General features: G+C 72.2%; 219 protein-coding genes, 2 tRNA genes, 3 rRNA genes, 1 pseudogene and 1 riboswitch (1 of these 226 running past the window's edge). Of the genes and pseudogenes, 83 read left to right on the plus strand and 142 right to left on the minus strand.

The annotated features are described in order from the left end of the window. A pseudogene (locus tag MOJ79_RS01390) lies at positions 1–899 on the plus strand (Rne/Rng family ribonuclease); the annotation flags it as partial. A 42-nt stretch (positions 900–941) separates the two neighbouring features. On the opposite strand, the gene MOJ79_RS01395 reads toward MOJ79_RS01390, so the two are convergent. The 23 genes from MOJ79_RS01395 to MOJ79_RS01505 all read right to left on the minus strand — a co-directional run bounded on the left by MOJ79_RS01395 (position 942) and on the right by MOJ79_RS01505 (position 22,480). After that, the gene (locus MOJ79_RS01395) at positions 942–3,116 is read right to left on the minus strand and encodes a D-(-)-3-hydroxybutyrate oligomer hydrolase (RefSeq protein ID WP_241922544.1); all 2,175 of its coding nucleotides are present in this window, start codon (positions 3,114–3,116) and stop codon (positions 942–944) included. Positions 3,117–3,240: 124 nt separating this feature from the next. Then, a complete protein-coding gene (gene nagZ, locus MOJ79_RS01400) occupies positions 3,241–4,299 on the minus strand; it encodes a beta-N-acetylhexosaminidase (protein WP_241922545.1) in 1,059 nt (352 codons plus the stop codon). Then, complete coding sequence (gene acpS, locus MOJ79_RS01405; protein WP_241922546.1) at positions 4,296–4,703, minus strand: holo-ACP synthase; 408 nt, start codon at positions 4,701–4,703, stop codon at positions 4,296–4,298. Before acpS ends, nagZ begins: the two co-directional genes overlap by 4 nt. Further along, positions 4,700–5,491: a pyridoxine 5'-phosphate synthase gene (locus MOJ79_RS01410; protein ID WP_241922547.1), complete on the minus strand. Its 792-nt coding sequence runs from the start codon at positions 5,489–5,491 to the stop codon at positions 4,700–4,702. The genes acpS and MOJ79_RS01410 overlap by 4 nt, the downstream gene beginning before the upstream one ends. Then, the gene (recO, locus tag MOJ79_RS01415) at positions 5,488–6,273 is read right to left on the minus strand and encodes a DNA repair protein RecO (RefSeq protein WP_241922548.1); all 786 of its coding nucleotides are present in this window, start codon (positions 6,271–6,273) and stop codon (positions 5,488–5,490) included. The genes MOJ79_RS01410 and recO overlap by 4 nt, the downstream gene beginning before the upstream one ends. A gap of 7 nt (positions 6,274–6,280) precedes the next feature. Beyond that, positions 6,281–7,198, minus strand: a complete 918-nt coding sequence (era, locus tag MOJ79_RS01420) for a GTPase Era (protein WP_241922549.1) — start codon at positions 7,196–7,198, stop codon at positions 6,281–6,283. Between the two features lie 73 nt (positions 7,199–7,271). Continuing rightward, positions 7,272–7,985 (minus strand): ribonuclease III, encoded by a 714-nt coding sequence (gene rnc / locus MOJ79_RS01425; RefSeq protein WP_119288639.1) that lies wholly within the window; start codon positions 7,983–7,985, stop codon positions 7,272–7,274. Positions 7,986–7,994: 9 nt separating this feature from the next. Continuing rightward, positions 7,995–8,369 (minus strand): DUF4845 domain-containing protein, encoded by a 375-nt coding sequence (locus MOJ79_RS01430; RefSeq protein WP_241922550.1) that lies wholly within the window; start codon positions 8,367–8,369, stop codon positions 7,995–7,997. Between the two features lie 20 nt (positions 8,370–8,389). After that, positions 8,390–9,355, minus strand: coding sequence for a signal peptidase I (gene lepB / locus MOJ79_RS01435; protein ID WP_241922551.1), 966 nt, complete (start codon positions 9,353–9,355; stop codon positions 8,390–8,392). Next, positions 9,352–11,163: a translation elongation factor 4 gene (lepA, locus tag MOJ79_RS01440; protein WP_241922552.1), complete on the minus strand. Its 1,812-nt coding sequence runs from the start codon at positions 11,161–11,163 to the stop codon at positions 9,352–9,354. Before lepA ends, lepB begins: the two co-directional genes overlap by 4 nt. A 531-nt stretch (positions 11,164–11,694) precedes the next feature. Further along, the gene (locus MOJ79_RS01445; protein WP_442863086.1) at positions 11,695–13,140 is read right to left on the minus strand and encodes a DegQ family serine endoprotease; all 1,446 of its coding nucleotides are present in this window, start codon (positions 13,138–13,140) and stop codon (positions 11,695–11,697) included. A gap of 82 nt (positions 13,141–13,222) precedes the next feature. After that, positions 13,223–14,221: a MucB/RseB C-terminal domain-containing protein gene (locus tag MOJ79_RS01450; protein ID WP_241922554.1), complete on the minus strand. Its 999-nt coding sequence runs from the start codon at positions 14,219–14,221 to the stop codon at positions 13,223–13,225. 17 nt (positions 14,222–14,238) lie between these two features. After that, the gene (locus MOJ79_RS01455; protein WP_241922555.1) at positions 14,239–14,862 is read right to left on the minus strand and encodes a sigma-E factor negative regulatory protein; all 624 of its coding nucleotides are present in this window, start codon (positions 14,860–14,862) and stop codon (positions 14,239–14,241) included. Positions 14,863–14,894: 32 nt separating this feature from the next. Next, positions 14,895–15,500, minus strand: coding sequence for an RNA polymerase sigma factor RpoE (gene rpoE / locus MOJ79_RS01460; protein ID WP_119288653.1), 606 nt, complete (start codon positions 15,498–15,500; stop codon positions 14,895–14,897). A gap of 3 nt (positions 15,501–15,503) precedes the next feature. Continuing rightward, positions 15,504–15,917, minus strand: coding sequence for a hypothetical protein (locus MOJ79_RS01465; RefSeq protein ID WP_241922556.1), 414 nt, complete (start codon positions 15,915–15,917; stop codon positions 15,504–15,506). A 90-nt stretch (positions 15,918–16,007) separates the two neighbouring features. Continuing rightward, positions 16,008–17,252 (minus strand): beta-ketoacyl-ACP synthase II, encoded by a 1,245-nt coding sequence (gene fabF, locus MOJ79_RS01470; RefSeq protein WP_241922557.1) that lies wholly within the window; start codon positions 17,250–17,252, stop codon positions 16,008–16,010. An 8-nt stretch (positions 17,253–17,260) separates the two neighbouring features. After that, positions 17,261–17,500, minus strand: coding sequence for an acyl carrier protein (gene acpP / locus MOJ79_RS01475; protein WP_119288659.1), 240 nt, complete (start codon positions 17,498–17,500; stop codon positions 17,261–17,263). A gap of 69 nt (positions 17,501–17,569) precedes the next feature. Further along, the gene (gene fabG, locus MOJ79_RS01480; RefSeq protein WP_241922558.1) at positions 17,570–18,325 is read right to left on the minus strand and encodes a 3-oxoacyl-ACP reductase FabG; all 756 of its coding nucleotides are present in this window, start codon (positions 18,323–18,325) and stop codon (positions 17,570–17,572) included. After that, positions 18,322–19,260: an ACP S-malonyltransferase gene (gene fabD / locus MOJ79_RS01485; protein ID WP_241922559.1), complete on the minus strand. Its 939-nt coding sequence runs from the start codon at positions 19,258–19,260 to the stop codon at positions 18,322–18,324. Before fabD ends, fabG begins: the two co-directional genes overlap by 4 nt. A gap of 20 nt (positions 19,261–19,280) precedes the next feature. Then, the gene (locus tag MOJ79_RS01490; RefSeq protein ID WP_119352902.1) at positions 19,281–20,267 is read right to left on the minus strand and encodes a beta-ketoacyl-ACP synthase III; all 987 of its coding nucleotides are present in this window, start codon (positions 20,265–20,267) and stop codon (positions 19,281–19,283) included. Then, on the minus strand, positions 20,264–21,346 hold the full coding sequence (plsX, locus tag MOJ79_RS01495; RefSeq protein ID WP_241922560.1) for a phosphate acyltransferase PlsX: 1,083 nt from the start codon (positions 21,344–21,346) through the stop codon (positions 20,264–20,266). The genes MOJ79_RS01490 and plsX overlap by 4 nt, the downstream gene beginning before the upstream one ends. Positions 21,347–21,458: 112 nt before the next feature. Beyond that, positions 21,459–21,641: a 50S ribosomal protein L32 gene (rpmF, locus tag MOJ79_RS01500; protein ID WP_119288668.1), complete on the minus strand. Its 183-nt coding sequence runs from the start codon at positions 21,639–21,641 to the stop codon at positions 21,459–21,461. A 278-nt stretch (positions 21,642–21,919) separates the two neighbouring features. Continuing rightward, positions 21,920–22,480: a YceD family protein gene (locus tag MOJ79_RS01505; protein ID WP_241922561.1), complete on the minus strand. Its 561-nt coding sequence runs from the start codon at positions 22,478–22,480 to the stop codon at positions 21,920–21,922. A 56-nt stretch (positions 22,481–22,536) separates the two neighbouring features. Between MOJ79_RS01505 and MOJ79_RS01510 the strand changes: the two genes are divergently transcribed. Together MOJ79_RS01510 and MOJ79_RS01515 are read left to right on the plus strand one after the other, a co-directional pair. After that, positions 22,537–23,136 carry a Maf family nucleotide pyrophosphatase gene (locus MOJ79_RS01510; RefSeq protein WP_241922562.1) on the plus strand — a complete coding sequence of 200 codons (600 nt, stop codon included), beginning with the start codon at positions 22,537–22,539 and terminating at the stop codon, positions 23,134–23,136. Beyond that, positions 23,133–23,888, plus strand: a complete 756-nt coding sequence (locus MOJ79_RS01515; RefSeq protein ID WP_241922563.1) for an SAM-dependent methyltransferase — start codon at positions 23,133–23,135, stop codon at positions 23,886–23,888. The genes MOJ79_RS01510 and MOJ79_RS01515 overlap by 4 nt, the downstream gene beginning before the upstream one ends. Here the strand turns inward: MOJ79_RS01515 and MOJ79_RS01520 are convergent. Both MOJ79_RS01520 and MOJ79_RS01525 read right to left on the minus strand, forming a co-directional pair. Next, entirely contained in the window at positions 23,885–24,238 is a 354-nt protein-coding gene (locus tag MOJ79_RS01520) for a VanZ family protein (protein WP_241922564.1), read from the minus strand. The two genes, MOJ79_RS01515 and MOJ79_RS01520, sit on opposite strands and share 4 nt — an antisense overlap. 6 nt (positions 24,239–24,244) lie before the next feature. Further along, positions 24,245–25,720, minus strand: coding sequence for a DEAD/DEAH box helicase (locus MOJ79_RS01525; RefSeq protein WP_442863087.1), 1,476 nt, complete (start codon positions 25,718–25,720; stop codon positions 24,245–24,247). Positions 25,721–25,828: 108 nt separating this feature from the next. On the opposite strand from MOJ79_RS01525, the gene MOJ79_RS01530 reads away from it, so the two are divergent. From MOJ79_RS01530 to MOJ79_RS01550, 5 genes are all read left to right on the plus strand, one after another. Beyond that, complete coding sequence (locus MOJ79_RS01530; protein ID WP_241922565.1) at positions 25,829–26,680, plus strand: MOSC domain-containing protein; 852 nt, start codon at positions 25,829–25,831, stop codon at positions 26,678–26,680. 28 nt (positions 26,681–26,708) lie between these two features. Further along, on the plus strand, positions 26,709–27,596 hold the full coding sequence (locus MOJ79_RS01535) for a DMT family transporter (RefSeq protein WP_241922566.1): 888 nt from the start codon (positions 26,709–26,711) through the stop codon (positions 27,594–27,596). Between the two features lie 190 nt (positions 27,597–27,786). Beyond that, complete coding sequence (gene ychF, locus MOJ79_RS01540) at positions 27,787–28,881, plus strand: redox-regulated ATPase YchF (protein ID WP_241922567.1); 1,095 nt, start codon at positions 27,787–27,789, stop codon at positions 28,879–28,881. Positions 28,882–28,969: 88 nt separating this feature from the next. Beyond that, positions 28,970–30,727, plus strand: coding sequence for a PHA/PHB synthase family protein (locus MOJ79_RS01545; RefSeq protein ID WP_241922568.1), 1,758 nt, complete (start codon positions 28,970–28,972; stop codon positions 30,725–30,727). A gap of 67 nt (positions 30,728–30,794) precedes the next feature. Continuing rightward, positions 30,795–33,983, plus strand: a complete 3,189-nt coding sequence (locus MOJ79_RS01550; RefSeq protein ID WP_241922569.1) for a CHASE domain-containing protein — start codon at positions 30,795–30,797, stop codon at positions 33,981–33,983. A gap of 45 nt (positions 33,984–34,028) precedes the next feature. Here the strand turns inward: MOJ79_RS01550 and MOJ79_RS01555 are convergent, their stop codons facing one another. The 14 genes from MOJ79_RS01555 to MOJ79_RS01620 form a co-directional block, all read right to left on the minus strand. Beyond that, a complete protein-coding gene (locus MOJ79_RS01555; RefSeq protein ID WP_241922570.1) occupies positions 34,029–35,741 on the minus strand; it encodes a cation acetate symporter in 1,713 nt (570 codons plus the stop codon). Then, the gene (locus tag MOJ79_RS01560) at positions 35,738–36,046 is read right to left on the minus strand and encodes a DUF485 domain-containing protein (RefSeq protein WP_241922571.1); all 309 of its coding nucleotides are present in this window, start codon (positions 36,044–36,046) and stop codon (positions 35,738–35,740) included. Before MOJ79_RS01560 ends, MOJ79_RS01555 begins: the two co-directional genes overlap by 4 nt. Before the next feature lie 178 nt (positions 36,047–36,224). Next, on the minus strand, positions 36,225–36,869 hold the full coding sequence (locus MOJ79_RS01565) for a 2-hydroxychromene-2-carboxylate isomerase (protein WP_241922572.1): 645 nt from the start codon (positions 36,867–36,869) through the stop codon (positions 36,225–36,227). Then, positions 36,866–37,099: a DUF1289 domain-containing protein gene (locus tag MOJ79_RS01570; RefSeq protein WP_241922573.1), complete on the minus strand. Its 234-nt coding sequence runs from the start codon at positions 37,097–37,099 to the stop codon at positions 36,866–36,868. Before MOJ79_RS01570 ends, MOJ79_RS01565 begins: the two co-directional genes overlap by 4 nt. Then, entirely contained in the window at positions 37,096–37,605 is a 510-nt protein-coding gene (locus MOJ79_RS01575) for a YbaK/EbsC family protein (RefSeq protein WP_241922574.1), read from the minus strand. Before MOJ79_RS01575 ends, MOJ79_RS01570 begins: the two co-directional genes overlap by 4 nt. After that, positions 37,602–38,522, minus strand: coding sequence for a hydroxymethylglutaryl-CoA lyase (locus MOJ79_RS01580; RefSeq protein WP_241922575.1), 921 nt, complete (start codon positions 38,520–38,522; stop codon positions 37,602–37,604). Before MOJ79_RS01580 ends, MOJ79_RS01575 begins: the two co-directional genes overlap by 4 nt. A gap of 43 nt (positions 38,523–38,565) precedes the next feature. Continuing rightward, on the minus strand, positions 38,566–40,605 hold the full coding sequence (locus MOJ79_RS01585) for an acetyl/propionyl/methylcrotonyl-CoA carboxylase subunit alpha (RefSeq protein WP_241922576.1): 2,040 nt from the start codon (positions 40,603–40,605) through the stop codon (positions 38,566–38,568). A gap of 1 nt (position 40,606) precedes the next feature. Further along, positions 40,607–41,227, minus strand: a complete 621-nt coding sequence (locus MOJ79_RS01590; protein WP_241922577.1) for a DUF4126 domain-containing protein — start codon at positions 41,225–41,227, stop codon at positions 40,607–40,609. Positions 41,228–41,246: 19 nt separating this feature from the next. After that, on the minus strand, positions 41,247–42,032 hold the full coding sequence (locus MOJ79_RS01595; RefSeq protein WP_241922578.1) for an enoyl-CoA hydratase/isomerase family protein: 786 nt from the start codon (positions 42,030–42,032) through the stop codon (positions 41,247–41,249). Continuing rightward, on the minus strand, positions 42,029–42,544 hold the full coding sequence (locus MOJ79_RS01600) for a DinB family protein (protein ID WP_241922579.1): 516 nt from the start codon (positions 42,542–42,544) through the stop codon (positions 42,029–42,031). Before MOJ79_RS01600 ends, MOJ79_RS01595 begins: the two co-directional genes overlap by 4 nt. Positions 42,545–42,551: 7 nt before the next feature. Beyond that, on the minus strand, positions 42,552–44,159 hold the full coding sequence (locus MOJ79_RS01605; protein WP_241922580.1) for a carboxyl transferase domain-containing protein: 1,608 nt from the start codon (positions 44,157–44,159) through the stop codon (positions 42,552–42,554). A gap of 69 nt (positions 44,160–44,228) precedes the next feature. Then, positions 44,229–45,086, minus strand: coding sequence for a Rossmann-like domain-containing protein (locus tag MOJ79_RS01610; RefSeq protein WP_241922581.1), 858 nt, complete (start codon positions 45,084–45,086; stop codon positions 44,229–44,231). Between the two features lie 31 nt (positions 45,087–45,117). Continuing rightward, entirely contained in the window at positions 45,118–45,531 is a 414-nt protein-coding gene (locus MOJ79_RS01615) for a rhodanese-like domain-containing protein (RefSeq protein WP_119353699.1), read from the minus strand. Positions 45,532–45,560: 29 nt separating this feature from the next. After that, complete coding sequence (locus MOJ79_RS01620) at positions 45,561–46,181, minus strand: 2-hydroxychromene-2-carboxylate isomerase (RefSeq protein WP_241922582.1); 621 nt, start codon at positions 46,179–46,181, stop codon at positions 45,561–45,563. 62 nt (positions 46,182–46,243) lie between these two features. Here MOJ79_RS01620 and MOJ79_RS01625 point away from each other — a divergent pair, with 62 nt between their 5' ends. Then, on the plus strand, positions 46,244–46,951 hold the full coding sequence (locus tag MOJ79_RS01625) for an energy-coupling factor ABC transporter permease (protein WP_336606307.1): 708 nt from the start codon (positions 46,244–46,246) through the stop codon (positions 46,949–46,951). A 24-nt stretch (positions 46,952–46,975) separates the two neighbouring features. Here the strand turns inward: MOJ79_RS01625 and MOJ79_RS01630 are convergent, their stop codons facing one another. Continuing rightward, on the minus strand, positions 46,976–47,854 hold the full coding sequence (locus MOJ79_RS01630; protein WP_241922583.1) for a PEP-CTERM sorting domain-containing protein: 879 nt from the start codon (positions 47,852–47,854) through the stop codon (positions 46,976–46,978). A gap of 271 nt (positions 47,855–48,125) precedes the next feature. Beyond that, positions 48,126–49,088 (minus strand): Bug family tripartite tricarboxylate transporter substrate binding protein, encoded by a 963-nt coding sequence (locus MOJ79_RS01635; RefSeq protein ID WP_241922584.1) that lies wholly within the window; start codon positions 49,086–49,088, stop codon positions 48,126–48,128. A gap of 62 nt (positions 49,089–49,150) precedes the next feature. Between MOJ79_RS01635 and MOJ79_RS01640 the strand changes: the two genes are divergently transcribed. Further along, a complete protein-coding gene (locus MOJ79_RS01640) occupies positions 49,151–50,767 on the plus strand; it encodes an FAD-dependent oxidoreductase (protein WP_241922585.1) in 1,617 nt (538 codons plus the stop codon). A 21-nt stretch (positions 50,768–50,788) separates the two neighbouring features. Here MOJ79_RS01640 and MOJ79_RS01645 read toward each other — a convergent pair whose 3' ends face one another. Together MOJ79_RS01645 and MOJ79_RS01650 are read right to left on the minus strand one after the other, a co-directional pair. Further along, on the minus strand, positions 50,789–51,595 hold the full coding sequence (locus MOJ79_RS01645; RefSeq protein ID WP_241922586.1) for a hypothetical protein: 807 nt from the start codon (positions 51,593–51,595) through the stop codon (positions 50,789–50,791). A 77-nt stretch (positions 51,596–51,672) separates the two neighbouring features. After that, complete coding sequence (locus MOJ79_RS01650) at positions 51,673–52,176, minus strand: hypothetical protein (protein ID WP_241922587.1); 504 nt, start codon at positions 52,174–52,176, stop codon at positions 51,673–51,675. A gap of 119 nt (positions 52,177–52,295) precedes the next feature. On the opposite strand from MOJ79_RS01650, the gene MOJ79_RS01655 reads away from it, so the two are divergent. Both MOJ79_RS01655 and MOJ79_RS01660 read left to right on the plus strand, forming a co-directional pair. After that, positions 52,296–53,441: a helix-turn-helix transcriptional regulator gene (locus MOJ79_RS01655; RefSeq protein WP_241922588.1), complete on the plus strand. Its 1,146-nt coding sequence runs from the start codon at positions 52,296–52,298 to the stop codon at positions 53,439–53,441. Positions 53,442–53,480: 39 nt separating this feature from the next. Then, a complete protein-coding gene (locus MOJ79_RS01660) occupies positions 53,481–54,242 on the plus strand; it encodes a class II aldolase/adducin family protein (RefSeq protein WP_241922589.1) in 762 nt (253 codons plus the stop codon). Between the two features lie 12 nt (positions 54,243–54,254). On the opposite strand, the gene MOJ79_RS01665 is transcribed toward MOJ79_RS01660, so the two are convergent. From MOJ79_RS01665 to MOJ79_RS01700, 8 genes are all read right to left on the minus strand, one after another. Beyond that, positions 54,255–55,532, minus strand: coding sequence for a cation:proton antiporter domain-containing protein (locus MOJ79_RS01665; RefSeq protein ID WP_241922590.1), 1,278 nt, complete (start codon positions 55,530–55,532; stop codon positions 54,255–54,257). A 62-nt stretch (positions 55,533–55,594) separates the two neighbouring features. Beyond that, positions 55,595–56,359: a fumarylacetoacetate hydrolase family protein gene (locus MOJ79_RS01670; protein ID WP_241922591.1), complete on the minus strand. Its 765-nt coding sequence runs from the start codon at positions 56,357–56,359 to the stop codon at positions 55,595–55,597. A gap of 22 nt (positions 56,360–56,381) precedes the next feature. Next, positions 56,382–57,851, minus strand: coding sequence for a TrkH family potassium uptake protein (locus MOJ79_RS01675; protein WP_241922756.1), 1,470 nt, complete (start codon positions 57,849–57,851; stop codon positions 56,382–56,384). Further along, positions 57,851–59,251, minus strand: coding sequence for a Trk system potassium transporter TrkA (gene trkA, locus MOJ79_RS01680; protein WP_241922592.1), 1,401 nt, complete (start codon positions 59,249–59,251; stop codon positions 57,851–57,853). Before trkA ends, MOJ79_RS01675 begins: the two co-directional genes overlap by 1 nt. Beyond that, on the minus strand, positions 59,248–60,750 hold the full coding sequence (locus MOJ79_RS01685; RefSeq protein WP_241922593.1) for a GTPase domain-containing protein: 1,503 nt from the start codon (positions 60,748–60,750) through the stop codon (positions 59,248–59,250). Before MOJ79_RS01685 ends, trkA begins: the two co-directional genes overlap by 4 nt. Continuing rightward, on the minus strand, positions 60,747–62,246 hold the full coding sequence (locus tag MOJ79_RS01690; RefSeq protein ID WP_241922594.1) for a DUF2868 domain-containing protein: 1,500 nt from the start codon (positions 62,244–62,246) through the stop codon (positions 60,747–60,749). Before MOJ79_RS01690 ends, MOJ79_RS01685 begins: the two co-directional genes overlap by 4 nt. A 30-nt stretch (positions 62,247–62,276) precedes the next feature. Then, complete coding sequence (locus MOJ79_RS01695; RefSeq protein WP_241922595.1) at positions 62,277–62,699, minus strand: DUF1810 domain-containing protein; 423 nt, start codon at positions 62,697–62,699, stop codon at positions 62,277–62,279. Beyond that, positions 62,692–63,180 carry a tellurite resistance TerB family protein gene (locus MOJ79_RS01700; RefSeq protein WP_241922596.1) on the minus strand — a complete coding sequence of 163 codons (489 nt, stop codon included), beginning with the start codon at positions 63,178–63,180 and terminating at the stop codon, positions 62,692–62,694. The genes MOJ79_RS01695 and MOJ79_RS01700 overlap by 8 nt, the downstream gene beginning before the upstream one ends. Before the next feature lie 119 nt (positions 63,181–63,299). On the opposite strand from MOJ79_RS01700, the gene MOJ79_RS01705 reads away from it, so the two are divergent. The 5 genes from MOJ79_RS01705 to MOJ79_RS01725 all read left to right on the plus strand — a co-directional run bounded on the left by MOJ79_RS01705 (position 63,300) and on the right by MOJ79_RS01725 (position 68,594). After that, entirely contained in the window at positions 63,300–64,418 is a 1,119-nt protein-coding gene (locus MOJ79_RS01705) for an FAD-dependent monooxygenase (RefSeq protein WP_241922597.1), read from the plus strand. An 11-nt stretch (positions 64,419–64,429) separates the two neighbouring features. Next, complete coding sequence (locus MOJ79_RS01710; RefSeq protein ID WP_241922598.1) at positions 64,430–65,155, plus strand: DsbC family protein; 726 nt, start codon at positions 64,430–64,432, stop codon at positions 65,153–65,155. Between the two features lie 66 nt (positions 65,156–65,221). After that, positions 65,222–65,680 (plus strand): DUF3429 domain-containing protein, encoded by a 459-nt coding sequence (locus MOJ79_RS01715; protein WP_241922599.1) that lies wholly within the window; start codon positions 65,222–65,224, stop codon positions 65,678–65,680. Then, positions 65,677–67,428, plus strand: a complete 1,752-nt coding sequence (locus MOJ79_RS01720; protein WP_241922600.1) for a M61 family metallopeptidase — start codon at positions 65,677–65,679, stop codon at positions 67,426–67,428. Before MOJ79_RS01715 ends, MOJ79_RS01720 begins: the two co-directional genes overlap by 4 nt. After that, complete coding sequence (locus MOJ79_RS01725; RefSeq protein ID WP_241922601.1) at positions 67,413–68,594, plus strand: DUF3108 domain-containing protein; 1,182 nt, start codon at positions 67,413–67,415, stop codon at positions 68,592–68,594. The genes MOJ79_RS01720 and MOJ79_RS01725 overlap by 16 nt, the downstream gene beginning before the upstream one ends. A 21-nt stretch (positions 68,595–68,615) precedes the next feature. On the opposite strand, the gene MOJ79_RS01730 is transcribed toward MOJ79_RS01725, so the two are convergent. Further along, the gene (locus MOJ79_RS01730) at positions 68,616–69,113 is read right to left on the minus strand and encodes a hypothetical protein (RefSeq protein ID WP_241922602.1); all 498 of its coding nucleotides are present in this window, start codon (positions 69,111–69,113) and stop codon (positions 68,616–68,618) included. Positions 69,114–69,224: 111 nt separating this feature from the next. Here MOJ79_RS01730 and MOJ79_RS01735 point away from each other — a divergent pair, with 111 nt between their 5' ends. After that, a complete protein-coding gene (locus tag MOJ79_RS01735; protein WP_241922603.1) occupies positions 69,225–70,013 on the plus strand; it encodes an enoyl-CoA hydratase in 789 nt (262 codons plus the stop codon). Here MOJ79_RS01735 and MOJ79_RS01740 read toward each other — a convergent pair. The 3 genes from MOJ79_RS01740 to lysS all read right to left on the minus strand — a co-directional run bounded on the left by MOJ79_RS01740 (position 70,004) and on the right by lysS (position 72,587). Further along, a complete protein-coding gene (locus MOJ79_RS01740; RefSeq protein WP_241922604.1) occupies positions 70,004–70,276 on the minus strand; it encodes a hypothetical protein in 273 nt (90 codons plus the stop codon). The genes MOJ79_RS01735 and MOJ79_RS01740 overlap by 10 nt on opposite strands. 196 nt (positions 70,277–70,472) lie before the next feature. Then, a complete protein-coding gene (locus MOJ79_RS01745) occupies positions 70,473–71,021 on the minus strand; it encodes a pyridoxamine 5'-phosphate oxidase family protein (RefSeq protein ID WP_241922605.1) in 549 nt (182 codons plus the stop codon). A 27-nt stretch (positions 71,022–71,048) separates the two neighbouring features. Next, positions 71,049–72,587 (minus strand): lysine--tRNA ligase, encoded by a 1,539-nt coding sequence (gene lysS / locus MOJ79_RS01750; RefSeq protein ID WP_241922606.1) that lies wholly within the window; start codon positions 72,585–72,587, stop codon positions 71,049–71,051. Between the two features lie 103 nt (positions 72,588–72,690). On the opposite strand from lysS, the gene MOJ79_RS01755 reads away from it, so the two are divergent. From MOJ79_RS01755 to MOJ79_RS01795, 9 genes are read left to right on the plus strand one after another with little or no spacing between them, the layout of a single operon-like run. After that, on the plus strand, positions 72,691–73,977 hold the full coding sequence (locus MOJ79_RS01755; RefSeq protein ID WP_241922607.1) for a polysaccharide biosynthesis C-terminal domain-containing protein: 1,287 nt from the start codon (positions 72,691–72,693) through the stop codon (positions 73,975–73,977). After that, positions 73,974–74,555, plus strand: a complete 582-nt coding sequence (locus MOJ79_RS01760; RefSeq protein WP_241922608.1) for an acyltransferase — start codon at positions 73,974–73,976, stop codon at positions 74,553–74,555. Before MOJ79_RS01755 ends, MOJ79_RS01760 begins: the two co-directional genes overlap by 4 nt. Further along, positions 74,552–75,634, plus strand: coding sequence for a glycosyltransferase (locus tag MOJ79_RS19075; RefSeq protein ID WP_241922609.1), 1,083 nt, complete (start codon positions 74,552–74,554; stop codon positions 75,632–75,634). Before MOJ79_RS01760 ends, MOJ79_RS19075 begins: the two co-directional genes overlap by 4 nt. Beyond that, a complete protein-coding gene (locus tag MOJ79_RS01770; protein WP_241922610.1) occupies positions 75,631–76,653 on the plus strand; it encodes a glycosyltransferase family 2 protein in 1,023 nt (340 codons plus the stop codon). Before MOJ79_RS19075 ends, MOJ79_RS01770 begins: the two co-directional genes overlap by 4 nt. Continuing rightward, the gene (locus MOJ79_RS01775) at positions 76,650–77,357 is read left to right on the plus strand and encodes a class I SAM-dependent methyltransferase (protein ID WP_241922611.1); all 708 of its coding nucleotides are present in this window, start codon (positions 76,650–76,652) and stop codon (positions 77,355–77,357) included. Before MOJ79_RS01770 ends, MOJ79_RS01775 begins: the two co-directional genes overlap by 4 nt. A 54-nt stretch (positions 77,358–77,411) precedes the next feature. Further along, positions 77,412–78,761, plus strand: coding sequence for a UDP-glucose dehydrogenase family protein (locus tag MOJ79_RS01780; protein ID WP_241922612.1), 1,350 nt, complete (start codon positions 77,412–77,414; stop codon positions 78,759–78,761). 13 nt (positions 78,762–78,774) lie between these two features. Continuing rightward, complete coding sequence (locus MOJ79_RS01785; RefSeq protein ID WP_241922613.1) at positions 78,775–79,941, plus strand: DegT/DnrJ/EryC1/StrS family aminotransferase; 1,167 nt, start codon at positions 78,775–78,777, stop codon at positions 79,939–79,941. Positions 79,942–79,962: 21 nt separating this feature from the next. Then, on the plus strand, positions 79,963–80,562 hold the full coding sequence (locus MOJ79_RS01790; RefSeq protein WP_241922614.1) for a sugar transferase: 600 nt from the start codon (positions 79,963–79,965) through the stop codon (positions 80,560–80,562). 10 nt (positions 80,563–80,572) lie between these two features. Next, the gene (locus MOJ79_RS01795) at positions 80,573–82,462 is read left to right on the plus strand and encodes a polysaccharide biosynthesis protein (protein ID WP_241922615.1); all 1,890 of its coding nucleotides are present in this window, start codon (positions 80,573–80,575) and stop codon (positions 82,460–82,462) included. 19 nt (positions 82,463–82,481) lie between these two features. On the opposite strand, the gene MOJ79_RS01800 is transcribed toward MOJ79_RS01795, so the two are convergent. The 10 genes from MOJ79_RS01800 to MOJ79_RS01845 all read right to left on the minus strand — a co-directional run bounded on the left by MOJ79_RS01800 (position 82,482) and on the right by MOJ79_RS01845 (position 90,978). Continuing rightward, entirely contained in the window at positions 82,482–82,691 is a 210-nt protein-coding gene (locus MOJ79_RS01800) for a hypothetical protein (protein WP_241922616.1), read from the minus strand. Then, positions 82,688–83,830 carry an acyl-CoA dehydrogenase family protein gene (locus MOJ79_RS01805; protein ID WP_241922617.1) on the minus strand — a complete coding sequence of 381 codons (1,143 nt, stop codon included), beginning with the start codon at positions 83,828–83,830 and terminating at the stop codon, positions 82,688–82,690. The genes MOJ79_RS01800 and MOJ79_RS01805 overlap by 4 nt, the downstream gene beginning before the upstream one ends. A gap of 16 nt (positions 83,831–83,846) precedes the next feature. After that, entirely contained in the window at positions 83,847–84,512 is a 666-nt protein-coding gene (locus MOJ79_RS01810; protein ID WP_241922618.1) for an SDR family oxidoreductase, read from the minus strand. A 19-nt stretch (positions 84,513–84,531) separates the two neighbouring features. Next, a complete protein-coding gene (locus MOJ79_RS01815) occupies positions 84,532–84,993 on the minus strand; it encodes a MaoC family dehydratase (protein ID WP_119354612.1) in 462 nt (153 codons plus the stop codon). Between the two features lie 17 nt (positions 84,994–85,010). After that, positions 85,011–86,189 (minus strand): acetyl-CoA C-acyltransferase, encoded by a 1,179-nt coding sequence (locus MOJ79_RS01820; RefSeq protein ID WP_119289577.1) that lies wholly within the window; start codon positions 86,187–86,189, stop codon positions 85,011–85,013. 48 nt (positions 86,190–86,237) lie between these two features. Beyond that, positions 86,238–88,016: a bifunctional isocitrate dehydrogenase kinase/phosphatase gene (aceK, locus tag MOJ79_RS01825; protein ID WP_119354610.1), complete on the minus strand. Its 1,779-nt coding sequence runs from the start codon at positions 88,014–88,016 to the stop codon at positions 86,238–86,240. Beyond that, on the minus strand, positions 88,016–88,732 hold the full coding sequence (gene can / locus MOJ79_RS01830; RefSeq protein WP_241922619.1) for a carbonate dehydratase: 717 nt from the start codon (positions 88,730–88,732) through the stop codon (positions 88,016–88,018). The genes aceK and can overlap by 1 nt, the downstream gene beginning before the upstream one ends. 51 nt (positions 88,733–88,783) lie before the next feature. Beyond that, positions 88,784–89,962: an isovaleryl-CoA dehydrogenase gene (locus MOJ79_RS01835; RefSeq protein WP_241922620.1), complete on the minus strand. Its 1,179-nt coding sequence runs from the start codon at positions 89,960–89,962 to the stop codon at positions 88,784–88,786. 34 nt (positions 89,963–89,996) lie between these two features. Continuing rightward, positions 89,997–90,455 (minus strand): PaaI family thioesterase, encoded by a 459-nt coding sequence (locus tag MOJ79_RS01840; RefSeq protein WP_241922621.1) that lies wholly within the window; start codon positions 90,453–90,455, stop codon positions 89,997–89,999. A gap of 85 nt (positions 90,456–90,540) precedes the next feature. Next, positions 90,541–90,978 carry a MerR family transcriptional regulator gene (locus MOJ79_RS01845; RefSeq protein WP_119289603.1) on the minus strand — a complete coding sequence of 146 codons (438 nt, stop codon included), beginning with the start codon at positions 90,976–90,978 and terminating at the stop codon, positions 90,541–90,543. Between the two features lie 69 nt (positions 90,979–91,047). On the opposite strand from MOJ79_RS01845, the gene MOJ79_RS01850 reads away from it, so the two are divergent. Continuing rightward, on the plus strand, positions 91,048–92,112 hold the full coding sequence (locus MOJ79_RS01850; RefSeq protein WP_241922622.1) for an MBL fold metallo-hydrolase: 1,065 nt from the start codon (positions 91,048–91,050) through the stop codon (positions 92,110–92,112). A gap of 55 nt (positions 92,113–92,167) precedes the next feature. Here the strand turns inward: MOJ79_RS01850 and MOJ79_RS01855 are convergent, their stop codons facing one another. The 7 genes from MOJ79_RS01855 to MOJ79_RS01885 are packed head-to-tail and all read right to left on the minus strand — an operon-like array spanning position 92,168 to position 99,980. After that, positions 92,168–93,058: a M48 family metallopeptidase gene (locus tag MOJ79_RS01855; RefSeq protein WP_241922623.1), complete on the minus strand. Its 891-nt coding sequence runs from the start codon at positions 93,056–93,058 to the stop codon at positions 92,168–92,170. Positions 93,059–93,071: 13 nt separating this feature from the next. Beyond that, on the minus strand, positions 93,072–93,851 hold the full coding sequence (locus tag MOJ79_RS01860; RefSeq protein ID WP_241922624.1) for a lysophospholipid acyltransferase family protein: 780 nt from the start codon (positions 93,849–93,851) through the stop codon (positions 93,072–93,074). Continuing rightward, on the minus strand, positions 93,851–94,456 hold the full coding sequence (gene gmhB / locus MOJ79_RS01865; protein ID WP_241922625.1) for a D-glycero-beta-D-manno-heptose 1,7-bisphosphate 7-phosphatase: 606 nt from the start codon (positions 94,454–94,456) through the stop codon (positions 93,851–93,853). The genes MOJ79_RS01860 and gmhB overlap by 1 nt, the downstream gene beginning before the upstream one ends. 13 nt (positions 94,457–94,469) lie before the next feature. Beyond that, entirely contained in the window at positions 94,470–96,596 is a 2,127-nt protein-coding gene (gene glyS / locus MOJ79_RS01870; protein WP_241922626.1) for a glycine--tRNA ligase subunit beta, read from the minus strand. Beyond that, entirely contained in the window at positions 96,593–97,519 is a 927-nt protein-coding gene (gene glyQ, locus MOJ79_RS01875; protein ID WP_241922627.1) for a glycine--tRNA ligase subunit alpha, read from the minus strand. Before glyQ ends, glyS begins: the two co-directional genes overlap by 4 nt. Positions 97,520–97,557: 38 nt before the next feature. Continuing rightward, on the minus strand, positions 97,558–99,075 hold the full coding sequence (lnt, locus tag MOJ79_RS01880; RefSeq protein ID WP_241922628.1) for an apolipoprotein N-acyltransferase: 1,518 nt from the start codon (positions 99,073–99,075) through the stop codon (positions 97,558–97,560). 14 nt (positions 99,076–99,089) lie between these two features. Then, positions 99,090–99,980 carry an HlyC/CorC family transporter gene (locus MOJ79_RS01885; protein ID WP_241922629.1) on the minus strand — a complete coding sequence of 297 codons (891 nt, stop codon included), beginning with the start codon at positions 99,978–99,980 and terminating at the stop codon, positions 99,090–99,092. A gap of 118 nt (positions 99,981–100,098) precedes the next feature. Between MOJ79_RS01885 and MOJ79_RS01890 the strand changes: the two genes are divergently transcribed. From MOJ79_RS01890 to hslU, 5 genes are all read left to right on the plus strand, one after another. Further along, a complete protein-coding gene (locus MOJ79_RS01890; protein ID WP_241922630.1) occupies positions 100,099–101,130 on the plus strand; it encodes a CobW family GTP-binding protein in 1,032 nt (343 codons plus the stop codon). Positions 101,131–101,241: 111 nt separating this feature from the next. Then, the gene (gene dksA, locus MOJ79_RS01895) at positions 101,242–101,889 is read left to right on the plus strand and encodes an RNA polymerase-binding protein DksA (protein WP_241922631.1); all 648 of its coding nucleotides are present in this window, start codon (positions 101,242–101,244) and stop codon (positions 101,887–101,889) included. A 21-nt stretch (positions 101,890–101,910) separates the two neighbouring features. Continuing rightward, positions 101,911–103,665, plus strand: coding sequence for an STAS domain-containing protein (locus MOJ79_RS01900; protein ID WP_241922632.1), 1,755 nt, complete (start codon positions 101,911–101,913; stop codon positions 103,663–103,665). A 62-nt stretch (positions 103,666–103,727) separates the two neighbouring features. Continuing rightward, positions 103,728–104,264: an ATP-dependent protease subunit HslV gene (gene hslV / locus MOJ79_RS01905; protein WP_119289685.1), complete on the plus strand. Its 537-nt coding sequence runs from the start codon at positions 103,728–103,730 to the stop codon at positions 104,262–104,264. A 4-nt stretch (positions 104,265–104,268) separates the two neighbouring features. Beyond that, positions 104,269–105,600, plus strand: coding sequence for an ATP-dependent protease ATPase subunit HslU (hslU, locus tag MOJ79_RS01910; protein WP_241922633.1), 1,332 nt, complete (start codon positions 104,269–104,271; stop codon positions 105,598–105,600). 15 nt (positions 105,601–105,615) lie between these two features. Here the strand turns inward: hslU and MOJ79_RS01915 are convergent, their stop codons facing one another. Continuing rightward, positions 105,616–106,392 (minus strand): type III pantothenate kinase, encoded by a 777-nt coding sequence (locus MOJ79_RS01915; RefSeq protein WP_241922634.1) that lies wholly within the window; start codon positions 106,390–106,392, stop codon positions 105,616–105,618. Between the two features lie 182 nt (positions 106,393–106,574). Here MOJ79_RS01915 and icmF point away from each other — a divergent pair, with 182 nt between their 5' ends. Then, the gene (gene icmF, locus MOJ79_RS01920) at positions 106,575–109,871 is read left to right on the plus strand and encodes a fused isobutyryl-CoA mutase/GTPase IcmF (protein ID WP_241922635.1); all 3,297 of its coding nucleotides are present in this window, start codon (positions 106,575–106,577) and stop codon (positions 109,869–109,871) included. Positions 109,872–110,004: 133 nt separating this feature from the next. On the opposite strand, the gene rrf is transcribed toward icmF, so the two are convergent. The 6 genes from rrf to ptsP form a co-directional block, all read right to left on the minus strand. After that, positions 110,005–110,117 (minus strand): 5S ribosomal RNA (gene rrf, locus MOJ79_RS01925). Positions 110,118–110,228: 111 nt separating this feature from the next. Further along, a 23S ribosomal RNA gene (locus MOJ79_RS01930) occupies positions 110,229–113,104 on the minus strand. Positions 113,105–113,334: 230 nt separating this feature from the next. Then, a tRNA-Ala gene (locus MOJ79_RS01935) sits at positions 113,335–113,410 on the minus strand. A 10-nt stretch (positions 113,411–113,420) separates the two neighbouring features. Then, a tRNA-Ile gene (locus MOJ79_RS01940) sits at positions 113,421–113,497 on the minus strand. Between the two features lie 142 nt (positions 113,498–113,639). Further along, positions 113,640–115,168 (minus strand): 16S ribosomal RNA (locus tag MOJ79_RS01945). Together the 16S, 23S and 5S rRNA genes with 2 tRNA genes alongside form the textbook arrangement of a ribosomal RNA operon. A 335-nt stretch (positions 115,169–115,503) precedes the next feature. Continuing rightward, positions 115,504–117,267 carry a phosphoenolpyruvate--protein phosphotransferase gene (ptsP, locus tag MOJ79_RS01950; protein WP_241922636.1) on the minus strand — a complete coding sequence of 588 codons (1,764 nt, stop codon included), beginning with the start codon at positions 117,265–117,267 and terminating at the stop codon, positions 115,504–115,506. Positions 117,268–117,434: 167 nt separating this feature from the next. Here ptsP and MOJ79_RS01955 point away from each other — a divergent pair, with 167 nt between their 5' ends. Then, entirely contained in the window at positions 117,435–118,271 is an 837-nt protein-coding gene (locus MOJ79_RS01955; RefSeq protein WP_241922637.1) for a GNAT family N-acetyltransferase, read from the plus strand. A 22-nt stretch (positions 118,272–118,293) separates the two neighbouring features. Here the strand turns inward: MOJ79_RS01955 and MOJ79_RS01960 are convergent, their stop codons facing one another. From MOJ79_RS01960 to MOJ79_RS01975, 4 genes are read right to left on the minus strand one after another with little or no spacing between them, the layout of a single operon-like run. After that, positions 118,294–118,563 carry an HPr family phosphocarrier protein gene (locus MOJ79_RS01960; RefSeq protein ID WP_119289633.1) on the minus strand — a complete coding sequence of 90 codons (270 nt, stop codon included), beginning with the start codon at positions 118,561–118,563 and terminating at the stop codon, positions 118,294–118,296. After that, positions 118,532–118,984 carry a PTS sugar transporter subunit IIA gene (locus MOJ79_RS01965; RefSeq protein WP_241922638.1) on the minus strand — a complete coding sequence of 151 codons (453 nt, stop codon included), beginning with the start codon at positions 118,982–118,984 and terminating at the stop codon, positions 118,532–118,534. Before MOJ79_RS01965 ends, MOJ79_RS01960 begins: the two co-directional genes overlap by 32 nt. Positions 118,985–119,006: 22 nt before the next feature. Then, on the minus strand, positions 119,007–120,272 hold the full coding sequence (locus MOJ79_RS01970) for an MFS transporter (RefSeq protein WP_241922639.1): 1,266 nt from the start codon (positions 120,270–120,272) through the stop codon (positions 119,007–119,009). Then, entirely contained in the window at positions 120,269–120,787 is a 519-nt protein-coding gene (locus MOJ79_RS01975; RefSeq protein ID WP_241922640.1) for a hypothetical protein, read from the minus strand. Before MOJ79_RS01975 ends, MOJ79_RS01970 begins: the two co-directional genes overlap by 4 nt. A gap of 206 nt (positions 120,788–120,993) precedes the next feature. On the opposite strand from MOJ79_RS01975, the gene MOJ79_RS01980 reads away from it, so the two are divergent. After that, complete coding sequence (locus tag MOJ79_RS01980) at positions 120,994–122,178, plus strand: hypothetical protein (RefSeq protein WP_241922641.1); 1,185 nt, start codon at positions 120,994–120,996, stop codon at positions 122,176–122,178. Here MOJ79_RS01980 and MOJ79_RS01985 read toward each other — a convergent pair. Next, positions 122,156–122,845 (minus strand): DUF4197 domain-containing protein, encoded by a 690-nt coding sequence (locus tag MOJ79_RS01985; protein WP_241922642.1) that lies wholly within the window; start codon positions 122,843–122,845, stop codon positions 122,156–122,158. The two genes, MOJ79_RS01980 and MOJ79_RS01985, sit on opposite strands and share 23 nt — an antisense overlap. On the opposite strand from MOJ79_RS01985, the gene MOJ79_RS01990 reads away from it, so the two are divergent. Together MOJ79_RS01990 and MOJ79_RS01995 are read left to right on the plus strand one after the other, a co-directional pair. Next, positions 122,844–123,353 (plus strand): peroxiredoxin family protein, encoded by a 510-nt coding sequence (locus tag MOJ79_RS01990; protein WP_241922643.1) that lies wholly within the window; start codon positions 122,844–122,846, stop codon positions 123,351–123,353. The genes MOJ79_RS01985 and MOJ79_RS01990 overlap by 2 nt on opposite strands. Before the next feature lie 96 nt (positions 123,354–123,449). Continuing rightward, positions 123,450–123,797: a carboxymuconolactone decarboxylase family protein gene (locus MOJ79_RS01995; RefSeq protein WP_241922644.1), complete on the plus strand. Its 348-nt coding sequence runs from the start codon at positions 123,450–123,452 to the stop codon at positions 123,795–123,797. 9 nt (positions 123,798–123,806) lie between these two features. Here the strand turns inward: MOJ79_RS01995 and lipA are convergent, their stop codons facing one another. Both lipA and lipB read right to left on the minus strand, forming a co-directional pair. After that, positions 123,807–124,775: a lipoyl synthase gene (gene lipA, locus MOJ79_RS02000; RefSeq protein WP_241922645.1), complete on the minus strand. Its 969-nt coding sequence runs from the start codon at positions 124,773–124,775 to the stop codon at positions 123,807–123,809. A gap of 26 nt (positions 124,776–124,801) precedes the next feature. Then, positions 124,802–125,503 carry a lipoyl(octanoyl) transferase LipB gene (gene lipB / locus MOJ79_RS02005; protein ID WP_241922646.1) on the minus strand — a complete coding sequence of 234 codons (702 nt, stop codon included), beginning with the start codon at positions 125,501–125,503 and terminating at the stop codon, positions 124,802–124,804. Positions 125,504–125,667: 164 nt separating this feature from the next. Here lipB and MOJ79_RS02010 point away from each other — a divergent pair, with 164 nt between their 5' ends. The 4 genes from MOJ79_RS02010 (at position 125,668) to MOJ79_RS02025 (ending at position 129,691) form a co-directional block, all read left to right on the plus strand. Further along, positions 125,668–126,303 carry a tetratricopeptide repeat protein gene (locus MOJ79_RS02010; RefSeq protein WP_241922647.1) on the plus strand — a complete coding sequence of 212 codons (636 nt, stop codon included), beginning with the start codon at positions 125,668–125,670 and terminating at the stop codon, positions 126,301–126,303. 534 nt (positions 126,304–126,837) lie between these two features. Next, positions 126,838–127,440, plus strand: a complete 603-nt coding sequence (petA, locus tag MOJ79_RS02015) for a ubiquinol-cytochrome c reductase iron-sulfur subunit (RefSeq protein WP_241922648.1) — start codon at positions 126,838–126,840, stop codon at positions 127,438–127,440. Between the two features lie 68 nt (positions 127,441–127,508). Further along, the gene (locus tag MOJ79_RS02020) at positions 127,509–128,864 is read left to right on the plus strand and encodes a DUF3422 family protein (RefSeq protein WP_241922649.1); all 1,356 of its coding nucleotides are present in this window, start codon (positions 127,509–127,511) and stop codon (positions 128,862–128,864) included. Next, positions 128,861–129,691, plus strand: coding sequence for a TlpA disulfide reductase family protein (locus tag MOJ79_RS02025; protein ID WP_241922650.1), 831 nt, complete (start codon positions 128,861–128,863; stop codon positions 129,689–129,691). The genes MOJ79_RS02020 and MOJ79_RS02025 overlap by 4 nt, the downstream gene beginning before the upstream one ends. 73 nt (positions 129,692–129,764) lie before the next feature. Here the strand turns inward: MOJ79_RS02025 and MOJ79_RS02030 are convergent, their stop codons facing one another. Next, positions 129,765–130,670 carry an EamA family transporter gene (locus MOJ79_RS02030; protein WP_119289660.1) on the minus strand — a complete coding sequence of 302 codons (906 nt, stop codon included), beginning with the start codon at positions 130,668–130,670 and terminating at the stop codon, positions 129,765–129,767. A 62-nt stretch (positions 130,671–130,732) separates the two neighbouring features. Here MOJ79_RS02030 and MOJ79_RS02035 point away from each other — a divergent pair, with 62 nt between their 5' ends. From MOJ79_RS02035 to MOJ79_RS02050, 4 genes are all read left to right on the plus strand, one after another. Further along, on the plus strand, positions 130,733–131,320 hold the full coding sequence (locus MOJ79_RS02035; RefSeq protein WP_241922651.1) for a flavin reductase family protein: 588 nt from the start codon (positions 130,733–130,735) through the stop codon (positions 131,318–131,320). Positions 131,321–131,402: 82 nt separating this feature from the next. Continuing rightward, positions 131,403–132,074 (plus strand): Crp/Fnr family transcriptional regulator, encoded by a 672-nt coding sequence (locus tag MOJ79_RS02040; RefSeq protein ID WP_241922652.1) that lies wholly within the window; start codon positions 131,403–131,405, stop codon positions 132,072–132,074. An 86-nt stretch (positions 132,075–132,160) separates the two neighbouring features. Next, positions 132,161–132,355 carry a YgaP family membrane protein gene (locus MOJ79_RS02045; protein WP_119289666.1) on the plus strand — a complete coding sequence of 65 codons (195 nt, stop codon included), beginning with the start codon at positions 132,161–132,163 and terminating at the stop codon, positions 132,353–132,355. A gap of 195 nt (positions 132,356–132,550) precedes the next feature. Beyond that, the gene (locus MOJ79_RS02050) at positions 132,551–133,345 is read left to right on the plus strand and encodes a CHAP domain-containing protein (RefSeq protein WP_241922653.1); all 795 of its coding nucleotides are present in this window, start codon (positions 132,551–132,553) and stop codon (positions 133,343–133,345) included. Here the strand turns inward: MOJ79_RS02050 and MOJ79_RS02055 are convergent. The 3 genes from MOJ79_RS02055 to MOJ79_RS02065 all read right to left on the minus strand — a co-directional run bounded on the left by MOJ79_RS02055 (position 133,330) and on the right by MOJ79_RS02065 (position 136,670). After that, positions 133,330–134,220: an alpha/beta fold hydrolase gene (locus MOJ79_RS02055; RefSeq protein ID WP_241922654.1), complete on the minus strand. Its 891-nt coding sequence runs from the start codon at positions 134,218–134,220 to the stop codon at positions 133,330–133,332. The genes MOJ79_RS02050 and MOJ79_RS02055 overlap by 16 nt on opposite strands. Positions 134,221–134,301: 81 nt before the next feature. Next, positions 134,302–136,053: a lipid A export permease/ATP-binding protein MsbA gene (msbA, locus tag MOJ79_RS02060; protein WP_241922655.1), complete on the minus strand. Its 1,752-nt coding sequence runs from the start codon at positions 136,051–136,053 to the stop codon at positions 134,302–134,304. Beyond that, a complete protein-coding gene (locus MOJ79_RS02065; RefSeq protein WP_241922656.1) occupies positions 136,050–136,670 on the minus strand; it encodes a fused DSP-PTPase phosphatase/NAD kinase-like protein in 621 nt (206 codons plus the stop codon). The genes msbA and MOJ79_RS02065 overlap by 4 nt, the downstream gene beginning before the upstream one ends. Before the next feature lie 386 nt (positions 136,671–137,056). On the opposite strand from MOJ79_RS02065, the gene MOJ79_RS02070 reads away from it, so the two are divergent. Continuing rightward, positions 137,057–137,989 (plus strand): sulfotransferase domain-containing protein, encoded by a 933-nt coding sequence (locus tag MOJ79_RS02070; RefSeq protein ID WP_241922657.1) that lies wholly within the window; start codon positions 137,057–137,059, stop codon positions 137,987–137,989. Positions 137,990–138,011: 22 nt separating this feature from the next. On the opposite strand, the gene glmS is transcribed toward MOJ79_RS02070, so the two are convergent. Then, entirely contained in the window at positions 138,012–139,844 is a 1,833-nt protein-coding gene (glmS, locus tag MOJ79_RS02075; protein ID WP_241922658.1) for a glutamine--fructose-6-phosphate transaminase (isomerizing), read from the minus strand. A gap of 136 nt (positions 139,845–139,980) precedes the next feature. Between glmS and MOJ79_RS02080 the strand changes: the two genes are divergently transcribed. Further along, positions 139,981–140,463, plus strand: a complete 483-nt coding sequence (locus tag MOJ79_RS02080; RefSeq protein WP_241922659.1) for an Lrp/AsnC family transcriptional regulator — start codon at positions 139,981–139,983, stop codon at positions 140,461–140,463. 9 nt (positions 140,464–140,472) lie between these two features. On the opposite strand, the gene MOJ79_RS02085 is transcribed toward MOJ79_RS02080, so the two are convergent. The 6 genes from MOJ79_RS02085 to MOJ79_RS02110 form a co-directional block, all read right to left on the minus strand. Then, a complete protein-coding gene (locus MOJ79_RS02085; RefSeq protein ID WP_241922660.1) occupies positions 140,473–141,657 on the minus strand; it encodes a class I SAM-dependent rRNA methyltransferase in 1,185 nt (394 codons plus the stop codon). Between the two features lie 67 nt (positions 141,658–141,724). Next, a complete protein-coding gene (locus MOJ79_RS02090; RefSeq protein WP_241922661.1) occupies positions 141,725–142,663 on the minus strand; it encodes a tyrosine recombinase XerC in 939 nt (312 codons plus the stop codon). Further along, on the minus strand, positions 142,663–143,352 hold the full coding sequence (locus MOJ79_RS02095; RefSeq protein ID WP_119290778.1) for a DUF484 family protein: 690 nt from the start codon (positions 143,350–143,352) through the stop codon (positions 142,663–142,665). Before MOJ79_RS02095 ends, MOJ79_RS02090 begins: the two co-directional genes overlap by 1 nt. A gap of 13 nt (positions 143,353–143,365) precedes the next feature. Beyond that, positions 143,366–144,220, minus strand: a complete 855-nt coding sequence (gene dapF, locus MOJ79_RS02100) for a diaminopimelate epimerase (RefSeq protein WP_241922662.1) — start codon at positions 144,218–144,220, stop codon at positions 143,366–143,368. Positions 144,221–144,283: 63 nt separating this feature from the next. Then, positions 144,284–145,192 (minus strand): LpxL/LpxP family acyltransferase, encoded by a 909-nt coding sequence (locus MOJ79_RS02105; RefSeq protein WP_442863088.1) that lies wholly within the window; start codon positions 145,190–145,192, stop codon positions 144,284–144,286. After that, a complete protein-coding gene (locus MOJ79_RS02110) occupies positions 145,189–146,067 on the minus strand; it encodes a lysophospholipid acyltransferase family protein (protein ID WP_241922663.1) in 879 nt (292 codons plus the stop codon). The genes MOJ79_RS02105 and MOJ79_RS02110 overlap by 4 nt, the downstream gene beginning before the upstream one ends. A gap of 165 nt (positions 146,068–146,232) precedes the next feature. Between MOJ79_RS02110 and metK the strand changes: the two genes are divergently transcribed. The 8 genes from metK (at position 146,233) to MOJ79_RS02150 (ending at position 155,338) form a co-directional block, all read left to right on the plus strand. Next, positions 146,233–147,411, plus strand: a complete 1,179-nt coding sequence (metK, locus tag MOJ79_RS02115) for a methionine adenosyltransferase (RefSeq protein WP_241922664.1) — start codon at positions 146,233–146,235, stop codon at positions 147,409–147,411. A gap of 2 nt (positions 147,412–147,413) precedes the next feature. Next, complete coding sequence (locus MOJ79_RS02120) at positions 147,414–148,055, plus strand: acyloxyacyl hydrolase (protein ID WP_241922758.1); 642 nt, start codon at positions 147,414–147,416, stop codon at positions 148,053–148,055. 101 nt (positions 148,056–148,156) lie between these two features. After that, the gene (locus MOJ79_RS02125) at positions 148,157–150,409 is read left to right on the plus strand and encodes a hybrid sensor histidine kinase/response regulator (RefSeq protein ID WP_241922665.1); all 2,253 of its coding nucleotides are present in this window, start codon (positions 148,157–148,159) and stop codon (positions 150,407–150,409) included. Continuing rightward, positions 150,406–151,254 carry a phosphate/phosphite/phosphonate ABC transporter substrate-binding protein gene (locus tag MOJ79_RS02130; protein ID WP_241922666.1) on the plus strand — a complete coding sequence of 283 codons (849 nt, stop codon included), beginning with the start codon at positions 150,406–150,408 and terminating at the stop codon, positions 151,252–151,254. Before MOJ79_RS02125 ends, MOJ79_RS02130 begins: the two co-directional genes overlap by 4 nt. Before the next feature lie 92 nt (positions 151,255–151,346). Further along, positions 151,347–151,435: riboswitch (S-adenosyl-L-homocysteine riboswitch) on the plus strand. Between the two features lie 74 nt (positions 151,436–151,509). Further along, positions 151,510–152,946, plus strand: a complete 1,437-nt coding sequence (ahcY, locus tag MOJ79_RS02135; RefSeq protein WP_241922667.1) for an adenosylhomocysteinase — start codon at positions 151,510–151,512, stop codon at positions 152,944–152,946. A 14-nt stretch (positions 152,947–152,960) separates the two neighbouring features. After that, positions 152,961–153,737 carry a TlyA family RNA methyltransferase gene (locus tag MOJ79_RS02140; RefSeq protein WP_241922668.1) on the plus strand — a complete coding sequence of 259 codons (777 nt, stop codon included), beginning with the start codon at positions 152,961–152,963 and terminating at the stop codon, positions 153,735–153,737. Between the two features lie 3 nt (positions 153,738–153,740). Continuing rightward, positions 153,741–154,589: a methylenetetrahydrofolate reductase [NAD(P)H] gene (gene metF / locus MOJ79_RS02145; protein ID WP_241922669.1), complete on the plus strand. Its 849-nt coding sequence runs from the start codon at positions 153,741–153,743 to the stop codon at positions 154,587–154,589. A gap of 125 nt (positions 154,590–154,714) precedes the next feature. Next, entirely contained in the window at positions 154,715–155,338 is a 624-nt protein-coding gene (locus tag MOJ79_RS02150; RefSeq protein ID WP_241922670.1) for an OmpW/AlkL family protein, read from the plus strand. Positions 155,339–155,359: 21 nt separating this feature from the next. Here MOJ79_RS02150 and MOJ79_RS02155 read toward each other — a convergent pair whose 3' ends face one another. Then, on the minus strand, positions 155,360–155,965 hold the full coding sequence (locus tag MOJ79_RS02155; RefSeq protein WP_241922671.1) for a 5-formyltetrahydrofolate cyclo-ligase: 606 nt from the start codon (positions 155,963–155,965) through the stop codon (positions 155,360–155,362). A gap of 259 nt (positions 155,966–156,224) precedes the next feature. Here MOJ79_RS02155 and MOJ79_RS02160 point away from each other — a divergent pair, with 259 nt between their 5' ends. From MOJ79_RS02160 to MOJ79_RS02175, 4 genes are all read left to right on the plus strand, one after another. Next, positions 156,225–158,240: a lytic transglycosylase domain-containing protein gene (locus MOJ79_RS02160; protein ID WP_259374276.1), complete on the plus strand. Its 2,016-nt coding sequence runs from the start codon at positions 156,225–156,227 to the stop codon at positions 158,238–158,240. A 38-nt stretch (positions 158,241–158,278) separates the two neighbouring features. Then, positions 158,279–159,238 carry a complex I NDUFA9 subunit family protein gene (locus MOJ79_RS02165; protein WP_241922673.1) on the plus strand — a complete coding sequence of 320 codons (960 nt, stop codon included), beginning with the start codon at positions 158,279–158,281 and terminating at the stop codon, positions 159,236–159,238. 34 nt (positions 159,239–159,272) lie between these two features. Then, entirely contained in the window at positions 159,273–160,505 is a 1,233-nt protein-coding gene (locus tag MOJ79_RS02170) for a multifunctional CCA addition/repair protein (protein WP_241922674.1), read from the plus strand. A 78-nt stretch (positions 160,506–160,583) separates the two neighbouring features. After that, positions 160,584–160,961, plus strand: coding sequence for a hypothetical protein (locus MOJ79_RS02175; protein WP_241922675.1), 378 nt, complete (start codon positions 160,584–160,586; stop codon positions 160,959–160,961). Between the two features lie 17 nt (positions 160,962–160,978). On the opposite strand, the gene MOJ79_RS02180 is transcribed toward MOJ79_RS02175, so the two are convergent. Together MOJ79_RS02180 and MOJ79_RS02185 are read right to left on the minus strand one after the other, a co-directional pair. Then, entirely contained in the window at positions 160,979–161,170 is a 192-nt protein-coding gene (locus MOJ79_RS02180; RefSeq protein ID WP_241922676.1) for a DUF2905 domain-containing protein, read from the minus strand. A 7-nt stretch (positions 161,171–161,177) separates the two neighbouring features. Then, positions 161,178–162,317: a class I SAM-dependent methyltransferase gene (locus MOJ79_RS02185; RefSeq protein ID WP_241922677.1), complete on the minus strand. Its 1,140-nt coding sequence runs from the start codon at positions 162,315–162,317 to the stop codon at positions 161,178–161,180. Positions 162,318–162,337: 20 nt separating this feature from the next. Between MOJ79_RS02185 and MOJ79_RS02190 the strand changes: the two genes are divergently transcribed. The 10 genes from MOJ79_RS02190 to MOJ79_RS02235 all read left to right on the plus strand — a co-directional run bounded on the left by MOJ79_RS02190 (position 162,338) and on the right by MOJ79_RS02235 (position 171,873). Then, entirely contained in the window at positions 162,338–163,105 is a 768-nt protein-coding gene (locus MOJ79_RS02190) for an SDR family oxidoreductase (RefSeq protein WP_241922678.1), read from the plus strand. Beyond that, on the plus strand, positions 163,102–163,266 hold the full coding sequence (locus MOJ79_RS02195; protein ID WP_241922679.1) for a hypothetical protein: 165 nt from the start codon (positions 163,102–163,104) through the stop codon (positions 163,264–163,266). Before MOJ79_RS02190 ends, MOJ79_RS02195 begins: the two co-directional genes overlap by 4 nt. Then, the gene (gene ttcA / locus MOJ79_RS02200; RefSeq protein ID WP_241922680.1) at positions 163,247–164,179 is read left to right on the plus strand and encodes a tRNA 2-thiocytidine(32) synthetase TtcA; all 933 of its coding nucleotides are present in this window, start codon (positions 163,247–163,249) and stop codon (positions 164,177–164,179) included. The genes MOJ79_RS02195 and ttcA overlap by 20 nt, the downstream gene beginning before the upstream one ends. 361 nt (positions 164,180–164,540) lie before the next feature. Continuing rightward, entirely contained in the window at positions 164,541–165,620 is a 1,080-nt protein-coding gene (locus MOJ79_RS02205; RefSeq protein ID WP_241922681.1) for an NAD(+)/NADH kinase, read from the plus strand. An 18-nt stretch (positions 165,621–165,638) separates the two neighbouring features. Beyond that, the gene (locus MOJ79_RS02210; RefSeq protein ID WP_241922682.1) at positions 165,639–166,637 is read left to right on the plus strand and encodes a thiamine pyrophosphate-dependent dehydrogenase E1 component subunit alpha; all 999 of its coding nucleotides are present in this window, start codon (positions 165,639–165,641) and stop codon (positions 166,635–166,637) included. A 20-nt stretch (positions 166,638–166,657) separates the two neighbouring features. Next, complete coding sequence (locus tag MOJ79_RS02215) at positions 166,658–167,674, plus strand: alpha-ketoacid dehydrogenase subunit beta (RefSeq protein ID WP_241922683.1); 1,017 nt, start codon at positions 166,658–166,660, stop codon at positions 167,672–167,674. After that, positions 167,674–168,792, plus strand: a complete 1,119-nt coding sequence (locus tag MOJ79_RS02220; RefSeq protein ID WP_241922684.1) for an acetoin dehydrogenase dihydrolipoyllysine-residue acetyltransferase subunit — start codon at positions 167,674–167,676, stop codon at positions 168,790–168,792. Before MOJ79_RS02215 ends, MOJ79_RS02220 begins: the two co-directional genes overlap by 1 nt. Positions 168,793–168,799: 7 nt before the next feature. Next, positions 168,800–169,537: a lipoyl protein ligase domain-containing protein gene (locus MOJ79_RS02225; RefSeq protein ID WP_241922685.1), complete on the plus strand. Its 738-nt coding sequence runs from the start codon at positions 168,800–168,802 to the stop codon at positions 169,535–169,537. Next, entirely contained in the window at positions 169,524–169,832 is a 309-nt protein-coding gene (locus tag MOJ79_RS02230; protein WP_241922686.1) for an MTH1187 family thiamine-binding protein, read from the plus strand. The genes MOJ79_RS02225 and MOJ79_RS02230 overlap by 14 nt, the downstream gene beginning before the upstream one ends. A gap of 94 nt (positions 169,833–169,926) precedes the next feature. Beyond that, positions 169,927–171,873 (plus strand): sigma-54-dependent Fis family transcriptional regulator, encoded by a 1,947-nt coding sequence (locus MOJ79_RS02235; RefSeq protein WP_241922687.1) that lies wholly within the window; start codon positions 169,927–169,929, stop codon positions 171,871–171,873. 390 nt (positions 171,874–172,263) lie between these two features. Here MOJ79_RS02235 and MOJ79_RS02240 read toward each other — a convergent pair whose 3' ends face one another. Continuing rightward, positions 172,264–173,148, minus strand: a complete 885-nt coding sequence (locus MOJ79_RS02240; protein ID WP_241922688.1) for a DUF6279 family lipoprotein — start codon at positions 173,146–173,148, stop codon at positions 172,264–172,266. A 10-nt stretch (positions 173,149–173,158) separates the two neighbouring features. Between MOJ79_RS02240 and glmU the strand changes: the two genes are divergently transcribed. Next, on the plus strand, positions 173,159–174,550 hold the full coding sequence (gene glmU, locus MOJ79_RS02245) for a bifunctional UDP-N-acetylglucosamine diphosphorylase/glucosamine-1-phosphate N-acetyltransferase GlmU (RefSeq protein WP_241922689.1): 1,392 nt from the start codon (positions 173,159–173,161) through the stop codon (positions 174,548–174,550). Positions 174,551–174,569: 19 nt separating this feature from the next. Here glmU and MOJ79_RS02250 read toward each other — a convergent pair whose 3' ends face one another. The 6 genes from MOJ79_RS02250 to MOJ79_RS02275 all read right to left on the minus strand — a co-directional run bounded on the left by MOJ79_RS02250 (position 174,570) and on the right by MOJ79_RS02275 (position 178,426). Next, complete coding sequence (locus MOJ79_RS02250; protein ID WP_241922690.1) at positions 174,570–175,340, minus strand: uracil-DNA glycosylase; 771 nt, start codon at positions 175,338–175,340, stop codon at positions 174,570–174,572. Further along, the gene (gene rimI / locus MOJ79_RS02255) at positions 175,327–175,845 is read right to left on the minus strand and encodes a ribosomal protein S18-alanine N-acetyltransferase (protein ID WP_241922691.1); all 519 of its coding nucleotides are present in this window, start codon (positions 175,843–175,845) and stop codon (positions 175,327–175,329) included. The genes MOJ79_RS02250 and rimI overlap by 14 nt, the downstream gene beginning before the upstream one ends. Beyond that, positions 175,845–176,231: a hypothetical protein gene (locus MOJ79_RS02260; protein WP_241922692.1), complete on the minus strand. Its 387-nt coding sequence runs from the start codon at positions 176,229–176,231 to the stop codon at positions 175,845–175,847. The genes rimI and MOJ79_RS02260 overlap by 1 nt, the downstream gene beginning before the upstream one ends. A gap of 80 nt (positions 176,232–176,311) precedes the next feature. Continuing rightward, positions 176,312–176,689, minus strand: coding sequence for a hypothetical protein (locus MOJ79_RS02265; RefSeq protein WP_241922693.1), 378 nt, complete (start codon positions 176,687–176,689; stop codon positions 176,312–176,314). A 56-nt stretch (positions 176,690–176,745) separates the two neighbouring features. Beyond that, positions 176,746–177,450 (minus strand): tRNA (adenosine(37)-N6)-threonylcarbamoyltransferase complex dimerization subunit type 1 TsaB, encoded by a 705-nt coding sequence (gene tsaB, locus MOJ79_RS02270; RefSeq protein WP_241922694.1) that lies wholly within the window; start codon positions 177,448–177,450, stop codon positions 176,746–176,748. Positions 177,451–177,466: 16 nt separating this feature from the next. Next, complete coding sequence (locus MOJ79_RS02275) at positions 177,467–178,426, minus strand: DMT family transporter (RefSeq protein WP_241922695.1); 960 nt, start codon at positions 178,424–178,426, stop codon at positions 177,467–177,469. Between the two features lie 32 nt (positions 178,427–178,458). Here MOJ79_RS02275 and dacB point away from each other — a divergent pair, with 32 nt between their 5' ends. The 4 genes from dacB to MOJ79_RS02295 all read left to right on the plus strand — a co-directional run bounded on the left by dacB (position 178,459) and on the right by MOJ79_RS02295 (position 183,323). Further along, the gene (gene dacB, locus MOJ79_RS02280) at positions 178,459–179,883 is read left to right on the plus strand and encodes a D-alanyl-D-alanine carboxypeptidase/D-alanyl-D-alanine endopeptidase (protein ID WP_241922696.1); all 1,425 of its coding nucleotides are present in this window, start codon (positions 178,459–178,461) and stop codon (positions 179,881–179,883) included. Between the two features lie 22 nt (positions 179,884–179,905). Then, a complete protein-coding gene (locus tag MOJ79_RS02285; RefSeq protein WP_241922697.1) occupies positions 179,906–180,202 on the plus strand; it encodes a SemiSWEET transporter in 297 nt (98 codons plus the stop codon). A 339-nt stretch (positions 180,203–180,541) separates the two neighbouring features. Next, on the plus strand, positions 180,542–182,368 hold the full coding sequence (locus tag MOJ79_RS02290) for a hypothetical protein (RefSeq protein WP_241922698.1): 1,827 nt from the start codon (positions 180,542–180,544) through the stop codon (positions 182,366–182,368). After that, positions 182,361–183,323: a PASTA domain-containing protein gene (locus MOJ79_RS02295; RefSeq protein ID WP_241922699.1), complete on the plus strand. Its 963-nt coding sequence runs from the start codon at positions 182,361–182,363 to the stop codon at positions 183,321–183,323. Before MOJ79_RS02290 ends, MOJ79_RS02295 begins: the two co-directional genes overlap by 8 nt. A gap of 15 nt (positions 183,324–183,338) precedes the next feature. Here MOJ79_RS02295 and MOJ79_RS02300 read toward each other — a convergent pair whose 3' ends face one another. Genes MOJ79_RS02300 through purE form a run of 4 tightly spaced genes read right to left on the minus strand, consistent with a single transcriptional unit; the run spans position 183,339 to position 187,015 of the window. Beyond that, positions 183,339–184,319, minus strand: coding sequence for an SGNH/GDSL hydrolase family protein (locus MOJ79_RS02300; RefSeq protein ID WP_241922700.1), 981 nt, complete (start codon positions 184,317–184,319; stop codon positions 183,339–183,341). Positions 184,320–184,361: 42 nt separating this feature from the next. Beyond that, entirely contained in the window at positions 184,362–185,336 is a 975-nt protein-coding gene (locus MOJ79_RS02305) for an L-threonylcarbamoyladenylate synthase (protein ID WP_241922701.1), read from the minus strand. Positions 185,337–185,354: 18 nt separating this feature from the next. After that, a complete protein-coding gene (locus MOJ79_RS02310; RefSeq protein ID WP_241922702.1) occupies positions 185,355–186,548 on the minus strand; it encodes a 5-(carboxyamino)imidazole ribonucleotide synthase in 1,194 nt (397 codons plus the stop codon). Then, positions 186,545–187,015 (minus strand): 5-(carboxyamino)imidazole ribonucleotide mutase, encoded by a 471-nt coding sequence (gene purE, locus MOJ79_RS02315; RefSeq protein ID WP_241922759.1) that lies wholly within the window; start codon positions 187,013–187,015, stop codon positions 186,545–186,547. The genes MOJ79_RS02310 and purE overlap by 4 nt, the downstream gene beginning before the upstream one ends. A gap of 132 nt (positions 187,016–187,147) precedes the next feature. Here purE and MOJ79_RS02320 point away from each other — a divergent pair, with 132 nt between their 5' ends. Continuing rightward, positions 187,148–188,086, plus strand: a complete 939-nt coding sequence (locus MOJ79_RS02320) for a tetratricopeptide repeat protein (RefSeq protein ID WP_241922703.1) — start codon at positions 187,148–187,150, stop codon at positions 188,084–188,086. Between the two features lie 35 nt (positions 188,087–188,121). Here MOJ79_RS02320 and MOJ79_RS02325 read toward each other — a convergent pair whose 3' ends face one another. From MOJ79_RS02325 to fba, 4 genes are all read right to left on the minus strand, one after another. Further along, positions 188,122–189,228: a hypothetical protein gene (locus MOJ79_RS02325; protein WP_241922704.1), complete on the minus strand. Its 1,107-nt coding sequence runs from the start codon at positions 189,226–189,228 to the stop codon at positions 188,122–188,124. Positions 189,229–189,232: 4 nt separating this feature from the next. Continuing rightward, positions 189,233–190,150, minus strand: a complete 918-nt coding sequence (locus MOJ79_RS02330; protein ID WP_241922705.1) for a phosphoribosylaminoimidazolesuccinocarboxamide synthase — start codon at positions 190,148–190,150, stop codon at positions 189,233–189,235. A 10-nt stretch (positions 190,151–190,160) separates the two neighbouring features. After that, entirely contained in the window at positions 190,161–192,032 is a 1,872-nt protein-coding gene (locus tag MOJ79_RS02335; RefSeq protein WP_241922706.1) for an SEC-C metal-binding domain-containing protein, read from the minus strand. A gap of 67 nt (positions 192,033–192,099) precedes the next feature. Beyond that, positions 192,100–193,164 carry a class II fructose-bisphosphate aldolase gene (gene fba / locus MOJ79_RS02340; protein WP_241922707.1) on the minus strand — a complete coding sequence of 355 codons (1,065 nt, stop codon included), beginning with the start codon at positions 193,162–193,164 and terminating at the stop codon, positions 192,100–192,102. A 253-nt stretch (positions 193,165–193,417) separates the two neighbouring features. On the opposite strand from fba, the gene MOJ79_RS02345 reads away from it, so the two are divergent. Beyond that, the gene (locus MOJ79_RS02345; protein WP_241922708.1) at positions 193,418–194,425 is read left to right on the plus strand and encodes an ATP-binding protein; all 1,008 of its coding nucleotides are present in this window, start codon (positions 193,418–193,420) and stop codon (positions 194,423–194,425) included. Positions 194,426–194,470: 45 nt separating this feature from the next. Here the strand turns inward: MOJ79_RS02345 and MOJ79_RS02350 are convergent, their stop codons facing one another. Both MOJ79_RS02350 and ppsA read right to left on the minus strand, forming a co-directional pair. Then, positions 194,471–195,031, minus strand: coding sequence for a chalcone isomerase family protein (locus tag MOJ79_RS02350; RefSeq protein ID WP_241922709.1), 561 nt, complete (start codon positions 195,029–195,031; stop codon positions 194,471–194,473). A gap of 53 nt (positions 195,032–195,084) precedes the next feature. Then, on the minus strand, positions 195,085–197,502 hold the full coding sequence (gene ppsA / locus MOJ79_RS02355) for a phosphoenolpyruvate synthase (RefSeq protein ID WP_241922710.1): 2,418 nt from the start codon (positions 197,500–197,502) through the stop codon (positions 195,085–195,087). A gap of 311 nt (positions 197,503–197,813) precedes the next feature. On the opposite strand from ppsA, the gene rpoH reads away from it, so the two are divergent. After that, positions 197,814–198,737: an RNA polymerase sigma factor RpoH gene (gene rpoH / locus MOJ79_RS02360; protein ID WP_119290700.1), complete on the plus strand. Its 924-nt coding sequence runs from the start codon at positions 197,814–197,816 to the stop codon at positions 198,735–198,737. Positions 198,738–198,791: 54 nt separating this feature from the next. Here rpoH and MOJ79_RS02365 read toward each other — a convergent pair whose 3' ends face one another. From MOJ79_RS02365 to MOJ79_RS02385, 5 genes are all read right to left on the minus strand, one after another. After that, positions 198,792–199,436, minus strand: coding sequence for an SCO family protein (locus tag MOJ79_RS02365; protein WP_241922711.1), 645 nt, complete (start codon positions 199,434–199,436; stop codon positions 198,792–198,794). Continuing rightward, positions 199,424–200,362 (minus strand): heme o synthase, encoded by a 939-nt coding sequence (gene cyoE / locus MOJ79_RS02370; RefSeq protein WP_241922712.1) that lies wholly within the window; start codon positions 200,360–200,362, stop codon positions 199,424–199,426. The genes MOJ79_RS02365 and cyoE overlap by 13 nt, the downstream gene beginning before the upstream one ends. A gap of 24 nt (positions 200,363–200,386) precedes the next feature. Next, a complete protein-coding gene (locus MOJ79_RS02375; RefSeq protein ID WP_241922713.1) occupies positions 200,387–201,538 on the minus strand; it encodes a COX15/CtaA family protein in 1,152 nt (383 codons plus the stop codon). Positions 201,539–201,694: 156 nt separating this feature from the next. Beyond that, positions 201,695–202,390 carry a hypothetical protein gene (locus MOJ79_RS02380; protein WP_241922714.1) on the minus strand — a complete coding sequence of 232 codons (696 nt, stop codon included), beginning with the start codon at positions 202,388–202,390 and terminating at the stop codon, positions 201,695–201,697. Beyond that, on the minus strand, positions 202,350–203,075 hold the full coding sequence (locus tag MOJ79_RS02385; RefSeq protein ID WP_241922715.1) for an SURF1 family protein: 726 nt from the start codon (positions 203,073–203,075) through the stop codon (positions 202,350–202,352). The genes MOJ79_RS02380 and MOJ79_RS02385 overlap by 41 nt, the downstream gene beginning before the upstream one ends. Positions 203,076–203,093: 18 nt before the next feature. Here MOJ79_RS02385 and MOJ79_RS02390 point away from each other — a divergent pair, with 18 nt between their 5' ends. Further along, positions 203,094–203,315: a twin transmembrane helix small protein gene (locus MOJ79_RS02390; RefSeq protein ID WP_119290686.1), complete on the plus strand. Its 222-nt coding sequence runs from the start codon at positions 203,094–203,096 to the stop codon at positions 203,313–203,315. A gap of 69 nt (positions 203,316–203,384) precedes the next feature. Here the strand turns inward: MOJ79_RS02390 and MOJ79_RS02395 are convergent, their stop codons facing one another. The 8 genes from MOJ79_RS02395 to MOJ79_RS02430 form a co-directional block, all read right to left on the minus strand. Beyond that, on the minus strand, positions 203,385–204,269 hold the full coding sequence (locus tag MOJ79_RS02395) for a cytochrome c oxidase subunit 3 (protein ID WP_119290684.1): 885 nt from the start codon (positions 204,267–204,269) through the stop codon (positions 203,385–203,387). A 41-nt stretch (positions 204,270–204,310) separates the two neighbouring features. Further along, a complete protein-coding gene (locus MOJ79_RS02400) occupies positions 204,311–204,553 on the minus strand; it encodes a DUF2970 domain-containing protein (RefSeq protein WP_241922716.1) in 243 nt (80 codons plus the stop codon). Then, complete coding sequence (locus tag MOJ79_RS02405) at positions 204,550–205,155, minus strand: cytochrome c oxidase assembly protein (protein ID WP_119290679.1); 606 nt, start codon at positions 205,153–205,155, stop codon at positions 204,550–204,552. Before MOJ79_RS02405 ends, MOJ79_RS02400 begins: the two co-directional genes overlap by 4 nt. 19 nt (positions 205,156–205,174) lie before the next feature. Beyond that, the gene (locus tag MOJ79_RS02410) at positions 205,175–205,291 is read right to left on the minus strand and encodes a cytochrome oxidase small assembly protein (protein WP_241922717.1); all 117 of its coding nucleotides are present in this window, start codon (positions 205,289–205,291) and stop codon (positions 205,175–205,177) included. Positions 205,292–205,316: 25 nt separating this feature from the next. Continuing rightward, positions 205,317–206,936, minus strand: coding sequence for a cytochrome c oxidase subunit I (gene ctaD, locus MOJ79_RS02415; protein ID WP_119352768.1), 1,620 nt, complete (start codon positions 206,934–206,936; stop codon positions 205,317–205,319). A gap of 25 nt (positions 206,937–206,961) precedes the next feature. Next, positions 206,962–208,134 (minus strand): cytochrome c oxidase subunit II, encoded by a 1,173-nt coding sequence (coxB, locus tag MOJ79_RS02420; protein ID WP_119290674.1) that lies wholly within the window; start codon positions 208,132–208,134, stop codon positions 206,962–206,964. A gap of 2 nt (positions 208,135–208,136) precedes the next feature. Continuing rightward, entirely contained in the window at positions 208,137–208,706 is a 570-nt protein-coding gene (locus MOJ79_RS02425) for a DUF2244 domain-containing protein (protein WP_241922718.1), read from the minus strand. Positions 208,707–208,823: 117 nt separating this feature from the next. Next, positions 208,824–209,732: a methyltransferase domain-containing protein gene (locus tag MOJ79_RS02430; RefSeq protein WP_241922719.1), complete on the minus strand. Its 909-nt coding sequence runs from the start codon at positions 209,730–209,732 to the stop codon at positions 208,824–208,826. A 56-nt stretch (positions 209,733–209,788) separates the two neighbouring features. On the opposite strand from MOJ79_RS02430, the gene MOJ79_RS02435 reads away from it, so the two are divergent. Next, a complete protein-coding gene (locus tag MOJ79_RS02435; protein WP_241922720.1) occupies positions 209,789–210,502 on the plus strand; it encodes a ComF family protein in 714 nt (237 codons plus the stop codon). A gap of 15 nt (positions 210,503–210,517) precedes the next feature. Then, positions 210,518–210,988 (plus strand): tRNA (cytidine(34)-2'-O)-methyltransferase, encoded by a 471-nt coding sequence (locus MOJ79_RS02440; RefSeq protein ID WP_241922721.1) that lies wholly within the window; start codon positions 210,518–210,520, stop codon positions 210,986–210,988. 5 nt (positions 210,989–210,993) lie between these two features. On the opposite strand, the gene MOJ79_RS02445 is transcribed toward MOJ79_RS02440, so the two are convergent. The 4 genes from MOJ79_RS02445 to MOJ79_RS02460 all read right to left on the minus strand — a co-directional run bounded on the left by MOJ79_RS02445 (position 210,994) and on the right by MOJ79_RS02460 (position 213,376). After that, positions 210,994–212,004 carry an NAD(P)H-dependent glycerol-3-phosphate dehydrogenase gene (locus MOJ79_RS02445; protein ID WP_241922722.1) on the minus strand — a complete coding sequence of 337 codons (1,011 nt, stop codon included), beginning with the start codon at positions 212,002–212,004 and terminating at the stop codon, positions 210,994–210,996. A gap of 53 nt (positions 212,005–212,057) precedes the next feature. Next, positions 212,058–212,525 (minus strand): protein-export chaperone SecB, encoded by a 468-nt coding sequence (secB, locus tag MOJ79_RS02450; RefSeq protein ID WP_241922723.1) that lies wholly within the window; start codon positions 212,523–212,525, stop codon positions 212,058–212,060. 84 nt (positions 212,526–212,609) lie between these two features. After that, on the minus strand, positions 212,610–212,870 hold the full coding sequence (gene grxC, locus MOJ79_RS02455; RefSeq protein WP_119290660.1) for a glutaredoxin 3: 261 nt from the start codon (positions 212,868–212,870) through the stop codon (positions 212,610–212,612). Between the two features lie 98 nt (positions 212,871–212,968). Beyond that, positions 212,969–213,376 (minus strand): rhodanese-like domain-containing protein, encoded by a 408-nt coding sequence (locus tag MOJ79_RS02460; protein WP_119352809.1) that lies wholly within the window; start codon positions 213,374–213,376, stop codon positions 212,969–212,971. 74 nt (positions 213,377–213,450) lie between these two features. On the opposite strand from MOJ79_RS02460, the gene gpmA reads away from it, so the two are divergent. Beyond that, positions 213,451–214,194 carry a 2,3-diphosphoglycerate-dependent phosphoglycerate mutase gene (gpmA, locus tag MOJ79_RS02465; RefSeq protein ID WP_241922724.1) on the plus strand — a complete coding sequence of 248 codons (744 nt, stop codon included), beginning with the start codon at positions 213,451–213,453 and terminating at the stop codon, positions 214,192–214,194. 20 nt (positions 214,195–214,214) lie between these two features. Here gpmA and MOJ79_RS02470 read toward each other — a convergent pair whose 3' ends face one another. The 8 genes from MOJ79_RS02470 to MOJ79_RS02505 all read right to left on the minus strand — a co-directional run bounded on the left by MOJ79_RS02470 (position 214,215) and on the right by MOJ79_RS02505 (position 221,413). Next, the gene (locus MOJ79_RS02470) at positions 214,215–215,102 is read right to left on the minus strand and encodes a ribose-phosphate diphosphokinase (protein WP_241922725.1); all 888 of its coding nucleotides are present in this window, start codon (positions 215,100–215,102) and stop codon (positions 214,215–214,217) included. After that, complete coding sequence (locus MOJ79_RS02475) at positions 215,099–216,667, minus strand: thymidine phosphorylase family protein (RefSeq protein ID WP_119290529.1); 1,569 nt, start codon at positions 216,665–216,667, stop codon at positions 215,099–215,101. The genes MOJ79_RS02470 and MOJ79_RS02475 overlap by 4 nt, the downstream gene beginning before the upstream one ends. Then, complete coding sequence (locus tag MOJ79_RS02480) at positions 216,664–217,455, minus strand: lysophospholipid acyltransferase family protein (protein WP_442863089.1); 792 nt, start codon at positions 217,453–217,455, stop codon at positions 216,664–216,666. Before MOJ79_RS02480 ends, MOJ79_RS02475 begins: the two co-directional genes overlap by 4 nt. A gap of 34 nt (positions 217,456–217,489) precedes the next feature. Then, positions 217,490–218,818: a dihydroorotase gene (locus MOJ79_RS02485; protein WP_241922726.1), complete on the minus strand. Its 1,329-nt coding sequence runs from the start codon at positions 218,816–218,818 to the stop codon at positions 217,490–217,492. Next, positions 218,815–219,777 carry an aspartate carbamoyltransferase catalytic subunit gene (locus MOJ79_RS02490; protein WP_241922727.1) on the minus strand — a complete coding sequence of 321 codons (963 nt, stop codon included), beginning with the start codon at positions 219,775–219,777 and terminating at the stop codon, positions 218,815–218,817. Before MOJ79_RS02490 ends, MOJ79_RS02485 begins: the two co-directional genes overlap by 4 nt. Positions 219,778–219,788: 11 nt before the next feature. After that, positions 219,789–220,292, minus strand: coding sequence for a bifunctional pyr operon transcriptional regulator/uracil phosphoribosyltransferase PyrR (pyrR, locus tag MOJ79_RS02495; RefSeq protein ID WP_119290538.1), 504 nt, complete (start codon positions 220,290–220,292; stop codon positions 219,789–219,791). Then, positions 220,289–220,702: a Holliday junction resolvase RuvX gene (gene ruvX, locus MOJ79_RS02500; RefSeq protein ID WP_241922728.1), complete on the minus strand. Its 414-nt coding sequence runs from the start codon at positions 220,700–220,702 to the stop codon at positions 220,289–220,291. Before ruvX ends, pyrR begins: the two co-directional genes overlap by 4 nt. Before the next feature lie 132 nt (positions 220,703–220,834). Further along, on the minus strand, positions 220,835–221,413 hold the full coding sequence (locus tag MOJ79_RS02505) for a YqgE/AlgH family protein (RefSeq protein WP_119290542.1): 579 nt from the start codon (positions 221,411–221,413) through the stop codon (positions 220,835–220,837). 34 nt (positions 221,414–221,447) lie between these two features. On the opposite strand from MOJ79_RS02505, the gene MOJ79_RS02510 reads away from it, so the two are divergent. Next, positions 221,448–221,531: the start of a cryptochrome/photolyase family protein gene (locus tag MOJ79_RS02510; protein WP_241922729.1), read on the plus strand. Its footprint extends 1,431 nt past the window's final position; only the first 84 of its 1,515 coding nucleotides appear in the window; the start codon lies at positions 221,448–221,450; the stop codon falls past the right edge of the window.

Genomic DNA, 221,531 nt, shown 5'->3' on the forward strand with positions numbered 1-221,531 from the left:
CCCGCGCCGCCGAGGCCGCGAAACCGGCGGCGGCCGACACCGACCGCGCCGCGCGCCCCGACCGCGCCGCGCGCCCCGAGCGCAGCGCCGCCGAGGTCTCGCTGACCGAGGCCGAGCTGGCCACCGCCTTCGCCGACACGCAGCCCGGCGGCGACGCCGGCAACGGTGAAGCGCGTGAAGGTCGCCGCCGCCGCGGACGCCGCGGCGGGCGCGGCCGCGACACCGCGCGCAACGGCGGCGCCGGCGAACGCGTGGCCGAGGGCGGCGCCGAGTTCGACGCAGCCGAACCGGCCGAGACGCTGCCGCCGGCCGCCGTCGCCGAGGCGGCCCCGACGGCCGACATGCCCGCCGAGGTCAGTGCCGCCGGCCTGACCGAAGAAGTCGTGGCCGACGCCGCTGCCGGCGAGGCCGAGCGGCGCGGCCGCCGCCGCCGTCGCCGCCCGCGCCGCGAGCGTGCCGAAGGCGAGACCGCGCTGGCCGAAAGCGACGTGATCGACAGCGACGCCGTCGAAGGCGAGGCCGCCGAACCGCAGGCACTGGCCGCCGCGCTCGACGAGGTCGCCGAAGGCCCAGCCGCAGAGGCGCCGGTGCCGGCGCCCGCGGTGGCGGCGCCGGCACCCATCGTGACGCCGGCGCCCGTCGCGCGCGTCGAGCCCTACGTGCTGCCGGCGGCCGAACTGGTCGCCGTGGCGCAAGCCGCCGGGCTCGAGTGGGTCCACACCGACGCCGACAAGGCGCGCGCGGCCCAGGAAGCGATCGCCAACGAGCCGCAGCCGATCCGCGTGCCGCGCGAGCGCAAGCCGATCGTCGTCGCCGACGAGGGCCCGCTGGTGCTGGTCGAGACGCGGCGCGACCTGTCGCAGATGAAGCTGCCGTTCGAGATCGGCACGCGGCACTGAGGCGCGCGGCGGCCCGCCGCGCTGCGGCGGCGGGCGCCCCGTTCAGTCGGGGATGCGCATCGTGCGCCCGTCGAACGTGATGCGGTCGCCGGCAGCGGGTGCTGCCGACCACGGTGGCACGTTCGCCGCGGTGATCGGCACTGCCGCGTCGCCGCGCGGCGTCGTGCGCACGACCTGCGACGGCGGCAGCGGCGCGCCTTCGGCGAGGTGCGCCCACATCGCGTCGAGCGCGCGGTTGAAGTAGACGTGCAGCGGCACGTAGCGCGCCGCGTAGTCGGGGAACGGCAGGAACGCGTCGAAGTGCTGCGCGTTCGTGACCTCGATGTAGCTCAGCCGACTCGCCGCGCCGTCGGCGAGCCAGCTCTGCGCCGCGTACGGCCGCGAGCTGAAATTCACCGGCACCAGCGTGTCGGCGCGGCCGTGCACGATGATCGTCGGCTTGCCGTTCAGGCGGCCGCGCTGCTGCACCTGCGCGATGCCCTTGCGCACGCGCTCGGCGGCCGGGCCGCTGCCGACGACGAGCTCGCGCTGGCAGCGCGCGCCGTCGACGTTGAGGTCGAAGCGCCCGGTCGAGGTCGAGTACGACAGCGTCTCGAGCACCGGCCCGCCGAGGCTGTCCGGGTTGAGGTCGTTGATGATGCCGATCCCCGCGCCCGGCGGCACGCCGTTGCCGGTGCCGAAGATGCCCTGCAGCGCCGCCGGCGGCGCGATCGGCAGCCCGGTGGCGGGGTCGAAGTACGCGAAGCTCAGCCCGCACAGCCGATCGGCGACCGAGAAGCGGCCGTAGGTGTTGGCGTAGGTGTTGGCGATCGCCGGCGTCGCGAAGCGCCAGTGCGACACGTGCAGCGGAATCGTCTCGGCCTCCCAGCCGTACGCGAGCAGCCGGTCGAGCGCCTCGTCGGCCTGCGCGGCGAGCGTGTCGGCGGCGAGCAACCCCAGGTCGCGCAGCGACGCGCAGCGGTTCTGCGCCAGCGGCAAGAACGCGGCCGGGAACGGCTGCAGCGAAGCCGCCGCGCGCGCCGACAGCGCCGCACACGGCTGGTACAGGTTCGCGTACGTGAAGTAGTCCAGCAGCGGCCGGCTGCCCGCCGTGTACGGCGCGCCGCTGCCGCGCTGGATCACGATCGCGCGCTCGGCGCGCGAGCGCGCCGCCGTCTGCACCTGCGGCTCGCTGACCGCGACGCCGTCGATCAGGCCGTGGCGGTCGAGCTCGGCGGCGGCGAGCGCCGCGCCGGCGCCGTTGGACACGCTCGACGCGATGACGATCGTGTTTTCGGGCCGCAGCAGCCGCGCCTTCTTGCCGCTCGGCAGCGCGGGCGCGAACTGCTCGTTGAGCACGTAGAACGCGAACTCGATCGCGCGCAGCGTGTCGGCACCCCACTCGGCCTCGGGGTTGAGCTGCGAGTGCGCGTGCTTGACGGCGAGCCGGTTCGGCGTGCGCGCGTTGTACGCGGCGCGTTCGGCGTCGGTCAGCGCGGCGGTGAAGTTCGACGCGCTGCCCGCGGCCGCCGCGTCGGCGCGCACGCCGTCGATCAGGTTGACGGTGTGCCCCTGCAGGTCGTGCACGCCGTTGCCGGTGCCCTTGTCGGTGTAGGCGACGGCGCAGCCGCGCTTGAGGCCCCACTCGCCCGACGACCCGATCGCGCCGTAGACGCCGCGCGAGCCGCTCGACGTGCCGGTGACGATGCACGGGCGCCGCACGTCGAAACCCGCCGGCACCTGCACCATCATCGTGACGTTGCGACGGCCGCCGCCGGCGTTCGCGTAGGCGAGGTACTCGGTGCCGGCGATCTTGCCGTCGCCGGCGGTCGGCACGCCGTCGACGCCGACGTTCGGGCCGTACAGCGACAGGTAGCCGCCGGCCGGCGCGATGTCGAGGATCGCGCGGTAGTTGTTGTAGATCGCGAGCCGGCGCAGCTCCGCCGCCGACAGCGACGGCGCGGTGGCCGGGTTCGGCACGCCGGCACCGGTGAGCAGGCCGAGGGCACCGAGCCCGGCGGTCAGCAGGTCGTCGCTGTCGCCGTCGTAGTGCTTCACGCTGACTGGGCCGAGCCACGGTGGCGCGATGTTCGGCGCGCGGTCGAGGCCCTTGGCCTTGGCGCCTGGCGGCGTCGCGACCGCGCCGGTGCTCGACAGTGCGGTGATCGCGGCCACGAGCAGCGACGCGACGGGCGTGACGGTGGCGCGACGCGCGCGCAGGCTGACGGACGGTGACATGGCGGCGGGGCTCCTGCGCCTCGGCGGGCGCTGCGGTTGCGGGTGTGCGCTGCAGTGTCGCAACCCCGTGCCGGCCGGCAACCGGGGATTCCCGGTGCGCGGCGCAGGCCCGCGAATGTGCCGGTCAGGGCAGACGGTCGAGCGCGCGCAGGTACGCCGGGGCGTGCATCAGCTCGTCCCACGGCAGCGGCACCGTCTGCGGCAGCAGCGCCAGACGGCGCGATTCGCTCGCCGCGCTCGGCTGCCAGGTGCCGCGCGCCGCGGCGCGCTCGAGGCCGTCGAGCAGCGCATCGACCGCGCGGCCGCCATCGACGCTCTGGTTGCACAGCAGCACGAGGTCGCAGCCGGCCGCCAGTGCAGCGGCCGCCGCCTCGGTGTGGTCGACCTCGCGGCCGTCGATGACACGCGCGCCGGCCATGCTGAGGTCGTCGCTGAAGACGGCGCCGGTGAAACCCAGCCGCCCGCGCAGGATCTCGCGCAGCCAGCGCGCCGAGAAGCCGGCCGGCCGCGTGTCGACCTTCGGGTAGACGACGTGCGCCGGCATCACGCTGGCCAGGCTCGTCGACAGCCATTCGTACGGCTTGGCGTCGTCGGCGAGGATCACCTTCAGCGCGCGGCGGTCGACCGGGATCTCGGTGTGGCTGTCGGCGGCGACGAAGCCGTGGCCGGGAAAGTGCTTGCCGCAGTTCGCCATGCCGGCCAGCAGCAGCCCGTGCATCAGGCTCTTGGCGAGCAGCGTGACCACGCGCGCGTCGCGGTGGAACGCGCGATCGCCGATCACACCGCTCGGGCCGTGGTCGAGGTCGAGCACCGGCGTGAAGCTCAGGTCCACACCACAGGCGCGCAGCTCGCTGGCCAGCACGAAGCCGCACGCGGTCGCGGCGTCGGTGGCGGCCATCGCGTCGCACATCCACAGTTCGCCGAGGCGGCGCATCGGCGGCAGCGGCGTGAAGCCGTCGCTGCGGAATCGCTGCACGCGCCCGCCCTCGTGGTCGACGCAGATCAGCAGGTCGGGGCGGATCGCCTTGCACTCGGCGGTCAGCGCGACGATCTGGCGACGGTCGACCCAGTTGCGCGCGAACAGGATCAGCCCGCCGACGAGCGGGTGCGCGAGGCGGCGGCGGTCGTCGGCGTTCAGCGTGGTGCCGGCGACGTCGAGCACGACGGGGGCGTGGGCGGTCAAGGCGTATCCTCGGGCAGGGTTTCGACGACGACGAAGCTCACGGCGTAGTCGCTTTCGTCGCTCAGACTGACGTGCGCACGCAGGCGCCGCTCGGCGAACCACGCCGCCAGCGCGCCGTGCAGGCGGATGTACGGCTGGCCGCTCGCGTGGTTCAGGATCTCGCAGGCGCGCCACGTCATCGGCATGTGCATGCCCAGGCCGATCGCCTTCGAGAACGACTCCTTGGCCGAGAAGCGCGTGGCCAGGTACGCGAGCCCGCGCGCGGCCGAGCGCGCACGACGCGCGCGGAACACCGGCAGCTCGCCGGGGCCGAGCACGCGCTCGGCGAAGCGCTCGCCGCGCCGCTCGTAGGTGGCGGCGATGCGGCGGATGTCGCACACGTCGGTACCGACGGCGAAGATCATGCGCGCGGGTCGAACGCGCGCTGGATGCAGCGCTGATAGTCGCGCACCGTCTCGGCGTAGCCGAGCTCGAGGGCGTCGGCGATCAGCGCGTGGCCGATCGACACCTCGAGCACGCCGGGTACCGCGCGCAGGAGCGTCGTCAGGTTGTCGCGGTTGAGGTCGTGGCCGGCGTTCAGGCCCAGGCCGGCGGCCAGCGCGGCTTGCCCGGCGGCGACGTAGCGCGCGAGGACGGCATCCTGATCGGGCGTGCCGTACGCGCGCGCGTAGGCCTCGGTGTAGAGCTCGACGCGGTCGGCACCGGCCTCGCGCGCGAAGCGCATCGCCTCGGGCAGCGGGTCCATGAACAGGCTCACGCGCACGCCGAGCGCGTGGCACTCGTCGATCAGCGGGCGCAGCGTGACCACGTCGGCCGGCAGGTTCCAGCCGTGGTCCGACGTGAACTGGCCCTCGGCATCGGGCACGAAGGTGGCCTGGTGCGGCCGCACCTCGCGCACGAGGTCCATCAGGTTGTGCAGCGGGTTGCCCTCGATGTTGTACTCGGCCTGCGGCCAGTCCTTCAGCAGCGCGGCGAGCTCGTGGACGTCGTGCGCGCGGATGTGACGCCCGTCGGGTCGCGGGTGCACCGTGATGCCCTGCGCACCGGCCTCGAGCACGAGGCGCGCGGCGCGCGTGACGCTCGGAATGCCGAGGTGGCGCGTGTTGCGCAGCAGCGCGACCTTGTTGAGGTTGACCGACAGCGCGGTGCGCGCGCCGTGGCTGCGGGCGTCGGGGGCGATCAGCGGGTTCATCGGGATTGGCCGGCCAGGCGCTGCAGGTCGCGCACGAGGTCGCGCGTGCGCAGCACCGGCGAGCCCAGATGATAGTGAAGCAGCGCGCGCAGCACGCTGCGCAGCGCCGCGGCCGGCGCGCGGCAGGCGTGCTGCAGCGCCGGCAGGTCGGTCGCGGCCAGCGCCGCGTCGAGCGCGAGCAGCGTGCGGCCGTCGAGCACGGCGTCGCGGCCGTCGGCACTGGCGACGACGCCGGCCTCGGGGTGCAGTGCATACGCCCCGCCGGCAGCCACCGGCTGCTGCGTCGCCGTCACGGTGCCGAGCTCGGGCAGCACGCCGAGTTCGCGCAGCAGCACGAGCTCGAATGCGCGCAGCGCAGCCTGTGCGATGCCCTCGGGGTCCGCCAGTGCCGGCAGCGTGGCAGCGTAGGCGTCGAACAGGGCCGCGTGCGCGTCGTGACGCGCGAGCAGGCGCAGCAGCAGCTCGTTGAGATAAAAGCCGGCGAGCAGCGCCGCGCCGCCGACCAGCGGTGTGCCACCGGCCCACTCGGCGCTGCGCAGCGGCTGGATCTCGGCCGACGCGTCGTCGCCGGCGCCGCGCCCGAGCGTGACCTGCAGGCGCTGGAACGGCAGCAGCACCGGGCGCAGCTGCGAGGTCGGCCGCTTCGCACCCTTGGCCACCACGACGACGCGGCCGAGCTCGCGCGTGAACAGGTCGACGATCAGGCTCGACTCGCTCCAGTCCCAGCGGTGCAGCACGTAGGCCGCCAGCGGCGCCGGCGCGGCGCGGCGTGCTCGCGTCATGCGCCGCTCACTCGTAGCCGTAGCTGCGCAGGTGGTCCTCGCGGTCGGCCCAGCCCGAGCGCACCTTGACCCACAGCTCGAGGAACACCTTGGCGTCGAGCAGGCGCTCGAGATCCTGCCGCGCCTCGGTGCCGATGCGCTTGAGACGCTCGCCGCCCTCGCCGATGACGATCGCCTTGTGCGCGTCGCGGTCGACGACGATCGTCGCGGCGATGCGGCGCAGCTGGCCCTCCTCCTCCCACTTCTCGATCACGACGGTCGACGTGTAGGGCAGCTCGTCGCCGGTCAGGCGGAACAGCTTCTCGCGCACGATCTCGCTGGCGAGGAAGCGCTCGCTGCGGTCGGTCAGCGCGTCGGCGTCGTAGAACCACGGCTGCTCGGGCAGGTAAGGCCGCACGATCCCCAGCAGCCGCTCGACGTCGGCCGGCTTGCGCGCCGACAGCGGCACGTACTCGGCGAACGCGTGGCGCTCGGCCATGCCCTTGAGCCACGGCAGCAGGTCGGCCTTGCGCTGCACCGCATCGACCTTGTTGGCCACGAGCAGCACCGGCTTGCCCTTCATCGCATCGCCCTGCAGCAGCGCGAGCACCTTCGCGTCGTCGAGGCCGAACTTGCCCGCCTCGACGACGAACAGCACGACGTCGACGTCGGCCAGCGACGCGACGACGGTGCGGTTGAGGGTGCGGTTCAGCGCCGAGCTGTGCCGCGTCTGGAACCCCGGGGTGTCGACGAACACGAACTGCGTGTCGTCCACCGTGCGCACGCCGACGATGCGGTGGCGCGTGGTCTGCGCCTTGCGCGACGTGATGCTGATCTTCTGTCCGACCAGCGCGTTGAGCAGTGTCGACTTGCCGACGTTGGGGCGCCCGACGATGGCGATCAGGCCGCAGCGGGTCCGCGCGGCGGGTTCACCGTCCGGGTTCATGCGCGGATCCGGCTGGACCGGTTGGCAGCACGCGCCCCATCGGGGGCTGAGCGGCCGCAGGAGGCGTCGGGGCTCACGATCGCAACGGGCCGCCGGGGCGGTCGCTGGCCTTGAGCGTGTCGAGCATGCGCCGCGCGGCCTCCTGCTCGGCAGCGCGGCGCGAACGCCCTTCGCCCTGCTCGCGCAGCCCGAGCGCGGCGACGACACATTCGACCTGGAAGGTCTGCGCGTGCGCCTGGCCACGCGTGGCCACGATGCTGTACGCGGGCACCGGCAGCTTGCGCGCCTGCAGCCACTCCTGCAGTTCGGTCTTCGCGTCCTTGCTCCAGCTGTCGGCGTCGGTGCCGGCGATGACGTCGCCGAACAGACGCCGCACCAGCGCCTGCGCTGGCTCGAAGCCGCCATCGAGAAACACGCCGCCGATCACGGCCTCGAGCGCGTCGGCGAGGATCGACGGGCGCTGCGCACCACCGCCGCGCGCCTCGCCCTCCGACAGGCGCAGCACGTCGGGCAGCCCGAGCGCGAGTGCGACGCGGTGCAGGCTGTCCTCGCGCACGAGGTGCGCGCGCACGCGCGTCAGGTCGCCCTCGTCGGAGCCGGCGAAGCGCTCGTACAGCAGCGCCGAGATCGCGGCGCTGAGCACCGCGTCGCCGAGGAACTCGAGGCGTTCGTTGTGGTCGGCACCGAAGCTGCGATGGGTCAGCGCGCGCTGCAGCAGCCGCGGCTGGCCGAAGCGGTACCCCAGCCGCTGCTGGAGGGCGTCGAGCCTGGGATCGCGCCCGTCCATCGCCGCCCGCTAGCGCGCCCGGCCCTCGCCCTGGTACTTGATCAGCAAGTACACCGGGGAGAAGAGTTCGATCTCCTTGTCGTACGCGAAGCGCACGACAACGCGGTCGTTCTCTTTCGTGATCTCGAGATCGCGGCCGCTGATCGACGAGATCGAGTACTCGATGTCCTTCTGCCGGTCGAACGCGGCGCGGATCTCGGCGACGGTCGACCCGCCCTCGCTGGCGACCTTGTTGACCGCACGCAGGATCGTGAAGTACTCGTTGACCGACGGGAACACGCGCAGGCCGATCAGCGCGACGAAGCCGATCACGATGGCCCACGCGAGCAGCCCCAGCAGCGTGAAGCCCCGCTGCACCGCCCCTGCGCGACGCCGCAATTGCATGCCCGATCTCCCGCTGTGCGTCAATGGAAACGCCCGATGCGCCCGAGGTTACCGAAATTCATCCACACGAAGAAGGCCTTGCCGACGATGTTCTCGTCGGGCACGAAGCCCCAGAAACGCGAATCCTGCGAATTGTCACGGTTGTCGCCGAGCACGAAGTAGTGCCCCGGCGGCACCTTGCAGACGACGCCCTCGGCGCTGTAACGGCACGCGTCGCGGTGCGGGAACGACGCCACCGCGGGGATGAAGCCGGGGCGGTCACGGTCGATGAGGATGCGGTGCTCGACCTCGCCGAGCTTCTCCGAGAACTGCAGCGCGTAGCGCAGGCTGTCCTCGTCGTAGTAGTCGGGCAGCGGCGTGAGCGGCACCGGCTCGCCGTTGATGATCAGGCGCTTGTTCAGGTAGCCGACCTCGTCGCCGGGCAGGCCGGCGATGCGCTTGATGTAGTCGACGCGCGGGTCGACCGGGTAGCGGAAGACGATCACGTCGCCGCGCTGCGGCGCGTGGTTGTCGACGATCTTGGTGTTGATGACCGGCAGACGGAGGCCGTAGTGGTACTTGTTGACCAGGATCAGGTCGCCGACGAGCAGCGTCGGGATCATCGAACCCGACGGGATCTTGAACGGCTCGAACAGGAACGAGCGCAGCAGGAACACGGCGACGATGACCGGGAACAGCCCGGCCGTCCAGTCCAGCCACCACGGCTGCGCGAGGACCTGCTGCTTGGCCTGCGCGAGGTCGCCGTCGATGCGGTCGATGCCCGCCTTCTTCAACTGCTCGCGGCGCTCGCGATCCTGCTGCTCGAGGCGCGCCGCGGCGGCGACGCGCTGGGGCTTGAAGTACAGCTTCTCGGCCAGCCAGTAGGCGAACGTGACGACCGACAGCACGAGCAACAGCAGCGCGAAGTTGCCCATCCAGTAGCCCATGAACCACCCGCCGAGGTAGAGGGCGAGCGCACCGTACAGCACCGCGGTGAGGGAACTCATCGATCGTCGACCTGGAGAATGGCGAGGAAGGCTTCCTGCGGCACCTCGACGGTGCCGATCTGCTTCATGCGCTTCTTGCCGGCCTTCTGCTTCTCCAGCAGCTTGCGCTTGCGGGTGATGTCACCCCCATAGCATTTTGCCAGCACGTTCTTGCGCAGCGCCTTGATGTTCTCGCGCGCGATGATGTGGGCACCGATCGCGGCCTGGATCGCCACGTCGTACATCTGCCGCGGGATGATCTCGCGCATCTTGGCGGCCACCTCGCGTCCGCGGTGCTGCGCCTGCGTGCGGTGCACGATGATCGACAGCGCGTCGATGCGCTCGCCGTTGATCAGCATGTCGACCTTGACGACGTCGGCGGCGCGGTACTCCTTGAACTCGTAGTCCATGCTCGCGTAGCCGCGGCTGACGGACTTCAGCTTGTCGAAGAAGTCGAGCACGATCTCCGCGAGCGGCAGTTCGTACGTCAGGTGCACCTGGCGGCCGTGGTAGGCCATGTTCATCTGCACGCCGCGCTTCTGGTTGGCCAGCGTCATCACCGGGCCGACGTACTCCTGCGGCATGTACAGCTGCACGGTCACGATCGGCTCGCGGATCTCGCGGATGCGCCCCGGGTCGGGCATCTTGCTCGGGTTCTCGACCGCGAGCACGGTGCCGTCGTTGAGCTCGACCTCGTAGACGACGCTGGGCGCGGTCGTGATCAGGTCCTGGTCGAACTCGCGCTCGAGGCGCTCCTGCACGATCTCCATGTGCAGCAGGCCGAGGAAACCGCAGCGGAAGCCGAAGCCCAGCGCCTGGCTGACCTCGGGCTCGAAGCGCAGCGAGCTGTCGTTGAGCTTGAGCTTCTCGAGCGCGTCGCGCAGCGAGTCGTACTCGCTGGCCTCGGTCGGGTACAGGCCGGCGAAGACCTGCGGCTGGATCTCCTTGAAGCCGGGCAGCGGCTCGGTGGCCGGGCCGGCGTTGTTGGGCAGCTTCTTCTCGAGCGTGACGGTGTCGCCGACCTTGGCCGCGGCCAGTTCCTTGATGCCGGCGATCAGAAAGCCGACCTCGCCGGCGCGCAGCTCGTCGCGCGGCTGCGACTTGGGCGTGAAGACGCCGAGCTGCTCGAGCGGGTAGACGGCGTTCGTCGCCATCAGCCGGATGCGGTCGCCCTTCTTCAGCACGCCATCGACGACGCGCACCAGCATCACGACGCCGACGTAGTTGTCGAACCAGGCGTCGATGATCATCGCGCGCGGCGGACCGTCGGGGTTGCCGCGCGGCGGCGGCATGCGCGCCACGACGGCCTCGAGGATGTCGTCGATGCCCTCGCCCGTCTTGGCCGAGCACGGGATCGCGTCGCTGGCGTCGATGCCGATGACGTCTTCGATCTCCTGCTTCGCGCGCGTCGGGTCGGCCTGCGGCAGGTCCATCTTGTTGAGCACCGGCACGACCTCGACGCCGAGGTCGAGCGCGGTGTAGCAGTTGGCGACCGTCTGCGCCTCGACGCCTTGGCTGGCGTCGACGACGAGCAGCGCGCCCTCGCACGCCGACAGCGACCGGCTGACCTCGTACGAGAAGTCGACGTGGCCGGGCGTGTCGATCAGGTTGAGCTGATAGGTGCGACCGTCGCGCGCGGTGTAGCTCAGCGCGGCCGTCTGCGCCTTGATCGTGATGCCGCGCTCGCGCTCGATGTCCATCGAGTCGAGTACCTGCGCTTCCATCTCGCGCTCCGACAGGCCCCCGCAGCGCTGGATGATGCGGTCGGCCAGCGTGCTCTTGCCGTGGTCGATGTGGGCAATGATCGAGAAGTTGCGGATGTGGTCCATCGAACGATGCGGGGCGTCACGAGGCCGCGCACCGGCAGCCATCGCGGGGACTCATGAAGGGCGTCGGCGACGCGGCGAGCGGCCCGACCGGGGCAAAAAAATAAGGCGCGCCGAAGAGGTGACGCGCCTTCCAACAAAACGTATGGCAACTGCTTGTTGGGCCTTCATTGTAGCCAAAAGCCCCCGGCTGGAACCCGCGCCAATGCTTGATTTCCGGCCGTTGCAGCATGCCAACAGGCGAATTTCCTCCACAGCTTATACACAGCCCCGCGAGCACTCGTCATGTGAGCACTCGCCCCGCCTGGACCCGCGTCGTGCAGGTCCAAATGGACGCCCTGTGCCGCCGATTGTAGTTGTCCGGGCGCTCAATCTGCGACGTAGCCGAGCAATGTGAGCGAGCGTTCACCTTACTGAGGTTGGGTTGGCCGGACTCCCCCGGCTCCGAGCCCCCGGTGGCACTCCCACGAAGCGGAAAGACCCGACACGCCGGTCGGGTCTGGCGCCGTCGGTGCGGCGGGCCGCCCCGCCGAATCAACCCGCCGGACGCACGACGAGGTAGTTGACCCAGTCGCCGCGGCGCACCATCAGGCTGATGGGCCGGTTCTTGTCGGCCTTGGCCACCAGCGCGTTGAACTGCTTCGCGTCACTGACTTCGTGGTTGTTGACCGACAGGATCACGTCGCCCTCGCGCAGCCCGGCGCGCGCCGCCGGGCCGTCGACGGCATCGACGACGACACCGCCGCGCACCCTGAGCTCGCGCTTCTGCGCGTCGCTGAGGTCCGACACCGACGCGCCGATCGCGCTCGTCGTGCTCGGTGCCGGCGTCGGCGCCTGCGACACGCGCGTCGGGCGCTCGGGCTCGAACTCGGCCACCGCTACCGTCACGTCGCGGTAGCTGCCACGACGGAAGACTTGGATCTTCGACTGCGTGCCTGGTGCGGTGCCGCCGACGATGCGCGGCAGGTCGACCGACTTCTCGACCGGCTTGCCGTCGACGCGCGTGATGATGTCGCCGGCCTCGATGCCCGCCTTGTCGGCCGGCCCACCGGCCTCGACGCTTTGCACCAGCGCGCCGCGTGCTTCGCCGAGGCCGATCGCCTCGGCGACCTCCTTCGTCACCGGAGCAATCTGCACGCCGATGCGCCCGCGGATCACGCGCCCGTGCTGGCGCAGCTGTTCCGACACGCGCACCGCCTCGTCGATCGGGATCGCGAACGAGATGCCCATGAAACCGCCCGAGCGGCTGTAGATCTGCGAGTTGATGCCCACGACTTCGCCGCGCAGGTTCAGCAGCGGCCCGCCCGAGTTGCCCGGGTTGATCGCGACGTCGGTCTGGATGAAGGGCAGGTAGTCGCCGGTGTCGCGCTGCTTCGCACTGACGATGCCCGCGGTGACCGTGTTCTCGAGCCCGAACGGCGAGCCGATGGCCACCACCCATTCGCCGACCCTGAGCTTGTTGACGTCGCCGATCTTGACCGTCGGCAAGCCGGTGGCTTCGATCTTCACGATCGCGACGTCGGTGCGGCGGTCGGCACCCACGATGCGCGCCTTGAACTCGCGCCGGTCGGGCAGCGTGACGATGACCTCGTCGGCCCCCTCGACCACGTGCGCGTTGGTCATCACGAAACCGTCGGGGCTGACGATGAACCCCGAACCGACGCCGCGCTGCCTGGGCTCGTCGTTGCCGGGCGGCGCGCGCCGCGGATCGGGACGCCCCGGCAGCGGGATGCCGAAGCGGCGCAGGAACTCCTCCATGTTCGGATCGAGCTCCGGCGTCGCGCGCGAAACCTGGCGGCCGCGCTCGAGGGTGCGGATGTTGACGACCGCCGGTCCGACGCGCTCGACCAGTTCGGTGAAGTCCGGCAGCGCCACCGTCTGCGCGGCCGCGTCGGCCACCGGCCACACCGCCAGCAGTGCCGCCGCCAGCGTCACGCCGGCGGCCAGTTGCCTCGATGGCTGCAACCAAGACATCGTCATCACTCCTCGTCGGCGGTCGATCCTCGCCGTTCTGTGCTCAGATTGTTTTCCCGGACCGCGGCACGCGGCGTCGCTGGCGGCCTCAGCGCCGACGCTGCACGGCGTCGGCGAAGCGCGCGACGGTCGTCATTGGGACGTCGCCCATCACCGTGACCCACCATTGATCGTGGCGCTTCATCAACGTGTGCGTCGCGCCGATCGCCGTCTGTCCCGCGCGGTGACGTCCCTCGCGGTACGGCTCGATGAACACGGACACATGCGTCAGGCCGTCGGAGAACACCGCCTGCAGCACGGTGTCGTCGTGCTCCGATTCGCCCGCCGCCACGCTGCGGCGCACGCCGCGCACCTGGACGAAGCCCGGCACCGGCGCGATCTGCCAGCCCTCGGCGGCCAGTTCGGTCGGCGCCAGGGTCGGCCGCAGCACGCGGTAGCCATCGAGCCTCTTCATCGAGCGCAACACCACGTCGGGCTGCGGCTTGACGCCGATCGTCACGTCGCTGAACGCGGCGCTCTCGAGCACGCGACCATCGGACGACAGCACGTCGGTGCGCAGCAGCAAGCCGCTGCGACGCTCGACCCACAGGCGCTGCGCAAAGCGCGCATCGTCGCGCGGCTGCAGCAGGTACACCGTCGCATCGTGACCCGCGACGCGGTCGTCGCCTTCGGCGCGCAGTTCGTAGCGCTCGAACACGCGCGCATCCGGCTGCACGCGCAGCAGCGCCGGCCCGGCGTCGACCTCGTCGCGACGCTCGACGACCGCCACGCGCTGCGTCGGCCACAGCGTGTGCACGACGTCGTTGTGGCGGTAGACGACACGGTTCTGCCCGTCGAGCATCTCGACGCGCTCGAACTGCTGCCGCCCGTCGCAGTAGTGAGCGATGCGCGAGCTGCTGACGACGCCCCCCACGCTCGACACCAGCGTGCCCTGGTAGTTGCCGTACGCCACGGCCTCGTGGATGCGACGGATCCACGCCGACGGATCCGCTGCACTGGAACCCGCTGCGGCCGCATCCGCGGCCCACGACGCCGACACGAAGCCGGCCGAGACGGCCAGCACGAGGCAGCGGATCAGCGAACGCATTCGCATCGTCGAGCGCGTCAGCGTTGCGGTTGCGGCACGGCGCTGGCGGTGCTGCGCACGACGCCGCCGGGCACGAGCACGGCGCTGGGGCCGTACTGCTTGTGCGCCTGCAGGTAGCGGTCGAGCTGCGCGTCGCGGATCAGCACGCCGTCGACGCCGGCCGCCGGCGCCACCGCCGCGCCCGACGCCACGTTCGACACACGCATCGCCACACCGGCTGGAGCCGGCTGGCTCGCGATCACGGCGGTCGGCGCTTCGCCACCCGGCGCAGCCAGCCGTGTGACGACCATCACACCAGCGACCGCGACGAAGCCGGCCGCCACCGCGGCCGGCGCCAGCCAGCGCCGGCGGCGCGCGGGCGCGCTGGCTGCGATCGTGGCCGCCGGCGCCATCACGACCGGCTCGTCGGCCAGCCGCCGCCGCAGCGCCTGCAGGAAGGCCTCGTCGTGGCGGGCGTCGTACGCGAGGTCTTCGGAGCGCATCACGTCGCCGATCAGGTGGTAGGCGTGCCAGGTCACACGCAACTCGCCGTCGTCACGCCAGTCGCGGCACAGGCGCGCCACGTCGGCGCTGCCCAGCTCACCATCCATCATCGCCGACAGGCGTTGCCGCTGCTGCTCACGATCCACTGCGTCCGACATCTTGCACTCCACCAGTTCGACCGACCCCGCACTCACCAGCGCTCGCCTTCGCGCGTGCCCAGCAAGGGCCGCAGCCGCTCGGCGATGGCCTCGCGGGCACGAAAGATCCGCGAACGCACGGTGCCGATCGGGCAATTCATCACTTCGGCGATCTCCTCGTAGCTCAAGCCTTCGATCTCCCGCAGGGTGATCGCCTGGCGCAAATCCTCGGAAAGAGCCTCGATGGCCGCGTTCACCGTCGCCGCGACCTGCTTGCTCGCGAGCATCGCGTCCGGCGTTTCGGCGTCGGTTAGTTCGTTCTCCACGCGGGAAGTTTCGTCGCCGTCGTCGCCAGCGCTGCGCGCCGCCTCCGACACCAGCGGATCGCGTTTGAGCTCGACGAGGGCCTTCTTGGCGGTGTTGACCGCGATCCGGTACAGCCACGTGTAGAAGGCGCTGTCGCCGCGGAACTGCGGCAGCGCCCGGTACGCGCGGATGAAGGTCTCCTGCGCGATGTCGGGCACCAGGTCGACGTCGCGCACCATGCGCGCGATCAGCCGCTCGACGCGGCGCTGGTACTTGACGACCAGCAGCTCGAAGGCGCGCGCGTCACCGCGCTTGACGCGTTCGACGAGTTGGGCGTCGGCTTCGGCGCTCATCGATCACACCGGCAGGCGCGCGACCACGCCCGCGTCGGCGCCGCGCGCGTGGACGGCGCAGCGAAGCGCGTGCCAGCGCGCAGCGTGTCGCGCACGCGACACTGCGATCCATCGCCGCCGCCCGTCGACGGCGTCGAAGCGCAGCAGCAGCCAGATGTCCAGATCGACGGCCACGGTCAGCGCACCCTCGACGGCCGGCGCATCGCGGCCGGGCACCCAATGCCAGCGGCGACCTTCCCAGCGCAGCAGCCCCATCCCGGCGTGGCAGTGACGCCAGGCCACCGCACCTGCCCACAGGCCGACCACGGACGCGGCCGCCTGCACACCGGTCGATGCACCGGCCAGCGCGAACACCCATCCCACGAAGAGGGCGACTGCGGCGGCCACCAGGACGGCGACGACCGCGCGCGACGCCACATCGGCGCCAGCACGGACCTCGACGACGGGAGCCGAGCTCATGCCGTCATCCCCAGCCGCCCACGCCGCCGCATCGCACTGCGGCGCGGCTCATGCGCGCCGGAACACCAGCGTGCCGTTGGTGCCGCCGAAACCGAAATTGTTCTTCACCGCGACTTCGATCCTCATTTCGCGCGCGACGTTCGCGCAGTAATCGAGGTCGCACTCCGGGTCCTGCGAAAAGATGTTGATCGTCGGCGGCGACACCTGATGGTGCACCGCGAGCACCGTGAACACCGACTCGATGCCGCCGGCGCCGCCGAGCAGGTGGCCCGTCATCGACTTCGTCGAGTTGACGACCATCTTCTTCGCGTGGTCGCCGAACGCGAGCTTGATCGCGTTGGTCTCGTTGACGTCGCCCAGCGGCGTCGAGGTGCCGTGCGCGTTGAGGTACTGCACCTCGTCGGGGTTGACGCCGGCGTTGCGCAGCGCCGCCTTCATCGCGCGCTTCGGGCCGTCGACGTTGGGCGCCGTCATGTGGTACGCGTCGGCCCCCATGCCGAAGCCGGCGAGCTCGGCGTAGATCTTCGCGCCGCGCTTTTTCGCGTGCTCGTACTCCTCGAGCACGAGCACACCCGCGCCCTCGCCGAGCACGAACCCGTCGCGGTCCTTGTCCCACGGCCGCGACGCGGTCGCCGGGTCGTCGTTGCGCGTGGACAGCGCGCGCGCCGCGGCGAAGCCGCCGATGCCCAGCGGCGAGACCGTGCTCTCGGCGCCGCCGGCGATCATCACGTCGGCGTCGCCGTACTCGATCAGCCGGGCGGCCTCGCCGATGCAGTGCAGGCCGGTGGTGCACGCCGTCACGATCGCCAGGTTCGGCCCGGTGTAGCCGTAGCGGATCGACACGTGACCGGAGATCATGTTGATGATCGACGCCGGCACGAAGAACGGCGAGATGCGGCGCGCGCCGCGCTCGATGTAGTCCTTGTGCGTCTGCTCGATCATCGGCAGGCCGCCGATGCCCGAGCCGACCATCACGCCGATGCGCTCGGCCGCGTCTTCCGACAGCTCGCTGCCCGTGGGCAGCCCGGCGTCCTGGATCGCCTGCACCGACGCCGCCATCCCGTAGTGGATGAACGTGTCCATGTGCCGGGCTTCCTTGCCCGGGATGTAGGCCTCGACATCGAACCCCTTGACCTCGCCGGCGAAGCGCACGGCCAGCGACGAAGCATCGAAGCGCGTGATGGGGGCGATGCCCGAACGGCCGGCGACCAGGTTGGCCCAGCCCTCGGCGACAGTGTTGCCGACCGGGCTGACGAGCCCGAGGCCGGTGACGACGACGCGGCGACGCGACATGCGCTCGATCAGGCCTTCTGGTGCTTCATGGCGTAGTCGATCGCCAGCTGCACGGTGGTGATCTTCTCGGCCTCCTCGTCCGGAATCTCGATGCCGAACTCGTCCTCGAGCGCCATCACCAGTTCCACCGTGTCGAGCGAGTCGGCGCCCAGGTCGGCGACGAAGGCCTTCTCGTTCGTCACCTCGGCTTCCGACACGCCGAGCTGTTCGGCGATGATCTTCTTGACGCGCGCTTCGATATCGCTCATGACTCCTCCGGGAGTGAAAGGAAAAAACGGCCCGGATTCTACCGGGCGACGCTGCGGCGGCCGCCCGCCTCAGGCCATGTACATGCCGCCATTGACGTGCAGCTCGGTGCCGGTGACGTAGCCGGCCTGCGGCGAGGCCAGGAACACCACCGCGGCGGCCACCTCGGCCGGCGTGCCCAGCCGCGCGAGCGGAATCTGCTGCAGCAGCGCGTCCTTGTGCGCCTGCGGCAGCGCGTCGGTCATGTCGGTGGCGATGAAGCCGGGCGCGACGCAGTTGACGGTGATGCCGCGGCTGCCGAGTTCGCGCGCGAGCGAGCGCGTCATGCCGGCCACGCCCGCCTTGGCCGCGGCGTAGTTGGCCTGCCCCGCGTTGCCGCTGGCGCCGACGACCGACGTGATGTTGACGATGCGCCCGTAGCGCTGCTTCATCATCGGCCGCATCACCGCGCGGCTCGCGCGGAACACCGCCTTCAGGTTGGTGTCGAGGACGGCGTCCCAGTCCTCGTCCTTCATGCGCATCGCCAGCGTGTCGCGCGTGATGCCGGCGTTGTTGACGAGGATGTGGATCGCGCCGTGCTGCCTGACGACGGCATCGACGGCGGCCTCGACGCCGGCGGCGTCGTTGACGTCGAGCACGATGCCCGCACAGCCCTCGTACGCCGCCAGCGTCTGCGCGATGGCCTGTGCGCCCGCCGGTGTCGTCGCCGTGCCGGTCACGCGCACGCCCTGCTGCGCGAGCGCCAGCGCAATCGCGCGCCCGATGCCGCGCGAGGCACCCGTCACCAGTGCCGCCTGCCCGGCCAGCGCGGCCGTCGTCTCGCTCATTGCAGCAGCCCCTTCACCTCGGTGAGCGTCGCCGGGTCGTAGACGGCGGCGCTGACCAGCTCGGCGTCGATGCGCTTGGTCAGGCCGGCGAGCACCTTGCCCGGCCCGCACTCGACGACGTGCGTGACGCCGCGCGCGCGCAGCGCGCGCACGACCTCGACCCAGCGCACCGGCTGGTAAGCCTGGCGGTACAGCGCGTCGGCGATCGCCGCCGGGTCGGTGGGCGACGCGACGTCGACGTTGTTGACCACCGCGATGCGCGGGGCGGCCAGCGCCACCGTCGCCAGCCGTTCCTTCAGCCGGTCGGCCGCGGGCTTCATCAGCGGGCAATGGAATGGCGCCGACACCGCCAGCGGCAGCGCGCGCTTGGCGCCGGCAGCCTTCAGGATGTCGCAAGCCTTGTCGACCGCCGCCTTGGTGCCGGCGATCACGGTCTGCTTCGGGTCGTTGAAATTGGCCGCGGTGACGACCTGGCCGGTGGCGGCAGCCGCCTGCGCGCAGCCATCGACCACTGCGTCGGCGTCGAGCCCGAGGATCGCCGCCATCGCGCCCTCGCCGGGCGGCACCGCTTCCTGCATCGCCTGCGCGCGAAAGCGCACCAGCGGCAGCGCGTCGGCCAGACTCAGCACGCCGGCGGCGACCAGCGCCGCGTACTCGCCCAGCGAGTGCCCGGCCACGGCGACCGGCTCGAGGCCGGTTTCGGCGTGCAGCGCGCGCCAGCACGCGACGCCGGCGGTCAGCATCACCGGCTGCGTGTTCGTCGTCAGGTCGAGCCGCTCCTTCGGGCCCGCGTGGATCAGCGCGGCGATGTCCTCGCCGAGCGCGTCCGACGCCTCGGCGAGCGTGCGACGCACTTCGGGGTGGTCGCCGAACGCGTCGAGCATGCCGACCGACTGCGAGCCCTGGCCGGGGAAGACGACGGCGAAGGTGGTCATCGAAACGGGTCTCCGGGAGTTCAGAAATCGAGCAGCACGGCGCCCCACGTGAAGCCGCCGCCGACGCCTTCGAGCAGCACCGTGTCGCCGCGGCGGATGCGCCCGTCGCGCACGCCGACGTCGAGCGCCAGCGGGATCGACGCCGCCGACGTGTTGCCGTGCTGGTCGACGGTGACGATGACGCGCTCGGGGCCGAGCTTCAGGCGCTTGGCCGTGCTGTGCATGATGCGGATGTTGGCCTGGTGCGGGATCAGCCAGTCGATGTCGGCCTCGGTGCGCCCGGCCTTGGCCAGCACCGAGCGCGCGACTTCGTCGAGCACGTGCACCGCGAGCTTGAACACGGCCTGACCGTCCATCTTCAGCAGCGGGTCGCCGAGCGCCTTGCCGCCGGACACCGTGCCCGGCACGCACAGGATGCCGGCGTGGCGCCCGTCGGCGTGCAGCTCGCTGGCCAGCAGGCCGGGTTCGTCGCTGGCTTCGAGCACGACGGCGCCGGCGCCGTCGCCGAACAGCACGCAGGTCGTGCGGTCGTCGAAGTCGAGGATGCGCGAGAACACCTCGGCGCCGACGACGAGCGCCTTGCTCGCGCCGCCGGTGCGGATCATCGCGTCGGCCACCGTCAGCGCGTAGACGAAGCCCGAGCACACGGCCTGCACGTCGAACGCCGGGCAGCCGGCCGCGCCGAGCTTGGCCTGCAGGATCGCCGCCGTCGACGGGAACACCATGTCCGGCGTCGAGGTAGCGACGACGATCAGGTCGATCTCGTCGGCGCGACGGCCGGCGGCCTCGAGTGCACGCTGGCACGCCGGCAGCGCGAGGTCGCTCGCGTTGACGCCTGCGTCGGCGAAATGGCGCGCGCGGATGCCGGTGCGCTCGACGATCCAGGCGTCCGAGGTCTCGATGCCGCGCGCGGCGAGGTCGCGCGCGAGGTCGTCGTTGGTCAGGCGCCGCGGCGGCAGGTGGCTGCCGGTGCCGGTGATGCGGGTCGTGCGGGGCGCTGCGTTCATGCGGTGCGAAGCGCGGGCGCGGCCGGCTCGGGCAGCGCCTGCAGGGTGTCGAGGATGCGGTCGTGCACGCGGTCGAGCAGCCGGTTGCGCGCCGCGTCGTACGCGCGCGACAGCGCATGCTCGAACGCGAAGGCGTCGGCCGAGCCATGGCTCTTGAAGACGAGACCGCGCAGCCCGAGCAGCGCGGCACCGTTGTAGCGCCGGTGGTCGACGCGCGACTTGAAGTGCTTGAGCACCGGCAGCGCGACGAGCGCGGCGAACTTGGCGTACGCGGTGCGCGTGAACTCCTGGCGGATGAAGTCCGACAGCATCGCCGCCAGCCCTTCGGCCGTCTTCAGCGCGACGTTGCCGACGAAGCCGTCGCACACGACGATGTCGGTCGTGCCCCTGAAGATGTCGTTGCCCTCGACGTTGCCGTGGAAGTTCAGGTGCCCGCCGTCGGCGGCGGCGCGCAGCAGCTCGCCGGCGCGCTTGATCGTGTCGCTGCCCTTGATCGCTTCCTCGCCGATGTTGAGCAGGCCCACGCTCGGCTCTTCCTTGCCGTCGATGGCGGCCACCAGCGCACTGCCGAGCACGGCGAACTGCAGCAGGTGCTCGGCGGTGCAGTCGACGTTGGCACCGAGGTCGAGCACCGTCGTGTAGCCGTCGTTGCGGTTGGGCATCACGGTGGCGATCGCCGGGCGGTCGATGCCGTCGACGGTCTTCAGCAGGTAGCGCGCCACCGCCATCAGCGCGCCGGTGTTGCCGGCCGACACGCATACGTCGGCGGCGGGCGGCGCGCCGTCGCCGCTCTTGAGCTGCGCGATGGCCACGCGCATCGACGAGTCGCGCTTTTTGCGCAGCGCGACCTCGACGGGGTCGTCCATCGTGACGACCTCGCTGGCGACGACGACGCGCGTGCGCGGCCAGCCGCGCGCGTCGCGCAACGCGGCCTCGGTGCCGACGAGCAGCAGTTCGGCGTCGGGGTGGCGGTCGAGGAAGCCGCGGCAGGCCGGCAGCGTGACCGCCGGGCCGTGGTCGCCGCCCATGCAGTCGACGGCCATGCGCACGCGCGCCAGGGCCGGCAGCGGTGCCGTCATGGCCGTCGGACGGGACGCAGGCCCTGCCCCGAGGCGCGGGGCACGGTCACGGGAGCGGAAGCGGGCACGGTGCAGTGCAGCCGCGCGGGCGGCGTGCGCCGGACGGCGTCGCTCAGGCGTCGGCCTTGGTCTTGAGCACCTTGCGGCCGCGGTAGAAGCCGCTCGGGCTGATGTGGTGGCGCAGATGCGTCTCGCCGGTGGTCGGCTCGATCGCCAAGCCCGGCGCGGCGAGCGCGTTGTGCGAGCGGTGCATGCCGCGCTTGGACGGCGACTTCTTGTTCTGCTGGACGGCCATGACGTTCTCCTGAAGCAAGCCCGAGCGGGCCGACGGCCGCGCAGGCGGCCGGCCCGCGCCAACGGTCGGGCGCGTGTCGCGAGGCGGGCTCGGCGCTCCCGACCGTCACGACGGCTGCGTGTGCCTCCTCGCCACGTCGCGGGCAGACCGCATCGCGGATCCCGCCCGCGCGCGCCGCCAGGGTGCGCGACGCACCGCGCAAGCGGCACGCCACGGCGAAGGCGCCGAATCGCAAAGCCCGGCAGTATAGCATTCCACCCCGCTGCGGCCGATGTCGCTCAGTGCCGGCGACCCTTGCCGCGCCAGTCGGCCAGCGCAGCGAACGGGTGCGGCTGGTCGGCGGCTGCCTCGTCGCCGGGCGGCGACGGCTGCGCGCCCGGCGGGCGGCAGGCGTCGTGACGCGGCACCATCGGCAGCGCGAGCAGCAGTTCGTCCTCGATCAGTTCGTGCAGGTCGAGCGCGCGCTCGAGCGCGAGCACGTCGTCGTCGCTGTCGAGGTCGAGTTGCGCCGCCTGCGCCTCGTCGTCGACGAAGCGCAGCCGACGGCCGACGTGCAGCGGCAACGACACCGGATGCAGGCAGCGCTGGCAGCGCCGCACGACGGTCACCCGTGCGTCGATCTCGAGCCACCGGCGCAGCGCGCCGCCCGGCTGCGGCTGCTGCACGCCGCGCACGTGCCACATCACGTCGCCGTGGACCGGCGGCGCCTCGGGCGGGTGATCGTCCGCCAGGCGGGCGAACCCGGCCAGCGGCCAGTGCCCCTGCAGCTCGCCGCCGTCGGCGGCGAACGCCGCCACGTCGAGGCGCCGGGGGTCGTGCACGCGCGGCTTCGGCTTCATGCCGGCGAGTGTAGGCCGGCGCACGCCCTGCCGGCGGCAGCGACAATCGGGCCCCGATGGACACGCCGCCCGCCCTGATCCTCGCGTCGACGTCGCGCTACCGCCGCGAGCTGCTCGCGCGGCTGCGCATCGCGTTCGACGTCGTCGCGCCGGCGGTCGACGAGACACCACTGCCCGGCGAGGCGCCGGCAGCGCTCGCGCAGCGCCTGGCGCTCGCAAAGGCGCACGCCGTTGCGGCGCAGCACCCGCAGGCGGTCGTGATCGGCTCGGACCAGGTCGCCGAGCTCGACGGCCAGGCGATCGGCAAGCCCGGCAGCCACGCACGCGCCGTCGAGCAATTGCGCGCGATGAGCGGGCGGCGCGTCGTGTTCCACACCGCGGTGGCCGTCGTGTGCGCCGCACACGGCTTCGCCGACGTGAAGCTGGCACCGGTCACGGTGCACTTCCGCACGCTCGACGACGCGCAGATCGAGCGCTACCTGCGTCTCGAGCAGCCGTACGACTGCGCGGGCAGCGCCAAGAGCGAGTCGCTGGGCATCGCGCTGCTCGAGGCGATCGACAGCGACGACCCGACCGCTCTCGTCGGCCTGCCGCTGATGCGCACCTGCGCGCTGCTGCGCGCGGCCGGGCTCGACCCGATCGCCGCGGCGTCATGACGCCGCCGGGCCGCCTGCTGCTGGTGCCCAACACGCTGGACCTCGCCAGCGAGCCGGTCGACCTCGCCGACGTGCTGCCGCACGGCGTGCTGCGCGAGGCGGCGCGGCTGCGCTGCTGGGTGGCCGAGAACGCGAAGACGACGCGCGCGTTCCTCAAGCGCGTCGACGCCGTCGTGCCGCTGGCGCATCCGCTGCAGCAGGTGCTCATCCGCGAGCTGCCGCGGCCGGCCAAGGGCGGCGCGGCGCCGGCGCCGGCCGCCGCGTGGCACGAGCTGCTCGCGCCGGCGCTGGCCGGCGAGGACCTGGGCCTGATCAGTGAGGCCGGGCTGCCCGCCGTCGCCGACCCCGGTGCGGCGCTGGTGGCCGCGGCGCACGCCGCCGGCGTGCCGGTGCAGTCGCTGCCGGGGCCGAGTTCGCTGCTGCTCGCGCTGGCCGCCAGCGGCCTGAACGGCCAGAGCTTCGCCTTCGTCGGCTACCTGCCGCAGGACGCGGCCGCGCTCGCGGCGCGGCTGCGCGAGCTCGAGGCGCGCTCGCGGCGCGAGCAGCAAACGCAGATCGCGATCGAGACGCCGTACCGCAACGCCGCGCTGCTGCAGGCGCTGCTGGCGCACCTGGCGCCGACGACGCGGCTCGCGGTGGCCAGCGCGCTGACGCTGCCCGGCGGCTGGTGCCGCAGCCGCACCGTGCACGAGTGGCGGCGCGAGCCGCCGGTGTTCGACCGCCGGCCCGCCGTCTTCCTGTTCCTCGGCTAGAGCCGCCGCGGCGCCCCGCGCGCGAGCAGCGCGTGGCCGAGCAGGAGCCCGGCGCCGTCGGCCAGCCAGTCGGCCCACGACGCCTCGCGCGTCGGCGTCAGCGCCTGCAGGCCCTCGATCGCCGCGCCGTAGGCGAGCAGGCCCAGCGCGAGCGGCAGCGGCCGCACGCCCGCCGCACGGCCCAGCGCCCACAGCACGGCAAAGCCCAGCGCGTGGGCGAGCTTGTCGACGTGGGGAAACGGCGGTGGCGCCCCGTCGGCCGGCCACAGCGCGACGACGGCGCCACCGGTGAGGGCCAGCACGAACGCGACCCCCGCCAGCCGCCGCCAGGACGGCGGCGGCGCGGGCACCGCCACTCAGCTGCCGCGGCGCCCGCCGAGCAGCGCCGCGACCGGCCTCTTCGCCTTGATACCCGGCGCGCGCGGCTTCTCCGGCGCGGCGCCGGCCGCGGTGTCCGGCGCGGCCGGTGCCGGCGGGGCGTCCGACGGTTCGTAGGGCCGGTCGAACAGCGGATCGGACGGCGGCGGCGCCCGGCGCGGCTCGGGCGCACGCGCGGGACGCTGCGCGCGGGGCTCGACCCGGCGCTCGCCGGCGGCGTCGTCGCCGCGGCGCGGGCGCCGGGCGCGCGCGTCGTCGAGTTCGAGCGGCTCGAGCTCGATCTTCTTCTTGATCAGCTTCTCGATCTCGGCCACCAGCCGCGCGTCGTCGCGCGTGACCAGCGTCACCGCGAGCCCCGAGGCCCCGGCGCGCCCGGTGCGGCCGATGCGGTGGACGTAGTCCTCGGCGTTGAACGGCACGTCGTAGTTGAAGACCGCCGGCAGGTCGGCGATGTCCAGCCCGCGCGCGGCGACGTCGGTGGCCACGAGCACGTCGACCTCGCCCTTCTTGAACGCGTCGAGCGCCTTGAGCCGCTCGTCCTGGCTCTTGTCGCCGTGCAGCGCGTTGGTGCGCAGGCCGTCGCGCTCGAACGCGCGCGCGAGCCGCGCGCAGCCGAGCTTGGAGTTGACGAACACGATGGCCTGCGCGAGGTTGCGCTCGCGCAGGATCTGGCGCACCGCGGCGCGCTTGTCGTCGGCGTCGACGCTGTAGAAGTGCTGCTCGACGGTCGAGGCGGTGGCGTTCGGCCGCGCGACCTCGACCGTCACCGGGTCGTGCAGGTAGCTCTGCGCGAGCCGCTTGATCTCGGGCGAGAACGTGGCCGAGAACAGCAGCGTCTGGCGCTGCTTCGGCAGGAAGCTGAGGATGCGCTGCAGGTCGGGCAGGAAGCCGATGTCGAGCATGCGGTCGGCCTCGTCGAGCACGACGTACTCGACCTGGTTGAGCACGCAGTTCTTGGCCTCGATGTGGTCGAGCAGCCGCCCGGGCGTGGCGATCAGCACCTCGACGCCACGCTTCAGTTCGGCCGTCTGCGGCTTCATGTCGACGCCGCCGAACACCACGGTGCTGCGCAGCTGCGTGTACTTCGCGTAGGTCTTGACGTTGGCCGCGACCTGGTCGGCGAGTTCGCGCGTCGGCGCGAGCACGAGCGCGCGCACGGGGTGCCGCGCCGGCGACGCCGACGCGTTCTCGTGGCGCAGCATCTTCTGCAGCAGCGGCAGCGTGAACGCCGCCGTCTTGCCGGTGCCGGTCTGCGCGGCGCCCATCACGTCGCGGCCGGCGAGCACGATCGGGATCGCCTTGGCCTGGATCGGCGTCATCGCCGTGTAGCCGGCGTCGGCGACGGCGCGCAGCAGCTTGGGGTCGAGCGCGACGCTCGAGAACAGCGGGGCCGCGGGCGGCGCGTCACCGGCGATCCCGGGCGCGTCCGCGAGGGCAGGGGTATCGGTCATCATGGGTGATTATCCCCCCGGGGCGGCGCCGACGCCCGGCGCGCGGGCGCGGTGGAACAATGCGGCCCCGCGCCGCACCGGCGCACCCTGCCGTCGCCCCGCGCCCCCGCCATGTCCGACCTCGACGTCACGCTGCAATCGCTGCACCTGTATCCCGTCAAATCCTGCGGCGGCATCGGCGTGCACGAGGCGCTGCTGATCGAGACCGGCCTCGAGTTCGACCGCGCGTGGATGGTCGTCGACGAGCACGGCGAGTTCCTGACGCAGCGCGAGCTGCCGCGGCTCGCGCTCGTCGCGCCGACGCTGCGCGTCGACGACCTGGTGCTGCGCGCGCCGGGCATGCTCGCGCTGCACCTGTCGCTCGACGCCGTCGAGGCGCCGTGCCGCGTGCGCGTGTGGGACGACGAGGTGCGCGCCTACGACATGGGCGAACTCGCCGCGCAGTGGTTCAGCGACTACCTCGGCCGCCGTGCGCGGCTGGTGCGCTTCGACCCCGAGCAGCGGCGCGCGTCGGACCCGCGCTACAGCGGCGGCGTCGACGCGCAGACCGCATTCGCCGACGGCTTCGCGCTGCTCGTCGTCTCGACGGCGTCGCTGGCCGAGCTCAACCGGCGCCTGGCCGCGCGCGGCCAGCCACCGGTGGCGATGGAGCGCTTCCGCCCCAACCTCGTGCTCGACGGGCTCGACGCCCACGGCGAGGACTTCGTCGACACGCTGACGCTCGATTCGCCCGACGGGCCCGTCGTGCTGAAGCTGACCAAGCCCTGCACGCGCTGCACGACCCCCAACGTCGACCCGGCCACCGCCGCGGTCGGCACCGAGCCCGGCGACACGCTCGCGCTGTACCGCGCCGATGCGCGGCTGGGCGGCGCCGTCACGTTCGGGATGAACGCCGTCGTCGTCGGCGGCGTCGAGCACCGGCTGCGCGCCGGCGCGCGCGGGCGCGCGACGGTCGCGTTCTGACGCGCGGGCGCTCCCCCGCGCACCTTCGATGCAGGCCCTGCCGAGCTGGCAGCTGTTCGCGCTGTGCGTGCTCACGTGGGGCACGACGTGGTACGCGATCACGTGGCAGATCGACGCGACGTCGCCCGAGGTCGGCGTCGCGTGGCGTTTCTCGCTCGCTGCGCTCGTCGTGCTCGCGGCGTGGGCGTGGCGTGGCGGGCGGCTGCGCTTCGGCGCTGCGCAGCACCTGCGGCTGGCACTGCAGGGCGCGTTCATGTTCTCGCTGTCGTACGTCGCGATCTACCACGCCGAGCGCCACGTGCCGTCGGGGCTGGTCGCGGTCGGCTATGCGGCGTCGCCGCTGGTCAACGGGCTGGGCGCGCGCTGGCTGTTCGGCGCGCCGCTGACGGCGCGCTTCGTCGCCGGCGGCATCGCGGGCGTGACCGGCGTCGCGCTCGTGTTCGCACCGCAGTGGCGCGCGGCCGACGCGGGCAGCGCTGTCGCACTCGGCGCCGCGCTGACGGTGCTGGCGGTGGCGCTGTCGTCGGCCGGCAGCCTGATCGCGAGCCGCAACCGCGCGCACGAGATCCCGTTCTGGCCTGCGCTCGGCTACGGCATGGCATGGAGCGCGCTGCTGACCTGGGCGCTCGTGTTCGCCGGCGCTCACGAGCCGCTGCCGCCGGCCACCGTGCGCTGGTGGGCGGCGCTGGCGTACCTGACACTGGCCGGCACGGTACTGACCTTCGCCGCCTACCTCAGCCTGCTCGACCGCCTGGGCCCCGGGCGCAGCGCCGCCGTCGGCGTGATGACGCCGCTGCTCGCGCTGGCGGTGTCGGTCGCGTTCGAGGGCTACCGTCCCGACGCGCTGACCTTCATCGGCGCGGCGCTCGCCGTGGCCGGCAACGTGCTGATGCTGCGCGGCAGGACCGGCGGCTGACCTGGCTGCTCGGGCACCGGCGTCAGGCCGCGGGCCGCCGCGCGCGGGGCAGCAGGCGGCGCACGACGACACCGCCGCCGAGGCCCTTCGTCAGCGTCGCGCGCTCGCTCATCGGCATCTCGCGTCGGCGCAGTGTGGGCCGCCACCTACAATTCCGGCCCCTGCGAACGTCCGCGAAAGCCCCCGTCCCATGAGCCTCAAATGCGGCATCGTCGGCCTGCCCAACGTCGGCAAGTCGACCCTGTTCAACGCGCTGACGAAAGCCGGCATCGCGGCCGAGAACTACCCGTTCTGCACGATCGAGCCCAACGTCGGCGTCGTCGAGGTGCCCGACCCGCGCCTCGCGCAGCTGGCCGCGATCGTCAAGCCCGAGCGCGTCGTGCCGGCGATCGTCGAGTTCGTCGACATCGCGGGGCTCGTGGCCGGTGCGAGCAAGGGCGAGGGCCTGGGCAACCAGTTCCTCAGCCACATCCGCGAGACCGACGCGATCGTCAACGTCGTGCGCTGCTTCGACGACCCGAACGTGGTCCACGTCGCCGGCCGCGTCGACCCGATCGCCGACATCGAGGTCATCCAGACCGAGCTGTGCCTGGCCGACCTGGCCACCGTCGAGAAGGCGCTGGCGCGCTACACCAAGGTCGCGAAGGCCGGCGGCGACAAGGAGGCGCAGCGCCTCGTCGACGTGCTGAAGAAGTGCGAGGCGGCGCTCAACGAGGCCAGGCCGGTGCGCTCGATCGACTTCAGCAAGGAAGAGCTCGCGGTGCTCAAGCCGCTGTGCCTGATCACCGCGAAGCCGGCGATGTTCGTCGGCAACGTCGCCGAGGACGGCTTCGAGCACAACCCGTTCCTCGACCGCCTGCGCGAATTCGCCGCCAAGCAGAACGCGCCGGTGGTCGCGATCTGCGCGAAGACCGAGGCCGAGCTCGCCGAGATGAGCGACGAGGACCGCGCGATGTTCCTCGCCGAGATGGGGCAGGACGAGCCGGGGCTGAACCGGCTGATCCGCGCCGCGTACAGGCTGCTCGGTCTGCAGACCTACTTCACCGCCGGCGTCAAGGAAGTGCGCGCGTGGACGATTCCCGTCGGCGCGACCGCGCCGCAGGCCGCCGGTGTGATCCACAGCGACTTCGAGCGCGGCTTCATCCGCGCACAGACGATCGCCTTCGACGACTTCATCGCCTACGGCGGCGAGCAAGGCGCCAAGGACGCCGGCAAGATGCGCTCGGAGGGCAAGGACTACGTCGTCAAGGACGGCGACGTGATGAACTTCCTGTTCAACGTCTGACGTGGCGCAACGCGAGGTGGCACCGCGCCGCGCCGCGGTGCCTCAACGGGGCGAGAATGCAAGGACCCCGGCCACCGGGACGCCGCCGATGACCGAGTCCGCCCCGTCCACCGCACAGGGCGGCGAGCCGCCCACCGAGCGCCTCGACCGCCTGCTGCACGCCGCCGCCGCGCCCTGGCTCGGCAACCTGTCGCCGATCTCGCTGTCGCTCGCGTGGGCCGACTGGGCGTGGCACCTCGGCGTGTCGCCCGGCCGGCAGATGGAGCTCGCCGCGCGCGCGGCGCAGCTGGGCATCGACACGTGGCGCGTCGCGGCCGGCCTCGACGGCGAGCGCCCGGTGGGCGCGGCCGACGACGACCCGCGCTTTCGCGACCCGGCCTGGACGCAGTGGCCGTTCTCGGTGTGGCGCGAGGGCTTCCGCAACGCCGAGACGTTCTGGCGCGAGGCCTCGCGCCTGCCCGGCATGACGGCGCACCACGCCGACCTGACGGCCTTCTTCGCGCGCCAGTGGCTCGGCATGCTGACGCCGGCCAACTTCCTGCCGACGAATCCCGTCGTGCTGCGCGACGCGATCGCCTCCGGCGGCGCGCACCTCGCCAAGGGGGCGCGCCACTGGCTCGAGGACGTCACCGGCGTGCGCTGGCCGGGCACCGACGAGCCGGCGCACTTCGAGGTCGGCCGCGACGTCGCCGTCACGCCCGGCCAGGTCGTCTGGCGCAACCGGCTGATCGAGCTGATCCGCTACGACGCCGCGACGCCGCGCGTGCACCCCGAGCCGCTGCTCGTGATCCCGTCGTGGATCATGAAGTACTACATCCTCGACCTGTCGCCGCACAACTCGATGGTGCGCTGGCTGGTCGGCCAGGGCCACACGGTGTACATGCTGTCGTGGCGCAACCCCGAGGCGGCCGACCGCGACCTGTCGATGGACGACTACCTGCGCCTGGGCGTGTTCGACGCGCTGCGCGCCGTCGGCCGCATCGAGGGCGCCGCGACGCCGGTGCACGCGATGGGCTACTGCCTCGGCGGCACGCTGCTCGCGATCGCGGTGGCCGCGCTCGCGCGGCGCGAGCGCCCGGCGGGCACCGACGACCTGCCGCCGCTGGCGACGATGACGCTGCTGGCCGCGCAGACCGACTTCGCCGAGCCCGGCGAACTCGGCCTGTTCATCGACGAGAGCCAGATCCGCCTGCTCGACGACATCATGAAAGAGCAGGGCTACCTCAGCGGCGAGCAGATGGCCGGCTCGTTCCAGTTCCTGCACTCGCGCGAGCTGGTGTGGACGCGGCGCATGCGCGAGTACCTGATGGGCGAGCGCGAGCAGCCCAGCGACCTGATGGCGTGGAACGCCGACCACACGCGCATGCCGGCGCGCATGCACCACGAATACCTCGTCTCGCTGTACCTGCGCAACGAGCTGGCGACCAACCGCTACCGCGTCGACGGCCGCCCGGTGTCGCTCAACGACGTGACGCTGCCGGTCTTCGCCGTCGGCACGCAGCGCGACCACGTCTCGCCGTGGCGCTCGGTGTACCAGCTGCACCGCCTGACCGACGCCGAGGTCACGTTCGTGCTGACCACCGGCGGCCACAACGCCGGCATCGTCAGCGAGCCCGGCCATCCGGGACGTCGGTACCAGATCGCCACGCGCCCGGCACACGGCGCATGGACCGACCCTCAGGCGTGGGAGGCCGAGGCCCCGGCCGTCGACGGCTCGTGGTGGCCGGCATGGCAGCGCTGGCTCGCGGCGCACTCGTCGCCGCCGCGCCGGCCGCGGCCGGTGCCGGCGGCGATGGTGCTCGGCCCGGCGCCAGGCACCTACGTCTTCGTGCGGCACCGCCACTGACGGCGTTCGGTCTGCCCCTGGCGACGCGTTCGGTGCTAGCCTCGTGACCGACGTGAGCGCGACGCCGATGTCCTCCGCCGCCGAGCCCGCGAGCCCCGCGCCGGCCGTCGCCGTCGTGCTGCTCACCGCGCTGGCCTATGCCGCCGTCGGGCTGGTCGCGCTGCAGCTCGCGATCCCGCCGACCTACGCGGCACCGCTGTACCCGCCGGCCGGCATCGCACTGGCCGCCGCACTGACCTTCGGCCGCACCGCGGTGCCCGGCGTGTGGCTCAGTTCGTTCACCGTCAACGTCTACGCCGCGTCGCTGCGCGGCGCGCTGACACCCGAGGCGCTCGTGCTGCCGGCGCTGCTGGGCGTCGGTGCCGCGCTGCAGGCCGAGGTCGGCCGTGCGCTCGTCGCGCGCTGGTGCGGCCAGCCGGCGACGCTGTCGGAGCCGCGCGACGTCGCGCGCTTCTACATCCTCGCGGTGCCGCTATCGTGCCTGACGAGCGCGACGCTGGCCACGGCGTCGTTCGTCGCGCTCGGCGTCGTGCCGCAGGCCGGCGCGCCGTTCCTGTGGTGGACCTGGTGGGCCGGCGACACGCTCGGCGTGCTGATCGGCGCGCCGATCGCGCTGACCCTCGTCGGCCGGCCGCGCGACGACTGGTCCGCCCGCCGGCTGACGCTCGGTGTGCCGCTGCTGGCGATCACGGCGCTGCTGGCCGCAGCGATCCTGCAAGTCGCGCGCTGGGACGAACAGCGCGTGGCCGGGCGCTTCGACCGCGACGCCCGCGCCGCGGCAGCAGCGCTCGCCGAGCGGCTGCAGCAGCCGCTGTACGCGCTCGAGGCGATGCGCAGCCTGTACGTCGGCAGCGAGAAGGTCGACGACGCGGAATTGCGCGCCGCGATCGGGCGCTGGATCGCGCTCGAGCCGGCGCTGCGGGCCGCCGGCCACAGCGAGTGGGTCGCCCGCGACGCGGTGCCCGCGCTCGAAGCGCGGCGGCGCGCCGATGGCGTGGCCGACTTCCGCGTCTTCGACCGCGCCGACGGGATCGCGACCGACGGCGACGAGCGGCTGATGGTCATCACGCAGATCGAGCCCGCCGACACCAACCGCGGCGCACTGGGCCTGAACCAGATGTCGATCCCCGCGGTGCGCACGGCCATCGAACAGGCACGGCGCAGCGGCGCGCCGGTGGCCAGCGCGGGCTTTCGCCTGACGCAGGAGACGAGCGAACGCACCGGTGTCGTCGTCTACCAGGTGCTGTACGACGGCGAGCCGGCCACCGTCGACGAGCGCCTGCCGCGCACACGCGGGCTGGTGTTCGTCACCGTCGAACCCGACCGGCTGGTGGCCACCGTGCGCGACGCACAGCCGGCCTACCTGCGGCTGTGCCTCGTCGACAGCGACCCGCTCGCGTCGCGCGCACTGCTGGCCGGCCCGTCCGAGTGTCGGCAGCCGCCTGGCGACGACGCTCGCGCGCTCGTCGTGCCGCTGGCCTTCACCGGGCGGCAGTGGGACATCCGCGTCAGCGCCGCGGCCGGCGCGGTGCCCGACGAACAGCGCGGCAGCGCGTTCCTGTTCTCGCTCGCGGCGCTGGCCTCGGCGGCGCTGCTGGGTGCGCTGCTGCTGGCCGTCACCGGCCGCACGCGGCGCATCGAGGTCGCGGTCGCGCAGCGCACGGCCGACCTGCAGCACGAGATCGCCGAGCGCCGGCACGCCGAGGCGGCGCTGCGCGACCGCGAGCAGCGCCTGCGCGCGATCTTCGAAACGGCACCGGTGGGCATCGTCTACACCGAGCTGGACGGCCGCATCGTCGTGCCGAACCCGGCGTTCTGCGCCTTCGTCGGCCGCGCGGCCGAGGCGCTCGTCGGCCACGCGCTGGCCGAGTTCACGCACCCCGACGAGGTCGCCGAGGCGCGCGCGCACCTCGACGCGCTGCGCCGCGGCGAGGTCGAGCGCTACCGCCTCGCCCGGCGCTACCTGCGCCCCGACGGCAGCGTCGCGCACGCGCAGATCACCGTCGCACTGCTGCGCGACGAGGCGGGGCGCCCGCACCGCACGGTGGGAATCATCGAGGACGTCGGCGAACAGCTCAAGCGCGCGCAGGCCGAACGCGAGCGCGACGCGGCCGCCGCGTCGAGCCACGCGAAGAGCGAGTTCGTCTCGCGCATGAGCCACGAGCTGCGCACGCCGCTCAACGCGATGCTCGGCTTCGCGCAGCTGCTCGACCTCGACCGCCAGCCGCCGCTGGCGCCGCACCAGGCCGCGTGGACGGCGCAGATCCAGCGCGCCGGCTGGCACCTGCTGCACATGATCAACGACACGCTGGACCTGTCGCGCATCGAGTCGGGCACGCTGCGGCTGCAGCCCGAGACGCTCGACCTGCGCGAACTGCTGCCGGCGTGCACCGCACTCGTCGAGCAGGCCGCGCGCGAGCGCGGCGTGCGTGTCGCCGCCGACATCGACCCGGCCGCCGCCAGCGTGCGCGGCGACCTCACGCGCGTCAAGCAGGTGCTGACCAACCTGCTGAGCAACGCCGTCAAGTACAACGTCGACGGCGGCACGGTGCTGGTGCGCACGCGCGCCGCCGATGGTGGATGCGTCGAGATCGACGTCGTCGACACCGGCCTCGGGATGACCCCCGAGCAGCTCGCGCACCTGTTCGAGCCGTTCAACCGCCTCGGGCGCGAGGCCTCGGGCGCCGAAGGCACCGGCATCGGGCTGGTGATCAGCCTGCGCCTGGCCGAACTGATGGGCGGCAGCCTGCGCGCGACGAGCACGCCCGGCGCCGGCTCGTGCTTCACGCTCGCGCTGCCGCGCGGCGAGGCCGCGGGCGCTGCCGTCGCGGCGCCCGAAGCCGACGAGCCGGCGGCCGTGCGCTACCGCCGGCGGCACGTGCTCTACGTCGAGGACAACGCGACCAACGCCGAGGTGATGCGCGGCGTGCTCGCCAAGCGCCCGCAGGTGCGGTTCGACGTGAGCCCCTGCGGTCTCGACGCGCTGGACGCAATCCGCGCGCGCCGCCCCGACCTCGTGCTGCTCGACATGCACCTGCCCGACATCGACGGCCTCGAGCTGCTGCGTCGCCTGAAGGGCGACCCCGACACCGAGGACATCCCCGTCGTCGCCGTCTCGGCCGACGCGACGCGCGAGCGCGTCGCGCAGGCGCTGCACGAGGGCGCCGCGCAGTACCTGACCAAGCCGCTGAACGTCGCCGAGCTGCTCGCCGTCGTCGACGACCTGCTCGAGCGCCAGGACACGCGGTTCGGCTGAGCGCCGCGCGCCCGTGAGCGGCCGCGGCGCCCGCCGTGCGCGGGCTCAGTGCCCGCTCGCGATCGCGGCGCCGATGCCCGTCTCGGAACGCACCTGCTGCGCGAGGAAACCGGCCTTGTCCTGCCGGCCGCGCGCGCTGCCGTCGAGCAGCGAGAAGATCCAGATGCCGACGAAGCCGATCGTCATCGAGAACAGCGCCGGCGACGCGTACGGGAACAGCGCCGAGCCCTTCGGGTTGCCGAGCGTGGCTTCCCACACCGCGGGCGAGACCACCGTCAGCGCGACCGACGAGATCAGGCCGAGGAAGCCACCGATCACCGCGCCGCGCGTCGTGCAGCCCTTCCACAGCACGCTCATCAGCAGCACCGGGAAGTTGGCCGACGCCGCGATCGCGAACGCCAGGCTGACCATGAACGCGATGTTCTGCTTCTCGAACGCGATGCCGAGCACGACGGCGACGAGGCCGAGCGCGACGGTGGTGATCTTCGAGACGCGCAGCTCGTCGCTGCTGCGCGCCTGGCCCTTCTTGATCACGGTGCCGTAGAGGTCGTGCGAGACGGCCGAGGCGCCCGACAGCGTCAGCCCGGCGACGACGGCGAGGATCGTCGCGAACGCCACCGCCGAGATGAAGCCGAGGAACACGTTGCCGCCCACCGCGTTGGCCAGGTGCACCGCGGCCATGTTGTTGCCGCCGAGCAGCGCGCCCTTGGCGTCGAGGAAGCCCGGGTTGGTCAGCACGAACACGATCGCGCCGAAGCCGATGATGAAGGTCAGGATGTAGAAGTAGCCGATCCACGTCGTCGCCCACGCGACCGACTTGCGCGCCTCCTTCGCGTTGGGCACGGTGAAGAAGCGCATCAGGATGTGCGGCAGCCCGGCGGTGCCGAACATCAGCGCCATGCCGAAGCTGATCGCGCTGATCGGGTCCTTGACGAAGCCGCCCGGCCCCATGATCGAGAAGCCCTGCCGCGCCGCCTCGTCGGGCGTCTTGCCGGCGTCGACGGCCAGCTGCGTCTTGATCTCGACCGCCTTCGCGAACATCGCCTCGGGGCTGAAGCCGAAGCTCAGCAGCACCATGAACGCCATGAAGGTGGCGCCGGCCAGCAGCAGGCAGGCCTTGATGATCTGCACCCAGGTCGTGGCCGTCATGCCGCCGAACAGCACGTAGACCATCATCAGCGCCCCGACGATGACGACGGCGATCCAGTACTCGAGCCCGAACAGCAGCTTGATCAGCTGCCCGGCGCCGACCATCTGCGCGATCAGGTAGAACGCGACGACGACCAGCGTGCCCGATGCCGCGAACAGCCGCACCGGCGTCTGCGCGAAGCGGAACGCCGCGACGTCGGCGAACGTGAACCGCCCCAGGTTGCGCAGCCGCTCGGCGAGCAGGAACGTCACGACCGGCCAGCCGACGAGGAAGCCGATCGAGAAGATCAGACCGTCGAAGCCCGAGGCCATCACCGCCGCCGAGATGCCGAGGAACGACGCCGCGCTCATGTAGTCGCCGGCGATCGCCAGGCCGTTCTGGAAGCCGGTGATGCCGCCGCCGGCGGTGTAGAAGTCGGCCGCGCTGCGCGTCTTCGCCGCGGCCCACTTCGTGATCCACAGCGTGCCGAGCACGAACAGCCCGAACATCGAGATCGCGGTCCAGTTCGTCGCCTGCTTCTGCGCCTGACCGAGGTCGGCGCCGGCCGCGCAGGCGGCGACCGACAGGCCGCCGAGCGCGGCGGCCAACAGCAGATGGCGGGCCCTCATCGCAGCGCCGCCTTGCCGACTTCGTCGGCCAGCGCGTCGAACTCGCGGTTCGCGCGCTTGACGTACACCACCGTGAGCACGACGGTGAACACGATGACGCCCACGCCGAGCGGCATGCCGACCGTCATCACGCTGCTGCCGATGCGCTGCGCGAGCAGCTCTTTGTCGAACGCGACGAGCAGGATGAAGCCGTAGTAGACGACCAGCATCGCGATCGTCAGCGTCCAGCCGAAGCGCGAGCGCGCCGCCTTGAGTTCGAGGTAGCGCGGGTGTGCCGCGATCTTCTTTACGAGTGCATCGTCCATGCGGTCTCCTCCCTGCGGACGTCGGCGGCGCCACGTGCGCCGTCACTCGCATCATTCGCCTGCGCTCTGACCCACCCCTGACGCGAGTCCAACGGGAGCTGACGCCGAAGGCGGCTGCGCCTTGTGCAGGATCAAGACGCGCGTCGCGGCGGCGGCCTGCCGCCGCCGGCCGCGCAGGTCAGTCGCGCCGCACGACGCCGGGACGCGCTGCCGCGTCCTGCACCCAGCCGGGGCCGTCGAACCACGGGTCGCCGCGCATCGCAGCGGCGACCATCGGCAGCGCGTCGAAGCCCCAGAACAGGCGGGCGCCGACGACGATCGTCGGCACGCCGAACACGCCGGCGGCGATCGCCGCATCGGTGCTGGCGCGCAGCTCGGCCTTGACGTCGTCGCCCTGCGCATCGCGCACCGGTGCGAGTTCGGCGGCGAGCGCGTGCAGCCGCTGGGCATCGTCGGCCGCGGCGCCGCCGCGCCAGACGTGGCGCATCACGGCCTCGACGACGCGGCGGTTCGGCGTGCCGCCGCTCGCGCAGCACGCGAGCGACAGGCGCAGCAGCGGCAGCGGGTTGAACGGGTGCGCCGCCGGCAGCTGCAGCTCGATGCCGTGCGTGTGCGCGAGCCACGCGACGTGGCGGTAGGTCCACGCGCGCTTGGGCTCGATCTCGGCCGGTCCCTTGTGGCGGTGGTGCTTGAGCAGCGCAGCGAACAGCACCGGGCGGTACGTCACGTGGTAGCTCAGGCCTTCGAGCGCCTGCGGCAGCTGCTCGAACGCGAGGTACGCGAACGGCGAGACGGGGTCGAACCAGAACTCGACGTGCGTCATGCGCTGCCCTCGCCGCGCGGCGGCAGCGCGCGGCGCTTCAGCTCTTCGTGGCGCCGCGGCAGCCGCGCCCACACCGCACGCTTGGCGTCGTCGTCGAGCGTGCCCCAGGCCGCGATCTCGTCGATCGTGCGCGCGCAGCCGCGGCACCAGCCGGTGGCCTCGTCCATCTGGCACACCGAGACGCAGGGGCTCGGCACCGCCGGCGCCGCGGTGTGCGATGCGCGCGTCACGGTGCCACCCCCACCGGCGCCTGCACGACGTCGGCGACAGGCGCGCCGGTCAGCGCCTCGAGCTGCGCCGGCGTCAGCGCGAACACGCCGTTCGGGTGGCCGGCGGCGGCCCACACGACGTCGAAGCGGAACAGGTCGCGGTCGATCAGCGTGACCGGCGGCGTCGCGTGCGCCAGCGGCGCGACGCCGCCGATCGAAAAACCGGTGGCCGCCTTGACGAAGTCGGCGTCGGCCCGGCCGATGGCACCGACGAGCGCGGCGACCTTCTTCTCGTCGACGCGGCGGTCGCCCGACGCGACGACGAGCACCGCGGCACCGTCGGCCTGGCGCCGGAAGATCACGCTCTTGGCGATCTGGCCGACCTGCACGCCGAGCGCGTCGGCCGCCTCCTGCGACGTGCGCGCGCTCGCGTCGAGCCAGCGCGGCGCGTGCGGGTGGCCGCGCTCGGCCAGCACCTGCGCGACGCGGCGAAAGCCCTCGGGGCGCGACGCGAGCGTGTCCGTCATGCGGCCGCCTTCTCGCGCTTGGCGAGCACGGCACGCGCGACGCGCGAGACCGGCGCACGGCCGAGCACGCTGCTGATGAACGCGCCGGCGTCGACGAGCGCGTCGAGGTCAATGCCGGTGGCGATGCCCAGCCCGTGCAGCATGAAGACGACGTCCTCGGTCGCGACGTTGCCGGTGGCGCCCTTCGCGTACGGGCAGCCGCCCAGACCGGCGACGCTCGCGTCGAAGGTGTGCACGCCCATCTCGAGGCACGCGTAGACGTTGGCCAGCGCCTGCCCGTAGGTGTCGTGGAAGTGGCCGCTGACCTCGACGAGCGGGTAGTGCTTCAGCGCGCGCTCCATCGCGGCCTGCACCTTGCCCGGCGTGCCCACGCCGATCGTGTCGGCGACGCCGACGTGGTCGACGCCGATCGCCTTCATGCGCACGACGACGTCCTCGACGGCGTCGGCGCTCACGTCGCCCTGGTACGGGCAGCCGAGCGCGCACGAGATCGCGCCGCGCACCTTCAGCCCCGCGTCGTGCGCGGCAGCGACCACCGGCGCGAAGCGCTCGATGCTCTCGGCGATCGAGCAGTTGATGTTCCTCTGGCTGAACGCCTCGCTCGCGGCGCCGAACACGACGACCTCGTCGGGACGCTGCGGGGCGGCCAGCGCCGCCTCGAGCCCCTTCAGGTTGGGCACCAGCACGCTCAGGCGCACGCCGGGCGCACGGCGGATGGCCGCCATCACCTGCGCGTTGTCGGCCATCTGCGGCACCCACTTCGGGCTGACGTAGCTGGTGACCTCGATTTCGCGCAGGCCCGCGGCCTGCAGCCGGTGCACGAGCTCGACCTTGTGCGCGGTGGCCACCGGCTGCTTCTCGTTTTGCAGGCCGTCGCGCGGGCCGACCTCGACCAGGGTCACGTGGCTGGGCATCATCGCTGGGGCTCCTCGAACGCGGCCGCCGATGGTAGCGGCGCGCTCAGCTCTCCTTCAGGCGCAGCAGCTCGCCCCCTTCGGCGACCTGGTCGCCGACGGCGTACAGCAGCTCGGTGACGGTGCCGTCGTGCGGCGCGGCGATCGTGTGCTCCATCTTCATCGCCTCGATCACGGCCAGCGGCTGCCCGGCCTTGACGGCGTCGCCCGGCGCGGCGAGGAACGCGACGACCTTGCCCGGCATCGGCGCCGTCAGCCGCCCGCCCTCGAACGCGGCATCGCCGGCGTGCGCGAGCGGGTCGATCTCGCGCAGCAGCGCGCTGCCGGCGTCGGCGAACACCGCCACCGTCTCGCCGACCGCATAGACCGCCAGCCGCATCCGGTGGCTCCCGAGCGTGACGTCGTGCTGCGCGCCGCCGAGCGCCGCGCACGCGAACGGCCACGCGCGCTCGCCCAGGTGCAGCGCGAGCGCCCCGTCGTGCGCGCGCGCGAGCACGGACGTGTGGCGGCGGCCGTCGACGTCGAGCTCGAAGCGCCGCTGCGCACCGCCGTGCAGCCGCCAGCCGTCGCGCTGCGCCCACGGGTCGGGCCACGGGCCGGCCGTGGCGAGCGCCGCCTCGGCGGCCAGCGCGTGCGCCGCGACGCCGGCGGCGGCGACCTCCAGCGGCAGCGGCGGCTGATCGAACAGCGCGGCGCGCTCGCGCTCGATCAGCGCGGTGTCGAGGTCGGCAGTCGCGAACGCCGTGCTCGCGACGACGCGGCGCAGGAACGCGACGTTGGTCGCCGGGCCGACGACGTGCGTCGCCGCCAGCGCCGCGTCGAGGCGCGCGAGCGCCTGCGCGCGGTTCTCGCCCCAGACGATGAGCTTGGCGATCATCGAGTCGTAGTGCGGCGTGATCGCGTCGCCCTCGCGCACGCCGCTGTCGACGCGCACCGGCGCCGGCGCGTGCGGCGACGCGGCGGGGTCGTCGCGGCGGAACGCGACGTGCGCGGGCCAGCGCAGCACGTGCAGCGTGCCGGTGGCGGGCATGAAGCCGGCGTCGGGGTTCTCGGCACAGATGCGCGCCTCGATCGCGTGGCCACGGATGCGCAGCTGCTCCTGCGTGACGGGCAACGGCTCGCCGGCCGCGACGCGCAGCTGCCACTCGACGAGGTCGTGCCCGGTGATCGCCTCGGTCACCGGGTGTTCGACCTGCAGCCGCGTGTTCATCTCCATGAAGTAGAAGCGGATGTCGCCGTCGTCGACTTCCTCGGCGATGAACTCGACGGTGCCGGCACCGACGTAGCCCACCGCCTTCGCCGCCGCGACCGCCGCGGCACCCATCTCGGCGCGTCGCGCCTCGCTCATGCCGGGCGCCGGGGCCTCCTCGAGCACCTTCTGGTGGCGCCGCTGCACCGAGCAGTCGCGCTCGAACAGGTGCACGCAGTGGCCGTGCGTGTCGGCGAAGACCTGGATCTCGATGTGCCGCGGGCGGGTGACGTAGCGCTCGACGAGCACGTGGTCGTCACCGAAGCTGGCCTTGGCCTCACGCTGGCACGACGCGAGCGCGGCAGCGAAGTCCGCCGGCGCATCGACGCGGCGCATGCCCTTGCCGCCGCCGCCGGCGCTGGCCTTGATCAGCACCGGGTAGCCGATGCGCTGCGCCTCGGCGGCGAGCCGCGCGGGGTCGTTGTCGCGTCCGTGGTAGCCGGGCACGAGCGGCACGCCGGCGCGCTCCATCAGCGCCTTGGCCGCGGCCTTGCTGCCCATCGCGGCGATCGCCGCCGGCGGCGGGCCGATGAACACGACACCGGCGTCGGCGCAGGCCTGCGCGAAACCCTCGTTCTCGCTGAGGAACCCGTAGCCGGGGTGGATCGCCTGTGCGCCGGTCGCGCGCGCGGCGTCGAGGATGCGCTGCCACTGCAGGTAGCTGTCGCGCGCGGCCGCGCCACCGATGTGCACCGCCTCGTCGCAGGCGTGGACGTGCTTCGCGTTCGCGTCGGCGTCGGAGTAGACGGCGACGGTGCGCACGCCCAGGCGCCGCGCAGTGGCGGCGACGCGGCAGGCGATCTCGCCGCGGTTGGCGATCAGGATCTTCTTGAACATCTCAGGCTCCGACGGGCGACAGCCGCCCGCGCAGGCGCCGCCACAGCGCGCCGACGAACTTGAACGTGACCGCGATCAGCCCCGCGGCGACGACCACCGCCAGCGCCAGCGCGACGAAGAACGCCACCGGGTGCTCCCACGCGAGCCACAGCAGCAGCGGCACGAAGGCGTCGCCGGCCAGCGACAGCGCGAGGTTCGAGAACGGCTCCAGCGACGTGTTGACCGCCGCGCGGGTGCCGGCCTTGGCGGCGTGCGCGGTGGCCGCCAGCGTGCCGCCGACGAGCGCAGCCACCAGCGTCCACGTCGCGCCGTCGATGCCCTGCCCGGCGAACACCGCGCCGGCGAGCGCGGCCCCGGCCGGGATGCGCACCACCGTCTGCACCGCGTCCCACGCCGAATCGACGAGCGGGATCTTGTCGGCGAGGAACTCGACGGCGACGAGCCCGCCGCTGACCCACAGCAGCAGCGGCTGCTGCAGCAGCTGCAGACCGCCCGGCAACTCGACCCAGCCGAGGTGCCCGGCGAGCCCGGTCAGGAACACGACGAGGTACAGCCGCAGCCCGCTCGCCCAGCCGAGCGCAGCGGCGAGTGCGACGAGCTGCGTGACGTCGACGTCGTTCACGGCGTGCCCGGGGGTCGTCTCACACGCGCCACGACGGCTCGCGCTTGTGCAGGAAGGCCTGCACGCCTTCGCGCCCCTCGGCGCTGGCGCGGATGTCGGCGATGCGCCGCGCGGTGTCGGCGCGCAGCGCGTCGTCGATCGGCCGGCCGGCGAGGTCGTGCACGAGCCGCTTGCACGCGCGCACCGCGGCCGGCCCGTTGGCGACGAGCGCGGCGACGACCTCGCCGACCTTCGCGTCGAGCGCGTCGGCGGCGACGACCTCGTGCACGAAGCCCAGTGCCTTCGCGGTCGCGGCGTCGAAGCGCTCGGCCGTCGTGACATAGCGCTGCGACGCGCGCTCGCCGAGCGCACGGATCACGTAAGGGCCGATCGTCGCCGGCAGCAGCCCCAGCCGCGCCTCGCTGAGGCAGAAGTGCACGCCGTCGGCGGCCACGAGCACGTCGCACACCGCGGCCAGCCCGACACCGCCGGCGTAGCAGTCGCCGTGGATGCGGCCGACCACCGGCACCGGGCAGGTGTAGACGGTCCACAGCATGTCGGCGAGCGCCTGCGCGTCGGCGCGGTTGCGCTCCCAGTCGTAGTCGGCCATCGCGCGCATCCACGCGAGGTCGGCGCCGGCGCAGAACGCCTTGCCGTGGCCGCCGAGCACGACGGCGCGCAGCCCGGCGTCGTGCGCGAACGCGGCGAACGCAGCCGTCAGCTCGGCGATCACGCCGTCGTTGAACGCGTTGCGCACCTCGGGGCGGTTCAGGTACACCTCGGCGACGTGCGGCGAGGGGCGGCGGATGTCGAGCGTCGTCGTCATGCGGGGCGCGCCTCCTCGCGTAGCATCAGGATCAGGTCGAGCTCGGGCGCCGGGTGGCCGAGCGCCGTGATCGCCGCCGTGACCTGCCCGCGGTGGTGCGTGCCGTGGTTGAACACGTGCGCCAGCGTCGGCGCGAACGGCGTCGACTGCACAACGCCCTGCGTCGTCGTGTAGTCCAGCGTGCCGTGCAGCCGCTCGTCGGGCACGCCCGCGAGCCACGGCGCCCATGCTGCGGCGCTTTCGGCGAGGCGCGTGCGCAGCCGCGCGCGGTCGGTTTCGAACTCGGCGTTCAGCGCGACGCGCACTGAGCGGCCGTGCGCGAAGCGCCCGAACCAGACCTTGCACTGCGCGACGAGCAGGTGGTTCAGCGTGCCGTGCACGCTGCGGAAGAACAGGCCGACGTCGCGCCGGTACGCGTCGTCGCTCAGGCGCTCGACGTGGTCGAGCAGCCGGCGCGTCGCCCAGGCCTCGTAGCGCGCCATCGTCAGCAGCTGATCGCGCAGCGCGTCCATCGCGGCCTCACATGCGGAACACACCGAACTTCGTCTCGGGGATCGGCGCGTTCAGGCTCGCCGACAGGCCCAGCGCCAGCACGCGGCGCGTGTCGGCCGGGTCGATCACGCCGTCGTCCCACAGCCGCGCGCTCGCGTAGTACGGGTGGCCCTGGCGCTCGTACTGCGCGCGGATCGGCGCCTTGAACGCCTCCTCCTCGTCGGCGCTCCAGGTGCCGCCCTTGGCCTCGATGCCGTCGCGCCGCACGGTGGCCAGCACGCTGGCGGCCTGCTCGCCGCCCATCACGCTGATGCGCGCGTTCGGCCACATCCACAGGAACCGCGGCGAGTACGCGCGCCCGCACATGCCGTAGTTGCCGGCGCCGAAGCTGCCGCCGATGATCACGGTGAACTTCGGCACCTGCGCGCACGCCACCGCGGTCACCATCTTCGCACCGGCGCGCGCGATGCCCTCGTTCTCGTACTTCTGCCCGACCATGAAGCCGGTGATGTTCTGCAGGAACACGAGCGGCACCTTGCGCTGGCAGCACAGCTCGACGAAGTGCGCGCCCTTGTTCGCGCTCTCCGAGAACAGGATGCCGTTGTTGGCGACGATGCCCACCGGCATGCCCTCGATGTGCGCGAAGCCGGTGACGAGCGTCGAGCCGTAGCGCGCCTTGAACTCGTCGAACTCGCTGCCGTCGACGATGCGCGCGATGACTTCGCGCACGTCGAACGGCTTGCGCGCATCGGTCGGGATCACGCCGTGCAGCTCTTCGGGCGCGTACTTCGGCGGGCGCGGCGGCTGGCAGGCCAGCGGGTTCGCCTTGCGCCAGTTCAGGTTCGCGACCGCTGCGCGCGCGAGCGCGAGCGCGTGCGTGTCGTTCTCGGCGAGGTGGTCGGCCACGCCCGACAGCCGCGTGTGCACGTCGCCGCCGCCGAGGTCCTCGGCGCTGACCACCTCGCCGGTCGCGGCCTTCACGAGCGGCGGGCCGCCGAGGAAGATCGTGCCCTGGTTGCGCACGATGATCGTCTCGTCGCTCATCGCCGGCACGTAGGCGCCGCCGGCGGTGCACGAACCCATCACGACCGCGATCTGCGGGATGCCCGCCGCGCTCAGGTTTGCCTGGTTGTAGAAGATGCGGCCGAAGTGGTCGCGGTCGGGGAACACCTCGTCCTGGTTCGGCAGGTTGGCGCCGCCCGAGTCGACGAGGTAGACGCAGGGCAGCCGGTTCTGCTGCGCGATCTCCTGCGCGCGCAGGTGTTTCTTGACCGTCATCGGGTAGTAGGTGCCGCCCTTGACGGTGGCGTCGTTGCAGACGATCACGCACTCGACGCCGGCGACGCGGCCGATGCCGGCGATCAGCCCGGCGCCCGGCGCCTCGTTGCCGTACATGTCGAGCGCGGCCAGCGGCGCGATCTCGAGGAACGGCGTGTCGGGGTCGAGCAGCCGCTCGACGCGCTCGCGCGGCAGCAGCTTGCCGCGCGCGACGTGCTTGGCGCGCGCAGCCTCGCCACCGCCCTGCGCGATCTGCGCCAGCTTCGCGTTGAGGTCGTCGACCAGCGCGCGCATCGCCGCGGCGCTGGCCTTGAACTCGTCGGAGCGCGGCGCCAGCCGCGACGTCAGCGTGGGCATGCCCCTCTCCTGTCCGGGACCGCGCGGCCGCCCGCGCCGGCCGCCGGTCGATTGACGTTTACGTCAACGTCAATTGTACGGACCCGCGGCCGCCGCCCCGGCGGCACGCGCGCGCAGCGCATCGAACCCCGGATAGGCGCCGCGCGCAAGCGCGAACTTGCGCGCGTGCCGACCCCACGGCTGGCCCGCCGCGAGCGCGCGCTCGAACCCCGCGGCGTCGACGATCCACGCGCCGCCCATCAGCGTGACGCCGCGCGCGAACAGCGCGTCGGGCAGCACGCCGGCACCGGGGCCGATCATCGCCACCGCGCGTGCGCTGGCGCAGTGCGCGAGCACCGCGTCGAGCGTGTCGTTGAGCAGCACCGTGCTCGTCATCAGCACCTTGTCGCAGGTGCGCAGCGCGGCCGGGTCGAGCGTGACGCGAAAGCCCGCGTGCTCGCCGGCCAGCGCGGCCTTCAGCTCGACCACCGTCAGCCGCGCGCCGCGCGCCGTGACCTGTTTGACCAGCGGCGGGAACAGCCCGACCATGCCGACGTGCTCGCCGGGCTGCGGGTCGAGCCCGCCGATCGAGTCGGTCGCATCGGGCGGCGCATAGCCGGCGCGGTCGAAGAACGCCCGCGTCAGCGCGTGCGCCGCCGCGAAGCCGAGCGTGCGGCGCGCGCCACGCGCATCGGCCCAGTCGCGCGCCAGCGCGAGCGCATCGGCGCCGACGAGGCCGCCGCCGTCGGCGCGCAGCGCGGCGAGCGTGTCGTCGAGCAGCACGTACGTCAGCCCGAGCGCGCCGCCGTCGAGTTCGAGCGCAGCGAACTCGCCGTCCTTGCTGCCGTTCCACGGCGACGGCGGCAGGTGCAGCGCGCGCACGCGCGGCGGCGGCGCACCGGCGAACGCCTGCTCGAGCGCGGCGACGATCTCGCGGGCAACGGTCATGGCCGCGTCGGCTCGCTGCGCGCCGTGGCGCTCAGGAGGCCTTCTTCGCCGCGTCGCGCGGCGGCTTGGCCGCCACCGGCGCGCCGGCCTTCTTCCAGGCGTCGAAGCCGCCCTCGATGTGGCCGACGTTGTCGAAGCCCATGTCCTGCAGCGTCTTCGTCGCCAGCGCCGAGCGCCAGCCGGCGGCGCAGAACAGCACCAGCTTCTTGCCCGACGAGAACACCGGCTTGTGGTACGGGCTGTCGGGGCAGGCCCAGAACTCGAGCATGCCGCGCGGCGCGTGGAACGCGCCGGGGATGACGCCGTCGCGCTCGAGCTCGCGCACGTCGCGCAGGTCGACGAACTGCACGTCGTCCATGCCGTGCATCGCCTGCGCCTCTTCGATGCTGTAGGTGGTGATGGCGTCCATCGCCTCCTGCACCATCGACTTGACGGTCTTCTTCATCGCTGCGATCTTGCCACGCCTGCGCGCCGTCAGAACGGACCGCTCGCCAGCCAGCGCTCGATCTGCGGCTTGCGGTCGTTGCCCCAGAACGGCTCGCCGTCGACGACGAACCACGGCGCGCCGAAGATGCCCGCGGCGATGGCCTCGTCGTTGACCTGCTTCAGGCGCGCCTTCCAGTGCGCGTCGCCCCACGCCGCCTCGGCGGCCTGCGCGTCGAGGCCGCTGTCGGCGGCCAGCCGCTTGAGCGCCGCGGTGTCGTTGAGCGCGACGCCGCGCGCGAAATACGCGCGCAGCCCGGCGTGCGCCCACGCCACCGCGGCGTCGTGGCCCTGCGTGTCGTGCAGCCACCAGAACACCCGTGCGGCGTTCTGCGTGGGGATCGGGAACGGCTCGGGCATCGTGTAGGGCACGCCCTCGAAGCGCGCCGAGCGCGCGAAGTCGCGCATCGAGTACTCGCGCTTGAGCGGGTACGACACCGGGCTCTTCAGCTCGGCGGCCTGGAACGTGGCCCCCAGCAGCATCGCGTGCCAGCGCACGGTGCGCCCGTGGCGCGCGGCCAGCGCGTCGACCCACTCCGACGCGATGTACGAGTAAGGCGACGAAAAGTCGAACCAGAAGTCGATCGGCGCACGGCCATTGGCAGTGTTCATGCGTGCAAGGTAGCGCAGCCGCGCGCGGCGCACGCTGCGGGCATTCCCGCAGCGTGGCCGCGTTGACACAAGTCAAGCGCGCCGGCGCCGGCCGCGGCAGCATCGGCGCACGACGGGGCGGTACGGTGATGGCGTGGGAAACGGCGGTGGTGGTGGCGGCGCTCGCGCTCGCGCTGGCGCTGCGCCCCTGGCAGATGCTGCGCCACGCCCCGCTGCGCCACCCGTGGCTGGCCGCGCTCGTGCTGCTGCCGTGGCTGTGGAGCACCGACGCGCGTCTGCCCGGCGGCTTGCCGCTGCAGCTGTCGCTGGCCGCGCTGATGGTGCTGATGTTCGGCTGGCCGCTGGCGGTCGTGACCGCCGTCGCCGTCGCGGCGATCGCCGCGTGGCTCGTCGACCCGGCGCTGGCCGGTGGCGCGGACGGGTGGTGGCGGCTCACCGCGCACGTGGCCGCCTGGAGCGGCGTGCTGCCGGCGAGCTTCGGGCTTGTGTTCGGACTGGCGACGCGGCGCTGGCTGCCGCGGCACCTGATGGTCTACATCCTCGCGCGCGGCTTCCTCGCGACGCTGCTGGCGATGACCGCCACCGGCGCGCTGTGGGTGGCCACGCAGCCGGCGCCGCCAGGCAGCGACCCGCAGCTGCTGCTGGTCGGCCGCTGGCTGATCGCCTGGGGCGATGCCGTGACCACCGGCATGCTGACGTCGATCTTCGTCGCGTTCCGGCCCGAGTGGCTGGCTACCTACTCGGACCGGCGCTATCTGCCCGGCCGGTGATGACTTGCCGGAGCCCGCGGTCCGTCAAACCGCCGGACGACGGCGGCGTGCACCGATCCAGCCCAGCATGGCGGCAGCAAGCAAGGCCAGCGAGCCCGGCTGCGGCACTGCGGCGGCAGCGACCTCGAAGTTGTAGGTGACGCCCTGTCCAGCGATGTTCCACGCGATGTTGTCGACGGCACCGGTGAATGTGTCGTTCCAGCCCGATCCAACCCCCGACGAAAATCCGATGATCACGGCGTTGGGCAGGTACGCCTTCCACTGCGCCAGCGTCGCATCGTAGGCGTAATCGGTGGAATTGATGTTGGCGGCGAAACCCAGACCGAGCCCGAAGTTCCAGAGGTAGGTGGAATCGGTGATGGTTTCGCTGACCCAGGTGTTGGTCGACGCCGTCCAGCCGGACGCTTCGATGTAGACACGCTCGAAGACCAGGCCACCGCGGTCGCCCGTCGTGGTCAGGTCACCGTCGGCGTCGAGCAGCACGCGCAGCACGGGGTGCAAGTGGGCATCGGTGGTGCTCGAGTCGGACCGGTACCACTCATACGACATCGAGCCGAGCTGGGAGAACGAGCCGAGCACCCCCGCCGAGACGAAGTTTCCGCCGAGATTCAACCCGTTCGGCAGAAACTCGATGTCTGCTTTGTCGGCCCCGTCAAGGCTGGCGAAACGTGCCGAGCCGTTGCCGCTGCGCGGCAGGGCCGTGTTGATACCGACCGTGCCGCCGTTGCGCACGTTGTTGTAATACCAGCCCGAAGTGCCGATGGCCTGACCCTGATTGACCGGCCCCGCGTTCGTGAAAGCGTCGCCCGGCGCCGGCGCATTGGCATTGACGACCATCGCCCCCGCACTCACCGACCACAGCACCCCAGCCACGGCCAGCCCGATCCCACTGCGCACTTTCATGCTGCTCACTCCTCGAAAAGTCATGGATCTCGATGGGCTGCCAGGCGTCGCACGGCAACGACCGCACGCGTCCGCGAACCCGAATCGGCCAAACAGCAAAGGAAGTGCCACGTCCCGCAACCGGCTGTTCGATCAATGACTTACGGCACCCGGCTCTATCGGGCAGCCTGCGGATGTCAAGCGCTCCGACACCTGGTATTGCTCGCCACGGACCACTGCAACGGCGCCCCGATCCACCAGCCCGAGCGCGGGCGTTCACGCCAATGGCCCATCAGTCGACCTTCGCCCCGCTGGTCTTCACGACACGTTCGTACTTCTCGCGCTCGCGCGCCATGAAGGCGGCGAACTGCTCGGGCGTGCTCGGCGCCGGCTCGGCCATCAGCGCGGCGAAGCGGGCCTTGACCTCGGCGCTGTTCAGCGCGGCGACGAAGGCGGTGTTAAGCTGATGCACCTTCTCGCGCGGCGTGCCGGCCGGCGCCACCAGCCCCCACCAGGTGTCGACCTCGAAGCCCGGCAGCGTCTCGGCCACCGTCGGCACCTCGGGCATCACGGCGGCGCGCTGCGCGGTGGTCACCGCCAGCGCCTTGAGCTTGCCGGCGCGGATGTTCGCCGCGGCGGTCGCGAGGTTGTCGACGTTGAAGTCGACCTGCCCTGACAGCAGCGCCAGCTGCGCCGGCGCGCCACCGCTGTACGGGATGTGCACGACAAAGATGCCGGCGCGCTGCTTGAGCATCTCGCCGGCCAGGTGCCCGGCGCTGCCGTTGCCGCCCGAGCCGTAGTTGAGCCTGCCCGGGTGGGCTTTCGCGTAGGCGATCAGGTCGGCCAGCGTCGCGATCTTCAGCCGCTGCGCGGTCTCGGCGTTCATCACGACGACATTGGGCACGCGCAGCATCTGCGTGATCGGCGCGAATTCGCGGGCCGGGTCGTACGGCAGCTTCGCGAACAGCCACGGGTTGATCGCGTGCGACGCGGTGGTCGCCACGCCCAGCGTCAGGCCGTCGGGCGCGGCACGCGCGACCGCTTCCATGCCGATGTTGCCGCCGCCACCGGGGCGGTTGTCGACGACCACCGGACCGAGGCTGGCACGCACCTGCTCGGCGAGCACACGCACCGTCACGTCGATCGGTCCGCCGGCGGCGAACGGCACGACGATGCGCGTGGCGGCGGTCTGTGCGAGGGCGGCGGTCTGCGCCAGGGCGGCGACTGCGGCAAGGAGCAGGTTTCGACGTTGCATGGCGGTGGGCGATGGATGATGACGCGGCCCATTGTGGCGCGCCGCCGGCTACGATCGCCGGCGTGACACCGCTGCCCCAGCCCTCGCCCACCGGCTACGCGCTGCCCGAGTACGCGTACGTGCCCCCGCCCGAGCTCGTGCACGGGCCGCAGCCGCGCTACCGGCTCGTCATCGTCGGCGGCGGGCTCGCCGGGCTGACGCTGGCGGCGGACCTCGCGGTGCGCGGCGTGCGCTGCACGCTGCTCGACGAGGACCACACGGTGGGCGTGCGCGGCGCGTCGAGCCGCGGCATCGTCTACGTGCAGCGCACGCTCGAGGTGATGGCGCGGCTGGGCGTCTACGAGCGCATCGCGGCCAAGGGCGTCACGTGGTCGCGCGGCGAGGTGCTGGCCGGCGACGAGGTGCTCTATGCGTTCGACTACCAGCCGCAAAGCGTCAGCGCGCAGCCGCCCTTCGTGAACCTGCAGCAGTTCTACCTCGAGGCCTTCCTCGTCGAGCGCATCGGCGAGCTCGGCCTGACCGACCTGCGCTGGGACAACCAGGTCACCGGCATCGAGGCCCACGCCGACCACGTGAGGCTGCACGTGAACACGCCCGACGGGCCGTACGCGCTCGAGGCCGACTGGGTCGTCGACGCCGAGGGCGTGCACAGCCTGATCCGCCGGCAGCTCGGCCTGAAGGAGCACACCGAGCGCGGCGACGACCGCTGGTGCATCACCGACGTGCGCTTCGGCCACGGCACGACCAACGTGCGCCGCACCTGGGTCGAGGCACCGTTCAACGAGCAGCGCGCCGTGTGGCAGCACCTGATGGCCGACGACGTCTGGCGGCTGGACTTCCAGATGGCGCCCGACAGCGACCCCGAGGTCGTCAGCCGCCCCGACGTCGCGCGCGAGCGCGTGCAGCGCATGCTCGGCCCCGACGTGCCGTTCGAGCTGGTGTGGGTCGGGCCCTACTCGTACCGCACGATGCTGATGGAGCGCTTCCGCCACGGCCGGCTGCTGTTCATTGGCGACGCCGCGCACGCGAAGAGCCCGTTCGGTGCGCGCGGCGGCAACTCGGGCATCCACGACGCCGACAACCTCGGCTGGAAGCTCGCGCTGCTGCTCGCCGGCCGTGCCGACGAACGCATTCTCGACACCTACGACGTCGAGCGCCACCGTGCCGCCGAGGAGAACATCCGCATCACGAGCCGCTCGGGGCGCTTCCTGCGCCCGAGGAGCGAGATGGAGCACCTGCTGCGCCGCTGCGTGCTCGACCTCGCGCACGAGCACCGCTTCGCGCGGCCGATGCTCAACACCGGACGGCTGTGCGCACCGCACCACTACGGTGGGCTGCCGACGGTGGGCACCGGCCCGCACGACGGCCAGAGCGTGCCCAACGTGCGGCTCGCGCGCGACGGCCAGCCGACGACGCTCATCGACCTGCTGCGCGAGGCCAACGCGCACTGCGTGGCCTTCGTGTTCGGCGACACGGTGCCCGACACCAGCGGCCTGCCGGTCGTCGTGCAGCGCGTCGGGCGCGACGTCGTCGACGTGCACGGCCACCTCGCGGCGCAGACCGGCGCGCGGCCGGGCGACGTCGCGCTGATCCGCCCCGATGGCCACCTCGCCGCGACGCTGCCCGGCGGCGACGCCGCGGCGCTGCACACCGCCGTGCGCCGCACGCTGGGTCAGTGACGCCGCGAGGCGCGACAGCCCCTACAGCTTCGGCACGGTGCCCGCGTTCTGGCGGGACTTGCGCGCCTGCGCCTGCAGGTCGGCGATCTGCTGGGCGGTGGCGCGCATCGCGGGAACCGCGTAGCCGGGGTCGGTCATCACGAACGTCATCTCCCGCACGAGCGGGTCCTGGGCGTTGCGGGTGACGAGATTCACCACCAGCGCCGCAGCGCAGTTCGCCGCATCGGCCGGGGCCAGCTTGCGGCGGTGCCAGGCGTCGTAGTGGCCGAGCCCGCCCGGCGCGTGGTCCACGGGCGGGGCCTGGCGGGCATCGTGCGAGGTCGGCGCCGTGTCGCCGCACACCGGCTTGCCGGCCTCGACCCAGCGCGAGATGCGGCCGTTGTTCAGGTGCGGTGCCAGCACCGCGGCGGGCCGGCCGTACTTCTGCGTCACCGACGCCGTGGCACGCTCCAGCGCCACGGGATCGTCGTGCAGGGCCAGCGTGCGGATCACGCGGATGACGCGCTGCTCCATCGGCGGCGCCGAGAACATCACTTCCACCGTTTCCGCCTGGCCGGGGGCCGACCCCTGACGGGCCGTGATCGATGCGACGAAGCCCGGAAGCTGCTGGTCCCTCACACCATCGTGATAGGAGAACTGCCGCGAGTACTCCGTGACCTCGGCCTTCGGCGCATGGGCCTGCAGCGCGGTGCGCGCCTGCGCCGGCGTCATGCCGAGGCGGATGCCGACGATGTCCCAGTCCGGCGCCGCGCGCGATGGCGCGGCGCCGAGCAGCAGCGCCGATGCGGCGACCAGCACCGCGCAGCGACGAGCGAAACCTTTGTGCATGGAAGGACCTCCCGGGGGATGAACGATCTGAACGCGAGCGAAGCCCCGATGCATCGCATCGCGCGGCGGCGGCCGCTTCAGCCCGGGGGCTCTTCGCGGATGTCGTTGTCGCGCCATGCGGGCGGCATGGCCGACGGGGCGCAGCGGCGGGCGCTGTGCACCCAGCCGTGCGCGTGCCTCGCCGTGAAGCGCTCGGTGCCCGACAGGGTGTAGGTGACGACGCTGGACTGCGCCGGGCCGCTGTCCTGCAAGTCCTTGCAGGCCTGCGTGACGCGGTACGTGTCCGGCGCGGTCTGCTCGACCTTCTGGAACTCGCAGAAGTCGCGCGCGCCGCCGATGCCGCCGCGCCGCAGCAGCGACACCGTGGCGTTGGAGGCCCGGCGGCACGGCGTGTCGCTGGCCACGTAGTAGCCGGGCCGCAGCGGCAACGTCGCGACGCGACGCGGGGACGCGGGCGCCTGCGCCACCGCCGCCGGGGCCGCGGTGACGAGAGCACGGGCGGGTTCGATGCCCACGGCGTCGCTGGCGGCCAGCGCCACCATCGGCAGCAGCACGGCCACGCGTGCGCTCGCGACCGTCACCGCAGCCTCGCGATGCACGGACGTGGGTGAGGGCGAGGCGAACCAGAACACGCGGCCCATGGTAGGGTCGCGCGGTCGGGCCATCGTCCCCCAAACAGGGCAGAAGCAGGAGCGGAAGCGTGTCGTCCCACGAAAGCCAGCAGCGCCGCATCGACACGCTGATCGCGCGGCTGTACGACGCGGCGGTCGACGACACGCTGTGGCGCGGCACGGCCGCGCACATCGCCGACGTGCTGGACTCGACGAGCGCCGTGCTGAAGCTGCACGGCGGCGACGGCTCGGTGCGCCTGCTCGAGTGCACCGACAACCTGATCGTGTCCGACCGCGACCGGGCCTGGGCGGACGACTGGCACCGGCGCGACCTGTGGGTGCAGCGCTCGGTCGCCTTCGGCCTGTCGCGCATCGTCACCAGCGACGACCTGGTGACGCGCGACGAACAGACGCGCAGCGGCTTCTACCGGGAGTGGCTGCACCACCTCGGTATCCATCACATGCTGGGCGCCGTGTTCCCGGCCGCCGACGGGGCCATCGGCGTGCTCGGCATCCACCGTCCGCGCGACGCCGGCGCCTACACGCCGGCGCAGCGCCGGCAGGCGGCGCTGGTGCTGCCGCACCTGCAGCGCGCGCTGCGGCTCGGCCAGCGCCTGGCGGCACGCGCCCGGCTCGACGCGGCGGCGCTGGAAGCCCTCGACCGGCTCGACACCGGCGTGCTCGTCGTCGATGCCTCGTGCCGCATCGTGCACGCCAGCGCGACGGCGCAGTCGCTGCTGCGCGAGAACGCGCCGCTGGGCGTCGTGGCGGGCCGCTTCGTGCTGCGTCCGCCCGCGCTGCACGAGCGGCTGCGGTCGATGGTCGGCCGCGTGATCGAGGTGGCCGGCGGCAGGGCGGCGCGGCCGGCCACGGCGCTGTCGGTGCCGCGCGTGCGCCAGATGCCGCTCGCGCTCGAGGTGGCGCCGCTGCGCCCGTCGGCGTCTGCCTTGGGCGAGTCGCAGCCGTGGTGCCTGGTCTTCATCCGCGACCCGCAGGCGCCGATCGCGGTGTCGCGCCTGTGCGACCTGTTCGGCCTGACGCGCACCGAAGGCCTCGTCGCCGCTGCGCTCGCGCAGGGGCACGCGCTCGACGACATCGCCGCCGGCATGGACATCGGCGTGGCCACGGTGCGCTCGCACCTCAAGCGCATCCTCGCCAAGACCGGCACGCACCGGCAGGCGGAGGCCGTGGCGCTGATGGCGCGCAGCGTCGCAACGCGCCTCGCCGGCGCCTGAGCGCGGGTCGGCGGCGCGCGGACCGGCGAGAATCGAGCGATGACGACGATCCCGATCCCCGGCTGCAGCGACGCCGAGTGGAAGGCGCGCCAGCAGCTCGCCGCCTGCTACCGCGTGTTCGACCTGCTCGGCTGGACCGAGCTGATCTTCAACCACATCTCGCTGCGCGTGCCCGGCGAGCCGCGGCACTTCCTGATCAACCCGTTCGGGCTGCACTACCGCGAGGTGCGCGCGTCGAACCTGATCAAGGTCGACGTCGACGGCACCGTGCTGTCGAAGACCGAGTGGCCGGTGAACCCGGCCGGCGTGATGCCGCACGCGACGATCCACCGCGCGATCGACGCCGCGCACTGCGTGATGCACACGCACACGACCGCCGGCATGGCAGTGGCCTCGTCACAGACGGGCCTGCAGATCACGAACTTCTACGCCGCGCAGCTCGGCGGGCGCATCGCGTACCACGACTTCGAGGGCATCACGGTGCACGCCGACGAGGGCCCGCGCCTGCTCGCGAGCCTGGGCGACCCGCCGAAGCCGGCGCTGATCCTGCGCAACCACGGCCTGCTCGCGTGGGGCGAGACGCTGCCGAAGGCGTTCTACACGCTGTGGCTGATGCAGCGCGCGTGCGAGGTGCAGATCGCCGGCGCGGCACTCGGCCCCGCGATCGCGATCCCCGACGACGTGCAGCGCCGCTGCGCGATCGACGCGCACGCGCACTACGGCCGCGAGGCGATGGGGCAGGACGTGTTCGACGCGCTCGTGCGGCTCGTCGACCGCCACGACCGGCTGTGGCGGCTGTGACGGCGGCCGCGCTCAGCGTGCGCCGTCGTCGCCCTGGGCGGGCCCGGCGCCCGGCGCCGGCCCGGACGGCACCGGTTTGCCGAGCACGGCACCGTACAGCCGCGTGACCGGCGACCACGGCAGCACGACGACGAGCAGCGCCGTCAGCGCGATGCTGATCAGCACCGCGAGGTAGGCCACGTCGCGGATCGTCTCGCCGCCGGGCACGCCCTGCTCGAGCGGCAGCGTCGCGAGCACCGCGGCGGCCAGGCCCTTGGGCGCCATCATCGACGCCACCGCGGCGTCGCGCAGGCCGAACTCGGGCGCGCGGAACACGACGCGCACGAGCAGCGTGCGCAGCACGAACACCACGACGATCATCGCCACGACGACGAGTGCGACGTCGGCGTCGGCGAAGCGGATCGAGATGCCGAGGTAGACGAAGAAGTAGGTCTTCAGCAGGAACACGGCCTCGCGGAAGAAGTTCAGGTCCTCGGCGCTCAGCGCCTCGATGCGCGTGCCGCGCCCGGCGATGCGCTCGAGGCCGAAGCGGTGCACGTTGCCGAGCGTGACGCCCAGGCTCAGCGCGGCGATCGCGCCCGAGAAGCCGACGTACTCCGTGAGGCCGTAGACGATGAACACGTAGGCCAGCGTCGACGAGATCGTGTTCGGGAAGCCGCGCACGCGGCCGAGCACGAACAGCCAGCCGATGCCGCCGGCGATGCCGATCACGACGGCGAACACGAGCGCGGCGAGCACGGCGCCGGCGACCCGCCCGGCGTCGAGCTGGCCCTCGGCGGCCCACTGCAGCAGCGCGAACACGCCGACGATGCACAGCACGTCGGTCAGCGCCGACTCGAGCACGAGCACGGTGGCCGGCTTGACCGCCAGCCGCAACGTCGCGACCATCGGGATCACGACCGCCGACGCGGTGCCACCCAGGGTGACGCCGAGCATCAGCGCCGGCAGCGGCTCGAGCCCGAAGGCCGCGATGCCGGTGGCCGTGACGACGGCCGCCGTCAGCACGAACGAGCCGATCGTCAGCGCGCCGGTCGTGCCCAGCGAGCGCTGCAGCGTGTCGACGTCGAGCGCGGTGCCGCTCTCGAACAGGATCACGACGAGCGCGATCGTCGCGATGATCGGACCGACCTTGCCGAAGTCGGCCGGCGTGACGAGCCCCGTCACCGGTCCGAGCACGATGCCGGCCAGCACGAGCACGAGGACGTCGGGCACCTGCGTGCGCCGGAACACCAGCGCGAGGAAGTGGGCGACGAAGACCGTCAGCCCGATGAACATCACGGTGGTCGACATCGTCGGCTCGCGGGGGCGTCGAGGGGGTGCCCGGACGCGGCAAGGCGCCGGCCGGCGGCACCTCAGCCGTACACGTTGGCCAGCGTGCCGATGCCGTCGACGACGACCTCGACCTGCGTGCCCGGCCGCATCGGCAGCACACCGAGCGACGTGCCGCACAGGATCACGTCGCCCGGCTCGAGCGTCATGTCGTGCGAGATGCGCGACACCAGCTCGAGCGGCGCGAAGAACATGTCGGCCAGCGGGTAGTGCTGCCGCTCGCGGCCGCCGACCAGCGTGCGCAGCACGGCGCCGGCGGGGTCGAAGTCGGTGGCGATCACGGGCCCGAGCGGGCAGAAGCCGTCGAAGCTCTTCGCGCGCGTCCACTGCGCGAACGACGCGTCGCGGTGCAGCAGCTCGAGCGCGGTGACGTCGTTGGCGCAGGTGTAGCCGAACACGTGCGCGGCGGCGTCGGCCGGCGCGACGGCGCGCGCGCTGCGGCCGATCACGACGGCGAGCTCGCCCTCGTAGGCCACGCGGCCGTCGTACGACGCCGGCACCGGGATCGGTCGCCCGTGCGCCGTGACGCTGCCGGGCGACTTGAGGAAGTACAGCGGCTCGGCGGGCGCGGCCCAGCCGTTCTTCTCGGCCGCGGCGCGGAAGTTGTTCCACAGCCCGACGACCTTGCCCGGGCGCACCGGCGGCAGCCACTCGACGTCGGCCAGCGGCACGCGCTCGCCGGTCGGGCGCGGCGCGTCGAACATCGAGCCTTCGTGCACGTGCACGGCGTCGGCTTCGAGCGTCCCGAAGCCGGCGCGGCCGGCGTGCACGAAACGCATCCACTTCATCGCTCTTCTCCCCGCCGTGGCGCTACTTGCGCCAGAACTGGCGCGTGAACAGGACCATGAACGACAGCAGCTCGACGCGGCCGACCAGCATCGCCAGCGTCAGCACCCACTTCTGGAAATCGGTCAGATGGCCGTAGTTGCCCGCCGGACCGGTCGAGCCCAGCCCCGGGCCCATGCAGTGCACCGAGGCCACCGCGGCGCCGACCGCCTCGTCGAACGACATCTCGCTGAGCAGCAGCAGCATGATGAAGCCGATCAGCGTAACGCCGTAGACGAGCATGTAGCCGAGCACCGCGAAGATCACGTCGTTGCCCACCGGCGCGCCGCCGATCGTCACCGGGCGCACCGCGCGCGGGTGGATCAGCCGCGTGAGCTCGCGCCGCGTCTGCTTGACGAGCAGCAGCACGCGGATCATCTTGATGCCGCAGCCGGTCGAGCCGGCGCTGGTGGCCATGCCCGACAGCAGCAGCATCAGGATCGGCGGGAACACCGGCCACTGCAGGTAGTCGGTCGTCGCGTAACCGGTCGTCGAGGCCACGGAGACGACGTTGAACGCGGCGTGGCGCAGCGCGGTGAGCGCGTCGTCGTAGGTGTGGCGCCACACCAGCACCGCGGTGACGAGCAGCACGCTGCCGATCATCACCGCCAGCGTGGCCTGCGTCTCGGGGTCGCGCAGCGGGACCCACACCGAGCGCTTGCGCACCGCGAGGAAGTACACCGCGAAGTTGCAGCTGCACACGAGCATGAACACGACCGCGATCGCCTCGAGCAGCGGCGAGTCGAAGTAGGCGAAGCTCGCGTCGTGCGACGACAGGCCGCCGAGACTGACGGTGGAGAACATGTGCTGCCACGCGTCCAGCGGCTCCATGCCGCCGGCCCAGTACGCCGTCACGCACGCCAGCGACAGCACCGCGTAGACGGTCCACAGGCCCTTGGCGGTCTCGGTGATGCGCGGGGTGAGCTTGGTGTCCTTCAGCGGGCCGGCGGCCTCGGCGCGGAACAGCTGGCTGCCGCCGACGCCGAGCATCGGCAGGATCGCCACCGCGAGGATCAGGATGCCGAGGCCGCCCAGCCACTGCAGGAACGTGCGCCAGACGTTGATCGACGCGGGCAGGTCGTCGAGCCCGGAGAACACCGTCGCGCCGGTGGTCGTCAGCCCCGACACCGCCTCGAAGTAGGCGTCGGTCCAGCTGATCGGCCGCCCGACACTGTCGAAGTAGGCCTGCAGCGGGATCGCGGCGAACACCGGCAGCAGGCTCCACGCGAGCACGACGAGCAGCACGCCGTCGCGCGCCTGCAGCTCGCGGCGGAAGCGCCGCGCGAGCGCCCACAGCGTGGCGCCGACGGCGATCGTCAGCACCATCTCGGCGCCGAACGCCCGGTGCGCGCCGTCGCCGACGGCCAGCGACACGCCCAGCGGCACGGCGAAGCTCAGCCCGAACACCGCCAGGATGATCCCGAGCAGCCCCAGGACCGGCAGCAACGTCTCGATCAGAAGAATGTCGCCCCCACCTGGAACAGCTTCTCGACCTCGCGCACCATGCGCTTGCGCGGCATGAACACGATGACGTGGTCGTTGGCCTGGATCACCGTGTCGTGGTGCGGCATGATGACCTCGGGCTCGGTGCCCTCCTCCTCACCGCCGCGCACGATCGCGCCGATCTCGGCGCCGCGCGGCAGCGCGAGTTCCTCGATGCGCCGGCCGACGACGCGCGAGGTGCGGCGGTCGCCGCGCGCGATCGCCTCGAGCGCCTCGCTCGCGCCGCGGCGCAGGCTGTGCACCGCCTCGACGTCGCCACGGCGCACGAACGCGAGCAGCTCGCCGATGACCGTCTGTGCCGGCGAGATCGCGATGTCGATCGCGGTGCCCTGCACGAGGTCGGCGTAGGCGCGCCGGTTGATCAGCGCGAGCACGCGCCGCGCGCCCAGGCGCTTGGCGAGCAGGCACGACATGATGTTGTCCTCGTCGTCGCTCGTGATCGCGATGAACAGGTCCATCTCGCGCACGTTCTCGCTCTCCATCACGTCCTCGTCGGTCGAGTCGGCGTTGAGCACGAGCACGCCCGGGGGCAGCTGGGTCGCGAGGTAGTCGCAGCGGCGGCGGTCGGTCTCGATGATCTTGACCTCGTGCTTGGCGTGAATCTCGCGCGCCAGGCGCAGCCCCACCTTGCCGCCGCCGGCGATCATCACGCGGCGCACCGGGCGGTCCATCTGGCGCAGCGCGCCGAGCACGCGGCGGATGTGCTTCGTCGCGGCGAGCACGAACACCTCGTCGTCGGGCTCGATGCGCGCGCTGCCCACCGCCGGCACGCGCTCGTTGCCGCGGTAGATCGCGACGATGCGCATCGGCGTGTCGGGCACGAGCTGCGGAATCTCGGCCAGCGCGTGGCGCACCAGCGGCCCGCCGGCCACCGCGCGCACCGCGATCAGGCTGACGACGCCGTGCGCGAACTCGAGCACCTGCAGCGCCTCGGGGTACTCGATGAGCTTGCGGATGTAGGCCGTGACCGACTGCTCGGGGCAGATCACCTGGTCGACGGCGAAGCCCGACTCCTTGCTCAGCAGCGGCATGTCGCCGACGAACTCGGGCGAGCGCAGCCGCGCGATCGTCGTCGGCACGTTGAACAGGTCGTGCGCGACCTTGCAGACGACGAGGTTGGTCTCGTCCATCGGCGCGCACGCGATCAGCATGTCGCAGTCCTCGATGCCCGCCTCGCGCAGCACCGACGGCTGGATGCCGTTGCCGGGCACGCCGCGCAGGTCCAGCCGGTCCTGCAGCGCGTGCAGCCGCTGCGGATCGGTGTCGACGACGGTGATGTCGTTGTTCTCCGACACCAGGCTCTCGGCCACGCTCTCGCCGACGCGGCCGGCGCCGATGATGATGATGTTCACGCCGAGGTCTCTTGCTGCAGTGCGACAGGATACAGCCGCCGCAAGACATCGCGGGCCGCGGCGGCCAGCAGTGGCTGCAGCGCCGCAGCCAGCGCCTCGACCTGCGACGGCTCGATGCGCTCACCCTCGGGGCGCTGCGCCCACAGGGCCGCCAGCGCCTCGCGCTGCGGCGCCAGCGCCTCGCGCACCGCGGCGGGCCAGTGCGGCGGCGTCTCGCCTTCGCGCCACTGGCCCCGCCCGCGGCCGAAGTGTGCGACCGCGAGGTAGCGCAGCAGCGACGCGTCGACCAGGCCGTCGAGCACCTCGGCACGCCAGCCGAGCCACGAGCGTTCGGTGCCGCGCACGAGGTTGGCCAGCCGCGCGGCGCCGGCGGCGCCCAGCGCGCCGAGCAGCGAGCCGGCCAGCAGCCCGCCACCCAGCGTCAGCCCGCCGGTCGCGAGGTCGGCCTTCAGGCCCGCGAGCGCGCCGGTGACGACGCCGCCGAGCACCGCGGCCTGGGCCTCGTCGACGCGCAGCCGCACGTCGTAGTGCGTGGCCAGGCGCTGCAGGATCTCGCCTTCGGCGTCGCCCTCGAGGCCATGCAGCGCGATCAGGCGCGCGGTGCCGTCGCGCACCTCGCGGTCCAGCGCCTCGGCGAGCTGCTGCTGCGCCACGGCGAGCGGGCCGGCCTCGCCGCCGGCGCGCAGCCGGCTGCCGAGCTCGCGCACCTGCGTGCGCAGCTGCGCGACCAGCCCCGTGCCTTCGCCGACCGCCACGCGCGCCAGCGCGATGCGCGCCAGCCCCGCGGCCAGCACCTGCATGCTGGCGTCGAACGTGGCCTCGCGACGCGCCTGCCACGCCGCGCGCAGCCGCGCCATCGCCGGGCGCTGCGGCGGTGGCAGCGCTGCCTCGACGGCAGCCAGCAGCACGCCTTCCTGCACCCAGCAGCGCGCGAACGCGTCGAGCGGCAGCACGCGCGTGACGAGCGGCTGCGCGGCGAGGTGCCGCCGCCAGCGCTCGACCTCGGCCGCCTCGTGTGCGGCATCGCGCGGCGCGCCGAGCTGGTTGAGCAGCACGACCACCGGCTTGCCGATCCAGCCGAGCAGTTCCATCTCGGCGTCGACGTAGCCGGCCGCCTCGGGCGACTCGGCCGCATTGACGAGGTACAGCACGACGTCGGTCGTGTCGCGCACGTGCCGCAGCGCCTGCTGGCTGGCCCAGAACGCGCGGTCGGTGAAGCGGTCCCACACCTCGGCGAGGAACCAGCCGAGCGGGCTGTCGGCCTGGCGCAGCCGGCGCGCCAGGCGCACGCTGTCGCCGAAGCCCGGCGTGTCGGCGAGTTGCAGGACGTCGCCGGCGTCGGTGGTCAGCAGCGGGTGCACCTCGGCGAACTCGGTCACGTGCGGCGCGTCGCGCACTTCGCCGATGTCGCGGCCGAGCAGCGTGCGCGCCAGCGTCGTCTTGCCGACGTTGGTGTGCGCGATCAGGCTCAGCGTGATCGTGCCGGCAGCGTCGCTCATGGCAGGGCGGCGAGCGCAGCGTCGCGCTGCACCGGACGCTCGAGCGCGGCCTGCAGCAGCTGCTCGGCCGTGGCCACGTCGGGCTGCTCGAGGTCGACGAACACGGCCGCGGTGCCGAACGCGCGCGCGAGCGCGGCCCACGCCGCGCGCCGCTGCGCGAGGCGCTCGTCGAGCCCGGCGAAGCGCGCGCGAAACGGCCCTTCGTCGACGACGAGCACCAGCGGCACGCCGGCCGGCAGCGCGGCGGCCAGCGCGCGCAGCAGGCGGCCGTGCTGCTCGGCCTCGGGGGTGGCGCCCATCTCGCACAGCACGATCGCGGCGTCGGCGGCGGGCGGCGCGGCGACGTGGTCCTCGTCGCCGTGCGCCACCGGCGCGCGCAGGTCGAGCTGCACCGCGTCGCCCCACAGCCGCGCGCAGGTCTCGCGCAGCGCCAGCGTCGCCGCCGCCGACGGCGCACGCGCGTGCGGCCACACGACGACGCGCGCCGGGCCGTCGCGCCGCGGGCGCAGCATTCGCTGGAAGTACGGCTCGCCGAGCGGCAGCGGGAAGCGGCGCGACCCCCGCGCCGCACGCGCGAGCGCGACGGCAGCCAGCAGCGCGCGCGGCACGACGACGGCCAGCGCGAGCGTCCATGCGTAGAGGTGGATCCACGGCGCGGCCGGGCCGCCGCCGGCGCCGTCGGGGCCGACACGCAGCGCGGCGATGCCGGCGACATCGGGCAGCGCGATGCCCGACAGCGCCGACGCCGGCGCGAGCAGCGTCGCCAGCACTGCGTGCACCGCGGCCGGCTCGAGGAAGGTGCTCTGCCAGCCGGCGCGGTAGTCGAGCACCAGCCCGCGCAGGTACAGCCCGGCGATCAGGCCGACGGCCAGCGCCGCGGCGCCGGCGTGCAGCAGCGCGGCGGCGCGCGCGGCCGCCAGCGGCGCGCTGGCCTGCACCCAGTCGGCGGCATAGGCCGGCCACAGCCGCGCGAGTCCGAGCTCGGCCAGCCCGCGCGGTGCCGTGGCGTCGGCGCTGCGCTGCACCGCGCGGCGCACGAGCGCGGCGATCGGCCCCGGCGCCGGCGCACGCCGGCGCACGAGGCCCACAAGCGCGCGCCACGCGAGCGCGACGAACACCGCGAGGTTCCACGCCAGCAGCCCCCACACCGGCGGCGCGAGCAGGTTGACGTGCTGGCTGCCGCCGACGCGGTCGACGACGACGCCAGCCAGCAGCCCCACCGCGACGGCCGCGGCCACCGCCGCAGGGCGCCACAGTGGGCGCTGCAGCCAGCGCCACACCGCCGCGCTCGCGGGCCGGTCGCGCGGCAGCAGCCGCTGCAGCGCCGCGTGCGCGCGCGCGGCGACGAAGGCCGCGTCGCTGGCCTGCGCACCGACCGTCTCGGCGGCCACGCGCGTGGCCCACGCGCGGTCGGCGGCGGTCCAGCCGTCGAGTTCGGGCTCGGCGCGCTCGATCGCGCGCACGAGCACCACTTCGCGAGCAGCGACCTCGTCCATGGGCGGCGATGGTAGGGCCTGGTGCGGACGCTACAGCCGCTGCAGCGTGCGCTCGTCCTCGACGCCGTCGAAGAAGCGCTCGAGCGCGGCGCGGAATAGCGGCTCGTCGGGCACGGCGTGCGCGAACAGCGTCATCGACGAGCAGAACTTGACGTCGTCGGGTGCCCCTAGGATTTCGTGCACCGTCTTGCCCGGCACGGCGAGCATCAGCGCCGTGGCGCGACGCAGCCGCGCGCCGAGCAGCGGGTGCGCCGCGTAGGCGCGCGCCTCGGCCAGCGAGCCGATGCCGTAGCGCTGCGCCATCGCGCTCGTGCCGAGCCCGCGCAGCTGCGGGAACACGAACCACATCCAGTGGCTCGCCTTGCGGCCGGCGGCGAGCTCGGCCTCGACACGCTGCCACAGCGGCGCCTGCGCGTCGACGAAGCGCTGCAGATCGAACGGGTCGTCAACCATCGACCGGGGCGGCGCCGCCGGCGACCATCGCGTCGCGCGCGCGCATCTTGGCGTGGACGTAGGCGCCGTGCGGCACGTGCAGCAGGTCGGCGATGCGCCACATCACGTGCTGCTCGTGCGCGCTCAGGCACCCGTCGGCGTAGGCCACGCGCCACATCAGCTCGATGATGCGCACCTTGCGCGCCATGTCGAAGCCCTCGTTGATGCGCGACGTGAAGCGGAAGTAGTCGCTCGCATCGCGCACCGCCTGCTCGGCCAGCTCGAACAGGCGCTCGACCTCGTCGTCGGCGAGCGCGAACTTCTCCTTCAGCGCGTCGACGACGGCACGCCGCTCGGCGGCGCCGAACCGCGCGTCGGCGCGCAGCACCTCGACGAGCAGCACCGCGGTGGCCAGCTGCAGCGGGTGCTCGTCGTCGGCCGGCGCGGCGCCGCCCTGCGGCGGCAGCAGCGCGTCGAACAAGTCCTTCAGGGTGCGCAGCATCGGCGGACTCCGCAGGCGATCCAGGTCGCGTCATTGTCCCCTTCCCCGGCAACTGCCCCCGGCGGCCGGAAGGCGCGCCGGGCGCCGCCGGGGGCAAAGCCGCTGCCTACAATGCCGCGATGCTCCGTTGCGACGTCGCGATCCACGGCGCCGGCATCGTCGGGCGCTCGCTGGCGCTCGAGCTGGCGTCGCGCGGCTTCGACGTCGCACTGCTGACGGCGGCACCGGCCGCCAGCGGTCCCGACTTGCGCACCTACGCGCTCAACGCCGCGTCGGTCGCGCTGCTGCAGCGCGTGCGCGTGTGGGCCCAGCTGCCGCCCGACGCCGCCACCCCCGTGCTCGAGATGCGCATCCACGGTGACGCGGCCGGTGGTGCGCTCGAGTTCTCGGCGTGGCAGCAGCACGTCGAGCAGCTCGCGCACATCGTCGACGCGGCGGCGCTCGAAGCCACGCTGGCCGACGCGGTGCGCTTCGCACCGCGCGTGCACGTGCTCGACGCCGACGTCACGGTCGACGCGCCGCTGCACGCCTGGTGCGACGGCAGGCACTCGCGCGCACGCGAGCGGCTCGGCGCCGACTTCGTCGCGCACCGCTACGGGCAGACCGCGGTCGCGGCACGGCTGGTGGCCTCGCAGCCGCACGGCGGCGTCGCGCGGCAATGGTTCCGCGCGCCCGACGTGCTCGCGCTGCTGCCGTTCGACGGCGTCGCGCGCGGATACGGCTACGGCCTCGTGTGGTCGCTGCCCGACGAGCGCGCGCGCGAGCTGCTCGCCGCCGACGCGGCCACCTTCGAGGACGCGCTGGCCAACGCCACCAGCGGCGCCGCCGGCGAACTGACGCTGGCCGCCGGCGGCGCGCGCGCCGGCTGGCCGCTGATGCTCGGGCGCGCGCAGCGCGTGGCCGGCCCCGGCTGGGTGCTGGTCGGCGACGCGGCGCACGTCGTGCACCCGCTGGCCGGCCAGGGGCTGAACCTCGGGCTGGGCGACGTCGCGTGCCTGGCGCGCGTGCTCGCGCAGCGCGAGCCGTGGCGCCCGCCCGGCGACGAGCGCGTGCTGGCGCGCTACGCGCGCGAGCGCGCCGCGCCGACCGCCGAGATGGCGCTCGTGACCGACGGTTTGCTGCACTTGTTCGCATCCGACCTGCCCGGCGCGAGGGAACTGCGCAACCGCGGGCTGGGTCTGGTGGATCATCTGACCCCGCTCAAGCGCTGGCTCGCCGCCCGCGCGCTGGCCACCTGAAGGAAGTCCCGATGAAGCCGTCCCTGCCGCGCCTCGGCGCCGTGCTGCTGCTCGCCGCGATCGCGGCCACTGCCTCGGCGCAGGAGGCGGTGATCCGCAAGAACCTCGCCGAGCGGCTGCCGCAGCTGCCCAAGATCGACGAGGTCACGAAGACGCCGGTGCCCGGGCTGTGGGAGGTGCGCATCGGCAACGACGTGCTGTACACCGACGAGCGCGGCGACTTCGTCGTGCAGGGCGCGATCTTCGACACGCGCACGCGCACCAACCTGACCGAGGAGCGCATCAACAAGCTCACCGCGATCGACTTCGCGACGCTGCCGCTGAAGGATGCGATGGTCGTCAAGCAGGGCAGCGGCGCGCGCAAGCTCGTCGTGTTCGCCGACCCGAACTGCGGCTTCTGCAAGCGCTTCGAGCGTGACCTGCTCAACGTCAAGGACGTCACGATCTACACCTTCCTGTACCCGATCCTCGGCGCCGACTCGACCGAGAAGTCGCGCGCGATCTGGTGCGCGAAGGACCCGATGAAGGCCTGGCGCGACTGGATGATCGACGGCGTCGCGCCGCCGAAGGTCAGCGGCAAGTGCGACGACGCGGTGCTGCAGCGCAACCTCGCGCTCGGCCAGAAGCACCGCATCCAGGGCACGCCGGCCATCGTCTACGAGGACGGCACGCGCTCGCCCGGCGCGCTGCCCGCCGCCGAGGTCGAAAAGCAGCTCGCCGCGCGCAGCAAGTCCTGACGCCGCTGCAGCGGCTCCGCGCGCCGCGCCGGCACGCCGCCGCCGCTGCGGCCACAATGCGCCGCCATGGCGGCCACCCCTTCGTGCTCCCCGACCGTGACGCCCGCGGCGTCGCGCTGGCTCGGCTATGCCGGGCTGCTGCCCTTCGTCGCCGGCGCCGCGGCGGCATGGGCCGGCGGCGAGATCGGCGCGGCCGGCGCCGCGTCGCTGGCGGCGTACGCGGCCGTGATCGTCTCGTTCCTCGGTGGCATCCACTGGGGCCTGGGCTTCGTGCGCGACGAGCCGGCGCGCTTCGCCTGGGGCATCGTGCCATCGCTGGTCGCATGGCCGGCGCTGCTGCTGCCGAGCACGGCGGCGCTGGCGCTGCTGGCGGCGATGCTCGTCGTCTGCTACGCCGTCGACCGCCGCGTCTACCCGCGGCTGGGACTGCAGCGCTGGCTGCCGCTGCGCCTGCACCTGAGCGCGGTGGCCGCGGCGTGCTGCGCCGCCGCGGCGGCAGCCGCCGGTGGCTGGGGGGGCGCGTGACGATCGCCTACCACGTCGAGATCGCCGACGCCCACGCGCACCTGTGGCGCGTGACGCTGACGGTGCCGCGCCCGGCGCCGCTGCAGCGGCTGAGCCTGCCGGTGTGGATCCCGGGCAGCTACCTCGTGCGCGAGTTCGCGCGCCACCTGTCGGCCCTCGAGGCCCGCCAGGGCACGCGCGCAGTGGCGCTGACGCAGCTCGACAAGGCGACTTGGCAGGCCGCCTGCGACGGGCGCGGCGCGCTCGTCGTGACCTACCTCGTCTACGCGTTCGACACGTCGGTGCGCGCGGCCTTTCTCGATGCCGAGCGCGGCTTCTTCAACGGCACCAGCGTGTGCCTGCGCGTCGAGGGGCGCGAGGACGAGCCGCACACGCTGACGCTGGGCGCGCTGCCGCGCGGCTGGCAGGTGGCCACCGCGATGCCGGCGCAGCCGGGCAAGGCCCGCGCCTGGACCGCCGTGGACTACCACGAGTTCGTCGACCACCCGTTCACGCTCGGGCGCTTCTGGCACGGGCGCTTCGACGCTGCGGGCGTGCCGCACGAGTTCGTCGTCACCGGCGCGTGGCCCGGGTTCGACGGCGAGCGGCTGCTCGCCGACGTGAAGAAGATCTGCGAGGCCCAGATCGCGCTGTGGCACGGCCGGCGCCGGCGCGACGTGCCGTTCACGCGCTACGTCTTCATGCTGCACGCGACCGAGGACGGCTACGGCGGGCTCGAGCACCGCGCGAGCACGGCGCTGATCGCGTCGCGGCGCGACCTGCCGCGCAAGGACGCCCCGTCCGGCAACGGCCCCGCCGACGGCTACGTCAACCTGCTCGGGCTGATCAGTCACGAGTACTTCCACACCTGGAACGTCAAGCGGCTGCGCCCGGCCGAGTTCGCGCGCCTGGACTACGCGCGCGAGAACTACACGTCACTGCTGTGGTTCTTCGAGGGCTTCACGTCGTACTACGACGACCTCGTGCTGGTGCGCGCCGGGCTGATCGACGAGGCGCGCTACCTGAAGCTGCTCGCCAAGACGGTCAACGGCGTGCTCGGCACGCCGGGGCGCACGGTGCAAAGCGTCGCGCAGGCCAGCTTCGACGCCTGGGTCAAGTACTACCGCTGCGACGAGAACACGCCCAACGCGACGGTGAGCTACTACACGAAAGGCGCGCTCGTCGCGCTCGCGCTCGACCTGGCGCTGCGCGCCGGCGGCCACGGCAGCCTCGACGACCTGATGCGCCGGCTGTGGCAGCGCAGCGGCGGCGGCGCGATCGGCGAAGCCGACATCATCGACGCCGTGCGCGCGCAGGCCGGCGAAGCGATCGCCGACGACCTGCACCACTGGGTGCACGGCACCGACGACCTGCCGCTCGCGCCGCTGCTCGCGCGCTTCGGCGTCACGCTGGCGCCCGAGGCGTCGGCGCCCGGGCTGGCCGCCGCGCTGGGGCTGCGCGTCAGCGAAGGGCCGGTCAGCGGCGTGCAGGTCAAGACGGTGCTGCGCGGCAGCGCCGCCGAGCGCGCCGGCGTGGCCGCCGGCGACGAACTGATCGCCGTCGACGGCTGGCGCGTGCGCCGCCTCGACGACGCGCAGGCGTGGGTCGCGCCGGGGGCGCGCTTCGAGCTGCTGCTGGTGCGCGACCAGCGGGTGCGCCGCGTCGACGTGCAGTGGCCGGCGCAGCCGCCGCGCCCGGTGCAGATCACGCTCGACGCGCAGGCGCCGGCCGCCGCGGCGGCGCTGCGCCGCGCATGGCTGCGCCCCTGACCGCCACCGCGCCCCGGCGCTCGCGTTGGCGCCGCGCCGCCGCGGCACTGCTGCTGGCCGCCGTCGCGGCGGTGCACCTGGGGGTGTCGCAGCGGCTGGCGGCCGGCCTCGACGCCGCCCGCAGCGCCGGCGCGCTGCCGCCACCGATCGAAGTCAGCTTCGTGCGCGAACTGCAGCCGGCCGCCCCGCCGTCCCCGCCCGCCGCATCGCGCCCGCGGCGCCAGCCCCGCGCAGCCGCCGCGCCGCCGCCGGCTGTGGCCGCCTCGGCGGTGGCCGACGCGGTGGCGCAAGCCGCCTCCGACGCGGCCGGGGCCGCGGCGCCAGACACGGACGCGCAGCGCGAGCCCGACCTGCAGCAGGCGGTCACGGAGGCGGCACCGGCCGGGGAGGCGCGGGCCGACCCCGTGCAGACGGACATGGCGCACGCCGCGCAACCCGACGTGCCGCCCGCCGCCGAAGCCGCCGCGAGCGACGCCGCGGCGAGCGCGTTCGAGTGGCCGCCGTCGACGCGCCTGCAATACACGCTCAGCGGCTGGTACCGCGGCGAGGTCTACGGCCAGGCCGAGGTGCAGTGGCGGCGCGACGGCGAGCGCTACCAGGTCCTGCTCGAGGTCTCGGTCGGGCCGTCGTTCGCGCCACTGCTGTCGCGGCGCATGGTCAGCGACGGCGAGCTGACCGCCGACGGCCTGCGCCCGCGCCGCTACGACGAGGTCACGCAAGTCGGCCTCGGCCCGCCGCGCCAGCGAACGCTGCGGCTCGACACCGACCCGGTGCAGCTGGCCGACGGGCGCACGGCGCCGGCGATGGCCGGCATGCAGGACACCGCGAGCCAGTTCGTGCAGCTGACGTGGCTGTTCACGCTGCAGCCCGAGCGGCTGCGCGCGGGGCAGGTCGTCGAGTTCCCTCTGGCGCTGCCACGCCGGCTCGAGCGCTGGCGCTACGAGGTGGTCGGCGACGACCGCGTCGACACGCCGGTGGGCGGCGTCGCCGCGGTGCACGTGCGGCCGTCGCGCGAGACGCCGTCGCGCTCGGGGCGCGACCTGCACGCCGAGGTCTGGATCGCGCCGACGCTGCAGTACCTGCCGGTGCGCATCCACATCCGCCAGGACGCCGAGACCTACGTCGACCTGCTGCTGTCGGGGCTGCCGCAGCAGGCGGCGCGCTGACCGCCGCGCCGACCGGCGGCGTCAGGTCGTCTCGCTGCTGAGGAAGCGGTCGGCGAACGCGGTGGCCTGGAAGGCACCGCGCATGTCGCGGATCACGCGGTGCGCCTGCTCGACGATCGCGCGCAGCTCGTCGGGGTTGCGCGCGCGCTCGACCTTGAGCGCCAGGCCCTCGGCCAGCGGGCCGAGCAGGTCGTTGAGGCTGCGCACGATCTCGCGCTTGAGCTGGTCACCGAACGCGGGCAGCGGCGCCTGGGGCTTCGGCGCCGGCGCGCTGGCCGCGGCCGGCACGGCGGCCGCTGCGGCCACCGGCACCGCGGTGACGCCGACCGGCTCGACGAAGCCGTCGTCGATCAGCGCGCGCAGCGCCTCGTCGCCCTGCGGCAGCATGCGCTTGAGCTCGTCGTCGCTGCGCTTGCCGTCGACGAGGATCAGCGCCTGCCGCAGGCGCGGCGGCAGGTGGTGCGTGCGCGTGGCGATCTCGGCCTGGCCTTTGGCGGTCTTGCGGTAGACGGTGGGCATCGAGCGGTACCTCGGTCAGTGACGATGGCCGCGGCGCGCGCGGCGGCGGGCGGCGGCGCGGGGCACGTATAGTGGATGCGTGCAGCCGGGCACGAACCCCTGGAAATCCCGATGAGCTACGAACACATTCTGACCACCCTGCACGGCGACGGTGCGCTGAAAACGGCGGTCATCACCCTGCATCGTCCGAAACAGCTCAATGCGCTGAACGACGCGCTGATGGACGAACTCGGCGCCGCGCTGCTCGCGTTCGACGCCGACGACGGCGTCGGCTGCATCGTGCTGACCGGCAGCGAGAAGGCCTTCGCCGCCGGCGCCGACATCTCGGCGTGGGCCAAGCTCGACTTCATCGACATGTACCGCGGCAACGTGATCACCCGCAACTGGGAGACGATCACACGCGTGCGCAAGCCGGTCATCGCCGCGGTGGCCGGTTACGCGCTCGGCGGCGGCTGCGAGCTGGCGATGATGTGCGACTTCATCATCGCTGCCGACAGCGCCAAGTTCGGCCAGCCCGAGATCAAGCTCGGCATCATCCCCGGCGCGGGCGGCACGCAGCGCCTGCCGCGCGCGATCGGCAAGGCCAAGACGATGGACATGGTGCTCACCGGCCGCTTCATGGACGCGGTCGAGGCCGAGCGCAGCGGGCTCGTCGCGCGCGTCGTGCCCGCCGACAAGCTGATGGACGAGGCACTGGCCGCCGCCGCGACGATCTGCGGCTTCGGCATGCCGGCGGTGATGATGGCCAAGGAGTGCGTCAACCGCGCCTTCGAGGCGCCGCTGGCCGAGGGCCTGGCCTTCGAGCGACGTGCCTTCCACGCGCTGTTCGCGACGCAGGACCAGAAGGAAGGCATGGACGCCTTCCTCGCCAAGCGCGCACCGCAGTTCCGTCACGGCTGAGCGGCCCGCGGCGGGGTCCGGTCGTCGACCGCGGCCCACAGCTCGGCGACGTGCGCCGCCCAGTGGCGGTAGTGCGCGTCGCCGGGCGCGAAGTACGGCACGCCGCGCTCGACGCAGGCGCGCACGCGCCGCACGAGCGGGTCGGCGCCTGGCACGTCGTGCACGCGCTGCTCGAGTTCGTGCAGCACGGCGTGGCGCGCGAAGGCCTGCGCCGGCGACGTCAGTCGCTCGAAGACGGGGTGCTGCATCGGATCGACGGCCATCGCGCGATTCCTGTCGCTGTCGTCACGCCCGCCGGGCGGCGGGAACGAACCGGCTCCGTCCCCCCGGCGGCAGCCGCGGGGACCCGGTGCTTGGCCGCCATCTTCGTCACGCCGTCAGCGGGCTGTAGGGTTCGCCAGGGAAAGGCACGGGCCGCAGCGCCAAGAAGTCACGCCCGGCGGGCGTGCGGCGGCGCACTCAGGGCTGCACCCAGCGCGCGCCACGGTCGTCGAAGACGGCGCGGCGGTGACCTTCGGCGTGCAGTTCGAGCCAGTCGATCGCCTGCACCTGCGCTTCGACGAGCGCGAAGGCCTCGCGCGCGACGCCGGGACCGTTGCGGGCGCCGAGTGCGGTGCCCGGCGGCAGCGGCGACAGGTAGTCCTGCGCCGCCGGCGTGAGCTTCAGCCGCGCCCAGCGCGACGACGCGGCCAGCCCGCCGTGGTCGACGCTGAAGCGGCAGCGCAGCCGCACCTGCCAGCCGAGCTCGGCCGACCACGCCATCAGCGTGCCCAGCGGGTACGCCGTGAGCTGGGCCACCTTCGGCGAACGCACGTCGGTGTAGAAGACCAGGCAGCGCGCGGCGGCGTCGACCTCGCGCAGGATCACGCTGCGCACGTGGCCGGCCTCGCCGTCGGTGGTGGCCAGCGCCATCGTGCGCCACGGGTGGCCGCGCTGCGCCGCGGCGCGCTCGAGCTGCTGCCAGCAGCTGCGCTCGATCGCGGCCAGGTCCTCGAGGCGCTCGCCCATCGCGTCCTCGCGCCGGTGGTCGCCGCGCTACGCGGCGTCGGGCGCCTCGCGCCGCAGCGCCGGAAAGAGGATCACGTCGCGGATGCTCGGGCTGTCGGTCAGCAGCATCACGAGGCGGTCGATGCCGATGCCGCAGCCGCCGGCCGGCGGCATGCCGTACTCGAGCGCGCGGATGAAGTCGGCGTCGTAGTACATCGCTTCCTCGTCGCCGGCGGCCTTCGCCGCGGCCTGCGCGGCGAAGCGTGCCGCCTGGTCCTCGGCGTCGTTGAGCTCCGAGAAGCCGTTGGCCATCTCGCGGCCGGTGATGAACAGCTCGAAGCGCTCGGTGATCGTCGGGTCGTGATCGGCCGCGCGCGCCAGCGGCGAGACCTCGACCGGGTAGTCGACGATGAAGGTCGGCTGCCACAGCTGGTGCTCGACCGCGGCCTCGAACAGGCCGAACTGCAGCTCGGCGAGCGACCAGTGCGCCGGCGGCTCCTCGCCGAGCGCCTTCAGCTTCGCATGCAGCACGCCGGCGTCGGCCGCCTCGGCCGCCGTCAGCCCCGCGTACTCGACGAGCGCGTCGCGCACCGTCAGGCGGCGAAACGGTGCATCGAGGTCGACCGGCTTGCCGCCGTAGTCGACGACGGCGCTGCCGGTGGCCTGGCGCGCGGCGTGGCGCAGCAGCTGCTCGGTGAAGTCCATCAGGTCGCGGTGGTTCCAGTACGCCGCGTAGAACTCCATCATCGTGAACTCGGGGTTGTGGCGAATGCTGATCCCCTCGTTGCGGAAGTTGCGGTTGATCTCGAACACGCGCTCAAAGCCGCCCACGAGCAGGCGCTTCAGGTACAGCTCCGGCGCGATGCGCAGGTACATCGGCTGGTCGAGCGCATTGTGGTGGGTGACGAACGGCCGCGCGTTGGCGCCACCCGGGATCGGGTGCAGCATCGGCGTCTCGACCTCGAGGAAGCCGTGCTCGAGCATGAAGTTGCGGATCGACGCGATCGCCTTGCTGCGCGCGATGAAGCGCGCGCGCGCGTGCTCGTCGGTGATCAGGTCGACGTAGCGCTGGCGGTACTTCTGCTCCTGGTCGGTCATGCCGTGGAACTTGTCCGGCAGCGGCCGCAGGCTCTTGACGAGCAGGCGCAGCCGCTCGACCTTCACGCTGAGTTCGCCGGTGCGCGTGCGAAACAGCACTCCCTCGGCGCCGACGATGTCGCCGAGGTCCCAGTGCTTGAAGTCCTCGTAGGCGAGCTCGCCGATGCCGTCGCGGCTGACGAACAGCTGCAGCCGCCCGCCGGTCGGGCCCATCGAGCCGTCCTGCAGCGTCGCGAAGCTGGCCTTGCCCATCACGCGCTTGAGCATCATGCGGCCGGCCACGCGCACGCGCACGCCCTGCGGCTCGAGCTCGTCGTTGGGCACCTGCGCGTAGCGGCGCTGCAGGTCCGCGGCGTCGTGGCTGGGTTTGAAGTCGTTCGGGAACGCAGGCCCGTGGCGGCGCAGCGCGGCCAGTTTCTCGCGCCGCTGTTCGATGAGCTTGTTCTCGTCGGGCGTCAGCTCGGGCAGCGCGGGGCGGTCGTCGTTCATGGCAGGTCCGGGGTGGGCCGCGAATTCTAGGCGTCCGCCCCGGCACGGTCGTGGACAATCGCGCCCCGTCGCCACCCCTGCCGCCCGCAACGCCCGCCGCCCGATGTCGCTTGCCGGTCTCGTCCCGGGCGCCGCCGTGCACCTGGCGTCGCGCATCGCGACGGTGGCGCTCGGGCTGGCCGTCGTCGTCGCCGTCGCGCGGCAGGGCCCCGAGGTGCAGGGCGCATTCACGCTGTTCGTCGCCGTCGAATCGGCGCTGCTGGCGCTTTGCTCGGGCTTCGGTCTCGCGCTGGCGCGTGGCGTCTCGCACCGCGGTGACGACCCGGCGCCGCTGCTGCGCGCGTGGCTGCGCGTCGCGCTGGCCATCGGCGTGGTCACCGCGGTGGCGCTGTTCGCGGCATCGCGCATCGCGACGCAGCCGCCTTACGGGCAGCTCGGCTGGCTCGCGCTGGCCGCCCCCGTGCTGCTCGTCGTGCCAACGGCCAGCGGCCTGTGGCTCGGCCGCGGCCAGATGGTGCGGCTCAGCACCCCGCAGGTCGCGCTGCCGCTGGCCGTGCTCGCTGCGCTCGGGCTGGCCGCCGCGAGTCGGGGGGACGGGCACGGTGCGCTCACGCTGGTCGAGGTGCTCGCGGCGTGGGTCGCGTCGCGCGTGCTCGTCGGCCTGGGCAGCCTCGCGGCGTCGCTGCGCGAGGCCCCGCCGTCGCCCGGGATGGCCCCGCGGCCGGCGCTGGCGCTGCTGCGCGACGAGTGGCGCTTCGTCGCGGCGGTGGGTGCCGCCAACGTCGTCGCGGTGCTGAACTACCGCGTGCCGCTGTTCGTCGTCGAGCACGTGCGCGGGCTCGACGCGACCGGGGTCTACGCCGTCGCGGTGCAGCTCGCCGAGCTGCTGTGGCTGCTGTCGGCGGCGCTGAGCACCGCGGCGTACCGGCGCATCGGTGCGCCGGACCGCGACCAGGCCGCGCGCGTCGCGCTGCAGGCCACCGGCTGGGGCGTGGCTGCCACGCTGGTGGCCGCGCCGCTGCTGTGGGTCGCGGCGTGGGCATGGCTGCCACTGCTCGTCGGCGCCGCCTACGCCGACGCGTTGCGCCCGCTGGCGCTGCTGCTGCCCGGTGTCGTGCTGTACGCGACGGCGTCGGCGATGTCGGCGTTCTTCACGAACCACCTCGGCCAGCCGCAGTGGGCCGCACGCATCGCGGCGCTGTCGCTCGCGCTCAACACGCTGGGCTGCCTGTGGGCCGTGCCACGCTGGGGCCTCGAAGGCGCCGCGGCGAGCACGAGCCTGAGCTACGCGCTCGCGATCGCGGTGGCGTGGGTGCAGTTTGCACGCGCGGCCGGCGTGGCGTGGCACGCGCCGTGGGCAATGCGCGCGGACCGACAATCGCCGCCGTGAGCCTCAAGCACACCCTCGCCGCCGCGTGGCGCCGCCTCGTCGCGCCGCGCATGGTCTACGGCTGGCGCGGCGCCGATGGCCGCTGGCGCGCGCACACGCGCGTGAGCACGCACAGCGACATCGGCTGCCGCGAGCGGCTCGCGATCGGCGACCACGTCTACATCGGCCACTTCAACGTGATCGACGCCTCCGGCGGCCTCGAGATCGGCGAGGGCTGCCAGGTCACGAACCACGTGTCGATCCTGACGCACTCGACGCACCACGCGCTGCGCATCGGCGGGCGCACGTTCTACGGCCACCCGCAGCCGCCGGGTTACCGGCAGGCGGCCACGGTGCTCGGGCCGTACTGCTTCATCGGCCCGCACAGCGTGATCGGCCCCGGCGCGCGGCTCGGCAAGGGCGTGCTCGTCAAGGCCTACAGCCACGTCACAGGCGAGGTGCCCGACTTCGCGATCGTCGAGGGCCAGCCGGCGCGCGTCGTCGGCGACACGCGCACCGTCGACCGCGCGCTGCTCGACGCGCACCCGCAGATGCGCGCGCACTACGAAGCGTGGGCCGGCCCGCTGGCGGCACCGTGAGCGCGCCGCGGCTTCTCTTCGTCGGCGACGCCGACAGCGTGCACCTGCAGCGCTGGGTGCGCGAGATGCACGCGCGCGGCGCCGAGTGCCACGTGATCACGCGCCGCCCGGCGCCGCTGGCCGGCGCGACGCTGCACGCGGTGCGTCCGGGCGACGACGCGGCCGGCTGGTTCGCCGCGCTGCCCGAGGTGCGCCGCGTCGCGCGCGCGATCGCGCCCGACCTCGTCCACGGCCACTACGTGACGTCCAACGGCCTGTGGGCCGCCGCCTGCGGCGTGCGCCCGTGCGTGATCACCGCCTGGGGCAGCGACCTGCTGGTCACGCCGCGCGAGAGCCGTGCCAAGCGCTGGCTGACCGGCTGGATCCTGCGGCGCGCCGACCTGCTGACCGGCGACAGTGCCGACCTGCTCGACGCGATGCGCGCCTTCGACGTCACGGCGCCGTGCCACGAGATCCTGTGGGGCGCCGACACCGAGCGCTTCGTGCCGCCGGCGCGGCCACGCGATCCCGACGTGTTCACGATCGTCAGTCTGCGCCAGTGGCTGCCGAACTACCACATCGACGTGATCCTGCAGGCCGTCGCGCGGCTGCGCGCGCGTGCGCCCGGCGCGGCGCTGCGCCTGCTGCTGCTCGGCGGCGGTGCGCTCGAGCCGCTGCTGCGCGACCAGGCCGCCGCGCTCGGGTTGCTCGAGCCCGGCGCCGAGGTGGCACGCTTCGTCGGCCGCGTCGACGACGCCGGGCTCGTCGCGGCGCTGCAGGCGGCCGACGTGTCGGTCAGCGTGCCGGCCAGCGACGCGACGTCGGTCGCGCTGCTCGAGTCGCTGGCCTGCGGCTGCGCCGTCGTCGTCTCGGACCTGCCGGCCAACCGCGCATGGGTCGACGACGCCGGCGGGCTGCGCGTGCCGGCGGGCGATGCGGTGGCGCTGGCCGACGCATTGCACGCGCTGCTCGCCGACCGCGCGCGCTGCGCCGCGATGGGCGTGCACAACCGCGCCGTCGCGCTGGCGCGCGCGTCGCGCCGTGCGCAGATGGACCGCATGTGGGCGCTGTACCTGCAACTGCTGGGGCGCGCGGCATGAGCACGGCGCGCCTGGTCAGCGTCGTCGTGCCGTGCCGCAACGAGGCAGCGCACGTCGACGCCTTCGTCGCGTCGGTGCTCGCGCAGCGGCTGCCCGACGGCGTCGCGCTCGAGCTGATCGTCGCCGACGGCGCGAGCGACGACGGCACGCGCGAGCGGCTCGCCGCGCTCGCGGCGCGCGAGCCACGCCTCACGGTGATCGACAACCCGCAGCGCATCGTCGCCACCGGGCTGAACCGCGCGCTGGCTGCCGCGCGCGGCGACGTCGTCGTGCGCATGGACGTGCACACCACCTACACCGACGACTACGTCGCGCAGTGCCTCGTGACGCTGGCGCGCACCGGCGCCGACAACGTCGGCGGTCCGTGGCGCGCCGAGGGCACGGGGCCGTGGGGGCGCGCGATCGCCGCGGCGTTCCAGTCGCGCTGGGCCGCCGGCGGCGCGCGCTCGCGCTCGCTGAGCCACGACGGTCCCGTCGACACCGTCTACCTCGGCTGCTGGCCGCGCGCGACGTTCGAGCGCTTCGGCGGCTTCGACGAGACGCTGGTGCGCAACCAGGACGACGAGCACAACCTGCGCATCGTGCGCGGCGGCGGGCGCGTGTGGCAGAGCCCGGCGATCCGCAGCACCTACCACCCGCGCGAGTCGCTGGCCGCGTTCGCGCGCCAGTGGCTGCAGTACGGCTACTGGAAGCCGTTCGTGATGCGCAAGCACGGGCAGCCGGCGTCGGCGCGGCACCTGCTGCCCGGCGCGTTCGTCGCGGCGCTGGCGCTCTCGGCGGCGGCCGCGCTGCTCGGCCTCGGCGCGCTGCCGCTCGCCGCACTCGTGGCGGTCTACACGCTGGCGGTGTTCGCGCTGGCCGTCGACGCGGCCGCGCGCTCGTCGTGGACGCTGCTGCCGCGGCTGCCGGTCGTGATCGCGACGCAGCAGCTGGCCTACGGCGCCGGGACGCTGCTCGGCGCCTGGGACGCCTGGCGCCACGGGCGCGGTCGCGAGCGCTTCGCCCGCCTGACACGATGACCGACCCCGCCCCGCCCGACGAGACCGGCGCCGTGCGCGAACGCTACGCGCGCCGCGCCGCCGACGACCCGCGCTACCACCCGCTGCAGCCCGACGTGTGGCAGTCGCGGCTCGAGCGCGAGCGTGTGTTCCTGCGCTGGCTGGCCGCGCTGGGCTGGCGCGACCTCGACACCCGGCGCGCGACCGACGTCGGCTGCGGCAGCGGCGGCCAGCTGCTCGACCTGCTGCGGCTGGGCTTCGCACCGCAGCACCTGACGGGCCTCGAACTGCTGCCCGAGCGCCACGCCGCCGCGCGCGAACGGCTGCCCGCCGCCGTCACGCTGTGGCTCGGCGACGCGTGCGAGGCGCCGGTCGCGCCGGCCAGCCAGGACCTGGTGCTGCAGTCGACCGTGTTCTCGTCGCTGCTCGACGACGCGTTCCAGCAGCGCCTGGCCGACGCGATGTGGCGCTGGGTCAGGCCCGGTGGCGGCGTCTGGTGGTACGACTTCACGCGCGACAACCCGCGCAACCCCGACGTGCGCGGCGTGCCGGTGGCGCGCATCCGCGCGCTCTTTCCGCAAGGCACAATCCGCACCTGGCGCGTGACGCTGGCCCCCCCGCTGGCGCGTGCCGTCTGCCGCGGTCACCCCGCGCTGTACCCCGCGTTCAATGCCTTGCCCTGGTTGCGCACCCACGTCCTGGCGTGGATCGGCAAGCCGTGCTGACCCCGCATCGGGGCCGCACGCCGCGCGTTCTCGCTCACTGAAGGGATCCGAGAGATGAAGGTCACGATCGTCGGCACGGGTTACGTCGGGCTGGTCACCGGCGCCTGCCTGGCCGAGATGGGCAACCACGTGCTGTGCGTCGACGTCGACGAGCGCAAGATCCGCATCCTCAACGAGGGCGGCCTGCCGATCCACGAGCCCGGCCTGCTCGAGGTCGTGCAGCGCAACGTGCAGGCCCGGCGCCTCGAGTTCACGACCGACGTCGACCGCGGCGTGCAGCACGGCACGCTGCAGTTCATCGCCGTGGGCACGCCGCCCGACGAGGACGGCTCGGCCGACCTGCGCTACGTCGTCGAGGCGGCGCGCCAGATCGGCCGGCGCATGACCGACTACAAGGTCGTCGTCGACAAGAGCACGGTGCCGGTGGGCACCGCCGACAAGGTGCGCGCCGCGATCGCCGAGGAGCTCGCGCTGCGCGACGTGCAGGTCGAGTTCGCCGTCGTCAGCAACCCCGAGTTCCTGAAGGAAGGCGCGGCGGTCGAGGACTTCATGCGTCCCGACCGCGTCGTCGTCGGCGCCGACGACGAGCGCGCCGTGCTGCTGATGCGCTCGCTGTACGCGCCGTTCGTGCGCAGCCGCGACCGCCTGCTCGTGATGGACGTGCGCAGCGCCGAGTTCACGAAGTACGCCGCCAACGCGATGCTCGCCACGCGCATCAGCTTCATGAACGAGCTCGCGCTGCTCGCCGAGAAGCTCGGCGCCGACATCGAGCGCGTGCGCCAGGGCATCGGCAGCGACCCGCGCATCGGCCACCAGTTCCTCTACGCCGGCGCCGGCTACGGCGGCTCGTGCTTCCCGAAGGACGTCAAGGCGCTGCTGAAGACCGCCGCCGACCACGGCCAGGCGCTGTGGGTGCTCGAGGCCGTCGAGCGCGCCAACGAGCGGCAGAAGCACGTGCTGGTCGACAAGATCGTCGGCCGCTTCGGCGCGAAGCTCGACGGGCGCACGTTCGCGCTGTGGGGGCTGGCGTTCAAGCCCGGCACCGACGACATGCGCGAGGCGCCGAGCCGCGTGCTGGTGGCCGCGCTGCTCGAGCGCGGCGCGCGCGTCGTCGCCTACGACCCGGTCGCGATCGGCGAGGCCAAGCGCGTGTTCGGCGACATCGCCGGCCTGGGCTACGCCGACAGCGCCGCGGCGGCGCTCGAGGGGGCCGACGCGCTCGTCATCATCACCGAGTGGAAAGAGTTCCGCAGCCCCGACTTCGACGCGATGCGTGCGGCGCTGAAGCAGCCGGTCGTGTTCGACGGGCGCAACCTGTTCGAGCCCGAGCTGATGGCCGGCTTCGGCATCGAGTACCACGCGATCGGCCGCGCGGCGCACACCAAGGGTGTCGGCGAGCCGTGACCGTGGCACGAACGTGACGGCGTCCGGCCTGCCTTTCCTGCCGTTCGCGCGGCCCGAGATCGGCGACGAGGAGATCGCCGCCGTCGTCGAGACGCTGCGCTCGGGCTGGCTGACGACCGGGCCGCAGGCGCAGCGCTTCGAGGCCGAGTTCGCCGCCTGGCTCGGTGATGCGAGCCTGCACTGCGTCGCCGTCAACTCGGCCACCGCCGGGCTGCACCTGGCGCTCGAAGCCGCCGGCGTCGGCCCCGGCGACGAAGTCATCACGACGACGCACACGTTCACCGCGACCGCCGAGGTCGCACGCTACCTCGGTGCCGACGTGAAGCTCGTCGACATCGACGCGACGACCCTGAACATCGCCCCCGCCGCGGTCGAGGCCGCCATCGGTCCGCGCACGAAGGCCATCGTGCCGGTGCACTTCGGCGGGCTCGCGGCCGAGATGCCGGCGCTGCTGGCGATCGCGCGCCGTCACGGGCTGAAGGTGATCGAAGACGCCGCGCACGCGCTGCCCACGACCTGCGGCGGCGCGCTCGTGGGCACGCTGGCCAGCGACGCCACCGTGTTCAGCTTCTATGCGAACAAGACGATCACGACCGGCGAGGGCGGCATGCTCGTCACGCGCGACGACGCGCTCGCGAAGCGCGCCAGGGTGATGCGCCTGCACGGCATCAGCCGCGACGCGTTCGACCGCTTCACCGCGAAGACGCCGGGCTGGTACTACGAGATCGTCGCGCCGGGCTTCAAGTACAACCTGACCGACCTCGCCGCCGCGATCGGCCGCGTGCAGCTGACGAAGGCGCACGCGTTCCAGCAGCGGCGCGCGCGCATCGCAGCGCGGTACGACGCCGGCTTCGCCGGGCTGCCGGTGGTCACGCCGCCGCACGCGAAGCCCGGCGACACGCACGCCTGGCATCTGTACGTGCTGCGCCTGGCCGACGACGCGCCGATCGGGCGCGACGCGCTGATCGAGCGCCTGTTCGCGGCCGGCATCGGCTGCAGCGTGCACTACATCCCGCTGCACCGCCAGCCGTACTGGCGCGAGCGCTACGGCCTCGCCGATGCGATGTTCCCGGCCAGCCAGCGCGCGTACGAGCGCTCGCTGAGCCTGCCGATCTACCCGGCGATGACCGATGCTGACGTCGATCGCGTGATCGACGCGGTGCGCGACGCGCTGCGCTGACGCCGGCGCGATCACGCGGCGATGGCCAAGCGCGTGTTCGACCTCGTCGCCGCGTCGGCGCTGCTCGTGCTGCTCGCGCCGCTGATGCTCGCGATCGCCGCGTGGGTGCGCCTCGACTCGCCGGGCCCGGCGCTGTTCCGCCAGGAGCGCGTCGGCCGCGGCGGGCGCGTCTTTCGCATCCACAAGTTCCGCACGATGGTCGCCGACGCGCCGCAGCGCGGCCCGGCGCTGACGGTCGGCGACGACGCACGCATCACGCGCGCCGGGCGCTGGCTGCGGTGCCACCGCCTCGACGAGCTGCCGCAGCTGATCGACGTGCTCATCGGCGACATGAGCCTGGTCGGCCCGCGGCCCGAGGTGCCGCGCTACGTCGCGCACTATCCGCCCGCGCTGCGCGACGCGGTGCTCGCGCTCAAGCCCGGGCTGACCGACCCGGTGTCGCTCGCGCACCTCGACGAGAGCGCGCGGCTCGCGCAAGCGGCCGACCCCGAGCGCGAGTACATCGAGGTGCTGCTGCCGCGCAAGCTCGAGCTGTCGCTCGCCTACGCGCGCCGCGCGACGGTGTGGAGCGACCTCGGCGTGCTGTGGCGCACCGCGGCGGCGCTGCTGGGGCGTCGATGATGGAATGTTGATGAGCCAAGCCGCAAGCCGCTTCTGGCTGCGCGTGGACCGCGCGCTCGCGCGCATCCGCCCGTGGCGGCAGCCGCTGTCGCTGGCCGTCGACGCGGCCGTCGTCGTCGTCGCGTGGCAGCTCACGTACCTGTTCCGCCTCGGCTTCGAGCGCTGGTGGATCGCACGCGCCGACTACGACGCGTGGGTCCTGCTCGGCGTCGTCGGCGCGTACCTCGCGGCGTTCGTCGCCGCCGGCGTGCCGCGCGGCATGTGGCGCTTCACCGGCTTCGGCGAGCTGCGGCGCATCGCGCTGGCGTGCATCGCGGCCGGCCTCGTCGCCGCCGCCGTCGTGCGCGGGCTCGGGCTGGTACAGATCCCGCGCGCCGTGCTCGCGCTGCACCCGTTCGTCGTGCTCGTCGGCGTCGCGCTCGTGCGCCTCGCGTACCGTATGCTCTACGAGCACGCGCGCGCGCAGATCAGCGGCGGCGGCGAGCGGCGCGCGATCGTGATCGGCGCCGGCGACGCGGCGCGGCTGCTGCTGGCCGGCATCCACCGGCAGGGCTGGACCGTGCTCGGCCTGCTCGACGACGACCCGGCCAAGCAGGGCGCGCGCATCGCCGGCGTGCCGGTGCGCGGCACGGTCGCCGACCTCGCGCGCGCCGACGTGCTCGCCGGCGCGACGCACCTGATCTTCGCGATCCCGACCGCCCGCGGCGCACGCCGACGCGAGATCTTCGCGCTCGCGGCGTCCACCGGCCTGCCGCTGCTGACGGTGCCGTCGGCGGCCGAACTGCGCGAAGGCGGCGGCAGCGTCGAGCGCCTGCGCGACGTGCGACCCGAGGACCTGCTCGGCCGCGAGCCGGTGCAGCTCGACGAGGCCGGCATCCGCGAGACGCTGGCCGGCAAGACGGTGTTCGTGACCGGCGCCGGCGGCAGCATCGGCAGCGAGCTGTGCCGCCAGATCGCGCGCTTCGCGCCGGCGCGGCTGGTGCTGTTCGAGCTCGGCGAGTACAACCTCTACGCGATCGAGCAGGAGCTCGCGCAGCGCTTCCCGCGGCTGGCCGTCGTGCCGCTGATCGGCGACGTCAAGGACCTGGCCGCGCTGCGCGCCGCGTGCGCGCGCTGGCGCCCGCACGTCGTGTTCCACGCCGCGGCGTACAAGCACGTGCCGCTGATGGAGGACGACGCCAACGCGTGGGGCTGCGTGCGCAACAACGTCCTCGGCACCTACCACGCGGCGCTCGCGGCCGCCGAAGCCGGCGCCGAGCGCTTCGTGCTGGTCAGCACCGACAAGGCCGTGCACCCGACCAGCGTGATGGGCGCGAGCAAGCGCGCCGCCGAGCGCGTCGTCGCGACGCTGGCGGCCACGCACCCGGGCACGCGCTTCATGGCCGTGCGATTCGGCAACGTGCTCGGCTCCAGCGGCAGCGTCGTGCCCAAGTTCAAGCAGCAGATCGAGGCCGGCGGCCCGGTGACGGTCACGCACCCCGACGTGATCCGCTACTTCATGACGATCCCCGAGGCGGTGCAGCTCGTGCTGCAGGCCGCCGCGGTCGGCGAGACCGGGCAGGTGCTGGTGCTCGACATGGGCGAGCCGGTGAAGATCGTCGAGCTGGCGCGGCAGCTGATCCGCCTGGCGGGCCGGCGCGACGACGAGATCGCGATCGAGTTCACCGGGCTGCGCCCGGGCGAGAAGCTGTACGAGGAACTGCTCGCCGACGCCGACGAGACGCTGCCGACCGCGGCACCCCGCGTGCTGCGGGTGCGGCTGGCGACGCCGCCGCTCGATCTGTCCGCGCTGGCCGCCGCGCTGTCGCCTGCGGCGGCGGCACCGGGTGCGGCGCGCGCGTGGCTCGCCGACGCCGTGCCGGAGTACCGGCCCACGCCGGGCGACGTCGCCGCGGCGTGAGCCTCGCGCCTTGCCGCGCTCAGCGCGGCGGCGTGCCGTCGCCGGCGCAGCGCGTCGGGTCGGCGACGAAGAGCCAGCCGAGCGCGATCGCCAGCGGCACGGCGAGCCAGCCCCAGACGCTGCCGGTCCATGCGGCCACCACCCCGCCGACCGCCGAGCCCGCGCCGACGCACGCGCCCAGCAGCACCAGGCGCGCCCGCAGCGACGTGCCGACCGCGAACGGCCTCATGCCAGCGCGCGGCCGATGAGGATCTTCTGCACGTCCGACGTGCCCTCGTAGATCTGGCACACGCGCACGTCGCGGTAGATGCGCTCGACCGGGAAGTCGCTGACGTAGCCGTAGCCGCCGTGGATCTGGATCGCCGCGCTGCACACGCGCTCGGCCATCTCGCTGGCGAACAGCTTGGCCATCGCCGCTTCCTTCAGGCACGGGCGGCCGGCGTCCTTCAGGCTCGCGGCGTGGTGCACGAGCTGGCGCGCGGCCTCGATCTGCGTGGCCATCTCGGCGAGGCGGAACTGCACCGCCTGGTGCTCGAAGATCGGCTGGCCGAACGCGACGCGGTCGCGGCTGTACGCGAGCGCCGCGTCGAACGCCGCGCGCGCCATGCCCACGCTCTGCGCCGCGATGCCGATGCGCCCGCCCTCGAGCCCCGACAGCGCGATCTTCAGCCCCATGCCCTCGTCGGCCAGACGGTTCTCCACCGGCACGCGGCAGTTCTCGAACACGATCTGCGCCGTGTCGCTGCTGTGCTGGCCCATCTTGTCTTCCAGCCGCACGACGCGGTAGCCCGGCGTGTCGGTGGGCACGACGAAGGCGCTGATGCCCTTCTTGCCTGCAGCCTTGTCGGTCACGGCCATCACGATCGCGACGTCGCCGTTCTGGCCGCTGGTGATGAACTGCTTGACGCCGTTCAGCACGTAGTGGTCGCCGTCGCCGTCCTTGACACGAACGGCGGTGGTCTTCAGCCCCGCCGCCTCGGAGCCGACGTGCGGCTCCGTGAGGCAGAACGCGCCGAGCATCTCGCCGCGCGCCAGCGGCTTGAGCCAGCGCTGCTTCTGCGCCTCGCTGCCCCAGGCCATCAGGATCGAGCACACGGGGCAGTTGTTGACGCTGACGACCGTCGACGTGCCGCCGTCGCCGGCGGCGATCTCTTCGAGGATCACCGCGAGCGCGAGGTAGTCGAGCCCGGCGCCGTCGTACTCGGGCGGCACCGCGACGCCGTAGCAGCCCAGCGCGGCGAGCCCCTTCAGCTCGGCGGCCGGGAAGTGGTGCTCCTTGTCCCAGCGCGCGGCCTTCGGCGCGATCTCGGCCTGCACGTAGGCGCGCACCGCGTCCTGCACGGCGAGGTGGTCTTCGGACAGCAGCATCGGTCGGTCTCCCGGCTCACCAGGAGATCGGTGTGCCGTCGTGGTTCAGGAAGCGGCCGGTGTCGGCCGGCGTCAGCGCAGCGATCGTGCGCCGCAGGTCGGTTGCACTCTGCTCGACCGTCAGGTCGGCGCCCGGCCCGCCCATGTCGGTGCGCACCCAGCCCGGGTGCAGCGCGACGCAGACGGCACGCCCGGCCAGCGCGAGCGCGACGTCCTTCAGCACCGAGTTGAGCGCCGCCTTCGACGCGCGGTACAGCCAGCCCGAAGTGCCGCTGCGCGCGCCGATCGAGCCCATGCGCGACGAGATCACCGCCAGCTTCGCGCCCGGCGCGAGCGCGTCGGCGAGCTGCGGCAGCACCTGCATCGCGCCGAGCACGTTGGTGTGCATCACGGCGTCGAAGTCGGCCACCGTCGGCGGCTCGAGCCCGGCGGTGCGCGGGCCGTAGACGCCGGCGCCGTGGATCGCGACGTCGAAGCCGGCGCCCTCGATGCGCCAGCCGATCGACGACGCGCTGACGGGGTCGGCGACGTCGAGCGCGAAGGCCTCGGCGCCGAGGGCGCGCAGGCGCGCGACGTCGGCCTCGGCGCGCGCAGTGGCCGTCACGTGCGCACCGGCGGCGAGGTACTGGCGCACCAGTTCGGCGCCGATGCCACGCGACGCGCCGACGACGAGCACCTTCACGCGCCGCCCTCCGCTGCGCTCAGCCCGCCGGCCGCTGCACGAGCACGGTGCCGCGGCCGATCACGCAAGGCGCGCTGCCCTTGACGCCGAGCGTGCCGTCGAGGTGGCCGATCGCACCGCCGAGGCGCTCGCTCCACTCGATGGCCGTCACGTGCCAGTGCAGCAGCAGTTCCTGGTCGGCGAACACCGGGCGCTTGAACGCGAAGTTGAAGTTCAGGCAGATCACCTGCCGCCCGGCCCCGCCCGCGGGCTGCGAGAAGTGGCTCGACACCAGCCCGAGCATCACCGCCGCGGTCTGCTGGCCGCTGGCGATGATCTCGCCGTAGCGCGCCCGCTGCGCGACCTGCTCGTCGAGGTGCAGCGGGTTGTCGTCGCCGGTCAGGCGGGCGAAGTCGGCGATGTCGTCACGGCTGAAGCGCACGTGGCGCTCCAGCCGCTCGCCGAGCACGATCAGGCTGGGGTCGGGCAGCGCGGGGTTCATCGGGGCCGCTGCGGCGCTCAGCACAGCTCGACGGCCATCGCGGTCGCCTCGCCGCCGCCGATGCACAGCGCCGCGACGCCGCGCTTCTTGCCGTACTTGCGCAGCGCGCCGAGCAGCGTGACGACGATGCGCGCGCCGCTGGCGCCGATCGGGTGGCCGAGCGCACACGCGCCGCCGTGCACGTTGACGATCTCGTGCGGCAGCTTGAACTCGGTCATCGCCGCCATCGTGACGGCGGCGAAGGCCTCGTTGACCTCCCACAGGTCGACGCTCTTGGCGTCCCAGCCCGACTTCTTCAGCACCTTGTCGATCGCGCCCACCGGCGCCGTCGTGAACCACTCGGGCGCCTGCGCGTGCACCGCGTGCGCGACGATGCGCGCCACCGGCGTGAGGCCGCGCTTGGCCGCCGCCGACTCGCGCATCAGCACGAGCGCCGCGGCGCCGTCCGAGATGCTCGACGCGTTGGCGGCGGTGATCGTGCCATCCTTCTTGAACGCCGGCTTCAGGCCTGCGATCTTGTCGATCTTGGCCTTGAACGGCTGCTCGTCGTGCTTGACGACCGTCTCGCCACCCTTGCCCGGCAGCGTCACCGGCGCCATCTCCCAGTCGAAGCTGCCGTCCTCGTTGGCCTTCTTGCTGCGCGTCGTCGACGCGATCGCGAACTGGTCCTGCGCCTCGCGGCTGAACTGGTACTTCGCGACGCACTGCTCGGCGAACACGCCCATCGCCTTGCCGCGCTCGTAGGCGTCCTCGAGCCCGTCGAGCGCCATGTGGTCGAACAGCGTCGTGGCGCCGTACTTCACGCCCTTGCGCGCGAACACCAGGTGCGGCGCGTTGGTCATGCTCTCCATGCCGCCGGCGACCATCACGTCGGCCGAGCCGGCGAGCAGCATGTCGTGCGCGAACATCATCGCGCGCATCCCCGAGCCGCACATCTTGGTCAGCGTGACGGCGCCGGTGCCGTCGGGCAGGCCGGCGCGGCGCATCGCCTGCCGCGCCGGCGCCTGGCCCTGGCCGGCGATCAGGCAGCAGCCCATCAGCACTTCGTCGACGCTGTCGGGCGGCACGCCGGCACGCTCGACGGCGGCCTTGATCGCGACGGCGCCGAGTTCCCACGCCTGCAGCGACGCGAAGTCGCCGAGCAGACCGCCGATCGGCGTGCGGGCGGCAGAGACGATGACGACGGGATCGTTCATGAGGGGCTCCTTGGCTGTGGGTCGGTGAAAGGCGGGGCCGGCGCCGGGTCATCCCGGCTCGAGGCCGGCGGCGCGGCGCAGGTTCTGGAAGCGCCGGGACGGATCGTAGGGGAAGACGTCGTGCACGTGGCCAGCGGCGATGCGCTCCTTGTGCCCCTGCCAGAACGCGGGATCCAGCAGGTCGGCATGGTGCTTCATGAACACGTCGCGCACCGCCGGGTTGCCGAGCAGGAAGGGGCCGAAGGTCTCGGGGAACACGTCGTGCGGCCCGACGCTGTACCAGACGTCGCCCGACATCTCGTCCTCCTCGCAGCGCGGTGGCGGCACGCGGCGGAAGTTGCAGTCGGTGACGTATTCGATCTCGTCGTAGTCGTAGAACACGACCTTGCCGTGGCGCGTGACGCCGAAGTTCTTCCACAGCATGTCGCCGGGGAAGATGTTGGCCGCCACCAGGTCCTTGATCGCGTTGCCGTACTCGATCACGGCGTGCTCGATCTGCTCGGGGTTCGCGTCTTGGAGGTAGATGTTCAGCGGGATCATGCGCCGCTCGATGTACAGGTGCTTGATCACGAGCACGTCGCCGTCGTCCTCGAGCAGGCTCGGGCAGAAGTGGCGCAGCTCCTGCACCAGCTCGGGCTCGAAGCGCGCGCGCGGAAACGCGACGTTGCTGTACTCGAGCGTGTCGGCCATGCGGCCGACGCGGTCGTGGCTCTTGACGAGCAGGTACTTGGCCTTGATCTGCTCGCGCGTCGTGTCCTTCTGCGGCGGGTAGAAGTCCTTGATGACCTTGAACACGTACGGGAAGCTCGGCAGGTCGAACACCAGCATCACCATGCCCTTGATGCCCGGCGCGATGCGGAAGCGGTCGCTGCTGTGGCGCAGGTGGTGCAGGAAGTCGCGGTAGAACATGTTCTTGCCCTGCTTCTGCAGGCCCAGCGCCGAGTAGATCTCGCTGCGCGGCTTGCGCGGCATCAGGCTGCGCAGGAACTGCACGTAGGCGCTGGGGATCTCCATGTCGACCATGAAGTACGCGCGCGCGAAGCTGAACACGAGCAGCAGGTCGTCCTCGCCGAACAGCACGGTGTCGATCACGAGCCCCTTGCCGTCGGGGGCGTGCAGGATCGGCAGCGCGAAAGGCACCTCGTTGAAGCCGTTGACGATCTTGCCGACGACGTAGGCGCCCTTGTTGCGGAAGAACAGGCTGGAGAGCACCTGGATCTGGAAGTTCGCGCGCAGCCGCACGTTGCCGAACTCGGCCTGCATCGCGGCGAGCACGTGGTCGACGTCGCGCTCGAGGTTCTCGAACGGCACCGCGAGCTGGAAGTTGTGGACGATGCGCAGCAGCGTCTCGCGCATCGTCGCCAGCGTCGGGTAGTAGGCGCGGTACGTCGGCGTGGCAGCCGGCTCGTCGTTCTCGATGTACTCGGTGCTGATCGCCGGACGCACGAAGATGAAGTCGTTGCGGAAGTAGCTGCGGTGCAGGATCTTCGTCGTCACCGAGTTGAAGAAGGTCTCGGCGAGCTCGGGCTGGTGGTGGTTCGTCAGCAGCCCGATGTAGTGCAGCTTGACCTGCTGCCACACGTCCATCGGCAGGCTGCCGGCGGCGAACTCGCGCTGCAGCCGCTCGGCCGCCTCGTCGACGCGCTTGTCGTAGAACTCGATGCGCTCGCGCTGCGCACGCTGCTGGCCGTGCCAGTCGGCGCGCTCGAAGCGCTGCTTGGCCGCGGCGCTCGTCTCGCGGAACAGCCGGTAGTGGCGGTTGAAGCCGTCGAGCAGCGCGCGCGCGATGTCGAACGCGCGGGGGTCGGCGAGGCTGGGCGGGAACATCAGGACTCCGTGATCGCCGGCGGCCGCGCCGGATCGCCGGCGGCGGGGCTTGCGGCGCCATCGTAGCGCCGGCGCAGCGCAGCCAGCGCGCGCTCGTAGACCGGCTCGACCTCGCCGGCGTGCTGCACCGTCATCTCGAGGTCCTGCAGCAGCCCGTCGTGCAGACCGTAGACCCAGCCGTGCACGACGACGGTCTGCCCCCGCGCCCAGGCGTCCTGCACGACGGTCGTGCCGCAGACGTTGAGCGACTGCTCGAGCACGTTGAGCTCGCACAGCGCCTGCAGGCGGCGCGCGTCGTCGCCGAGCGCGTCGAGCCACGCGCGGTGCTTGCCGCGCACGTCCTGCACGTGGCGCAGCCAGTTGTCGACGAGACCGACGCGCCGGTTGTGCAGCGCCGCGGTGACGCCGCCGCAGCCGTAGTGGCCGACGACCATGACGTGGCGCACGTGCAACTGGTCGATCGCGTACTGCATCACCGACAGCGCGTTGAGGTCGCTGTGCACGACGACGTTGGCGACGTTGCGGTGCACGAACACGTCGCCGGGCAGCAGCCCGAGGATCTCGTTGGCCGGCACGCGGCTGTCGGCGCAGCCGATCCACAGGTACTGCGGCGCCTGCTGCTCGAGCAGGCTGGTGAAGAAGCCGGGGCGGCGCGCCTCGACGCCGCGCGCCCAGTCGCGGTTGCGCTCCAGCAGGTCGCGCAGGCGGTGTGGCATGGGCGCAGTGTGCGGGGGGTCGCTGACGCGAAGCTGCCTTGCCAGGCCGGGCTACATCGTCTCGGCGAACAGCTCGCGGCCGATCAGCATCCGCCGGATCTCGCTCGTGCCGGCGCCGATTTCGTACAGCTTGGCGTCGCGCCACAGGCGCCCGAGCGGGTACTCGTTGATGTAGCCGTTGCCGCCGAAGATCTGGATGCCTTCGCCGGCCATCCACGTGGCCTTCTCGGCGCACCAGAGGATCACGCTCGCGCAGTCCTTGCGCACCTGGCGCACGTGCTCGGCGCCGAGCAGGTCGAGGTTCTTGCCGACCGTGTAGCAGAACGCGCGCGCGGCCTGCAGCACGGTGTACATGTCGGCGACCTTGCCCTGGATCAGCTGGAACTCGCCGATGCTCTGGCCGAACTGCTTGCGCTCGTGGATGTAGGGCACGACGTTGTCCATCACCGCCTGCATGATGCCGATCGGCCCGGCGGCGAGCACGGCGCGCTCGTAGTCGAGCCCGCTCATCAGCACCTTGGCACCGCCGTTGACGGCACCGAGCACGTTCTCGGCCGGCACCTCGACGTCCTGGAACACGAGCTCGCCGGTGTGGCTGCCGCGCATGCCGAGCTTGTCGAGCTTCTGCGCAACCGAGAAGCCCTTCATGCCCTTCTCGACGATGAACGCAGTGACGCCGCGCGCGCCGAGTTCGGGCTCGGTCTTCGCGTAGACCACCAGCGTGTCGGCGTCGGGGCCGTTCGTGATCCACATCTTGCTGCCGTTGAGCACGTAGTAGCCGCCCTTGTCGGCCGCGCGCAGCTTCATAGAGATCACGTCGCTGCCCGCGCCCGGCTCGCTCATCGCGAGCGCGCCAACGTGCTCGCCGCTGATCAGCTTGGGCAGGTACTTGCGCTTCTGCGCCTCGGTGCCGTTGCGCCTGATCTGGTTGACGCACAGGTTGCTGTGCGCGCCGTAGGACAGGCCGACGCTCGCGCTCGCGCGGCTGATCTCCTCCATCGCGACCATGTGCGCGAGGTAGCCCATGTTCGCGCCGCCGTAGGCCTCGGGCACCGTGATGCCGAGCACGCCGAGCTCGCCCATCTTGCGCCACAGGTCCATCGGGAACTGGTCGCTGCGGTCGATTTCGGCGGCGCGCGGCGCGATCTCGGCCTGCGCGAACGCGCGCACGGTGTCGCGCAGCGCGTCGATGTCGTCGCCGAGCTGGAAGTTCAGGCCGGGCAGGTTCATCGCGGGGTCTCCTGGAGTCGGTGGGGATTGGCGTTCAGCCGTCGAGGCCGCGGCCGAGCACGGTCATCACGGTGGCCGTCATCGTCGCGACCAGCGTCTGCGCGTCGCTGCCGGGCGCGTGCTGCCACGCGCGGCCGTCGACGACGCTGATCGTGCGTCCGGCCTTCGTCACCTGGCCCTCGAAGCGGAACCACGGGCCGCGCGCCGGCGCGAGCAGGTTGACCTTGAACTCGATCGTCAGCACCGCGGCCTCGGCCGGCATCAGCGAGAACGCCGCGTAGCCGCACGCCGAGTCGAGCGCCGTCGAGACGATGCCGGCGTGCAGGAAGCCGTGCTGCTGCGTCAGCTCGGGGCGGTGGTGCATCGTGATCACGACGCGCCCCGGCTCGACGGTGTCGAGCGCGGCGCCGAGCGTGTGCATCACCTGCTGGCGCGCGAACGAGTCGCGCAGCCGCTGCACGTAGCCGGCGTCGGCGGGGATCGGGTGGGCCATCGGGGCGGGCAGCGCGGTGGCGGCGTTGATGCTGGATTTTGACGTTTACGTAAACGTCAATTGTAGGGCCGCGCGTCGCACGGGCTCACGCCGGCGCGCGTTCGCGCCCGCGCGGCCGTGCGCCCAGCTGCGCGAGCAGCCGCTGGCAGCGCGACTCGTGCTGCGCGATCTCGTCGAGCGTGACCTGGATGTCCTCGCGCTGACGCTCGAGCTGCACGCGGTGCGCGCGCAGCACCTCGAGGAAGGCCTGCAGCTGCGGCGCCGTGTCGGCCGGCGAGTCGTACATCTCGACGAGCTCCTTGATCTCCGCCAGGCTCAGCCCGAGCCGCTTGCCGCGCAGCGTCAGCTTCAGCCGCGTGCGGTCGCGGTGGCTGTAGACGCGGTGGCGTCCGCTGCGCGCCGGCTGCAGCAGGCCGACGTCCTCGTAGAAGCGGATCGCGCGCGGCGTGACGTCGAACTCCTGCGCCAGCTCGGTGATCGTGTACGTCCGCGCCGGGGCGTCGGACTTGGCGGTGGCGGTCATGGCTACACTCGGTTGACGTTGACGTCAACGTAAATCTAACAGGGTCGCCGCGGCGGCCGACACGCTGCGATGGCCCACCCCACCTCGACCGAACTGCACCACCCCCTCGGCCACGCGCTGCCGCCGCCCGGCGGCACGCTCGAGGTCGCGCCCGGCGTGCGCTGGGTACGCATGGGGCTGCCGTTCGCGCTCGACCACGTCAACCTGTGGCTGCTGCGCGACCGCGACGACGACGGCCGCGACGGCTGGACCGTCGTCGACTGCGGCATCGCCAACGACGCGACGCGCGCGGCGTGGGAGCAGGTCTTCGCCGCCGGGCTCGACGCACTGCCGGTGCTGCGCGTGATCGCCACCCACATGCACCCCGACCACCTCGGGCTCGCGCACTGGCTGACCGAACGCTGGCGGTGCCGGCTGTGGATCAGCGCGACCGACTACCACGTCGCGCGCGTCGCGAGCCAGGCCACCACGGGCGGTGGCGGCGGCGACGAGGTGGCGGCCTTCTTTGCCGAACACGGGCTCACCGACCCCGAGTCGGTCGCCAAGGTGCGTGCGCGCGCGGGCTACTACCGCAGCCTCGTGCCGCAGGTGCCGCGCCAGTTCCGCCGGCTGATGGACGGCCAGGTGCTGCGCATCGGCGCGCACGCGTGGCGCTGCATCGCCGGCTACGGCCACGCGCCCGAGCACGTCGCGCTGCACTGCGAGGCGCTGGGCGTGCTGATCTCGGGCGACATGGTGCTGCCGCGCATCAGCACCAACGTCAGCGTCTACGACACCGAGCCCGAGGCCGACCCGCTGCCGCTGTACCTCGCGTCGCTCGACCGCCTGCGCGCGCTGCCCCCGTCGACACTGGTGCTGCCGTCGCACGGGCGGCCGTTCGTCGGGCTGCACGCGCGCATCGCGCAGCTGCACGCGCACCACGACGCGCGGCTCGCCGAAACGCTCGCCGCGTGCCGCGCGCGGCCCACCAGCGCGCAGGCGCTGGTGCCGGTGCTGTTCCGGCGCGAGCTCGACCTGCACCAGACGACGTTCGCGATGGGCGAGGCCATCGCGCACCTGCACGCGCTGTGGCACGCCGGCCGGCTCGAGCGCCGGCGCGGCGACGACGGCATGTGGCGGTTCACCGCCACCTGAACCTGCCGTCCGAGCCCGCCGCCCACCGGGCGGCGGCGCCGCGGCGGCTCGCGCGTCAGTCGTCCGGCGGCAGCGGGTGCTCGCGCAGCGCGCGCCGCACGCGCTCGACGTCGGGGATCACCGAGCGCACGACGTCCCAGAACGCCGGGCTGTGGTTCATCTCGCGCAGGTGCGCGAGTTCGTGCGCGACGACGTAGTCGATGCTCGCCAGCGGCAGGTGCACGAGCCGCCAGTGCAGGCGGATCGAGCCGTCGGCGCTCGCGCTGCCCCAGCGCGTGGCCGCCGAACTGAGCGCCAGCCGCGTCATGCGCACGCCCAGCCGCGCCTCGAAGTGGCGGCAGCGCTCCTCGAAGATGCGCCGCGCCTGCCGCTGCAGCCAGCCGTGCACCGCGTCGCGGATCTGCTGCGGCGTCGCGTGCTCGGGCAGCCCGACGCGCAGCACCAGCCGCGCGATGCCCGGCAGCGCCTCGGCGCCGGCGTCGAGCACGGCGCCGCTGACGCGCGCGTCGAGCACGACGATCACCGGCTCGCCGAGGAAGGGCACCGTCGCGCCGTCGCGCCACTCGATGCGCAGCGCCTGCTGCCGGCGCTGGCGCTCGGCCTGCTCGTGCAGCTTGCGCAGCACCCACGCGGCCTTGGACTGCAGCGCGGCCTCGATCTCGGCGATGCCGACCCAGCGCGGCGCGCTGACCGCCAGCCCCTCGGGGCCGACGACGAAGCCGATGCTGCGCCGGCGCGCACGCCGCAGCGCGTAGCCGACGCGGTGGCCGCCGAGCAGCACCTCGCGCTGCGCCTGCGGGTGGCGCAGCGCGGGCGGGGGCGGCGGCGATGCGGCAGCGGGCGGCGCCGACGGTGCGGCGTCCACGCGGGGCACGGCGGGCACGGGATCCGCGGGTGGCGCCACGTCGAACAGCGACAGCTGGGTCGGTTCGGTGGTGCGCGGCATGGACCCCGATTGTCTAGGAAGAAGCCGCGCCTGCCGCGCCGGTGACGTACGCCTCGGGGTCGAGGCGGCGCATCTCGGCCTCGATCCAGTGCTCGATGTCGCGCATCAGTTCGTCGGGCTCGCGCCCCTGCACCGCGATCGGGCGCCCGATCGACACGTCGATCACCCCGGGGCGCAGCAGGAAGCTCTTGCGCGGCCAGCACTTGGCCGAGGTGACGGCGATCGGCACGATCGGCGTGCCGGTGGCGATCGCCAGCCGCGCCGCGCCGGTCTTGTAGGTGCCCTGGCCGCCGCGCGGCGTGCGCGTGCCCTCGGGGAACATGATGACCCACACGCCTTCGGCCATCAGCCGGCGTCCCTGCTCGGCGACCTTGTGCCAGGCCTCGGTACGCTTGCTGCGGTCGATGTGGATCATGTCGAGCCGCCCCATCGCCCAGCCGAAGAACGGGATCATCAGCAGCTCGCGCTTGAACACGTACGCCAGCGGGTGCGGCATGATCGTCGGCAGCGCGAACGTCTCCCACGTCGACTGGTGCTTGGGTGCCAGCAGCACGGCCTCGCGGCCCTGCGCGGCGGTCGGCAGGTGCTCCAGGCCCTGCACGCGGTGGCGCACGCCGCAGATCCAGCGCGCGCCCCAGATCACGACGCGCAGCCAGCCGACGCACATCCAGTACAGCGGCGCGCCGCGCACGAAGACCGACGCCGCCAGCACCGCCAGCGCCCACGGAATCACCGTGACCGTCATGAACAGCACGAACACGGCGGAGCGCAGCGCCGCCAGCAGCCCCGACATCAGCGCAGCTCTCCGGGCACCGAGTCGGCGGCGCGCGGGTGCTCGCGCCGCAGCAGGTCGTCGGCGAAGGCCGCGAGATCGGCGTGCACGCGCGCGGTGGGCACCTGCGCGACGATCTGCGCGAGCTCGGCGTCGCCGAGCGCGGCGGCGCGGCCGCTGAGCACGAGGTGCGGTTCGCAGCCGGCGGCCTGCGCCGCGAGCAGGTCGCGCAGCGTGTCGCCCACCAGCGGCACGTGCCGCAGGTCGACGCCGTAGCGGCGCGCGATGTCGTGCAGCATGCCCGGCAGCGGCTTGCGGCAGTCGCACGACTCCTCGGGCGCGTGCGGGCAGAAGAACACGGCGTCGATGCGCCCGCCCTGCGCGGCGAGCAGCTTCATCATGTGCGCGTGCACGGCGTTGAGCGACGCCATGTCGAACAGCCCGCGGCCGATGCCCGACTGGTTCGTCGCCACGACGACGTGCCACCCGTGCTGGTTGAGCCTGGCCACCGCCTCGAGCGCGCCGGGGATCGGCTGCCACTCGTGCGGCTCCTTGACGTGGTCCTCGCGGTAGACGTTGAGGATGCCGTCGCGGCCGAGGACGATCAGACGCGGCGCGTGGCTCATCGGGCGACGGTGCTCAGGCGGCCAGACGCGACAGGTCGGCAACGCGGTTCATCGCCGCGTGCAGCGACGCCAGCAGCGCGAGCCGGTTCGCGCGCAGCGCCGCGTCGTCGGCGTTGACCATCACGTGGTCGAAGAAGTCGTCGACCGGCGCGCGCAGCGCGGCCAGCCGCTGCAGCGACTCGGTGTAGGCGCCGGCGTCGTAGAGGCGGTCGGCCTCGGGGCGCACGGCGTCGATCGCCGCGGCCAGAGCGCGCTCGGCCGGCTCGCGCAGCAGCGCGGCGTCGACGGCGACCGGCGGCGCGCCTTCGGACTTCTTCAGGATGTTGCCCACGCGCTTGTTCGCCGCGGCGAGCGCCGCCGCCTCGGGCAGCGCGGCGAACGCGCGCACCGCCGCGAGCCGCTGCGGGATCTCGGCCCAGCGCGCCGGGTGCGCGCCGAGCACGGCGTCGACCTCGGGCGCGCTCCAGCCCTGCTCGCGCAGCCAGCCGGCCAGCCGCTCGCGCAGGAAGAAGCCGACCTCGGCCTGCGCCTGCCCGTGGCCGGGCGGAAACGCCGCGAACGCGTGCGCGATCGCCGCGTGCACGTCCAGCGGCAGCGCGCGCTCGATCAGCATGCGGATCACGCCCAGCGCGTGGCGGCGCAGCGCGAAGGGGTCCTTGTCGCCGGTGGGCAGCTGGCCGATGCCGAACAGCCCGGCCAGCGTTTCGAGCTTGTCGGCCAGCGCGACGACGAGGCCGACGTCGTTGCGCGGCAGCGCGTCGCCGGCGAAGCGCGGCTTGTAGTGGTCCTCGATCGCGATGGCGACGGCCTCGCTCTCGCCGTCGTGGCGCGCGTAGTAGCCGCCCATCACGCCCTGCAGCTCGGGGAACTCGCCGACCATGTCGGTCAGCAGGTCGGCCTTGGCCAGCCGTGCGGCGCGGTCGGCGTCGGCCGCCAGCGGCGCGCCGCCGAGCTCGCCGGCGAGCGCGCGCGCGATCGCGCGCACGCGCTCGACGCGCTCGCCCTGCGTGCCGAGCTTGCCGTGATAGACGACCTTGGCCAGCTGCGGCACGCGGCTGTCGAGCGTGCGCTTGCGGTCCTGGTCGAAGAAGAACTTGGCGTCGGCCAGCCGCGGGCGCACGACACGCTCGTTGCCACCGATCACCGCGGAAGCGTCCGCCGGGCGCACGTTGGCGACGATCAGGAAGCGGTTCGTCAGCCGGCCCTGCCCGTCGAGCAGCGGGAAGTACTTCTGGTTGGCCTTCATCGTCAGGATCAGGCACTCGGGCGGCACCTCGAGGAAGGCCTCGTCGAAACGCCCGACCAGCACGTTGGGCCGCTCGACGAGCGCCGTCACCTCGTCGAGCAGCGCATCGTCGTCGACCGGCCGCAGTCCCTCGGCGGCGGCCGCGGCGGCGAGCTGGCGTGCAATCTCGGCGCGGCGCGCGTCGAAGCCCGCGATCACGGCGCCTTCGCGGGCGAGCTGCTCGGCGTAGCTGTCGGCGTCGACGAGTTCGATCGGGTCCTTCGCCGCCTCGAAGCGGTGGCCGCGCGTCGTGCGTCCGGCCTCGAGGCCGAGCGCGCGCACCGGCACGACGTCGGCGCCGTGCAGCGCGACGAGGCCGTGCGCCGGGCGCACGAAGTGCACCGTCGTCCAGCCGGGCTCGACGCCGTCGCCGCGCTCGAGCTGGTAGCTCATCACCTTGGGGATCGGCAGCTTCGCGATCGCCTCGTCGAGCGCGTGCTGCAGCCCCTGCGCGAGCGTCACACCCGCAGCGACGCTGTCGAGGAACAGCACCTCGGCCTTGCCGTCGACGCGCCGGGCGAGCGTGGGCACGGCCTGCGCGTCGGCGCCGAGCGCAGCGAGCTTCTTCAGCAGCGCCGGCGTCGGCCGGCCCTCGGCGTCGAACGCGACGGCCACCGGCATCAGCTTGTGCTGCACCGCCTTGTCGGCCGCCTTCGCGGCGACGCCGCGCACGTGCACCGCGAGCCGGCGCGGCGACGCGAACGGCGTCACCGCGGCGTCGGCGCTGGCGAGCCCCTGCGCCTTCAGGCCGGCGGCGAGCGCGGTCGCGAACGCCTCACCGAGCGGCTTCAGCGCCTTCGGCGGCAGCTCCTCGACGAACAGCTCGACGAGCAGGTTCTTCACGGTCGCCGTCATGCCGCCGCCTTGCGCTGCTGCTCGAGTTGCGCCAGCGTGGCCTGCGCCCACGCCTTCGGCGCCATCGGGAAGCCCAGCCGCGCGCGGCTGTCGACGTAGCTGTGCGCGACGCTGCGCGCCAGGTGCCGGATGCGGCCGATGTACGCCGCGCGCTCGGTGACGCTGATCGCGCCGCGTGCATCGAGCAGGTTGAACGTGTGCGCGGCCTTGAGCACCTGCTCGTACGCCGGCAGCGCGAGCCTGGCGTCCATCAGCTCCTTGGCCTTGCGCTCGTGCGCGGCGAACGCGCCGAGCAGGAACTCGACGTCGCTGTGCTCGAAGTTGTAGGCGCTTTGCTCGACCTCGTTCTGGTGGTAGACATCCCTGTAGGTGAGTCCATCGGTCCACTGCAGGTCGAACACGTTCTCGACGCCCTGCAGGTACATCGCCAGCCGCTCGAGGCCGTAGGTGATCTCGCCGGTGATCGGCTTGCAGTCGATGCCGCCGACCTGCTGGAAGTACGTGAACTGCGTGACCTCCATGCCGTTGAGCCAGACCTCCCAGCCCAGGCCCCACGCGCCGAGCGTCGGGTTCTCCCAGTCGTCCTCGACGAAGCGCACGTCGTTGTGCTTGAGGTCGAAGCCCAGCGCCTCGAGCGAGCCGAGGTACAGCTCGAGGATGTTCGCCGGCGCGGGCTTGAGCACGACCTGGTACTGGTAGTAGTGCTGCAGGCGGTTCGGGTTCTCGCCGTAGCGCCCGTCCTTCGGGCGGCGGCTCGGCTGCACGTAGGCCGCCTTCCACGGCTCGGGGCCGAGCGCGCGCAGAAAGGTCGCGGTGTGGCTGGTGCCGGCGCCGACCTCCATGTCGTACGGCTGCAGCAGTGCGCAGCCCTGGTCGGCCCAGTAGGACTGCAGCTGGAGGATGAGTTGCTGGAAGCTGAGCATCGGTGCGGCGCCGTGCGCGACGGCGAAAACCCGCAATTCTAGGAGCGCGCTCCCGGCGCGCGGCGCCGCCGCGCGCCGGCGGCGAACGCGGCCGCGACGGCGGCAGCCAGCCCCGCCAGCGGCCACAGCCCGAAGCGCGACGCCCAGCGCGCGTACGGCGTGAGGCCGTCGCGGCCCTCGACGCGCGCGTCGAGCACGCCGCGCGTGAACGGCTCGAGCCAGTGCGTCACGCGGCCGCGGTGGTCGATCACCGCGGTGGCGCCGGTGTTGGTCGCGCGCAGCATCGGGCGCTGGAACTCGAGCGCGCGCAGCCGCGAGATGTGCAGGTGCTGCGGCACCGCGATCGTGTCGCCGAACCACGCGATGTTGCTGACGTTGGCAAAGACCGTCGGCGCCGCCGCCGGGTCGGCGAAGCGCCGGGCGAGTTCCTCGCCGAACAGGTCCTCGTAGCAGATGTTCGGCGCGATGCGCTGGCCGGCGAACGCGAACGACGGCGCGTCGAGCGGCCCGCGCGCGAAGTCGCCCAGCGGGATGTGCATCAGGTCGATGAACCAGCGAAACCCGGGCGGGACGAACTCGCCGAAGGGCACGAGGTGCACCTTGTCGTAGCGGTACTCGCCGCCGCCCGACAGCCCGACGACGGAATTGGTGTAGCCGCGCTCGAAGTCGCCCAGCGGTGCGCCCACCAGCAGCGCCCGCCCGGGGTCCCCGAACGCGGCGCGCAGCGCCGGCCAGTAGCCGGGGTCGAGCTGCTCGAGCTGCGAAGGCAGCAGCGGCACCGCCGTCTCGGGCGCGACGACGAGCTCGCCGCGCGCGCCGACCAGCGCGTGCAGCAGCCACGCCAGCGATGCCGGCAGGTGCTCGGCGGCGAACTTCTCGTCCTGCGCGACGTTGGTCTGCACGAGCGTGACGGTGAGCGTGCCGGTGCTGCGGCTGAAGTCGCGCGCGGCGACGAACGGCAGTGCCGCGAGCGCCACCGCGGCAGCCGCCGCCAGCCACGCGGCACGCTGCCGCAGTACCGCGGCCGCCAGCGCCGCCAGCCACGCCGCGACGAAGCCGATGCCGTAGACGCCGACCCACGGCGCGAGCGCCGCCAGCGGACCGTCGACGTGCGCGTAGCCCGAGGCGATCCACGGGAAGCCGGTGAACAGCACGCCGCGCGCGAGCTCGGCGGCCAGCCACAGCGCCGCGAACAGCAGTGCATCGGCCGCCGGCCGGCCGCTTCGCCAGCGCGCATGCAGCCCCATCGCCAGCGCGAGATACAGCGCCAGCAGCGCGCTCAGCGCCGCCACCGCGAGGGCGGCCAGCGGCGCGCTCAGCCCGCCGTAACGGTGCATGCTGATGAACAGCCACCACACGCCGCTGCCCAGCCACGCGGTGCCGAACAGCCAGCCCAGCGCCGCCGCGCGCGCCGGCGCCACCGCCTGCACGCGCCATGCGAGCCCGCCGACGCAGGCCAGCTGCAGCCACCACGCCTCGGTGTGGACGAACGGCAGGCTGTGCAGCGCGCCCAGCGCCGACGCGACGAGCGCGTCCCACCCGAGCGCGCGGCGCACAGTGGGCGCCGCGTTCAACCGCCGGCGGCCGCCGCCGCGGGAGCGCGCGACACCTTGAACCAGCGCACGGCGCCGCCGCGCGTGAGCATCACCGTGAAGCGCAGTCCCGCGATGTCGACCGACTCGCCGCGGCGCGGCACGCGACCGAACTCGTGCGCGACGAGCCCGCCGATCGTGTCGAACTCGTCGGTGGGCAGCTCGACACCGAAGGTCTGCGCGACATGCTCGACGTCGACGTCGCCGGCGACGCGGTGCGTGCCGTCGGCCAACGTGTAGATGCCGCCGTCGGCGTCGTCCTCGTCGAACTCGTCCTCGATCTCGCCGACGATCTCCTCGAGCACGTCCTCGATCGTGATCAGCCCGGCGACGTTGCCGAACTCGTCGATCACGATCGCCAGGTGGTTGCGGTTGCTGCGGAAGTCGCGCAGCAGTTCGTTGAGCCGCTTGCTCTCGGGCACGAACACCGCCGGGCGCAGCAGCGTGCGCAGGTTCAGCTCGGGCGCGCGCTGCAGCTTGAGCAGGTCCTTCGCGAGCAGGATGCCGATGATGTTGTCGCGCGAGCCCTCGAACACCGGAAAGCGCGAGTGCGCCGTCGAGATCACGACGTCGAGCAGCTGGTCGTAAGGCGCGTCGATGTCGAGCATGTCCATGCGCGGCGCAGCGACCATCACGTCGCCGGCGCTCAGGTCGGACATGCGCAGCACGCCCTCGACCATCGCGCGCGACTCCGGCTCGATCAGCTCGCGCTGCTCGGCGTCGGCGAGCGTCTTCATCAGCTCGGCACGCGAGTCGGGCCCCGGGCTGAGCATCTCGACGAGGCGCTCGAACAGGTTGCGCTTGTCGCGCGACGGCGCGGAGTCGGCGGCGGCGCGGCGCGCGGGCCGCGATGGCTGCGGGTCGGACACGTCGGGGTGTCAGAGTGGGGAGGCGTCGAGAATACCCGATCGGCTTGACAGCCCGGGGGCCTTGCACCACAGTCTGCCGCCCCCATCTTCCGGGCTTTTCCCCGACGTCCGCACCCCCATGACCACCGGCCTCATTCCCGCCACCATCCTGACGGGCTTCCTCGGCAGCGGCAAGACGACGCTGCTCAAGCGCGTGCTCGGCGAGGCGCACGGGCACAAGATCGCCGTCATCGAAAACGAGTTCGGCGAGGAGAACATCGACAACGACATCCTCGTCGCCGACACGCAGGAGCAGATCGTCCAGATGAGCAACGGCTGCGTGTGCTGCACGATCCGCGAGGACCTGCGCACGACGCTGTCGGACCTGGCCGCGCGCCGGCGCAAGGGCGAACTCGACTTCGAGCGCGTCGTCATCGAGACCACCGGGCTGGCGGACCCGGGGCCGGTCGCGCAGACCTTCTTCATGGACGACGAGATCGCCGAGAGCTACCTGCTCGACTCGATCCTGACGCTGGTAGACGCCAAGCACGCCGAGCAGCAGCTCGACACGCGACAGGAGGCGCGCCGGCAGGTGGGCTTCGCCGACCAGATCTTCATCAGCAAGACCGACCTCGTCGCGCCCGAGCAGGTCGACGCGCTGGTGCACCGCCTCAAGCACATGAACCCGCGCGCGCCGATGCGCAAGGTGCACTTCGGCGAAGTGCCGATTTCCGAGGTGTTCGACCTGCGCGGCTTCAACCTCAACGCCAAGCTCGACGTCGACCCCGAGTTCCTCACCGGCGACGGCCATGCGCATGACCACGATCACGAACACGGCGAGCACTGCGACCACCCGCACCACCATCACCACGACGACGACGTCAAGTCGTTCGTGTTCCGTGCCGATAAGCCCTTCCATCCGGCCAAGCTCGAGGACTTCCTCGGCGCGATCGTGCAGGTCTACGGGCCGAAGATGCTGCGCTACAAGGGCGTGCTGCACATGAAGGGCAGCGACCGCAAGGTCATCTTCCAGGGCGTGCACCAGCTGATGGGCAGCGACCTGGGGCCGAAGTGGGCGCCGGGCGAGAAGAAGGAGAGCAAGATGGTGTTCATCGGCATCGACCTGCCGCGTGACATCCTGCAGCAGGGGCTCGAGCAGTGCCTCGTCTGAGCCGCGCGGACGCCGCCGTGGCGTCGCTATACTCCGCGCGCCCGAAAAGGCCCCGCCTGGAGGGGGCCCGCCGTGCGCGGCGGGCCGGTGCGCCGCTGTGAGGAGAGCGAATTGAGCAAGACCCCCGTCAGCAGCCCGTCGTCGAAGGCCACCAGCACCAAGCCGGCCAGCGCCAAAACGACCGCGCGGGGCGCCAAGGCGGCGGCACCGGCCGCCGCGACCGACTCATCCTGCCCGGCGCCGGCCAAGCCGGCGGCGCACAAGCCCGACGACGTGACGATGGATGCCGTGAAGCCCGCCGCCAAGGTGGACCCCAAGCTGGCCAATGCCTGGAAGACCAAGGCCGGCCGCGACCTGACCGAGGAAGAGCTGCTCGCGATGCCCGAGTCGGAGTACATGAACGAGAAGCAGCTCGACTTCTTCCGCGCCCGCCTGACGGCGCTGAAGGACGACCTGCTGTCCAACGCCGGTGAGACGACCGAGCACCTGCGCGAGGACACCTCGATCGTGCCCGACCCGGCCGACCGCGCGACGATCGAGGAAGAACACGCGCTCGAACTGCGCACGCGCGACCGCGAGCGCAAGCTGCTGAAGAAGATCGCGCAGTCGCTCGCGCGCATCGAGTCTGGCGAGTACGGCTACTGCGACGAGACCGGCGAGCCGATCGGGCTGCGGCGCCTGCTCGCGCGGCCGACGGCGACGCTGTCGCTCGAAGCCCAGCAGCGCCGCGAGCTGAAACAGAAGATGTTCGGGGACTGACCCCGGCAGGCGGCCACGGCGATGTCCGATCCGAAGAGCGGCGAAGGCTTCCTGCGCAAGGTCGTTCGCTTCGTCGCCAATCCGACGACGGACTGGGCCCAGCTGAACTCGCGGCAGGACGCGCCGTCGACGCTCGAGCTCGAGCAGTCCGAGCTCAAGGAAATGGTCGAGCGCAAGCGGCGCAACGACTTCGTGCGCAAGCGCGAGTTCGACATGCTGCGCCGCGTGCGGCGCGAGGGGCTGACGCCCGAGCAGCTGGCGGCGCTGGGCAGCTCGTCGCAGATCGACGACTCCGACGCCAAGCTGTCCGATGCGGCGGCGCGCGCCGACAGTGGCGTCAAGGCCAAGATCGACGCCATCGAGAAGCAGATGGTCGGCCCGACCGCCGCGCCGAGCGCGATCGCCCGCCACTCGACCGGCTTCTTCGAGGCGCCGACCGAGCCGGCGGCGTTTCGCGCGGCACCGGGCGCCGGGCTCGCGGCACCGACCGCGGCGCGGGCTGCGCCGCCCGCCCCGGCGCCGGCGGCACCCGTCGTGATGGGCGCCGGGCTGTCGCCGCTGTCGGGCTTCGGCGCCCTGACGCCCGCGTCGCCGGCGCCCGCACCGATCGCGGCCGCGCCGGCCACCCCCCCGGCGCCTGCGGCGCCGCCGCCATCGGTCGAGTTCAGCGAGGTGCAGCACGACCCCGAGCTCGACGAGGCGGTCATCGCCTTCGCGAACGCCGACTTCGACCAGTGCGAGCGCTCGATCGAGGCCCTGACCGCCGTTGGCGGCCCGCGCGCGCAGCACGTCGAGACCTGGCTCGCGCGCTTCGACCTGTACCGCGCGACGGGCCAGCAGGACAAGTTCGAGGCGCTGGCCGTCGAGTACACGCAGCGCTTCGGCTGGTCGGCGCCGCAGTGGTTCTCGCTGCCGCGCATGGTGGCCGACGCGGTGGCGGCGCAGAAGCCGGCGAAGCGCCGCGGCGCCGACGCCGGCAGTGCGGGCGCGGCGGGCTGGTCGTGCCCCGAGGTGCTCGACGTCGACGCGGTGGCGCGGCTACGCTCGCAGACGCTGCAGATGCCGCTGCCTTGGGTGTTCGACTGGTCGCACCTGCGGCGCGTCGAGCCCGACGCCGCGACCCAGCTCACCGAGCTGATGCGGCACTGGGCGACGCAGCCGCTCGAGATGCACTGGCGTGCCGGCGACCAGCTCGTCGCGGTGCTGGCCGAGCAGTCGCCCACCGGCGAGCGCGACGCCGACCCGGCGTTCTGGGTCGCGCGGCTGGAGGCGCTGCGGCTGGCGAACCGCCCGGACCAGTTCGACGAGACGGCGATCGACTACTGCGTCACCTACGAGGTGTCGCCCCCGTCGTGGGAACGCGCCAAGTGCAAGCTGCGCATCACCGGGCGCGGCCCCGACTCCGGATCGCCGCCACTGTCGCAGCTCAGCGAGGTGACGACGACGTTCGCCGACTCGTCGGTGCTCGACGACGACGGCACGCCGCCGGGCGTCAAGGTCGCGCGCGTCGAGCTGTCGGGCCAGCTGGTCGGCGGCATCGATGCGACGCTCAAGCGCCTGGACGAGCAGCTCGGCGACGCGAGCGTCGTGCAGGTGTCGTGCGCGCGGCTGATCCGCGTCGACTTCCTCGCCGCCGGCGATCTGCTGAACTGGGTGCTCGCCAAGCGCGGCGAGGGGCGGCAGGTCAGCTTCATCGACGCGCACCGTCTGGTGGGCCTGTTCTTCGGCGCGATGGGCATCAACGAGCACGCCCGCGTGCGGGTGCGCCACGTGTGAGCGTCCGCGCCGCGCCCGCCGCCCGCGGCGCCTGCTCGACCGGCCACAGCAGAATCGACCCGATGGACACGTTTCACGGCACCACCATCGTCAGCGTGCGCCGCGGCGCGCGCGTCGCGCTCGGCGGCGACGGCCAGGTCACGCTGGGCAACATCGTCGTCAAGGCGAGCGCGCGCAAGGTGCGCAAGCTGTACCGCGACCACGTGCTCGCGGGCTTCGCCGGCGCCACCGCCGATGCGTTCACGCTGTTCGAGCGCTTCGAGGCCAAGCTCGAGAAGCACCAGGGACACCTGGTGCGCGCGGCGATCGAGCTCACGCGCGACTGGCGCACCGACCGCGTGCTGCGCCGCCTCGAGGCGATGCTCGCAGTGGCCGACCGCGAGGCCTCGCTGATCATCACCGGCGCCGGCGACGTGCTCGAGCCCGAGCACGGCATCATCGCGATCGGCTCGGGCGGCGCCTACGCGCAGGCGGCCGCGCGCGCGCTGCTCGGCCACACCGAGCTGCCGCCGGCCGAGATCGTCAAGAAGTCGCTCGAGATCGCTGGCGACCTGTGCATCTACACCAACCAGCACCACACGGTGGAAGTGCTGGAGTGACGCCATGTCGATGACCCCGCAGGAAATCGTCTCCGAGCTCGACCGCCACATCGTCGGCCAGGCGCAGGCCAAGCGCGCGGTGGCGATCGCGCTGCGCAACCGCTGGCGCCGCCAGCAGGTCGACGAGAAGCTGCGCGCCGAGATCACGCCGAAGAACATCCTGATGATCGGCCCGACCGGGGTGGGCAAGACCGAGATCGCGCGCCGGCTCGCCAAGCTGGCTGACGCGCCTTTCGTCAAGGTCGAGGCGACCAAGTTCACCGAGGTCGGCTACGTCGGCAAGGACGTCGACACGATCGTGCGCGACCTCGTCGAGGTGGCGGTCAAGCAGGAGCGCGAACGCCAGATGAAGGCCAAGCGCGCGCTCGCCGAAGATGCGGCCGAGGACCGCATCCTCGACATCCTGGTGCCGCCGCCGCGCTCGGGCATGGGCTTCGGCGCCGACACGCCGCCGGCCGACAACACGGCGCGGCAGGTCATGCGCAAGCGCCTGCGCGAAGGCGCGCTCGACGACAAGGAGATCGAAGTCGACGTCGCCGAGCCGCGGCCCGCGCTCGAAATCCTCGGCCCGCAGGGCATGGAGGAGATGGCCGAGCAGCTCAAGGGCCTGTTCTCGCAGCTCGGCGCGGCGCGCAAGAAGACACGCAAGCTCAGGATCGGCGAGGCGCTGAAGCTGCTCGTCGAGGAAGAAGCGGCCAAGCTCGTCAACGAGGACGAGATCCGCAGCGCCGCGCTGGCCCATGCCGAGAGCAACGGCATCGTGTTCATCGACGAGATCGACAAGGTCGCGTCGCGCGCCGAGCACGCCGGTGCCGACGTCTCGCGCCAGGGGGTGCAGCGCGACCTGCTGCCGCTCGTCGAAGGCACGACGGTGAGCACGAAGTACGGCATGGTCAAGACCGACCACATCCTGTTCATCGCGTCGGGCGCCTTCCACCTCGCCAAGCCGAGCGACCTGATCCCGGAGCTGCAGGGGCGCTTTCCGATCCGCGTCGAGCTGACATCGCTGTCGGTCGACGACTTCGAGGCGATCCTGTCGAGCACGCATGCGAGCCTGGTCAAGCAGTATCAGGCCCTGCTGGCCACCGAAGGCGTGACGCTGGAAATCACGCCCGACGGCATCCGGCGGCTCGCGCAGATCGCGTTCGACGTCAACGAACGCACCGAGAACATCGGCGCGCGGCGGCTGGCCACCGTGCTCGAACGCCTGCTCGACGAGATCAGCTTCGACGCGCCGATGCTCGCCGGCCGCACCGTGACGCTCGACGCCGCGGCCGTCGACGCCAAGCTCGCGGCGCTGGCGAACAACGAGGACCTGTCGCGCTACATCCTGTAGCGGCGCGCACGGCAGCTACAGCGCGAGGCGGTGCGCCTGCAGCGCGAGCAGCCCGTCGAAAATCAGCGACTCGACCAGCTCGTGCTCGAGGTCGAGGAACGGCGCGACTTTCCAGCCGGCACCGCCCGTGATCAGCGTCACCGGGCGCTGCCCGCAGCGCGCCGCCAGGTGGCGGTGCATGCGCTCGATCGCTCCGGTGATCGCATAGGTGCCGCCGCTGGTCAGCGCATCCGACGTGTTCGACGGGAACGGGCGCACTTCCCCGGTGGGCACGCGCAGCCCCGCGGTGCCGCTCTCAAGCGCGCGCAACATGATGCCGTGGCCGGGCAGGATGATTCCGCCCAGAAAGTGGCCGTGCATGTCGAGCGCATCGACGGTCACCGCAGTGCCGATCATCACGACGAGCACCGGCCGCGCCGAGGCATGCGGCGCGCGGGTGCGCAGGTGTGCGCGCGCGCCGATCAGCGCGACCCAGCGGTCGGCGCCCAGCCGCGCGGGGTGGTCGTAGCCGTTGATGACGCCGGCGTCGTGGCTGCTCGGCACGACCCAGCGCGGCGCGACGTCCCACAGCTCCAGCTGCTCCTCGACGCGGCGGCGGATCGCGTCGCCGGCGACGTTGCAGCCGAGCATGCTCGTCGGCGGGGTCAGCTGGCGCCACTCGCCCTCGGCCAGTTCGTCGATCGTCTCGAGAAAAACGGCGCCGTGGGCCAGCACCGCGGCGCCCGGCTGCGGCGAGGCGTACTGCGCCCACTTCAGCCGCGTGTTGCCGATGTCGATGGCAAGAAAACTCAAGGTCGCATCCCGGGTCGAGCGCGCCGCCGGCGTCGGAGCCGGTGGCGCGCACGGAGGGTATCAGGCGCGGACACCGGCGAACACCCGGGCGAGCCGCGGTGGACGGCCGGGGGGCTCGGCTACACTGGCGTTGACGTTGACGTAAACGTCAACTGCAGTCCGGATCGACGCTGGAGACACCGATGACCGACCTGTCCGCGGAGTTCAAGGCCCTCGCGCAGTACCGCCCGACGCACAAGGTGCGCTTCGTCACCGCCGCGAGCCTGTTCGACGGCCACGACGCGGCGATCAACATCATGCGACGCATCCTGCAGAGCATGGGCGCCGAGGTGATCCATCTCGGCCACAACCGCTCGGTCGACGAGGTCGTCACCGCTGCGCTGCAGGAGGACGTGCAGGGCATCGCGGTCAGCAGCTACCAGGGCGGGCACGTCGAGTACTTCAAGTACATGATCGACCTGCTGCGCGAACGCGGCGGCGCGCACATCCAGGTCTTCGGCGGTGGCGGCGGCGTGATCGTGCCGCCCGAGATCCGCGAGCTGCAGGACTACGGTGTGGCGCGCATCTACAGCCCCGAAGACGGCCAGCGCATGGGCCTGCAGGGGATGATCGGCGAGATGCTGATGCGCTGCGACCACGACCTGTCGGGGTATGCGCCCAAGCGCGTCGACGACATCGTCGGTCACACGGAAACGGCGTGGCGCGCGCTGGCGCAGCTGATCACGGCGCTGGAGAACGGCCGCGCCGACGCGACGCTGGTGGAGGCGCTGCGCACCCGCGCCGCGCAGGCGACCGTACCGGTGCTCGGGATCACCGGCACCGGCGGCGCCGGCAAGTCGAGCCTGACCGACGAGCTGATCCGGCGCTTGCGCCTCGACCTCGACGACCGGCTGCGCATCGCCGTCGTCTCGATCGACCCGAGCCGGCGCAAGAGCGGCGGTGCGCTGCTCGGTGACCGCATCCGGATGAACGCGATCGGGCCGTGGCGTGCCGGCGCGCGCGTCTACATGCGCAGCCTCGCGACGCGCGACACCGGCAGCGAGATCAGCGCCGCGCTGCCCGACGTGCTGGCCGCCTGCAAGGTCGCGGGCTTCGACCTCGTCATCGTCGAGACCTCGGGGATCGGCCAGGGCGACGCGGCGATCGTGCCGCACGTCGACGTGCCTCTGTACGTGATGACGCCCGAGTTCGGCGCCGCCAGCCAGCTCGAGAAGATCGACATGCTCGACTTCGCGGAGTTCGTCGCGATCAACAAGTTCGATCGCAAGGGTGCGGCCGACGCGCTGCGCGACGTGGCCAAGCAAGTGCAGCGCAACCGCGAAGCCTTCAATGTGCCGGTGGACCAGATGCCGGTGTTCGGCACGATGGCCAGCCGATTCAACGACGACGGGGTCACAGCGCTCTATCAGGCGCTCAAGGCGCGGCTGGTCGAGCTCGGGCTCGACGCCGGCGGCGTGGGCAGGTTGCCGGCGGTGAACACGCGCTTCAGCACCCACCGCACGCCGATCGTGCCGCCGTCGCGCGTGCGCTATCTGGCCGAGATCGCCGAGACGGTGCGCGCGTACAAGCGGCGTGCACACGAGCAGGCCCGCCTCGCGCGCGAGATCCAGCAGCTGCGCGCCAGCGCGGCGATGCTGCTCGAGGCGATTCCGCACAAGTCGAAAGCGCGCGAAGCGCTCGAGGAGCAGGCCCAGCTGCGCGAGGCCCGGCTGGATCCGCACGCGCGCAAGCTGCTCGCGATGTGGCCCGACATGCAGCGGGCTTATGCGGGTGACGAGTATGTCGTCAAGATCCGCGACAAGGAGATCCGCACGCGGCTGACGTACACGACGCTGTCGGGCAACAAGGTGCGCAAGGTCGTGCTGCCACGCTACGAGGACCACGGCGAACTGCTGAAGTGGCTCCTGCTCGAGAACGTCCCTGGCAGCTTCCCGTACACCGCGGGCGTGTTCGCGTTCAAGCGCGAGAACGAGGACCCGACGCGCATGTTCGCCGGCGAGGGCGACGCCTTCCGCACCAACCGGCGCTTCAAGCTGCTGTCGGAGGGCATGCCGGCCAAGCGGCTGTCGACGGCGTTCGACAGCGTCACGCTGTACGGGCACGACCCCGACCGGCGCCCCGACATCTATGGCAAGGTCGGCAACTCGGGCGTCAGCATCGCGACGCTCGACGACATGAAGGTGCTGTACTCGGGCTTCGACCTGTGCAGCCCGAACACGTCGGTCAGCATGACGATCAACGGCCCGGCGCCAACGATCCTCGCGATGTTCATGAACACCGCGATCGACCAGCAGCTCGACAAGTTCAGGGTCGACAACGGGCGCGAGCCGACGGACGACGAAGCCGCGAAGATCAAGGCGTGGGTACTGTCGAACGTGCGGGGTACCGTGCAGGCGGACATCCTGAAGGAGGATCAGGGCCAGAACACCTGCATCTTCTCGACGGAGTTCAGCCTGAAGGTGATGGGCGACATCGCCGAGTACTTCGTGCACCACGACGTGCGCAATTTCTATTCGGTGTCGATCTCCGGCTACCACATCGCCGAAGCCGGTGCGAACCCGATCAGCCAGCTCGCGTTCACGCTGGCCAATGGCTTCACGTTCGTCGAGGCCTACCTGGCGCGCGGGATGCACATCGACGACTTCGCACCGAACCTGAGCTTCTTCTTCAGCAACGGGATGGACCCGGAATACACCGTGCTCGGCCGTGTCGCCCGCCGAATCTGGGCCACCGCGATGCGCGATCGCTATGGTGCGAACGAGCGCAGCCAGAAGCTCAAATACCACATCCAGACGTCGGGGCGCTCGCTGCATGCGCAGGAAATCGCGTTCAACGACATCCGCACCACGCTGCAGGCGCTGATCGCGGTCTACGACAACTGCAACTCACTGCACACAAACGCGTACGACGAGGCGATCACCACGCCGACCGAGGAGAGCGTCCGGCGCGCGATGGCGATCCAGCTGATCATCAATCGCGAGTGGGGGTTGGCGAAGAACGAGAACCCGAACCAGGGCGCGTTCATCATCGAGGAACTCACCGAACTCGTTGAGGAGGCTGTGCTCGCCGAGTTCGAACGGCTCGCCGAACGTGGCGGCGTGCTCGGCGCGATGGAGACGGGGTACCAGCGCGGCAAGATCCAGGAGGAGAGTCTTCACTACGAGATGCTCAAGCACACGGGCGAATATCCGATCATCGGTGTGAACACGTTCCGCAATCCGCACGGCGACCCGATCCCACAGTCGCTGGAGCTGGCACGTTCGACCGACGAGGAAAAAGCGAGCCAACTGCGGCGTCTACAGGACTTCCACGCCCGCCACGCCCGCGTCGCCCCTGCCATGCTGGCACGGCTGAAGCAGGTCGTTCTCGATGGTGGCAACGTTTTCGAGGTGCTGATGGATGCTGTGCGCTGCTGCAGTCTCGGCGAAATCACCGAGGCACTGTTCGAAGTCGGTGGACAGTACCGGCGCAGCATGTAGCGCGCTCAAGAATCCATCAGCAGCACGCGAAAGGCCAGACACGAAGGTCCACCGCGCGCTGCCCGCCCACCCGCAAAAGCCCGAAAAAGGAAAAGGGCCTCGCTGCAGAAAGCGAGGCCCTTTTTAAATATTAGCCTGACGATGTCCTACTTTCACACGGGAATCCGCACTATCATCGGCGCTGAGGCGTTTCACTGTCCTGTTCGGGATGGGAAGGAGTGGGACCACCTCGCTATGGTCATCAGGCTTAACTTGTCACGTGGAAGCACATGCTTCGCACGTCAAATCGATAGAGTCGAATACAGCAGATTGCATCACCGCACGACATAACTTTCGACGACAGCGCGTCAAAGTTATAGGGTCAAGCCTCACGAGCAATTAGTACCGGTTAGCTCAACGCATTACTGCGCTTCCACATCCGGCCTATCAACGTCCTGGTCTCGAACGACTCTTCAGGGGGCTCGAGGCCCCGGCAAGACTCATCTTGAGACGAGTTTCCCGCTTAGATGCTTTCAGCGGTTATCTCTTCCGCACTTAGCTACTCGGCAATGCCACTGGCGTGACAACCGATACACCAGAGGTGCGTCCACTCCGGTCCTCTCGTACTAGGAGCAGGCTCTCTCAATCTTGCAGCGCCCACGGAAGATAGGGACCAAACTGTCTCACGACGTTTTAAACCCAGCTCACGTACCTCTTTAAATGGCGAACAGCCATACCCTTGGGACCGACTACAGCCCCAGGATGAGATGAGCCGACATCGAGGTGCCAAACACCGCCGTCGATATGAACTCTTGGGCGGTATCAGCCTGTTATCCCCAGAGTACCTTTTATCCGTTGAGCGATGGCCCTTCCATACAGAACCACCGGATCACTTAGTCCTACTTTCGTACCTGCTCGACTTGTCAGTCTCGCAGTCAAGCACGCTTATGCCTATGCACTAACAGCACGATTTCCGACCGTGCCTAGCGTACCTTCGAACTCCTCCGTTACGCTTTGGGAGGAGACCGCCCCAGTCAAACTGCCCACCATACACTGTCCCCAACCCGGATCACGGGCCTAGGTTAGAACCTCAAACACACCAGGGTGGTATTTCAACGTCGGCTCCACCGGAACTGGCGTCCCGGCTTCAAAGCCTCCCACCTATCCTACACAGATCTGTTCAAAGTCCAATGTAAAGCTACAGTAAAGGTTCATGGGGTCTTTCCGTCTTTCCGCGGGGAGATTGCATCATCACAAACATTTCAACTTCGCTGAGTCTCTGGAGGAGACAGTGTGGCCATCGTTACGCCATTCGTGCAGGTCGGAACTTACCCGACAAGGAATTTCGCTACCTTAGGACCGTTATAGTTACGGCCGCCGTTTACTGGGACTTCGATCAAGAGCTTTCACCCCATCACTTAATCTTCCAGCACCGGGCAGGCGTCACACCCTATACGTCGACTTTCGTCTTTGCAGAGTGCTGTGTTTTTAATAAACAGTCGCAGCCACCGATTCTCTGCGACCTCTTTGGGCTCCGTCTGTTCAACTTCACCTACTCGAGGCACACCTTCTTCCGAAGTTACGGTGTCAATTTGCCGAGTTCCTTCTCCAGAGTTCTCTCAAGCGCCTGAGAATACTCATCACGCGCACCAGTGTCGGTTTGCGGTACGGTCGTGTGCAGCTGGAGCTTAGTGGCTTTTCCTGGGAGCAGGGTATCACTCGCTTCGGAAGCAAGCTTCCTCGTTATCACCCCTCATCTAAGGCCCCCGGATTTGCCTAAGGGCCACGACTACAGGCTTGAACCGGGACATCCAACACCCGGCCGAGCTAACCTTCTCCGTCCCCACATCGCACTGCACATCGGTACAGGAATATTGACCTGTTTCCCATCAGCTACGCATCTCTGCCTCGCCTTAGGGGCCGACTCACCCTACGCCGATGAACGTTGCGTAGGAAACCTTGCGCTTACGGCGAGGGGGCTTTTCACCCCCTTTAACGCTACTCATGTCAGCATTCGCACTTCTGATACCTCCAGCGGACCTCACGATCCACCTTCACAGGCGTACAGAACGCTCTCCTACCACTTGCACTTGCGTGCAAATCCGCAGCTTCGGTAACTGGCTTAGCCCCGTTACATCTTCCGCGCAGGACGACTCGATCAGTGAGCTATTACGCTTTCTTTAAATGATGGCTGCTTCTAAGCCAACATCCTGACTGTTTTAGCCTTCCCACTTCGTTTCCCACTTAGCCAATTTTGGGGACCTTAGCTGGCGGTCTGGGTTGTTTCCCTCTTGAGTCCGGACGTTAGCACCCGGTGCTCTGTCTCCCAGGCTGTACTCATCGGTATTCGGAGTTTGCAATGGTTTGGTAAGTCGCCATGACCCCCTAGCCATAACAGTGCTCTACCCCCGACGGTAATACCTGAGGCGCTACCTAAATAGCTTTCGGAGAGAACCAGCTATCTCCAGGTTTGTTTAGCCTTTCACCCCTATCCACAGCTCATCCGCTACTTTTGCAACAGTAGTCGGTTCGGACCTCCAGTGCGTGTTACCGCACCTTCATCCTGGCCATGGATAGATCACCTGGTTTCGGGTCTACACCCAGCGACTAGACGCCCTGTTCGGACTCGGTTTCCCTTCGCCTTCCCTACTCGGTTAAGCTCGCCACTGAATGTAAGTCGCTGACCCATTATACAAAAGGTACGCCGTCACCCTTGCGGGCTCCGACTTTTTGTATGCATGCGGTTTCAGGATCTATTTCACTCCCCTCCCGGGGTTCTTTTCGCCTTTCCCTCACGGTACTTGTGCACTATCGGTCGATTACGAGTATTTAGCCTTGGAGGATGGTCCCCCCATCTTCAGACAGGATTTCACGTGTCCCGCCCTACTTTTCGCACACCTAGTTCTACGCGCAATCTTTCCCGTACGGGGCTATCACCCGCTATGGCCGACCTTTCCAGATCGTTCCGATAGATCGCGCGCTAAAGAGTGCAGGCTGGTCCGATTTCGCTCGCCACTACTCTCGGAATCTCGGTTGATGTCTGTTCCTCGAGCTACTGAGATGTTTCAGTTCGCCCGGTTCGCCTCAACATCCTATGGATTCAGATGTTGATGCCCTTGCGGGCGGGTTTCCCCATTCGGAAATCTCCGGATCAAAGCTTATTTGCCAGCTCCCCGAAGCTTATCGCAGGCTATCACGTCCTTCATCGCCTGTAATCGCCAAGGCATCCACCACATGCACTTAGTCACTTGACCCTATAACTTTGACGCTTGCGCGCCGCCAAGGACTATCTAAGTATTTGCGTTATGCCGTATTCGTGACCATCCGGCCACGATTTGGTGACGCAATCATGATCGATCTGTTCGGGGTTAAATTCCCCGACACAGACCGACGCTGATTCGACTCTACGATTTGTTAAAGAACGACAGCCGATAGAATCGGACACGCAAACGCCGACCACAAGACGCTTGAGTGTCAGATTTAGTGGTGGAGGTGAACGGGATCGAACCGATGACCCCCTGCTTGCAAAGCAGGTGCTCTCCCAGCTGAGCTACACCCCCGAACGAGAGTTGGTGGGTCTGGTTGGATTCGAACCAACGACCCCCGCCTTATCAAGACGGTGCTCTAACCGACTGAGCTACAGACCCTTCTCGTGTCTACCGTGAATCGCGAAGGGCCTTTGGCCGAGATGCGCGCCACACTGGGCGTCGCATCGCAGTTCACGCCTCACTCACTGTCGAAAACAACAGCCGATAAGTGTGGGCGCGAGACTTTGAATGCATCTTCCAGAAAGGAGGTGATCCAGCCGCACCTTCCGATACGGCTACCTTGTTACGACTTCACCCCAGTCACGAACCCTGCCGTGGTAATCGCCCTCCTTGCGGTTAGGCTAACTACTTCTGGCAGAACCCGCTCCCATGGTGTGACGGGCGGTGTGTACAAGACCCGGGAACGTATTCACCGCGGCAAGCTGATCCGCGATTACTAGCGATTCCGACTTCACGCAGTCGAGTTGCAGACTACGATCCGGACTACGACCGGTTTTCTGGGATTGGCTCCCCCTCGCGGGTTGGCAGCCCTCTGTACCGGCCATTGTATGACGTGTGTAGCCCTACCCATAAGGGCCATGAGGACCTGACGTCATCCCCACCTTCCTCCGGTTTGTCACCGGCAGTCTCATTAGAGTGCCCTTTCGTAGCAACTAATGACAAGGGTTGCGCTCGTTGCGGGACTTAACCCAACATCTCACGACACGAGCTGACGACGGCCATGCAGCACCTGTGTCCCGGTTCTCTTTCGAGCACTCCCACATCTCTGCAGGATTCCGGGCATGTCAAGGGTAGGTAAGGTTTTTCGCGTTGCATCGAATTAAACCACATCATCCACCGCTTGTGCGGGTCCCCGTCAATTCCTTTGAGTTTCAACCTTGCGGCCGTACTCCCCAGGCGGTCAACTTCACGCGTTAGCTTCGTTACTGAACAGCAAGCCGTCCAACAACCAGTTGACATCGTTTAGGGCGTGGACTACCAGGGTATCTAATCCTGTTTGCTCCCCACGCTTTCGTGCATGAGCGTCAGTACAGGCCCAGGGGACTGCCTTCGCCATCGGTGTTCCTCCGCATATCTACGCATTTCACTGCTACACGCGGAATTCCATCCCCCTCTGCCGTACTCTAGCCGTGCAGTCACAAATGCAGTTCCCAGGTTAAGCCCGGGGATTTCACATCTGTCTTGCACAACCGCCTGCGCACGCTTTACGCCCAGTAATTCCGATTAACGCTCGCACCCTACGTATTACCGCGGCTGCTGGCACGTAGTTAGCCGGTGCTTATTCTTCAGGTACCGTCATTACGCCGAGGTATTAGCCCAGCGCGTTTCTTCCCTGACAAAAGCGGTTTACAACCCGAAGGCCTTCTTCCCGCACGCGGCATGGCTGGATCAGGGTTGCCCCCATTGTCCAAAATTCCCCACTGCTGCCTCCCGTAGGAGTCTGGGCCGTGTCTCAGTCCCAGTGTGGCTGGTCGTCCTCTCAGACCAGCTACGGATCGTCGCCTTGGTAGGCCTTTACCCCACCAACTAGCTAATCCGACATCGGCCGCTCCAATAGCGCGAGGCCTTGCGGTCCCCCGCTTTCACCCGTAGGTCGTATGCGGTATTAATCCGGCTTTCGCCGGGCTATCCCCCACTACTGGGTACGTTCCGATGCATTACTCACCCGTTCGCCACTCGTCGCCAGGTTGCCCCGCGTTACCGTTCGACTTGCATGTGTAAGGCATGCCGCCAGCGTTCAATCTGAGCCAGGATCAAACTCTTCAGTTTGATCTTGAAGTTGCTCAAAACGGAATTGAAGTGAACTTCACTTCTGCTTCCGTGAGCGTTTGTGGACCTTGCGATCCTTGGCATTCGCCGTCAAACGCCCACGCTTATCGGCTGTATGTTGTTAAAGAACTTGCCTTTCGGCGCGTCGCTGTTGTCATCAGCGAAGACCGCTATTCTGATTCGATCCGCATACCCGTGTCAAGCGCTGGGTTTTTGCGTTTCGACCGAAGCGGCGCGGGCTGCACTTCAGCGAGGGGCGGACTATAGCAGGCTTGCCGGCCCGGCCCGCTCCAGACCTCGGTGTGCGCACGCAAGCCACCCGGATGCTCCCGGCGTCACCGGCTTCGCAGCAAGCGCGCCCAGGCCTGCGCCGGGTCATCGGCCGCAAGCGCCTCGTCGACGAGGGTGGCAAGCCGGCGTGCGTCTGCGCGCAGGATGCGCTGCTTGATGGCGGCGATTTGCGCCGGGTGCATCGAGAAGCTGCGCAGGCCCATCGCCAGCAGCAGCTCGGTGAACGCCGGGTCTCCGGCCATCTCGCCGCACACGCTCACGGACTTGCCCGCCCTGCGGCTGGCGGCGATCACGTCGGCAACCAGGCGCAGCACGGCGGGGTGCCACGGCTCGTACAGACTCGCGACGGCCTCGTCGGCACGGTCGATCGCGAGCGTGTACTGGATCAGGTCGTTGGTGCCGATCGACACGAAGTCCACCAGCGGCAGCAGCGACGGCAGCGTCAGCGCAGCGGCTGGCACTTCGATCATCGCGCCGATCTCGATGTCGGTGTACGGCCGCCCTGCGTCCTCGAGCTGGCGCTTCGCGCGTGCGACCACCTCCCGCGTCTGATGCAGTTCGCGCGGGTGCATCACCATCGGCACGAGCATGCGGACCTTGCCGTGCGCGCTCGCGCGCAAGATCGCACGCACCTGCTGGCGGAACATCGCGGGCTCAGCCAGGCTCCAGCGGATCGCCCGCCGCCCGAGCGCCGGATTCAGCGAATGGTCGTGCCGCAGTTCCTGCGCGGACATGCGATCCAGCGGCTTGTCGGCACCGATGTCGACGGTGCGGATCGTCACCGGCAGACCGCCCATCGCCTCGACGGCCGCCCGGTAAGCTTCGTATTGCTCGTCCTCGTCCGGCAGCGCGCCGCCGCGGTTGAGGAACAGGAACTCACTGCGGAACAAGCCCACGCCGACGGCGCCGGCCTCGAGTGCCGCCAGCGCGTCGCTCGGCAGCTCGATGTTGGCCAGCAGTTCGACCGCTTCGCCGTCGAGCGTGACGGCCGGTGTGAAGCGAAGGCGGTGCAGTCTCGCCCGCTCGAGCTCGATCTGGCGCTGGCGGAAGCGGTACTCCTCGAGGACGATCGGCGACGGGTTGACGATCACGGCGCCTGCGTCGCCATCGATCACGAGCCAGTCGTCCTGCCGGATCACGCGGCTGGCTTCGCGCGCGCCGACCACCGCCGGGATGTCCATGCTGCGCGCGACGATCGCGGTGTGCGACGTTCGGCCGCCGACGTCGGTGACGAAGCCGGTGAACACGCTGCGCTTGAAGTGCAGCAGGTCGGCCGGTGCGATGTCGCTCGACACCAGCACCAGCGGGTCCTCGCCGCCGAAGTCGCGGGTCAGCGCGCCGGGACCCGCCGGCGGCTGCCCGGCCGCGTCGCGCGCCAGCGCACGCAGCAGCCGCTCGATGACCTGCTCGAGGTCGGCCTTGCGCTCGCGCAGGTACTCGTCCTCCATCTCGTCGAACTGCCGCGCAACGACTTCGAACTGCGCCGACAGCGCCCACTCGGCGTTGTAATGACGCTCGCTGATCCACTGCTTGGTCGGCTGCGTCAGCGCCTCGTCGTGCAGCAGCATCAGGTGGACGTCGAGCAGCGCCGACAACTCGGGCGGCGCGTCGTGCGGCAGCTCGTCCTTCAGGTGCGACAGCTCTTCGGCCACGGCGTCGCGCGCACGACGCAGGCGCTCGACCTCGCGGGGGATGTCGGCGGCATCGATGAAATAGTGCGCCACGTCGACCCGACTCGACGCCACGAGCACCGCACGCCCGATCGCGACGCCGCGCGACACCGGCAGCCCGAAGATCTGGATGCTCATGCGGTCACTGTAGCAGCGGCGCCGGCCGCCGCAGCACGCAGACGCAGCCCGGCCGCTGGAGCCCGTCGATGGCGCCATCCACAGGCGCCGTCACGCGGCTGTCACCGCCACTTCATCGCGCGTTCACGCCAGGCCCCGACGATCGACGCCGTAGATGGAGGATGTCGATGCGGGACCTGCCCCTGCCCACCCGGCCGCTGGCCGCCCTGCTGCACCGGCCGCCGGCCGACGACGCACCGGTGCGCGACGCCGGGGCCACGCGCGCCGCGGTGCGCATCGACGTGGCCTGGGCTTGCGACGAGGAGGACGTGCGCGCCGCACAGCGATTGCGTCACCGCGTCTTCGTCGACGAGATGGGGGCCCAGCCGCGCGTGCCGCCGGGAACGCCCGCCGGCCACGACGCCGACGTCTTCGACCCGTTTTGCGAGCACCTGCTCGTGCGGGTGCACCGTGGCGCCGACGACGCCCCCGAGGTCGTCGGCACCTATCGCGTTCTGACGCCCGAGGCGGCGCGCCGCGCCGGCGGCTACTACACCGACACCGAGTTCGACCTCACGCGGCTGCGCGCGCTGCGCCCGAGCATGGTCGAGCTCGGCCGCGCCTGCGTCGCGCCCCAGTGGCGCGACGGCGCCGTGATCCTCGCGCTGTGGAACGCGCTGGCCGACTTCCTCGGCCGCAACCGCTTCGACACCGCGATCGGCTGCGCCAGCGTCTCGATGCGCGACGGCGGCCACCTGGCCGCCAGCCTGTGGGCGCGACTGGACCGCAGCCACCGCGCGCCGATCCAGTGGCAAGTGCGTCCGCGTCTGCCGCTGCCGATCGAGTCGCTGCGGCGCGACCTCGACGCGCCCCTGCCCTCGCTGATCAAGGGCTACCTGCGCTGCGGCGCTCGACTGCTCGGCACACCGGCTTGGGACCCCGACTTCGCGACGGCCGACCTGCCGCTGCTGCTGCGCACCGCCGACCTGCCGGCGCGCTTCCGGCGCCCAACCGCAGTGGCTTGAGGGCCGCCGGCCCGCCGCCGCGTCACTCGCCTTCGCCGAAGCGGTCGGCGACGAGCGCAACGATCGCCGCGGCCGCGGCCTCGGCGTCGGGGCCGTCGACCTCGAGCTCGACCTCGCTGCCGGGACCGGCCGCCAGCATCATCACGCCCATGATGCTCTTGGCGTTGACGCGCCGGCCGTTGCGGCTGAGGTGCACGTCGCTGGCGAAGCCGCTGGCCAGCTTGGTCAGCTTGGCCGACGCGCGCGCGTGCAGGCCGAGCCTATTGCTGATGCTGAGCGTGGTTCTGATCATGGGCGGCGGCGCGGCGGGGTTGAACCTGCGGGGCGGGCGTCGACAACTGCATCACGCCCTGCTGGCCGGCCGCGACGGCGGCGGCCACGAGTTGATCGAGCGGGTCGTGCACGTGGTCGACGACCTTCCACAGCATCGGCACGTTGACGCCACTGACGACGCGCACGCTCACGCCGTCGGCGCACTGCAGCGCGGCGTTGCACGGCGACGCGGCGAAGACGTCGGTCAGCACCAGCACCTGCGGCTGGTTCATGCGCACCAGCACGTCGCGCACCCGCTCGCTGATCTCGTCGAGGCCGCGCAGCCCCGGCGGCACGTCGAACGCCTCGATCACGGCGTCGGGATTCAGGCCGGTGTGCCGCGCCACCGACGCCAGGGCCGAGGCCAACGGCGCGTGGGCGACGATCAGGAGGGCAGCCATGGCGACGGCGGATTATGCGAGGTCACGACGGGCGCGCCGCCGTCCCGGCCGGTGCCTCGCGCCCGCCGAGCGCCAGAAACCACAGGTACGACGCGACACAGAGCACGGCGAACACGGCGAACGCGGCCTGGAATGACGCCAGCGGCGCCCAGCCGAGCGCGCGCAGCAGGTCGATCAGCAGCCCGATGCCCCATTGAACGCAGAACACGCCGCCGAAGATGACGAGGTTGTAGGCCGACAGCGCACGACCGGCGCGCGCGGTGTCGAAAGCCTGCCCGATGGCCGGCTGCGCGAGCGACACCACGCTGCACGAGACGCACCACAGCGCCCAGGCCGTGGCGCCGCTGCGCTCGCCGAGCGCGACCACCACGACCAGCAGCGCCAGGCTCACCGGCACGCCGGCGCTGATCAGGCGCTGCGCGTGCCAGCCGGCGCGCAGCAGTCGCGGCATCACGAGGCCCCAGGCGAGGAACGCGACCAGCATCGACAGGTTGATCGCGAACAGCCCACGCGCCGCGGCCTGCGGCGTGTGGCCGGCGACCTGCGTCAGCCACGGCCCCGCCCACAGCGACTGCACCGCCACCAGGCCGCCGTAGTGCACGAAGCCCATCGGCAGCAGACGCACGAACATCGGGTGCCGGAAGATGTCGCGATAGCCGCCCCTCGCGCCCGACCCTTCGTTCTCGGCCGCCGCGCGCTCGTCACGCGGCACGCCCCACGCGATGACCGCCATCGACACCGCGAGCAGCGCCGCCAGCACCCAGAACAGGCCGCGCCACCCCAGCAGCGGCAGCAGCGCCTGCACCGGCACCGTCGACGCCAGCATCCCGAGCGATCCCGTCATCAGCATCCACGAGTTGGCGCGCAGCTGCAGCGCCGGCGTGAAGCGATGACGGAAGCACGTCAGCGGCGCCATCAGGCACGCCGCGACGCCCACACCGATCAGCGTGCGAGCGACCAGCAGCCCGGCGAAGCTGCGCGCCAGCGCGAACGCCGCGCACGCGAGCACGGCCACCGCGAGGAACGCGAGCAGCACGCGCTTGGGGCCGTGACGGTCGAGCGCACTGCCCAGCGGCAGCTGCAGCGCCGCAAAGCCGAGGAAGTACGCGCCCGCGAGGAGCCCGAGGTCGCCTGCGCCGAGGCCGAGCTCGGCGCTGAACGCCGGTGCGAGCGTCGCCATCACCGCGCGCAGCAACGCGGAGAAGAAGTAGGCGAACGCGAACGCGACGAAGATCGTCGCCGCGGTGCGCGTCGCCGCCGCGGGCGTGGCCGCCGCAGTGCCGCTCACGGCGCCAGCTTCACGCTCTCGAAGAACACGCGCACCGACTCCGGCGCCGGCGCCGGGCCGATCACGGTGGCCTGAAACACGCGCGTGCCCCTGGCGAACGTCAGCACGTCTTCACGGACCTCGGAGCCGTCGGGCAGCCGCCCGTGCAGCGCCCAGCGCCGCGCGTACGGGTTGGGCGTCATCCCGGGCACCGCCAGCGGCTCGCCGCTCACCGGCTCGGCACCGATGTTGGCGGCCGCAGACGCCGCCAGCGCCTGCAGGGCCGGCGTCACCCGCGCGGGGTCGACGACGTCCCCGTGCGTCAGCGCGTAGGTGGTGGGCCCGGCGGCGCAGGCCAGCAGCGTCAGCTCGACTGCAGCGCCGGCCAGCGCGACAGGGCGCGTCAGGCTGGTGGGCTTGCACGGGAACAGCAGCAGCGCACCGCTGCCGGCCGGGCGCACTTCGCGCCAGTCTTCGACCGGGCTGCACGCCGCCATGGCCAGCACGACGGCGAGCGTCCACGGGGTCGTCTTCATCGCGGCGCATTATGGGTGGCGCCTGCACACGGCCCGCCCGCCCCGCGAACGCGGGGCACGGGCGTGCGGTTTTGGCACGACCGCGGCCGCCCCCCGATCGCCCGGGCGCCGGCGCGGAGATACTGTCGACGGTTCGCGCGGGCCCGGCACGTTGCTGCCGGCGTCACCGGCGCTCCCCACGAAGAAGCCCACGACGGCCAGGAGGTATGGACTCGACCCACGACGCCCCGCGGGCGGGTGATCCCGCGCGCACCGCCATCGACGGCGGCGATGCGCACGACGTCGCCGACGCGCACTGGTCGGCCCTGTTCGCCCAGTTCGGTGCCGAAGTCGCGCAACCGCTGACTGCCGCGCTCGAACGCCTGCGCGCGCTGACCGACGGCCCGGGCCGCGACCCGGTGGCGCTGCAGGCGCTGGCGCGCGAGATCGAGCGCGCCCGCGCCGCGGCGCTGCTCGCGCAGCAGCTCGCGCGGCTCGCGAACCCGGCACTGCAGCGGCGCCCGGAGCAGCTCGATCTGGCGCTCGTGCTGCGCGAAGTCGTCGCCGAGCGGCAGCCCGCGGCGCGCCGCCGCGGCACGCCGCTGCTCGAGACGATCCGGCCGGCCGCCGTCGTCGTCGACCCGCCGCTGCTGCACCGCCTGCTGCACGCCACCCTCGACTGGGCGCTGGCGCACACGCGCTCGGCGCTGCACATCGGGCTCGACCACCGCTCGTGGCCGGCACGTGCGCGGCTGCACGTGCGCTTTCGCCACCGGCCCACCGACGAGGTGCCCGACCCGCAGGCACCGATGCACGTCGACGCGCTGGACACGCTCGACTGGCAGCTGCTGCGCCAGATCGCCGTCACCGCCGGCCTCGTGCTCGAGCGCGCCGACACCGCCTGCGGCTGCCGGCTGACGGTCGAGTTCCCGCGCACCGTCTACGCGCCGATCGAGGGCATCAGCACCCTCGAGCTCGACACCGGCTTCAATTCGACGTTCGGCTCGCGACCGCTGGCCGGCCACCACGTGCTCGTCGTCACCGCGCGGCGCGACCTGCGGCAGGAGATCCGCGACGCGCTGCGCCCGCTCGGACTGATGATCGACATCGTCGGCTCGGTCGAAGGCGCGCGCGAGTTCTGCCAGGCCGGCCCGCCGCACGTGCTCGTGCACGACGCGCAACTGGCCGGCGAGCGGCTGCGCGCGCTGCACGCCGACCTGCGGACGCTCGCGCACCCCCCCGTGTTCGTCGAGGTCGCCGACGACGGTCCGCGGCTGAACACGTCACCGTTCGACGCCGGCGGCATCGCCCGCGTCGGCCGCGCGACGCTGGCCGACGCGCTGCCCGCGGCGCTGATGTTCGAGCTGTCGCAGGACGCCCCGCCGCCGCTCAGCGACCGAACACCCGCCTGAGCAGCGCGCTGCCGGTGGCCACCGGGTCGCGGCGAATCTTGCGCTCCTCCTCGCCGATCGTGCGGTACAGGCCGTCGAGCGCCTTGTCGGTCACGTAGGCCTCGATGCTCGCCTGTTCGCCCTTGACGAGCCCCGCGGCAGCCGCGCGCTGGGCCAGCGCGTTGTACTTCTCGGCCAGCGCGTGCTTGCGCGTCGCGTCGTCGACGATCGGGCGGAAGCGCTGCGTCAGCGGCTCGCGCGTCTTGCGCTCGAAGAACTGCGTGACGGCGGTCTCGCCGCCGCGCACGATCGCCACCGCGTCCTCGACCGTCATCGAGCGCACCGCACCGCGCACGAGGTCGAGCGAACCGGCCACCGCCGTTTCGGCCGCGCGGTTGATCGCCAACTCGAGCTCGTCGACGCGCCTGCCCTGGCCCATCGCCTTCATCACCTGGGCCGCCGAGTCCAGCGGCGGCGGCAGCCCGATGCGCAGCGCCTTGTTGCCCCAGAAGCCGTCCTTGCGGCCGAGCAGCTGCACTGCCGCGGTGCCGGCGCGCTCGAGTGCGGCACGCACCCCCGCCGCGGCATCGGACTCGCTGAGCGCCCACGCCGGGAACGCCAACCCCGCTGCCGCACTCGAAACGAGCGCTGCCGTAAACTGCCTTCGACCGACCGCACCTGCTGTCATGAAGCTCTCCCGTTCCGTCGTCACCGCGTTCGCCGGCACGATCGCCGTCGTGATCGCCCTGCTCGCGTGGCAGAGTCTGGCACGTCTGGAGCCGGCGCCGGCGGTCACTTACACCTTGTTGGATGGCTCGAAGGTCACCAGCGACGACCTGCGCGGCAAGGTGGTGCTGGTCAACTTCTGGGCCACGAGCTGCGTCACCTGCGTCAAGGAGATGCCGCAGATCGCCGCGACGCACGAGAAATTCCGTGCCCGCGGCTACGAGACGATCGCCGTGGCGATGAGCTACGACCCGCCGGCCTTCGTCTCGCGCTTCGCCGAGACGCGGCAGCTGCCATTCGCGGTAGCGATCGACAACACCGGCGAGATCGCGCAGCGCTTCGGCGACGTGCGGCTGACGCCGACGACGTTCCTGATCAACCAGCGCGGCGAGATCGTCAAGCGCTACGTCGGCGAGCCCGACTTCGCGGCACTGCACGCGCTGGTCGACAAGCTGCTGACGCGCGGCTGAGCCGGCCTCCCGTGCGGCGGGCTTGCGCGAGGTCAAGCCCGGCAACGGCGATTGCGTCTAGGGTGGCGGGTATCGTTCAACCTGCCTCCTTTCGCCATGACCACCCCGTCGTTTCCCGAGCTGACGCAGAACGTGTCGCGGCAGCTCGTGCCGTTTCGCAAGTCGCAGGCCGCGACGATGCAGGGCTTCAGCGCGATGGCCTCCGCCGCGATGGCCGACGGCACGCTCAGCGAGAAGACCAAGGAGCTGATCGCGCTGGGCATCAGCGTCAGCCAGCGCTGCCCGGCGTGCATCGGCTTCCACACCAAGGCTCTCGTGAAGCTCGGCGCGACGAAGGCCGAGTTCGAGGAAGCCCTCGGCGTGGCGGTCTACATGGGCGGCGGGCCGTCGCTGATGTATGCCGCCGAGGCGCTGCAGGCCTGGGAGCAGTTCAGCGCCTGCTGAGCGCGTCGGTCACGCCACCGGCGCGATGCCGGCCGCGTGCGCCTGCCGGTCGGCGTGGTAGCTCGAGCGCACGAGCGGTCCGACCGCGGCGTGCGTGAAACCCATCGCGTAGGCCTCGCGCTCGAACATCGCAAACGTGTCGGGGTGCACGTAGCGGCGCACCGGCAGGTGGTGGCCGCTGGGCGCGAGGTACTGGCCGATCGTCAGCATGTCGATGCCGTGCGCGCGCATGTCGCGCATGACCTGCAGGATCTCGTCGTCGGTCTCGCCCAGCCCCACCATCAGCCCGCTCTTGGTCGGCACGCCGGGCACCTCCTGCTTGAAGCGCTGCAGCAGCGTCAGGCTGAACTGGTAGTCCGAGCCCGGGCGCGCCTCCTTGTACAGCCGGGGCACCGTCTCGAGGTTGTGGTTCATCACGTCGGGCGGCGCGGCCTTCAGGATGCCGAGCGCGCGGTCCATGCGGCCGCGGAAGTCGGGCGTCAGGATCTCGATCTGCGTGCCGGGCGACAGCTCGCGCGTCTTGCGGATGCACTCGACGAAGTGCGCCGCGCCGCCGTCGCGCAGGTCGTCGCGGTCGACGCTGGTGATGACGACGTACCTGAGCTTCAGCGCCGCGATCGTCTTCGCGAGGTTCAGCGGCTCGTCGGCGTCGAGCGGATCGGGGCGGCCGTGGCCGACGTCGCAAAACGGGCAGCGGCGCGTGCACTTGTCGCCCATGATCATGAACGTCGCGGTGCCCTTGCCGAAGCACTCGCCGATGTTGGGGCAGCTCGCCTCCTCGCACACCGTGTGCAGCCGGTGCTCGCGCAGGATCTGCTTGATCTCGTAGAAGCGCGTCGTCGGGCTGCCGGCCTTGACGCGGATCCACTCGGGCTTCTTCAGCACCTCGGCCGGCACGACCTTGATCGGGATGCGCGCGGTCTTGGCCTGCGCCTTCTGCTTGGCGGACGGGTCGTAGGCGGGGGTGGGCGTCGTCATCGCGGTCGGCGTCGGCGGGGCACAGGTCAGGGCGTCAGCTGGTCGGCCAGCCGGCGCGCGAGCCGATCGGCCGCCTCGCCCCAGGTGGTGAAAACCCCAAGTCTAGCCAGATCGACCGTTTCGAGCCCGGCATAGCCACAAGGGTGGATGCGGCGAAACGGCTCGAGGTCCATCGCGACGTTGAGCGCGACGCCGTGGTACGCGCAGTGGCGGCTGACCTTGATGCCCAGCGCGGCGATCTTGCCGAGCCCGCGGAACGGGTCGCGCGGATCGCGCGGCCCGGCCAGCGTCGCGTGGCCGAAGGGGTCGTCGAGGCGCACGTAGACGCCCGGCGCGCCGGCGACGCGGTGGCCGGTGACGCCGTAGTCCTCGAGCACCTTCAGCACCGCCGTCTCGAGCCGGAACACGTACTCCTTGACGTAGATGCCCAGCCGCTGCAGGTCGACCAGCGGGTACGCGACGACCTGCCCCGGCCCGTGGTACGTGACCTGCCCGCCGCGGTTGGTCTGCACGACGGGAATGTCGCCGGGCGCCAGCACGTGCTCGCTGCGGCCGGCCACGCCCTGCGTGAACACCGGCGGGTGCTCGACGAGCCAGACCTCGTCGCGCGTGGTGGCGTCGCGCGCGGCGGTGAAGGCGCGCATCGCCGCGTCGGTGGCGGCGTAGTCGCGCGCGCCGAGCAGGCGCACGACCGGGGGCTCGGGCAGGGGTGAGGCAGCAGCCGTCATGCCGGCATTGTCGGCGTCGCGGCGCATCCTGCGGCACACTCGCAGCCGGGGTGTGCAGGCGCGTGGCAGCGCGACGGCCTGTCCCGCCGACGACGAAGAACCGCGCATTGAAAGCCCCCCGATCCCGCCTGCTGCGTGCCCGGCTCGCAGCGCTCGCCCTGGCCGTGGCTGCCACGGCGGCCTTCGCACAGTCGCCACCGCCCTCGGGGGCCGTGCGTGCGCAGCTCGAACTCGGCGTGCGCGCGTACGAGGCCGGCCGCGTCGACGAGGCACGCGCGATCTTCGAGCGGCTGTCGGCGGCCGGCGTCCCGGCGGCGCACTACAACCTGGCGATGATGCAGCTGCGCGGCGACCTCGTCGGCGGTGTCCCGGCGGCGCTGGTGCTGCTCGAGCGTGCCGCCGACGGCGGCTTCGTCACCGCGATGGTGCAGCTCGCGCGGCTGCACGAGGACGGGACGGCCACCGGCCGCGCCGACCTGCCCGCCGCGCACCGCTGGTACCTGCGCGCCGCGACCGCCGGCAGCGTCGAGGCGCAGGTCGAGGTCGCGACGTCGTATTACCTCGGCCGCGGCACCGAGACCGACATGGCGCAGGCCGCACGCTGGTACCGCGAGGCGGCCAACGCCGGCGACGTCGGCGCGATGTATCTGATCGCATCGATGTACGAGGCTGGCCTCGGCGTCGAGTGCGACCTGCGGCTGGCGCTGTACTGGTACGCACTGGCCGCCGACGCCGGCGACGCCGCGGCGGCAGCGAAGGTGCGCGAACTGCAGGACCGGCTGCGCGCGCCGGGCTGCTGAGCCGCGCGCGCCGTCGACGCCGACCGGCGCGCGCCGCGCACCACGCCCATCGCGGCGCCCTTCAGGGTCCCGGGCGCACGAGGCGCCAGCCGCCGAGCGCCGTCGCGGCGGCCGCGACGGCGAGTGCGGCCGCCGCCATGACGACGGCACGCCGCGACCCGGTGGCGGCGGTGCGGGCAGCGCGAGGCGGTGCAGCGGGATCGGTCATCGTCGTGGACGGCAGGTGCAGTGCGTTGCATGATACTTATTGCCGTATACGGCCTGCACCATGCATCGGTCTCGCGAACCTGTGCGCCCGGCGGCCTGCAGAGCCGTCGTCGAACCGCGCGAACCGATGCGCGCGCGACGCACTCCAACGCGTGCCGACGCTGCCGCAGCCGCGCCGCGATCGCCGGGCTGCGCGATGGCTCTTTGCGGAACGGCTGGCGCCGGCACGGGTCTTGACGGTCGGCAGCGGAGCGGCCGCGATCGCACGGCCCGCGACACAGAGTGGCCCCGAAGAATCCCCACTGACCGAAGAAAGGAGAGTCCGAGATGAGCACCGACACGATGCGCCCGGCGCCGACCGACCCCGAGCGCCGCTTCTGGGTTCTGACGGCTTCGGCCGCCGGCGGCGTCGCCGCGGTCGGGGCGTCGGTCCCGTTCGTCGCGTCGTTCGCGCCAAGCGAGCGCGCCCGCGCGCTCGGTGCCGCCGTCGAGGTCGACCTGTCGGACATCCCGCCGGGCGGCATGAAGACCGTCGAGTGGCGCGGCAAGCCGGTGTGGATCGTGCGTCGCACACCCGAGATGTTGGCCGCCGTCGAACGCCCGCACCCCGACCTCGCCGACCCCCAGTCGCTGCGTCCCCAGCAGCCCGACTACGCACGCAACGCGACGCGCTCGATCCGGCCCGAGATCTTCGTCGCGGTCGGGATCTGCACGCACCTGGGCTGCTCGCCGACCGCGGTGCCGGCCGGCAGCGCGAACCCCAGCGTCGGCGCCGACTGGGCCGGGGGCTTCTTCTGCCCGTGCCACGGCTCGACGTTCGACGGCGCGGGCCGCGTGTTCCGCAACAAGCCCGCGCCGACCAACCTCGAGATCCCGCCGCATCGCTACGTCAGCGACTCGCGGCTGCTGATCGGCGAAGACCAGGCCTGAACGGCGACGCGGCCGGCCTGCCGGCTGCGCGGGCAGAATGCGGGGGCCGCTGCCCGCGCCGCCCCCGGATGACGCCTCCCGACCCCGGCACCCCCCCGACGCACCTCGCGCTGCCGCCCGACGACGCGCTGCGCGAGGTGTTGCACAACGAAGTGCACGCGCGCCCGTCGGCGCGCATCCGGCTGCCGGCGCTCGTCGTCTACGTCGCCGTGCTCAACGCGGGCATCGGCCGCGACGCCGAGTGCGCGCACCTGCGCCGCCTGCCCGGCCAGGACGCGCTGCCGCTCGACGCGCTGGCGGGCAACTTCCTGCGCCTGCGCCTGGGTGGCTGCACCGTCAAGTGGGAGCGTCACACCGAGTTCACGCGCTACTCGATCGTGCAGCCGCTGCCCGACAGCGCCGCGCTCGGCGCTGCCGACCCCGAGCTGCTGCCGGCCGTCGTCGTCGATCCGCAGTGGCTGCGCGAGATCCCCGGGCGCACCGTGGCGGCGATCAAGCTCGCGATGGTGCACGGCGACCTCGCCGACCCCGCGGCGCTGGTCCCGCTGGCGCAGCGCTGGTTCGGCGGTCGCCCCGTCGTCGCGTCGCTGATGGGCCGTGCCCCGGGCGGCGGCAGCCACTCGTGCGCCGTGACCGACTTCCAGCTGCGCGCGAGCGGCTACGAGCGCATGCTCGTCATCGCGCCGCCCGACACGACCGAGACGCGCGCCGGGCGCATCTCGCAGCGCCTGCTCGAGCTCGAGACCTACCGCATGATGGCGCTGCGCGGCCTGCCGGCGGCCAAGTCGCTGGCGCCGATGCTCGGCGACGCCGAGGCGACACTCGCGTCGCTGACCGAGCAGCTCGAGGCCGGCCAGGCCTCCGACCAGGAGCTGCTCGACCGCCTCGTCGCGCTGGCCGGGCGGCTCGAGCGCGCGACCGCCGCGCACGACTACCGCTTCGCCGCCACGCGCGCGTACAGCACGCTGGTGGCCGAGCGCCTCGCCGAGCTGCGCGAAGCGGCGATCCCCGGCACGCAGACGATCGGCGAGTTCCTGCAGCGCCGGCTGAACCCGGCGATCGCCACCGTGGCCGCCACCGCGCAGCGGCTTGCGTCGCTGTCGCAGCGTGTCGAGCGCGCGAGCGCCCTGCTGCGCACGCGCGTCGACATCGCCACCGAGGCACAGAACCAGCAGCTGCTGGCCAAGCTCACGCGCGGGCAGGAACTGCAGCTGCGGCTGCAGACCACCGTCGAAGGGCTGTCGATCGCCGCGATTTCGTATTACGTCGTCAGCCTGATGCTGTACGGCGCGAAGGCCGCGAAGTCGGCCGGATTGCCGCTCGACCCGGAGATCACCGTCGGCGCGCTGATCCCCTTGGTGCTGTGGGGCGTGTGGCGCACGACGCGCCGCATCCACGAACGCCTGCACAGCACGGGCGCATGACGGCGCTGCAGGTCGGCCCGCTCGCGTTTCCCATCGCTCCGCTGCTGTGGCTCGTTGCGCTGCTGGTCGCGCAAGGGCTCGCCGCGCGCATGGCCGGGGCGCATGCGCGCGAAGCCGGCGACGCCGTGTGGCTCGCGGCGCTGGCCGGCTTCGTGGCCGCGCGCGTCGCGTTCGTCGCCGGCGCCGCCGACGCCTACCTCGCGTCGCCGTGGAGCGTGCTCGACATCCGCGACGGCGGCTGGTCGCCGGCGGTCGGCGTCGCGGTGGCGCTGGCCGTGCTCGCGTGGCGCGGCCTGCGTGCCGCGCCGCTGCGGCGTCCGCTCGCGGCGGCATCGGCCGCGGGCGCCGTGTGCTGGGGCGTGTCGTCGACGCTGCTGGGCGTGCACGACCGCCCCGCGCTGCCTGCGCTCGCGCTGCAGGCGCTCGACGGCACGCCGGCCGACCTGCACGTGCTCGTGCACGGCCAGCCGGCCGTGATCAACCTGTGGGCGAGCTGGTGCGCACCGTGCCGCGCCGAGCTGCCCGCGTTCGCCGCCGCGCAGCAGCGCGAGCGCGGCGTGCGCTTCGTGTTCGTCAACCAGGGCGAGGACGCCGCGGCCGTGCAGCGCTTCCTCGCGGCACAGCCGTTCGCGCTCGACGGCGTGTGGCTCGACCGCGCGTCGCGGCTCGGGCCCGCGATCGGTTCGACCGGGCTGCCGACGACGCTGTTCGTCGACGCGCAGGGCCGCGTCGTCGAGCGTCACTTCGGGATGCTCAGCGCCGCGTCGCTCGCGAGCCGGCTGCGCGTGCTGCAGACCACGACCGCCTCGCGGCCATCCCCGCACTGACACGGCCGACCGACATTCAGCGGGCACCCCGTCGCGACCGCTGCAGCGCGTGCTCGGGGTGGGGCTGCCGCGTTCAGCGCCGTCGCAGCCCGAGCCCCACGACGGTGGCGACGACGACGATCGCGCCGGCGACCTGCACCGGCGCGATCGCCTGGCCGAGAATCGCCCACGCGAGCACGAGCGCGAACACCGGCTCGACGTTCATGATCGCCGAGTTGCCGACGACGCCCAGCCGCGGCAGCACGGTGAACATCACCGTGAACGCGGTGCCGTACAGCAGCGTCAGCGCCACGAGGCCCCACCAGCCGGCCGCCGCCTGCGGCAGGTGCAGGCCGCCCTGCGTCGCAGTGCCGGCCAGCGCCAGCACCGCGACGATGCCCATCGTGCCCGCGGTGCGCACGCGCCCGTCGAGGTCGCCGGCCTCGTGCTGGGTCCACACCAGCGCGAGGCCGAACACCGCGCCGGCGCCGAGCGCGAAGGCGACACCGGCACCGATGCGCCCCCACTGTGCGGCCGCGCCGAGCCCCGACGCGGCGCCGAAGACGTCGAGCGCGAGCGCGAGCCCGGCCAGCAGCACCGGCATCGCGACCAGCACGCGGCGCTCGGCGCGCTGGCGGTACAGCACGCGCGCCCACAGCGCGGTCCACAGCGGGTAGGTGTTGAACGCGAGCAGCGCCAACGCCACCGGCAGCCGCGCGACCGCCGCGTACAGCCACAGGCTCTGCACCGCGACGAGCACCCCGATGGCCGGCAGCGCGCGCCGGTGCCGCGGCTGCAGGCGCAGCGGCACGCGCTGCACGGCCAGCAGCACGCCGACCGCGAGCGCCGTGAACGCGCTGCGCCACGTCACCGCGGTCGCGACGTCGACGCCGTGGTCGAACGCGACGCGCGCGGCGACGTGGTTGGCGCCCATCATCAGCGCGATCAGCAGCAGCGTGGCGAAGGCGCTCGGCGGCAGCGCCGTGGGGCGGGCAATCATGCGGCCATTGTCGGCGCCGACGCGCGAGCCCCCCGGTCGGCCGCTGCTTACACTGCCGATCGATGCGCCAGCCCGTCGACTTGTCCCACGCCAGCCGCCTCGTCAACCACGGCCCCACCGTGCTCGTGACGAGCTCGCACGGCGGGCGGCGCAACGTGATGGCGGCGGCGTGGTCGATGCCGGTCGAGTTCACGCCGCCGCGCGTGGCCGTCGTGATCGACAAGCACACCGTCACGCACGATCTGGTGCTGGCCAGTGGCACGTTTGCGCTCAGCCTGCCGGGCCGTGCGCTCGCCGACCTGACGTACACCGTGGGCAGCGTCTCGGCGCGCGACGTCGCCGGCGGCGACAAGTTCGCCGCCTACGGCATCGCGACGTTCAGCGGCCCGGTGCTGGGCCTGCCGCTGGTCGAGGGCTGTGTCGCGTGGCTCGAGTGCCGGCGCATCCCCGAGGCGCACACCGAACAGGCCTACGACACCGTGTTCGCCGAAGTCGTCTCGGCGCAGGCCGACGCGCGCGTGTTCGCGCACGGTCGCTGGTCGATGCACGACGGCAACGCGGCGCTGCACACGCTGCACCACCTCGGCGGCGGCGTGTTCGCGTCACCGGCGGCCACGGTGCGCGGCCGCGTGCTGCCGCCCGTGGCCTGATCGGCGCGCTGCCGGCGGTCGCGCACGCGCCGGCGGCGTGCGGCTTACAGTGCCGGCGTTGCCCGCCGTCACGACGTCACCGATGCCGCCTGCCGCCACCGCCCGCCTGCTCGAGCTGTACCCCGCGATCGCCGAACTGGCGCCGCCGCTGCGCGATCCGGTGCTCGCCCGCCACGCGCAGGCGATGCAGGTGAGCGCCGGCACCGTGCTGTTCGAGGAAGGCACACCGTGCCGCGGCTTTCCACTCGTCGTCGCCGGCGAGGTGCGCGTCGCGCGCGGCACGCCGCAGGGCCGCTCGCTCGAGCTGTACCGCGTGACGCCGGGCGAGGTCTGCGTCGCATCGACGTCGTGCCTGTTCGGCCACGGCCTGCTCGCCGCGCACGGCGTCGCGGCGCAGCCGAGCGAACTCGTCGTGCTCGACCCAACCGGCTTCGAGCGCTGGACCGCGCACGAGCCGTTCCGCCGCTTCGTGTTCGGCGTGTTCGCCGACCGGCTGGCCGAGCTGATGGCGCTCGTCGAGGCGGTGGCCTTCCAGCGCCTGGACCAGCGGCTCGCCGCGACGCTGCTCGGGCACGGCAGCGTCGTGCTGGCCACGCACCAGGCGCTGGCCGACGAGATCGGCACCGTGCGCGAGATCGTCACGCGGCTGCTCAAGCGCTTCGAGCGTGCCGGCTGGGTGCGCCTGGGACGCGAGCGCGTCGAGATCGTCGACGCCGCCGCGCTGCGCGCACTGGCCGCGACCGGCACGGTGTGACCGGGGTCACCGACCGCGGGCGGCACGCGATCTAGCATCATTCGCACGCGGTCCCGCGGGGACCGTCCTTTTCGAGGAGATCGCGCATGAAACCCAACGTCGGCGGCATCGACCGCATCCTTCGCTTCGTGGTCGGCATCGTGCTGGTGGCGCTCGCGGCCACCGGCACGATCGGTGCGTGGGGCTACATCGGCATCGTGCCGATCGTCACCGCCGCGCTCGGCTGGTGCCCGGCCTACCTGCCGTTCGGCATCAGCACCTGCAAGACCAAGGGCACCTGAGCCCACCGGCCGCCGGCGCCACCGCGTCGGCGGTCGGCCTCGACGTGCACGCGTCCGACGCGCCGGGCGCGCGCACCCCGGCCGCACCGCGGCAGCCACGGTGCGGAACGCCGCCCTCCCCCTAGAGGCAGCGGTGCGATTCGACGGTCAGGCCCCTAGCATCGGCCGGCAGCCCCGCTGCGAGGAGACGCACCGATGAGATATCCCGGCCGTGTGATCAAGATGGGCGAGGCGGACCCGCGCATTGTCCGCGCGCTGAAGACGGCGCTGAACAAGGCGCTGGTGCTGCGTGGCGGCGAGGCGATCGTGCTCGACCCCGACAACCCGCACTTCGGCCCGCGCATGAAGCAGGCGGTGCAGCTGTTCCAGGCCCGGCACGTCGACGAGCACGGCCAGCCGCTGAAGATCGACGGCGAGGTCGGTGCGCTGACGTGGGCCGCGCTGTTCGGCCGCGAGCGCGTGCCCCAGGCGCACGAGGTGACCGACCCGTTCCTTGCCGCCGTGCTCGCTCACGCGGGCGCGGCTGCCGACGCCGGCGTGCGCGAGCAGCCGCGCAACAGCAACCGCGGCCCCGAGGTCGACGAGTACCTGCGCCGCGCCGGCGTCGCACCGGGGCTGGCGTGGTGCTGCGCGTTCACGTACTGGTGCTTCGACGAGGCGGCGCGCGACGCCGGCCGCGCGAATCCGATGGTGCGCACCGCCGGCTGCCTGAACCACTGGAACCGCGCCGAGCGCCACGGCGCGCGCCGCATCCCCGCGCGCGCCGCGATCGACGACCCGCGGCGGGTGCGCCCCGGCATGGTGTTCATCATGGACTTCGGCGGCGGCCTCGGTCACACCGGCTTCGTCGAGCGCGTCGAAGGCGGTCACATCCACACGATCGAGGGCAACACCGACGCGTCGCAAGGCCGCGAGGGCGGTGGCGTCTACCGGCTCGCGCGCCGGCTGGCCAGCGTCAACAAGGGCTTCATCGACTACGCCGGCGTCTGAGGTGTCAGCGCGTCGCACCAGCGTTCGACCGCCGCGCGCACCTCGAGCGGCCGCTCGGTGAGCGGCCAGTGCTGGCAGGCGATCGGCTGCACCGTGACGTTCGGCCCGGCGAGGGCGGCGCGCATCTGGCCCGCGTCGGCGAACGTCGCGCCGGTCGACAGCAGCGCGAGCACGGGCACGCCGAGCTCGCGCGGCAACGGTGCGGGGGCGAACATCTCGACCAGGTCCTGCAGGTAGACCGCCAGCGGCACGTGGCGCAAGTCGGCACGCGCCGAGCTGTACCGCGCGATGAACGCGCGCTCGGCCTCGGGCGAGCCGAGTGCGCGGCGCGCGGCCTCGTCGAGCGCACGCAGGTCCAGCGGCGGCAGCGCCCGCCGGTGCACGCCGAGCGCGTTGAGCCCGCGCACGAGGCACGCGGCCAGCGCGATCAGCGGCGCGGCCTGCGCGAGCCGCAGCCAGCGCCCGTGCAGCGCCGAGCGGAACACCGGGTCGATCAGCACCAGCGCGACCACCCGCCGCGGGTGGCGGCGCGCGAAGTGCAGCGCGACCTGCGCGCCGAGGCTGTGGCCGACGACGATGGCGGTCGCCGCGCCTTCGGCGTCGAGCACGGCCGCGAGGTCGTCGCACCACAGGTCGGTGCCGACGCGCCGGCGCGTGATCGACTCGCCGTGGCCGCGCAGGTCGACGCGGATCAGCGCACGGCGCGACGCCAGCACGGTGTGCTCGGCGAACTCGGCGAAGCGACTGCGGTTGCTCGCCAGGCCGTGGATCAGCAGCAGCGGCGGGCCATCCGGCACCGGCGGGCGGTGCACGGCGTAGGCGATCGTCACGCCGCCGGGACGCCGCAGGCGGTGCACGCACTCCTCGACCGCCATCGAACCCTTCCGTCGTGTCGCGGTGGCTGCGCCGCGCTCAGCCGCACCGGCAGCGCCGCCACCGCCGCGTGCCGTGGCTGCTCACGCCGCTGCCACGTCGCGGAACTGCGCCTGGTGCAGACGGCTGTACGCGCCGCCGCGGGCGATCAGTTCGGCGTGTGTGCCCTGCTCGACGATGCGGCCCTGGTCCATCACGACGATCAGGTCGGCCTGCTCGATGGTCGACAGCCGGTGCGCGATGACCAGCGTCGTGCGCTGCCGCATCAGCGTCTGCAGCGCCTGCTGCACGAGGCGCTCGCTCTCGCTGTCGAGCGCCGACGTGGCCTCGTCGAGGATCAGCAGCGGTGCGTTCTTCAGGAACGCGCGCGCGATCGCGATGCGCTGGCGCTGCCCGCCGCTCAGGTTGACGCCGTTGTGCCCCACCGGCGCGTCGAGCCCGCCGGGCAGCCGCACGATGAACTCCCACGCCTGTGCGGCGCGCGCGGCCGCCTCGCACTGCGCGGGCGTCGCATCGGTGCGTCCGTAGGCGATGTTCGAGGCGATCGTGCCGTCGAACAGCACCACCTGCTGCCCGACCCAGGCCAGTTGCTCGCGCCACGACGCGAGCTCGATCTCGGCGGCCGGCCGCCCACCCCAGCGGATCTGGCCGGCGTCGGGATCGTAGAAGCGCGCGAGCAGGTGCGCCACCGTCGACTTGCCGCTGCCCGACGCGCCGACCAGCGCGACGGTACGCCCCGGCGCCAGCTCGAGGCTGAAGTCGGCCAGCGCTGGTCGCGGCTGGCTGCGGTACGAGAACGTCACGCGGTCGAACACGACGGGCTGCGTCGCGGCGACCTCGGCCGTCAGCGGCTGGCCGTGGCCGACGCGCTCGGGCGCGGTGTCGAGCAGCGCGAAGATGCCCTCGGCCGCGGCCAGCCCGCTCTGGATCACGGCGTTGACGTTGGTCAGCCGGCGGATCGGCTCGAACAGCAGCGACATCGCGGTGACGAAGCCGACGAACTCGCCCGGTGTCAGCGCGTCGCGCGACGACAGCGCCGTGGCCGCGTAGATCACCGCCGACACCGCCGCCGCGGCCATCACCTGCACCAGCGGCACGTTGAGCGCCTGCACGCGCACCGCCTTCATCGTCGCGCGGCGCAGCTGCTCGGCCGCGGCGTCGAAGCGCTCGGCCTCGTAGCGCTGAGCGCCGAAGACCTTGACCTCCTTGATGCCGTTGAGCGCCGACTCGAGGCGCCCAGCCAGGTCGCCGACGAGCGCCTGCATGCGCTTGTTCGAGCCGCGCAGCTTGCGGCTCGCGCTGCGGACCGCCCACGCGACCAGCGGCGCGATCGCGAAGATCAGCAGCGCGAGCTGCCACGCGCTCCACAGCAGGTACGCGGTCAGGCCGACGACGATCAGCGAGTCGCGCACGACGATGATCCACGCCGTCGACAGCGACTGCCCGACCAGCGGCACGTCGTTGAGCACGCGCGACAGCATGCGCCCGTGCGGCTGCGCCTGGTGGTACTCGAGCGGCAGCGCGTTCTGGTGGCGAAACACCTGCTGGCGCAGATCGGTCACCGCGCGATGCGCGACCCACGCGCTCGACACCGAGGCGCCGTAGTCGGCCAGCCCCTTGCCGACGAAGGCCAGCATCAGCAGCAGCGGCAGCTGCCACGCCGCAGCGGCGTCGCGCGCGATCAGGCCGTCGTCGATCAGCCGCTTGAGCAGCGCCGGCAGCACCGGCTCGAGCGACGCGGTGACGACCATCGCCAGCAGCGACAGCGCGACGACGCGCCAGTAGCGCCAGGCATAGCCCAGCAGCCGCCGGTAGGTGCGCAGGCCCTGCTTCATTCGCGGCGCAGCACGCGGTCGACGAACCAGCGGCCCAGCGCCGAGGTCCTTTGCCGCTCGAACTCGGCATCGAGTGCCGCGCGGTCGTAGCGCGTCGTCAGCCAGTCGACGAACGCGATGCCGTGCGCCGCGCCGTCGGCGAGGTAGCGGTCGAAGAAGTAATCGAGCTTGGCGGTGTCGCCCATGCGGAAGTGGCCGTAGATCCAGCGCAGCTGGCGGGCACTCGTCTCGATCGGGTCGCCCATCTGGAAGTGGCGGTACAGCGCCGCCGCGATGCCGGCGCGGTCGGCACCGGACTTGCAGTGCATCAGCGCGGGGTACTCGATGCGCGCGAACAGGTCGCGCAGCCCGAGCACTTCGTCGACGGTCGGCAGCTTGCGCGAATAGAGGCGGTGGTTGACGAGCGCGATGCCGAGCTCGCGGCAGGTCTCGGCTTCGAGCGCATAACTGCCCCACGCGTTCTCGCCGCGCAGGTTGACCACGGTGCGGATGCCGTAGCGGCGGGTGTAACGCCGCAGCTGCGCCGGGCTGGGCTGGCTGAGCCGGTACATGCCGCCGCCGAGCGGATAGAAATTGTTGTAGACGGCACGCACGACGCCGTGGTCCACCAGATGCATGTCCAGATGGGCGAGCAGTCGACCCAGCGGTCGGGTGAGGTCGTGAGGCATCGGAGGGACATGCCGCCTTGGCGCAACGTGGCAGGCACCGGGCACGCAGCGGGTGGGGGAACCGAGATCGAACAGCGCATGTTAGCGAACGGCGCCAGCGCCGGCCCGGGCGACGGTTGCGCAAACATGCGCGTCTGCGGGAACGACCCGACGAAGGAAACATCGCCGCCAGCCCCGCGCAGCGTCGTACGGCAAGCGAAGGGCGGTGCCGGGCGGGTTCAAGCCGCCGAGGCTACGGCAGGTGGCGAAATACGTCGTCCACACTGGCGCGCGGCGCAACGCAGGCGGGCGCCGGCGGGCGACAATGCTGGCTCACATCCGACACGTTGCGTGCCATGCAGAAGATCGTCAATGGGCTGCTCCGGTGGCTGATTCGCCTCGTCGCCATCGTGCTGCCGCGTGACAAGGCCATCGCTCTCGAACGGTGGCGTCGCGGCCGCGAAGAGTACGCGCGCTTCAGCCAATGCGACTACGTGTTTGCGTCGTATGGCAAGGCCGGTCGCACCTGGGTGCGCGTGATGATCTCGCGCTATTACCAACTCGCTTACCGGCTGCCCGAGGCGATGGTCATCGATTTCGACAACTTCCACCGTCTGAACGCGGCGATTCCGCGGCTGTTCTTCACGCACGACAACTACCTGCGCGAATACGCCGGTCACCCCGAGGACAACCGCATTTACTACGACAAGAAGACCGTGCTGCTGGTACGCCGGCCCCAGGATGTCGTCGTCTCGCAATACTTCCAGTGGAAGTTCCGCATGCGCCCCGAGAAGAAAGTGATCAACAGGTATCCGCCGCATGGCGCCGACGTTTCGATGTACCAATTCGCGATGGATCCGCACCAAGGGCTGCCTGCCATCGTTGCCCACATGAACCGCTGGGCGCGAGAGATGCCCCGGATGAAGCATTGCCTCGTCGTGCGCTACGAAGACCTGCGCGCACGAACTGCCGAGGAGATGGCTCGCATCATGCGCTTTCTTGGTACCGAGCCCGACGCAGCCCTGCTGAACGACGCGGTGGAGTTCGCCTCGATCGCCAACCTGCGCGAGAAGGAGCGCAGCAACTACTTCGCCGGCAGCGGCAGCCGCGTGCAGGCGCGCGACGTCAACAACCCCGACTTGTACAAGGTGCGCCGCGCGAAGGTCGGCGGCTACCGCGACTATTTCGACGACGAACAGATCGCCGCGATCGACGCACTCGTCGAACGCGAGCTATTGCCGGACTTCGGATACACCGCAGCGGCCGCACCCGCTGCAGCGTCGAGTTGACGCGCCGCGAGGGCCAGCGCGCTCACTCCACCGTCACGCTCTTCGCGAGGTTCCTCGGCTTGTCGACGTCGGTGCCGCGCGCCACCGCGGTGTGGTACGCGAGCAGCTGCAGCGGCACGACGTGCAGGATCGGGCTCAGCGCGCCGTAGTGCTCGGGCATGCGGATCACGTGCACGCCTTCGTCGCTCTCGATGCGGCTGTCGGCGTCGGCGAGCACGTACAGCTGCCCGCCGCGCGCACGCACTTCCTGCATGTTGCTCTTGAGCTTCTCGAGCAGCTCGTCGTTGGGGGCCACCGTGACGACCGGCATCTCCGAGGTGACGAGCGCCAGCGGCCCGTGCTTCAGCTCGCCGGCGGGGTACGCCTCGGCGTGGATGTAGCTGATCTCCTTGAGCTTGAGCGCGCCCTCGAGCGCGATCGGATAGTGCAGCCCGCGGCCGAGGAAGAGGGCGTGCTCCTTGCGCGTGAAGTCCTCGGCCCACGCGATGACCTGCGGTTCGAGCGCGAGCACGGCCTGCACCGCCACCGGCAGGTGGCGCAGCGCCTTCAGGTGCGCCTGCTCCTGCGCGTCGGTCAGCCGCCCGCGCACCTGCGCCAGCGCCAGCGCGAGCAGGAACAGGCCGACGAGCTGCGTCGTGAACGCTTTGGTCGACGCCACGCCGATCTCGGCACCGGCGCGCGTCAGGAACGCGAAGCGGCACTCGCGCACCATCGCACTCGTCGGTACGTTGCACACCGTCAGCGTGTGCGCCATGCCTAGGCTGCGCGCGTGCTTGAGCGCCGCGAGCGTGTCGGCCGTCTCGCCGCTTTGCGAGATCGTCACGACGAGCGTGCGCGCGTCGGGCACGCTGGTGCGGTAGCGGTACTCGCTCGCGATCTCGACCGCGGTCGGGATGCCGGCGATCGCCTCGAGCCAGTACTTCGCGGTGCTGCCGGCGTAGTAGCTGGTGCCGCAGGCCAGGATCAGCACGCGGTCGACCTCCCTGAACACGCGGTACGCGCCGTCGCCGAACAGCTCGGGGCTCACGGACTCGACGGCGTCGAGCGTGTCGGCGATCGCCTTCGGCTGCTCGAAGATCTCCTTTTGCATGTAGTGGCGGTAGGGGCCGAGCTCGGCCGCGGCGGTGTGCGCCGGCATCGGCTTGACCTCGCGCTCGACCGGCCGCCAGCGCCCGTCGGCGCCGCGCGCGCTGAGCCAGAACTTGCCCGGCTGCAGGTCGACGACGTCGCCTTCTTCAAGGTAGACGATGCGGTCGGCGACGCCGGCCAGCGCCATCGCGTCGGAGGCGACGAAGTGCTCGCCGTCGCGCCCGAGGCCGAGCACGAGCGGCGAGCCCTCGCGCGCGCCGACGACGCGCTGCGGCTCGTCGCGGCAAAACACGGCGATCGCGTAGGCGCCCTTCAGGCGCTGCACCGCGCGCTGCACCGCGTCGACGAGATCGCCGTCGTAGAGCTGGTGCACGAGGTGCGCGATGACCTCGGTGTCGGTCTGGCTCGTGAACTCGTAGCCGCGCGCCTTCAGCTCGGCGCGCAGCTCGTCGTGGTTCTCGATGATGCCGTTGTGCACCAGCGCGATGCGGTCGCCCGAGAAGTGCGGGTGCGCGTTGTGCACCGCCGGCGCGCCGTGCGTGGCCCAGCGCGTGTGCGCGATGCCGGTACCCGAGCGCACGCCGTCGGCGGCCGCCTGCGCGGCGAGGTCGGCCACGCGCGCCGTGCTGCGCGTGCGGCGCAGCTGGCCGTCCTGGTGCACCGCGATGCCGCACGAGTCGTAGCCGCGGTACTCGAGCCGGCGCAGGCCCTCGATCAGCACCGGCACCACGTCACGGCCGGCCACTCCTCCCACGATGCCGCACATCGGCTGCTCTCCTTTGTTGGGATGCCGCGATCGTAGGCGCGGCCGCGTGATGTATGCGTTCGTTTTGCACACCACAAGTGAAACGATTCATCGTCCAGAGCACACAGCGCAACAAACGAGCAAAATGCAACTCTGAATGCACGAACTGACCATCAACGGACTCGACCCCATCGACCGCCGCCTGCTCGACCTGCTGCAAGCCGACGCGAGCCGCAGCAACGTCGACCTCGCGGCGGCGGCCGGCGTGTCGCCGGCCACGGCGCTGCGGCGCGTCAAGCGCCTCGTCGACGCCGGCGTGATCGAGCGGCAGGTGGCGCTCGTCGCGCCGACCGTCACGCCGCAGGCGCTGACGGTGATCGCCGAGGTCACGCTCGACCGTCAGGGCGCCGAGCACCTCGCCGCGTTCGAGGCGCGCGCGGTCGCGGAGGACGCGGTGCAGCAGTGCTACCGCGTCTCGAGCGGCCCCGACTTCGTGCTCGTGCTGTGGCTGCCCGACATGCCGGCCTACGACGCCCTCGTGCAGCGCCTGTTCACACAGGACGCGAACGTGCGCAACGTGAGGGCCTACTTTGTCGTTCGGCGCAGCAAGTTCGACCCGCTCATCCGGCTGCCCGCATAGCGCCGAACGTCACGCCGCCTTCAGGATCGCCAGCCCCTTCAGGTACTCGCCCTCGGGGAACGCGAGCGTCGTCGGGTGGTCGCACGCGCCCTCGAGGCGCGCGAGCAGCGCGCCGTCGACGCCGGCGTCGATCGCCGCGCCGGCGACGATCTTGTGGAACAGCTCGGCGCCGATGCCGCCCGAGCAGGAGAACGTCAGCAGCAGCCCGCCGGGCGCGAGCAGCTTCAGCGCGAGGCGGTTGATGTCCTTGTACGCGCGCGCGGCGCGCTCGGCGTGCGCGGCGGTCGGCGCGAACTTCGGCGGGTCGAGCACGATCGCGTCGAAGCGCTCGCCGGCCTTGAGCCGCTCGCGCAGCGTCGCGTTGACGTCGGCGTCGAGCCACTGCGCGCGGCCCGCATCGAAGCCGTTGAGTGCGACGTGCGTGCGCGCGCGCTCGAGCGCCGGCGCCGACGAGTCGACGCCGACGACCTCCTTCGCGCCGCCGGCGAGCGCCGCCACCGTGAAGCCCCCCGTGTAGCAGTAGCCGTTGAGCACACGCTCGCAGCCGAAGTGGCGCACCCACTCGGCGAAGCGCGCGCGGTTGTCGCGCTGGTCGAGGTAGAAGCCCGTCTTGTGGCCTTCGGCGACGTCGACCGTCAGCTTCCAGCCGTGCTCGCGGATCGTGACCTCGGTCGCGCCGTCGCCGCGCAGCCAGCCGGTGGCCGGCGGCAGCCCTTCGAGACCGCGCACGCCGGAATCCGAGCGCTCGTACAGACGCGCGCAGCCGGTGGCCTCGAGCAGCAGGTCGGCGATCGTCGCCTTCCAGCGTTCGGTGCCGGCCGACAGGAACTGCGCGCTCAGCGTGTCGGCGTAGCGGTCGACGACGAGCCCGGGCAGGCCGTCGGCCTCGCCGTGGACGAGGCGCACGCCGTCGCTCGCGACCGGCAGCCGCGCGCGCAGCGCGACGGCGGCGGCGATGCGGCGCGCGAAGAAGTCGCGGTCGATGCGCTCGGCCTCGTCGAAGCTCCACGCGCGCACGCGGATCGCGCTCGTCGGGCTGTAGGCGCCCCACGCGAGGAAGCGCCCGTCGTGCGCCTCGACGCGCACCGTCTCGCCGGCGTCGGCCTTGCCCCTCGCGACGCTGCCCTCGAACACCCACGGGTGGCGGCGCAGCAGCGAGCGTTCCTTGCCTTCGCGCAGTCGGATGCTTTTCATGCGCGCATTGTCGCGGGCGGCCGCGGTGGTCTGCGCCGCGACGCCCCGCAGTGACGCCGCCGCGCGGTTACAACTTTCGCTTCGCGCGCGGGTGCGCCGCGTCGTAGACCTTGGCCAGGTGCTGGAAGTCCAGCCGCGTGTAGACCTGCGTCGTCTGGATGTGCGCGTGGCCGAGCAGTTCCTGCACGCCGCGCAGGTCGCCGCTGGACTGCAGCAGGTGCGACGCGAAGCTGTGCCGCAGCATGTGCGGGTGCACGTGTGTCGGCAGGCCGGCATCGAGTGCGAGCCGCGCCAGCCGCGAGCGGACCTGGCTCGGCGTCAGCCGCGTGCCGCGTCGGCTGAGCAGCAGCGCCGGTTCGTCGGCGCCGGGGCGCAGCAGCTGCGCGCGAACGTCCAGCCACTGCGTCAGCGCCCGTGCCGCGGCACGTCCCACCGGCACGCTGCGCCGCTTGCCACCCTTGCCGAGCACGTGCACGCTGGCGTCGGCCACGTCGACCCAGCCCGCGGCCTGCGGCGACGCGGCCACGTCGAGGCCGACCAGCTCGCCGACGCGCAGCCCGCAGCCATACAGCAGCTCGACGATGCAGCGGTCGCGCGCACACAGCACCGCGTCGCCCTGCGACGGCACGTGCTCCGCGAGCGCCACGGCCTGGTCGACCGCGAGCGCCTTCGGCAGCGGCTTGGCTGCGCGTGGCGCACGCACGCCGTCGACCGGGTTCAGCGCGACCTTGCCGTGCCGCCCCCACCAGCGGTAGAGGCCGCGCCAGCCGGCGAGCACGATCGCGATGCTGCGCGGCGCGAGCCCCTGCGCGTGCATCTGCGCGACCCATCGCCGCACGTGGTGCGGCTGCACCGCTGCGAGCGCGACGCCGGCGGCAGCGGCCGCTGCGACGAGGCGCCGCAGCGCGTCGGTGTACATCGCCACCGTGCGCGCGGCCAGCCGCCGCTCGACGACGAGGTGGGCGAGCCACGCCTGCACGTCGTCGGGCAGGCCGGGCGCGTCCACTACAGGCGGATCAGGCGCGACAGCGCCGCGCTGGCCAGCTCGCCGACGCGCAGCAGAAACTCGGTGCCCATGTCGGCGCTGTAGCGCGTCGGGTCGGGCGAGCCGAGCACGAGCAGGCCGATCGCGCCGCGCCCCGCCTCGACCGCTCCGTGGCGCAGCGGCACCAGCGCGATCGACGTGACGCTGGCCGGGTCGTCGAGCCACTGCGACGCCTCGAAGCCCGAGTTGAGCCCGCAGTACGGCAGCCCGAGGCTCGCGGTGAAGCTCTTGACGTCGTCGCTGACGCCCTGCGTGAACGGCAGCCCCGCGTACGCGTCGGCGACGTTCCACAGCCGCAGCGCGGCCTGCGGGATCATGAACTCGTGCTTCAGGTCGCGCACGACGACGTCGGGCAGGTCGGCCGGGTTCGCGGCCAGCAGCAGCGCGCGCGTCCAGCGGTGCAGGCGGTCGGCGATCGCGACGTTCTCCTGCCCGTGGCGGATCATCTCGACGATCTTGAGCTCGAGGCCCTTGATGCGCTCGCGCAGCATTTCCATCTGCCGCTCCTGCAGCGAGACGGCGCGCTGCCCGTGCGGGCTGGTCAGCTGGATCGCGGCGAGCAGCTCGGCGTGGCGCTCGAAGAAGCCCGGCGTGTTCGCGAGGTAGTTGGCGATGTCCGCCTCGGTGATGCCCTGCACGCCGAAGCTCATCGCGGGGTGTCCTTCATAGCTCGATCTCTCCTTCGAAGACGCTGCGCGCCGGCCCCGTCATGCGCACCGACGACTCGCCGCCGGCCCACTCGATCGTCAGCCGCCCGCCGCGCGCGTCGACGTCGACGCGCCCGTCGAGCCAGCCCAGCCGGATACCGGCGACGACGGCGGCGCAGGCGCCGGTGCCGCAGGCCAGCGTCTCGCCGGCGTCGCGCTCCCACACGCGCAGCTTCACGTGGTCGCGCGCGAGCACCTGCACGAAGCCGACGTTGACGCGGCGCGGAAACCGCGGGTGGTGCTCGACCCGCGGCCCGAGCGTCGTCACCGGCGCGGCGTCGACGTCGTCCACGCGCAGCACGGCGTGCGGATTGCCCATCGACAGCACCGCGACCTCGACGGTCGCGCCGTCGAGGTCGAGCGGCCACAGCGCGAAGCCGCCGACCTCGCGCGGCACGAGGCCGGCGGTGTCGAACGGCACGTCGCGCGGGTCGAAGCGCGGGCGGTTCATGTCGACCGTCACTCGGCCGTCGGGCTGCAGCGCGAGTTCGAGCCGGTTGTTGACCGTCTCGACCTGCAGCGTCGTCTTGTCCGACAGCCCGTGGTCGACGACGTAGCGCACGAAGCAGCGCGCGCCGTTGCCGCAGTGCTCGACCTCCTCGCCGCTGGCGGCGTTGAAGATGCGGTAGCGGAAGTCGACACCGGGCGTCGTCGGGCGCTCGACGACGAGGATCTGGTCGGCGCCGACGCCGAAGCGGCGGTCGCCCAGGCGCTGCAGCTGCTCGCGCGACAGCGACAGCGGCGCGCGCGTGGCGTCGAGCACGACGAAGTCGTTGCCCGCGCCTTCCATCTTGGTGAACCGCAGTCGCATCGGCGGCGATTATCGGCGCTGCCGCGTGCGGCGCCGGGTTTCACGTCGCGAAGGCGCGCGGCGTCAACGGTACAGCGACGGCTCGCCCGGCGGGCGCGTCTTGAACCGCTTGTGCACCCAGAGGTACTGCGCCGGCAGGCGGCGGACCTCGGTCTCGATCCACGCGTTCATGCGCCGCGCGTCGTCGACCGCATCGTCGCTCGGCCAGTCGGTCCACGGCGGCAGGAAGCGCACGACGTAGCCGCCACCGCCGGCGAGCATCTCGACGACCACCGGCTGCACCACCATGCCAAGCGAGCGCGCCATCTTCGACGGCGCGACCAGCGTCGCGGCCGGCACGCCGAAGAACGGCACGAACACCGCCTCGCGGCGGCCGAAGTCCATGTCGGGCAGGTTGAAGAAGGCGCTGCCGCGCTTGATCGCGCGCACCAGTGGCAGCGCACGCTCCGAGCGCGGGAAGATTTCGGCGTTGCCGAAGCGCGTGCGCGCCTGGCGCATCGCGGCGTCGATGACCGGATGCCTCTGCGCCTGGTAGATCGAGCACACGGGCCGCGACTGGAACAGCTGCGTGGCCTGGCCAGCGACGTCGAGCCCGAGGAAGTGCGGCACCAGCCACATCACCGGGCGCTCGCTGCGCTCGGCGAGCCCGACGTCGCCCTCGACGTGGATCAGCCGGCGCAGCCGCGACGCCGGCGCGTACCACAGCAGCCCGCGCTCGAGCAGGCTGCGCGCGAGCCAGCCGAAGTGCTCGCACACCAGCGCGCGGCGCTCGCGCGGCGTCAGCTCGGGCAGGCACAGCGCGACGTTGCGCAGCGCGATGCGCCGGCGCGATCGCGCGACGCGGTACAGCACGGCACCGACCCCGCGCCCGCACGCGGCCTGCACCGTCAGCGGCAGCCACGAGAACGCGCGCAGCAGCAGCAGCCCGATCCGGGCCAGCGGCCAGGTCCAGCGCGGCGCGGCGCGCTTCACGAGGCGGCGGCCGCGTGCCGCGGCTTGCGGGGTTGCTTGTAGCGGTCGTAGGCCCACAGGTACTGCGTCGGGCACTCGAGGACGACGCGCTCCATCTCGGCGTTCATCGCCGCCGCGGCAGCGGCCACGGCGGCGGTGTCGTCGGCCGCGGCCGGCAGCGGCTGCGTCGGGCGGCGCACCTTCAGCACCCAGCCCCCGCCGCGCGGCAGCCGCTCGGCCCACGCGAGCAGCCACGGCGCGCCGCTGGTCAGCACGAGGCGCGCGGCCAGCGTCATCGTGTACGCCGGGGCGCCGAAGAACGGCGCCCACACGCCCTGGTCGCGCGGAGGCACCTGGTCGGGCAGCAGACCCACGGCGTCGCCGCGGCGCAGTGCGCGCAGCATCTGGCGCACGCCGGCGAGCGACGTCGGCGCGGTCTCCAGGCCGGGGCGGCGGCGCGAGCGCTCGGCAAACTCGCGCAGCCACGGCTGGCGCGCCGGGCGGTACAGCACGGTCAGCGGGTGGCGCGCCCCCCAGCGCTCGGCGTAGGCTTGCGCGCAGACCTCGAAGCTGCCCAGGTGCGGCGTCAGCAGCACCACGCCACGTCCGGCGGCCAGCGCCTCGTCGATCAGCGCATCGCCTTGCCAGCGCACGTGACGCGAGATCGGCTGCGAGCCGGCGCCGATCCACAGCCACGGCACCTCGGCGAACAGCTTGCCGGCTTCGGCGACCGCGGCGCGGATCTGCGCGCCGTCGAGCCCGGCGCGCTGCGCGTTGGCACGCAGCACGCGCCGGTAGTCGCGCGAGGCGAGATAGGCCAGCCAGCCCAGCATCGCGCCGAGCGCGTGCAGGAACCGCAGCGAGCGGCCGGCGAGCCAGCGGAACAGTCGGGCCATTTTCTTATAATCGACGCATCGCCGAGTTAAAGGACAACTTGCGGGGCGATGGGGGCCGGATGGGCCGGTGCCCGAAATACCGCTAAAGCGTTCGCCGCTTCCCAGATGCCTTCGTGGCGGGGCCGGCAACGCCGGCAACCACGACGAGCACGGGAGTTTAAGCAAGTGGCGAACGATTACCTCTTCACTTCGGAATCGGTCAGCGAGGGGCACCCCGACAAGGTCGCCGACCAGATTTCCGACGCGATCCTCGACGCGATCTTCAAGCAGGACCCGCGCTCGCGCGTGGCCGCCGAGACGCTGTGCAACACCGGCCTCGTCGTGCTCGCCGGCGAGATCACGACCAACGCGCACGTCGACTACATCCAGGTCGCGCGCGACACGATCAAGCGCATCGGCTACGACAACACCGAATACGGCATCGACTACAAGGGCTGCGCGGTGCTCGTGGCCTACGACAAGCAGAGCAACGACATCGCGCAGGGCGTCGACCACGCGAGCGACGACTACCTGAACACCGGCGCCGGCGACCAGGGCCTGATGTTCGGCTACGCGTGCGACGAGACGCCCGAGCTGATGCCCGCGCCGATCTACTACGCGCACCGGCTGGTGGAGCGCCAGGCGCAGCTGCGCAAGGACGGGCGGCTGCCGTTCCTGCGCCCCGACGCGAAGAGCCAGGTCACGATGCGCTACGTCGACGGCAAGCCGCACTCGGTCGACACCGTCGTGCTGTCGACGCAGCACGCGCCCGAGATGAGCCTGGGCAAGTCGATGAAGCCCGAGTTCATCGAGGCGGTGGTCGAGGAGATCATCAAGCCGGTGCTGCCCAAGGAGTGGCTCGCCAACACGCGCTACCTCGTCAACCCGACCGGGCGTTTCGTCATCGGCGGCCCGCAGGGCGACTGCGGCCTGACCGGGCGCAAGATCATCGTCGACACCTACGGCGGCGCGTGCCCGCACGGCGGCGGTGCGTTCAGCGGCAAGGACCCGACCAAGGTCGACCGCTCGGCCGCCTACGCGGCGCGCTACGTCGCGAAGAACGTCGTCGCCGCCGGGCTCGCGCGCCAGTGCCAGATCCAGGTCGCCTACGCGATCGGCGTGGCCAAGCCGATGAACGTGACCGTCTACACCGAGGGCACCGGCAAGATCCCCGACGAGAAGATCGCGCGCATCGTGCAGGAGGTCTTCGACCTGCGCCCGAAGGGCATCATCCAGATGCTCGACCTGCTGCGCCCGATCTACGAGAAGACCGCCGCCTACGGCCACTTCGGCCGCGACGAGCCCGAGTTCACGTGGGAGCGCACCGACAAGGTCGACGTGCTGCGCGACCTGGCCGGTCTGTGAGCATGCACGGCGCACGGCGTGCCGCAACGGCGCTGCTCGCGCTGGCCTGCACGGCGGCCCACGCCGGCGGCGACGAGGCGCTGAAGAACGTCGCCGTCGGCGGCACGCTGCTGAGCTGGGCGGCGGCGCTGTGGAGCGGCGCGCCGCTCGTGCGCTGCGACGACACGCGCTGGCGGCTGCGCGCCGCGGTGGCGAGCGACGACGAGCTGCAGCAGGTGCAGCTCGGCGCGTCGCGCGGACGCTGCCCGCTGCTCGACGCCGGGCCATGGTCGCTGAGCCACGCGCCGACACTCGGCGTCGCACACTGGCGCGCCGACGAGGGCCCGTACGCACGCAGCGCGTTCGACGTCGCTGCGGTGCCGATGCTGCACTGGCGGCTGCCCACAGCCGGTGCGTCGCTGGCGTTCGACGTCGAACTGGGCATCGGCGCCGCGTGGCTGTCGCGCAAGAACGTCGGCACGCGGGCGAAGGGCTCGCACTTCCAGTTCAGCGACCACCTCGGCATCGGCGTCGGCGACGCCGGCGGGCGCTGGCGGCTGGGGTTCGCATACCGACACGTCAGCAACGGCGACCTCACCGACGACAACGACGCCGTCGACTTCAAGGGCGTCGTCTTCGAGTGGCGCCCGTCGGGCGGGCGCTGAACACGCGCGGCGGCGCACCGCCGCGGCGCCGCATGCACCACTGTCCGGGCGCGGCGGCCGGCGCCACAATCGCACCCACCTGACCCATGCCGCGCCCCGCGATGTTGCGCTCGCTGCGCGCCCAGATGCTGATCGGCACGACCGTCGTGCTCGTCGCGGCGTTGACGCTGATGGCGTGGAGCGCATGGCGGCTGCTGGGCGACGCACTCGAGGAGCGCTTCGCCGCCGAGGCCGCGCTCGTCGAGCCGCTGCTCGCCGCCGCGATCGGCCCGCTGCTGGCCGCACGCGACTACGCGACGCTCGAAGCCGTCGTGCAGCGCAGTGTCGAAGCGCGTGGCCTGGGCCATCTGGCGGTGCTCGACAGCAGCGGCCGCGAAATCACCCGCGCGCACGGCGGCGACCCCGCCGCCGTGCTGCCGCTGACGATGCCCGTCGTCGTCGAAGGGCAGCGCCTGGGCACGATCGAGCTGGGCATCCGCACCGACGCGCGCGAGCGTGCGCGCGCCGCGCTCGTCGAGCGCGCGGCCGCCGTCGGCGCGGTGCTGATCGCCGCGAGCGTGCTGCTGCTGGGCCTCGCGTCGACTTGGCTCACGCGCGGGCTGCGCCAGCTGGCCGACGCGAGCCGGCGCGTGGCCGACGGCGACTACCGCGTCGCGCTGGCGCCGAGTGCGCTGGCCGACGTGCAGCAGGTCTCGCAGGCATTCGAGCGCATGGCGCACGCGGTGCAGTCGCAGATGCAGGCGCTGCGCGACAGCGAGGCCTACCTGCGCTCGGTGCTCGACACGATGGCCGAGGGCCTGGTCGTCGTCGCGGCCGACCGGCGCGTGCTCTACATCAACGACGCCGCGGCGCGGCTGATGGGCGTGCCGGCCGAGCAGTACACCGTCGCGCAGTCGGAGCGTTACGGCATCCGCGTCTACCACCCCGACGGCCGCGAGATGACGCCCGACGAACGCCCCGGTGCGCGCGCGCTGCGCGACGGCGTCGTCGTGCGCGATCACCTCGAGCGGCTGGTGACGCCGGCGGGCGAATCGCGCTGGCTGTCGGTCAACGTGACGCCGCTGGTGCGCGAGGGCGAGCGCACGCCGTATGCCGTCGTCGCGACGTACAACGACGTCACGACCCACGTCGAAGCCGAGCAGCGGCTGCGCACCGCCAACGAGGAGCTCGAGCGCCGCGTGCGCGAGCGCACCGCCGAGCTGCAGCAGGCCAAGGACGTCGCCGAGCGCGCGAGCCAGGCCAAGAGCGAGTTCCTCTCGCGCATGAGCCACGAGCTGCGCACGCCGCTGAACGCGATCATCGGCTTCGCACAGCTGCTGGGCATCGCGCGCCCGCCGCTGCCGCCGGCGCAGCGCGAACAGGTGCGCCAGATCGAGACCGCCGGCTGGCACCTGCTCGAGCTGATCAACGAGGTGCTCGACCTCTCGCGCATCGAGGCCGGCGCGATGTCGCTGTCGCTCGAGACGGTCCGGCTCGCCGGCGTCGTCGGCGAGGCACTCGGCCTCGTGCAGACGCAGGCCGCCGAGCGCAGCATCACGCTCGCGCACCACGTCGACGAGACGCTGTGGGCGCGCGCCGACCGCCGCCGCCTGCTGCAGGTGCTGGGCAACCTGCTGTCCAACGCCGTCAAGTACAACCGCCCGCAAGGCAGCGTGACCGTCACCGCGCACCGCCGCGGTGACCGCGTCGTCGTCGGCGTCGCCGACACCGGCCGCGGCTTCACCGCCGAGCAGCTCGAGCGGCTGTACCAGCCGTTCACGCGCTTCGAGGCCGAGGGTGAGACCGTCGACGGCACCGGCATCGGCCTGGTCATCACGAAGCGCCTGGTCGAGCTGATGAACGGCTCGCTGCACGTCGAGTCGCAGCCCGGCGCCGGCGCACTGTTCAGCTTCGACCTGCCGGCCGCGGCACCACCGGCGCAGGCCCCGGCCGCCGGCGCCGCCATGGTGACCGCCGAGCGCCGCGGCGACGGCGTGCGCCTGCTGTACGTCGAGGACAACCCGTCGAACCTGGCGCTGTTCGAACAGCTGATGACGCTGCGCCCCGGCGCCACGCTGAGCACCGCACGCGACGGCCTGGCGGGACTGGCGCTGGCACGCTCGCTGCAGCCCGACCTCGCGGTGATCGACATCGACCTGCCGGGCATCGACGGCATCGAGCTGTGCCGGCGCCTGCGCGCCGACGCGGCCACGCGCGCGATCCCGCTCGTCGCGCTGAGCGCGAACGCGCTGCCGGCCGACATCGAGCGCGCCCGTGCCGCCGGCTTCGACGCCTATCTGACGAAGCCGCTCGACGTCGGCCGCCTGCTCGACGAGATCGACCGGCGCACCGCCGCACGGGGCGCGCGGCGATGATCGCGCGCCGCCGCCTGCCCGCCGCCGTGGCCGCCTGGGCCGTGGCGCTCGGTGCCGCCGCGCTCGCGCCGCGGCGGGTGCGCGCCCAGCCGGCGCCGCTGCGCGTCGCGCTGGTGCCGTTCCTGTCGCCGATGGCGATGCTCGCCGCGTTCAAGCCGCTGCGCGAGCACCTCGAGCGCGAGCTCGGCCGGCCGGTCGAGCTGTACACGGCGCGCAGCGTGCCGGCGCTCATCGAACGGATGCGCCGCGAGCCCGACGACCTGACGCTGGTGCCGGCGCACATCGCGCGACTGGCCAGCGTCGACTGGGGCTTCGTGCCGCTGGCCGGCACGCTGCAGCGCACGACGGCACAACTGCTGGTGCGAGATGACAGCGCGCTGGCCGACGCGCAGGCGCTGCGCGGGCGCAGCGTCGGCGTGCTCGACCGGCTGTCGCTGCCGGCCGTGATCGTGATGACCTGGCTGCAGGCACGTGGCCTCGAGGCCGAGCGCGACTACCGCGTCGCGCCGCAGGCCGCGATCGACAGCGCGCTGTACGCGCTCGACCGCGGCGACATCGACGCGCTCGCGGTGGCGGCGACGCAGCTCGACATCGCACCGGCCGGCGCGCCGCGCCGGGTGCGCGTGCTCGCCGACGCGGGCACGATGCCCGGCCCCGTCTACGTCGCCCGGCCGGGGCTGGCAGCCGCCGACGTCGAGCGGCTGCGCGCGGCACTCGGCCGCTATGCGCCCGACGCCGCGGCGCCGCCGACGGTGGTCAACACGGCGCTGCGGCCCGTGACGGCGGCGGAGCTGGCGGCTCTGGACGCCTACCTGCCCAAGCTGCGTCAGCAGCTCGCGCGCTGAGGCGTGCGCCGCCGTGCACGATGCCCGCCGGCGGCAGGCGGCCTCGGCGCGCCGGCCGGCACGCGTGCACGCGCGCTGCTACACTCGCGACCGCTTTCGAGGAGCGTTGCAAGGCCCGGCACGCGATGCCGCCGGCGCCCCAGGCTCGAAAGTCCCGTCCCTGCAACGGCGCTCACCCGCACCGAGTCTGCGCGTGGGTGAGCTGTCACGACGCGCGGCCGCGGTGCGCCACCGCACCTGTGACCGGAGATCGTGATGAACGCCATCCTCAAGCCCACCCTGGACCAGGATTTCGCCGTGGCCGACCTGTCGCTCGCCGACTGGGGCCGCAAGGAGATCCGCATCGCCGAGACCGAGATGCTCGGTCTGATGGCGATCCGCGACGAATACGCCGCCAGCCAGCCCCTCAAGGGCGCGCGCATCACCGGCTCGCTGCACATGACGATCCAGACCGCGGTGCTCGTCGAGACGCTGCAGGCGCTCGGCGCGAAGGTGCGCTGGGCCAGCTGCAACATCTTCAGCACGCAGGACCACGCCGCCGCCGCACTGGCCGCCGGCGGCACCCCGGTGTTCGCCTACAAGGGCGAGACGCTGGCCGACTACTGGGACTACACGCACCGCATCTTCGAGTTCGGCGCCAAGGGCACCGACGGCGAAGGCCCGAACATGATCCTCGACGACGGCGGCGACGCGACGCTGCTGATGCACCTGGGCAAGAAGGCCGAGCGTGACGCCTCGGTGCTTTCGAACCCCGGCAGCGAGGAGGAGCGCGTGCTGTTCGCCGCGATCCGCGCCAAGCTCGCCGAGGACCCGACCTGGTACAGCCGCAAGAGCGCGCAGATCATCGGCGTCACCGAGGAGACGACGACCGGCGTCAACCGCCTCAAGCAGATGGCTGCGCGCGGCGAGCTGATGTTCCGCGCGATCAACGTCAACGACAGCGTCACGAAGAGCAAGTTCGACAACCTCTACGGCTGCCGCGAGAGCCTGGTCGACGGCATCAAGCGCGCCACCGACGTGATGGTGGCCGGCAAGGTCGCCGTCGTGTGCGGCTACGGCGACGTCGGCAAGGGCAGCGCGCAGGCGCTGCGCGCGCTGTCGGCGCAGGTGTGGGTCACCGAGGTCGACCCGATCTGCGCGCTGCAGGCCGCGATGGAAGGCTACCGCGTCGTGACCATGGACTATGCGTGCGACAAGGCCGACATCTTCGTCACCGCCACCGGCAACAAGAACGTCATCACGTTCGAGCACATGGCGAAGATGAAGGACCAGGCCATCGTCTGCAACATCGGCCACTTCGACAACGAGATCGACGTCGCCGCACTCGAGGCGAAGTGCCGCTGGGAGGAGATCAAGCCGCAGGTCGACCACGTGATCTTCGACGACGGCAAGCGCATCATCCTGCTCGCCAAGGGGCGGCTCGTGAACCTCGGCTGCGCGACGGGACACCCGAGCTACGTGATGTCGAGCTCGTTCGCGAACCAGACGATCGCGCAGATCGAGCTGTTCACGCACGCCGACTACTACGAGGTCGGCAAGGTCTACACGCTGCCCAAGCACCTCGACGAGAAGGTCGCGCGGCTGCAGCTGAAGAAGCTCGGCGCGATGCTGACCGAACTCACCGACGAGCAGGCCGCCTACATCGGCGTGCCCAAGCAGGGGCCGTACAAGCCCGACACGTACCGCTACTGAACCGCGCGACGTCGATGCGCGCCGACCAGCTGCTGGTCGCGCAAGGGCTGGCCCCGACGCGATCGGCCGCGCAGCGGCTGATCGCGCGCGGCGCGGTGCGCTGGCGCCGCGACGGCGGCAGCGCGTGGACGACGCCGCGCAAGGCCGGCGACGAGCTGCCGGCCGGCTGCGAGATCGAAGTCGTCGACGACGCCGAGCTGCGCTGGGCCTCGCGCGGCGGGCTCAAGCTCGACGGCGCGCTGACCGCCACCGGCCTCGACGTGCGCGGCAGGACGGCGCTGGACGTCGGCCAGAGCACCGGCGGCTTCACCGACGTGCTGCTTGCGCGCGGCGCGGCGCGCGTCGTCGGCGTCGACGTCGGCCACGGCCAGCTGCACCCGCGGCTGCGCGCCGACGCGCGCGTCGTCGCGCTCGAAGGCGTCAACGCGCGCCACCTCGACGCGGCCGCGCTCGGCGATGCGATGCCCGCCGGCGGCTTCGGCCTCGTCGTCGGCGACCTGTCGTTCATCTCGCTCGCGCACGTGCTGCCGGCACTCGCCCCGCTGCTGGCCGCCGATGGCGACCTGCTGCTGCTCGTCAAGCCACAGTTCGAGCTGCAGCCCGCGCAGCTCGGCAAGGGCGGCATCGTGAAGGACGCGGCGCTGTACGGCGCCGTGCGCGAGCGCGTCGAGGCGGCGTGCCGCAACGCCGGCCTCGCCGTGCAGCGCTGGCTCGCGAGCCCGGTGCGCGGCGGCGACGGCAACACCGAGTTCTTCGTCTGGGCGCGTCACGCGCCGCGGACGCCGGAGTGACCGATGACCCACCCCTCCCGCAAGACCCCGATCAGCCTGGAGTTCTTTCCGCCGAAGACGCCCGACGGCGTGGCCAAGCTCGCCGCCGCGCGGCGCGAGCTGTATGCGCTGAAGCCCGAGTTCTGCTCGGTGACGTACGGCGCCGGCGGCTCGACGCAGCAAGGCACGCTGCAGACGGTGCGCGACATCCTCGCCGAAGGCGTCGACGCGGCGCCGCACTTCAGCTGCGTCGGCGCGAGCCGCGACTCGATCCGCGCGAAGCTGCGCGAGTTCGACGCCGCCGGCGTGCGCCGCCTTGTCGCGCTGCGCGGCGACCTGCCCAGCGGCTTCGGCGCCGGCGCGCTCGGCGAGTTCCGCTATGCGTCGGACCTCGTCGCGTTCATCCGCGCCGAGACGGGCCGGCGCTTCCACATCGAGGTCGGCGCGTACCCCGAGATGCACCCGCAGGCACGCACGCCGTCAGACGATCTGAAAGCGTTCGCGACCAAGGTGCGCGCCGGCGCCGACAGCGCGATCACGCAGATGTTCTTCAACAGCGACGCGTACTTCCGCTTCGTCGACGAGGCGCACGCGCTCGGCGTCGACATCCCGATCGTGCCCGGGATCATGCCGATCACGAACGCCAGCGGCATCATCCGCTTCGCCGACAACTGCGGCGCCGAGATCCCGCGCTGGATCCGCCTGCGCCTGCAGGGCTTCGGCGACGACGTCGAGTCGATCCGCGCGTTCGGCCTCGACGTCGTCACCGACCTCGTCGACCAGCTGACGACCGCCGGCGTGCCGGGGCTGCACTTCTACACGATGAACCAGGCGGGCCCGACGCTCGAGATCTGCCGCCGGCTCGGGCTGTAGCGTCGCACGCGGGCCACAGCAGTGTCGCGGCGTTGACGAAGCGCAAGGTGCGCGCGGCGGGTGACGGCTCCAATGGTTATCGAGCCATCCGGCCACACCCCCCGACTCTGCTGATGAGGAACACCATGAAAAGAGCCACTGCGCGCGCCGTCGCCCTCGCGGCCGCAGCCATCGCCGCCGCCACTGCCGTTGCGCCCGTGCAAGCCCAAGACAGCGGCAACTGGATCGTGCGGGCGCGCGCGCTGTACCTGGACCCGGCCAACAAGGACAACACCGGTCTCGACCTGAGCGTCAACGACAAGACGTTCCCCGAGATCGACATCACCTACTTCTTCACGCCGAACCTGGCGGCCGAGCTGATCCTGACCTACCCGCAGTCCCACAACGTGCGCTCCGGCGACACCAAGATCGGGTCGATCAAGCACCTGCCGCCGACGCTATCGCTGCAGTACCACTTCACCGGCATGGGCTGGCGGCCTTATGTCGGCCTCGGCATCAACTACACGAACCTGACCAGCGTCAAGTTCGACCCTGCAGTCGAGGCCGCGCTCGACCCGAGCCTCAAGCGCGACAGCTTCGGACTGGCGATCGGCGCTGGTGTCGACGTGCCGCTGGGCGGCGGCTGGCTGTTCAACGTCGACGTCAAGAAGGTGCAGATCAAGACCGACGTCTCGTCGTTCGGGACGAAGGTCGGGACGTTCAAGATCGACCCGCTGCTCGTCGGCATCGGCATCGGCAATCGCTTCTGACGCCGCGAGGCGGCGCGGCGCCTATTCGTCGCGCTGCCACGCGACGCCTTCCTCGGTGAGGATGGCGTCGAGCGGGACGTCGTGCGGCTCGGCGAGCAGCCACGGGATGAAGCCGTGGCTGTAGGCGACGCCGACGGTGAAGGGCCGCGGCGCGAGCGCCGCGAGCGTGCGGTCGTAGAAGCCGCCGCCGTAGCCCAGCCGCACGCCGCGTGGGCCGAAACCCACGCAGGGCACCAGCAGCAGCGACGGCTCGAAGCGCTCGGTGTCCTTCGGCTTCGGGATGCCGTAGGCGTCGTCTTCCATCGGGCAGCCGGGATACCAGACGTGGAAGCGCAACTGCCGGGTCGCGCGGTCGACCACCGGCAGGCCGATGCGCCGCCCCGGCTCGGCCTCGCTCCAGCGGTACAGCGCCGGCAGCGCGTCGAACTCGCCCTTGATCGGCCAGTACGCACCGATCGCCGTCTCGGGGCGGTGGATCAGCCACACGCGCAGCACCTCCTGCAGGTGCGCGGCGCGCTGGTGGCGGTCGATCAGTGCCTGGCGCTCGGCCTGCAGCTGGCGGCGCAGCAGCGCCTTGTCGCGTGACGGCTCGAGCGGCGGCAGCGGACGGGATTCACCGGACGACATCGTCCGCGCATTGTCGCGCGCACCGCCGGCGCCCTCGGCCGCCGCCGCGCGGCTCGAGCCGCCGACCCGCGGCCGCTCGACGCAAGCTGCTGCGCCGCCGCCACGCGCGTGATCGACGCAAGCGCGCCCGCGGCGCCGCGCTTTTCGCCGTGGCGGGTGCGACGCCGATGCGCTACACCACGGCCTGGGCGCACCGTGCCTTCGCCCCCCGTCACCGCCGCGCCGGGGGTGTGCGTTACATTGCCACGGGGTCGATGCCATGCAGTGGAAGACGTTTCATCGGTGTCTCGCACGCGTTGCGACGGTCTTCGCGGCGGCGGTGTGCGCCGCCACCGCCGTCGCCCAGCCGGCCACGCCCGGCGACCGCATCGTCCTCGATGCGCGCGAGGCGCTGCGCAAGGGCGACGCGCGCGCGCTCGCCGACGCCAAGCGCCGCATCGAGCCGCTGAAGCACCCGCTCGCGCCCTGGGTCGACTACTGGGAGCTCAGCCGCCGGCTGCGTGAAGTCACGGCCGACGAAGTCGAGGCCTTCTACGCGCGCTGGCCCGACACCTACGTCGAGGACCGGCTGCGCAACGACTGGCTGCTCGAGCTCGGCCGCCGCCGCGACTGGGACGACTTCCGGCGCGACCTGCCGCGCTTTCGCATGAACGACGACCGTCAGGTCGCGTGCTACGCGCTGGTGGCTGCGCACCTCGAGGGCCGCGACGTCGGCAACGCCGCCCGCGCGGCCTGGTTCGCCCAGCGCGACGCCGACGACGGCTGCCACCTGCTCGCGCGCACGCTGCTGGCCGCCGGTGTGTTCGGCCCCGCCGACGTGTGGCGCAAGGCGCGGCTGGCCACCGAGCAGCAGCGCGCCGCGGCGGCGCGCCAGGCGCTCACGCTGCTCGCGCCGCCGGTGCGCGGCGCCGACGCCAACTGGTGGGACCAGCCCGAAGCGACGCTGGACCGCACACCGCTCGGCCGCCGCCCCGACGGCCTGGACGTGCTCGCGCTCGCGCGGCTGGCCGCGCTCGACGCCGAGCGGGCGGCGCGCCGCCTCGAGGCCGGACTCGCCGGCCGGCTCGAGCCCGAGGCCGCCGCGTGGGCGTGGGCACAGACGGCGCGCTGGACGGCGCTGCGGCTGCAGCCGCAGGCGCTCGAGCGGTACGCCCAGGCGCGCGCCTATGCCGAACGTGCCGGCGACGGCGCCAGCGCGTGGTCGGACGACACGCTGGCCTGGCAGGTGCGCGCGGCGCTGCGCAGCAAGCCCACGCGCTGGGACGCAGTGCGCCAGGCGATCGACGCGATGACGCCCACCGGACGCAGCGACCCGGCGTGGGTCTACTGGGGCGCACGCGCCGACCTCGCGCTGGCCGCCGACGGCGAGGCCGGCGAGGCCCAGCGCAGCGCGGCGCGGCAGGCGCTGGCGTCGATCGCCGGGCAGATGCACTTCTACGGCAAGCTCGCCGCCGAGGACCTCGGGCGCTCGCCGGCGCTGCCGCCGGCGCCGGCGCCGCTGAGCGCCGCGGAGCGCGCGGCCGCGCAGCGCCACCCCGGGCTCGCGCGCGCGCTGCACGCGCTCGCGCTGGGCCTGCGCAGCGAGGGCGTGCGCGAGTGGAATTTCTCGCTGATCGGCATGGGCGACCGCGAACTGCTCGCCGCGGCGCAGCTGGCGTGCTCGCGCGCCGTGTGGGACCGCTGCATCAACACCAGCGAGCGCACGCGCGCCGAGGTCGACCTCGCGCAGCGCTTCCCGACGCCGTTTCGCGACGCCGTCGTCGAGCGCGCGCGCGACGCCGGCCTCGACCCGGCCCTGGTCTACGGCCTGATCCGCCAGGAATCGCGCTTCGTGACCGACGCACGCTCGGGCGTCGGCGCCTCGGGGCTGATGCAGGTGATGCCGGCCACCGCACGCTGGGTCGCACGCCGCCTCGGCCTGACGTACACGCCGCAGATGATCGACGACTTGCAGACCAACCTGCGGCTGGGCACCACCTACCTGCGGCTCGTGCTCGACGACTTCGGCGGCTCGCCGGCGCTGGCCACCGCGGCGTACAACGCCGGGCCCGGACGGCCGCGGCGCTGGCGCGACGGTCCCGAACTCGAGCCGGCGATGTGGGCCGAGACGATCCCGTTCAACGAAACCCGCGACTACGTCAAGAAGGTGCTGTCGAACGCGGCCTACTATGCCGTCGTGCTCGGCAGCGAGCCGCCGTCGCTGAAGGCACGGCTGGGCCCACCGATCGGGCCACGGCCGGTCGACGCGCCGCCGGCCAACGACGAACTGCCCTGAACCCTGCCGTGGAACCCCTCAGACTGTCCTCGTCCCCGATGAATCGCATCCTCGTCCTCGGCGGCACCGGCTTCGTCGGCCGCGCCACCTGCGCCGAACTCGTCGAGCGCAGCGGTGGTGCCGGCGGCACGATCACGGTGCCCACGCGCCGCGCCCGCGCCGGGCGCACGATCCGCTACCTGCCCACCGTCGAAGTCGTCGAGGCCGACGTCGTGCGCGACGACCGTGCGCTGGCGCGGCTGGTCGCCGGCCAGGACGCCGTCGTCAACCTGATCGCGATCCTGCACGGCGACGAGGCCCGCTTCCGCGAAGTCCATGTCGAGCTGCCGCGCCGGCTGTCGAAGGCGATGCGCGACGCCGGCGTGCGGCGGCTCGTGCACGTCAGCGCGCTGGGCGTCGGGCCCAACGCGCCGTCGCTGTACCTGCGCTCGAAGACCGAGGGCGAAGCGGTGCTGCGCGACGCCGGCCTCGAGCTGACGATCCTGCGCCCGTCGGTGATCTTCGGCGCCGAGGACCGCTTCATCAACCTGTTCGCGAAGCTGCAGGGCGTGCTGCCGCTGGTGCCGCTGGGCGGCGCGCAGGCGCGCTTCCAGCCAGTGTGGGTGCAGGACGTCGCGCGCGCGATCGTCGTCGCCCTCGAGCGCCGCGACGCGATCGGCCAGACCTACGAGTGCGTCGGCCCGACCGTCTACACGCTGGCCGAGCTGGTGCGGCTGGCCGGGCGCCTCGCCGGGCACGAGCGCCCGGTGCTGCCGCTGCCCGGCGCGCTCGCGGGCCTGCAGGCGCGGCTGATGGAGCTCGCGCCGGGCGAGCCGCTGATGTCGCGCGACAACCTGCTGTCGATGCAGGTGCCCAACGTCGCGACCGGCCAGCTGCCGGGCCTCGAGGCGCTGGGCATCGCGCCCTCGGCGCTCGAAGCGATCGTGCCGACCTACCTCGGCAGCGGCGCCGGCCGCGCGCGCCTGACGCCGCTGCGCGCGCGGGCGCACCGCAACTGAACCTGCCGGCGGCGAGCCAGCGGGCCGGCCGACGGTGAAGAGCTACGTCGTCGGCGGCGCCGTGCGCGACCGGCTGCTCGGCCGGCCGGTGGGCGACGTCGACCACGTCGTCGTCGGCGCGACGCCCGAGCAGATGCTCGCGGCGGGCTTCCGGCCCGTCGGGCGCGACTTCCCGGTGTTCCTGCATCCCGCGACCGGCGAGGAGTACGCGCTCGCGCGCACCGAGCGCAAGGTCGCGCGCGGCTACCACGGCTTCACGTTCCACGCCGACGCATCGGTCACGCTCGAGCAGGACCTCGCACGGCGCGACCTGACGATCAACGCGATGGCGATCGACCCCGACAGCGGCGACGTCATCGACCCCTACGGCGGCCGGCGCGACCTGGCCGCGCGCGTGCTGCGCCACGTCACCGACGCATTCGCCGAGGACCCGGTGCGCATCCTGCGCGTCGCGCGCTTCGCGGCGCGGCTGCCCGACTTCAGCGTCGCGCCCGAGACGACGGCGCTGATGCGCCGCCTCGTCGACGCCGGCGAGGTCGACGCGCTGGTGCCCGAGCGCGTGTGGCAGGAGCTCGCGCGCGGGCTGATGGAGGCGCGCCCGAGCCGCATGTTCGAGGTGCTGCGCGACTGCGGCGCGCTCGCGGTGCTGCTGCCCGAGGTCGACCGGCTGTGGGGCGTGCCGCAGCCCGCGCAGCACCACCCCGAGGTCGACACCGGCGTGCACCTGATGCTCGTGCTCGACGCCGCGGCGCGCCTGGACGCACCGCTGCCGGTGCGCTGGGCCTGTCTCGGCCACGACCTCGGCAAGGGCACGACGCCGCGCGACGAGTGGCCGCGCCACCTCGGCCACGAGGCGCGCAGCGTGCAGCTCGTCGAGGCGATCGACCGCCGGCTCAAGGTGCCCGGCGACTGCCACGAGCTCGCCGTGCTCGCCGCGCGCGAACACGGGCACGTGCACGCCAGCGCCGCGCTCGACGCCGCCGGCGTGCTGCGCCTGCTCGAGCGCTGCGACGCGCTGCGGCGGCCCGAGCGCTTTGCGCAGCTGCTGCTCGCGTGCGAGTGCGACGCGCGCGGGCGCCGCGGGCGCGAGCACGACCCGTACCCGCCGCGCGAGCGGCTGCAGCGCGCACTCGACGTCGCGCGCGCGGTCGACACGGCGGCGATCGCCGCGTCTGCCGGCGGCGTGCCCGGCCCGCAGATCGGCGCCGCGATCCGCCGCGCCCGCGTGGCCGCGCTCGCCGACGCCGGCATCGCCGCGGCGTCCTGACGGCGGCGAGTCCCCCGGACCGCGCGGCCGGCGCGGCTGCGCTACGCTCGACGGCCACGGGCAGTCCGGGAGCGTGGCATGGGGTTGGCCGACGGCATCCGCAAGCACGGGTTTCGCAAGTGGTACGAGCGCGAGCTGCTCGGCAGCCATGCGTGGCTGGTGCTGACCTTCCTGTGCACGATCGGCCTGGCCGCGGCCTTCGAAGGGCTGAGCCTGGGCGGCACAGACGCGCGGCTGGGCAACTTCGCGGCGATCGGGCTGTGCGGCGTCGTCGGCGTCGTCGCGCTGCGCCGCTATCTGTACCGCCTGATGCACGCCGAGCAGGTGGCCAACCAGGCGGTGTGCGCACAGTGCCAGACCTACGGCCGCCTCGAGGTCGCCGCCGAAGAAGCCGGCGGGCGGCGGCTGCGCGTGCGCTGCCGGCACTGCGCGCACGAGTGGTCGCTCGAAGGCTGAAGCGGCGCCGGCGGCGGTCAGACCAGCGCGCCGATCGCCATCGCGATCAGGCTCAGCAGCAGGCTGCTGGCCAGCGGCACGTACCACTCGCGCCCGCCGAGGCGGAAGCTGAAGTCGCCCGGCAGTCGGCCGAGGCCGATCTTCTCGAGCCACGCGCGCAAGCCGTTGAACAGCAGGAACGCGAGCAGGAACACGATCAGCCAGCGCATCGCGGCCTCACAGCGTGTGCGTGCGGTCGCCTGCGGCGAAGCCCAGCGGCGCCACGTCGATGCCGCGGCCGAACGCGAGCACCTTGAACAGCTCGCCCATCTCGTGCTCGGTCAGCAGCTTCTGCGCGTTCGCGCGCTCGCGCAGGTCGGCGTCGGCCAGCAGGTCGAGCAGCCCGCAGTTGATCAGGAACCGTGCCTGCGTCGTGTAGCCGAGCACGTCGGCACCGGCGTCCTGCGCCGCGAGCGCGACCGCCGTGAAGTCGACGTGCGACGTGATGTCCTTGTCACCGACGTCGGCCAGCGGGTCGGCGTCGGCACGGTGCGCGCGGTGGCACATCAGCGTGCCGCCGGTGCGCTGCGGGTGGTAGTACTCGGCCTGCGGAAAACCGTAGTCGACGAACAGCGCGGCACCGCGGTCGAGCCGCTCGGCGAGCGTCGCCACGAACGCGCACGCCTGCCGGTGCAGTTCGGTCACGGTGCCGGGCACGAAACCGGCATCGACGGGCGGGCGCAACTCGGTCGGCCGGTCGGCCCAGACGAAGCGCTCGCCGTCGAGCGCGACGCCGCGCTCCGACCAGCGTTCGCCGTCCCAGTGCAGCAGCTGCACCGGCATCGCGTCGAGCACCTCGTTGCCGACGACGACACCGTGCAGCCGCGCCGGCAGCTCGGCCAGCCACTCGACGCGCGCGCCGAAGCGCCGCAGCCGCTCGCGCTGGCGCGCCGCCAGCGCCGGCGAGACGTCGACGATCGCGTAGCGGCGCACGCGCTCGCCGAGCGCGTCGAGCAGCTGCTCGGCCAGCGCCCCCGAACCGGCGCCGAACTCCCACACCGTGTCGGCGCCGGCCGTGTCGAGCCACTGCGCGACCTGCCGCGCCAGTGCGCGGCCGAAGTACGGCGACAGTTCGGGCGCGGTGACGAAGTCGCTGCCCGACGCCGGCCCGAGGCCGAACTGGCGGTCGCCGCGCGCGTAGTAGCCGCCCTGCGGCGCGTACAGCGCCAGCGCCATGAAGCGGTCGAACGGCAGCCAGCCGCCGGCCGCGGCGATGGCCTGCGCGATGTGCCGCTGCAGCGGCGTCGATACACTGGCCGGCTGCGCGCCGCCGGCCGGCGACGCCGCCGTCGCCCTCCGGGCCGAGCGCTCGTTCATCGACCGATTGTAGGAAGCCCATGTCCGCCCGCCCCGTCGTGCTCGTCACCGGCGCCGCCCGCCGGCTCGGGCGCGCGATCGCGCTGCACCTCGCGCGCCAGGGCCACGACGTCGCGGTGCACTACCACCGCTCGCAGGCCGACGCCCGGCGCACCGTCGACGACGCCGTGGCGGCCGGCGCCGCCGCCGCCGCGTTCGCGGCCGACCTCGCCGACGAGGCCGCCTGCCGGGCGCTGGTGCCGGCCGTCGTCGCGCACTTCGGCCGGCTCGACGCCGTCGTCAACAACGCGTCGCTGTTCGAGCCGGACCACGCGGCCGACTTCAGCTACGCCGCGATGGAACGTCACTGGCGCGCCAACACGGCGCCGGCCGTCGTGCTCGCGCAGGCGCTGCACGAGCACCTCGCCGCGCGCGGCGCCAACACGCCGGGCTGCGTCGTCAACCTGCTCGACCAGAAGCTGTGGAATCCGAACCCCGACTGCCTGTCGTACACGCTGTCGAAGGCCGCGCTCGAGTGCGCGACGACGCTGCTCGCGCAGGCGCTGGCGCCGCGCGTGCGCGTGTGCGGCGTCGCGCCCGGCCTCACGCTGGGCAGCGCGCAGATCGACGACGCCAAGCTCGCGCAGCTGCAGGCCAAGGCGCTGCTCGGCTACGGCGCGCGGCCCGACGACGTCGCCCACGCGGTGCACTTCCTGCTGACGGCGCGCGCGAGCACCGGCACGACGGTGCTCGTCGACGCCGGCCAGCACCTGCAGCCGCACGATCGCGATTTCGGGTACCTCGCATGAACGGCCCCACCGCGCTGCGGCGACTGTCGGTCGAGCGGCTGCGCGTGCTCGCCAGGCGCACGGTGCGCCGCGCGTGGGCGCGCATCACCCAACCCAACGTGTTCCCGCTTTGCGACGGCGCGCCCGTCGTCGCCGACGTCCATGTCCACGACCTCGCCTGACACCGCCGTGACCACGCCGGCCGCCGACCCGCGCCGCGCCGAGTTCGAGCTGCGCAAGCTCGACAAGCGCCTGCACCGCCTCGTGGGCCAGGCGATCGCCGACTTCAACATGATCGAGCCCGGCGACAAGGTCATAGTGTGCGTCTCGGGCGGCAAGGACAGCTACGCACTGCTCGACATCCTGCTCGGGCTGCGCCGGCGCGCGCCGATCGCCTTCGACGTCGTCGCCGTCAACCTCGACCAGAAGCAGCCGGGCTTCCCGGCCGACGTGCTGCCGACGTACCTGCGCTCGCTCGGCATCCCCTTCCACATCGAGACGCAGGACACGTACTCGATCGTCAAGCGCCTGATCCCCGAAGGGCAGACGATGTGCAGCCTGTGCTCGCGGCTGCGCCGCGGCATCCTGTACCGCGTCGCCAGCGAGCTCGGCGCGACCAAGATCGCGCTCGGCCACCACCGCGACGACATGCTGCAGACGCTGCTGATGAACATGTTCTTCGGCAGCCGTCTCAAGGGCATGCCGCCGAAGCTGGTCAGCGACGACGGCCGCCACATCGTGATCCGCCCGCTGGCCTACGTCGCCGAGGTCGACCTCGAGCGCTGGGCCGAGCACCGCAAGTTCCCGATCATCCCGTGCACGCTGTGCGGCAGCCAGCCCAACCTGCAGCGCGCGCAGATCAAGCAGATGCTGCGCGACTGGGACAGGCGCTTCCCGGGGCGCATCGACAACATGTTCACCGCGCTCGCCAACGTCGTGCCGTCGCACCTGATGGACCGCAAGCTGTACCCGTTCGAGACGCTGCAGCGCACCGGTGTCGCCGACCCCGACGGCGACATCGCGTTCGACGAGGAGCCGTGCGCGCCGGCGCCGCCTGCGATCCGCATCGTGCGCGACGACCCGCGCGACGGCTGATCGGGCCCGAGGCGCCGTTGCACGGACGATGCCGTGCAAGCGCTTGCGTCCCGTGGCGGTCGTTCGTGAAGGCTTGACTGCAAAGGTGGGTGCGCGGCACGCGGCGCGGGCATGCGTGCTCCGGCCCATCTCGTGTGGACACGATTGCGGTGAGCGAAGCGCGGTGCGGTCGGCACCGCCCGTGGCCAGACGACGCTGGCGTGAATGAGAGCCTCACTGGCAAACCGTCACACCCCAAGGCGCGACAGCTGTCACGTTGCGACAGCTGCATTGCCGCGGGACAACCCGCAGACCGCCGGCCCATCACTTGGGACAGCACCACGCAGCACGTGGCTGGCACGCCGCTTGCCCTTACCGCGGCATGACCGGCCCCTCGTCACCCCCGCTGCTCGGCGTCGTCGCCAACCCGGTGTCGGCGCGCGACATCCGCCGCGTCGTCGCCAACGCCGGCAACCTGCAGATCACCGATCGCGTCAACATCGTGCTGCGCCTGCTGCAGGCCGCGCGCGCTGCCGGCGTCGCGCGTGCCCTGCTGATGCCCGACCGCGGCGGCATCCGCGCTCTGCTGGAGCGGCACCTCAAGCGTGGCGACAGCACGCTGCCGGTCATCGAGTGGCTGGACTTCGAGCCCGCGTCCACCGTCGAGGACAGCTTTGCCGCGGCGCGGGCGCTGCACGCCGCCGGCGCGCGCGCCATCGTCGTGCTGGGCGGTGACGGCACGCACCGCGCGGTGGTGCGCGAGCTGGCGGGCCGACCCGATGCGCCGCCGATCGCCGGGCTCTCGACTGGAACCAACAATGCCTTTCCGGAGATGCGCGAGCCCACCATCACCGGGCTGGCGGCCGGCCTTTTTGCCGCCGGGCGCATCGACGCCGATCAGGCGCTGGTGCCCAACAAGCTGCTCGAGGTACTGATCCACCCACGCGACGGCGGCCCGCAGCGGCGCGACATCGCCATCGTCGACGCCGTCATCACGCACGACCGCAGCGTGGGCGCACGTGCGCTGTGGAAGACCGGCTCGCTGGCCGCCGCCTACCTGGCCTTTGCCGAGCCCGAGGCCATCGGCCTGTCGTCGATCGGCGGCCTGCTGCAACCGGTGTCGCGGCGCGAGCGCGGCGGCCTGGCGGTACAGCTGGCGGCCGATCCCGCGCACACGCTGCTGACGCTGCACGCGCCCATCGCGCCGGGCCTGGTGCTGCCGGTGCCGGTGGCCAGCTGGCAGCGCATGGCGCCCGACGAGCCGCTGCGCGTGCAGCAGCAGGCAGGCACGGTGGCGCTGGACGGGGAACGCGAACTGGCCTTCGAGGCCGGCGACCGCGTCAGCGTGACGCTGCGCGAGAACGCCTTCTTCACCGTCGACGTGGCGCGCTGCATGGCGGCGGCGGCGCGCGACGGCTTGCTGCGGTCGGCACCCGCCGACCACCCCCTTTCCAACCCCTGACCGACGAGGAGACAGACGATGGCAGGCAACCCCTTCCCGCAGTCGCGCGAGCAGCTGCTGCAGGCCTACCGCACGATGCGCACCATCCGCGAATTCGAGGAGCGGCTGCACATTGACTTTGCGCGTGGCGACATCCCCGGCTTCGTGCACCTGTATGCCGGCGAGGAGGCCGCCGGCACCGGGATCATGATGCACCTGAAGGACGGTGACCGCATCGCCAGCACGCACCGCGGCCACGGCCACTGCATCGCCAAGGGCGTGGACCCGGTGGCGATGATGAAGGAGATCTACGGCAAGAAGGGCGGCAGCTGCGAGGGCAAGGGCGGCAGCATGCACATCGCCGACCTCGGCAAGGGCATGATGGGCGCCAACGGCATCCTGGGCGCCGGCGCGCCGCTGGTCTGCGGCGCGGCGCTGGCGGCCAAATTTCGCGCCCAGAAGTCGGGCGGACCGAGCGACGTGGCGATCAGCTTCGTCGGCGACGGCGCCAGCAACCAGGGCACCTTCCTCGAGAGCCTGAACCTGGCCGCGGTGTGGAACCTGCCGGCGATCTTCGTCGTCGAGAACAACGGCTATGCCGAATCCACCAGCCGCGACTACGGCGTGGCGGTGGACAGTTATGTCGACCGCGCGGCCGGCTTCGGCCTGCCCGGCGTGACGGTGGACGGTACCGACTTCTTCGCCGTGCACGAGGCCGCCGGCGAGATCATCGAGCGTGCGCGCCGGGGCGGCGGGCCGGCGTTGCTGGAGTGCAAGATGGTGCGCTTCCACGGCCACTTCGAAGGCGACGCGCAGACCTACCGCGCGCCCGGCGAGCTCGACGACATCCGCAGCAACCACGACTGCCTGAAGAAATTCACCGCCGCCGTCACCGGCGCCGGCGTGCTGACGGCCGCCGAGCTGCAGGCCATCGACCACGAGGTGCTGGGGCTGATCGAGCGCGCCGTCACCGAGGCCAAGGCGGCACCGTTGCCGACGCAGGCCGACCTGCTGACCGACGTCTACGTCCATTACTGAGCCACCAGGAGACCTACACCATGGCACGCAAGATCAGCATGAAGCAGGCGATCAACGAGGCGCTTGACCAGGAGATGGCGCGCGACCCCTCGGTGATCGTGATGGGCGAGGACATCGTCGGCGGCGCCGGCGGCGAGGGCGAGCGCGACGCCTGGGGTGGCGTGCTCGGCGTCACCAAGGGCCTGTACGCCAAGCACGGCGACCGGTTGATGGACACCCCGCTGTCGGAATCGGCCTATATCGGCGCCGCCATCGGCGCGGCCTGCTGCGGCATGCGCCCGGTGGCCGAACTGATGTTCGTCGACTTCATGGGCGTGTGCTTCGACCAGATCTTCAACCAGGCCGCCAAGTTCAGGTACATGTTCGGCGGCAAGGCGGAGACGCCGGTCGTCATCCGCGCGATGTGCGGTGCGGGCTTCCGCGCCGCGGCGCAGCACAGCCAGATGCTGACGCCGCTGTTCACGCACATCCCGGGACTGAAGGTCGTCTGCCCGAGCACGCCCTATGACACCAAGGGCCTGCTGATCCAGAGCATCCGCGACAACGACCCGGTGATCTTCCTCGAGCACAAGAACCTCTACGGCTTCGAGGGCGAGGTGCCGGAGGCCAGCTATGCCATCCCGTTCGGCGAGGCCAATGTCGTGCGCGAGGGCAGGACGGCCACCGTCGTCACCTACGGGCTGATGGTGCACCGCGCGCTGGACGCCGCCGCGACGATGGCCAAGGAGGGCGTCGAGCTCGAGGTCATCGACCTGCGCACGCTGAGCCCGCTGGACCTGGACACCGTGCTCGAATCGGTCGAGAAGACCGGGCGGCTGGTCTGCGTCGACGAGGCCAACCCGCGCTGCAGCATCGCCTGCGACATCTCGGCGCAGGTGGTGCAGCAAGCCTTCAAGGCCCTGAAGGGGCCGATCGAGATGGTGACCGCGCCGCACACGCCGGTGCCCTTCTCGCCGGTACTGGAGGACCTGTACATCCCCAGCGCGGCGCAGATCGCGGCCGCCGTCAAGCGCACCATGGCCGGAGGCAAGCAGTAATGGCTACACCTGGCATCACCCCCATCGTCATGCCCAAGTGGGGGCTGGAGATGCGCGAAGGCACCATCGCCGGCTGGCTGGTCGACGAGGGCACGCGCATCACGGTGGGCCAGCCCATCGTCGACGTCGAGACCGACAAGATCTCCAACGCCGTGGAGGCGCCCGACCCCGGGCTGCTGCGGCGCAAGGTGGCGAAGGATGGCGAGACGCTGCCGGTGAAGGCGCTGCTGGGCGTGCTGGCCGAGCCCGAGGTTTCGGACGCCGACATCGACGCCTACATCGCCGGCTACGTGGTGCCTGCGGCCGCCGAGGGCGATGACGAGGCGCCGTCCTTCGCCTGGATCGAGGTCGACGGCATCCGCGTGCGCCACGCCCGCCGCGGGCCCGAGGCCGGCACGCCGGTGCTCTTCATCCACGGCTTCGGCGGCGACCTCGGCAACTGGCTGTTCAACCTCGACGCCATCGCGGAAAGCCATCCGGTGATCGCCCTCGACCTGCCCGGCCACGGGCAGTCCGACCCCCGGCTGCCGGGACACACGCTGGCCGACCTGGCCCGCTTCGTGGGGCGCTTCCTCGACGCCATCGGGGTGCCGCGCGTGCATGCCGTGGGCCATTCGATGGGCGGCGCCATCGCGGCGCAGCTGGCCCGCGACCAGCCGCCGCGGGTGGCCTCGCTCACGCTCGTCAACAGCGCCGGGCTGGGGCCCGAGATCAACGCCGCCTACATCGACGGCTTCGTCGCCGCGGCGTCGCGGCGCGAGCTCAAGCCTGTGGTCGAGCAGCTGTTTGCCGACCCGTCGCTGGTCACCCGTCAGCTGCTGGACGACCTGCTGAAGTACAAGCGGCTGGACGGCGTGCCCGAGCTGCTGCAGGCGCTGGCGGCGTCGCTGTTTGCCGGCGGCCGTCAGGCCGAGCAGCCGGCGCTGGAACTGGAAGGTTCCGGCGTGCCGGTGACGGTGGTGTGGGGCGCGGCCGACCAGGTGATCCCGGCGTCGCACGCGCAGCATGCGCCGCCCGGTGCCAAGGTCAAGGTGCTGCCCGAGGCCGGCCACATGGCGATGATGGAGAAGGCCGGCGACTTCAATTCGCTGCTGCGCGGCCACCTCGCCGAATGCTGAGGCGGCGGTGGCGCTGCCTGTGTTCGGCTTCGTCACCGTGCACCGGCGGCCCGTGACCGCCGGCGTCGCGCACGAGGCCGACTGGCTGGCTGGCAGCGCGGCGCTCGGCCGGGCCAGCGCGCACCTGTGGACGGCGCCGACGGGCATCGTCGTGCCGCGGCGCTACACCGCCCTGCCCGGCTGGGCTGCCGCCGCGGCGGACGGCCGGCATGGCGAAGTGCAGGTGCGCGCCTCTGGCGGCGGCCTGGTGCCGCAGGGCCCGGGCGTGTGGAACCTCAGCCTGGCCTGGCCGGCGCCCGGCGCCGCGCCCGCCGGCACCGAGGCCATCTACCGCGACCTGTGCGCGGCGCTGGCGGCTGCCCTCGCGCGGCTGGGCATCCAGGCCTCACCGCAGCCGGTGGCCGGCTCGTTCTGCGACGGCCGCTACAACCTGGCCGTGGACGGCGCCAAGCTGGCGGGCACGGCGCAGGCCTGGCGCCGCGTGGCCGGCGTGCCGATGGTGCTGGCGCATGCGGTCATCGTCGTCAGTGCCGATCCGGTCGCGCTGACGGCACGCGCCAATACCTTCGAAGCGGCGCTCGGCACGTCCACGCGCTACCGGGCCGACGCGCTGACCAGCGTCGCGCAGGCCGCCGGCGCGACCGACATCGAGGCCCGCACGCTGACCGCGCTGGCCGAACAGTTGGCCCGCGTCGTCCCGCCGCGGGTCGTTGCATCGACGGAGAACCCCCATGGTGTTGCTTGAATTTGCGATGGCCCCCGGCGGCAAGGGCGAGAGCGTGAGCGAATACGTGGCCCGCATCCTCGACGTCATCGACCGCAGCGGCCTGCCCTACCAGCTCACGCCCATGGGCACCATCCTCGAAGGCGACTGGGACGAGGTGATGGGCGTGGTGACCGCCTGTTTCAAGGCACTAGAGCCCGACTGCTCGCGCATCGGCATGAACCTGAAGGTGGACTACCGCGCCGGGCCGGCCGGGCGGCTGAAGAGCAAGACCGAGAAGATCGAGCAGCGGCTGGGCCGCAAGCTCTCGACCTGAGGAGATTCGGCCGCCGCACGGCGAGCCGGCGCTACAGTCGGGCCTGGTCAGACGCGGCCCCAGCCGCGCAGGCAGGACGGGCAGGAGACAGGGCATGGAACTGCGACAGCGCGAGCACATCGCCACCGTGATGCGCCTGGCCGGCGAGGGTCTGCCCCTGCCCCCAGCACAGGCCCCCGACCCAGTGATCGCCGACAGCTGGGCCCGCTGCGTGCACCAGCACGGCCTGGACCCGACGCGGATGCAGGAGGCCATCATCCTGCCGCCGCACCGCGTGCGCGAGCACCAAGAGCGGCTGGACGAATTCCTGCGCATCGCCCGCCACGGCCTGGAGGCGCTGTACCAGCAGGTGGCCGGCATGGGCTATTGCGTGCTGCTCACCGACGCGCGCGGCGTCACCGTCGACTTCATCGGCGACCTGCAACTCGACGCCACGCTGCGCAAGGCCGGGCTCTACCTGGGCAGCGACTGGTCCGAACACCACGCCGGCACCTGCGGCGTGGGCACGGCAATCGCCACCGGCCAGGCCTTGACGGTGCATCAGGGCGACCACTTCGACGCCACCCACATCCCGCTGACCTGCACCGCGGCGCCGGTGTACGACCCGCTCGGGCGGCTGAATGCCATCCTTGACATCAGCGCGCTGACCTCCCCGCAGGCCAAGAGCAGCCAGCACCTGGCACTGCAGCTGGTCAAGGTCTATGCGCAGCGGGTGGAGAACGCCAACTTTCTGCGCTGCTTCCGCCACGACTGGGTGCTGAAGCTGCACCCCAGCCCGGAATTCGTCGAGATCAACCCCGACCATCTGGTGGCGCTGGATGCGCATGGGCGCATCGTCGGCCACAACCGCGCGGCCCAGCTGCTGCTGGAAGGCGAGCATGGCAGCACCGTGCTTGGCCTGCCCTTCGAGCAATTGGTCAATGCCCGGCTGGACGACCTGGGCCGCTTCGTGCGCGCGATGCCGGGCGAACACCGGGCGGTGACGCTGGCACGCAGCGGGCGGGTGCTGTTCCTGCACGCCGTGCCGCCGCCCAGCCGCTGGGCCCATGCCGCCGCGGTGGCCACGCCCGCCGACCCTGTGGTGCCGGCGCCGCTGGCACAGCTGTCGGGCGGCGACCCGGCGCTCGACCGCCAGATCCAGCGCGCCGCGCGCCTAGTCGATACGCCGGTGAGCGTGCTCATCACCGGCGAAACCGGCAGCGGCAAGGAATATTTCGCCAAGGCCCTGCACCAGGCCAGCCAGCGCCGCGGCAAGCCCTTCGTCGCCGTCAACTGCGCCGCCATCCCCGAGACGCTGATCGAGAGCGAGCTCTTCGGCCACCTGCCCGGCAGCTTCAGCGGCGCGCGGCTCAAGGGCAAGGCCGGCCTCATTCAAGAGGCCGACGGCGGCACGCTGTTTCTCGACGAGATCGGCGATATGCCGCTGCCGCTGCAGGCGCGGCTGCTGCGCGTGCTGGCCGAGCGCGAGGTGCTGCCGATCGGCGCCACGCGCGCCGTCAAGGTCGACGTGCGCGTGATCGCCGCCACCCACGCCGACCTGCAGGCCCTGGTGCGCGCCGGCCGCTTCCGCGACGACCTGTACTACCGCCTGGCCGGCGCCCACCTGGTGCTGCCGCCGCTGCGCCAGCGGCGCGACCTGCCCTGGCTGGTGGCCAAGCTGCTGCGCGAGGGCGGCCGCCAGGTGCAGCTGGGCCCGGACGCCGAACACTGGCTGCGCGCGCACGACTGGCCGGGCAACCTGCGCGAGCTGAGGAACGTCATCGACTACGCCAGCGCGATGGCCGGTGACGGCGGCGTGATCGGCGTGGCCGACCTGCCCGATGGGCTGCTGGCGGCTGCGCGTGCCGCCCCGGCCCCCACCACGCCTGCCGAGCCCGCGGCCGTGCCGGCCGAGGCGCAGCTGCTGCTGCAGTACCTGCGTGCCGCACGCTGGAATGTCAGCGCCGTGGCGCACCAGCTGGGCGTGGCGCGCATGACGGTCTACCGGCGCATGAAGCGATGGGGCATCACGCCGCCGGGATACGGCGACGGTGACGGTTGACGCTGCCGGCCTGAAGTGTCCCCAGCGACGGATGCAGGACGTGCTCAGCAAGACACCACAACATCCGGGCCGGCGCGAGCGCAATGGGCCTGCGCCCCAAGGACCGCACTCCCCTTACCGCACTCCCCTGCATTCAACCCTGCACAAACTGCGCGCGCGTGCCGTGCCCCAGCGTGAGGGCGGCGCGTGGCGTGGGCGTGCGGGCGCAGGCCCCATTCGCGCTCGCCGCCCACCGTGCCAGGGCACCTCGCTGCGCAGGGCAGGGCGACCGCAGTGCACCGCCGCTGCCGCGCGAGGTGGGCCGGAGCACGCATGCCCGCGCCGCGTGCCGGGCGCCCACCCTCGCAGTCAAGCCTTCACGAACGACCGCAACGGGCCGACATCGGACGCCTACGCCCCGTTCACCGCCGCGAGCACGCGCGCGTCGTCTTCCCAGCCGCGCAGCCGGGCCGCCGCGCGCTCGCGCTGCGCCGGCGTCGTGTCGTTGTGCACGCGCGCGATCAGCTCGCAGTTGAAGCGCTTCAGGCGCTGCTGGTGCTCGCGGTACTCGGCGCGCGGCGACGTCGTGACGCGCTGCGCGAGCTCGGCCAGCATCGGTTGCACGCGCTGCGGCGTGCGCTCGGCTGGCGGCAGCGCCTGCACCGCGCGCAGCGTCGTCAGCAGGTCGTGCTGGCGCTGCAGCCGTTCGGCGTACCAGCGCTCGGGGTCGGTGGGCGAAGCGGCCATCGCCTGCGCGAGCCGCTCGCGCTGCGCGCGGTCCAGGCTCCCGTAGACGTTCTCGAGCCGCGCGCGCATGCGGTCGACCTGGGCGCGCTGGCGCGCGGCCGCGTCGTCGGGCAGGAACTGCGCGCGGAACTCGGCGTTGCCCTTCGCGAGGCGCTGCTCGAGGTGCGCGAGCTGCGCCGGCGTCAGCGCGATCACGAGCTCGGCGAGCCACGGCAGCGCCTGTTCGATCGCCACCTGCGCGCGCTGCTGCAGCGCGTCGGCCCAGCGGCACACCTGCTCGGGCTGCGCCGGCAGCCGCACCTGCTGCTGCGCCTCGCGCAGCAGCTCGGCGTACTCGGGCAGCTGCGTCGCGCGGTGCCATGCGAACCAGCCGCGCAGCGCGTCGCGCACGAGCGGCGACTGCTCGGCGGTGAAGTCGACGTAGCCGTCGAGCCACCAGTACGCGAGCTCGTGGCCCTGGCTGTAGCCCAGGCGCACCGCGCTGCAACCCGTCACGATCGCCGCGACGGCGAGCAGCCACAGCGCCCGGATAATCCGGGCGCTACCCAAGGATGCTTTGATGGGCCACAACGTCGTGATCCTCGCCGCCGGCCGCGGCACCCGCATGAAGTCGCAGCGGCCGAAAGTGCTGCACCGGCTCGGTGGGCGCGCGCTATTGCAGCACGTTCTCGACGCCGCTGCCGGCGTGGCGGCATCGCGCGTCGTCGTCGTCGTCGGCCACGGCGGCGACGAGGTCGAGGCGGCGTGTGCCGCGCCCGGGCGCGTGTTCGTGCGCCAAGAGCCGCAGCTGGGCACCGGGCACGCGGTGCAGCAGGCGGTGCCGGCACTCGACCCCGGCGCGCCGACGACGCTGATCCTCAACGGCGACGTACCGCTGGTCACCGCCGCCACCGCGCGCGCGCTCGTCGACGCGTGCGGCGGCGAGCGTCTGGCGCTGCTGACGATGACGCCGGCCGACCCGCACGGCTACGGGCGCATCGTGCGCGACGGCGCGCGCGTGCTCGCGATCGTCGAAGAGAAGGACGCCACGCCCGCGCAGCGGGCGATCGGCGAGGTCTACACCGGCATGATGGCTGCACCCACCGCGGCGCTCGGGCGGTGGGTTGCCGCGCTGAAGAACGACAACGCGCAGCGCGAGTACTACCTGACCGACGTCGTCGCGATGGCCGTGGCCGACGGCGTGCCGGTCGTCGGTCTGCCGGTGGCCGACGAGACCGAGGCGCTGGGCGTCAACAGTCCGCAGCAGCTCGCCGACCTCGAGCGGCGGCTGCAGCGCCGCCACGCCGACGCGCTGATGACGGCCGGCGTGCGGCTCGCGGACCCGGCGCGCATCGACGTGCGCGGCACGCTCGAGTGCGGCAGCGACGTCGAGATCGACGTCGGCTGCGTGTTCGAGGGCCGGGTCGTGCTCGGCGACGGCGTCACGGTCGGGCCGCACTGCGTGCTGCGCGACACGACGGTGGCCGCCGGCGCGCGCATCGAGGCGTTCAGCCACCTCGACGGCGCGCAGGTCGGCGCCGACGCGCGCGTGGGTCCGTATGCGCGGCTGCGCCCGGGCGCCGTGCTCGGCGACGAGGTGCACATCGGCAATTTCGTCGAGGTGAAGAACTCGACGCTGGCGCGCGGCGCGAAAGCCAACCACCTCGCCTACCTCGGCGACGCGACGCTCGGCGAACGCGTCAACTACGGCGCCGGCAGCATCACGGCCAACTACGACGGCGCGAACAAGCACCGCACCGTGATCGGCGACGACGTGCTGATCGGCTCGAACTGCGTGCTCGTCGCGCCGGTGACGATCGGCGCCGGCGCGACGATCGGCGGCGGCTCGACGATCACCGACGACGCGCCGGCCGGCGAGCTGACGCTCGCACGCGGCCGGCAGGTGACGATCGCCGGGTGGAAGCGGCCGGTCAAGACGAAGAGCGGCAAGACCTCCGACGGCGGCCGCTAAGTCGCACCCCCGCCGGCGCTCACGCCCCGGCGGCGCCCTGCCCTTCGAGCACCTCGGCGGCCAGGCACAGGTCGTCCCAGGCCTTGCCCTTGTCGGCCGGCTGGCGCAGCAGGTACGCCGGGTGGTAGGTCACGACGAGCGGCACGCCCTGGTAGCGGTGCACGCGCCCGCGCAGGCGGCCGATCGGCTCGTCGGTGCGCAGCAGCGCCTGCACCGCGAAGCGCCCCATCGCGAGCAGGATGCGCGGCTGCACGAGCTGGATCTGGCGCACGAGGAAGGGCTCGCAGCGCACCATCTCCTCGGGCAGCGGGTTGCGGTTGCCCGGCGGGCGGCACTTGAGCGTGTTGGCGATGTAGACCTGCCGCTCGGGCGGCCCCGCCTCGCGCGTCAGGCCCAGCGCGTCGAGCATCGCGTCGAGCAGCCGCCCGGCGGGGCCGACGAAGGGCTCGCCCTTGAGGTCCTCCTGCTCGCCCGGCGCTTCGCCGACGATCATCCAGTGCGCGCGCTCGTGACCGACGCCGAACACGGTCTGCCGGCGCGACTGCGCGAGCGCGCAGGCCTGGCACGCGGCCACCGCCGCGCGCAGCGCGGGCCAGTCCATCGTCGCAACGTCGCCGCGCGGCGTCGCGGGTGACGGCGCAGCGGATGCACCAGGTGGCACCGATGCGGGGGCCGCGCCCTGCGCAGCCGCTGCGGGTGGCTGCAGCGGCGGGCTCGTCACCGTCGCCCCCGGCCACAGCTCGATGCCCATCTCGCGCAGCATCGCGCGCTGGCGTTCAGTCCATGCCATGGCCCCTCCCGTCGGCCCAAGGCGCCAGGTCCAGGCTCATCAGCACGGCGTCTTCGCGCCGGCCGTGCGCGGCCGGGTAATAGCCGCGCCGCCGGCCGACCGGCACGAAGCCGTAGCGCCGGTACAGCGCCTGCGCCGGCGCATTGCTCTCGCGCACCTCGAGCCACAGGCTGCGCGCGCCGCGCGCGACGCTGCGCGCGACGAGTTCGTCGAGCAGCCGCCGCGCGTGACCGCGGCGCTGGTGCGCCGGCGCCACCGCGAGGTTGAGCAGGTGCATCTCGTCGGCGCCGGGCAGCGCGACGAAGTAGCCGATGACTTCGCCGTCGCCGGCGCGCAGCACTTCGGCGAGGTGGCCGGCCACCAGCGAGTCGACGAAGTTGCCGCGCGTCCACGGGAAGCTGTAGGCGCTGACCTCGAGCGCGTACACCGCATCGACGTCGTCGAGCGTCATCGGCGCCAGATGCGCGGCGGCCACGGCACGCTCGCTGGACGACCTGCTGCTCATCAGCCGCCCCGACCTCTCTTCGCGCCCCCTGCGGCCCCGGAAACCGCGAGCCAGCGGGCCACGGCGGCGCCGGCGAGAGCAGCCACCGGCGCACTGAACAGGTACAGCAACCAGCCGTTCGCCGCATGGGACTCGGCCGACGACGCGACCATCGCTCCGACGACGAGCAGGTCCAGATGGAGTCCGACGACACCCCCGACGATGGTGCGGCGGCACGCGGCGACCCAGACCGACACGAGCATCCACACAGCGTACGGCAGAGCGAGGATGGCGAACACCTCGGGCACGCGCCCGAGCCACGCCGCACCCTGCGGCGCCGTCGTGGCGGCGACCGCGGCCGCCACGCTCGCCGGCCACGACGCGTGGACGAGCAACGACAGCGCCACCGACGGCTGCCCATCACGTCCCGGCGACGCCGGGCGGCCAGGTAATCCCGCTAGACCGCGTCTGCGCATCGGGCACCGGTTCAGAACCACCCGTCGTCGGGGTCGGCACGACGCCACGACCACGCGAGCAAGCCGGCCCCGACGCCGTAGGCGATCGTCACCGGCCGGCTGAACTGCCACAGCGCGATGCCAAACAACAGCAGCCCGAGGCCCGCCAGGCGCGCGCCGATCTCGTGGCGCGACAGCCACGCCGACAGCCGCGGCGAGTACGGGTTGACCAGCCCGGCCAGCCCGAGCAGTGCGCTCGCCAGCGCAACGGCGGCGAGCACCCATGGACTGCCCTCGTCGAAGGTCGGCGACATGTAGAGGTACCAGAGGTTGTCGAGCCGCTGCGGCCCCTCACGAAACAGCGGTCCGGCGACGACGAAGGACAGGGTCAGGTACCACAGTCCCGCCATCGATCTCGGCCCCCGCCAGCTGCGCACGACGACACCCCTCTCCTTCCGCGATGAACTCACCGCGCCGCCGCGGCCGCACGCTCGGCCGTCGTCAGCGCGACCTTGTCGCGCAGGTACAGCGGCAGCGCGTCGGCGGGGTCGACACCGCCGCCGTCGCGCCAGGCCGTCTGCGCGAGCCGCATCAGCGCAGCACCGCAGTCGCCCGGTTCGGGCCACTGCACGACGCACGGCGGCAGCATCAGCCGGTCGCCGAACACGTTCAGCGCCGAGCCGGCCACCGCGGCCGGAGGCTCACGCTGCCACGCGTCGACCAGCGGCGGCAGCGCCCACAGCGCCGGCGGCTGGCGCAGCCGCCAGCGCGCGCCGTCGTGCACGTAGCGGCCGGCGTAGATCTCGTCCATGCGCGCGTCCATCGCGACGGCGACGTCGTCGCCGGCGCCCTGCGCGCGCGCCGCGTCGGCGACGACGAGCAGGCTGTCGAGCGGCAGCACCGGCCGCCCGAGCCCGAGTGCGAGCCCCTGCGCGACGGCGCACGCGGCGCGCAGGCCGGTGAAGGCGCCGGGGCCGCGCGCGAATGCGATCGCATCGACCTCGGCCAGCGCGAGTCCCGCCTCGGCGAGCAGCTCGTGCAGCGCCGGCAGCAGCCGCGCCGACGTGCGCGCGGCACCCGCCTCGTCGCGCGTGACGACACGGTCGGCCGTGCCCACCGCGAGCACCATCCGCTCGGTCGAAGTGTCGATCGCGACCAGTCTCGCTGCCATGCACCCGCCCGCCGCGTCAACGCGTCGCCGCCAGCGCGGCCGCCGGTGCCGGCGCCGGCACCGCGCGCAGCCCGAGGAACAGCCCCAGCGTCACGCACGCGAGCCCCGCCAGCGCGTGCGCGCCCAGCGGCTCGCCGAGCAAGGGCACCGCCGCGAGCGCGGCGATGCCGGGCACCAGCGCGGTGACCATCGTCGTGCGCACCGGGCCGAAGGTGCGCACCGCGTGCGTGAACGCGACGCCGGCCACCCACATCGCGAGCCCGCCCTGGTACAGCGCCTGCGCGCCGATCTCGGTCCACGACGCGGCGGCGAGCGCACTCGGCCACCAGCCCATCGCGGCCCCGAGCGCGTACAGCGGCACGTAGCTCGCCAGGCAGCCCACGGCGATCGCCAGCGTCGCCGCCACCGCGCCGACCTGCCAGCGCCGGCACAGCACCGTGTAGGTGCCCCAGCACATCGCGGCGGCGAGGAACATCAGGTCGCCGCGCCACGTCGTGTCGCCGTCGAACGCACGCACGAGGCTGGCACCGCCGACGAGCAGGTCGCCGGCGACGATCAGCACCAGCCCCAGCATGCGGCGCGCCGTCAGCCGCTCGCGCAGCAGCACGAGCGCGGCCAGCGCCGTCCACAGCGGCAGCGAGCCCGGCATCAGCACCGCACCGTGCGCGGCCGGCGCGAAGAAGAAGGCGCTGTAGGCCAGGCTGCAGTAGCCGATGCCGGCGGTGCCGGCCAGCGCCGCGACGCGCCGCCAGCCGAGCCCGGCCAGCGGGCTCGCGCCGCGCGGCGCGAGCACTGCGAGCACGGCGAGGCCGACCAGCCCCGAGAACACGAAGCGCACGAACGCGACGTCGAACGGTGTCAGCGTCAGCCGCGCGCCGTAGCGCGCGACGACGATGAACGACGACCAGATCAGCAGCACCGCGACCGCGCTGGCCGCGCCGATCGCGCGCGCGCGGGAAGACGACGGCACCGACATGGCGGGCAGTGTAGCCGTGCGATCATCGCCGCATGTCGCTGCGCACCGTCACGGCCTGGCTCGCGGCCGCCCTGTGGGCGGGTGCCGGCGCGTCCGTCGCGCAGGCGCTGCCAGCCGAGGTCGCGCGCGAGCTGCAGCGCGCCCGCGTGCCGGCCGAGGCGATGGCCGTCGTCGTGCAGGAGGTCGGCGCCGCAGCGCCGCTGCTGCAGCACCACGCGCGCGACGCCGTCAACCCGGCGTCGCTGACCAAGCTGCTGACGACCTACGCCGCGCTCGACCTGCTCGGCCCGGCGTGGACCTGGCGCACCGGCGTGTGGCTCGACGGCCCGGTCAGGGACGGCGTGCTCGACGGCGCGCTCGTGATCCGCGGCAGTGGCGACCCGACGCTGACGCTCGAGCGCACCTGGCTGCTGCTCGAGCGCGTGCGCCAGCTCGGCGTGCGCGAGATCCGCGGCGACATCGTGCTCGACCGCAGCGCGTTCGCCGAAGCGCAGGGCACGCCGGCCGACTTCGACGGCGAGTGGCTGCGGCCGTACAACGTGCAGCCCGACGCGCTGCTGCTGAACTACAAGGCCGTCACGTACCGCTTCGTGCCCGACGCGGCGCGCGGCGTCGCACGCGTCGGCGCCGAGCCGCTGCTCGACGGCGTCACGGTCGACGCCGAGGTGCCGCTGTCGCGCGAGGCGTGCGGCGACTGGCGCGGCGGGCTGAAAGCCACGCTCGAGGATCCGCAGCGCGTGCGCTTCGAAGGCAGCTACCCGCTCGCGTGCGGCGAGCGCAGCTGGCCGGTCGCGTATCCCGACCCCGCGAGCTACAACGCGCGGCTGCTGCGCGCGCTGTGGCGCGCCGGCGGCGGGCGGCTGGCCGGCACGGTGCGCGACGGCACCGCGCCGGCCGCACCGCCGAGCTTCGAGTTCGAGTCGCCGCCGCTGGCCGCCGTCGTGCGCGACATCAACAAGTTCAGCAACAACGTGATGGCGCAGCAGCTGTTCCTGACGCTGGCCGCGCAGACGCAGACGCCGCGCACGCCGGCCACGCCGCAGGCCGCACGCGATCTGCTCACGCGCTGGGCGCTCGAGCGCTTCGGCGAGCCCGACGGGGCGTTACGGCTCGACAACGGCTCGGGCCTGTCGCGCGAGACGCGGCTGACGGCGCATTCGCTCGCGCGGCTGCTGCAGGCGGCGTGGGCGAGCCCGGTGATGTCGGAGCTGATGTCGTCGCTGCCGGCCAGCGGCGTCGACGGCACGCTGCGGCGCTCGCGCGCGCAGCCCGGGCGCGCGCACCTGAAGACCGGCTCGCTGCGCGACGTCGCCGCGGTGGCTGGCTACGTGCTCGGCACGAGCGGGCGGCGCTACGTGCTGGTGGCCGTCGTGCAGCACGCCAACGCGCAGGCCGCGCGACCGGCGCTCGACGCGCTGGTGCAGTGGACGCTCGACGACGCCGCGCGCCGCCCGTGACGCGGCCCGGGGACGGCCGGCGATGACGGCGGAGTGGGGAACGTGGATCGGCTACGCCGCGGCGACGCTGACGACGGCGTCGTTCGTGCCGCAGGCGTGGCTGACTTTCCGCACGCGCGACGTGGCCGGCATCTCGCTGGGCATGTATGGGTGCTTCACGGCGGGCGTCGCGCTGTGGCTGGTCTATGGCATCGCGCTCGGCGAGTGGCCGATCATCGTTGCCAACGCCGTGACGCTCGCGCTGGCGGCGAGCATCCTCGCGGTCAAGGTCGGCGTCGTGCGCGCGCAGCGGCGCGCGGGTGATCGCCGCCTTCGTTGAGCCCCCTCGCGAAAAGCGCGCGCCGTGACGCAAACCACCACCGGACGTCGGGGTGACTCATCACCTCGGGGACATCCGACAGGTTGCGCAGGTCGGCGCCCGGGCGAAAACTCGGGAGGCCCGGCGGCAACAACCGCTCATTGAAAGTTTCGAGCGCAGGAGGGCGTGCGATGTCGGCCAACCCCTGCCGCCTGGAATGCAGCCCGAACCAACGAAGGACAGCGGCATCCGCCTGATGGCGGATGCACGGCGCCGCCGCCACGCCTAGATTCACCGCGGCGGCACCGGGCAGGTCTTCTGCATCCAGCCCATTGCCGAGCCCGTGATGGGGAGGTGCGCATGAGCATGTCGGCGCTGCTCGAAATCGTCATCGGACTGGTCGTGCTGTTCTGGCTCGCCGCCAGCGTGTGCTCGTTCCTCGTCGAGACGTTCTGGTCGACGATGCTGAACCTGCGCGCGAAGGCGCTGCAGCGCTTCGTCTGCGAGATGGTGATCGGCACCGACAGGCTGCGTTTCGTCGACGGCTGGCTGCTGCGGTCGCGAGCCGGCAGCTTGGAAGGCTCCCCGACCGTCGACCCGCTGGCGCTGCTGTCGCATCCACTGATCGTGTCGCTGCGCAAGCCGGCGCTGAGGCGCAGCGGCCGCTCGACCGCGCCGTCGTACATCCCGGCCGAGACCTTCGCGACCGTGCTGCTGGCGCGGCTCGCGGAACTGCACCCGGCACTGAAAAATTCAGCGCTTTTTCGCCATGCCTTGCAAGGTCTGCGCAGACGGCCACACGCGCTCGACGAGCGACTCCGCAATGCGACCGACCCGCTACAGGCCGTGTGCGAATGGGCCGCTGAAGGCCGCACGTGGCTGCGGCTATGCGGACTGCGCCGGATCTTGCTCGCACAAAGGCCGGGATCACCCACCACGGCACGGCTCGCCGACGCGCTCGGCCGCGTCGTCGACGAGTTGCGGGCGAACCACGCCTGGGGCAATCCGCCACCCGACGCCGCCACGCTGTGGGTGCTCGTGGCCCGCGCACTGAGTCATACCCCAGTGACGCAAATGCCGCAAGCACACATCGACTGGCAGGCGAGCGAAGTGGTCCGCCATGCACCGCTGCCGACGCCGCTGCGCGAGGCCTTGCTGCCGATGGTCGAAGCGACCATCGACCCCAAGGCGCTGCACACCGCCGTCGCCAACTGGTACCGCGACGTCATGGACCGGGCCACCGGCTGGTTCAAGCGCCACACGACGATGGCGCTGGGCGTGTGCGGCTTCTCGCTCGCCGTGGCGTTCAACATCAACCCGATCTGGCTCGCGCGCGACCTCGGCGCCGACCCCGCGCTGCGCAAGGCCGTGGCCACGCTCGGCGACCAGATCGCCGACGGCGGCCCGGAGCGGGTGACGCTGGCCCAGCAAGCGCTGTTCGTGCGTGCCGCCGACAGCCGCGGGTGGCGCGATCGAGCGCAGCGCGTGGCCACCGGCGAGCCCGATGGCAACGGCAACGGGCACTTGAAGGCGCTGGCGCTCGAAATGGCACCGCTGCTCGTCACCGCACCGGGCTATGCGGGTTTGGCACTGTCGGCACTGACGGGTTCACTGTCGCCCCAGGATCGGATGGCGAATGCCTTCCTCGCCAGCCTGTGCCGGGCGTACGTCGGGGCGACGCGGCCGACCGATGCGGCGCTCGTCGCCAGCCAAATCAGGGCCCGCGACGGCGATCCTCGCAACGTCGCCGCTTGCAGCGAATTGATGGAGCCATTCACCAAGAACCCTTCCGATCTCTACGACACGCTCTGGAGCCACCGCATGGTGATCTGGGATCCCGAACTCGGCGGCGCTGCGCGCGCCATCCTGCGCGACAGCGCCAACGCCGGCGCACCGGGTGCGCACCGCACGCAAGCGCAACGCCTCGCCGATCGGCTCGAACCCGCGCTGGAGGGGGCCCGGCGGGCCGACGCCAAACTGCACGACCTGTGGAGCCGCCTGCCCTCGCTCGGCAACCACCGTGCAGTGCTCGGCAATACCAGCGACATCTTTGTCAGCGTGGTCGGCTGGCTGCTGATGGCTGTGGCCGTGTCGCTGGGCGCCTCGTTCTGGTATGAGCTGCTGTCGAAGATCACGAACCGTCGCGGCACCGGGCCGCGGCCCGACGGGCACGCGAGCGATGGTTGAACGCCGGGTCGGCCGGGTTGGCCTGCGGGCGCTGGCGGCGATCGCGGTGTGGATCGGCGCGTCGCAGGCAATGGTCGCCGCGCAATCGTCGTCCGTGCTGGCGGCGGCCGCCCCCCCTGCCCAGTGCCGAGTCTGCGCGGACACCGAAGCCGGCTGCACGCCCTGCTGCCGCCCGCTGGAGCCGCTCGTCGGGCGGCACGTCGACGATGCGGTCGAGCGGCTAAAGCGTGCCGGCTTCGGCGACCCCCTCCAGATCGTGCGTCCATCCGGCCTCGCCCGCGGCTTCGTCGCGGGCACCAACCCGCATGCCGGTGGCGCGGTGTGCCCCGGCCAGCGCGTCACACTCTACGTCTCGAGCGGCACCGCACCACCGCTCGAAGGGCTGCCCCTGCACGTCGCCCGGGCCGTCGCGCGCGACGCCGGCGTCGCGCTCGACGAGCCTGAGCAGCGCTGTGGCACGGACGAGCACGATCTCGCCGTCGAACGGCAGTGGCCCCTGGCTGGCGAACCGCTGATCGACCGCCGACGCGCCGTCGAAGTCGTGCTGCGCCCGCGCTACCCGTTGCCACCGCTCGAAGGGCTCGGGGTCAGCGCCGCACACCGTTCGCTGTGCGGGTTTGGCTGGCGTGGCCACACGGTGCGCATCGGCACGCTCGAAGTCGCGGCGTGCGGCGGCGATGCGACGGGCATTTCCGGCGACGTCACCGCCGCGTTCGCCTCACCGGCGGTCTACATGGCCACGACGACACGCGACGACTGCCGCATCGATCTGGCGGTCCTGCGCAAAGAGACGATCGAAATCCCAGTGCCCGGGATCGTCACCGAGACGTCGATCGCGATCTCGGCCGAAGCCGCGATCGGCGCGACCCTCGCACTGCTGACCCTGCTTTGGGTGTGGCCGCACCTAGACCGCGATGAAACGGCCCGTCGGGGCGGAACACGTCGCTCGCGGTGAACAGCGACGCGTGACTCAGAATGGGTTGTTGCTCAGGCGGCTGAGCGCGACGCTGCCCAGCCGCGCCTGACCGCGCGGCGCGAGGCGCAGCAGGTCGGCCCACAGCCAGCCATCGTTCGTCGCGCCGCTGACGAGCGTCGCGCTGGTGCAGTCGAGCAGCGTGGCCGGCGACGTGTTCGGCCATGTCGCGGCGTTGTTGCACGCGACACCCGTGACGTTGGTCAGACCGTAGCTCGACGGCGTGCTGACCATCGCCTGCACCTGCTCGAACGCGTCGACGAGGCCGATCACGCGACCGTCGTTGACGATGCCCAGCCGCAGCCCGCTGTTGAAGGCCTGCGAGAGCCGCGTCAGCAGTGCCGCACGGCCGGCGAAGGCGGCCTCTTCGGCGCGTGCATACGGCGTCTTGCCGACGTCGATCACGGTCGTGACGAGCACGACGGGGCCGCCCAGGCGCACGACGCCGTTGATCGCAGTGGCCAGCGCCTCGCCGCGGGACTCGAGATCGGCGGCGAGCGCGGCCTCGTTGCTGCCGTTGTACGTTGCGTAGACATCGAGCACGTCGTGCAGGCCAACCGCGACCGTGACGAGGTCGCGCGCAGCCCGCTCGCCCGCATAGGCCGCCAGTGCGGCCGTCACGTCGGCGACGCGCGCGCCGGCGGCGGCGCGCATGAACGCGGCGGGCGTAACCGCATTGGGGTTGCACTCGGCGAACACGAGACCGACCTGCGACGCGACCGACTGCACCCAGATCGGGTTCAGCCGGCAGTCGCGCTCGCTAGCGCTGGTCAAGCCGTTGATCGTGTACTTGCGCCCGTTCGCGCCGTCGGCATTGATCGCGCTCATCTCGTCGCCGAACACGAACAGACGCTGCGCGTCGAACTCCTGCACTTGGCTGCCGCCGCAGCCCGCGACGAGCCACGCGGTGGCGAGGGCGGCGAACCAGTGCCACGCGCGGCGGGCGGTTGGGCGGGCAGGCGCGGGTGCGCTGGACATCATGCGGGCTCCATCGGGGACAGTCGCGGGCGGGTCGGGCGTTCAGGCGGCGGCGCGCTGCAGCCGGTCGCGCACGCCTTCCCATGCAGGAGTCGCGGGCGGCCGCTCGACCCAGATCTGCTCGACGCCGGCGGCGTCGAGTTCGCGCAGCGTCGCGAACAGTTCGCGCGCTGCCGCCTCGGCGTCGTCGGGCATGCGGCGCTGCAGCGCGACGCCACCCGCCGCCACCGGCGCGCGCGAATATACCGCCACGCGCACACCGGCCGGCGGTGCGGCCAGCGCCGCGCGCAGCGACTCGGCGTCGAACAGGCGCACGCGTGCCGCCGGCGCGTAGTGCGACGCCAGCGTGCCGCTGGCGCGCGGGGCGCGCGCGTCGGGCGCGGCCAGCGGCTGGCCGGTGGCGGCCTCGAGCCGCTCGCGCGTCAGCACGCCCGGACGCAGCAGCACCGGCACGCCGCGCGTGACGTCGACGATCGCCGACTCGATGCCCACCGGGCACGCGCCGCCGTCGAGCACGGCGAGCGCTGCGCCGAACTCGGCGACGACGTGCGCGGCCGTCGTCGGGCTCACGCGACCGAAGCGGTTCGCGCTCGGCGCCGCGACGCCGGGCACGCCGAGCCGCGCCGCGGCCGCGAGCAGCGCGTGCGCCACCGGGTGCGACGGGCAGCGCAGCCCGATGCTGTCCTGCCTGCCGGCGGCGGCGCGTGCAACGCCGTCGGCGCGCGGCACGATCAGCGTCAGCGGCCCGGGCCAGAACGCGGCAATCAGCCGCTGCGCGAGCGGCTCGAGCCTGGCCGCGAAGCGCGCGGCCGCCGCCGCGTCGGCGACGTGGACGATCAGCGGGTGGTCCGCCGGCCGGCCCTTGGCGGCGAAGATGCGCGCGACCGCCGTGTCGTCGTCGGCGCGTGCACCGAGCCCGTAGACGGTCTCGGTCGGAAACGCAACCAGTTCGCCGGCAGCGAGGCGACGCGCCGCCTCGGCCACGGCCGCCGGATCGCGCGCGTCGAGCAGCGGCATCGCGGTGGGGCGGGGCCGTCAGAGCGCCTGCAGCGGCGGCAGCCCGAGCCGCGCGGCGGCCTGCTGCGCGACGTCGCGCGCGGCGTCGGCGTCGGCCGCCGTCACCGTCAGGTGCCCCATCTTGCGCCCGCGCCGCGGCGACGCCTTGCCGTACAGGTGCAGGCGCACGCCGGGCAGCGCGAGCACGTCGGCCCACGGCGGCGTGCGTTCCTGGCCCGCGGCATCGAACCACAGGTCGCCGAGCAGGTTGAGCATCACCGCCGGCGAGTGCAGCCGCGGCGCCACCAGCGGCAGCCCGGCCGTCGTGCGCACCTGCAAATCGAACTGCGACTGGTCGCACGCGTCGATCGTGTAGTGGCCCGAGTTGTGCGGCCGCGGCGCCATCTCGTTGGCCACCAGCGCGCCGTCGTCGAGCACGAAGAACTCGACGCACAGCACGCCGACGTAGTCCATCGACGCGGCGATCGCGTGCGCGGCGTCGAGCGCGCGCGCTGCGATGCCGTCGGGCAGTCCGCGTGCCGGCACTTCGGTGACGGCGAGGATGCCGTCGCGGTGCCAGTTGCGCTGCAGCGGGAAGTGCACCGTGTGGCCGTGCGCGTCGCGCGCGACGATCACGCTGACCTCGGCCGCCAGCGGCAGGCGCTTCTCGAGCACGCAGGGCACGCCCTTCAGCGACGCCCACGCGGCGGCGAGTTCCTCGCGCGTGGCCACGCGCACCTGGCCCTTGCCGTCGTAACCCAGCGTCGAGGTCTTCAGGATGCCAGGCAGCAGTGCCGCGTCGACGGCGGCGAGGTCGGCGTCGGTCTCGATCACGGCGTATGGCGCGCACGCGACGCCGGCGCGGCCGAACTGCGCCTTCTCGGCCGCGCGGTGCTGGCACACCGCGACGGCGTCGGCGCCCGGCGACACCGGCCGGTGCGCGCCCAGCGACAGCAGTGCCTGCGCGGGCACGTTCTCGAACTCGGTCGTGATCGCCGCGCAGCGCTGCATCAGCTGCGCGAGGCCGTGCTCGTCGAGGTAGCCGCACTGCACGTGGTAGTGCGCGACGAGCCCCGCCGGGCTCGTCGGGTCGGGGTCGAGCACCGCGGTGAAGTAACCCATCGCCTGCGCCGCCTGCACGAACATGCGCCCGAGCTGGCCGCCGCCCATCACGCCGAGCGTCGCCGGGCGGCCGTCGGGGCCGGTGCTGCCGGGCAGGATGACGCGCTTCACGGCTGCCCCAGCTGCGCCGTCATCGCGCGCGCATCGGCGGTCTGGCGCGCGCGGAAGGCGTCGAGCCGGGCACGCAGCGCCGCATCAGTGGTGGCCAGCAGCGCGACGGCGAACAGCGCCGCGTTGGCCGCGCCGGCCTCGCCGATCGCGAAGGTGGCCACCGGGATGCCCTTGGGCATCTGCACGATCGAGTACAGCGAGTCGACGCCTTGCAGGTGGCGGCTGGCCACCGGCACGCCGAGCACCGGCACCGTCGTCTTCGCCGCGAGCATGCCCGGCAGGTGCGCCGCGCCGCCGGCGCCGGCGATGATCGCGCGCAGCCCGCGGGTGGCCGCGGCCTCGGCGTAGGCGAACATGTCGTCGGGCATGCGGTGCGCCGAGACGACCCGCACCTCGTGCGGCACGCCGAATTCGGCGAGCAGCTTCGCGCCCGCCTCGAGCGTCGCCCAGTCGCTCTTCGAGCCCATCACGACGCCGACCAGCGGCGAGCCTATCGGCACGCTTTCAGGGGCGACGCTCACGGGGATGCTCCACAATGCAGGAAAGCGCGGAATTGTAGGCGGCGCGCCGCGCGCGACGCCGGTGCCCGAGGATTCATCATGATCGACATCACCCTGCAGAACTTCGAAACCGACCTGATCCAGGCCTCGATGCAGCAGCCCGTGCTGCTCGACATCTGGGCGCCGTGGTGCGGGCCCTGCCGCACGCTGGGGCCGATCCTCGAAAAGCTCGAGGTGGACTACGGCGGACGCTTCAAGCTGGCCAAGCTCAACAGCGACGAGCAGCCCGAGATCGCCGGCCAGCTGAGCCAGGCGTTCGGCGTGCGCTCGATCCCGTTTTGCGTGCTGTTCGACAAGGGACAGCCGGTCGACGGCTTCGTCGGCGCACTGCCCGAGGCGCAGGTGCGCGCCTTCCTCAACCGCCACGTGCCCACCGCCGAGGCGATGCAGGCCGACGCCGAAACCGCCGCCGCCGAGGCGCTGGCCGCCGGCGGCGACACCGACGCCGCGCTCGCGCGGCTGCAGCAGGCGGTGGCGATCGACCCCGGCAACGACGACGCGCGCTACGACTACGTCAAGCTGCTGCTCGAGCGCGGTCAGGTGGCGGTGGCGCGCGCCGCGTTCGAACCGGTGGCCGCAAAGGCGGCGCTGGACGCGCGCTTCGACGCGGTGGGCCGCTGGCTCGAGGCGTGCGAGGCGGCGCCGAAGGTGCGCAGCACCGACGCGCTGGCCGCCGCGATCGCGGCCAACAAGCGCGACTTCGACGCGCGCTTCGAGCTCGCGCAGACGCACTTCGCGGCCGGGCGCTTCACGCAGGCGATGGACGAACTGCTCGAGATCGTGATGCGCGACAAGGGCTGGCGCGACGAACTCGCGCGCAAGACCTACGTCGCGATCCTGCAGCTGATGACCAAGCCGCTGGCCAAGACCGCGCCCGAGGCCAAGGGCGCGCTCGAGGTCACCGGCAAGGCCGCCGCGGCGCCGGTCGACCCGGTGGTCGACCAGTACCGGCGCAAGCTGAGCATGGCGCTGTTCTGACCTGACGCGCCAAGCCGCACGCCAGCGGCGGCGCGTCACACGGCCGCCAGCGCGTCGTCGAGCAGCGCGGCCAGGCGCTGCTGCTCGGCGCGGTGCGCCGCGAGGTCGCGTTCGGCGCGGCCGCGCCACACCGCGGCCTGCGCGTCGTTGCCGAGCGCAGCCAGGACCTGCGCGATGCGCGCCGCGGCCACCGCGCGGTCGTCCGTCTCGCAGCCGGCCACGGCCTGCAGCGACTGCGCGAGATCGGCGCGCGCGGCGGCCTCGCGGCCGAGCTGCAGCCGGCACCACGCGATGTCGGCGAGGAAATACGCCCGCAGCCGCGCCTGGCCGTCGGCCATCGCGCGTTCGAACCACTGCTCGTACAGCGCCAGCGCCTCGGCGCAACGCCCCTCGTCGACGAGCAGCTGCGCGCGCACGACGGGCACCATCGACGGCAGCGACGCGCCGCCGATGCCGTGCTCGAAAGACGCCGTCGACTCGACGCCCATCAGCGCCTCGTGCGCCAGCGCCGCCGCGTCGGCCGCGTCGGCGCAGCCGAACACCGCCGCGATGCGCGCCTGGCTGGCCTGCAGCGTCGCGCGGTTGAACATCAGCGACGACAGCGCCGCCTCGTCGCCGTCGGCCACGGCGTGCTGGCGGGCGAGGTCGTACCACGGACGTGCGCGGTCGGCACGGCCGGCGTAGTGGTACGCCGACGCGGCGACGAGACAGGCGCGCCAGCGCGCCGCGTGGTGGTCGGACGCCGCGTCGCGCAGCGCCTCGACGAGGTGGGCCGCCATCGGCGTCATGTCGCTGGCCATCAGCTCCAGGTGCGCCAGCCACGCGGCGGCCAGCACGCGCAGCGGCGCCAGTTCGGCGGCGCGGCTGAGCACGTGAGCGCGCTGCAGCCGGTCGCGTGCGTGCGGCGCCATCGACTCGAAGTAGTCGCAGATCCCCTCGGCGAGTGCGGTCCACGCGCTGACCGCCGGGTGCGGACGCAGCGCGAAGCGTGCGTGAAGGTCGGCCACCGTGCGCCGCGCGTCGTCCAGCCTGCCCTGGCGCGCGAGGAAGGCGGCGCGCTCGGCCCGCAGGCAGGCCAGCTCGATCGGTTGCCGCGTCGTGGCGATCGCGGCGTCGAGCCGGGCCAGCAGCCGCGACGCCATCGCCTCAGGAAGCCGGCGACAGCAGCCGGTTCAGCGCCTCGCGGTACTTGGCCGCGGTGGCGGCGATCACCTCGGCCGGCAGCGCCGGCGCCGGCGCCTTCTTGTTCCAGGGCCGCCCGTCGATGCGCACCGACTCGAGCCAGTCGCGCACGAACTGCTTGTCGAAGCTCGGCGGGTTGTCGCCGCGCTCGAGCGCCGCGGCGTAGCTCTCGACCGGCCAGTAGCGCGACGAGTCGGGCGTCAGGATCTCGTCCATCAGCGTCAGCGTGCCGTGCTCGTCGAGGCCGAACTCGAACTTCGTGTCGGCGATGATGATGCCGCGCTCGAGCGCATACGCCGCCGCCTCGGTGTACAGCGCGATCGACACGTCGCGCACGCGCGCCGCGAGCTCGGCGCCGACGATGCCGGCGGCCTGCGCGAACGTGATGTTCTCGTCGTGCGCACCGGCCTCGGCCTTGGTCGCCGGCGTGAAGATCGGCCGCGGCAGCTGCTGCGCGTTGCGCAGCCCCGGCGGCAGCGCGACGCCGCACACGCTGCCCGACTCGCGGTACTCCTTCCAGCCCGAGCCGGCGAGGTAGCCGCGCACCACCGCCTCGATCGGCAGCGGCTTCAGGCGCTTGACGAGCATCGAGCGGCCGCGCACCTGCTCGACCTCGTCGGGCGCGACGACGGAGGTCGGGTCGTCGCCGGTCAGGTGGTTCGGCACCACGTGCGCGAGGCGCTCGAACCAGAACAGCGCCATGCGCGTGAGCAGCTCGCCCTTGCCGGGGATCGGCTCACCCATCACGACGTCGAACGCGCTCAGGCGGTCGGTGGCGACCATCAGCAGCCGGTCGGTGCCGACCGCGTAGTTGTCGCGCACCTTGCCGCGCGCGACCAGCGGCAGCGAGTGCAGGTGCGATTCGAACAGCGCGCTCGTCATCGAAACGACCTCATCGACTGATTCTACGGACCACGCCCTCGACCATCTCGCGCAGCGCGGGCTCCTGCCAGAGGTCGAACTGGTCGCGGTACGCGAGCTGCGCCTCCTGCAGCGAGCCGAGCATGACATACGCGCTCTCGCGCGGCTTCGGTTTCGCGGTCGAGCGCAGGACCTTCGCGAGGTGGCGGTTTGCGCGCAGCGTCTCGGCCAGCAGCGACGTGGCCTCGCCACGCCGCCCGAGGTGCCACAGCGCGAGCACGTGCGCGAGCGCCATCTCGTCGCTGTCGTCGGGGTAGCGCTCGGCGAGCGCGAGCGCGTCGGCGTGCAGGCCGCGGCGCAGCAGCACGGCGGCCAGCCGCGTGCGAAAGCCGTGGTTGTCGTTCGGGTTCAGCACCTCGACGAGGTGGCGCAGCGCGTCGAAGCTGCGCTCGGCGGTGGCCGTGTCGTCGGCGACGACGTGCTGCGCGAGCACGCGCAGCGCCGGCCGGTTCGACCACACGCCCCACTCGCAGCGTGCGCGCGGAAAGCGTTCGCGCAGCTGCGCCCACAGCGCAAGTCCCCGCTCGAGCAGACGCCGAGACACGGCGGCCGACGCCGGGCTCGGGCGCGCCTCGAGCGCGAGCAGCAGCCCGTCGATCACCTCGAAGCTGTCGCCGAGCGCCGGCTGGGCCTCGAGCAGCGCCATCCACTCGCCGAAGCCGCGCCACGCGTCGCCGCCGTCGGCGTGCAGCGCCACCAGCGTCGACGCGCCGGCGTCGAACACGGCGTGCCAGCGCTCGAGCGCGCGGTCGAGCGCCTTGGCCGGGCGCAGTTCGCCGAGGTCGTCGGCGCTGGCGTCGCGCAGGTCCAGCCGCAGCTGCGGCGGCGGCAGCGCGGCCAGCCACGCGTCGAGCCGGCCGAGTTGCGGGTCGTGCTCGAGCGTCGTGTGCTCGAAATAGGCGAAACCCTGCTCGCCGAGGCGCTGCAGCGCGGCGATCAGGTCGTCGTGGCGGCCGTCGGCGTTCATCCGCTCGAGGCGGCGGACGTGGAACTGCGCCCGCGCGCGCGCCTGCGCCGCCTCGCCGAGGCCCAGCAGCATCGTGACGTCGAGCAGCGCGAGCGCGGGGTCGTCGGGCGCGAGCCGCTGCGCGTTCGTGAACGCGGCGCGCGCCTCGTCGGGCTTGCCGGCGTCGGCGGCCATCAGCGCCAGGCGCTGCCAGCCCTTGGCCTGTACCAGCGGCCCGCCGCGCTCGATCATCGCCTGCGCCAGCGCCTTGCGCTTGCGCGGCTTGCCGAGGTCGGCGTACAGGTCGCCGAGCAGGTCGAGCAGGTCGGCCCATTCGTCCGGGTAGGGCCCCGGCTGCGCGGCCCACGGCTCGAGCAGCGCGACGGCGTCGGCCAGCCGATGCTCGTGGCGCAGCATCGCGGCGGCCTCGTCGACCAGGCGCGGCGCGATGCGCGAGGCCGGCAGCTCGCGCCACGCCTTCTTGCCCATCGCGTCGAGCACGGCGGGCGTCGTCATCGCCTCGGACAGCCTCGGCAACGCCGCCATCATCGGCTCGCAGCACTGCTTGAATTTGCGCAGCGAGCCGCACAGGCACGGGTCGTTGCGGTCCGGCAGCGGCAGGTGGCGGGGCTGGAACCGGTGCTGCGGCAGCGGCGTCGCCGCATAGATCATGTGACCGATCAGGCGCATCAGCCGCGACGCGTCGACCGCGTGGGCTTCGCAGCGCATCGACGGCGGCAGCACGCCGGGGCCGATCGACGCGCCGTGGCGCGCGATCCAGTCGAGGTAGGCCTGCGGGTCGGCGTCGCCAACGAGCTTGTTCGCGCTCGTGCGGATCAGCAGATCGAGCGACTGCGAAAACTCGTCGTCGGGTGCGCTTCGATGATCGTCGCTCACCGAGACCCCTGCCGGCGACGGGCCAGGGCGTGCGCCGTGGTCCGGTCTTCGCGTACCAGCATCCGCCTCAGACCACGGTCTGGGCGAGCTCGCCCCTGGCGTAGCGCTGCGCCATCTCGGACAGCGGCACCGGCTTGATCTTGGCGGCCTGCCCTTCGCAGCCGAACTCGAGGTAGCGCTGCTTGCAGACGCGGTACGCGGCTTCGCGCGCGGGCTTCATCCACTCGCGCATGTCGAACTTGTCGGGGTTCTCGGCGAGGAACTTGCGCACCGCGCCGGTCATCGCCAGGCGGATGTCGGTGTCGATGTTGATCTTGCGCACGCCGTACTTGATCGCCTCCTGGATCTCGGCCACCGGCACGCCGTAGGTCTCCTTCATCTTGCCGCCGTACTGGCGGATCTGCTCGAGCAGCTCCTGCGGCACGCTCGAGCTGCCGTGCATCACGAGGTGCGTGTTCGGGATGCGCTGGTGGATCTCCTTGATGCGGCCGATCGCGAGGATGTCGCCGGTGGGCTTGCGGCTGAACTTGTACGCGCCGTGGCTGGTGCCGATCGCGATCGCCAGTGCGTCGAGCTGCGTGCGCTTGACGAAGTCGGCCGCCTGCTCGGGGTCGGTGAGCAGCTGCTCGCGCGTCATCGTGCCCTCGGCGCCGTGGCCGTCCTCCTTGTCGCCCTTCATCGTCTCGAGCGAGCCGAGGCAGCCGAGCTCGCCCTCGACGGTGACGCCGAGCCGGTGCGCCATCTCGACGACCTTCTTCGTCACGTCGACGTTGTAGTCGTAGCTGGCCACCGTCTTGCCGTCGGCCTCGAGGCTGCCGTCCATCATCACCGACGAGAAGCCGAGCTCGATCGCGCCGCGGCACACGTCGGGGCTCTGACCGTGGTCCTGGTGCATCACCAGCGGGATCTGCGGCCACTGCTCGATCGCGGCCTGGATCAGGTGCTTGATGAACGGCTCGCCGGCGTACTTGCGCGCACCGGCGCTGGCCTGCAGGATCACCGGCGCGCCGACCTCGGCCGCGGCGGTCATCACCGCCTGCACCTGCTCGAGGTTGTTGACGTTGAACGCGGGAATGCCGTAGCCGTTCTCGGCGGCGTGGTCGAGCAGCTGGCGCATCGAAACGAGGGGCATGGCGGTCTCTCGAAGTGGTGGCGGAAGACGCTGCGGCCGGCGGCGCGCCGGGGGGCGCGGCGGCACGCCAGCGCGCAGTGTATCGACGCGCGGCGCCGCGCCGCCGCGCCTGCGCCCCGACGCCCCCCGGGGCGCGGGGGCGCGGCCGCCGATCGGCGCGAGTGGGCGGCAATGCCACCGCTGATCGGAGGGTCGGGCCGCGGCGCCGGCGCCGACACTGCCGACATCGCTGGACGCGCGCGACCGCACTGCCATGGCCCGCCTGAACCTGCACGACGTCACGACCTGGATCACCGCGCTGGCGCTGCAGCATCCGCGCGACCTCGCCGCCGCCGTCGCGACGCGCACCGGCGCACGGCGCGCCGGCGCGGCACGCCTGCTCGGGCGCCTCGTCGCGCTGGGCTGGCTCGCGCGCGACGGCAGCCGCTCGCGGCCCGTCTACCGGCCCGGGCCGCTGCGCCAGGTCGTGCAGCGTTACGCCCTCGACGGCCTCGACGAGGCGCGCGCGTGGACACGCGACTTCGCGCCTTGCTTCGACCTGCCGCCGGCGGTCAGGCGCATGGTGCAGCACGCGTTCACCGAACTGGTCAACAACGCCGTCGACCACAGCGGCGGCAGCACCGTGACGGTGTCGATGCGGCAGACCCCGGTGCAGGTGCAGCTGCTGGTGTCCGACGACGGGCGTGGCGCGTTCGACGCGATCCGCGAGGCCTTCGCGATCGACGACCCGGCACAGGCGATGCTCGAGCTCGCCAAAGGCCGCCTGACGACGCAACCGTCGCGCCACAGCGGCCGCGGCCTGTACCACGTGGCGCGTCTGGCCGACGTGTTCGACCTGCACGCCAACGCCAGCGGCTGGCGCCGTCTGGCCTGGGACGACGGCCGCTGGCAGGCCACGCGCGCGTTGCCGCGCCAGGGGACCTCGGTCTACGTCGCGATCGCGCTGGACACGACGCGCACGCTCGACGGCGTGCTGCGCGCCGCCAGCCGCGACGGCACGCGCGGCGGCATCGACCACACCGTCGTGCCGCTGCGGCTGCTCGCCGCCGACGGCGTGCTCGAGTCGCGCGCGCTGGCGCGGCGCGCCGCGTGGCGGCTGGAGCAGTTCGCGTCGGCGACGCTGGACTTCGACGGCATCACCGACGTGGGACCCGCCTTCGCCGACGAGCTGTGGCGCGTGCTGCCGGCGCAGCGCCCCGCGCTGCAGATCGCCAGCGTCAACGCGACGCCGGCCGTCGCGTCGCAGCTCGGGTGCGTCTGATCGGCGCCCGACCGGCCGTCAAAGGACCGCCCGCAGGCAGCGCCCTCAGCCGCCCAGCATCGCCTTGCGCAGGTCGGCCTGCACCGGCTTGTCCGACAGCCACACGCGCAGCAGCGCGTCGTTGAACGCCGCACCGGCGATCGCGCCGAGCGCCTTGCCGTTGTGGCCGACGCGCGTCTCGCCATCGACGTAGTCGATCGTCACGACGTCGCCCTTCTTGGCCTCGCCGATGGTCTTCATCAGCGCGACGAGCTGGTCGGTCTGCGGCTTGACGGCGGCGAGGTCCTGCGCCGCGTTCGCGCCCTTCATGCCATCGACGAGGGCGTTGACGAGGTCCTCGGCGCCGACGTCGCGCAGCATGTCGAGCTGCACGCGGCGCGGGCTCTGCGCCAGCGTGCCGGCGAGGTCGCCCGCCTTGGCCGGCAGGTACAGCGACGCGACGTAGACCTTGAACATCAGTCGCGTGCGCACGCCCGCGCCGTTGAGCACCAGTTCCTTGCCGGCCAGCGTCGCGCGCTCGGGCAGCTGGACCCCGCCGACCTCGAGTGCCCATGCCGACGCGGCGATCAGCACCGACGCTGCCGCCACGCTCCACTTGCCCATCATGCGTCTTCTCCTCGTTCTGACGCGGTGTGCGCCGCAGGCTGCTTTGTAGCCGATCACGCGGGCGGCGCGTCCGCGCGGCGCGGTGCGCGACCCAGCGCCTGCTCGATCTGCCGCACGGCCTGCATCGTCTTGAGCACGCGGTCGGGCGTCAGGCTGATGCTGTCGATGCCGAGCTCGACCAGATACTGCGCGATCTCGAGGTGGTCCGACGGCGCCTGGCCGCAGATGCCGCTGTGGCGGCCGTTGCGCTTGGCACCCTCGACGGCGAGCTTGAGCATCTTCAGCATCCCGGGGTCGCGCTCGTCGAAGCTCTCGGCGACGATCGCGCTGTCGCGGTCGACGCCGAGCGTGAGCTGCGTCAGGTCGTTGCTGCCGATCGAGAAGCCGTCGAACAGCGCGCTGAACTCGTCGATCAGCAGCACGTTGTTCGGGATCTCGCACATCACGTAGACCTCGAGGCCGTTCTCGCCGCGCTTCAGGCCGTGCTTGGCCATCACGTCGAGCACGCGCCGCGCCTCGTCGAGGCGGCGGCAGAACGGCACCATCACCTTCAGGTTGGTGAGCCCCATCACGTCGCGCACGCGGTGCAGCGCGATGCACTCGAGTGCGAAGCCCTCCTCGTACGCCGGGTGGATGTAGCGCGACGCGCCGCGGAACCCGATCATCGGGTTCTCCTCGTGCGGCTCGAAGTCGCGCCCGCCGAGCAGCGCCGCGTACTCGTTGCTCTTGAAGTCCGACAGCCGCACGATCACCGGCCGCGGCCAGAACGCAGCGGCGATCGTGCCGATGCCCTCGCTCAGCTTCTCGACGAAGTACGCCGCGCCGTCGGCGTACTGCGCCCACAGCGCCTCGACCTGCGCGCGCACCGCGTCGTCGCGGATGCGCTGCGGGTGCAGCACCGCCATCGGGTGCACCTTGATGTATTCGTTGATGATGAATTCCATCCGCGCGAGCCCGACGCCGTCGCACGGCATCAGGCTGACCTGGAACGCGAGCTCCGGGTTGCCGAGGTTGACCATGATCTCGGTGGCGGGCTTCTGCAGACCCGCGAGATCGCTCGTCTCCCTGTGGAACGGCACCGCGCCGGCGTAGACGCGGCCCACCGCTCCTTCGGCGCACGAGACGGTCACGGTCTCGCCGTCGGCCAGCGCCTCGGTCGCGTGCTCGGCGCCGACGACGGCGGGGATGCCGAGTTCGCGCGCGACGATCGCCGCGTGGCAGGTGCGCCCGCCGCGGTTAGTGACGATCGCCGCGGCCGTCTTCATCACCGGCTCCCAGTCGGGCGTCGTCGTGTCGGCCACCAGCACCTCGCCGGGGCGGAACGTGTTGAGCCGCGCCGCCGACGTGATGCGCCGCACCGCGCCGCTCGCGATCTTGGCGCCCACCGCACGGCCCTGCACACGCACCGGGCCGGTGCCGTCGAGCACGTATTCCTCGAGCACCTGGGCGCGCTTCTGTGACGCCGCCGTCTCGGGCCGCGCCTGCACGATGTAGAGCTTGCCGTCGGGGCCGTCCTTGGCCCACTCGATGTCCATCGGCCGGCCGTAGTGGTCCTCGATCGCGATCGCGGCGCCGGCGAGTTCGAGCACGTCGTCGTCGCTCAGGCAGTAGCGCGCGCGCAGCGACTTCGGCGTCGGCAGGTTGACGACCGGCTCGCGCGTGCGTCCGTGCGCGTAGACCATGTGCACCTGCTTGTCGCCGAGCGTGCGCCGCACGACGGCGCGGTGGCCGAGGCGGTAGGTCGGCTTGTGGACGTAGAACTCGTCGGGGTCGACGGCGCCTTGCACGACGTTCTCGCCCAGGCCCCAGGCGGCGGTGACGAAGACGAAGTCGGGGTGGCCGCTCTCGGTGTCGATCGTGAAGATGACGCCGCTCGACGCGAGGTCGCTCCTGACCATCTGCATCACCGCGACCGACAGGAAGACCTTGAAGTGGTCGAAGCCCTGGTCGATGCGGTAGCTGATCGCGCGGTCGGTGAACAGCGACGCCTGGCAGCGCTTGACGGCGTCGATGAGCATCTCCTCGCCGCGGACGTTGAGGTACGTGTCGTGCTGGCCGGCGAAGCTCGCGGTCGGCAGGTCCTCGGCGGTGGCGGAGCTGCGCACCGCCACGCTCAGGTCGGGCCCGACCTGCGCCTTCAGCGTGCGCCAGGCCTCGCGCAGCTGCTGCTCGACGGCACGGGGCATCGGCGCCGCGTAGACGATCTCGCGCGCCCGCGCGCCTGCGCGCGCCAGCGCCTCGGTGTCGCGCTTGTCGAGACGGTCGAGCAGTGCGTGCAGCTCGCCCCAGGCGCCGGCGGCGTCGAGCGCGTCGCGGTACGCCTGCGCGGTGACGGCGAAGCCGTCGGGGATGCGCACGCCCAGCGGCGCGAGCTCGCGGAACATCTCGCCGAGCGAGGCGTTCTTGCCACCCACCAGCGGCAGGTCGGCCAGCGACAGGTCGCGGAACCAGCGGATGTAGTTCGTCGTCATCGGCGCGTCTCCGGACTCGTGAGGGGGCAGCGACCGCCATCGTCGGCCGGCCACGGCGCGCGTGAATTGAGATCGGTCAAGAGCCAGCGCGATACCGCCGAACGTCTGCCGGCGGCCGCGGTCAGAGGGACGTCGTTGCCGCGCCGGCGGCCGGCTGGGAGCGCTGATAAGCGTATACATTGATCGACAGTATGCGCTCACGTACTGCCGACAGTTCGGGGTGCGGCGCTGCGCACCGTCGGTTAGCACTCTCGGGCCCGGAGTGCTAACATCTTCGGAACCAAAAACCCCGCAGGGCGCTCAAATAAAACATGAATGCTACTGCCACCCATGCCTTGACCGTCCGTGATCCGTGGGCCGTCGTGCCGTCGCTCGGCAACCTCGACGCCTACATCAGTGCCGTCAACCGCATCCCGCTGCTGACGGCGCAGGAGGAAGCCGACTGCGCGCGTCGCCTGCGCGAGCACGGCGACCTCGAAGCCGCCGGCCGGCTGGTGCTGTCGCACCTGCGGCTCGTCGTCTCGGTATCGCGCCAGTACCTCGGCTACGGGCTGCCGCAGGGCGACCTGATCCAGGAAGGCAACATCGGCCTGATGAAGGCCGTCAAGCGCTTCGACCCGTCGCAGGGCGTGCGCCTGGTCAGCTATGCGCTGCACTGGATCCGCGCCGAGATCCACGAGTACATCCTGCGCAACTGGCGCATGGTCAAAGTCGCGACGACGAAGGCGCAGCGCAAGCTGTTCTTCAACCTGCGCTCGCTGAAGCAGTCGCTCAAGGGCGAGGCCACCGACGCCGACACGCACCGCAGCACGCTGACCGCCGCCGAGATCGACACCGTCGCGCGCGAGCTCAACGTCAAGCGCGAAGACGTGCTCGAGATGGAGACGCGGCTGGCCGGCGGCGACGTCGCGCTCGAGGCGCCGGCCGACGACAGCGAAGATACCTACGCGCCGATCGCGTACCTGGCCGACGAGGCGCACGAGCCGACGCGCCTGCTCGAGGCGCGCCACCGCGACCGCCTGGCCGGCGAGGGGCTGCAGCACGCGCTCGAAGTGCTCGATCCGCGCAGCCGCCGCATCGTCGAGCAGCGCTGGCTGCAGGTCAACGACGACGGCTCGGGCGGCATGACGCTGCACGAGCTGGCCGCCGAGTACGGCGTCAGTGCCGAGCGCATCCGCCAGATCGAGGCGGCGGCGATGAAGAAGATGCGCAAGGCGCTGGCCGAAGCGGTCTGAGCGCCGGCCCAACCGCCACCGAGGCGCCCTGCGGGGCGCCTTTTCGTTGGGCGGTCAGCCCTTGGTCTCGGCCAGCAGCAGCTTCAGGTCGTCGACGAGCGCCTGCGCGCCGCTGCCGTAGCGCGTGAACAGCCGCAGCCGGCCCTGCGCGTCGATCACGTACGAGCCGGCCGTGTGGTCCATCGTGTAGCTGTCGGGCGTCTTGCCGGGCACCTTGGTGTAGAAGACCTTGAACTCGCGCGCTGCCTTCTTCGTCTCGTCGGCGTCTCCGCGCAGCGCGACGAAGCTCGGGTCGAAGTTCGACACGTAGGCCTTCAGAAGCTCGGGCGTGTCGCGGTCGGGGTCGATCGTCACGAAGATGCCCTGGACGCGCTCGCCGTCGGTGCCGAGCTGGCGCTTGGCTTCGGCGAGCTCGACCATCGTCGTCGGGCACACGTCGGGGCAGTGCGTGAAGCCGAAGAACAGCACGACGATCTTGCCGCGGAAGTCGGCCAGCGTGCGGCGGCGGCCCTCGGTGTCGGTCAGCGACAGTTCGCGCCCGTAGTCCGCGCCGGTGATGTCGATCGCCTTGAACGACGACTTGCCGCCGCTGCCGGCGACGCCGGCGAGCCCCGGCACACGGTCGCAACCGGCGAGCGCGAACAACGCCGTCAGTGCGGCAGCGGCGCCGAGCGCGCGGCGCGAAATCAGACCAGCCATGGCATCACGTAGTGGTCAACCAGCAGCGCCGCGAACAGCAGCGACAGGTGCCAGATCGAGAAGCGGAACGTGCGGCGCGCGAGCGCGTCGCTGTAGTCGCGCCACAGGCGCCACGCCAGCACGACGAACCAGCCGCCGAGCACGACGGCCGCGGCGAGGTAGATCCAGCCGCTCATGCCGTGCACGAACGGCAGCAGCGTCGCGGCGAACAGGATCAGCGTGTACAGCAGGATCTGCAGCCGCGTGAACTCGGCGCCGTGGGTGACCGGCAGCATCGGCAGCCCGGCGCGGCGGTAGTCCTCGGTGCGGTACAGCGCCAGCGCCCAGAAGTGCGGCGGCGTCCACAGGAAGATGATCATCACCAGCAGCAGCGCCTCGGCGCCGACCTCGCCGCGCACCGCGGTCCACCCGAGCAGTGGCGGCATCGCGCCGGAGGCGCCGCCGATGACGATGTTCTGCGGCGTCAGCGGCTTGAGCACGACCGTGTAGACGACCGCGTAGCCGACGAAGGTGGCCAGCGTCAGCCACATCGTCAGCGGGTTGACGGCCCAGTACAGCAGCGCGCTGCCGGCCGCGCACAGCAGCGCCGAGAAGCTCAGCGTCTGCACGCGCGTGAGCTCGCCCTTCGCAGTGGGCCGCCACGCGGTGCGCGCCATGCGCGCGTCGATGTGCTCCTCGATCAGGCAGTTGAACGCTGCGGCCGCCGCGGCCACCAGCCAGATGCCGGCCACCGCGGCGAGCACGACGCGCCAGTCGGGCATGCCGGGCGTGGCCAGCAGCATACCGATCAGGGCGCAGAACACGATCAGCTGGACGACGCGCGGCTTGGTCAGCACGTAGTACTGGCGCAGCCGCGACGCCGCCGGACGCGGCGAGGCGGCGGCCGGCGCAGCGGCCAGGGGGGCGTGGTCGGACGAGGCGCTCATCGCAGGCACGATTGTCGGTCGTCGTCAACCGGCGCGCGACGCCAGCCGCACAGACGGCGTCGCGGACAGCGCCGGACCGCCGGCGCGCGCGAGCGCCGCGCGCGTCAGCAGCACCGCGAGCAGCGCGACCAGCAGCGCCGCACCCGCGGTGTGCGCGAGTGCGGCCGCGAGCGGCCAGCCGAGCACGACGTTGGACAGGCCGCTGGCGAACTGCCACGCCGCCAGCGCGAGCAGTGCCACCGCGCCGCGCCGCTCGTGGCGCCACAGCAGCGCGGCGACGAGGCCCATCGCGGCGAGCACGACGTAGGCAGCCAGGCGGTGCGTGTAGTGGATCGCCGTCAGCGCCGCGAACGGCAGGTAGCTGCCGTCGGCGGCTACGCCGAGCTCACGCCGCAGCACGAAGGCATTGGCGAAGTCCATCTCGGGCCACCAGCGGCCGTGGCAGGTCGGGAAGTCGGGGCACGCGAGCACGGCGTAGTTGGTGCTGACCCAGCCGCCGAGCGCGATCTGCACGAGCACCAGGGCAGCCAGCGTCCACAGCGCCGCGTGCGTGCGCCCCGGCAGCGTCAGCGCGCGCGGGGCGAAGCGTTGCGCCTGGACCAGCAGCAGCACCAGCAGCGCGAGCCCGCCGAGCAGGTGCGCGGTGACGATCGCTGGATACAGCTTGAGCGTGACGGTCAGCGCGCCGAACGCACCTTGCACGCAGACCCACACCAGCGTCGCGGTGGCCCACCACGGCGACGGCAGCCCCGGCGTGCCGCGCCGGCGCTCGACCCACGCGACGATCGCCATCACCGTGATCAGCACACCGACGCCGGTGGCCAGGTAGCGGTGCACCATCTCGATCCACGCCTTGCCGTGCGTGACGGGGCCGGTGGGCATTGCCGTCTGCGCGGCGTGGATGTCGGCACGCGCGCCGATCGGGCTCGCGTGGCCGTAGCAGCCGGGCCAGTCCGGGCAGCCGAGGCCCGAGTCGGTCAGCCGCGTGAAGGCGCCGAACACGATGAGGTCGAAGGTCAGGAACGCGGTCAGCAGCGTCAGCGCATGCAGCCGCCGTGCCGGCGCCGCGTCGCGGTGGCGCAGCCAGACCCACGCGAGCGGGCCGGTGGCCAGCACGATGCCCAGCAGCGCCAGGCGCGCGATCGGGGCGATGTCGATGAGCGGCTGCGTGTCCATGGGGTCAGCACGCACCGTCGCGCCGCATCGGGCGAGCGCCGACGTCGCCGCGAACGACCGGCGTTCGTGACGGATCGCGCCTCGCCGGGATACCGGCGGTATCGCTGGAGAGGGGAGATGCGCCGTGGGCGCGACGGGCAGCAGCCATGTCAGCGGTCAGCGGCCTGGGCGGTCCCACGACGACGACGCGCGCAGCAGCCGCTCGAGGTCGCGCTTGAGCCGTGCGGGGTCGGGGCGCACCGGCGCGCGCATCATCCACTGGCCCATCGGGTCGACGATGTACAGGTGCGCATCGAGTGACTCGCCAGGCGCCGCCGCGAGCCAGGCGGCGAGCTCGGCGGCCGGCACGCGCAGCACCTGCGTGGCCGGCGGCGCCGCCAGCGCCTCGCGCAGCGCCGCAGCGACCGGCGCGTCGTCGGTGACGAGCCAGAGTTTGTCGATGCGGTCGCGTTCGCGCCCCGTCATCTCGCGCAGCTGGCGCTGCAGGAACAGCCGCTGCTCGCAGCCCTCGCCGCACGCGGCCGGGCCGACGACGACGAGCAGCCACTGGCCCTTGAGCGATGCGGCGTCGACGCGGTGGCCGTCGAGGTCGGTGAGGGTGAGCGCGGGCAGCGGTCGCGGCGGCACGATCAGTTCGGCGTAGTTCGTGCGGCCCTCGGGGCGGATCACGTAGTACGTGAAGTACGACGCGATGACGGGCAGCGCCGCGAACAGCACGAGCCCCAGCAGCTTCCAGCGCCCGGCGCGCACCCGCCGCGCCTCGTCGGCGAGCTCGGCGCGCGGCAGCGAGTGCACCGTGAAGCGCAGCGGCTCAGCGCCGGCGGCGGGGTTGGACGATTCGGAACCAGACATACAGACCCGTGATGAGCGCGCACAAGGCGAACCACTGGAAGGCGTAGCCGTAGTGCTTGTGCACGTCGACGGCCACCTGCGGCCAGCGGCGCTGCAGGCCATCGTCGACCCCGGCGTCGAGCTGCAGCACCGACAGGGGCCGCAGCGTCAGACCCGTTTCGCGGGCGAACGCGTCGAGGTCGAGATTCTGCCGGATGCGACCGCTCTCGACGCCGCCGAAGTCGTACAACCGAGCGGGCGGCGGGGCGATGCGGCCCTCGACGACGACGTCACCTGCCGGGCTCGCGACCGCCGGCAGGCGGGTGCGGTCGTGCGGGTCCCGCGGCGCCCAGCCCCGCTGCACGAGCACGGCCGTGCCGTCGGCGAGCTGCAGCGGCGTCACGAGGTAGAAGCCCGGGCGCCCCTCCATCTGACGGTTGTCGAGCCACACGCTGTGCGCGTCACGCCATTGGCCGACGAGGCGGATGCGGCGGTGGTGCTGCGCGGCCGCCTCGTCGGCGCTGCGCGCGAGTGCGTCGGCGGGCAGTGGCGCAAGTGCGCTGCGCGCGTCGATCTGGTGCTGCAGTGCGATCTTCTGCTGCGCGCGGTCGAGCTGCCACACGCCCAGCCGCGCCGTGACGGCAGCCGCGACGACGGCGGCGGCGAGCACGAGCCAGCCGCGCTGGCGCTCGCTCAGCCGCGGCATGGCGGACAATCGGACGCCATGAAGCTCATCATCGTGCTCGCGCTGGCGGGCATCGTCGCCGCCCTCGGCAGTGCCGGCGTGTTCATGCTGCGCAAGCGCGACCCCGGCGCACCGGCGACGGCGCACATGGCGCGCGCACTCGCGGTGCGCGTCGGGCTGTCGGTGGCGCTGTTCGCGTTCATCCTGTTCAGCTATTGGATGGGCTGGATCCAGCCCACCGGCATCCCCGCCGGGCGCTGAGCCGGCGCACAAAGCACAAACGCCGCCACGGGGCGGCGTTTGCGCGGGTCGCCGAGGCGGCGCGCGTCGTCACATCCAGTAGACGACGACGTACAGGCCGAGCCACACCACGTCGACGAAGTGCCAGTACCACGCGGCGCCCTCGAAGCCGAAGTGGCGCTGCGGCGTGAAGTGGCCCTTCATCAGACGCAGCGTGATGAAGATCAGCATCAGCATCCCGACGAACACGTGGAAGCCGTGGAAGCCGGTCAGCATGAAGAAGGTCGAGCCGAACACGCCCGAGCTGAGCTTGAGGTTCAGGTCACGGTAGGCGTGCATGTACTCGTAGGCCTGCACGCCGAGGAAGGTCGCGCCCAGCGCGACGGTGATCCACATCCAGAAGATCGTCTTCGCGCGCTGGTTGGCGATCAGCGCGTGGTGGGCGATCGTCAGCGTCACCCCCGAGGTCAGCAGCAGCGCGGTGTTGATCGTCGGCAGCGGCCATGGGCCGATGGTCTGGAACGGTTCGACGGTGCCCGCCGGCGACGCCGTGGCGCCCGGCGACGCGCTGGGCCAGACGGCCTTGAAGTCGGGCCACAGGATCTGGTGGTCGAGGTTGCCGAGCATCGGCACCGAGTGCACCCGCGCCCAGTACAGCGCACCGAAGAACGCGGCGAAGAACATCACCTCGCTGAAGATGAACCAGCTCATGCTCCAGCGGTACGAGACGTCGATGCGCTGGCTGTACAGACCCCCCTCGCTCTCGCGGATCGCGTCGCCGAACCACTGCCACATCACGACGGCCCACCACAGCAGACCGAACAGCAGCGCGTAGGCGCCCCAGCCGTGGCCGTTGACCCACTGCCCGGCGCCCAGGATCACGAAGAACAGGCCGATGGCCGTCATCACCGGGTGCCGCGAGGGCCCGGGCACGTAGTAGTACGGGGTCTGACCGCCGTGCGTCGCTGCCGCCATTTGCTTTCTCTCTCCTCGAACCAAGAACGTTGACGGCGGTGTCAGCCCGCGGCGACGCCGCTGCCCACCACCCATCGGATCAACAACACCAGCCCCAGCACGAACGCCGCCGCCGCCAGCACGCCGGCGACGATGACGTGCACCGGGTTGAGCTTCTGCACGTCCTGCTCGTACTCGCGCGAGCGCCGCACGCCGAAGAACGACCACGCGACCGCGCGCAGCGTCTGCGCGAACGATCCCTTGCGCGCGAGCGCGTCGGACAGGTCGCCACTCGGCTTGTTCACGACCGCGGCTCCTGCGCGCGGGACTGCGCCTGCAAGCCCTTGCCGGCCACCTCGAAGAACGTGTAGCTCAGCGTGATCGTCGTCACGTCCTTCGGCAGCTTGGGGTCGATCACGAACACGACCGGCCACTGCTTCGTCTCGCCGGGCGCGAGCGTGTACTCGTTGAAGCAGAAGCACTCGAGCTTGTTGAAGTGCGCCGTCGCCTGGCGTGGCGCATAGCTCGGAATCGCCTGAGCGGCCATCGTGCGGTTCTGCACGTTGCGGAACTCGTACATCACGGTGGCGAGCTCGCCCGGGTGCACCGTGATCGAGCGCACCGCGGGCTTGAAGTCCCAAGGCCCGCGCGCGTTGGCGTCGAATTCGACCGTGATCGTGCGGCTCGTGTCGACCTGCGTGTTGACCGCCGTCCCCGGCCGCCCGAGGCCGCTGGTGACGCGCTCCGACACCGACAGCACGTTGATACCCAGCGCCTCGCAGATCGCGCGGTACATCGGCACCAGCGCGTAGCCGAAGCCGAACATCATCACCGCGACGACGGTGAGCTTGCCCACCATGCGCAGGTTGTCGCTGCGCAGCGTGCGCGACGCGGGGCGAGGGTCCATGTCGACGCAGCCTTCCCGTTCAGCGGCCGAAGAGGACGAAGCGTGCGACGAAGCCCAGCGCGAAGACCAGCGCGACGGTGGCCAGGATCAGGGCCAGCCGCAGGTTGGCCTTGCGCTGCTCGGGGGTCAAAGCCATCGCTGCGAACCTCGCACCGAATCGATCAGCCGATCACCTTCGTCGCCGTCGCATCGAGCTTGGGCGGCGTCTCGAAGGTGTGGAACGGCGCCGGCGACGGCACTTCCCACTCGAGGCCCTCGGCACCTTCCCAGGGCTTCTGCGGCGCCTTCTCGCCCTGGCCGCGCATCATCGGCAGCACGACGGCGAAGAAGAAGTAGACCTGCATCAGCCCGAAGCCGAACGCACCGACGGAGGCGATCGCGTTGAAGTCGGCGAACTGCATCGGGTAGTCGGCGTAGCGGCGCGGCATGCCGGCCAGGCCGAGGAAGTGCATCGGGAAGAACGTGAGGTTGAAGAAGATCATCGAACCCCAGAAGTGGATCTTGCCGCGCGTCTCGTTGTACATCACGCCGGTCCACTTCGGACCCCAGTAGTAGACGCCGGCGAACATCGCGAACAGCGAGCCGGCGACCAGCACGTAGTGGAAGTGCGCGACGACGTAGTAGGTGTCGTGCAGCTGCTGGTCGATCGGCGCCATCGACAGGATCAGGCCGGTGAAGCCGCCCATCGTGAACACGAAGATGAAGCCCACGGCCCACAGCATCGGGGTCTCGAAGGTCATCGAGCCCTTCCACATCGTGGCGACCCAGTTGAAGATCTTCACGCCGGTGGGCACCGCGATCAGCATCGTCGCGTACATGAAGAACAGCTGGCCCGTCACCGGCATGCCGGTGGTGTACATGTGGTGCGCCCAGACGATGAACGACAGGATCGCGATCGACGCCGTCGCGTAGACCATCGACGTGTAGCCGAACAGCTTCTTGCGCGCGAAGGCCGGCACGATGGCGCTGACGATGCCGAACGCCGGCAGGATCATGATGTAGACCTCGGGGTGCCCGAAGAACCAGAAGATGTGCTGGTACATCACCGGGTCACCGCCGCCGGCGGGGTTGAAGAACGACGTGCCGAAGTGGCGGTCGGTCAGCGTCATCGTGATCGCGCCGGCGAGCACGGGCATCACGGCGATCAGCAGGTAGGCGGTGATCAGCCACGTCCACGCGAACAGCGGCATCTTCATCAGCGTCATACCCGGCGCGCGCATGTTCAGGATCGTGACGATGATGTTGATCGAGCCCATGATCGAGCTGGCGCCGAGGATGTGCATCGCGAAGATGCCGGCGTCCATCGACGGGCCCATCTGCAGCGTCAGCGGTGCGTACAGCGTCCAGCCCGCGGCCGGCGCGCCGCCGGGCATGAAGAACGACGCCACCAGCATGATCGCCGCCGGGATCATCAGCCAGAAGCTGAAGTTGTTCATGCGCGCGAACGCCATGTCCGACGCGCCGATCTGCAGCGGGATCATCCAGTTCGCGAAGCCGACGAAGGCCGGCATGATCGCGCCGAACACCATGATCAGGCCGTGCATCGTCGTGAGCTGGTTGAACAGCTCGGGGTTGACGTACTGCAGGCCCGGCTGGAACAGCTCGGCGCGGATGCCCAGCGCGAGCACGCCGCCGATCATCAGCATCGTGAAGCTGAACAGCAGGTACAGCGTGCCGATGTCCTTGTGGTTCGTCGCGAACACCCAGCGGCGCCAGCCGTGGGGGTGATCGTGGGCGTGGTCGTGGGCGTGACCGGCGGGGTGGTCGAGGACAGCGCTCATGGGGTTCCCTCTGCGACGAACGGACTTACTTGCGGGCGGCAACGATCTCGGCAGGCTGGACCAGCTTGCCCGTCTTGTTGCTCCACGCGTTCTTGGTGTAGGTGATGACGGCGGCGATCTCGGTGTCCGACAGCTGGCGCCACGCCGGCATCGCACCGTTGGCGGCACCGTTGAGCAGGATCGCGATCTGCGCGGCCGGATCGCCGGTGACGATCGCACTGCCGTCGAGAGGCTTGATCGGGCCGGCCCCCTTGCCGTCGGCGCGGTGGCAGGCCGCGCAGTTGGCCGCGTAGACCTTCTCGCCACGCGCGATCAGGTCGGCCAGTTCCCACGTCTTGTTCGGGTCGTCGGCGGCCGCCTGCATCTCGGCCTTCTTCGCCGCGACCCACTGCGAGTATTCCTGCTGCGTGACCACCTTGACGTGGATCGGCATGAACGCGTGCTCCTTGCCGCACAGCTCGGCGCACTGGCCGTAGAAGTCGCCGGTCTTCGTCGCACGGAACCAGTTGTCGCGCACGAAGCCGGGGATCGCGTCCTGCTTGACGCCGAAGGCCGGCACCATCCAGGCATGGATCACGTCGTTGGCGGTGGTGACGATGCGGATCTTCTTGTCCACCGGCACGACGAGCGGGTTGTCGACCTTGAGCAGGTAGTCGTCCATCGCCGGCGGCTTGCCGCTGTCGGACGCCTCGCGGTGCGACGCGTCGAGCGTCGACAGGAAGCCGATGCCCTCGCCCTCGCCCTTGAGGTAGTCGTAGCCCCACTTCCACTGGTAGCCGGTGACTTTGATCGTCAGGTCGGCGTTGCTCGTGTCCTTCTGCGCGACGACCGTCTTGGTGGCCATCGCGCCCATCGCGATGACGATCAGGAACGGCACCACCGTCCACGCGATCTCCACGGCGACGCTCTCGTGGAAGTTCGCCGGCTTGTGGCCGACCGACTTGCGGTGCTTGATGATCGAATAGAACATCACGCCGAAAACGACGACGAAGATCACCGCGCAGATGACCAGCATCATCCAGTGCAGCCACTCGATGTCGGCGGCGATGCGCGTCGCCGGCACCGGCAGGTTGAGCTGATTGACGGCCGGACCGCCCGCGAGGTTGTTGACCTGAGCCCACACCGGCGCGGCCGCCAGCGCCGTCAGCCCGAACGCCGCACCGCGCAGGCGGCTGGCGAGTTGCATCGTCGTCGTCATCGTCACTTGCTCTGCGTTCCCGTTACCCATTCACGTCCGCTGCTCGCCCATGGCGCGCATCCACTGCTCCACTGCACCGCGCGCCGCAGTTCCTGCACCAACGCCGGCAGACACTGCGTGCGCAGGTAGCGCCCCACGCGCACCCGCCCGCCCGGCGCCGACAGTTCGACCAGACCCCCCGCCGGCTCGACGCGCAGCCAGGTCGGGTCGAACTGCACCTGTTCGACGCGCCGGCCGCACCGGTGCTCGACGCGCACGACGCCGCGCTCGACCGTGATCGTCTCGCGGTCGGTGGCGTGACAGGCATACACCAGCCACGCGACGCCGACCGCCGACAGCTCGAGACCGGCGAACCACAGAACCGCCGATGCCCCGTGCCACCAGAACACCGTCGCGATCACCGACGAAACGGCGCACAGCGACAGGTAAACCCCCATCACCTGCCGCGGCGTCATCGAACAGTTGCGCCGCAGCACCCACTCCACACCTTGGCCTCCCGACACCTCGCGCACCGACCAAGCGGCGGCGGTCGACGCTGTCGACCACGGACTCGAAGCGACGGCGATGCTCATGACGCGACGTGGGGCTCGGGATGGAACTGCTGACCCGCCGAACGCCGCGCGATGACATCGCGTGGCTCCGATCACTTTGATCTCTCGCAACCTCTCGCAAAGAATTCTAGCGCACACTCATATGCGGTCTTTCCCGGTTGACGGCGAAGGACGTCGTGTCATTGCACGGAAGTCGTCGAGCGCGACCTCGGTGCGTGCCGCCACTTTGGCCCTCGGCGGCGCATTGAACGCATGGCCGTAGACGATCTCGAAGCGCAGCCGGATGCGCCCCTGCGCGTCGCGGCGCGCAGCGAGTGCGTCGCACAGCTCGCGTCGCCAGCGCGGCGTGCGCAGCGCGGGCCAGCGCCGGGGATCGGCGTTGCCGCCGAGCAGTCGCAATTCGGCGAGGGCCGACTCGGCGTCGGGCCAGGTCAGCACGATCTGCTCCTGGTCCATCACGGGATCCGCGAAGCCGGCCTCGACGAGCATGTCGCCGAGGTCGTGCATGTCGACGAAGTCGGCCGCCGGTGACGGCCAGCCGTGCTCGCGGTACAGCGCGCGCAGCTCGGCCAGCGTGTCGGGGCCGCAGGTCGAAAACATCAGGAAGCCGTCGTCGGCCAGCGTGCGCTTCCACCGTGCGAAGGTCGCGCGCGGATCGGCCATCCAGTGCAGCGCCATGTTCGACCACAGCAACCCGACGCGCGCCGTCACGGTGTCGGCCTCGTCGAGCACGACGGGCGTCGCCGTGGTCCAGCGCCGCGCCGACCACCACGGCCTGCGCAGCGCGGCGTCGCGCCGGCGCACCGCCTCGGCACCGGGCTCGACGCTCCACATCCGCGCTGCGGGGTAAGCCGCAGCGAGCACGTCGTCGCTGCCGCCACCGCCGCCCCACCACTGCAACACCGAATCCGGCGTGCGCAGGATCAGCGCCAGCCGCTCGCCCATGCGGCGCGCCACTTCGGTGTGCAGCCACGGTGCCGCCGGCGCGGCCGCGAGCCGGCGCACGATGCGCGCAAGGGCGGTGGAGTCGACGGGACGCGAAGGCACGGCAGGATCGGCAAGACGGCGCATCGCATCGCCTCGACGGTCAGTATATTGAGCCGATGCACGCGCTGCGGCCGCCCCTGTCCACCCTGCACTGGCCAAGCCGCTGCATCGTCTGCCGCCAGTGGAGCGACGCGCGCTGCTGTGGCGACTGCGTCGCACGCTTCGCCGCGGCGCGCCCGCGCTGCGTGCGCTGCGCGATCGCGGTGCCGCAGGGCGTCTCGACGTGCGCCGACTGCCTTCGCGCGCCACCGCCGTTCGCCGCCGCGCTCGCCGCCGTCGACTACGCCTTCCCGTGGTCCGACGCGATCGCCGCGTTCAAGTTCGCGGGCGGGCTCGATCGCGCGCCGGCACTGGCGCAGCTGCTCGCGGCCGCCTGCCGCGACGCCGCCGCCGGCGTGGACCTGCTGCTGCCGGTGCCGTTGGCACCGCGGCGACTCGCGGAGCGCGGCTACAACCAGGCGTGGGAGCTCGCGCGGCGCGTCGCGCACCGGCTCGCGCTGCCGGCCCGGTTTGACGTGCTGCAGCGCTGGATCGAGACGCCGCACGTGGCCGAGCTGCCGCGCGAGGCACGGGCGGCCGCGGTGCGCGGTGCCTTCGGTGTCGAGCCGGCGCAAGCGCACCGCGTGCGGGGCCGGCGCATCGCCCTCGTCGACGACGTGATGACCACCGGCGCCACGGTGGCCGAAGCCACGCGCGCGCTGCACGACGCCGGCGCGGCCGAGGTGCAGGTGTGGGCGCTGGCGCGCACGCCTCGGCCCGACGACGCTTGAACGGGGCGCCGCGCGATGTTCCACCTCGTGCTCGTGCAGCCGCAGATCCCGCCGAACACCGGCAACGTGATCCGCCTGGCGGCCAACACCGGCTGCACGCTGCACCTGGTCGAGCCGCTGGGATTCGCAATGGAGGACCGGCTGCTGCGGCGCGCCGGCCTCGACTACCACGAGTGGGCCGACGTGCGGCGCCACGCATCGTGGGCGGCGCTGTGCAGCGAGTGCGCACCGCCGCCGCTGCGCTGCTTCGCGTTCACGACGCGCGCCGAACGGCGCTTCGACGACGTCGACTGGCGCCGCGGCGACTGGCTCGTGTTCGGCCGCGAGGACAGCGGACTGCCGGCCGACGTGCTCGATCGCTTCGCGCCCGCGCAGAGGCTGCGGCTGCCGATGCGCGCCGGCCAGCGCAGCCTGAACCTGAGCAACGCCGTCGCCGTCGCGGTGTTCGAGGCGTGGCGACGCTGCGGCTACGAAGGCAGCGTCTGACCGCGTCAGCGGTCGGCGACGCGCTCGCTGCGCGCGTCGCCCTCGGCGCGCGCCTGCCGCGACATCAGGCGCTCGACGGCCTGCGCTGGCGTCAGCGTGCCGTCGAGCAGCGCGACCACCGCTTCGGTGATCGGCATCGCGACGCCGAGCGCGCGTGCACGCGCGAGCACGGTGCGCGCGCTGTAGACGCCTTCGGCGACGTGGCCCAGCGCGGCCAGGATGTCGGGCAGCGATTCGCCAGCGGCCAGCCGCAACCCGACGCGCCGGTTGCGCGACAGGTCGCCGGTGGCCGTCAGCACGAGGTCGCCGAGGCCCGACAGGCCCATGAAAGTCTCGGCGCGCGCGCCGAGCGCGACGCCCAGGCGCGTCATCTCGGCCAGCCCGCGCGTGATCAGCGCCGCACGCGCGTTCTGGCCGAGCTGCAGGCCGTCGCACACGCCGGTGGCGATCGCCATCACGTTCTTGACCGCGCCGCCGACCTCGACGCCGACCGGGTCGTCCGACGTGTAGACGCGCAGCGTGCCGCCGTGGAACGCGGCCACGGCCTGCTCGCCGAGCGTCGCGTCGTGGCTGGCCGCGACGAGCGCGGTCGGGCACCCGCGCGCGACCTCCTCGGCGAAGCTCGGCCCCGACAGCACGCCGCCGCGCAGACCCGGGCGCAGCGCCTGCGCGATCTCGTGACCGAGCCGCCCGCTGCCAGCCTCGAAGCCCTTGCACAGCCACAGCACGCCGGCGCTGGCAGGCACGACGGCGAGCATCGACGCCAGCGCCGACATCGGCGTCGCGATCACGGCCAGCCCGTCGCGCGCGTGCGCGAGCGCCGCGTCGAGGTCGGCGCCCAGCGCCAGTGCCGCAGGCAGCGCGACGCCGGGCAGGTAACGCTCGTTGCGCCGCTCGCGCTGCATCGACGCGACCTGCGCCGCGTCGCGACCCCACAGCAGCACGTCGTGCTGCGACGCCGCGTGCACCGCCACCGCGGTGCCCCAGGCGCCGGCGCCGAGCACGCTGATGCGCATGGCGGGAGAAGCGTCGGGTACGGCGGGCGAATACGGCGCGCGCGCCGCGGCACTCAGGCGCTGGCGATGACGCCGCTGCCGTTGCCGCCGAGCTGCTGCTGGCGCTGCGCCTCGAACATCGCCTGGAAGTTGACTTCCGACAGGATCACCGGCGGGAAGCCAGCGCGCGTGCAGATATCGGAGACGATCGCGCGCAGGTACGGATAGATCATGCCCGGGCACGCAATGCCGATGATGGCCTGCATCTGGTCGTCGGGCAGGTTGCGGATCTCGAAGATGCCAGCCTGCTTGGCCTCGATGAGGAACAGCGTCTTGTCCTGCACGCGCGTCGTCACCGTCGCGGTCACGCAGACCTCGTAGATGCCGTCGGCGATCGGCTCGGCCGACACGCCGAGGTTGATGTCGACGTGCGGCTGCGCCTGCTCGAGCAGGATGCGCGGCGAGTTGGGCTGCTCCAGCGACAAGTCCTTCAGGTACATGCGCTGGATGTTGAATACCGGTTGTGCGTCTTGCTCGGCCATGGCGTGCTTTCACGAAACAAAGCCCGCGAAGTCGCGGGCGGACGCACCGATTATCGCCGAGCGCCGCGCGGCGCCCGGGCGGGCTCAGCCCGCGCCGAGCATCGGCACGAGGCCGCCGCGCTGGTCGAGCGCGATCAGGTCGTCGCAGCCGCCGACGTGCGTGTCGCCGATGAAGATCTGCGGCACGGTGCGCCGGCCGGTGAGCTCCATCATCTTGACGCGCTGCGCGGGATCGAGGTCGACGCGGATCTCCTCGATGTCCTCGACACCGCGCTGGCGCAGCAGCTGCTTGGCGCGCACGCAGTACGGGCACACCGCCGTCGTGTACATCCTCACTCGGTTCATCTTGGACTCGCGATGCCGCCTCCCCGGACGGCTGTCACCGCATTGTCACGGCGGCGGCAAAACCCGGCACGGTGTCGGCCCAAGCCGCGCCGCGCGCCTCAGGACGATTTCTCGATCGGCATGTTGGCCTCTCGCCACGCGCCCATGCCGCCGGCGAGCACGCGCGCGTTCTCGTAGCCGAGCTTGCGCAGCACGCCCACCGCGCGCGACGCGCGCGCGCCGCTCTGGCACACGACGACGAGCGGCAGCGTCTTGTTGCTCGGCAGCGCCTTGCTCGTCTCGAGCGTGCCCAGCGGCACGCTGCGCGCGCCCACCGCGTGGCCGGCGGCGTACTCCGACGGCTCGCACACGTCGATCAGCACCGCCTTCTCGCGGTTGATCAGCTGCACGGCCTCGTTGACCGTCACGGCGCCGGGCCCGCCGCGCCCGAGTGCCGGCCACAGCAGCATGCCGCCCGAGACGAGGGCCACGAGCACGAGCATCCAGTTCTGCAGCAGGAAGTCCAGCACGGAGGAGACGAAGGCTTTGGCGAAGCTGCGAATTATAGAATTCGCGCCCCTTTCCCACCGACGCGCGCGCCATGTACAAGCTGGTGATGATCCGCCACGGCGAATCGACCTGGAACCGCGACAACCGCTTCACCGGCTGGACCGACGTGCCGTTGACCGACACCGGCGTCGCGCAGGCGCGCGAGTCGGGGCGGCTGCTGCGCGAGGCGGGCTACGACTTCGACGTCGCCTACACCTCGGTGCTCAAGCGCGCGATCTGGACGCTGTGGTATGCGCTCGACGAACTCGACCGCACGTGGCTGCCGGTGGTCAACGACTGGCGCCTCAACGAGCGCCACTACGGCGGTCTGCAGGGGCTGAACAAGGCCGAGACGGCGCGCCAGTACGGTGACGAACAGGTGCTCGTGTGGCGCCGCAGCTACGACGTGCCGCCGCCGCCGCTCGCCCCCGACGACCCGCGCGGCCAGCGCCACGACCCGCGCTATGCCAAGCTCGCGCCGGAGCAGATCCCGCTGACCGAGTGCCTGAAGGACACCGTCGCGCGCGTGATCCCGTGCTGGAACGAGCGCCTCGCGCCGGCGATCCGCGCCGGCCAGCGCGTGCTGATCTCGGCGCACGGCAACAGCATGCGCGCGCTCGTCAAATACCTCGACGGCATCAGCGACACCGACATCGTCGGGCTGAACATCCCCAACGGCATCCCGCTCGTCTACGAGCTCGACGCCGACCTCAAGCCGATCCGCAGCTACTACCTCGGCGACCCCGAGGCGGCCGCGAAGGCCGCCGCCGCGGTCGCCGCGCAGGGCCGGGCCTGAGACGGCACCTGTGCCGCCGGTCACCGGCCGTCGGCGGCAGCGCGCAGCGCAGCCGCCAGCAGCGGCGCGACCGACACCACGTTGCTCGCGTGCGGCACGCAGTCGGTGCTCCAGACGTGGCGCACGCCGGCTGCGTGCAGCGACGCGACCGCATCGCCGACGAACAGCGCGTGCGTGACGGCCACGTCGACGCTGGCGGCACCGTGCGCCAAGGCCTCGCGCGCGGCCACCGCCAGCGTGTGGCCGGTGCTCGCGACGTCGTCGAGCAGCACGACGGCACGCCCATCCAGCGCGAGCGGCGGCAGCTCGATGGCGACGTCGCGGTCGCCGCGCCGGTGCTTGCGCCCGACGCCGGCCGCGAAGCCGTGCGCGCGCGCCGCCGCCTGCACCCACTGCGCAGCCTCCTCGTCGGGGCCGATCAGCACCGGCTGCTCGATGCGCGATGCGATCCACTCGCCCAGCAGCGGCGCGGCCGACAGCGCGATGCCGCACCGCCCGGGCAGCACCTCGTCGAGCGACGCGACGCGGTGCAGGTGCGGATCGACGGTGACGACGGTGTCGAATGCGCCGGCCAGCAGCGCGCCGACGTGGCGCTGGCTGACGACCTCGCCCGGGTGGAACGCCATGTCCTGCCGCATGTAGGCCAGGTACGGCGCGACCAGCGTCAGGTGGCGCGCGCCGAGCTCGCGCGCGCCGGCGGCGGCGAGCAGCAGCTCGACGAGCTTCTCGTTGGGCTGCTGCAGCCCGCGCAGCAGCACGACCTGCGGCGGCAGCACGGCCGGCAGCGTCAGCCGCGTCTCGCCGTCGGGGAAGCGGTGGCGCGCGACGAACTGCGGCGTGATGCCGAGCGCCGCGCCGAGCGCGCGCGCGAGCGCCGCTTCGTCGTCGAACGCGAGCAGCGCCGTCACCACGCCGCCCCGTGCCCGCCGAAGCCGGCGTAGTCGCGCGGCAGTTCGCTCGCGTCGCCGAGACGGTAGCCGCCGTCGCTGCCGGCGAGTTCGCGCGCAAACGCGAGGTCGGCCTCGTAGCGCGCGTGCACGCGGTACAGCGGCTCGCCGGCCGCGACGCGCTCACCGAGCTTCTTCAGCAGCGCGATGCCGGCGTCGGGCACCTGCGGCGCGCCAGCCAGCCGCGCGATGCGCGCGATGCGCAGGTTGTCGATCGCGGTGACGACGCCGTCGCGCTCGGCGGTGACCTCGTGCGTCAGCGGCGCCGGCACCAGCGTCGGCGTGCGCCGGCCCTGCGCGTCGATGATCGCGTTCATGCGCTCGAGCGCGCGGCCCGAGTCGAGGATGTCGCGCGCGATGCGGTAGCCCTCGCCGCCGCGCACGTCGGGGTCGAACTCGATCACGCGCCCGGCCAGCCGCAGCGCCTTCTGCCGCAGGTCCGACGGCGCGTCGGGGTGGTTCTCGAGCACGAGCATCACGTCGCGCGCCTCGAGCACGGGCCCGACGCCGCGTCCGATCGGCTGGCGGCCGTCGGTGATCACGGCGTCGAGCTGCAGCCCGAGGTGCGCGGCGACGTACTCGAACAGCTTCTTCAGCCGCTGCGCCTCGGGCATCGAGCGCACCTTGGCGCTGGGGCCCACCGGGATGTCGAGCACGAGGTGCGTCGAGCCGGCAGCGATCTTCTTGCTCAGGATCGACGCGACCATCTGCCCCGGCGAGTCGATCGCCAGCGGCCGCTCGACCGAGATCAGGATGTCGTCGGCCGGGCTGAGCTCGGCGGTGCCGCCCCACGCGAGGCAGCCGCGCGTCTCGCGCACGATCGCCACCAGCCGCTCGAACGGCAGCGCGACCTCGGCGAGCACGTCCATCGTGTCGGCGGTGCCCGCCGGCGACGTGATCGCGCGCGACGAGGTCTTCGGGCACAGCATGCCGTGCGCGGCGACGATCGGCACCACCAGCATCGACGTGCGGTTGCCGGGGATGCCGCCGATGCAGTGCTTGTCGACCACCGGCCCGGCGCCGACCTCGTGGCGCCAGTCGAGGCGCCGCCCGACGGCGATCATCGCCTCGGTCAGGTGCAGCACCTCGTCGCGGTCGAGCTCGAACTGGTTCGTCGCGACGACGAAGGCGGCGAGCTCGACCTTGGAGTACCTCGCCTGCGCGATGTCGCCGATGATCGCGTGCAGGTCGTCGCGGCCCAGCCGCTCGCCCGAGATCTTGCGGTGCAGCGCGGCGATCGAGCGCGGCGGCTCGGCGTGCGCGATCGACGCCTCGTGCCCGTCGGCCACGCCGATGCGCGCGAACGCCTCTTCGCTCAGGCCCAGTTCGCACACGTCGACGATGCGCGCGTCGTCGACGACATTGAGCACCGCGAGGATCGAGCGGCCGTTGGCCTGCACCCGCACCTTGGCCAGCGCCTGGAAACCGGCGGCGCGCACGACCGGGCAGTCGCGGTGCAGGTAGGCGACGTTCTCGCGGAAGGTGTCGATGCCGACGCGGCGCAGGCGCAGGGTGGCGGTGCTCATCGGGGCTCGGCGCAGGCGGTGGCGGTCGGGGTCGGCTCGGCCAGGTGCGGCGCGAGGGCTTCGGCGATCGACTGTCGCACAAGTTCGGCCAGCGCCCGGCGGTCGGCGTGCGCGCTGCCGGTGGCCGGCAGCACGCGCACGTGCACCGTCAGCTGCTCGCCGCACGCGAGCCGCCACAGGCTTTGCGCCAGCGTCGTGTCGCCGGTGAACTCGGCCGCCGGGCTGACGGCGTGCGTCGCATCGGCGTAGCGCAGCGCGACCGGCTGCACCGGCGTCGCGGTCGCGATCGCCGCCTGCAGCAGGTTGGCGTGAAACGGCAGCAGGCCGTGGCCGTCGCTCGTCGTGCCCTCGGGGAACACGGCCACGGTCTGTCCGGCGGCGAGCGCGTCGGCCATCTGGTGCACGACGCGCAGCGCGTCGCGGCGCTTCTCGCGCTCGAGGTACAGCGTGCCGGCCGCGTCGACGAGGCGGTTGACGAGCGGCCAGTGGCGCACGTCGGCCTTCGAGACGAAGCGCGCCTGCGGACACACGGCGTGGATCGCCATGATGTCGAGCCACGAGACGTGGTTGGCGACGATCAGCTTGGCCGCCGGGCGGAACGTGCCCTGCACGTCCAGCCGCAGCCCGAGCGCGCGCAGCATGCCCGCCGCCCACCACGCGATGCGTGCGTGGCGCCCCGCCGCGTCGAGCCACGGGAAGCGCCACAGCACGACGGCCAGCCCGTGCAGCCCGTGCACGACGGCACGCGCGAGGCGCCACGCGGCGCGCAGCCGCCTCGCCAGCGTCATGCGCCGCGCAGGACGCGCCGCTGCCGCGCGCGTGTCATCGCGCCAGCGCCGCGTGCTCGCGCGCCTCGAACGCGACCGTGCCGGCCACGAGCGTCGCGACGACGACGCCCGGCAGCGCCATCCCCGTCGACGCGAACGCGAACGGCGTGTGCTTGCCCTGGCTCGCGAGCGCCTGCGGCGTCACGGCCCAGGTCGCGTCGGGGTCGAACACGCACACGTCGGCGACGCCGCCTTCGACCAGGCGCCCGGCGCTCGAGGCCAGCGAGCCCAGCGCGTCGCCGAGCACCGCCACCGGCCGGCTCGTCACGCGCGCAAGCGTGTCGGCCAGCGACAGGCCGGTGTCGGCGCCCCACTTCAGCGCCAGCCCGAGCAGCAGCTCGAGGCCGGTCGCGCCCGGCTCGGCCTCGCCGAACGGCAGCGTCTTCAGGTCGCCCTCGACCGGCGTGTGGTCCGACACGAGCGCGTCGAGCGTGCCGTCGGCCAGCCCGGCGCGCAGCGCGTCGCGGTCGGCGCCCTGGCGCAGCGGCGGCACCAGCCGCATCGCCGGGTTGAAGAAGCCGATGTCGACGTCGGTCAGGTGCAGCGAGTTGATGCTGACGTCGGCCGTCACCGGCAGCCCCTCGGCCTTGGCCGCGCGCACGAGCGCGACGCCGGCCGCACTCGACAGCCGGCACAGGTGCACGCGGCAGCCGGTGGCGCGCACGAGCTCGAAGATCGTGTGCAGCGCGACCGTCTCGGCGGCCACCGGCACGCCCGACAGGCCCAGCCGCGTCGCCACCGCGCCGCTGGCGGCCACGCCCTTGCCGAGCCACGCGTCCTGCGGGCGCAGCCACACCGTGTAGCCGAACGTGGCCGCGTACTGCAGCGCACGCAGCAGCACCTGCGTGTCGCGCAGCGCGACGTCGGCCTGCGAGAAACCGACGCAGCCCGACTCGGTCAGTTCGGCCATCTCGGTCAGCGCCTCGCCCGCAAGCCCGCGCGTCAGCGCGCCGAGCGGGAACAGGCGGCACAGGCTGAGCTTGCGCGCGCGGAACTTGAGCATGTCGACGAGCCCCGGCTCGTCGAGCGGCGGGTCGGTGTCGGGCGGGCACACGAGGCTCGTGACGCCGCCGGCGGCGGCGGCGTTGAGCTCGCTCTCGAGCATGCCCTCGTGCTCGTGCCCCGGCTCGCGCAGCCGCGCCGCGAGGTCGACGAGCCCCGGCGCGACGACGAGGCCGGTGGCGTCGATCACGCGCTGCGGCTCGAAGTCGTGCGGCACGCTGCCGATCGCCGTGATGCGGCCGGCGGCGATCGCGACGTCGGCGATCTCGTCGCGCCCGGTCGCCGGGTCGATCACGCGGCCGTTGCGGATCAGGATCTTCATGCCTCGTTCCCCGCGATGATCGACATCACCGCCATGCGCACCGCGATGCCGAACGTGACCTGCGGCAGGATCACGCTGTGGCTGCCGTCGGCCACCGCGGAGTCGATCTCGACGCCGCGGTTGATCGGCCCCGGGTGCATCACGATGCAGTCGGGCTTCGCGAGCGCGAGCTTGTCGGGCGTCAGGCCGTAGTGCTTGAAGAACTCGCCGGCGCTGGGCAGCATCGCGCCGCTCATGCGCTCGTTCTGCAGCCGCAGCATGATGATCACGTCGGCGTCGCGGATGCCCTCGGCCATGTCGTGGCACACGCGCACGCCCATCGCGCGCAGGTCGCCGGGCACCAGCGTCTTCGGGCCCACCGCGCGGATCTCGGGCACACCCAGCGTCGTCAGCGCGTGGATGTCGCTGCGCGCGACGCGCGAGTGCACGATGTCGCCGACGATCGCCACCGCGAGGTTCGTGAAGTCGCGCTTGTAGTGGCGGATCGTGTACATGTCGAGCAGCCCCTGCGTCGGGTGCGCGTGGCGCCCGTCGCCGGCGTTGACGACGTGCACGTGCGGCGCGCAGTGCTCGGCGATCAGGTACGGCGCACCGCTCTCGCTGTGGCGCACGACGAACAGGTCGGCGTGCATCGCCGAGAGGTTGGCAATCGTGTCGAGCAGGCTCTCGCCCTTGGCCGTGCTGCTGCGCGCGATGTCGAGGTTGATCACGTCGGCCGACAGCCGGCTCGCCGCGATCTCGAACGTCGTGCGCGTGCGCGTCGAGTTCTCGAAGAACAGGTTGAACACGCTCTTGCCGCGCAGCAGCGGCACCTTCTTGACCTCGCGCTCGTGCACGCTCAGGAACGTGCCCGCGGTGTCGAGGATCTGCGTGACGACGGCCTTGGGCAGGCCCTCGATCGACAGCAGGTGGATCAGCTCGCCGTGCTTGTTGAGCTGGGGGTTGCGGCGCGACAGCATCGGGCGGGCCTTCAGGCGTTGGCTTCGACGGCGAACGTGAACAGGCCCGCCGGGTCGCGCGCGAGCGAGAGTTTCTGGGACTTCGGCAGCACGACCTTGGCCGCCGCATAGCCGGCCTCGATCGGCAGCTCGCGCCCGCCGCGGTCGACGAGCACCGCGAGCTGCACGCTGGCCGGCCGGCCGAAGTCGAACAGCTCGTTGATCACCGCGCGGATCGTGCGCCCGGTGTAGAGCACGTCGTCGACGAGCACGATGTGCGCGCCGTCGACGGCAAACGGCAGCTTCGTCGCGTCGGTGCCGGCGGCCATGCCGCGCTGGCCGAAGTCGTCGCGGTGCAGCGAGCTGCTGATCACGCCGGGCGCGCCGGGCAAGCCGAGGTCGGCCTGCAGCCGCTCGGCGAGCCACGCGCCGCCCGACCACACGCCCACCAGCACGCCGCCGGGCTTGAGCAGCCGGCGCACGCCGTGCACGAGCTCGCGGTACAGCGCTTCGGCGTCGAGGGTCAGCGTCGTCATCGTGGGTGCTCCCGCAGGTACTGGTCGAGGATCAGCGCGGCCGACGCCGCGTCGACGTCGGCCGCGCGGCCAGCGATCGCCTCGGTCGTCGTGTAGCGCTCGTCGACTTCGTGCACCGGCAGCCGGAAGCGTCCGTGCAGCTGGCGCGCGAAGCGCTGCGCGCGCCGCGTATTGTCGTGCGCCGCGCCGTCGGGGTGGAACGGCACGCCGACGACGAGCGCGTCGGGGCGCCACTCGTCGATCAGCCGCGCGATCGCGGCGAAGCGCGCGTCGCCCTCGGCCGCGATCGTCGTCAACGCCCGCGCCTGCCCGAGCAGCGAGTTGCCCACGGCGACGCCCACGCGTCGGGTCCCGAAATCGAAAGCGAGAAAGCTCAGAGGCCGGGTCGTCGATGCACCCGGTGCCGTCATCGCGCCAAGGAACCGGGGAGCCGGGCGCAGCCCGCGACCCTTCCAGCGGCCGCCGTGGGTCCGGCTCTGCCGGTCCACCGGCGGCGCCCCCCTCGGGGGGGAGGCGCCGAAGGCGCTTCGGGGGGGGTCAGTTCATGCATGTCCCGCGTCTTGCGACAGCATGCGCGGGTCGATGCCCAGCAGGCGCACCGCGCGCTCGTAGCGCTGCTCGGCCGGCGTGTCGAAGATGATCTGCGGGTCGGCCTGCACCGTCAGCCAGCCGTTGCGGCCGATCTCGTCTTCGAGCTGGCCGGCGCCCCAGCCGCTGTAGCCCAGCGTGACGAGCACGCGCTTCGGCCCGCCCCCGGCGGACATCGCCTCGAGCACGTCGCGGCTCGTCGTCATCTCGAGCCCACCGGGGATCTCGAGCGTCGAGTTGTACGGGCTGCCGTCGGTGCCGAGCTTCTCGTGCAGCACGAAGCCGCGTTCGGTCTGCACCGGCCCTCCGAAGTAGACCGGCTCGTCGGCGAGGTCGTCGCGATCGAGCGTGAGGTCGACCTTCTCGAACAGGTTCTTCAGCTTGATGTCGATCGGCTTGTTGATCACCAGCCCGAGCGCGCCCTTGTCGGTGTGCTCGCACAGGTAGACGACGGCGCCGGCGAACGTGTCGTCGGCCATGCCGGGCATGGCGATCAGGAACTGGTTCGTCAGGTCGATGCGGCGCTCGCCCATGCGCGGATTCTATTCACGCGTCACACTCCGGCCCATGAATCCGACTGCCGAACGCGAGCTCGACGCCGCCCTCGTGTGGCTGCGGCGCGACCTGCGCGTCGACGACCACGCCGCGCTG

It is taken from the genome of Calidifontimicrobium sp. SYSU G02091 (assembly GCF_022631395.1).
In the GTDB taxonomy this organism is placed as follows: domain Bacteria; phylum Pseudomonadota; class Gammaproteobacteria; order Burkholderiales; family Burkholderiaceae_C; genus Calidifontimicrobium; species Calidifontimicrobium sediminis.

Bases quoted from the DNA above. Each gene is read 5' to 3' on its own strand.
- metF (WP_241922669.1), top strand. From the start codon at position 153,741: ATGACCCACCCCTCCCGCAAGACCCCGATCAGCCTGGAGTTCTTTCCG.
- fabG (WP_241922558.1), bottom strand. From the start codon at position 18,325: ATGAGCGAGACGACGGCCGCGCTGGCCGGGCAGGCGGCACTGGTGACG.
- grxC (WP_119290660.1), bottom strand. From the start codon at position 212,870: ATGAACCGAGTGAGGATGTACACGACGGCGGTGTGCCCGTACTGCGTG.
- MOJ79_RS02130 (WP_241922666.1), top strand. From the start codon at position 150,406: ATGATCGCGCGCCGCCGCCTGCCCGCCGCCGTGGCCGCCTGGGCCGTG.
- MOJ79_RS01855 (WP_241922623.1), bottom strand. From the start codon at position 93,058: ATGCCGCGCACCACCGAACCGACCCAGCTGTCGCTGTTCGACGTGGCG.
- MOJ79_RS01850 (WP_241922622.1), top strand. From the start codon at position 91,048: ATGGCCCACCCCACCTCGACCGAACTGCACCACCCCCTCGGCCACGCG.
- MOJ79_RS01670 (WP_241922591.1), bottom strand. From the start codon at position 56,359: ATGAAGTGGATGCGTTTCGTGCACGCCGGCCGCGCCGGCTTCGGGACG.
- MOJ79_RS01585 (WP_241922576.1), bottom strand. From the start codon at position 40,605: ATGTTCAAGAAGATCCTGATCGCCAACCGCGGCGAGATCGCCTGCCGC.
- MOJ79_RS02285 (WP_241922697.1), top strand. From the start codon at position 179,906: ATGACGGCGGAGTGGGGAACGTGGATCGGCTACGCCGCGGCGACGCTG.
- MOJ79_RS01770 (WP_241922610.1), top strand. From the start codon at position 75,631: ATGAGCACGGCGCGCCTGGTCAGCGTCGTCGTGCCGTGCCGCAACGAG.
- MOJ79_RS01510 (WP_241922562.1), top strand. From the start codon at position 22,537: ATGGACACGCCGCCCGCCCTGATCCTCGCGTCGACGTCGCGCTACCGC.
- MOJ79_RS02305 (WP_241922701.1), bottom strand. From the start codon at position 185,336: ATGCCGCTGCTCGACGCGCGCGATCCGGCGGCCGTGGCCGAGGCGGCG.
- recO (WP_241922548.1), bottom strand. From the start codon at position 6,273: ATGACGCGAGCACGCCGCGCCGCGCCGGCGCCGCTGGCGGCCTACGTG.
- MOJ79_RS02035 (WP_241922651.1), top strand. From the start codon at position 130,733: ATGCGCCAGCCCGTCGACTTGTCCCACGCCAGCCGCCTCGTCAACCAC.
- MOJ79_RS01685 (WP_241922593.1), bottom strand. From the start codon at position 60,750: ATGAGCGACGCTGCCGGCACGATCACGCTGAGCCTGATCGCGCACACC.
- MOJ79_RS01700 (WP_241922596.1), bottom strand. From the start codon at position 63,180: ATGCTGCGCACCCTGAAGGACTTGTTCGACGCGCTGCTGCCGCCGCAG.
- MOJ79_RS01630 (WP_241922583.1), bottom strand. From the start codon at position 47,854: ATGAAAGTGCGCAGTGGGATCGGGCTGGCCGTGGCTGGGGTGCTGTGG.
- MOJ79_RS01455 (WP_241922555.1), bottom strand. From the start codon at position 14,862: ATGTCGGACGCAGTGGATCGTGAGCAGCAGCGGCAACGCCTGTCGGCG.
- acpP (WP_119288659.1), bottom strand. From the start codon at position 17,500: ATGAGCGATATCGAAGCGCGCGTCAAGAAGATCATCGCCGAACAGCTC.
- MOJ79_RS02205 (WP_241922681.1), top strand. From the start codon at position 164,541: ATGACCGGCCCCTCGTCACCCCCGCTGCTCGGCGTCGTCGCCAACCCG.
- hslV (WP_119289685.1), top strand. From the start codon at position 103,728: ATGGACACGTTTCACGGCACCACCATCGTCAGCGTGCGCCGCGGCGCG.
- MOJ79_RS01860 (WP_241922624.1), bottom strand. From the start codon at position 93,851: ATGTCGGGGCTGCTGGCGGCGCTGCGCTCCGCCGTGTTCGTGCTGTTC.
- coxB (WP_119290674.1), bottom strand. From the start codon at position 208,134: ATGACGACGACGATGCAACTCGCCAGCCGCCTGCGCGGTGCGGCGTTC.
- MOJ79_RS02210 (WP_241922682.1), top strand. From the start codon at position 165,639: ATGGCAGGCAACCCCTTCCCGCAGTCGCGCGAGCAGCTGCTGCAGGCC.
- MOJ79_RS02235 (WP_241922687.1), top strand. From the start codon at position 169,927: ATGGAACTGCGACAGCGCGAGCACATCGCCACCGTGATGCGCCTGGCC.
- ptsP (WP_241922636.1), bottom strand. From the start codon at position 117,267: ATGAGCATCCAGATCTTCGGGCTGCCGGTGTCGCGCGGCGTCGCGATC.
- MOJ79_RS01695 (WP_241922595.1), bottom strand. From the start codon at position 62,699: ATGGTTGACGACCCGTTCGATCTGCAGCGCTTCGTCGACGCGCAGGCG.
- MOJ79_RS02110 (WP_241922663.1), bottom strand. From the start codon at position 146,067: ATGGCCCGACTGTTCCGCTGGCTCGCCGGCCGCTCGCTGCGGTTCCTG.
- MOJ79_RS01755 (WP_241922607.1), top strand. From the start codon at position 72,691: ATGTCGCTTGCCGGTCTCGTCCCGGGCGCCGCCGTGCACCTGGCGTCG.
- MOJ79_RS01820 (WP_119289577.1), bottom strand. From the start codon at position 86,189: ATGAACGATCCCGTCGTCATCGTCTCTGCCGCCCGCACGCCGATCGGC.
- MOJ79_RS02410 (WP_241922717.1), bottom strand. From the start codon at position 205,291: ATGGCTTTGACCCCCGAGCAGCGCAAGGCCAACCTGCGGCTGGCCCTG.
- ychF (WP_241922567.1), top strand. From the start codon at position 27,787: ATGAGCCTCAAATGCGGCATCGTCGGCCTGCCCAACGTCGGCAAGTCG.
- MOJ79_RS01560 (WP_241922571.1), bottom strand. From the start codon at position 36,046: ATGGACGATGCACTCGTAAAGAAGATCGCGGCACACCCGCGCTACCTC.
- MOJ79_RS01575 (WP_241922574.1), bottom strand. From the start codon at position 37,605: ATGACGGACACGCTCGCGTCGCGCCCCGAGGGCTTTCGCCGCGTCGCG.
- MOJ79_RS01890 (WP_241922630.1), top strand. From the start codon at position 100,099: ATGACCACCGGCCTCATTCCCGCCACCATCCTGACGGGCTTCCTCGGC.
- MOJ79_RS02215 (WP_241922683.1), top strand. From the start codon at position 166,658: ATGGCACGCAAGATCAGCATGAAGCAGGCGATCAACGAGGCGCTTGAC.
- dapF (WP_241922662.1), bottom strand. From the start codon at position 144,220: ATGCGACTGCGGTTCACCAAGATGGAAGGCGCGGGCAACGACTTCGTC.
- MOJ79_RS01395 (WP_241922544.1), bottom strand. From the start codon at position 3,116: ATGTCACCGTCCGTCAGCCTGCGCGCGCGTCGCGCCACCGTCACGCCC.
- MOJ79_RS02385 (WP_241922715.1), bottom strand. From the start codon at position 203,075: ATGCCGCGGCTGAGCGAGCGCCAGCGCGGCTGGCTCGTGCTCGCCGCC.
- MOJ79_RS01610 (WP_241922581.1), bottom strand. From the start codon at position 45,086: ATGACCGTTGCCCGCGAGATCGTCGCCGCGCTCGAGCAGGCGTTCGCC.
- MOJ79_RS02445 (WP_241922722.1), bottom strand. From the start codon at position 212,004: ATGCGCATCAGCGTGCTCGGCGCCGGCGCCTGGGGCACCGCGGTGGCG.
- MOJ79_RS02490 (WP_241922727.1), bottom strand. From the start codon at position 219,777: ATGCTGTCGCGCCGCAACCCCCAGCTCAACAAGCACGGCGAGCTGATC.
- MOJ79_RS02045 (WP_119289666.1), top strand. From the start codon at position 132,161: ATGAAACCCAACGTCGGCGGCATCGACCGCATCCTTCGCTTCGTGGTC.
- pyrR (WP_119290538.1), bottom strand. From the start codon at position 220,292: ATGACGACGCTGACCCTCGACGCCGAAGCGCTGTACCGCGAGCTCGTG.
- MOJ79_RS02395 (WP_119290684.1), bottom strand. From the start codon at position 204,269: ATGGCGGCAGCGACGCACGGCGGTCAGACCCCGTACTACTACGTGCCC.
- lepA (WP_241922552.1), bottom strand. From the start codon at position 11,163: ATGGACCACATCCGCAACTTCTCGATCATTGCCCACATCGACCACGGC.
- glmU (WP_241922689.1), top strand. From the start codon at position 173,159: ATGGGCCACAACGTCGTGATCCTCGCCGCCGGCCGCGGCACCCGCATG.
- ctaD (WP_119352768.1), bottom strand. From the start codon at position 206,936: ATGAGCGCTGTCCTCGACCACCCCGCCGGTCACGCCCACGACCACGCC.
- plsX (WP_241922560.1), bottom strand. From the start codon at position 21,346: ATGACGGCACCGCTGCCGGCCCTGGCGCGCGTGCGCATGGCCGTCGAC.
- MOJ79_RS02065 (WP_241922656.1), bottom strand. From the start codon at position 136,670: ATGCATCTGGTGGACCACGGCGTCGTGCGTGCCGTCTACAACAATTTC.
- MOJ79_RS01955 (WP_241922637.1), top strand. From the start codon at position 117,435: ATGCGGGACCTGCCCCTGCCCACCCGGCCGCTGGCCGCCCTGCTGCAC.
- MOJ79_RS02440 (WP_241922721.1), top strand. From the start codon at position 210,518: ATGTTCCACCTCGTGCTCGTGCAGCCGCAGATCCCGCCGAACACCGGC.
- petA (WP_241922648.1), top strand. From the start codon at position 126,838: ATGAGCACCGACACGATGCGCCCGGCGCCGACCGACCCCGAGCGCCGC.
- acpS (WP_241922546.1), bottom strand. From the start codon at position 4,703: ATGATCTTCGCCGTCGGTACCGACGTGTGCGACATCCGCCGCATCGCC.
- MOJ79_RS02055 (WP_241922654.1), bottom strand. From the start codon at position 134,220: ATGGCGGTCGAGGAGTGCGTGCACCGCCTGCGGCGTCCCGGCGGCGTG.
- MOJ79_RS01900 (WP_241922632.1), top strand. From the start codon at position 101,911: ATGTCCGATCCGAAGAGCGGCGAAGGCTTCCTGCGCAAGGTCGTTCGC.
- MOJ79_RS01960 (WP_119289633.1), bottom strand. From the start codon at position 118,563: ATGATCAGAACCACGCTCAGCATCAGCAATAGGCTCGGCCTGCACGCG.
- MOJ79_RS01800 (WP_241922616.1), bottom strand. From the start codon at position 82,691: ATGAGGCCGTTCGCGGTCGGCACGTCGCTGCGGGCGCGCCTGGTGCTG.
- ppsA (WP_241922710.1), bottom strand. From the start codon at position 197,502: ATGACGACGAACTACATCCGCTGGTTCCGCGACCTGTCGCTGGCCGAC.
- fabD (WP_241922559.1), bottom strand. From the start codon at position 19,260: ATGACCACCTTCGCCGTCGTCTTCCCCGGCCAGGGCTCGCAGTCGGTC.
- MOJ79_RS01580 (WP_241922575.1), bottom strand. From the start codon at position 38,522: ATGATGCCCAGCCACGTGACCCTGGTCGAGGTCGGCCCGCGCGACGGC.
- MOJ79_RS01725 (WP_241922601.1), top strand. From the start codon at position 67,413: ATGGCTGCGCCCCTGACCGCCACCGCGCCCCGGCGCTCGCGTTGGCGC.
- MOJ79_RS02345 (WP_241922708.1), top strand. From the start codon at position 193,418: ATGGCCCGCCTGAACCTGCACGACGTCACGACCTGGATCACCGCGCTG.
- MOJ79_RS02095 (WP_119290778.1), bottom strand. From the start codon at position 143,352: ATGAGCTTCGGCGTGCAGGGCATCACCGAGGCGGACATCGCCAACTAC.
- purE (WP_241922759.1), bottom strand. From the start codon at position 187,015: ATGGGCTCGAAGAGCGACTGGGCGACGCTCGAGGCGGGCGCGAAGCTG.
- MOJ79_RS01840 (WP_241922621.1), bottom strand. From the start codon at position 90,455: ATGGCCCACCCGATCCCCGCCGACGCCGGCTACGTGCAGCGGCTGCGC.
- MOJ79_RS02030 (WP_119289660.1), bottom strand. From the start codon at position 130,670: ATGATTGCCCGCCCCACGGCGCTGCCGCCGAGCGCCTTCGCCACGCTG.
- MOJ79_RS01715 (WP_241922599.1), top strand. From the start codon at position 65,222: ATGGCGGCCACCCCTTCGTGCTCCCCGACCGTGACGCCCGCGGCGTCG.
- msbA (WP_241922655.1), bottom strand. From the start codon at position 136,053: ATGAAGCAGGGCCTGCGCACCTACCGGCGGCTGCTGGGCTATGCCTGG.
- MOJ79_RS01490 (WP_119352902.1), bottom strand. From the start codon at position 20,267: ATGAACGCAGCGCCCCGCACGACCCGCATCACCGGCACCGGCAGCCAC.
- MOJ79_RS01505 (WP_241922561.1), bottom strand. From the start codon at position 22,480: ATGAAGCCGAAGCCGCGCGTGCACGACCCCCGGCGCCTCGACGTGGCG.
- rimI (WP_241922691.1), bottom strand. From the start codon at position 175,845: ATGAGCAGCAGGTCGTCCAGCGAGCGTGCCGTGGCCGCCGCGCATCTG.
- MOJ79_RS02140 (WP_241922668.1), top strand. From the start codon at position 152,961: ATGCGCGCCGACCAGCTGCTGGTCGCGCAAGGGCTGGCCCCGACGCGA.
- ruvX (WP_241922728.1), bottom strand. From the start codon at position 220,702: ATGACGGCACCGGGTGCATCGACGACCCGGCCTCTGAGCTTTCTCGCT.
- MOJ79_RS02125 (WP_241922665.1), top strand. From the start codon at position 148,157: ATGTTGCGCTCGCTGCGCGCCCAGATGCTGATCGGCACGACCGTCGTG.
- era (WP_241922549.1), bottom strand. From the start codon at position 7,198: ATGAACCCGGACGGTGAACCCGCCGCGCGGACCCGCTGCGGCCTGATC.
- MOJ79_RS01660 (WP_241922589.1), top strand. From the start codon at position 53,481: ATGACGACGATCCCGATCCCCGGCTGCAGCGACGCCGAGTGGAAGGCG.
- MOJ79_RS01545 (WP_241922568.1), top strand. From the start codon at position 28,970: ATGACCGAGTCCGCCCCGTCCACCGCACAGGGCGGCGAGCCGCCCACC.
- MOJ79_RS01515 (WP_241922563.1), top strand. From the start codon at position 23,133: ATGACGCCGCCGGGCCGCCTGCTGCTGGTGCCCAACACGCTGGACCTC.
- MOJ79_RS02330 (WP_241922705.1), bottom strand. From the start codon at position 190,150: ATGACGAGCGCGCTGTTCGAATCGCACCTGCACTCGCTGCCGCTGGTC.
- MOJ79_RS02390 (WP_119290686.1), top strand. From the start codon at position 203,094: ATGAAGCTCATCATCGTGCTCGCGCTGGCGGGCATCGTCGCCGCCCTC.
- MOJ79_RS01615 (WP_119353699.1), bottom strand. From the start codon at position 45,531: ATGAAGAAGACCGTCAAGTCGATGGTGCAGGAGGCGATGGACGCCATC.
- gpmA (WP_241922724.1), top strand. From the start codon at position 213,451: ATGTACAAGCTGGTGATGATCCGCCACGGCGAATCGACCTGGAACCGC.
- MOJ79_RS01410 (WP_241922547.1), bottom strand. From the start codon at position 5,491: ATGAACCCGCTGATCGCCCCCGACGCCCGCAGCCACGGCGCGCGCACC.
- MOJ79_RS02375 (WP_241922713.1), bottom strand. From the start codon at position 201,538: ATGGACACGCAGCCGCTCATCGACATCGCCCCGATCGCGCGCCTGGCG.
- MOJ79_RS02300 (WP_241922700.1), bottom strand. From the start codon at position 184,319: ATGTCCAGCGCACCCGCGCCTGCCCGCCCAACCGCCCGCCGCGCGTGG.
- MOJ79_RS01815 (WP_119354612.1), bottom strand. From the start codon at position 84,993: ATGAACCCCGCGCTGCCCGACCCCAGCCTGATCGTGCTCGGCGAGCGG.
- MOJ79_RS01990 (WP_241922643.1), top strand. From the start codon at position 122,844: ATGAAGCTCTCCCGTTCCGTCGTCACCGCGTTCGCCGGCACGATCGCC.
- MOJ79_RS02185 (WP_241922677.1), bottom strand. From the start codon at position 162,317: ATGAACGAGCGCTCGGCCCGGAGGGCGACGGCGGCGTCGCCGGCCGGC.
- glmS (WP_241922658.1), bottom strand. From the start codon at position 139,844: ATGTGCGGCATCGTGGGAGGAGTGGCCGGCCGTGACGTGGTGCCGGTG.
- MOJ79_RS02080 (WP_241922659.1), top strand. From the start codon at position 139,981: ATGCACGAACTGACCATCAACGGACTCGACCCCATCGACCGCCGCCTG.
- MOJ79_RS01740 (WP_241922604.1), bottom strand. From the start codon at position 70,276: ATGGCCGTCGATCCGATGCAGCACCCCGTCTTCGAGCGACTGACGTCG.
- MOJ79_RS01975 (WP_241922640.1), bottom strand. From the start codon at position 120,787: ATGAAGACGACCCCGTGGACGCTCGCCGTCGTGCTGGCCATGGCGGCG.
- ttcA (WP_241922680.1), top strand. From the start codon at position 163,247: ATGTCCACGACCTCGCCTGACACCGCCGTGACCACGCCGGCCGCCGAC.
- MOJ79_RS01735 (WP_241922603.1), top strand. From the start codon at position 69,225: ATGAGCTACGAACACATTCTGACCACCCTGCACGGCGACGGTGCGCTG.
- MOJ79_RS02475 (WP_119290529.1), bottom strand. From the start codon at position 216,667: ATGAGCACCGCCACCCTGCGCCTGCGCCGCGTCGGCATCGACACCTTC.
- MOJ79_RS02155 (WP_241922671.1), bottom strand. From the start codon at position 155,965: ATGTCGTCCGGTGAATCCCGTCCGCTGCCGCCGCTCGAGCCGTCACGC.
- MOJ79_RS01780 (WP_241922612.1), top strand. From the start codon at position 77,412: ATGAAGGTCACGATCGTCGGCACGGGTTACGTCGGGCTGGTCACCGGC.
- gmhB (WP_241922625.1), bottom strand. From the start codon at position 94,456: ATGAGCCACGCGCCGCGTCTGATCGTCCTCGGCCGCGACGGCATCCTC.
- MOJ79_RS01550 (WP_241922569.1), top strand. From the start codon at position 30,795: ATGTCCTCCGCCGCCGAGCCCGCGAGCCCCGCGCCGGCCGTCGCCGTC.
- MOJ79_RS01600 (WP_241922579.1), bottom strand. From the start codon at position 42,544: ATGGACGCGCTGCGCGATCAGCTGCTGACGATGGCGCGCTACGAGGCC.
- rpoE (WP_119288653.1), bottom strand. From the start codon at position 15,500: ATGAGCGCCGAAGCCGACGCCCAACTCGTCGAACGCGTCAAGCGCGGT.
- MOJ79_RS02425 (WP_241922718.1), bottom strand. From the start codon at position 208,706: ATGAGCATCGCCGTCGCTTCGAGTCCGTGGTCGACAGCGTCGACCGCC.
- fabF (WP_241922557.1), bottom strand. From the start codon at position 17,252: ATGTCGCGTCGCCGCGTCGTCGTCACCGGCCTCGGGCTCGTCAGCCCG.
- MOJ79_RS02230 (WP_241922686.1), top strand. From the start codon at position 169,524: ATGGTGTTGCTTGAATTTGCGATGGCCCCCGGCGGCAAGGGCGAGAGC.
- MOJ79_RS02275 (WP_241922695.1), bottom strand. From the start codon at position 178,426: ATGTCGGTGCCGTCGTCTTCCCGCGCGCGCGCGATCGGCGCGGCCAGC.
- MOJ79_RS01995 (WP_241922644.1), top strand. From the start codon at position 123,450: ATGACCACCCCGTCGTTTCCCGAGCTGACGCAGAACGTGTCGCGGCAG.
- MOJ79_RS01845 (WP_119289603.1), bottom strand. From the start codon at position 90,978: ATGACCGCCACCGCCAAGTCCGACGCCCCGGCGCGGACGTACACGATC.
- MOJ79_RS01445 (WP_442863086.1), bottom strand. From the start codon at position 13,140: ATGACGATGTCTTGGTTGCAGCCATCGAGGCAACTGGCCGCCGGCGTG.
- MOJ79_RS02220 (WP_241922684.1), top strand. From the start codon at position 167,674: ATGGCTACACCTGGCATCACCCCCATCGTCATGCCCAAGTGGGGGCTG.
- lipA (WP_241922645.1), bottom strand. From the start codon at position 124,775: ATGACGACGCCCACCCCCGCCTACGACCCGTCCGCCAAGCAGAAGGCG.
- MOJ79_RS02175 (WP_241922675.1), top strand. From the start codon at position 160,584: ATGGGGTTGGCCGACGGCATCCGCAAGCACGGGTTTCGCAAGTGGTAC.
- MOJ79_RS02165 (WP_241922673.1), top strand. From the start codon at position 158,279: ATGAATCGCATCCTCGTCCTCGGCGGCACCGGCTTCGTCGGCCGCGCC.
- MOJ79_RS01525 (WP_442863087.1), bottom strand. From the start codon at position 25,720: ATGATGACCGATACCCCTGCCCTCGCGGACGCGCCCGGGATCGCCGGT.
- MOJ79_RS01805 (WP_241922617.1), bottom strand. From the start codon at position 83,830: ATGCTGCTGTCCGAAGACCACCTCGCCGTGCAGGACGCGGTGCGCGCC.
- MOJ79_RS01730 (WP_241922602.1), bottom strand. From the start codon at position 69,113: ATGCCCACCGTCTACCGCAAGACCGCCAAAGGCCAGGCCGAGATCGCC.
- MOJ79_RS02195 (WP_241922679.1), top strand. From the start codon at position 163,102: ATGAACGGCCCCACCGCGCTGCGGCGACTGTCGGTCGAGCGGCTGCGC.
- MOJ79_RS02290 (WP_241922698.1), top strand. From the start codon at position 180,542: ATGAGCATGTCGGCGCTGCTCGAAATCGTCATCGGACTGGTCGTGCTG.
- MOJ79_RS02150 (WP_241922670.1), top strand. From the start codon at position 154,715: ATGAAAAGAGCCACTGCGCGCGCCGTCGCCCTCGCGGCCGCAGCCATC.
- MOJ79_RS01795 (WP_241922615.1), top strand. From the start codon at position 80,573: ATGAGCCAAGCCGCAAGCCGCTTCTGGCTGCGCGTGGACCGCGCGCTC.
- MOJ79_RS02265 (WP_241922693.1), bottom strand. From the start codon at position 176,689: ATGGCGGGACTGTGGTACCTGACCCTGTCCTTCGTCGTCGCCGGACCG.
- MOJ79_RS02365 (WP_241922711.1), bottom strand. From the start codon at position 199,436: ATGGCTGGTCTGATTTCGCGCCGCGCGCTCGGCGCCGCTGCCGCACTG.
- MOJ79_RS01645 (WP_241922586.1), bottom strand. From the start codon at position 51,595: ATGCACAAAGGTTTCGCTCGTCGCTGCGCGGTGCTGGTCGCCGCATCG.
- MOJ79_RS01985 (WP_241922642.1), bottom strand. From the start codon at position 122,845: ATGACAGCAGGTGCGGTCGGTCGAAGGCAGTTTACGGCAGCGCTCGTT.
- lepB (WP_241922551.1), bottom strand. From the start codon at position 9,355: ATGAGTTCCCTCACCGCGGTGCTGTACGGTGCGCTCGCCCTCTACCTC.
- MOJ79_RS02380 (WP_241922714.1), bottom strand. From the start codon at position 202,390: ATGTCTGGTTCCGAATCGTCCAACCCCGCCGCCGGCGCTGAGCCGCTG.
- MOJ79_RS02070 (WP_241922657.1), top strand. From the start codon at position 137,057: ATGCAGAAGATCGTCAATGGGCTGCTCCGGTGGCTGATTCGCCTCGTC.
- rnc (WP_119288639.1), bottom strand. From the start codon at position 7,985: ATGGACGGGCGCGATCCCAGGCTCGACGCCCTCCAGCAGCGGCTGGGG.
- MOJ79_RS01555 (WP_241922570.1), bottom strand. From the start codon at position 35,741: ATGAGGGCCCGCCATCTGCTGTTGGCCGCCGCGCTCGGCGGCCTGTCG.
- glyQ (WP_241922627.1), bottom strand. From the start codon at position 97,519: ATGCTCAGCTTCCAGCAACTCATCCTCCAGCTGCAGTCCTACTGGGCC.
- ahcY (WP_241922667.1), top strand. From the start codon at position 151,510: ATGAACGCCATCCTCAAGCCCACCCTGGACCAGGATTTCGCCGTGGCC.
- MOJ79_RS01595 (WP_241922578.1), bottom strand. From the start codon at position 42,032: ATGACGACGACGCTCGACATCCGCCGCCCCTCGCCGCACGTCGCCGAG.
- glyS (WP_241922626.1), bottom strand. From the start codon at position 96,596: ATGACGGCGACCGTGAAGAACCTGCTCGTCGAGCTGTTCGTCGAGGAG.
- MOJ79_RS01980 (WP_241922641.1), top strand. From the start codon at position 120,994: ATGGACTCGACCCACGACGCCCCGCGGGCGGGTGATCCCGCGCGCACC.
- lysS (WP_241922606.1), bottom strand. From the start codon at position 72,587: ATGAACGACGACCGCCCCGCGCTGCCCGAGCTGACGCCCGACGAGAAC.
- MOJ79_RS01450 (WP_241922554.1), bottom strand. From the start codon at position 14,221: ATGCGTTCGCTGATCCGCTGCCTCGTGCTGGCCGTCTCGGCCGGCTTC.
- MOJ79_RS01565 (WP_241922572.1), bottom strand. From the start codon at position 36,869: ATGACGCACGTCGAGTTCTGGTTCGACCCCGTCTCGCCGTTCGCGTAC.
- MOJ79_RS01775 (WP_241922611.1), top strand. From the start codon at position 76,650: ATGACCGACCCCGCCCCGCCCGACGAGACCGGCGCCGTGCGCGAACGC.
- MOJ79_RS02505 (WP_119290542.1), bottom strand. From the start codon at position 221,413: ATGGGCGAGCGCCGCATCGACCTGACGAACCAGTTCCTGATCGCCATG.
- dacB (WP_241922696.1), top strand. From the start codon at position 178,459: ATGTCGCTGCGCACCGTCACGGCCTGGCTCGCGGCCGCCCTGTGGGCG.
- lipB (WP_241922646.1), bottom strand. From the start codon at position 125,503: ATGACGGCTGCTGCCTCACCCCTGCCCGAGCCCCCGGTCGTGCGCCTG.
- MOJ79_RS02325 (WP_241922704.1), bottom strand. From the start codon at position 189,228: ATGGCGTCGCGGCTGCTGGCCCGGCTCGACGCCGCGATCGCCACGACG.
- MOJ79_RS02040 (WP_241922652.1), top strand. From the start codon at position 131,403: ATGCCGCCTGCCGCCACCGCCCGCCTGCTCGAGCTGTACCCCGCGATC.
- secB (WP_241922723.1), bottom strand. From the start codon at position 212,525: ATGGCCGAGCAAGACGCACAACCGGTATTCAACATCCAGCGCATGTAC.
- MOJ79_RS01790 (WP_241922614.1), top strand. From the start codon at position 79,963: ATGGCCAAGCGCGTGTTCGACCTCGTCGCCGCGTCGGCGCTGCTCGTG.
- MOJ79_RS02180 (WP_241922676.1), bottom strand. From the start codon at position 161,170: ATGCGCTGGCTGATCGTGTTCCTGCTCGCGTTCCTGCTGTTCAACGGC.
- MOJ79_RS02025 (WP_241922650.1), top strand. From the start codon at position 128,861: ATGACGGCGCTGCAGGTCGGCCCGCTCGCGTTTCCCATCGCTCCGCTG.
- MOJ79_RS02405 (WP_119290679.1), bottom strand. From the start codon at position 205,155: ATGGACCCTCGCCCCGCGTCGCGCACGCTGCGCAGCGACAACCTGCGC.
- aceK (WP_119354610.1), bottom strand. From the start codon at position 88,016: ATGTTCCCGCCCAGCCTCGCCGACCCCCGCGCGTTCGACATCGCGCGC.
- MOJ79_RS01430 (WP_241922550.1), bottom strand. From the start codon at position 8,369: ATGCAATTGCGGCGTCGCGCAGGGGCGGTGCAGCGGGGCTTCACGCTG.
- icmF (WP_241922635.1), top strand. From the start codon at position 106,575: ATGACCGACCTGTCCGCGGAGTTCAAGGCCCTCGCGCAGTACCGCCCG.
- MOJ79_RS02120 (WP_241922758.1), top strand. From the start codon at position 147,414: ATGCACGGCGCACGGCGTGCCGCAACGGCGCTGCTCGCGCTGGCCTGC.
- tsaB (WP_241922694.1), bottom strand. From the start codon at position 177,450: ATGGCAGCGAGACTGGTCGCGATCGACACTTCGACCGAGCGGATGGTG.
- MOJ79_RS01710 (WP_241922598.1), top strand. From the start codon at position 64,430: ATGAAGCCGTCCCTGCCGCGCCTCGGCGCCGTGCTGCTGCTCGCCGCG.
- MOJ79_RS01530 (WP_241922565.1), top strand. From the start codon at position 25,829: ATGTCCGACCTCGACGTCACGCTGCAATCGCTGCACCTGTATCCCGTC.
- MOJ79_RS02020 (WP_241922649.1), top strand. From the start codon at position 127,509: ATGACGCCTCCCGACCCCGGCACCCCCCCGACGCACCTCGCGCTGCCG.
- MOJ79_RS01835 (WP_241922620.1), bottom strand. From the start codon at position 89,962: ATGAACCTGCCCGGCCTGAACTTCCAGCTCGGCGACGACATCGACGCG.
- can (WP_241922619.1), bottom strand. From the start codon at position 88,732: ATGCCACACCGCCTGCGCGACCTGCTGGAGCGCAACCGCGACTGGGCG.
- MOJ79_RS02085 (WP_241922660.1), bottom strand. From the start codon at position 141,657: ATGAAAAGCATCCGACTGCGCGAAGGCAAGGAACGCTCGCTGCTGCGC.
- MOJ79_RS02320 (WP_241922703.1), top strand. From the start codon at position 187,148: ATGATCGACATCACCCTGCAGAACTTCGAAACCGACCTGATCCAGGCC.
- MOJ79_RS01605 (WP_241922580.1), bottom strand. From the start codon at position 44,159: ATGCCCACGCTGACGTCGCGGCTGGCGCCGCGCTCCGACGAGTTCAAG.
- MOJ79_RS01745 (WP_241922605.1), bottom strand. From the start codon at position 71,021: ATGGGCGAGCGCCTCGAGGACCTGGCCGCGATCGAGCGCAGCTGCTGG.
- MOJ79_RS01635 (WP_241922584.1), bottom strand. From the start codon at position 49,088: ATGCAACGTCGAAACCTGCTCCTTGCCGCAGTCGCCGCCCTGGCGCAG.
- hslU (WP_241922633.1), top strand. From the start codon at position 104,269: ATGTCGATGACCCCGCAGGAAATCGTCTCCGAGCTCGACCGCCACATC.
- MOJ79_RS01965 (WP_241922638.1), bottom strand. From the start codon at position 118,984: ATGGCTGCCCTCCTGATCGTCGCCCACGCGCCGTTGGCCTCGGCCCTG.
- MOJ79_RS02485 (WP_241922726.1), bottom strand. From the start codon at position 218,818: ATGAAGATCCTGATCCGCAACGGCCGCGTGATCGACCCGGCGACCGGG.
- MOJ79_RS02250 (WP_241922690.1), bottom strand. From the start codon at position 175,340: ATGGCATGGACTGAACGCCAGCGCGCGATGCTGCGCGAGATGGGCATC.
- MOJ79_RS02190 (WP_241922678.1), top strand. From the start codon at position 162,338: ATGTCCGCCCGCCCCGTCGTGCTCGTCACCGGCGCCGCCCGCCGGCTC.
- MOJ79_RS02160 (WP_259374276.1), top strand. From the start codon at position 156,225: ATGCAGTGGAAGACGTTTCATCGGTGTCTCGCACGCGTTGCGACGGTC.
- MOJ79_RS02480 (WP_442863089.1), bottom strand. From the start codon at position 217,455: ATGACGCTGGCGAGGCGGCTGCGCGCCGCGTGGCGCCTCGCGCGTGCC.
- MOJ79_RS01705 (WP_241922597.1), top strand. From the start codon at position 63,300: ATGCTCCGTTGCGACGTCGCGATCCACGGCGCCGGCATCGTCGGGCGC.
- MOJ79_RS01535 (WP_241922566.1), top strand. From the start codon at position 26,709: ATGCAGGCCCTGCCGAGCTGGCAGCTGTTCGCGCTGTGCGTGCTCACG.
- MOJ79_RS01620 (WP_241922582.1), bottom strand. From the start codon at position 46,181: ATGAACACTGCCAATGGCCGTGCGCCGATCGACTTCTGGTTCGACTTT.
- cyoE (WP_241922712.1), bottom strand. From the start codon at position 200,362: ATGAGCGCCTCGTCCGACCACGCCCCCCTGGCCGCTGCGCCGGCCGCC.
- rpmF (WP_119288668.1), bottom strand. From the start codon at position 21,641: ATGGCCGTCCAGCAGAACAAGAAGTCGCCGTCCAAGCGCGGCATGCAC.
- MOJ79_RS01665 (WP_241922590.1), bottom strand. From the start codon at position 55,532: ATGTCGACCACCGTGATGTTCATCGGGCTGACGGTCTTCGTCGCCCAC.
- MOJ79_RS02435 (WP_241922720.1), top strand. From the start codon at position 209,789: ATGCACGCGCTGCGGCCGCCCCTGTCCACCCTGCACTGGCCAAGCCGC.
- MOJ79_RS02295 (WP_241922699.1), top strand. From the start codon at position 182,361: ATGGTTGAACGCCGGGTCGGCCGGGTTGGCCTGCGGGCGCTGGCGGCG.
- MOJ79_RS02050 (WP_241922653.1), top strand. From the start codon at position 132,551: ATGAGATATCCCGGCCGTGTGATCAAGATGGGCGAGGCGGACCCGCGC.
- MOJ79_RS02350 (WP_241922709.1), bottom strand. From the start codon at position 195,031: ATGATGGGCAAGTGGAGCGTGGCGGCAGCGTCGGTGCTGATCGCCGCG.
- rpoH (WP_119290700.1), top strand. From the start codon at position 197,814: ATGAATGCTACTGCCACCCATGCCTTGACCGTCCGTGATCCGTGGGCC.
- fba (WP_241922707.1), bottom strand. From the start codon at position 193,164: ATGCCCCTCGTTTCGATGCGCCAGCTGCTCGACCACGCCGCCGAGAAC.
- MOJ79_RS01690 (WP_241922594.1), bottom strand. From the start codon at position 62,246: ATGGACGAGGTCGCTGCTCGCGAAGTGGTGCTCGTGCGCGCGATCGAG.